Origin of the sequence: Burkholderia sp. NFPP32, assembly GCF_900119325.1 — a bacterium.
Lineage (GTDB): Bacteria > Pseudomonadota > Gammaproteobacteria > Burkholderiales > Burkholderiaceae > Burkholderia > Burkholderia pyrrocinia_C.
In genome coordinates this window covers 511,441-736,863 of sequence record NZ_FPJP01000001.1, presented here as the reverse complement: position 1 = coordinate 736,863, position 225,423 = coordinate 511,441, and the positions used below count along the sequence as shown (strand labels likewise).

The following is a 225,423-nucleotide window of genomic DNA, read 5'->3' as shown; positions in this document are numbered from 1 at the left end:
GTCGTGCTGCGGGCCTTGCGGACTATTCATGGTGATTCCCTGAGGTTTCGACTGGATCCCAGATCAGGCGGGGATCGAACTGCATCGATGCGAGCATCGTCAGGATCACGACCGAGCCGAACGCGATCGCGCCGGGGCCGGCCGTGATGACGGCGAGCGAACGGAAATGGACGAGCGCGACGGTGAGCGTCACGACGAAGATGTCGAGCATCGACCAGCGGCCGATGCGCTCGACGATCCGGAACAGGCGCGTGCGCTGCAGCGGCCGCCACGGCGAGCGGCGCTGCGCGCTGATCACGAGGATCAGCAGCACGCCGAGCTTGAGCATCGGCACGAGGATGCTCGCGACGAACACGACGACGGCGAGCGGCCAGTCGCCCGACACCCAGAAATAGATGACGCCGCTCATGATCGTGTCTTCCTGCGAGCCGACGATCGATGCGGTGCGCATGATCGGCAGCAGGTTCGCCGGAATGTAGAGGATCGCGGCCGCGAGCAGCAGCGCCCAGGTGCGCATGATGCTGTTCGGGATGCGGAAATGCAGCGCGGTGCCGCAGCGCGTGCAGTGCGCATGCGGCCGGTCGAGCGTCTGCACGAGTCCGCACGTGTGGCAGCTCGCATAGCCCTCGCGGGCGGCGGTCGGCGTCGTCATCGGCGGGCGGCCTCGGGCGGCGGCGCGGCGATGTCGGGCGGCTCCGGCTGTCCGGGCGGGCGCCCGGCGCGCAGGTCGTCGGCGATGTCCCACAACGTGCGCGGATCGAACATCAGCACGACGGCGATCATCAGCGTGAGCGCGGCGAACGCGAACAGCGCGGCATCGGGAACGACACGTGCGAGGCTCACCATCTTCACGATCGTCACGACGATCCCGAGCATGAACACCTCGATCATGCCCCATGGCCGCACGAGCTCGATCGCGCGCAGCACCAGGTTGAAACCGGGCGGCACGACGCCGCGCCGGATCGGCAGCAGCAGGTACAGCAGCGCGGCCATCTCGACGAGCGGGAACAGCACGGTCGAGCAGAACACCATCACGCCGACGACCGCCATGTCCTGGCGCCACAGCGAGTCGATCGCGCCGATCAGCGTCGTCTGCACGCGATTGCCGTTCACGTCCATTTCGAGGATCGGGAACGCCTGCGCGATCGTGAACGTGATCAGCGCCGCGAGCGCGAGCGCGCAGATCCGCTCGATCTGCGTGGTGCTGTCGCGATAGAGCAGTGCGCCGCAGCGCGGACAGCGCGCGATTTCGCGGCGGCCGAGGCGCGGTTTGTGCAACAGTGCGTCGCACTCGTGACAGGCAATCAGGTCGTTTCGTTGCATGGAAAAAGCGGTTGCGCGACGGCGGGAAAACGCGTCGACGGGGCCGGAACCCGCGCCAATCTTACCAAAACGCCTTTTTCGCGGTGTCAACGATCGTGTGTTCAGTGACCGATCGGTAACATGACGGGGAGCGGGCAGCAGGCTGACACGCCTGTCCTCAGAGTCCGCGCAGGTCCAAAGGTTGCGGTAGCATGGCGCCCTTGACAAGCGTCGGACTCATGGCCGGCGCGGCTGTTCGCTGAACTGAGGAATCCAGGATGGTATCGAATTCGCTGCCGGCCAGGCCGGTACGCTATACGCAGAGCGCGATCGCGCTGCACTGGCTGATCGCGCTGCTGATCGTCTGCGCCTTCGCACTGGGCTGGGTGATGACGGACATCCCCGGCTTCACGCCGACGAAGCTGAAGTACTTCTCGTGGCACAAGTGGCTCGGTGTGACGGTGTTCGCGCTGGCCGTGGTGCGCGTGCTGTGGCGCGCGACGCACGTGCCGCCGCCGCTGCCGGGCGGCACGCCGGCGTGGCAGCGTGCGGCGTCGCACGGCGTGCACATCCTGCTGTACGTGTTGATGCTGGTGATTCCGATCACGGGCTACCTGTACAGCTCGGCGTCGAACATCCCGGTCGTGTACCTCGGCATCGTGCCGCTGCCGCGGCTGATCGATCCCGATCCGGTGCTCAAGGAAACCTTCAAGACGCTCCACGTGTCTTTGAATTACATTCTGCTTGCGCTCGTCTCGCTGCACGTGCTCGCGGCGCTCAAGCACCAGTTGTTGGACCGCGACGGCCTACTGTCGCGGATGCTTCCCTTTGCCAAATGAAGGATTCCATGAAAGTGTCTTTCTCCCGCTCCATGCTGACCGCGTTCGCCGCGGTGTCACTTGTCGCGTCGGGCGCGGCGCTCGCCGATGTCGATCTCGCGAAGAGCAAGGTGTCCGCCGTGTCGAAGCAGATGAACGTGCCGACCGAGGGCGCGTTCAAGAAGTTTTCCGCGCAGGTGAAGTTCGATCCGGCGAAGGCCGCGCAGGGCAGCGCGCAAATGACGATCGACGTCGCGAGTTATGACCTCGGCGACAAGATGTACAACGACCAGGTCGCCGGCAAGGACTGGTTCGACGCGAAGACGTATCCGCAGGCGACGTTCGTGTCGTCGGCGATCGCGCCGGCCGGCGGCAACAAGTACAACGTGACCGGCAAGCTGACGATCAAGGGCAAGTCCGAGGCCGTCACCGTGCCCGTGACGGTCACGCAGAGCGGCGCGACGCAGACCTTCGACGGCGTCCTGCCGATCAAGCGTTCGGCGTTCAACGTCGGCACCGGCGAGTGGAAGGACACGTCGATCGTCGCGGACGAAGTGCAGATCAAGTTCCATCTGGTCGCCACGAAGTAAGCGGCGGCCTGTCGCATCACCCGAATGCCGCGCGAGGGCGCGGCGCCGTTCCAAGGAGAATGAGTTGAAAAAGCATCTGATGATCGCCGCCGGCGCACTGGCCGCTTCGCTGTCGTTCTCGGCATTCGCCGACAGCGCGACGTACCAGTTCGACCCGAGCCACACGTACCCGAGCTTCGAGGCCGACCACTTCGGCGGCCTGTCGGTCTGGCGCGGCAAGTTCGACAAGTCGAAGGGCTCGGTGACGCTCGATCGCGCGGCGAAGACCGGCACGGTCGACGTGACGACCGAGATCGGCTCGATCAGCACGGGCAGCACGAAGCTCGACGAGCACCTGCAGACGGCCGAGTTCTTCGACGCATCGAAGTACCCGGAAGCGACCTACAAGGGCGCCATCAAGTTCGACGGCGACAAGCCGGTGTCGGTGGTCGGCAACCTGACGCTGCATGGCGTCACGAAGCCGCTGACGCTGAAGATCGATTCGTTCAAGTGCATGCCGCACCCGATGCTCAAGCGTGAAGTGTGCGGCGTCGACGCGATCGGCGAATTCAGCCGCGACGATTTCGGCCTCGACTACGGCAAGCAGTACGGCTTCAAGATGAAGACGAAGCTGCTGATCACGGCCGAAGCCGTCAAGCAGCAGTAACGCCGCCGGCCGGGCCTGCCGCCGCGCCGGCCCGCCGCGAGTCAACCGCCGCGTTCCCATTGCCGGGAGCGCGGCGGTATTTTTTTGCGCGCCTATAATCGCCCGAGCGCCGCTCGCGGCGCCCGGCGGGCCGACGGCGCGGGCGTGGCCGCGGCCGCCTCGAACAGAACGTACAACGACAAGGAGATCGCCGATGCATGCCGCCACGCAGTCCCGTTCCATTGCCTCGTCGCCGCGCGTGTGGCGCGCGGTGGTCGCCGCGTCGATCGGCAACGCGCTCGAGTGGTTCGATCTCGTCGTCTACGGCTTCTTCGCGGTGACGATCTCGAAGCTGTTCTTTCCGGCCGGCAACGACACCGTGTCGCTGCTGCTCACGCTCGGCACGTTCGGCGTGTCGTTCTTCATGCGGCCACTCGGCGCGATCGTGCTCGGCGCGTATGCCGACCGCGCGGGCCGCAAGGCCGCGCTCACGCTGTCGATCCTGCTGATGATGGTCGGCACGCTGATCATCGCGGTGCTGCCGACCTACGAGACGATCGGCGTCGCCGCGCCGGTGATCCTCGTCGCCGCGCGGCTGGTGCAGGGCTTCTCGGCCGGCGGCGAGTTCGGCAGCGCGACCGCGTTCCTTGCCGAACACGTGCCGGGCCGGCGCGGTTTCTTCGCGAGCTGGCAGGTCGCGAGCCAGGGGCTCACGACGCTGCTCGCCGCCGGCTTCGGCACCGTGCTGAACGCGCAGCTGTCGGCCGCGCAGATGGCTTCGTGGGGCTGGCGCGTGCCGTTCTTCTTCGGGCTGCTGCTCGGGCCCGTCGCGTACTACATCCGCACCAAGGTCGACGAGACGCCCGAATTCCTCGCGGCCGAGGGCACCGCGAACCCGCTGCGCGACACGTTCGCATCGCACAAGGCGCGCCTGGTCGCGGCGATGGGCGTGGTCGTGCTCGGCACCGTCGCGACCTATCTCGTGCTGTTCATGCCGACCTACGGCGTGAAGCAGCTCGGCCTCGCACCGTCCGCCGCGTTCGCGGCGATCCTCGTCGTCGGCGTGATCCAGATGGCGTTCGCGCCGCTCGTCGGCCACTGGTCGGATCGTTACGGCCGCGTGCGCGTGATGATCGCGCCCGCCATCGGCATCCTCGTGCTGATCTATCCGGCATTCGCCTATCTCGTCGCGCATCCGGGCTTCGGCACGCTGATCGCGCTGCAGGTGCTGCTCGCATTCCTGATGACCGGCTACTTCGCGGCGCTGCCGGGCCTGCTGTCCGAAGTGTTTCCGGTGCAGACGCGCACGACCGGGATGTCGCTCGCGTATAACGTCGCGGTGACGATCTTCGGCGGCTTCGGGCCGTTCATCATCGCGTGGCTGATCCGTGCGACCGGTCTGAAGACCGCGCCGAGCTTCTACCTGATGTTCGCGGCCGTGCTGAGCCTCGCGGCGCTGGTCGTGCTGCGCCGGCGATTCGGCTTCCGGTAGCAGGGCGGGCGGCGGCGCGTCAGTTGCCGCCGCGTTCGCACACGGGCTGCGCGGGCATCAATTGCGCCGGCGCGTCGACGGTCCGCACGGCGCGCCCCGCGAGCGCGGCGAGCGCCTGCTGGAACTGCCAGTCGTCGGCGGTGCCGAATGCGCGCTGCGGCAGCGCCGCGCTTTTCGACGTATCGACCTTCGCGCGCATGCGCGCTTCGCGCAGCTTCTGCCGTTCCTTGCGTACCTGCGCGAACGGGTCGGGCATCAGCCGGTCCGCATACGGCGCGCGCGCGAGATCGACCTCCCGGTACCACAGCAGCACGCCGTCGACGTCCGAATCGCGGCGCGGCGGCACGAGCCAGTCCGGCACGACGCCGTAGCCGTCCATCGGGCAGCCGTTCGGCCGCAGGTTGCGCGCGAACGTGAAGTTCAGGCGCGTGCTGTCGATCAGGTCGACGCCGGTCTGCGCGAGCCCCTTCCCGTAGGTCGGCATGCCGAGCAGTTTCGCGCGGCCGAGATCCTTCAGCGCCGCCGCGGTCGCTTCGGCGGCCGACGCGCTCTGTCCGTCGACGAGCACGACGAGCGGCACGGTGCGCCACCAGTTGTCGGCCTGCAGCGGCGCGAGCGGATCCTGTCCGTGCATCACCGGCAGTTCGTAGTCGGGCCAGTTGGTCGAGAAGCGGCGGCGGTCGGCGTCGCCGCGCTCGACCGTCACCATCGCGGTGCGGTCGCGTCCGGTGAACAGCGCGGCGATGCCGATCGCCGCATTGAGTGCGCCGCCACCGTTGATGCGCAGGTCGAGAATCATCCCTTTCACCGGCGGGCCCGTGCGGCGCGCGGCCTGCACCGCGTCGATGAAGTCGCCGACCGCCGGCTCCGGAAAGCTCGACAGCCGTGTGTACAGGATGTCGCCGTCGAGCCGCTTCGCGATCGCCGGATGCGGCTTGACGATCGCGCGCACGGGCGCGAAGCTCAGCGCCGCATGGTTCGGGCCGCGCTGCACCGTGAGCTTCAGCGGGACGCCCGCATCGCCCTTCGCGAGTTTCACGAGCTCGCTGCTGTCGATGCCGACGACGCTCCTGTCGTTCATCGCGACGACGAGGTCGTCGGGACGCACGCCGGCCTTCTCGGCCGGTGCGTCGGGAATCACGTCGATGATGTGCAGCCCGTCGGGCCGCGTCTCGAAGACGATCCCGATGCCCGGCGTGCCGTCGCGGGCGCGCCGCTCGTCGTCGAGCTGCTCCTGGCGTTCCTTCGCGTTGAAGAAGCGTGCGTACGGCAGCGTCTTGATCCCGTCGTGGGTCGCGGCGTCGAGCAGCGCGCCGATGTCGACGTCGGTCAGGTGCTGCTTTTTCAGCACTTCGACGGCGGCCTTGAGTTCGCAGATCTGCGGCTCCCAGTCGGGCGGGCAGGGTGACGGCGATGCGGCGGCAGGCTGGGAGGCCGGGGGAACAGGCGGGGCGACGGGTTGTGAGACAGGCGGTGCGGCGGGCGGCGCGGCTGTTGGTGCGGATGCCGACTGTGCGCCGGCAGGTTGCGTGCACGGCAGCAATGCAGCCGCGACGGCTGCGCAGCCGGCGAGGCGACGAACGACACACATCGGAGGCATCATCGGGGCCGCATGTTCGGACGGGGGCGAGGGTGCATGCCTGCCGGCGCGCGGCCGGCATGTAGCGGGGCAGGGCGGTGACGATTGTAGCCGACGCCCGTGACGGCGCCTGTCGGGCTGGCCGCACGCTGCACGGCGGCGGCCCTCGCATGAAAAAAAGGCCGGTCCAACAGGACCGGCCTTCTTGCGGTTGCCGAAACGGCGCGGCGCTTAAACCTGCGCGCCCGCGTTCGGATCGTCCGGATCGTGCGCGGTCTTCTTGTCCTTGATCAGGTCTTCGCGCTTGATGCCGAGCCACATCGCGAGCGAGCCCGCGACGAACACCGACGAGTAGATGCCGAACATGATGCCGACCGTCAGCGCGAGCGCGAAGTAATGCAGCGTCGGGCCGCCGAAGAAGAACATCGACAGCACCATCATTTCCGTCGACGTGTGCGTGATGATCGTCCGCGACATCGTGGTCGTGATCGCGTGGTTGATCACTTCCTGCACGCTCATCTTGCGTTCGCGGCGGAACGTCTCGCGGATCCGGTCGAAGATGACGACCGACTCGTTGACCGAGTAGCCGAGCACCGCGAGGATCGCCGCGAGCACCGCCAGCGAGAACTCCCACTGGAAGAACGCGAAGAAGCCGAGAATGATCACGACGTCGTGCAGGTTGGCGATGATGCCGGCGACCGCGTACTTCCATTCGAAGCGGAACGACAGGTAGATCACGATGCCGATCACGACGCACGCGAGCGCGAGCAGGCCGTCGGTCGCGAGCTCCCGGCCGACCTGCGGGCCGACGAACTCGACGCGCTGCAGCGTGACGTCCGGGCTCTGCGCCTTCAGCGCGGTCATCACCTGGTCGCTCTGCTGCGCGGACGTGAGGCCTTCCTTCAGCTGCAGCCGGATCAGCACGTTGCGCGACGTGCCGAAGTTCTGCACCTGCGCGTCGGCGTAGCCGAGCTTGCCGAGCGTCGCGCGCACCGGTTCGAGTTCCGCGGCCTGCTGGTACTGCACCTCGATCACCGTACCGCCGGTGAATTCGACGGACAGGTGCAGCCCGCGGTGGAACAGGAAGAACACGGCGGCGAGGAACGTGACCAGCGAGATCACGTTGAACACCAGCGCGTGCCGCATGAACGGAATGTCTTTACGGATGCGGAAAAATTCCATGGTCTCGTCTCCGGGGCCTTATTGGGTCGAGCCCGGTTTCTTCGGCGACACGCCTTGCTGCGCGCGGTTGCGCAGCTGCGGCTTGCCGGCGCGCGGCGCATTGCCCTTCGCGGGTGCGGCGAGCTTCGCGGCGCGCGCGGTGTCGGTCGATTCGTCCGCGTCGGTGAACGACGCGGCGGCAGCGGCGCCTTCCGGCCTCCACACCTGGCCGATCGCGAGCGACTTCAGCTTCTTGCGGCCGCCGTACCAGAGGTTGACGATCCCGCGCGAGAAGAACACCGCGGAGAACATCGACGTCAGGATGCCGAGGCAGTGCACGATCGCGAATGCGCGAACCGGGCCCGAGCCGAACGCGAGCAGCGCGAGGCCGGCGATCAGCGTCGTGACGTTCGAGTCGAGAATCGTCGCCCATGCGTGCGCGTAGCCGGCCTGGATCGCGAGCTGCGGCGGCTGGCCCGCGCGCAGTTCTTCACGCACGCGCTCGTTGATCAGCACGTTCGAGTCGATCGCCATGCCCAGCGCGAGCGCGATTGCGGCGATACCGGGCAGCGTCAGCGTGGCCTGCATCAGCGACAGCACGGCGACGAGCAGCAGCAGGTTGACCGACAGGCCGATCACCGAAACCACGCCGAACAGCATGTAGTACGCGATCATGAACACGGCGATCGCGCAGAAGCCCCAGATCACCGAGTGGACGCCCATCTTGATGTTGTCGGCGCCGAGGCTCGGGCCGATCGTGCGTTCCTCGATGATGTCCATCGGTGCGGCGAGCGAACCGGCGCGCAGCAGCAGCGCGAGGTCGGCCGCGGCCTGCGGCGTCGGCTGGCCCGTGATCTGGAAGCGGTCGCCGAGTTCCGACTGGATCGTCGCGACCGTCAGCACCTCGCCCTTGCCCTTCTCGAACAGCACCATCGCCATCGGCTTGCCGATGTTGTCGCGCGACACGGTGCGCACCGCGCGGCCGCCGGCCGAATCGAGGCGGATGTTGACCGACGGACGCTGGTGTTCGTCGAAGCCGGCCGATGCATCGATGATGCGGTCGCCGGTGAAGATCACGTCCTTCTTCAGCAGCACGGGCGCCTGGATGCCCTGCGTGAACAGTTCCTCGCCGGGAGGCACCGGGTCGTTCGGGTTCGGGTGCGTGTTGATCGGGTCGGCGAGGCGTGCCTCGAGCGTCGCGGTGCGGCCGATGATGTCCTTCGCCTTCGCGGTGTCCTGCACGCCCGGCAGCTCGACGACGATGCGGTCGCTGCCTTGCTGCTGCAGGATCGGTTCCGACACGCCGAGTTCGTTCACGCGGTTGTGGAGCGTCGTCAGGTTCTGCTTGAGCGCGGCGTCCTCGACGGACTTCTGCACGGCCGGCGTGAACGTGCCGACGACCTGCGTGCCGCCGCCGCCGGGCTGGGTCGCCCATTGCAGTTCGGTGATCGACTGTGCGAGCACCTTGCGGGCGTCTTCAGCAGTCTGCGCGTCGCTGAAGTTGACGACGACGGACTGGTCGACGCGGCTCACGCCGCCGTCGCGGATGTTCTTGTCGCGCAGCAGCGTGCGCGCGTCGGACGCGTCGGAGTCGAGCTTCTTCGTGAGCGCCCCCGTCATGTCGACCTGGAGCAGGAAGTGCACACCGCCGCGCAGGTCGAGGCCGAGATACATCGGCAGCGCGTGCAGGGCAGTCAGCCAGCGCGGCGACGCGCTCTGCAGGTTCAGTGCGACGACGTACTGCGGATCGTTCGGGTCGGCGTTCAGCGACTTCTGCAGCAGGTCCTTGACGCGCAGCTGCGTATCGGTGTCCTTCAGGCGCACGCGGATGTTCGCGCCGGTCGCCGTGTTCTCGAAGGTGACGTCGTCCGGCGTGATCTGCGCGGATGCGAGCGCCGATTCGACCTGGGTCAGCGTGGTCGAGTCGAGCTTGACCGTGGCCTTGCCGCTCGACACCTGCACCGCCGGCGCTTCGCCGAAGAAGTTGGGCAATGTGTACAGAAGGCCGATGGCGAGCGCCACGACCATCACGACATATTTCCAGAGTGGGTAACGATTCATGAGGGGGCCGAACGGGTGGTTGGCGTGAAAGCGTCGCGTCCGGCGCCGCGGCGGCCCGCTCTCTCAGGCGGGCACGGCGCGGGGAGCCGGACGCTCGGTGAAGGGCTTACAGCGACTTGATCGTGCCCTTCGGCAGAATGGTCGTGACCGCAGCCTTCTGCACGGTGATTTCGGTGCCTTCGGCGATCTCGACGCCGATGTAGCCTTCGGTGACCTTCGTCACCTTGCCGACGAGGCCGCCGCTCGTGACGACTTCGTCGCCCTTGGCCATGGCCGCGAGCATGTTGCGGTGCTCCTTCTGACGCTTCATCTGCGGACGGATCATGATGAAGTAGAGCACGCCGAACATCAGGATGAGCGGCAGGAAGCTCATCAGGCTCGATTCGGCGCCACCGGCACCTTGAGCGAAGGCATTGGAAATGAACGGCACGTTGGTCTCTCCGTAGGGGAAGATCGAAAAATAAGCCGGTTATTCTACCACCGGCCCCATGCGCAAACGGCGCAGCAAATGCGCTTTCGGATCAAGCTGTTAAAGCGCGAACCGACACCATTGCGACTTGTTTGGAAAGGCAATTGTAATATTTGGCGGTCGGGTTCGGCAGTTGGAGCGCGTTATTTAGTACATGTCCTATGTGGCGAACCGCCGCGCGGCCCGTCGGCCCGTCAGTCGACGCCTCTGGCGCGGTCCTCCGCGAAGCGCTGGCGGAACGCGTCGAACGTATGGGTCTCGATCGCGTCGCGGATCTCGCTCATCAGCTGCAGGTAGTAGTGCAGGTTGTGGATCGTGTTGAGCTGCGCGCCGAGGATTTCGCCGACGCGGTGCAGGTGATGCAGGTAGCCGCGCGAGAAGTTCCGGCACGTGTAGCACGCGCAGCTTGCATCGAGCGGCTTCAGCGAGTTCTTGTGCGTGGCGTTGCGGATCTTCACGTCGCCGAAGCGCGTGAACAGCCAGCCGTTGCGCGCGTTGCGGGTCGGCATCACGCAGTCGAACATGTCGATGCCGTTGGCGACGCCCTCGACCAGATCCTCCGGCGTGCCGACGCCCATCAGGTAGTGCGGCTTGTTGGCCGGCAGCTTCGGGCCCACGTGCCGCAGCACGCGCATCATGTCTTCCTTCGGTTCGCCGACCGACAGCCCGCCGATCGCGAGGCCGTGGAAGCCGAGTTCCGACAGGCCCGCGAGCGATTCGTCGCGCAGGTCCTCGAACATCCCGCCCTGGACGATTCCGAACAGCGCATTCGGGTTGCCGAGCCGGTCGAACTCGTCGAGCGAGCGCTTCGCCCAGCGCAGCGACATGCGCATCGAGTCGGCCGCTTCCTTGTGCGTGGTCGGCACGCCGTCGGTCGCGTACGGCGTGCATTCGTCGAACTGCATCACGACGTCGGAATTCAGCACCTTCTGGATCTGCATCGACACTTCCGGCGACAGGAACAGCTTGTCGCCGTTGATCGGCGACGCGAACGTGACGCCGTCCTCGGTGATCTTGCGCAGGTCGCCGAGCGAGAACACCTGGAAGCCGCCCGAGTCGGTCAGGATCGGCTTGTTCCAGCCCATGAAGCCGTGCAGGCCGCCGTGCGCGTCGATCGTGTCGAGGCCCGGGCGCAGCCACAGGTGGAACGTGTTGCCGAGGATGATCTGGGCGTTGATCTCGTGCAGCTCGCGCGGCTGGATCGCCTTCACGGTGCCGTAGGTGCCGACCGGCATGAAGATCGGCGTTTCGACCACGCCGTGGTTGAGCTTCACGCGGCCGCGGCGCGCGTGGCCGTCGGTCGTCAGCAGTTCGAATTCGAGCCCGTTTGCCGGGCGGTCGTGCACGGGGGCGTGCGTATCGTGATCGTGGGATGAGCCTTCGGTCATCGTGTCGTGCTCCTTGCTACCGGAGAACAGTCCGGCGCATGTTGGAAACGCTGCCGGGAGACCGGCAGCGGTAAAAAAACGGGTGCTGCCATCGCGGCGCGCGGGGCGGGCAAACGGCGAATGCGGGCCATGCCTACGCGTGCCGCTGCGCGCTTACGCGCGCGGCGCCTCCGGCGTGTCGCGCCGCGTGAGCAGCATCGCGTCGCCGTAGCTGAAGAAGCGGTAGCGTTGGTCGATCGCGTGCCGGTACGCGGCGCGGATCGTCTCGACACCCGCGAACGCGGACACCAGCATCAGCAGTGTCGACTTCGGCAGGTGGAAGTTCGTGACGAGCCGGTCGACCACGCGAAAACGATAGCCGGGCGTGATGAAGATGTCGGTCTCGGCCTGCGTCGCCGCGAGCGGGCGGCCCGCTTCGTCGGCCGCGCGCGCGGCGGCTTCGAGCGCGCGCATCGACGTCGTGCCGACCGCGATCACGTTGCCGCCGCGCGCGCGGGTCGCGGCGATCTTGTCGACGAGCGACTGCGGCAGGTCGTACCACTCGCTGTGCATCCTGTGCTCGGCGATGTTGTCGACGCGCACCGGCTGGAACGTGCCGGCGCCGACGTGCAGCGTCAGCGTCGCGCGCTCGACGCCCATCGCGTCGAGCTTCTCGAGCAGCGGCTGGTCGAAGTGCAGCCCGGCCGTCGGCGCGGCGACCGCGCCCGGATTGCTCGCATAGACGGTCTGGTAGCGCGTTTCGTCGGTCGCGTCGGGATCGTGCTCGATATACGGCGGCAGCGGCAGGCGGCCGTACTGCTCGATCAGCGCGAGGCACGGCTCGGGGAAGTGCAGCGTGAAGAACGGCTCGACGCGCTCGCCGACGGTCACGTCGAACGCATCGGCAAGGCGCAGCGTCGTGCCGGCGCCCGGCGACTTGCTCGCGCGGATCTGCGCGAGCGCCGTGTGCGTGCCCGTCACGCGCTCGATCAGCACCTCGATCTTGCCGCCGCTGGCCTTCTGGCCGAAGAAACGCGCCTTCAGCACCCTGGTATCGTTGAAGACGAGCAGGTCGCCGGGCGCGATGCACGACGGCAGCTCGGCGAAACGGCGGTCGACGAGGCGCGCGGGCTCGACGGTGCGGTCGACCTCGAGCAGGCGGCTCGCGGTGCGGTCGGGCAGCGCGGTTTGCGCAATCAGCTCGGGCGGCAGATTGAAATCGAAATCGGAAAGCGTGAACATGCGGGCTGGTTCGAAGCGGCCGGCGGGCGTCGCCGGCGGGGCGGAAACGCGTAAATGGGGCGCGCGAGCCGCTATGATGACGGGATGCGCGGCCTGGCCGGCGTCGTTCGTTCGGACGACGTGAAAGCCGCTATTGTACTTGCCTTGCGAAGCACCCAGACGATCCGATGCCTGTGTCACCACGCCGTTCCACCGCCGCCGTTGCCGATTCCGCCGATCCGTTCGACACGGAGGATGTCGCGTTGCCTGCGCATCGTGCGGGGGAGCGTGACGCGCAGGAGCCTGCCGAGCCGCCGCGCGCCGCGCCGCGCCGGGCCGGCCCGAAGCGCGGCGCCGACGGGCGGCTCGCACAGCCGGCCGCCGCCGCGCCCGACGCTGAAGGTGGCGCCGCGAGCGACGAGGCGGGCGCAGCCGGCGCGAAGCGCAAGAAGAAGGCGGCCGCCGACAAACCCGTGAAGACCGTCGACAAGCTCGCGAAGCTCGGTCTCACGCGCTCGATCGATCTCGTGCTGCATCTGCCGATGCGGTACGAGGACGAAACCACGCTGACGCCGATCGGCGAGCTGCTGCCGGGCGGCATCGCGCAGACCGAAGGCGTCGTGTTCGACAACGAGGTCGCGTACCGGCCGCGCCGCCAGCTCGTCGTGAAGATCCAGGACGACGACGGCGAGCAGCTCGTGCTGCGCTTCCTGAATTTCTACGGCTCGCAGGTCAAGCAGATGGCCGTCGGCCAGCGGCTGCGCGTGCGCGGCGACGTGCGCGGCGGCTTCTTCGGGATGGAGATGGTGCATCCGGCGGTGCGCGTCGTCGACGCGGATACGCCGCTGCCGCAGGTGCTCACGCCCGTCTATCCGAGCACGGCCGGCGTGTCGCAGGCCTATCTGCGCAAGGCGATCGAGAACGCGGTCGAGCGCACGCCGCTGCCCGAGTTGCTGCCGCCCGAGATCGATCGCGCGTACCTGCGGCCGCTCGGCGTGCCGTCGCTCGAGCAGGCCGTGCGCATCCTGCACCACCCGGGCGTCGATTCCGACGAAGCCGCGCTGATGGACGGCTCGCATCCGGCGTGGACGCGCATCAAGTTCGAGGAGCTGCTCGCGCAGCAGCTGTCGCTCAAGCGTGCGCACGAGGAGCGCCGCACGCGCGCGGCGCCCGCGATGCCTCGCCGCGCCGCGAGCGATGCCGACGCGCTGACCACACGGCTCTACGCGGCGCTGCCGTTCACGCTGACCGGCGCGCAGTCGCGCGTCGTCGACGAGATTGCGCACGACCTCACGCTCGCGCACCCGATGCAGCGCCTGCTGCAGGGCGACGTCGGCAGCGGCAAGACGGTCGTCGCTGCGCTGGCCGCCACGCAGGCGATCGACGCCGGCTACCAGGCCGCGCTGATGGCGCCCACCGAAATCCTCGCGGAACAGCACGCGCGCAAGCTGCGCGCATGGCTCGAGCCGCTCGGCGTCACGGTCGCGTGGCTGGCGGGCAGCCTGAAGGCGAAGGAGAAGCGCGCGGCGATCGAGGCGGCCGCGCTCGGCACCGCGCAGCTCGTGATCGGCACGCACGCGATCATCCAGGACACGGTCGAATTCGCGCGGCTCGGTCTCGTGATCGTCGACGAGCAGCACCGCTTCGGCGTCGAGCAGCGTCTCGCGCTGCGCGCGAAGGCCGCGAACGCGGCCAACGGCGCGCGCGATTTCCAGCCGCACCAGTTGATGATGTCGGCCACGCCGATTCCGCGCACGCTCGCGATGACGTATTACGCCGATCTCGAAGTCTCGACGATCGACGAGCTGCCGCCGGGCCGCACGCCCGTGCTGACGCGCCTCGTCGGCGACGCGCGGCGCGAGGAGGTGATCGCCCGCGTGCGCGAGGCTGCGCTGACGGGGCGCCAGGTGTACTGGGTGTGCCCGCTGATCGAGGAGAGCGAGACGCTGCAGCTGCAGACGGCCGTCGAGACTTACGAGACGCTCGCCGCGGCGCTCCCCGAGCTGAAGGTCGGGCTCGTGCACGGCCGACTGTCGCCGGCCGACAAGGCGGCCGTGATGGAAGCATTCACGCGCAACGACGTGCAACTGCTGGTCGCGACGACCGTGATCGAAGTCGGCGTCGACGTGCCGAACGCGTCGCTGATGGTGATCGAACACGCGGAGCGCTTCGGCCTCGCGCAGCTGCACCAGTTGCGCGGCCGCGTCGGGCGCGGCACCGCGGCGTCGGTGTGCGTGCTGCTGTACACGGGGCCGCTGTCGATCACCGGTCGCGAGCGGCTCAAGACGATGCGCGAGACGACCGACGGCTTCGAGATCGCGCGGCGCGACCTCGAAATCCGCGGTCCCGGCGAATTCCTCGGCGCGCGCCAGTCGGGCGCGGCGATGCTGCGCTTCGCGAACCTCGAGACTGACGGCTGGCTGATCGACCCGGCCCGCGAGGCCGCGACGCGACTGATCGCCGGGTACCCCGACGTCGTCACGCAGCATCTCGCGCGCTGGCTCGGCGCGCGCGAGCAGTACCTGAAGGCCTGATCCACCGGTTTGGGGCCGGATCCTGAACCGCCAAAACCGTCAATCGACGCATCGCGATGCAGAGAAACTTGGCGAACCGGTGCCGGAGGGTGTATAAATTAAACCTATCGCATGTATATCTCTGATTGACCCACAATGACGCTGACTGAATTGAAATACATCGTCGCGGTCGCGCGCGAGCGGCATTTCGGCCGCGCGGCCGAAGCATGCTTCGTGAGCCAGCCGACGCTGTCGGTGGCGATCAAGAAGCTCGAAGACGAGCTCAACGTGCAGATTTTCGAGCGCGGCGCGAGCGAAGTGAGCGTGACGCCGATCGGCGACCAGATCGTCACGCAGGCGCAGCGCGTGCTCGAGCAGACCTTCGCGATCAAGGAGATCGCGAAGCAGGGCAAGGACCCGCTCGTCGGCCCGTTCCGTCTCGGCGTGATCTACACGATCGGGCCGTACCTGCTGCCGACGCTCGTCAAGCAGATGATCCAGCGTGTCCCGCAGATGCCGCTGATGCTGCAGGAGAACTACACGCTGAAGCTGCTCGAACTGCTGAAGCAGGGCGAGATCGACGCCGCGATCATGGCGCTGCCGTTCCCGGAAACCGGCCTGATGGTGCGCCCGCTGTACGACGAGCCGTTCGTCGTCGCGCTGCCGGCCGGCCATCCGTGGGAGAAGCGCGAGGAAATCGATGCCGAGGACCTGAAGCAGGAAACCATGCTGCTGCTCGGCAACGGCCACTGCTTCCGCGATCACGTGCTCGGCGTGTGCCCGGAGCTGATGCGCTTCTCGCAGACGGCCGACGGCATCCAGAAGACCTTCGAGGGCTCGTCGCTGGAGACGATCCGCCACATGGTCGCGAGCGGCGTCGGCATCACCGTGCTGCCGCGGATGTCGGTCACCGAGGTCGGCCCGCGCGCGAACGGCCCCGATGCCGAGTTGCTGTCGTACGTGCCGTTCCACGAGCCGGTGCCCGACCGCCGCGTGGTGCTCGTATGGCGCAAGAGCTTCACGCGGATGCCCGCGATCGACGCGATCAGCGATGCGATTTCCGCATGCGAACTGCCGGGCGTCGCGAAGCTCGACATGCCGGCGACGATGAACTGACCGAGCCGCGGCATGCGTGCGTGGCAACACGATGAACGGGGTCTTGAGACTCCGTTTATTTTTCCCTATCGCATAGATGAAATTAATCAAATTCAAATAATCGATAGATGGAAATAGAATGTTTTACATGGATCGGCGTCATGTCGACGTTCGATTTGCATGCTGAATGCAAGTGCCAAAGGAGGATGTCATGATGCGGTCGGTATTGCAGCACGCGCAGCGGAACATCCCGTCGCGCGACGGGGTCGTACATCGCGCCAGGGTCGCGGTTCGCAGCCTGCGTCCGATTGCGTTCGCGTACCTGGCGGACCGTGTGTATGGCGGATGAACGTTGCCGCATGCCGGTCCTGCGTGCCCCCGCGTCACCCGCCGTCAAGCCATGAGAGAGCACCGCATGTCCGAAAGCTGGAACACCACGCGCATCACCGGCACGACGCCTGCCGGGGGCCGGTTCCCCGAGCGCCCCGCCTGCGGCGCGTCGCAGCGGGAGCGCGCGGCGAAGGCCACGCACGACATTCCGTAGTACGACAGGAGGGACCCTACCTGTTCCGTTTCCCATCCCCGCAATGACACTCCACAGACAGCGCCCGGCATGCCGCCGGCGCGAGCAGGTGGAGGCATACGAGCAAGCCAAGGAGAAAACGCATGTCGACCGAAACGAAGTGCCCGTTCAACCACACCGCAGGCAGCGGCACGACGAACAAGGACTGGTGGCCGAATCAGCTGAACCTGAACATCCTGCATCGGCACTCGGCGCTGTCCGATCCGATGGACAAGGATTTCGACTACGCCGAGGCGTTCAAGAAGCTTGACCTCGCGGCGGTGAAGAAGGACCTGCACGCACTGATGACGACGTCGCAGGACTGGTGGCCGGCCGACTTCGGCCACTACGGCGGCCTGTTCATCCGCATGGCCTGGCACAGCGCCGGCACGTACCGCACGGCCGACGGCCGCGGCGGCGCGGGCGGCGGGCAGCAACGCTTCGCGCCGCTCAACAGCTGGCCGGACAACGTGAGCCTCGACAAGGCGCGCCGGCTGCTGTGGCCGATCAAGCAGAAATACGGCCGCAACATCTCGTGGGCCGACCTGCTGATCCTGACCGGCAACGTCGCGCTCGAATCGATGGGCTTCAAGACCTTCGGCTTCGCCGGCGGCCGCGTCGACACGTGGGAACCGGACGACGTCTACTGGGGCTCGGAAAAGATCTGGCTGGAACTGAGCGGCGGCCCGAACAGCCGCTACTCGGGCAAGCGCGACCTGGAAAGCCCGCTCGCCGCGGTGCAGATGGGCCTCATCTACGTGAACCCGGAAGGCCCGGACGGCAACCCCGACCCGGTCGCCGCCGCGCACGACATCCGCGAGACGTTCGCGCGGATGGCGATGAACGACGAAGAGACGGTCGCGCTGATCGCCGGCGGTCACACGTTCGGCAAGACGCACGGCGCCGGCCCGGCATCGAACGTCGGCCCCGAGCCGGAAGCCGCGGGCCTCGAGCAGCAGGGTCTCGGCTGGAAGAGCTCGTTCGGCACGGGCAAGGGCGCGGACGCGATCACGAGCGGCCTCGAAGTCACGTGGACGTCGACGCCGACCAAGTGGAGCAACGACTTCTTCAAGCACCTGTTCAGCTATGAGTGGGAGCTCACGAAGAGCCCGGCCGGCGCGCACCAGTGGGTCGCGAAGGACGCCGGCGAAGTGATTCCGGATGCGTACGACGCGTCGAAGAAGCATCGCCCGACGATGCTGACGACCGACCTGTCGCTGCGCTTCGACCCGGCATACGAAAAGATCTCGCGCCGCTTCTACGAGAACCCGGCCGAGTTCGCCGACGCGTTCGCACGCGCGTGGTTCAAGCTCACGCACCGCGACATGGGGCCGCGCGCGTGTTATCTCGGCCCGGACGTGCCGGCGGAACATCTGCTGTGGCAGGACCCGATCCCGGCCGTCGACCACAAGCTGATCGACGACGCCGACGTCGCGGCGCTGAAGGCGAAGGTGCTCGCATCGGGCCTGTCGGTGTCGCAGCTCGTGTCTACCGCATGGGCGTCGGCTGCGACGTTCCGCGGTTCGGACAAGCGCGGCGGCGCGAACGGTGCGCGCATCCGCCTCGCGCCGCAGAAGGACTGGGAAGTGAACCAGCCGGCTGAACTCACGAAGGTGCTCACGACGCTCGAAGGCGTGCAGAAGGCGTTCAACGACGCGCAGACGGGCGGCAAGAAGGTGTCGCTTGCCGACCTGATCGTGCTGGCCGGTGCGGCCGGCGTCGAGCAGGCCGCGAAGAATGCGGGCGTGGCGGTGACGGTGCCGTTCGCACCGGGCCGCGCGGATGCGTCGCAGGAGCAGACCGACATCGACGCGATGGCCGTGCTCGAGCCGGTGGCGGATGGTTTCCGCAACTTCCTGAAGCATGCGTACAAGACGCCGGCCGAGGCGCTGCTGGTCGACAAGGCGCAACTGCTGACGCTGAGCGCGCCCGAGATGACGGTGCTCGTCGGTGGCCTGCGCGTGCTCGGCACGAACGTCGGCGATGCGAAGCACGGCGTGTTCACCGACCGTCCGGAAACGCTGACGAACGACTTCTTCGTGAACCTGCTCGACATGGGCACGGAGTGGAAGCCGGTGTCGGCCGCGAACGACGTGTTCGAAGGGCGCGATCGTGCGACGGGCAAGGTCAAGTGGACGGGCACGCGCGTCGACCTGATCTTCGGCTCGCACGCGCAACTGCGCGCGCTGGCCGAGGTGTACGGCAGCGCGGATGCGAAGGAGAAGTTCGCACGCGACTTCGTCGCGGCCTGGAACAAGGTGATGAACCTCGACCGCTTCGATCTCGCATGAGCCTGGCCGCCGCGTAATGCGGCAGTGCGGTAACGCAGCAACGCAGTAACGCGGAACGGCCGGTCGAACGACCGGCCGTTTTTTCTCGAATATCGATGTCTTGTCGAAGGAGTGACGACCATGACGCAAATGATGCTGGACATGCGCGCCGCGTTCGCGGCGCCGGTGACACGGGCGCCGACCGCGATGGTGCGGCGCTTCGTCGGTTTTGCGATCGTTGGCGGCGGTGCTGCCGTGCTGGTCGCGCAGGCACTGCACGCGCTTGCGCCGGTTGCGGGCTACTGATCGCGCGGTTTTTCGCACGACGCTGCACGGGGCGAGCCGCATACGGATGCCGCAAGCGGGCGGCACGCGGATTGCCCGATACATGTCCGCCGGTTCAACGTGATGGGTGAGGAATCCTGAATATGGCCGGGAAAGGTAATGCCACGCAGATCAGGATCGGCATTAGCGACAAGGACCACGGGAAAATTGCGCATGGTCGTCTCGCCTGCTGGCCGATACGTCCTCGCCATACCTGAAGGCCCTTGTGGTACGCACGATTGCGCTACCGATGAGCGCTGCAAACCAACGTTCCGGCCGCAAGTTTGCGGCGCCGGGGGCTATTTCTGACGATCTGCGCACAAGACGGCACCATATCTCGATACTGCCGATATGGGGGCGCTGCCTATTCAGGCGACAGTTCTGGTCGATCAAGACCATCGCAACGTTCGAGTTTCCACATCGCCGTTTCCAGCTCGTATTCCTGCGCGGTCAAACCGGCTCCGTCGTCGATGCCATACACGCGTGATTCGGGGAGCGGAATTGCGTCATCCGGCTGCTCGTCGGTACGAGCGTCGTGTCTCGGCGGCTTCGCGTGCCGTTGACCGGAGCCGGCATGATCTTCATTGAGCAGCCAGCTGATTTGTGCGAATCTGTATCGCAGACTTCGGCGTTCATCCTTCTCTACCGGCCCGGTACGGGAGACAACCATGGCTCTCGATCGAAGCGCGCGTCCGGAACGGACCGCGTTCGTCTTTGCAGGCGGGGGCAGCCTCGGTGCGATCGAGGTGGGCATGCTGCGCGAACTGCTCAATCACGGTGAACGGCCCGACTTCGTGGTCGGCGCTTCCGCCGGCGCGATCAACGCCGCGTATTTCGCCGGGCAGCCCGACGGAGACGGCGTCGCAAAGCTCGAAGCGCTGTGGTGCAACATCCGCCGGCGCGACATCATGCCGTTTTCGATGCTCGGCCTGTTAAGGACGGTTCTGCAGAACCGCGCACACCTCGTCGAGGCGACCGCGCTGCGAATGCTGCTGGAAAGGCATCTGCGGTATCGGTACGTGGAGCGCGCGTCGCTGCCGCTGCACGTCGTCGCGACCGACATGCTCAGCGGCAACGAAATCGTGCTTTCGTCAGGCCTCGTCGTCGATGCCGTGCTCGCCAGTGCGGCGATCCCGGGCGTGTTCCCGCCGGTACGGATCGACGATCGACTGATGGTCGATGGCGGCGTCGCGAACAATACGCCGATCTCGATTGCCGTCGCGCGGGGCGCGACGCGCATCGTCGTGCTGCCGGCCGGCTTCGCGTGCGCGTTGCGCAAGCCACCGGGAAGCGCAATCGCGCAGGCAATGCATGCGCTGACGCTCGTGATCGCACGCCAGCTCGTGCGCGATCTCGAGTTCTACCAAAGTCGCGCCACGATTTGCGTGGTGCCGCCGTTATGTCCGCTCGACGTCTCGCCGTACGATTACACCCGGTGCAAGAACTTGATCGACCTCGCGGCCGAACGGACCCGCGCGTGGCTCGGCGATGGCGGCCTCGAACAGATGTTCATTCCGGGGGCGTTGCACGAGCACACGCACTCGGCTCAGCGGCCGACCTGCGATGCCGGTGCGTAGAGCCCGCCCGACGCGGGCACGGACCCGGGCCGATCCGCCCGTATCGGGCCAAACCGCGGCCGGTGTGCCGAACGGCTCGATCCGCGCTCGCTTGGAATCTGTCCCTTGATATATGTGCATCGCGGCGCGACCATGTGCAGCGGGCCGCGGCGGCCGGTCCGCGCACGGCTGCGGCCCGCTGCGACATGACGGGAAGCGCCGCTCGGCTCTAAAATGCCGGGATTCTCTTCCTGGTGCTTCGCCATGCTTGCCCGCTTTCCCCTGTATCTGCGGCTCGTCCGGATGGACAAGCCGATCGGCAGCCTGCTGCTGCTCTGGCCGACGCTCAATGCGCTGTGGATTGCATCGGACGGCCACCCGCGCTGGCCGCTGCTCGTGATCTTCACGCTCGGCACGCTGCTGATGCGCTCGGCCGGCTGCGCGATGAACGATTACGCCGACCGCGATTTCGACCGTCACGTGAAGCGCACGGCCGACCGGCCGCTGACGTCGGGCAAGATCCGCGCATGGGAAGCTGTCGCGATCGCGGTCGCGCTGTCGTTCATCGCGTTCCTGCTGATCCTGCCGCTGAACACGCTGACGAAGGAGCTGTCCGTCGTCGCGCTGTTCGTCGCGGGCTCGTACCCGTTCATGAAGCGCTTCTTCGCGATTCCGCAGGCGTATCTCGGCATCGCGTTCGGTTTCGGCATTCCGATGGCGTTCGCGGCCGTGCAGGACACGGTGCCGACGATCGCGTGGGTGATGCTGGTCGCGAACATTTTCTGGTCGGTCGCGTACGACACCGAATACGCGATGGTCGATCGCGACGACGACATCAAGATCGGCATCCGCACGTCCGCACTGACGTTCGGCCGCTTCGACGTCGCGGCGGTGATGGCGTGCTATGCGGCGACGCTCGGCATCTACGTGTGGATCGGAGTGACGCTCGGCTTCGGCTTGGCGTACTGGGCCGGCTGGGCGGTGGCGGTCGGCTGCGCGCTGTATCACTACACGCTGATCAAGGACCGCGAACGGATGCCGTGCTTCGCGGCGTTCCGGCACAACAACTGGCTCGGCGGCGTGCTGTTCGCGGGGATTGCCGTGCATTACCTGCTGGCCGGCAACTGAACGAAGCCGTGCGCCGGCGCGCATTGCCAATAAAAAAGCGGCCCGATGGCCGCTTTTTTTAGGTCCGGTGCCAGGGCAGCCGGCACGACGGGCGCGCTTACGCGCGGCCGAGCTCGTCGCCCATTTCCTTCGCGCGTGCCTCGGCCGCGAGCGCGCCGCGCACGATCGCTTCCTTCACGCCCTGCGCGTCGAACGACGCGAGCGCGGCGGCCGTCGTGCCGCCCTTCGACGTCACGCGCTCGCGCAGCACGCTCGCCGGTTCGCCCGATTGCGCGGCGAGCTGCGCGGCGCCCGCGAACGTCGCGACTGCGAGCGCGCGACCCTGTTCGTCGTTCATGCCGAGGCGGCGCGCGGCTTCCTGCAGCGCTTCGATGAAATAGAACACGTACGCGGGGCCGCTGCCCGAAATGGCCGTGACGGCGTCGAGCTGCGATTCGTCGTCGAACCATACGATCTCGCCGACCGCGCCAAGCACGTTCGATGCGAGTTCGCGGCCTGCCGCGTCGACGCCCGGCAGTGCGGCGAGGCCCGTCACGCCCATGCCGACGAGCGCGGGCGTGTTCGGCATCGTGCGCACGACGCGGGGGTAGTCACCGAGCCAGCGCGCGAGGTCCGTGCCGCGAATGCCGGCCGCGATGCTGATCACGAGCTGCGACTTCAGGTGCGGCGCGAGCGCCTGCGCGACGTCCTTCAGTACCTGCGGTTTCACCGCGAGCACGACCGCGTCGTAATCGGCGAGCGTCGCGTCGACGGCCGCGCCGGTGCGCACGCCGAATTGCTGCGCGGCGCGCGCGCGCACGTCCTCGTTGATGTCGATGGCATACAGGCCTTCAGCGGCGACGCCGCGCTTGATCAGGCCGCCGATCAGGGCCGCGGCCATGTTGCCGCCGCCGATGAATGCGATTTTCATGATGTCCGATTGAGCGAGTGAGTGAACGGAAAGGCGGAAAGGGCGCCGCGCTCAGTGCGAATAATCGCGCGCGCCGAAGATCGCGGTGCCGACGCGCACGATCGTCGCGCCTTCGAGCACGGCCGCGTCGAGATCGGCGGACATGCCCATCGACAACGTGTCGAGCGGCAGGCCGCCGGCACGCAATGCGTCGAACAGGTCGCGCAGCGCGCGATGCGGTGCGCGTTGCGCTTCGATATCGCCGGCCGGTTCGGGGATCGCCATCAGGCCGCGCAGCCGCAGCGACGGCAGCGCGGCGACCGCGCGCGCGACGTCGGCCACGTCGGCCGGCGCGACGCCGCTCTTCGACGCCTCGCCGCTGATGTTGACCTGCACGCATACGTTGAGCGGCGGCAGGTGCGCGGGGCGTTGTTCCGACAGGCGCTGCGCGATCTTCAGCCGGTCGACCGAATGGACCCAGTCGAAGCGCTCGGCGACCGGGCGCGTCTTGTTCGATTGCAGCGGCCCGATGAAATGCCATTCGAGCGACGCACGCAGATCGGCGAGCGCGTCGATCTTGTCGATCGATTCCTGCACGTAGTTTTCGCCGAATGCGTGTTGCCCGGCCGCGTGCGCGGCGCGTACGTCGTCGGCGGGAAACGTCTTCGAGACGGCGAGCAGCGACACGGTGGCGGGATCGCGGCCGGCCGCGCGGGCGGCGTCGGCGATGCGGCGATGAACGGATTCGAGACGGGCGGCGAGATCGGACATGACGGGCGCGAAGACAGGTACGGAAGCGGGCATGAAGCCGATGCGCCGCGGCACGCGGCGCATCGATCCGCCCATTATACGGACGCCGCGCGCGCAGCCCGCCTCAGCCGTACAGCAAATGCTCGACGAGCTGGATCCAGTGCACGACCGGAATCTGCGTGCCGCTCTGCAGGTGCGCGATGCAGCCGATGTTGCCGGACACGATCATCTGCGGTTCGAGCGCCTGCAGCTTCAGTAGTTTCTGCTTGCGCAACCGGTACGACAGCGACGGCTGCGTCAGCGAATAGGTGCCGGCCGAGCCGCAGCACAGATGGCTGTCGGCCGGCAGCCGCACGTCGATGCCGAGCGTCTCGAGCAGGCGTTCGACCTTGCCGCGCGACTGCTGCCCATGCTGCAGCGTGCACGGCGGGTGGTACGCGACTGTGTGGATCGCGCGGCGCCGTGCGAGCGTCGCGAGCTCGGCCTCGAATGCGAGCAGCACGTCGGAGATGTCGCGCGTCAGCGAGACGATGCGCTGCGCCCTCTCCGCATAGGCCGGGTCGTCACGCAGCAGGTGCGCATATTCGAGCACCGTCGCGCCGCAGCCGGACGCGTTCATCACGATCGCCTCGGCGCCTTGTTCGACATGGGGCCACCATGCGTCGATGTTGCGGCGCGCGTCGTCGAGCGCCTCGTCGTGATAGTTCAGGTGCAGGCGGATCGCGCCGCAGCAGCCTGCGTCGGGCGCGACGACCGTCTCGATGCCGAGCGCGTCGAGCACACGCGCGGTCGCGATGTTGATGTTCGGCAGCATCGACGGCTGCACGCAGCCGCCGAGCATCAGCATCTTGCGCGTATGCGTGCGGTGCGGCCATTCGAGCAGCCGCGTGCGCGGCGGCACCTTGTCGCGCAGCCGCTTCGGCAGCAGCGGCCGCACGTGCTGGCCGAGCCGCATCATCGGCGAGAACAGCGCGGCGTTCGGCACGAGGCTCGCGAGCACGCGGCGCACGATCCGCTGCTGCACGGGGCGCCGCACCTGCGCCTCGACGTGCTTGCGGCCGATCTCGACGAGCCGGCCGTACTGGACGCCGGACGGGCAGGTCGTCTCGCAGCTTCGGCACGTCAGGCAGCGGTCGAGATGCTGCTGCGTGCTGCGCGTGACGGTCGCGCCTTCGACCATCTGCTTGATCAGGTAGATGCGCCCGCGCGGGCCGTCGAGTTCGTCGCCGAGCAGTTGATAGGTCGGGCAGGTCGCGGTGCAGAACCCGCAATGCACGCACTTGCGCAGGATCGCGTCGGCCTCGTCGCCGTCGGGCGTGTTGCGGATGAAATCGGCGAGGTTCGTTTGCATCGAGCCCTCAGAGATCAGGGTAGAGCCGGCCGCGGTTGAAGATGCGCGCGGGATCGAACGCGGCCTTCAGCCCGCGGTGGATTTTCATCATCGGGGCGGGCAGCGGCGTGAACACGCCCGCGCTGCGGTCGTACGTGTCGCCCGCGCGGAACAGCGTCGCGTGGCCGCCGGCCTGCTTCGCGCTCATGCGCACGGTCTGCGCATCGGCGTCGGTGATCCACCAGCGCTGCGCGCCGCCCCATTCCATCAACTGGGTGCCGGGCAGGTGCATCGGTTCGGTGATCGACGGCAGCGCGAGGCGCCACAGCGCATAGCCGGGCGGGATGCCGTTGAAGAACGGATCGGTATGCTCGCGCAGGCCGGCCCAGAAGCGCTCGGCTTCGACCGCGTCGACGACTTCGCCGCCGAGCAGCGTCTTCGCGGATTTCACGGCCGCTTCGGCGCCCGACAGGCGCAGCACGAGCGTGCCGTTGCGCCACGCGCTCGCGCTGACGGGCAGCGGATGGCCGCCCCATTCGTTGAGCTTGCGCACCGCGTCGGTCGCGGTCATCTCGAACTTCAGCGTGACTTCGGCGACGGGCATCGGCAGCACCTTGATCGACAGGTCGAGCATCAGCCCGAGCGTGCCGAGCGAACCGGCCATCAGCCGCGACACGTCGTAGCCGGCGACGTTCTTCACGACCTGACCGCCGAAGCGCAGCACCTCGCCGCGACCGTTCATCAGCGTGACGCCGAGCACGAAATCGCGCGGTGCGCCGCAGGTAGCGCGGCGCGGGCCCGCGAGACCCGCCGCGATGCAGCCGCCGACAGTGGCCGCGCGGCCGAAGTGCGGCGGCTCGAACGGCAGCATCTGGCCGCACTCGGCGAGGACGGTTTCAAGCTCAGCGAGCGGCGTGCCCGCGCGGACCGTGACGACGAGTTCGGCCGGGTCGTACGACACGACGCCCTGAAACGCGCGCGTGTCGAGGATTTCGCCCTCGAGCGCCTGGCCGTACCAGTCCTTGGTGCCGCCGCCGCGAATCCGCAGCGGCCGGCCGTCGGCGCTGGCCGCGCGGATGCGCTCGGCCCATCCGGCGACGATGTCGTCCTCTTCCATGTTCTGTTGCTGCCTCGACTTGTTGTTCGGTCGATTGTACCGGGGTGGCGCGATTCCACATCGCGACTATCCCTAAGCCCGGTATTGCGGACCGCATGCCCGTGCCGCCGCGCGAATGGGCCGCGCGGGCACGGCAGCACGGCGCGAGCGGTGCCGCCGGCGCGCGCCGCACCCCGCGCGACGCTCAGAATCGGGGCAGGTCGGGGTGCGGAAGCAGCCCGCCGCGCACGTGCTGGCGGCCGTATTCGGCACAGCGCGCGCGGGTCGGGATGCCCTTGTCGGGGTTCAGCAGCCCCGCGGGATCGAATGCGCGCTTGACCGCGAAGAACGCGTCGCGCTCCTGCGGCGAGAACTGTACGCACATCGAATTGAGCTTCTCGATGCCGACGCCGTGCTCGCCCGTCACACTGCCGCCGAATTCCACGCAGCATTCGAGGATTTCCGCGCCGAACTCTTCTGCGCGGCGCAGCTCGTCCGGATCGTTCGCGTTGTACAGGATCAGCGGATGCATGTTGCCGTCGCCTGCATGGAACACGTTGATGCAGCGCAGCCCGTAGCGCGTCTCGAGCTGCTCGATGCGCGCGAGCAGCGGGCCGATCGCGCGGCGCGGCACGGTGCCGTCCATGCAGTAATAGTCGGCGGAAATACGGCCGGCGGCCGGGAACGCGTTCTTGCGGCCCGACCAGTAGCGCAGCCGCTCCTGTTCGTTGCGCGACACCTGGATGCGCGTCGCGCCGTGCTCGCGCAGCACGGCCGTCATCCGCACGATCTCTTCGGCGACTTCTTCCGGCGTGCCGTCCGATTCGCACAGCAGGATCGCCTTCGCGTCGAGGTCGTAGCCCGCGTGCGTGAACGCCTCGACGGCTTGCGTGGCCGGCTTGTCCATCATCTCGAGCCCGGCCGGGATGATGCCCGACGCGATGATCGCCGCGACGGCCTCGCCGCCCTTGACCACGTCGTTGAAGCTCGCCATCACGAGTTGCGCGGTCTGCGGCTTCGGGATCAGCCGCACCGTGACTTCGGTGACGATCGCGAACATCCCTTCGCTGCCGATCATCACGGCGAGCAGGTCGAGGCCCGGCATGTCGAGCGCGAGCGAGCCGAACTCGACGATCTCGCCGTCGATCGTCACCGCGCGCACGCGCATCACGTTGTGCACGGTCAGCCCGTATTTCAGGCAATGGACGCCGCCGGAATTTTCCGCGACGTTGCCGCCGATCGTGCAGGCGATCTGCGACGACGGATCGGGTGCGTAATACAGGCCGTACGGCGCGGCGGCTTCCGAGATCGCGAGGTTGCGCACGCCGGGCTGCACGATCGCGGTGCGCGCGTACGGGTCGACTTCGACGATGCGCGTGAAGCGCGCGAGCGACAGCACGACGCCGAGCGCGATCGGCAGCGCGCCGCCCGACAGGCTCGTGCCCGCGCCGCGCGGCACGATCGGCACTTCCATGCGGCGGCAGATCTGCACGATCCGCTGCACCTGCGATTCCGTTTCGGGCAGCGCGACCGCGAGCGGCAGGCGGCGGTAGGCGGACAGGCCGTCGCATTCGTACGGCGCCGTGTCTTCGTCGCGGTACAGCAGGCAGTGCGTCGGCAGCACGGCCATCAGGGCCTGCACGACTTCGCGCTGGCGCTGCGCGCGTGCTGCGCTCGACAGTTCGACGGGAGCGTTCATGGAGTCTCCTGCAGCAGGCGGCGCGACGTCGCGCCGCCGTCTCAGCACGTGAAAATCTTGCCGGGATTCATCAGGTTGCGCGGATCGAGCGCGAGCTTGATCGCGCGCATCGTGTCGATCGCGTTGTCGCCGTGCTCCTTCGGCAGGAACCGCATCTTGTGCAGCCCGACGCCGTGCTCGCCCGTGCAGGTGCCGCCGAGGCGCAGCGCGCGCTCGACGATCCGGTCGTTGATGTGCTCGGCTTCGGCGAGTTCCTCGGGTTTGTCGGGATCGATCAGGATCGCGACGTGGAAATTGCCGTCGCCGACGTGGCCGACGATCGGGCAGGGCAGCGACGACGCGCGCAGGTCGACTTCGGTTTCCTCGACGCACGCGGCGAGCTGCGAGATCGGCACGCAGACGTCGGTTGTCACCGCGCGGCAGCCCGGCTTCAATTGCAGCATCGCGAAATATGCGTTGTGACGCGCGGCCCAGAGCCGGCTGCGGTCCTCCGGGCGGGTCGCCCATTCGAAGCCCTGGCCGTTGTTCTGGCCGGCGAGCGCCTGCACGAGTTCGGCTTGTTCCTTCACGCCGGCCTCGGTGCCGTGGAATTCGAAGAACAGCGTTGGCGCTTCGGTGAGCGTCAGGTTCGAGTGGCGGTTGATCGAGCGCACGGCGAGCGAATCGACGAATTCGACGCGCGCGATCGGCACGCCGATCTGGATCGTCTCGATCACGGTGCGCACCGCGTCGCCCATCGTCGGGAACGTGCAGATCGCGGCCGACACGGCTTCGGGCAGCGGGTGCAGCCGCAGCGTGATCTCGGTGATCACGCCGAGCGTGCCTTCGGAGCCGACGAACAGGCGCGTGAGGTCATAGCCGGCCGACGACTTGCGCGCGCGCGAGCCCGTCTTCACGACGCGGCCGTCGGCGAGCACGGCGGTCAGGCCGAGCACGTTCTCGCGCATCGTGCCGTAGCGCACGGCGTTGGTGCCCGATGCGCGGGTCGCGGTCATCCCGCCGATGCTGGCGTCGGCGCCCGGGTCGATCGGGAAGAACAGGCCGGTGTCGCGCAGCGCTTCGTTGAGCGCCTTGCGCGTGATGCCCGGTTCGACCGTCACGGTCAGGTCTTCGGCGTTGATCGACAGCACGCGGTTCATTTCCGACAGGTCGAGCGATACGCCGCCGCGCACCGCGAGCAGGTGGCCTTCGAGCGACGAGCCGGCGCCGTACGGGATCAGCGGCACGCTGTAGAGCGAGCACAGCGACACGGCTTCGCGCACGTCGTCCGCGCTGTGCGCGAACACGACGGCATCGGGCAGTTGCGGATCGAACGGCGATTCGTCGCGGCCGTGGTGCTCGCGGACCGCGTCGGCGGTCGACACGCGCTCGCCGAACGCGGCGCGCAGCGCATCGAGCATGGCGGGGGGAAGCGGGCGGCGCGTGGCGGCAGGCGGGGCGGGGTGATTCACGAATGTCTCCTGACTGCTTGTCGAACTTTCGGTCCATTCTACGCTGTAACGCCCGCTGCGAGCCCCGCCGCGGGCTGCGATAATCGTGTTTCAACCCAACCGGGCCGCGTTGCGGCCGCGCACGAGAGGACATTCGCATGGGCAACCGCTTGAGCAAGATCGCGACGCGCACGGGCGACGACGGCACCACCGGCCTCGGCGACGGACGGCGCATCGGCAAGGACGACGTGCGGATCGCGGCGATCGGCGACGTCGACGAACTGAACTCGAATCTCGGCGTGCTGCTCGCCGAGACGCTGCCGGACGACGTGCGTACCGCGCTCGTCACGATCCAGCACGACCTGTTCGATCTCGGCGGCGAGCTGTGCATCCCCGGCCATACGGTGCTCGACGACACGCATCTCGCGCGCCTCGACCGGTGGCTCGCCGACTACAACGCGACGCTGCAGCCGCTGAAGGAATTCATCCTGCCGGCCGGCTCGCGCGCGGCGTCGCTCGCGCACGTATGCCGGACGGTGTGCCGCCGCGCGGAGCGCTCGATCGTCGCGCTCGGCCGCGACGAAACGCTCAACGATGCGCCGCGGCGATACGTGAACCGGCTGTCCGACCTGCTGTTCGTGCTGGCGCGCGTGCTGAACCGTGCCGACGGCGGGACGGACGTGCTGTGGGAGCGCGGGCGCGTCCGCTAGCGCGCCGTGGCGCTTTTGCGCACTGCGACAATTTGTCTGGGTGAAGTCGATTTTTAAACATGTATTCTATGAGCATGTTTAACGGAGAACGAACATGACCCAGATCACCGCTGACCAGATGGCTCGCGTGAAGGCCACTGCCCCTGTCCTCGCCGTGCACGGCGCGACGATCACGAAGCATTTCTACCAGCGCATGTTCGCGCGCCATCCAGAACTGAAAAACCTGTTCAACCAGACGCACCAGAAGACCGGCAGCCAGCCGGAAACGCTCGCGAAGGCGGTTTATGCGTATGCGGCGAACATCGACAATCTCGGCGCGCTCGGCGGTGCGGTGTCGCACATCGCGCACAAGCACGCGAGCCTGAACATCCGTCCCGAGCATTACCCGATCGTCGGCGAGAACCTGCTCGCGTCGATCGTCGAAGTGCTCGGCGACGCGGTCGATGCCGACACGCTCGAAGCCTGGCGCGTCGCGTACGGCCAGCTCGCGCAGATCCTGATCGGCGCCGAGGCCGACCTGTACGCGGGCGCCGCGTGGAGCGGCTTCCGTCCGTTCAAGGTGGCGCGCAAGGTGCGCGAGAGCGACGAGATCACGTCGTTCTACCTGAGCCCGGCCGACGGCGGCGCGGCGCCGACCTTCGAGCCGGGACAGTACGTCACGGTGAAGCGCTTCGTCGGCGATCTCGGCGTCGACCAGCCGCGCCAGTACAGCCTGTCCGACGCGCCGCACGGCAAGTGGCTGCGTATCTCGGTGAAGCGCGAGTCGGGCCGGCCCGAGGCGATCCCGGCCGGCAAGGTGTCGACGCTGATGCACGACGGCGTGGAGGAGGGCGCGATCGTCGAAGTGACCGCGCCGATGGGCGAATTCTCGCTGAAGCGCGGTGTCGATACGCCGGTCGTGCTGATCTCGGGCGGCGTCGGCCTGACGCCGATGGTGTCGATGGCGTCGACGCTGGTTGCAGAAGGCAGCAAGCGCGAGGTGCGCTTCATCCATGCATGCCGTTCAGGCGCGGTGCACGCGTTCCGCGACTGGCTGAACGATGCGGTGCGCGAGCATGCGAACGTCAAGCGCACGGTGCTGTACGAACTGGTCGGCCCGGACGATCGCGCAGGGATCGACCATGACCTCGAAGGGCGGCTCACGCCGGAACGCGTGAAGGGATTCGTGCTGGTGCCGGACGCCGACTACTACATCTGCGGCCCGATCGCGTTCATGAAGGCGCAACGCGATGCGCTGGTCGCGCTCGGCGTCGCGCCGGAGCGCATCAATACCGAAATCTTCGGCTCGGGCGCGCTCGAGTGATGCGTTGAAGGATGATCTGCGGCAAACGAAAAAGCCCGGCGCAAGCCAGGCTTTTTTTATCGCTTGTGATGCCGCGCGAATGACGTCAGGCGCGCAACATCAGGGTCGCGTGGTAGCGCCACACCTTCGGATCGGCGCTGACGAGCGGCATGCCTTCGTGGAGTGCCTGCGCGACCATCACGCGATCGAACGGGTCGGCGTGGTCCGGGAAATCGGGCAGCGCGGCGACTGCTTCGACGTGATCGCTGCTGATCGGCAACTCCGCGAAGCCGGCGAGCCGGAACGCCGAGCGTGCGTCGCGCGGATGAACAGGAAGGTTGCCCTTGCGGTACTTGATCGCGATTTCCCAGATGGATGCGGCGCTGACGTACAACGTGTTATCGGGAGCTTCGATCAGCGCGACCGCAGTCGGCGACAATTGGGGAGCGCCTTCGGCAGCCCAGAGCGCGATATGCGTATCGAGCAACAGCTTCACGGTGCGAGCCCTCGTTCCGCGCTGGCGTCGAAGTCGCTGGCGATCGATTCGTCGCCGGCGTTGAATGCCTCCACCGTGGTCGGGATGTTCAGTCCGGCCAGCAACTGGCGGGCTGCCCCGATCCGCTTAGGCGCCACGTAGGGGACGATTCGCGCGACCGGATGGCCGTTGCGAGCGATAACGACTTCGGATTCGCGCCCCAGCTCGAGCGCTTCGACAAGGCTCGAGAGCCGTGACTTGGCATCGTGCATGTTGACGGTCGGCATGGTCGGTTCCTGATTAGCTAGGCAATGTTAGCTAGTCTAGCAGAGCCGAACGCCGGCCGCAGGCTGGCCAGATGGCCAGATGGCCAGATGGCCAGTCTGCGGCCATGCCGATTCAGCCTGCTCGTGCTTGTCAGTTGCCGCTGCCGCGCGCCACGCGCCGCGCCTTGACCGATTCCGCGAGGCCTTCGAGCACCTTCACGCTGTCGTCCCACGCGATGCATGCATCGGTGATGCTCTGGCCGTAGGTCAGCGGGCAGCCTTCCTTCAGGTCCTGACGGCCTTCGACGAGATGCGACTCGATCATCACGCCGACGATCCGCTCGTCGCCCGCCGCGATCTGGCGGCCGATGTCCGCGCACACCGGGATCTGGTTCTCGTGCTTCTTCGAGCTGTTCGCGTGGCTCGCGTCGATCATCAGGCGCGCGGCGAGGCCGGCCTTGCCGATGTCCGCGCAGGCGGCGTTCACGCTGTCCGCGTCGTAGTTCGGCGTCTTGCCGCCGCGCAGGATCACGTGGCAATCCTCGTTGCCGGCCGTCGACACGATCGCCGAGTGGCCGCCCTTCGTCACCGACAGGAAATGGTGCGGCTGCGACGCGGCCTTGATCGCGTCGACCGCGATCTTCACGTTGCCGTCGGTGCCGTTCTTGAAACCGACCGGGCACGACAGCCCCGACGCGAGCTCGCGGTGCACCTGCGACTCGGTCGTGCGCGCGCCGATCGCGCCCCACGAGATCAGGTCGGCGATGTACTGCGGGCTGATCATGTCGAGGTATTCGGTCGCGGCCGGCAGCCCCATCTCGTTGATCTGCAGCAGCAGCTCGCGCGCGGTGCGCAGCCCTTCGTTGATCTTGAAGCTGTTGTCGAGGTGCGGATCGTTGATGAGCCCCTTCCAGCCGACCGTCGTGCGGGGCTTCTCGAAGTACACGCGCATCACGATTTCCAGTTCGCCCTTGAAGCGCTCGCGCTCCTTCACGAGCCGGCCCGCGTATTCGATCGCCGCCTTCGTATCGTGGATCGAGCACGGCCCGATCACGACGATCAGCCGGTCGTCCATCCCGTGCAGGATGCGGTGCATCGACTGGCGCGAGTTGTAGATCAGCTCGGACGCGGCTTCGGAGCACGCGAATTCGCGGATCAGGTGGGCGGGCGGCGTCAGTTCCTTGAGTTCGCGAATGCGGACGTCGTCGGTATTGTGCGGGGGCATGCTGTTTCTCCTAATTTTGCGGGCGCCGTTCGGTCAGTGTGCGTGCGGCAGATTCATCAATTCAAGCGATTCAGTGGTTTCGGTCGGGGCCGCGGGACCGCTGCGGCGGCGACCGGGTGGCGAAGGGCGAAAAAAAACCGCCGGGTTCGCCGGCGGTTTTTTCGGGAATTTCGGTTGCGCTTTACGCGCCATCAACCCTCTCGATCCGCCAGCGGTCTGAGATGCCAAAAAAAGTAAAAATAAAACTTGGCGGACATGACGGAGATTCGGTTCGTCAAAAAAGTTGATTCGGAATTTATACCCCGTCGCCGGGCGGCTGGCAACCGGGAGGCGTCGAAAATGCGGACAATCCGCGCGTTCTCTTCAAAATACGCGGATTGTCTGCGCCGCGATGCGGTTATGCCGTACCGCCGACGGTCATCTTGTCGATCCGCAGGGTCGGCTGGCCGACGCCGACCGGCACGCTCTGGCCTTCCTTGCCGCACACGCCGACGCCCGTGTCGAGCGACATGTCGTTGCCGATCATGCTCACGTACTTCAGCGATTCGGGGCCGCTGCCGATCAGCGTCGCGCCCTTCACCGGGTAGGTGATCTTGCCGTTCTCGATCATGTACGCCTCGGACGCCGAGAACACGAACTTGCCGTTCGTGATGTCGACCTGGCCGCCGCCGAAGTTCACCGCGTACAGGCCGTTCTTCACCGACGCGATGATTTCCTGCGGATCCTTGTCGCCGTTCAGCATGTACGTGTTCGTCATGCGCGGCATCGGCAGCGCCGCGTACGACTCGCGCCGGGCGTTGCCCGTGACCGGCATCTTCATCAGGCGTGCGTTCAGCGTGTCCTGGATGTAGCCCTTCAGGATGCCGTCCTCGATCAGCGTCGTGCACTGCGTCGGGTTGCCTTCGTCGTCGATGTTCAGCGACCCGCGGCGGTTCGGCAGCGTGCCGTCGTCGACGACGGTCACGCCCTTCGCGGCGACCTGTTCGCCGATCCGGCCCGCGAATGCCGACGAGCCCTTGCGGTTGAAGTCGCCCTCGAGGCCGTGGCCGATCGCCTCGTGCAGCAGCACGCCCGGCCAGCCCGGCCCGAGCACGACCGTCATCGCGCCGGCCGGCGCGGGGCGGGCGTCGAGGTTCACGAGTGCCGCGTGCACGGCGTCGTCGACGTAACGCGACAGCACTTCATCGGTGAAGTAGCCGTAGTCGAAGCGGCCGCCGCCGCCGCCGGAGCCGATCTCGCGGCGGCCGTTCTGTTCGGCGATCACCGTGACCGACACGCGCACGAGCGGGCGGATGTCGGCCGCGAGTGCGCCGTCGCTGCGTGCGACGAGCACGACGTCGTATTCGCCGGCGAGGCCCGCCATCACCTGCGTGACGCGCGGGTCGCGCCCGCGCGCCATCTGCTCGATGCGCTCGAGCAGCTTGACCTTGGCCGTCGCGTCGAGCGACGCGAGCGGGTCGGACGGCAGGTACAGGTCGCGGCCCGAAATGCCCTTCAGCGACGTCGCCGCCTTGATCTTCTGCCGGCCGCCGCCGGCCGCCGCGATCGCCTTGGTGGCCGCGGCCGCCTGCGCGATCGCTTCCGGCGACAGGTCGTCGGAATACGCGAACGCGGTGCGGTCGCCCGCGACCGCGCGCACGCCGACGCCCTGGTCGATGCTGAAGCTGCCCGACTTGACGATGCCTTCCTCGAGGCTCCACGCTTCGCTGCGGGTCGCCTGGAAGTACAGGTCCGCGTAGTCGACGCGATGCGTGAAGATGTCGGCGATCGTGCGCGTGAGCAGGCTTTCGTCGAGGCCGTACGGCGTGAGCAGGATGTCCTTCGCCAGCGCGAGGTTGCGGATGCCGGGTTCGATGATGTTCATGCGGATATCGGGGTTTCTCAAAAAGTTGTCGGGTGCTTCTGGGCAGATGGGTGGGCCGCGCGGCGTTTCAAGCGGTGCGGCGGATTCAGGTCAGCACGCGATGCCGCCACGCGGGCAGGCTCTGGCGCACGTCGGCGATGCGCTGCGGATCGATCGCGCCGAGCACGACGCTTGCGCCCACGTCGCGGACCGCGACGACTTCGCCCCACGGATCGATCAGCATGCTGTGGCCCCAGGTGCGCCGGCCGTTCTCGTGCTTGCCGCCCTGAGCGGCCGCGAGCACGTAGCACTGGTTCTCGACGGCCCGCGCGCGCAGCAGCGTTTCCCAGTGCGCGCGGCCCGTCGTATACGTAAACGCCGACGGTACGACGATCATCGCGCAGTCGCCCATCCTGCGATACAGCTCCGGAAAGCGCAGATCGTAACAGACCGACAGGCCGACCCGCCCGAACGGCGCGTCGAACGCGACGACCGTATCGCCCGCGCGGATCGTGCGCGCCTCGTCGAACGACTCGTCGCCTTTCTCGAAGTTGAACAGGTGGATCTTGTCGTAGCGCGCGGCCTCGTTGCCGGACGGATCGAACACGAGCGTCGTGTTCAGCACGCGATCGGGCTCCGGCGCCTTCAGCGGCAGCGTGCCGCCGATCACCCAGATGCCGTGGCGGCGCGCGGCGTCCGCGAGGAAGCGCTGGATCGGGCCGTCCTGGTAGGGTTCGGCGAGCGCGAGCTTGTCGGTGTCGCGGTGGCCCATGAAGCAGAAATACTCGGGCAGCAGCACGAGCTGCGCGCCTTCGCCGGCCGCTTCCGCGATCAGGCGGCGGGCTTCGGCGAGATTGCGCGTGACGTCCGGCGTGCTCACCATCTGCAGCGCGGCGACCCGAAAGGGCGTGGCGGAACGGGTGTGGTCGGTCATCGCGGGATCGGTTGCGTCATAAATGGGGTGCGGCCCGACAGCGCGCGGAACTCAGTGGTTCGTTGCATCGGCCGGACCGTGATTCATCTTACCCTGATCGCCCCGCACCCGCTCGATGTGCGGGTGCGCCCACGAGCCCGTGATCGCGTAGTCGAGCGCGAACGCGCGCGACAGCGTCTCCGACAGCGCGTAGTTCGCGGCCAGCACGCCGACGCCGAGCAGCGGATTGACGATCGCGGCCGCGATCGCCGCCGTGCCGGCGCCGATCTTCGGTGCGACGTGCGCGTGCAGATCCTGCGTTTCGGCGCCGAGGTCGACCGCGCCGCGCACCGTCACGTTCGCGGGCCCCGTCGTCATCGAGAAGTCGTCGGTGCGCGCGATGCCGTTCGAGATCCGCCCGGTGCCCGTGATCTTGTCGAACGGCAGCCCCTTGCCGACCACGTCGCGGAAATTCAGCGTCAGGAAGCGCGCGAGGCTCTGCAGGCTCAGCACGCCGAGCAGCTTCGCCGCACCCGGATCGACCTTCAGGATCTGCCCGTGCTCGAGGTCGAGCGCGACCTGGCCGCCGAGCGACGGGAAGTCGACCGCGGTCGGGCCGCCGCGCCAGCCGACCTTGCCCGTTATCGTGCCGTGTCCGTCCGCGAGCGTGCGCGGCAGGCCGACGCGGTCGAGCAGCGCGCCCGCGTTGTCGATGTCGAGCTTGAAGTCGAACACGGTGCGGCGCGGCGCATCGTTTTCGTCGGCGCCGCCGGCGAGCGCGCGGCGCGACGTGCGCCAGTTGCCGGTCGCCGTCAGCTTCGCGGCCGGATTCGACAGTTCCAGCTTGTCGAGCTGCCACACGGGCGTGCCGTCTTCGTCGATGTTGCGCGCGTTGACGACGAGGCGGCCGATGTCGTGGGCGCGCGCGACGACCTGGTCGACGATCAGGTCGATCGACGGTATCGGGCGGTCGGTCGGCGTCGGCAGGTTCATCGCGCGGCCGACGAGGTCGTGCTGCGCGCTGTCCGGAATCACGAGTTTCGCGAGCCGTGCGTTCAGTACGCCCGCGCCGTTGTGGCCGCCGCCCGGCGCCCACGACAGGTAGCCCGATACCTGGTTCGACGCGATGTTCGCCTGCCATAGCTCGTCGACGTGCGATGCACCGACGATCACGTTTTCCCAGTTGCGCTTGAGCAGCTTCAGCGTGCCGAAGTGGAACGCGAAGCGCTTCGGCGCGAAGCTCGCGAGATCGACGCGCGGCGCGGCCTGCGGCTCCGGCGCGCGCGGCGTGTCGGGCTTCAGCGTGCGGGCGAGCGCGAGCCACGCGTCGGCATCGAGTTCGTCGACGTCGACGGCCGCGCTCACGCCGTCCTGCGGCATGTCGGGCATCCGGTGGATGCCCATCGCGCCGCGCACCGCGCGCAGCGGCTGGCCGCGCGTCGCGTCGAGCAGGTAGGTCGCGGACACGGGGCCGAGCGTCAGGTCGGCGTGTTCGAGGCGCCTGCCGTCCGCCTGCGGCGCCGGCTGCAGCGTGAAGCTGAACGGCATCGGCGTGCCGGCCGCTTTTGCGAACGGCGCCGGGAAGTCCAGCGCGACGCCGGTCAGGTCGGAGCGCGCGGCGACGTCGGGCAGGCGGCCCGGCACGCCGCGCACGGCGACCTTGTACGGCGCGTCGCCGATCACATGTTCGAGCAGCGCCGCGGCCGCGCCGTGCAGGTTCAGCCCGCGCGCGGCGTCGAGCGCGAGCCGGCCGTCGACGTCCACCGCGTACGGGCCGTGCGACCGGAAGTTGCCGTTCGCATGTACCGGACCGCCGAGGAATCGGCCCGACAGGTCGTGCAGCGACGCGCCGGCATCGGTGAAGCGGACCTGGCCGCGCAGCGCAGACAGCGGCGGCACGCCGTCGGCCGACAGCGTGTTGCCGCCGAACGCGAGCGCGCCTTCGATGGCCGTGTGCTTGTGTGCGATGCGCTGCGGAATCGTCAGCTTGAGCGACAGCGCCGCGGGGCCCTGCGCGTCGAGCCGCTGCGCCACATGGCCGCTCATCGCGCCGAGCGAGCTGTTGTCCGCGTAGTCGAGCAGGTCGGCGAGCGGGCCGTTCGCATGGCCTTCGATCACGAGCGGCGAATCGGCCGGGCGGCCGAGATCGTCGATGCGGCCCGCGACCTTCGTCAGCGCGACGCGCTTGTAGTGCGCGCGGTCGATGTCGAAGCGCAGCTTGTTCTGCGCGAGCTCGAACACGCCGTCGATCCCGTCGAGCGCCGGCCAGACGCTCGGCGTGCCGTTCGCGAGCTTGCGCGGCGGATACGGCGTCGGCTCGAAGCGGCCGCCGGTGAACGGCGCGACGATGTGGAACACGCCGGCGTCCGGCTCGTGTTCGAACGGGAATTTCTCGAGCGGGCCGCGGGCGACGATCGACGCGCCCTTGGTCACCTTGCCGTCCTGCAGCGCGTGGCCGAGATAGTTGCGCAGGTGCTCGGACATCCCGGTCGGCAGGTAGCGCGGAATGCGCGCCACCGACGCGCGCGCGAAATCGGCGCGCAGGTCGAGCGAGCCTCGGCCGTGGCCGGGGTTCGTGTACGAGCCCGACACCGCGATTTCTGCATCGGGGTTCGAGACGAGCAGGTCGGGCAGCGTCACGTCGACGCGCGCGTGCTTGTCGCCGGGCGCGGGCGTGATCACCCATTTGGCGTTGCCGCGCAGCCGGTCGAACGTCAGGCGCGGCTCGTCGAACTCGCCGGGCACCGTGACGGCCGCGTTGACCGTGTCGAAGTGCGCGGCGCCGCCCGTCTCGTTCGCATCGACGCGGCCCCACAGGTTCTCGACGCCCGGCCAGCCGGCACGCGGGTGGCCGCGCGGCGACAGGCCCGGCGGCGGCTCCTGCGCGGCGAAGCTGATGCCTTGCAGGTCGCCGAGGAAGCGGTAGCGGACGATCGGCGCGGCGCCGGTGCGCCGCTCCTCGTCGGCGAGCTCGGCCCGCGCGGGTTTCGCGCGCTCGACCTCGATGTGATAGTTCGACACCATCCCGCGCGGGTCGATCTTGATCAGTTCGTTGCGCAGGTGCGCCGGCAGCGGCAGCCCGCGGATGAACTCGCTGAGGATGCCGAGATCGACGCGGTCGCCGACGACGCTGATCAGTTGCCCCTGGCTGGCCGTCGGCACGCGGTAGCGGGCCGTCAGCGTCGACAGCGCGAGCGAGCGGGCGAGCGGCGTGCCGTCCGGCAGCGGCGGCTGGCCGAGTTCCGCGTTGAAGCGCGTCAGGTGCAGCGTGTAGTCGTGACCGGCATCGAGCACCATGTCCCAGCCGAAGCCGACCGTCGGCACGTCGAGCCGCGGCTGCGTCGGACGCACGCGCAGCGCGACGTCGGCACCCTGCAGGTCGCCGCCCGCCGAGCGCAGGTGGCCGTCGCTGAAGGTCGCCCAGATCGCGTTGTCGATCCGGCCCGCGTGGATCATGAGCGGTATGTCGAGGTAGCGGGCGAGCGTCTGCAGGTCGACGGGGCCTGTCGACAAGTAAGCGTCGCCGGTCCAGTTCGACGGCTTGCCGACCGGCGCGAGTGCCTTGTGCGTGAAGCGCGCGCGGAAATCGAGCGGGCCGAGCAGCAGCGTGCCGTTCGCGGGCGCCTGCAGCGCGGCCTTGTGTACGCGACCGTCGTTGAGCACCGCGATCCGGATGCCCGACAGCACGAGCTCCGGCGCGTCGTGCTGCGCGTCGCGCCAGCGCAGCGTGCCGCCGCGCAGCACGATTGCTTCCTGCCTCAGCAGCCACGTGCCGAACGTGTCGCTGCCGCCGTGGGTGGTCGCCACGCCGACGCCCGCGACGCTCAGCGAGCCGTCGGCCGCGCGCGCGACGACGAGGTCGGGCTGGTCGACGATCAGGCTCGACAGCGCGGGCGACAGCCGCAGCAGCGACATCCACGACAGCGCGGCCGTCGCGTGCGGCACCGACAGCGCGACCTTGCCGTCGCGGCCGCGGATCGTCAGGTTCGTGAGTTCGACGCCCGGCTGCATGCCGGACCAGTTCGGGGAAAGCTTGCCGATCGAAAGCTGCGTGTGGAGCTTGTCGGACACGACGCGCTCGATGCGCGGGCGGAATTCGTCGATGCGGGGCAGCAGCACGTAGCGCAGCCCCAGGAACGCGCCGGCCGCAACGAAGTAAGTGCCGATCCCGACTGCCAGCGTCACCTTGAACACGCGACGCAGGACCGGATGATCGTGCTTCGGAGGTCCCGCTTCGGGCGCAGCTACGGCGGATTCCTGACGGTCGGACATGCGGCGGACGGGCGGCGATATGGTAGTTTTGCAGATTGACGTTGAAATGTATCACATGGGTTCGTGCCGGCGGCCGTTGCGGCAGCACGGCACGGGCTTTCCGGCGCGCGGTTTCGCGGCGGACGCACGCGCGTCCCGCGATGCCGCGCCGAGTCCATGGGGCCGGCCGGCAGCGGGGTGCACACGCGTATGCCCGCGCCGGCCGGCCTTACCGCCAGGCCCGCTTCTCGATGACCGACGCTTCCGCCCTGATCAGCACGTCCTATTCCCGTTATATCGCGCGCGCGGCCGCCGCGCGGCCCGCGCTGGCCGAGCAGGTGGCCGCGTGGGCCGCCGCGCCGCTCGCCCGCGCGCAGCTCGATGCGCGCCTCACCGAACTGCTCGCGATGCCGGACGGCGCGGCCGCGCCGTCCGAGGAGCAACTGAAGCGCGCGCTGCGGCAACTGCGCGCCGAGGCGTTCGGCGCGGTCGCGGAGCGCGACCTGCGCGGGCTGGCGGACGTCGCCGAGGTGACGGGCGCGATGACCGATCTCGCCGAAGTGGCCGTGCAGCGCTCGCTGGCGCTGCTGTCGGCCGAACTCGAGGCGCAGTACGGCGAGCCGCGCGGCGCCGACGGCCAGCGCGTCGTGCTCGGCGTGGTCGGGATGGGCAAGCTCGGCGGCCGCGAGCTGAACGTGTCGTCGGACATCGACCTGATCTTCGTGTACGAGGACGACGGCGAGACGACCGGCGGCGCGCGCGCGCCGCTGTCCACGCAGGAATACTTCACGCGGCTCGGCCGGCGCCTGATCGGCGTGCTGTCCGAGGTCACCGCCGACGGCTACGTTTTTCGCGTCGACATGCGGCTGCGCCCGAACGGCGATTCGGGGCCGCTCGTGTGCAGCATCGGGATGCTCGAGGAATATTTCTACGTGCAGGGGCGCGAGTGGGAGCGCTATGCGTGGATCAAGGGGCGGCTCGTGTCGGAAGGGGACAGCGATGCGGCGCGGCGGCTGGAGTCGCAGCTCGAGTCGATCGTCAAGCCGTTCGTGTACCGCCGCTATCTCGATTTCGGCGTGATCGGCGCGATCCGTTCGCTGCACCAGCAGATTCGGCAGGAAGCCGCGCGCCGTGCGTCGATGCGCCCCGACAAGGCCGACGACATCAAGCTCGGCCGCGGCGGGATTCGCGAGATCGAGTTCAGCGCGCAGGTGTTCCAGCTGATCCGCGGCGGCCAGGATGCGGAGTTCCGCGTGCGGCCGACGCTCGCGGTGCTGCGCCATGCGCAGGCGCGCGGGCTGATCGGCGAGGACGTGTGCGCACGCCTGACCGACGCTTACAACTTCCTGCGCACGCTCGAGCACCGGCTGCAGTACCGCAACGACGCGCAGACGCACGCGATGCCGGTCGAGCCCGACGAACGCGCGGCATTGGCCGCGTCGCTCGGCTTTGCCGACTACGCGGCGCTGATGACGGTGCTGGACGAGTACCGGAACTTCGTCGAGGCGCAGTTCGACCAGATCTTCGCCGACAAGGTGAACGGCGCGCCCTGCGGCGCAGGCGAAGAGACGGCCGCCGCGTGGATCTGGAGCGGCGCGCTCGCCGACGACGGCGAGGACGACGCGCTCGCGGCCCGCCTCGACGGCCTCGGCTTCGCCGATCCGGCGGCGGTGCTCGCGCGGCTGCGCGCGGTCTGGCAATCGTCGCGCTACACGGGCCTGCCGGAAAAGAGCCGGCACCGCTTCGACCGCGTCGCCCAACGCGCGCTGGAGGCGGCGCCGCGGATCGACGCCGCGCGCCGCGACGACACGATCGTGCGCCTGTTCGACCTGCTCGAGACGGTCAGCCGGCGCGGCGTCTATCTCGCGCTGCTGACCGAATATCCGGCCGCGCTCGACCGCGTGCTGTCGGTGCTCGGCGCGACGCGCTGGGGCGGCGGTTACCTGATCCGCCACCCGCAACTGCTCGACGAACTGCTCGACGACGAGGCGATCGCGAGCCCGTTCGACTGGCCCTCGTTCAAGGACGCGCTGCGCGCGCGCCTCGCGGCGGCCGACGGCCCCGAGCAACAGATGGACCTGCTGCGGCACGCGCAGCATGCGGAGGTGTTCCGGATCCTGCTGATCGATCTTGCCGGGCAGCTGTCGGTCGAGCATGTGAGCGACCGGCTGTCCGAGCTGGCCGACGCGGTGCTCGACGTGACGATCGAAGTCGTCTGGTCGCAGCTCGCGAAGCGCCATCGCGACGTGCCGAAATTCGCGGTGATCGCGTACGGCAAGCTGGGCGGCAAGGAGCTCGGCTACGCATCGGATCTCGACCTGATCTTCCTGTACGACGACCCCGACGAGCGCTCGGCGGACGTCTACACGACCTTCACGCGGCGGCTCATCACGTGGCTCACGACGGCGACCGGCGCGGGTGCGCTGTTCGACATCGACCTGCGGCTGCGGCCGAACGGCGAGGCCGGGCTGCTCGTCACTGATCTCGACGCGTTCCGCCGCTACCAGCTGCGCGAGGGCGACGCCGCGAATACCGCGTGGGTATGGGAGCACCAGGCGCTGACGCGCGCTCGCTACAGCGCGGGCGACGCGCAGATCGGCGCGGACTTCGAGGCGATCCGCCAGCAGGTGCTGACGACGCCGCGCGACGGCGGCGTGCTCGCGAAGGAGATCGTCGACATGCGCGGCAAGGTGTTTGCCGGCCACCCGAACCAGACCGAGTTGTTCGACCTGAAGCACGATCGCGGCGGGATGGTCGACATCGAGTTCATCGTCCAGTACTGGGTGCTGCTGCACGCGTCGAGCGACGCCGAGCTGATCCGCAACACCGGCAACATCGCGCTGCTGCGCGAGGTCGCGCGCTTCGGGCTGATGGGCGAGGACGAGGCCGAACGCGTCGGCGCGGCCTACCGCAAGTACCGGAAGCTGCAGCACAAGCTGCGACTCGACGGGATGGAGAAGGCGCGCGTCGATCCGGCCGTGGTGGCCGACGAGCGGGCGGCCGTGACGGCGCTGTGGACGCGGGTGTTCGGGGCGGTCGAAACGGGCGTTTGAACGAAGGCGGGGCGGGTTGCGGGCGCTTCGTCCGCAGGCGTTTTGCCGTGAAAGCCGAACGGTGCGAGCCCGTTCGGCGTGGACGGGACAGCGGGACAGCCCGACGGCCGCGTCAGGCCGCCAGCATTTCCTTCGCGTGCTTGCGCGTCGTCGCCGTGATCTCGAGCCCGCCGAGCATCCGCGCGACTTCCTCGATCCGGTTGGCGCGGTCGAGCGCGACGACCGTCGATACCGTGCCGCCGCGGTTGTCGGCGCCCTTCGCGACCTGGAAGTGGTGGTCGCCGCGCGCGGCAACCTGCGGCAGGTGCGTCACGCACAGCACCTGGCGATCGCGCCCGAGCTGGTGCAGCAGGCGGCCGACCACTTCGGCGACGCCGCCGCCGATCCCCGTATCGACTTCGTCGAAGATCAGCGTCGGCGTCGGGCTCGCCGCGCTCGCGATCACGGCGAGCGCGAGGCTGATCCGCGCGAGCTCGCCGCCCGACGCGACCTTCGCGAGCGGCCGCAGCGGCACGCCGGCGTGCCCGGCGACCCGGAACTCGACCTGCTCGAGCCCGTGCGGGCCGCCGTCGGCGAGCGGCACGAGCGCGACTTCGAAACTTCCGCCCGCCATCGACAGTTCCTGCATGCCGGCCGTGACGGCCGTGCCCAGTGCCTTGGCGGCCTGCGCGCGCGCCTTCGACAGGTGTTTCGCGTCGGCGAGATAGGCTTCCCGCGCCTTGGCCTGCACCGCCTCGAGCGCGCCGAGATCGGCGGCCGCGTCGAGCGCGGCGAGCTGCGCGCGGCGAGCCGCATGTTCTTCGTGCAGCGTGTCGGGCGGCAGCCGGAACTTGCGGGCGGTCGAGTGCAGCGCATCGAGACGCGTTTCGACCTGCGCAAGCCGCTCGGGATCGAGATCGACGCGCTGCGCATAGTGCGACAGCGAATAGACGGCTTCCTGCAGCTGGATTTCGGCCGGTTCGAGCGACGCGAGCGCGTCGCCGAGCGCGGTGTCGTAGTCGGCGAGGCTGCGCAGCTTCGACACGATCGCGCCGAGCTGCGCGAGCATCGCGTCGTCGGACTCGGACAGCGCGTTGAGCGCGCCGCGCACGCCTTCGATCAGGTTCGCCGAATGCGACAGGCGCTTGTGCTCGTTGCTGACTTCGTCCCATTCGCCGGCTTGCGGCGCGAGCTTGTCGAGCTCCGCGAGCTGCCACGCGAGCTTTTCGCGTTCGAGCTGCAGCTCGCGCTCGTGCGCCTTCGCGGCGTCGATCGCCTGCGTCGCGTCGCGCCAGACGCGCCACGCGCGCGCGACGTTCGCGGCATCGGCGACGAGCCCCGCGTGCGTGTCGAACAGCTCGCGCTGCGCATCGGGCCGCATCAGCAGCTGGTGCGCGTGCTGGCCGTGGATGTCGACGAGCATCTCGCCGAGTTCGCGCAGTTGCGCGAGCGTCGCGCTGGTGCCGTTGATGAACGCGCGCGACCGGCCGTTCGCGTCGATCACGCGGCGCAGCATCACGGTGTCCTCGGCATCGAACGCGTGTTCGTCGAGCCAGCGCGCGACACGATCGTGCGGCGTGAATTCGGCCGTGATGTCGGCGCGGCCGCAGCCGGTGCGTACGACGCTCGCGTCGGCACGTTCGCCGAGCGCGAGGGCGAGGGCGTCGATCAGGATCGATTTCCCGGCGCCGGTTTCGCCGGAAAAGACGGAAAAGCCGCTGTCGAATTCGAGATCGAGCGCGGCCACGATGACGAAGTCGCGGATCGAGAGGTGGCGGAGCATGGTGTCGGGCGGTGGGGCGTCAGGACGCCGTGTCGTCGTCTTCGTTCGACGCGTGTTCGTTCCAGTGCAGCTTCTTGCGCAGCGTCGCGTAGTAGCTGTAGCCGATCGGGTGCAGGAACGGCACCGTGTGCTTCGAGCGGCGCACCTCGATCGTGTCGTTCAGTTCGAGCGAGGTGAACGACTGCATGTCGAAGTTCACGTTGACGTCGCGCCCGCCGACGATCTGGATCGCGATCTTCGAATCGTCGGGCAGCACGATCGGCCGGTTCGACAGCGCGTGCGGCGCGATCGGCACGAGCACGATGCCCTGAAGCTGCGGATGGAGGATCGGGCCGGCCGACGACAGCGCGTACGCGGTCGAGCCCGTCGGCGTGGCGACGATCAGGCCGTCCGAACGCTGGTTGTACATGTACCGGCCGTCGACCGACGCGCGCAGCTCGACCATCCCGGAGAAGCCGCTGCGGTTCACGACGACGTCGTTGAACGCGAGCGCGTGGTAGATCGGTTCGCCGTCGCGCACGATCCTGGCCTCGAGCAGCGAGCGCTCCTCGCGCTCGAACTTGCCCGCCAGCATCACGGGGACGAGCGCGTGCATGTCGGCCGCCGCGATGTCCGTGATGAAGCCGAGCCGCCCGTGGTTGATCCCGATCAGCGGTGTCCGGTACGGCGCGAGCTGGCGTCCGATGCCGAGCATCGTGCCGTCGCCGCCCAGCACGACCGCCACGTCCGCACGCGCCCCGATTTCGGCCGGGGTGAGCGCCGGATAGCCGGCGATGCCGAACTCGCGCGCGGTATCGCCTTCGAAGACGACCTCGAAGCCCAGCTTCGCCAGGCTGGCAGCCAGGGTGGCGAGCGGCTCGGCGATGCCGGGCGTGTTGCTCCGGCCGACGAGCGCGACGGTGTTGAACTGATTACCGGTTTTCATGCCGGCATTACACCATAGCTCGTTGACGAAAAGAACCGGATGTGCGCGGACGGGGCCGGATCGGGCCGGCCCGCGCAACGGTGGTCGACGCCACTCGCCGCGGTCGCGTGGTTGCGCTAAAATTTTCCACTATGCTAGATCCTCGCGCACGAACCCTCCTGAAAACCCTGATCGAACGGTATATCGCCGACGGTCAGCCAGTCGGATCGCGCACGTTGTCCCGTTATTCCGGGCTCGAGCTGAGCCCGGCGACGATCCGCAACGTGATGTCCGACCTGGAGGAACTCGGCCTCGTGTCGAGCCCGCACACGTCGGCCGGCCGCGTGCCGACGCCGCGCGGCTACCGGCTGTTCGTCGACACGATGCTGACGGTCGAGGCGCCGATCGATGCCGAGGCCGTCGCGCGGCAGGTGCAGAACACGCTGCAGGCCGGCGAGCCGCAGCAGCGGGTGGTGGCCGCCGCCGCGAGCGTGCTGTCGAACCTGTCGCAGTTCGCGGGCGTCGTGCTGACGCCGCGCCGTAGCCACGTATTCAAGCAGATCGAGTTCATGCGCCTGTCGGACAAGCGCATCCTGCTGATCATCGTCACGCCCGAGGGCGACGTGCAGAACCGGATGCTCGCGACGCCGCGCGACTATTCGCCGTCGCAGCTGACCGAGGCGTCCAACTACATCAACGCACATTTCGCCGGCCTGTCGTTCGACGAGGTGCGCCGCCGCCTGCGCGACGAGATCGACCAGTTGCGCGGCGACATGACCACGCTGATGCACGCGGCCGTGACGGCCAGCACCGAGGTACCCGACACCGAGGACACCGTGCTGATTTCCGGCGAGCGCAACCTGCTCGAGGTGGCGGATCTTTCCTCCGACATGGCGCGGCTGCGCAAGCTGTTCGACGTGTTCGACCAAAAGACGGGCCTCCTGCAACTGCTCGACGTGTCGAGCCACGCCCAGGGCGTGCAGATCTTCATCGGCGGCGAATCGACGCTCGTGCCGATCGAGGAAATGAGCGTCGTCACCGCGCCTTACGAGGTGAACGGGCAGATCGTCGGCACGCTCGGCGTGATCGGCCCGACCCGCATGGCGTACAACCGCGTGATACCGATCGTCGACATCACCGCGCGCCTGCTGTCGCTCACGCTGAGTCAGCAGTAGCCGGCAATCGCCAGCCCGATCCCGCCCCGTCATCGTGCCGCGGCGCCGCCTGCGCCGACAGTCGGCCGAACGGCACGGGGCGGCCCGCTATAATTGAGAGCCGTCCGGTCCCGTGCCCCGAGCACGTTCTTGCCCATGCGTTTCGATCTTGAGCCGCCTTCGAGCACCGCGGCCGCCCATCGTATCGGCGTGCTGCTGATCAATCTCGGCACGCCCGACGCTCCCACGCCGCGCGCGGTGCGGCGCTATCTGGCCGAATTCCTGTCGGATCCGCGGGTCGTCGAAATCCCGCAGGCCGTCTGGCAGGTGCTGCTGCGCACGCTGATCCTGCCGCTGCGCGGCCGCGCGTCCGCGAAGAAATACGCGGCCGTGTGGATGCCCGAGGGCTCGCCGCTGCGCGTGCACACCGAGCGCCAGACCGACGGCGTGCGGCACCTGCTCGTGTCGAACGGCTATCACGTGCTGGTCGATTACGCGATGCGCTACGGCAGCCCGAACATTGCGCACGCGCTCGCGCAGTTCAAGCGCTCGGGCGTCGAGCGCGTGCTGCTGATGCCGATGTATCCGCAATACTCGGCGTCGACCACGGCCACCGCATTCGATGCCGCATTCGACGCGCTCGCGCGCATGCGCAACCAGCCGGAGGTGCGCACGGTGCGGCACTACGCCGACCACCCGGCCTATATCCACGCGCTCGCCGAGCAGGTGCGCCAGTACTGGGCGCAGCACGGCCGGCCCGACTTCGCGGCCGGCGACAAGCTCGTGCTGAGCTTTCACGGCGTGCCGAAGCGCACGCTCGACCTCGGCGACCCCTATCACGACCAGTGCCAGCAGACGGGCGCGCTGCTGATGGCCGCGCTCGGGCTGTCGACGACCGAATGCCGCGTCACCTTCCAGTCGCGCTTCGGCAAGGCCGAATGGCTGCAGCCTTACACGGCGCCGACGCTGCGCGGGTTCGGCGAGGCCGGCGTGCGGCGGGCCGACGTGTTCTGCCCCGGCTTCACGGCCGATTGCCTGGAGACGATCGAGGAGATCGGCATGGAAGTGCGCGACGAATTCCTCGCCGGCGGCGGCAAGGCGTTCCACCGCATTCCATGCCTGAACGGCGCGCCCGCGTGGCTCGGCGCGATCGGCGAGATCGTCGCCGAGAACCTGCAGGGCTGGCCCGTCAGGGCCGCGCAGCCCGAAACGGTGAGCTGACATGGAACGAATCGCACGCTCACTTCATTCGCTGCGCCCTGGGGAGGCGGTCGGCCTCCTTGGGGCGGCCCGGCGGAGGCTGACATGAACTACAAGATTTCCACGGAACCGGGCGCGAAGCTGCGCATCGACAAATGGCTGTGGGCGGCCCGGTTCTTCAAGACGCGCTCGCTCGCGACCGATGCAGTCGACAAGGGGCACGTGAAGATCGGCGGCGCGGCAGTCAAGCCGGCGAAGGAGGTGCGCGTCGGCGACGAGGTCGAGATTGCGATCGACGGCATCGTCTGGCACATTGCCGTGCTGGGCGTGTGCGACGTGCGCGGACCGGCGAGCGTCGCACAGACGCTTTACGAGGAAACGGAGGCGGGGCGGGCCGCGCGGCTCGCCGAACTGGAGCGGCGCCGCACGTATCGCGAGCCGGCGGCCCAACTGCACGGCCGGCCGACGAAGCGCGACCGGCGCATCATCGACAGATTTTCTGGTGGGAGCTGAACATCTGGTCGAAGGTCGCCCGCGCGCTTCCGTATTCGGTCGTGCGGTCGGTAACGGCTCCCGACAGGCAGATGGTGGTGGTGCCGGCAATGAGTACCAGCGCGACCAACGATATCGCAAAGGTCAGTTTCACGGTACTCCCCCTCGAAAGAAGGGTAAACACGGCGCCAGGTGGATGTAAGGCGACGGTCAGCTAGGGTAAACACGCTTTTCCGACGCTTGAGTGGAGTGTAGTGCAGCGGGCCTGTGCCAAGCTAGTACTTGCCACGTAAGCGTTGTTACAGGCCGTTTCGCCCGATCTGGCGGACTATGCGAGGCCTGCACCGGCGGAGCGAGCGGTTGTTTCGCGGTATTGGAGAATGCCGGCGAATAACCGTCTTGAAATCGCGGTTTTCGCCCTTATTTGCACCAACGATGTGCGGTGCCGCCGGGTATACGATCCGGCGGTTGCCGATTTGGCTTCAACCTCTAATCGACTTTCAGCGACATGGAAAACACGCAAGAGAACCCGTCTACCCAATCGGCCGAAGACATCGGCAGCGAGAAGCAGGCGGCGCAAGGCGCCGCTCCCGCCGCCGAAGCAGCCGACGCGGCGCTCGCGGAGGCTCAAGCCAAGGTCGCCGAGCTGCAGGAGAGCTTCCTGCGGGCGAAGGCCGAGACCGAGAACGTGCGCCGCCGCGCGCAGGACGACGTCTCGAAGGCGCACAAGTTCGCGATCGAGAGCTTCGCGGAACACCTGCTGCCGGTGCTGGACAGCCTGGAAGCGGCCGTCAGCGACACGTCCGGCGACATCGCGAAGGTGCGCGAAGGCGTCGAACTGACGCTGCGCCAGCTGACGAGCGCGCTCGAGAAGGGCCGCGTCGTCGCGATCAACCCGGTCGGCGAGAAGTTCGATCCGCACCAGCACCAGGCGATTTCGATGGTGCCGGCCGAGCAGGAGCCGAACACCGTCGTCACGGTGCTGCAAAAGGGCTATACGATCGCCGACCGCGTGCTGCGTCCGGCGCTCGTCACCGTCGCGCAGCCGAAGTAAGGCTGCAGCGATGGTTCCCGCCGGCGTCGATCCGGCCGCGTTCGACGCGTTCGACATGCAGGCGCTGGCCGCGGACACGTTCGACGCGGGGATCGAAGGCGCGGGCGACGCGCTGGCGGTGGTGTTCTTCTGGGGCGTCGACTGCTTCAACTGCGAGATCGCGAAGAAGGCGATGCTTGCCCAGCCCGATGCAATTCGTGCGCTGGACCTGAAGTGGTTCCATTGCAACGTTTACGAACACCATCAGCTCGGGCGCCGCTTCGGGCTGCACGGCGTGCCGACGTGGTTCTTCTTCCACCGCGGCAAGCGCCTCGGCCGCGCGACGGGCTGGCATGGCCTCGCGCAGTTCCAGGCGGCCGTTTCGGCGGCGCGCGCGAAGATCGCGGCGGCCGGCGATCCGGCGGCCGGCGATCCGGTAGCCGGCGGCGATTGAAAAAATTTAATATCCGCATCGCTTGTCGGGTCTTGAAAACGGACCGGACGGACGCATTTCGGAAACAGAGTTGAATTCTGGCGCGCGAAACCGCCAAAAAAGGCAGGGTTTCGCGCAGCAAACAGGCATTTCTGGAGATTAGGAAAATGGGAAAGATCATCGGTATTGACCTCGGCACCACGAACTCGTGCGTCGCCATCATGGAAGGCAACCAGGTCAAGGTCATCGAGAACTCGGAAGGCACGCGCACCACGCCGTCGATCATCGCATACATGGACGACAACGAAGTGCTCGTCGGCGCGCCGGCCAAGCGTCAGTCGGTGACCAACCCGAAGAACACGCTGTTCGCGGTGAAGCGCCTGATCGGCCGCCGCTTCGAAGAGAAGGAAGTCCAGAAGGACATCGGCCTGATGCCGTACACCATCATCAAGGCCGACAACGGCGATGCATGGGTCGAGGCACATGGCGAAAAGCTCGCGCCGCCGCAGGTTTCGGCGGAAGTGCTGCGCAAGATGAAGAAGACGGCCGAAGACTACCTCGGCGAGCCGGTCACGGAAGCCGTGATCACGGTGCCGGCTTACTTCAACGACAGCCAGCGCCAGGCGACCAAGGATGCCGGCCGCATCGCGGGCCTCGAAGTCAAGCGGATCATCAACGAGCCGACGGCAGCCGCGCTCGCGTTCGGTCTCGACAAGGCCGAGAAGGGCGACCGCAAGATCGCCGTGTATGACCTCGGCGGCGGCACGTTCGACGTGTCGATCATCGAGATCGCGGACGTCGACGGCGAAATGCAGTTCGAAGTGCTGTCGACCAACGGCGACACGTTCCTCGGCGGCGAGGACTTCGACCAGCGCATCATCGATTACATCATCGGCGAGTTCAAGAAGGAGCAGGGCGTCGACCTGTCGAAGGACGTGCTCGCGCTGCAACGCCTGAAGGAAGCCGCCGAAAAGGCGAAGATCGAGCTGTCGTCGAGCCAGCAGACCGAAATCAACCTGCCGTACATCACGGCGGACGCGTCGGGCCCGAAGCACTTGAACCTGAAGATCACCCGCGCGAAGCTGGAAGCGCTGGTCGAGGATCTGGTCGAGCGCACGATCGAGCCGTGCCGCATCGCGATCAAGGACGCGGGCGTCAAGGTGTCGGATATCGATGACGTGATCCTGGTCGGCGGCCAGACCCGCATGCCGAAGGTCCTGGAGAAGGTGAAGGAGTTCTTCGGCAAGGATCCGCGCCGTGACGTGAACCCGGACGAAGCCGTCGCGGTTGGCGCGGCGATCCAGGGCCAGGTCCTGTCGGGCGACCGCAAGGACGTGCTGCTGCTCGACGTGACTCCGCTGTCGCTCGGCATCGAGACGCTCGGCGGCGTGATGACGAAGATGATCAGCAAGAACACGACGATCCCGACGAAGCACGCGCAAGTGTATTCGACGGCGGACGACAACCAGGGCGCCGTGACGATCAAGGTGTTCCAGGGCGAACGCGAAATGGCGGCAGGCAACAAGCTGCTCGGCGAGTTCAACCTCGAAGGCATCCCGCCGGCACCGCGCGGCGTGCCGCAGATCGAAGTGACCTTCGACATCGACGCGAACGGCATCCTGCACGTCGGCGCGAAGGACAAGGCGACCGGCAAGGAAAACAAGATCACGATCAAGGCCAACTCGGGTCTGTCCGAGGCTGAAATCGACCAGATGATCAAGGACGCGGAAGCGAACGCAGCGGAAGACCACAAGCTGCGCGAGCTGGCCGATTCGCGCAACCAGGGCGACGCGCTGGTCCACAGCACGAAGAAGGCGCTCGCCGAGTACGGCGACAAGCTGGACGCGGGCGAGAAGGAAGCGATCGAAGCGTCGCTGAAGTCGCTCGAGGAAGTGCTGAAGGACACGTCGGCCGACAAGGCGGCGATCGACGCGAAGGTCGAGGAGCTCGGCAAGGTTTCGCAGAAGCTCGGCGAGAAGATGTACGCCGACATGCAGGCCCAGCAGGCGGGTGCCGCCGGCGCGGCGGGTGCAGCGGAAGGCGCGGCCCACGCGGGTGGCGCGCAGCAGGCTGCCGACGACGTCGTCGACGCCGAGTTCAAGGAAGTGAAGAAGGACTAAGCCGGGTTGCAACGGCACCGCACGCCGCGCGCTCAAACGCGCGCGGCGCGGCTGACAAGCGGCTGAAAAGCGGTCTGTCTTTCCTTCCGGATGGCCGGATCGACTCCACGCCTGGCGGGCTTCGCGGCCCTCCGGGCACATTTGTTTTTTGGCGGGTGCTGCGCGAGCCGTCCGCGGACGGGCGCAGCGCCAGACGAGTCGAGAGACTTTACTGCGGGCGAAAGGAGCCGCCGCGTGCGCGATGCGTGGCGGCACAGTGAATCGATATGGCGAAACGGGATTACTACGAGGTTCTGGGCGTCGCGAAGAATGCGAGCGACGACGAAATCAAGAAGGCGTATCGCAAGCTTGCGATGAAGCATCACCCTGACCGCAATCCGGACAACAAGGATGCGGAAGAGCATTTCAAGGAGGCGAAGGAAGCCTATGAAATGCTGTCGGACAGCCAGAAGCGGGCCGCGTACGACCAGTACGGCCACGCGGGCGTCGATCCGAACATGGGCGGTGCGGGCGCACAGGGCTTCGGCGGCTTCGCGGATGCATTCGGCGACATCTTCGGCGATATTTTCGGCCAGGCCGCGGGCGGCGCCGCGCGCGGCGGCCGCGGCGGCCCGCAGGTGTACCGCGGCGCCGACCTGCGCTACAGCATGGAAATCACGCTCGAGCAGGCTGCGCACGGCTACGACACGCAGATCCGCGTGCCGAGCTGGGTGTCGTGCGAGGTCTGCCACGGGTCGGGCGCGAAGCCCGGCACGAAGCCGGAAACCTGCCCGACCTGTCACGGCCAGGGCACGGTGCGCATGTCGCAGGGCTTCTTCAGCATCCAGCAGACCTGCCCGAAGTGCCATGGCACCGGCACTTATATCCCCGAGCCGTGCGTGCACTGCCACGGGTCGGGCAAGGTGAAGGAAACCAAGACGCTCGAAGTGAAGATCCCGGCCGGGATCGACGACGGGATGCGGATCCGCTCGGCCGGCAACGGCGAGCCGGGCATCAACGGCGGGCCGCCGGGAGATCTGTACGTCGAGATCCACATCAAGCCGCACGCGGTGTTCGAGCGCGACGGCGACGATCTCCACTGCCAGATGCCGATCCCGTTCACGACCGCCGCGCTTGGCGGCGAGATCGAGGTGCCGACGCTGGCCGGCCGTGCGTCGTTCCCGGTACCGGAAGGCACGCAGTCGGGCAAGACGTTCCGCCTGCGCGGCAAGGGCATCAAGGGGCTGCGTTCGAGCATCGCGGGTGATCTGTACGTGCACGTGCAGGTCGAGACGCCCGTGAAGCTGACCGACCACCAGCGCGATCTGCTCAAGCAGTTCGAGAAGTCGCTGGCCGAGGGCGGCGCGCGTCACAGCCCGCAGAGCAAGAGCTGGTTCGACCGTGTGAAGAGCTTCTTCGAGTAATGGCATGACTGAAGGCAACGAGAGCGCGTCGTTCGCGCTCTTGGACGATTGCGACTCGACCGCGTCCGCGCGGTCGAGTCGTTTGTATTCGGGATTCGTGCACGAACGCGTGTGCACGGATCCGGCGCGGCTCGACGAAATCGACGCGGCGGTTGCGCAGGACCTGCGCGACGGGCTGCATGCGGTGGTCGTCGGCGACTACGAATTCGGACGCAACCTGCAACGAGCGCAGCCGGGCGATGCCCCGCTGCGCTTTTTGCTATATGCGCGCTGCGAGCACCTGTCGTGCGACGAAGTCGACGCGTGGCTCGCGCAGCAGGACGGCAGCGGCTCGCCGTCGATCGCGGGCGTCGCGCATGTGACGAAGAGCGTGTCGCGCGACGCGTTCGACGCGGCGATCGCCGCGGTGCACGACGCGCTGCGCGCAGGCGATTCGTATCAGATCAACTACACGTACCGGCTGAATTTCGACGTATTCGGCACGCCGCTCGCGCTGTACCGGCGGCTGCGCGCGCGCCAGCCCGTGCGTTATGGCGCGCTGATCGCGCTGCCTCACGGCGCGTGGGTCGTGTCGTGCTCGCCGGAACTGTTCGTCGAGAAGCATGGCGACGTGCTGCGCGCACGGCCGATGAAGGGCACCGCGCCGCGTTCGGCCGATCCCCGCGAAGATGCGGCAGCTGCCGCGTTCCTCGCGAGCGATCCGAAGAACCGCGCGGAAAACGTGATGATCGTCGACCTGTTGCGCAACGACGTGTCGCGGATCGCGCGCACCGGTACGGTTCGCGTGCCGGCGCTGTTCTCCGTCGAGCCGTATGCGTCGGTGTGGCAGATGACGTCGACGGTCGAGGCCGGCTGGCGCGACGGCACGACGTTCGCGCAGATGCTGCGCGCATTGTTTCCGTGCGGATCGATCACGGGTGCGCCGAAGCACATGACGATGCAGTTGATCGACGCGATCGAGTCGACGCCGCGCGGGCTCTATACGGGCGGGATCGGCTGGCTCGATGCGCCGCAGGAAGGCGCCGGTTCCGATGCGCGCGGCAATCGCGCGGCCGGTTGCGGCGATTTCTGTCTGTCGGTCGCGATCCGCACGCTGACGCTGGACGCGGCCGGCGAAGGTGCGGCTGGAGAGGGTGCGGCCGCCACCGATACCGAAGAAGCACGTGATCAGGCAACGGCAACCGCCGGCCGGCGCCGCGGCATGATGGGTGTCGGCGCGGGCATCGTGCTCGACAGCGTCGCGGCCGACGAATATGCGGAGTGCGAATTGAAAGCGCGATTCCTGACGGACGCCGATCCCGGCTTCCAGTTGTTCGAAACGACCGCCGCCACGCGTGCGGACGGCATCCGGCATCTCGATCGTCATCTCGCGCGGCTGCAGCGCAGCGCGGATGCGCTCGGCTTCCGCTTCGATGCCGATGCGTTGCGCCGCGAGATCGACGCGCGCTGCGCGGCGCTCGACGGCGACGGCCCTTACCGGATGAAGCTTTCGCTCGCGAAGGACGGCACGGTCGAGATCGTCGCGGCACCGCTCAAGCCGCTGCCGGCGGGGCCGGTCGGCGTGCTGCTGGCGTCCGCGCACGGTTTCGCGCCGACCCGCGCGAGCGATGCGCTGCTGTTGCACAAGACGACGCGCCGTGCCGAATACGACCGCGCGTGGCAGGCGGCGGAGGCGCTCGGCGGTTTCGACATGCTGTTCGTCAACGAGCGCGGCGAGGTGACGGAAGGCGGGCGCTCGAACCTGTTCGTGAAGCTCGACGGCCAGTGGGTGACGCCGCCGCTGGCGTCCGGCGTGCTGCCGGGCGTGATGCGCGGCGTGCTGCTCGATGACCGTGCGTTCGGTGCGACGGAGCGCGTCGTGACCTGCGACGATCTTGCGCGCGCGCAGGCGCTGCTGCTGACCAACGCGCTGCGCGGTGCGATCGACGCGGTATTGAAGTAACGAAGCGATGGATCGCGCACGGCGCTCGCGCTGGTGCCGCGAAGCTTTTCACCGATTCAGCAGTACCAACAAAACAAAAAGCGCGGCGCCCTTTGCGGGGCGCCGCGCTTTTTCACATCCGGGTGCCGGCGAACGCGCTGCCGGCCGTACACGTCAGAACGAATGTTCCGGACCGGGGAACGAACCGTCCTTCACCGCGCGCACGTACGCTTCGACGGCCGCCTGGATGTTCGGCTGACCCTGCATGAAATCCTTCACGAAGCGCGGCCGCTTGCCGGGGAAGATCCCGAGCATGTCGTGCAGCACGAGCACCTGCCCCGAGCAGTCCGCGCCCGCGCCGATGCCGATCGTCGGAACGCGCAGCATGTGCGTGACCTCGGCCCCGACGAGGGTCGGCACGGCCTCGAGCAGGACGACCTGCGCGCCGGCCGCTTCGACCGCGCGCGCGTCGCGCAGCAGTTGCGCGGCGCCAGCCTCGGTCTTGCCCTGCACCTTGAAGCCGCCGAACGCGTGCACCGATTGCGGCGTGAGGCCCACGTGCGCGCACACGGGCACCGCGCGCTCGACGAGGAAGCGGATCGTATCGGCGAGCCATTCGCCGCCTTCGAGCTTGATCATTTGCGCGCCCGCGCGCATCAGCTTGACGGCGCTCGCGAACGCCTCGGACGGCGTGCCGTACGTGCCGAACGGCAGGTCGGCCATGATCAGCGCGCGCGGCTGTGCGCGTGCGACACAGGCCGTGTGATACGCGATGTCGTCGAGCGTGACGGGCAGCGTGGTCGTATGGCCCTGCAGCACGTTGCCGAGCGAATCGCCGATCAGCAGCACGTCGGCGCCCGCGCGATCGAGCAGCGCGGCAAAGCTCGCGTCGTAGCACGTGAGCATCGCGATCTTCTCGCCGGCGTCGCGCATTGCCTGCAGCTTGGGCACCGTCACGGCAGGCCGGCTCGATTCCTGGAGATAGGTCATGGGAAATTCGGTTCGATGGGTGAAGAACGACAGGCGGGACGCGTCAGCGCGTCGTCTCGCCCTTGACGAAGAATTCCTTGCGGCCGCGCATCGTCTCGATGCGCTCGATCAGCAGCGCAAGATCTTCGGGGGAATCCAGCGGGTTCAGGTGTTCCGCGGCGACCGTCAGCACCGGCGTGCGGTCGTAGTGGTAGAAAAATTCGTTGTACGCGTCGACGAGCGAGCGCAGGTACGTGTCGCTGATCTGCAGTTCCATCGGCAGCCCGCGCTTCTGGATGCGCGAGAACAGCACTTCGGGGCTCGCCTGCAGATAGACGACGAGGTCGGGCGACGGCGCCTGCGGCACGTCCACGTGCGTCGCGATCGATCGATAGAGCTGCCATTCGTCTTCCGGCAGGTTCAACCGCGCGAAGATGTCGTTCTTCTGCGGCATGAAATCGGCGACGACGGGGCGGCCCGTTTCCAGCGCGCCGACCAGTTCGCGCGCCTGCTGCGCGCGCTGCAGCGCGAACGACAGCTGCACGGGCAGCGCGTAGCGCGCGGTGTCGCGATAGAAGCGTTCGAGGAACGGATTGTCCTGCGGGCGTTCGAGCAGCGTCTGCATCGACCAGCGCTCGGCGAGCAGGCGAGCGAGCGTCGTCTTGCCGACGCCGATCGGGCCTTCGATCACGAGATAGCGGTGCGGGGCGCGCAGGTCGGGGGCGGTGACGGTCAGCGGAGTGGGGTTCATCGGCAGCGGTTCTTGTCGGTGTCGTCGCCGGCCGCGAGCGCCTTTTGCATCAGGCACTGGCAGGTCTGCACCTTTTCGACGCGCTGGTCCGCGACGGCGGCGAGGAACGCATCGGCGCGGCCGCGCGCGGGAATGTCGAGTGCCGGCTCGATCTCGACGAGCGGCACGAGCGCGAATGCGCGGTCGGTGAGGCGCGGGTGCGGGACGATCAGGTCGGGTTCGTCGATCGAGTCGGCGCCGAACAGCAGGATGTCGAGGTCGAGCGTGCGCGGCGCGTTGCGATACGGGCGCTCGCGCCCGAAGTGATGTTCGATCTTCTGGCAGAGCGCGAGCAACTCGCGGGCAGACAGCGTCGTGTCGAGCTTGACGGCGCAGTTGTAGTAGTCGTCGCCGCCCGCTTCGAACGGCGCCGTGCGATACAGGCTCGATTTGCCGAGGATCGAGATGGTGCGCTGCTGTGCGAGGCACACCACCGCGTCCTTCAGGGTCTGGCGCGCATCGCCGAGATTCGCCCCCAGTCCGATATATGCAACCGTCATGGCATCACTTCCTACGTCGTTCGCCGGCGCGTGCGTCAGTCGTCGGAACCGCCCGCGGTGTCCGGTGCCTGCTCGGCGGCACCTTCACCCGGCTTGCGGTTTCGCGCGCCGCCGCGGCGGCGCCGCTTGCGGGGCGATTTTTCCTTCGAGCCGCCCTGCGTGAGCAATGCCTCGCGGGCGGCCGCGTCGCCTTCGATGAAATCCGTCCACCACTGTCCGACATCCGCATCGAGCTCGCCGGATTCGCAGCGTAACAGGAGGAAATCATACCCCGCTCTAAACCTTTGGTGTTCCAGCAGCCGCATCGCGCTGCGGCCCGAGCGTTTCTCGAGGCGCAACTGCAGGCCCCAGATCTCGCGCATGTCGGCCGAATAGCGCTTGTGGATCGCGAGTTTCTCGGTCTGCATGTCGATCACGTCGTCCATCGCGCGATGGAGCGCCGGCACCGGGATCTCGCCTTCGGCCGTGTATTGCTCGAAGCGCTGGCGCATGTCGTGCCACAGCAGCGTCGCGAACAGGAAGCCGGGCGATACCGGCTTGCCGGCGCGCACGCGCGCGTCGGTGTTGTTCAGCGCGAGCGTGATGAACTTCTCGCCCTGCGGCTGTTCGAGCACGACGTCGAGGAGCGGCAGCAGCCCGTGGTGCAGGCCTTCCTTGCGCAGCCGCTGCAGGCACGCGAGCGCATGGCCCGACAGCAGCAGCTTCAGCATTTCGTCGAACAGGCGCGCGGCCGGCACGTTGTTGATCAGGTCGGCCAGCGCGTTGATCGGCTCACGCGTATGCGGCTCGATCTCGAAGCCGAGCTTCGCCGCGAAGCGCACGACGCGCAGCATCCGCACCGGATCCTCGCGGAAACGCGTGGCCGGGTCGCCGATCATCCGCAGCAGGCGGGCGCGCATGTCGGCCATCCCGTCGTGGTAGTCGAGCACCGTCTGCGTCGACGGGTCGTAGTACATCGCGTTGATCGTGAAGTCGCGGCGCGCGGCATCTTCGTGCTGCTCACCCCACACGTTGTCGCGCAGCACGCGGCCGCTCGCGTCGACCGCGTGCGTGCGGCGATCGAGTTCGTCGCGCTTCAGGCGCCTCGGCGGTTCGGCCGACGGGGCAGCCTCGGGCGGCGCGTCGACCAGCGCGCGGAACGTCGATACCTCGATCAGTTCCTGGCCGAACTGCACGTGGACGATCTGGAAGCGGCGACCAATCAGGCGCGCGCGGCGGAACAGGCGCTGCACCTCGGTCGGCGTCGCGTCGGTCGCGACGTCGAAGTCCTTCGGCGCGATGCCGAGCAGCAGGTCGCGAACCGCGCCGCCGACGATGAACGCGCGAAAGCCTGCCTGCTGCAGCGTATCGGTCACGCGCACGGCATTCCTCGAGATCAGCGACGGATCGATCTGGTGCACGCTGGCCGGCACGACGGTCGGCTCATGGTTGCTGCGCGGTTTCTTCGCGCCGCCGCGTGCGCTTTTCGCGGGGCGCGGGGCAGCAGGGGCCGCTTCGTCGGCCGGAGCCGCTTCGGGGGGCGTTTGCTGGGCTTCGTCCTGGCCGAGCAGCTTGCGGATGAATTTTTTGATCACGACGTTCAGAATAAATCGAGGATACGCCAGCCGCGGGTGCTTGCATGCGCACGCAGCGTGTCGTCAGGGTTGGTCGCGATCGGGTCGGTGACTTTCTCGAGCAGCGGGATGTCGTTGTGCGAGTCGCTGTAGAAGTAGCTGTGCGCGAAGTCGTCCCAGTGCTTGCCGAGCGAGGCGAGCCATGCTTCGGTACGCACGATCTTGCCTTCGCGATAGCTCGGCGTGCCGGTCGGCCGGCCCGTGTACGGCGAATCGGGATGCCCGTCGGTCGTTTCGACTTCGCACGCGATCAGCGTATCGACGCCGAACGCGGTCGCGATCGGGCGCGTGATGAATTCGTTGGTCGCCGTCACGACGCAGCACAGGTCGCCCGCATCGAGATGCTTGCGCACGAGTTCGAGCGCGGCGGGCGTCATCGCGGGCCGGATCACCTCGTGCATGTACTGCTCGTGCCATTCGGCGAGCTGCGCGCGCGAATATTTCGCGAGCGGCGTGAGCATCGCCGTGAGGTACGCATGGATGTCGAGCTTGCCGGCCTTGTAGTCGGCGAAGAACTGATCGTTCTGACGCGAGAAGCTTTCCGCGTCGACGATGCCGAGCTTCACCATGAAGCGACCCCATTCGTGGTCGCTATCGGTCGGGATCAGCGTGTGATCGAGGTCAAAGAGTGCCAGATTAGTCATGGAAGCGCATTTTACTCGAAGCGGTTCGGGCCCGTGCCCGGTGGTGTGATGTCGTCGCCGGGACGCGCAAGCATGCGGCGCAGCAGCGGCAGCGTGACGGCGCGTTTCTGCTCGAGCGAGAAGCGGTCGAGCGCGTCGAGCAGCGCCATCAGGCTCGGCATGTCGCGGCGGAAATGGGTCAGCAGGTAGGCGGCGATGTCGTCGGTGAGCGCGATCCCGCGCTCCTTTGCCGCGAGCTTGAGCACGGCGATCTTGCCGGCGTCGGACGGCGGCGACAGGTGGAACACGAGCCCCCAGCCGAGGCGCGTGCGCAGATCCTCGCGCACATCGAGCGCGAGCGGCGCCGCGGGGCCCGCCGCGACGAACGCGCTCGACGGATGCGCGCGGACTTCGTTGAACAGGTTGAACAGCGCGACCTGCTGCGTGTCGGTCATCCGGTCGCAGTCGTCGATCGCATAGATGCCGATGCGCGGGTCGAACGTGAACGCGCCGAGCGGGCTCTGCGGCGTCAGGTAGCGCGCATAGCCGTACGACGCGTCGCTCACGAGCGCCTGCAGCAGGTGGCTGCGGCCGCTGCCGGGCTCGCCCCAGATGTAGAACGACCGGTCCGGCACGGGGCCCGCCGCGAGCGCGAGGTCGAGCTTCTGCAGCCGCGTGACGAGCTCGTCGTTCTCCTCGCTCATGATGAAGTTGTCGAACGTGGCGGGCGGCGGCGTGCCGAGATCGAGCGTCAGTTGACGGGACACAGTCACAATGCGGGTCGGTTGAAAATACGCGCGCCGTACGCCGGGCACGCGCCGGGGACCGCGGCTCCGTGGGCTGCACGCGCGACCGCACGCACGGCGGCGCGCCGGTTTCGGCGCGGCTCGCTGGGCGATGAAAACGGGGACGTGTCGACCAAGATGCAATCCCTGACGATTCGGTGCTGGGAATTCCGGCCAACGGGCCGGCTTCGGGTAAAATCGCATTTTACCGACCTTCTCGCATTCCCCCATGAATCCTCCGAAATCCGCTCCCGACGCTCAGGGTCTGTCCTATCGCGACGCAGGCGTCGACATCGACGCTGGCGACGCGCTCATCGACAAGATCAAGCCTTTTGCGAAGAAAACCCTGCGCGACGGCGTGCTCGGCGGCATCGGCGGGTTCGGCGCGCTGTTCGAAGTGCCGAAGAAGTATCGCGAGCCCGTGCTCGTGTCGGGCACCGATGGCGTGGGCACCAAGCTCAAGCTGGCGTTTCATCTGAACAAACACGACACGGTCGGCCAGGATCTGGTCGCGATGAGCGTGAACGACATCCTCGTGCAGGGCGCCGAGCCGCTGTTCTTCCTCGACTACTTCGCGTGCGGCAAGCTCGACGTCGATACGGCCGCAACGGTCGTCAAGGGCATCGCGCAAGGCTGCGAACTGTCGGGCTGCGCGCTGATCGGCGGCGAAACGGCCGAAATGCCGGGCATGTACCCGGACGGCGAATACGACCTGGCCGGCTTCGCGGTCGGTGCGGTCGAGAAGAGCAAGATCATCGACGGCAGCACGATCGCCGAAGGCGACGTGGTGCTGGGCCTCGCATCGAGCGGCATCCACTCGAACGGCTTCTCGCTCGTGCGCAAGATCATCGAGCGCGCGAACCCCGACCTGTCGGCCGATTTCCACGGCCGCCCGCTCGCCGACGCGCTGATGGCGCCGACCCGCATCTACGTGAAGCCGCTGCTCGCGCTGATGCAGAAGCTGTCGGTGAAGGGCATGGCGCACATCACGGGCGGCGGCCTCGTCGAGAACATTCCGCGCGTGCTGCGCGAAGGCCTCACCGCCGAGCTCGACCAGAACGCGTGGCCGCTGCCGCCGCTGTTCAAGTGGCTGCAGGAGCACGGCGGCGTCGCCGACGCGGAAATGCACCGCGTGTTCAACTGCGGGATCGGCATGGCCGTGATCGTCGCGGCGGCCGATGCCGACGCAGCGATCGCCGACCTGAGCGCCGCCGGCGAACAGGTGTGGAAGATCGGCACCGTGCGTGCGACCCGCGAAGGCGAGGCGCAGACGGTCGTGGTCTGACGCACCGCCAGCAGCAGATGCAGCAGGGAAAGCCGCCCGGAGTCGATCCGGGCGGCTTTTTTTTCGGGCGCGTGCGGCGCCGATGAAGGAGGGACGACGATGACCGAAGACGAACGTGCGATCCGCGAGCTCGTGGAAAACTGGTTCGTGTCGAGCCGGCGCGGCGATCTGGCGACCGTGCTCGACCTGATCGCCGACGACGCAATCTTCATGGTGGCCGGCAAGCCGCCGTTCGACAAGGCGGCGTTCGCGGCCGCGTCGCGTGAAGCGAACGCGGGTGCGGAGCATGCACCGAAGGTCGACGGCCGCTACCGGATCGACGAGCTGCGCGTGATCGGCGACTGGGCGTACATGCGCAATTTCCTCGAGATCGACGCGACGCCGCCGGGCGGCGAAACGATCCGCCGCTCGGGCCATACGCTGACGATCTTCCGCAAGGCCGGCGGCCGCTGGCAGCTCGTGCGCGATGCGAATCTCGTAACGCTCGCGCACTGAGCGCGGCAATGCGTATGGCGGCGCCCGCCGCCGCTCAGGCGGACGGCCGCGGTGCGCCCGCCGGCCGCGTGCCGGCCAGCAACGGCGGCACGAGCAGATAGAGCAGCGCGGCCGCGGCCCACACGAGCCCCGGCCATGTCGCGCGCGTCGCCGCATAGGTCGCGGTGACGACCAGCGGGCCCGCCACGCCGATCAGGCTGGCCACGCTCGCGAGCGTGCCCTGCAGTTCGCCCTGGCGCGCATCGTCGACCTGCCGCGCGAGCATCGCCTGCAGCGCCGGCAGCGTCATGCCGCCCGCCGCGAACAGCGGCAGCAGCGCGAACGGCACCCATGCGGCGGTCGCGAACGCGATCGCCGCGAGCCCGAGCGCGTCGCCCGCGAGCCCCAGCGCGAGCGCGCGACGCTCGCCCAGCCGCGCGATCAGCGGCCCGATCGCGAACGCCTGCGCGAGCGCATGGCACGCGCCGTAGCCCGCGAGCGACAGCCCCGCGATCGGCGTCGACCAGCCGAAATGTTCCTGGCCGTACAGGATCCACAGCGTCGCGGGCGCCTGCGACACCAGCGCGACGATCACGTAGATGCCGATCAGCGGCACGAGCGCGGGTGCGCCGCTCAGCCGGCGCAGGCTCGCGAACGGGTTGAGCGCGGCGACCGTGCGGCCTGCGCGGGCCGGGCGCGGCCGCGATTCCGGCAGCGCTCGCCACACGAGCAGGAGATTCAGCGCATTGAGCAGCGCGGCCGCGACGAACGGCGCGCGCAGGTGCAGCGCGCCGAGCAGCCCACCGATCAGCGGGCCCGCGATGAAGCCGATGCCCATCATCGCGCCGAGCTGGCCGAAGCGCCGTGCGCGGTCGGGTTCGGCCGTGACGTCGGTGACGTACGCGGTCGCGACCGCCACGTTCGCACCCGTGATGCCCGCGATCAGCCGCCCCGCGTAAAGCCACGCAAGCGTCGGTGCGAGCGCCATCAGCAGGTAGTCGAGCGCGGCACCCGCGAGCGACGCGAGCAGCACGGGCCGGCGGCCGAAGCGGTCGCTCAGCGCGCCGAGCAGCGGCGCGCACAGGAACTGCGCGAACGCGTACAGCGCGAGCAATACGCCGTAGTGCGTGTCGGTGCTGCCCGCGCCGGCGAGCGAGCGCAGCAGGCCGGGCAGGATCGGCATCACGATCCCGACGCCGATCGCGTCGAGCAGGACCGTGGCCAGGATGGCAATCAGGGACGGATTCAAGAGGGTGACTCTATCGATGATAGAGTGGCGATTATTCCATGGTTTCCCTATCGGTGATAGAGATGAAGGACACAGGGGCGCGATTGACGCGCGACACGGTATTGCGCGCGGCGCTCGAACTGCTTGATGAAGTCGGTATCGACGGGCTGTCCACGCGGCGGCTCGCCGAGCGGCTCGGCGTGCAGTCGCCGACGCTTTACTGGCATTTCAGGAACAAGGCCGAGCTGCTCGACGCGATGGCCGAGGCGATCATGCTCGAGCGCCACGACGCGTCGCTGCCGCGGCCGGGCGAAGCGTGGGATGCATGGCTTGCCGACAACGCGCGCAGTTTCCGCCGTGCGCTGCTCGCTTATCGCGACGGCGCGCGCCTGCATGCCGGTACGCGGCCGCGCGCGCTGCATTTCGGTTCGATCGAACGCAAGGTCGCGCTGCTCTGCGATGCGGGCTTCGCGCCGGATGAAGCGGTCGACGTGATGTATGCGCTCGGCCGCTTCGTGGTCGGATGGGTGCTGGAAGAACAGGCGGAGCCGGACGGCGAAGCCGATGCGCCGCTGCCGGACGCGGCCGGGTATCCGCTGCTCGCGAAGGGCTGGGCCGCGCTGCGCGAGCGCGGCGGCGACGAAGCGTTCGAGCGCGGCGTCGCGCTGATCGTCGATGGCGCCCGCGCGCATCTGGCAGCGCGCCGGCGAGGCTGACGCGGGCTGCCGGCGGCGCGGTCAGCCCGGCGCGCGGCCGTCGAGTACGCGTTCGAGCGCATCGAGCGCGCGGGCCGTCGAGTCCGGCGCGATGCAGTCGACGACGATCCGTTCCGGCATCGCGCGCAGCCAGGTGAGCTGGCGCTTGCACAGCTGGCGCGTCGCGAAGATGCCCTTGTCGCGCATCGTCCGGTAGTCGGTGTCGCCGTCGAGGAATTCCCACGCCTGCCGATAGCCGACGCAGCGCATCGACGGCAGGTCGGGATGGAGATCGTCGCGACGGCGCAGCCGTTCGACTTCGTCGATGAAGCCCGCGTCGAGCATCGCGTCGAAGCGCTGCGCGATGCGTGCGTGCAGTACCGCGCGATCCGACGGTTCGAGTGCGACCGGCACGAAGCGGTACACGGCGGCCGCATCGTCCGCGCGCCGCGGCGCGGCAAGCAGCGCCGACATCGGCTGCCCGCTCAGCATGAAGATTTCGAGCGCACGCTGGATCCGCTGCGAATCGTTCGGCGCGAGCCGCGCGGCCGTGTCGGGATCGACCTGCGCGAGCCGCGCATGCAGCGCGGGCCAGCCGTCGCGCGCGGCGTCGGCGTCGAGCTGCGCGCGCACGTCCGGATCGGCGCCCGGCAGGTCGTTGAGCCCCTGCGTCAGCGCCTTGTAGTACAGCATCGTGCCGCCCGCGAGCAGCGGCGTGCGGCCGCGCGCGGCGATCTCGCCGATCAGGCGGAGCGCATCCGCGCGGAATTCCGCGGCCGAATACGCGTCGGCCGGATCGATGATGTCGATCAGGTGATGCGGCACGCTCGCGCGTTCTTCGCGAGTCGGCTTCGCGGTGCCGATATCCATGTCGCGGTAGACGAGCGCCGAATCGACGCTGACGATCTCGATCGGGCGGCGCGCGGCGAGCGCCAGCGCCGCGGCCGTCTTGCCCGAAGCGGTGGGGCCGAGCAGGCAGGCGATCGTCGTCGGGGTGGACTGCGAAGGAGCGCTCATTGCCCGCGCATGAAGAGACGGTCGAGATCGTTCAGCGTGAGCTGATACCACGTCGGCCGGCCGTGATTGCACTGGTCCGCGCGCTCGGTCGCCTCCATCTGGCGCAGCAGCGCGTTCATCTCGTCGAGCGTCAGGCGCCGGTTCGCGCGCACCGCGTGGTGGCACGCGAGCGTGCCGAGCAGTTCGTGCTGGCGCTCGGTGAGCACGCGCGAGCCGCCGAACGCGTGCAGGTCGGCGAGCACCGCGCGCGCGAGCGACTGCAGGTCGGCATCCTTCAGCAGCGCCGGCACCGCGCGGATCGCGAGCGTCGTCGGCGACAGCACCGCGAGATCGAAGCCGAGCGATTCCAGCGTGTCGCGTTCTTCCTCGACCGTGCCGATCTCGACCGGCGTGGCCGTCATCGACACCGGCAGCAGCAGCGGCTGCACGGCGACCGAGCGATCGGCGAGCGCGTTCTTGAACTGTTCGTACAGGATCCGCTCGTGGGCCGCGTGCATGTCGACGATCACGAGCCCGTGCGCGTTCTGCGCGAGCACGTAGATGCCGTGGATCTGGCCGAGCGCGAAGCCGAGCGGCTGCTCGTCGTGCGCGGTGGCGGCGATCGGCGATGCGGTGAAGCCCGGCAGAGGCGCACCCGGCGCGTCGGCCGAATCGCGGGCGACGGCGGTCGTGCCGTCCGGCGTGCCCGCGCCGCTGTCCTTGCGGCCGAACAGCGCATCGTAGAGCGCGAGCGGCTGCGCGACGGGCAGCGTGCCCTGCGTCATCCGCGCCTGGCGCATCCAGGTGTTGCCCGCCGACGATGACGACGGCGACGAGAAGCCGCTGCCGCCGGTGGCCGGGCCGTGGCCTTGGCCGAGCGGCGTGTCCAGGAACGAGGCGGGCCCGCGCGGCGCGGGTTCGATGTGCGCGGCGTGACCGCCCGCGGTGGTTTCCGGCGACGCGCCCGCGTGGCGCGCGAGCGCGCGCTGGACCGCGTGGAACACGTACTGGTGGATCGAGCGCGAATCGCGGAAGCGCACCTCGATCTTCGACGGATGCACGTTCACGTCGACGGCTTCGGGCGGCAGGTCGAGGAACAGCACGTACGACGGGTAGCGGTCGCCGTGCAGCACGTCCTCGTAGGCCGCGCGCACCGCGTGCGTCAGCAGCTTGTCGCGCACGAAGCGGCCGTTGACGAAGAAATATTGCTGGTCGGCGCGCCCGCGGCTCGCGGTCGGCAGGCCTGCGCAGCCGTAGACGGCGAGCGGGCCGGCCTGTTCGTCGAGCGGCAGGTGCGCGGTCGCGAAGCTGTCGCCCAGGATCTTCGCGACGCGCTGCGCGGGCTCGGTCGCATTCCAGTGCTCGACGGCCTTGCCGTTGTGCAGCACCGAGATTGCGACGTCCGGCCGCGCGAGCGCCGCGCGGCGGATCATTTCGAGGCAGTGGCCGAATTCGGTCTGCTCGCTTTTCAGGAACTTGCGCCGCGCGGGCGTGTTGAAGTACAGCTCGCGCACCTCGATCGTCGTGCCGGTCGAGCCGGCGGCGGGCGACAGCACGCCGGTCTGCGCATCGATCTTCATCGCGTGCGCGGCATCGGTTGTCCGGCTCGTGATCGACATCTCGGCGACGGACGCGATCGACGCGAGCGCTTCGCCGCGGAACCCGAGCGTCGCGACCGCCTCGAGCTCCTCGAGCGAGCGGATCTTGCTGGTGGCATGGCGCATCAGCGCGAGCGCCAGCTCGTCGGGCGGAATCCCGCAACCGTCGTCGGTGATCGAGATGCGCTTGACGCCGCCTTCTTCCAGCACGATGCGCAGCGTCGTCGCGCCGGCATCCATCGCGTTCTCGAGCAGCTCCTTGACGACCGACGCCGGGCGTTCGACGACCTCGCCCGCGGCGATCTGGCTGATCAGCTGGTCGGGCAGGGGCTGGATCGCGCGCAGCGGGCGCGGAGCGGGGGCGGGCGCGGCGCCCGCGGCCGTTTCGGTGATATCGGACATGGCCGAATTATAGCGAGGCGGCGGATGCGTGCCGGGGCGGCCGGCAGTTACGTTTTTTCACGGAGCCTTAAGGTAGTTTCGGTATGATGGCTCCGTCGCGCGCGCCGCCTTGGCCGGCGGGTGCTTCCGCCTTTTCCGACCATTCCGGTCCTTTCGCCCTTTCGCCTTCGAGGAATCGCATTTGGATACGCTGCTTCATTTCGTCAACCTTGTCCTGCATATCGACGCATTCCTCGGCGATTTCATCCGGCAGTACGGCGCATGGGTCTACCTCGTTCTGTTCCTGATCGTGTTCTGCGAGACGGGGCTCGTCGTGTTCCCGTTCCTGCCCGGCGATTCGCTGCTGTTCATCGGCGGCGCGTTCGCGGCGACAGGCGAAATGAACGTCGGCGCGCTGATCGTGCTGCTGCTCGTCGCGGCGATCTCCGGCAACACCGTGAACTACCTGATCGGCCGCTGGGTCGGCCCGAAGGTATTCAATACCCATATCCCGGTGCTCGAGCGCTTCCTCGATCGCGCCGCGCTGCAGAAGACCCACTCGTTCTACGACAAGCACGGCGGCAAGACGATCGTGCTCGCGCGCTTCATCCCGGTCGTGCGTACGTTCGCGCCGTTCGTCGCGGGTGCGTCGTCGATGAGCGCCACGCGCTTTCAGCTCTTCAACGTGATCGGCGCGCTGGTCTGGGTGCTGCTGCTCGTGCTGCTCGGCTATTTCTTCGGCAACATCCCGTTCGTCCGCCAGTACCTGAACGTGATCGTGCTGGTGGGCATTGGCGCGGCGATCGTGCCGGTCGCGCTCGGCGCGGTATGGAAGCTCGTGCGCGGGCGGCAGTCGGACAAAGCGCGGGGGACGGGCGGGCGCTGAGCTGGCGCGCTTCAGCTCCTGTTCCGAGCAATAAAAAAGCGTGGCGGTTGCCACGCTTTTTTTCGTCCGGCGCCGCCGTTACGCGTTGCGATGCGAGAGCGGCGTTTCGGGCGTCGGGTATTGCGCGTCGCGGAACGTCTCGATGATCACGCGGTTGGTATCGCAGTACACCTGCCAGTAGTTCTCGGGCGCCGTGGACGGGCGCACGAACAGCAGCGGGCCTTCCGGCGTGAACTGCAGCACGCCGACGTCCGGCGCCGGATTGGTCAGCACGTTCGGGATCTGCTGGATCGACGTCTTCAGGCGGTTGATCGCGTCGACTGCGTCGACGCCGTTCGCTATCTTCGCGGTCAGGTCGACGCGGCGGTGCGACGTTGCGCTGTAGTTCGCGATGTTGTCCGAGAAGATCTTGTTGTTGCCGACGATCGTCACGATGTTGTCGGCGGTGATGATCGTCGTGCCGAACAGGCCGAGCTCCTTCACCGTGCCCGTGACGCCGCCTGCGCTGATCACGTCGCCGATCTTGAACGGGCGCAGCACCTGCATGAACACGCCGGCGGCGAAGTGCGCGAGCAGGCCGCCCCAGGCCGTGCCGATCGCGAGGCCGAGGCCGGCGAGCAGCGCGGCGAACGAGGTCGTCTGCACGCCGAAGATCTGCAGGATCGCGAGGATCAGCAGGATCGTCAGCAGCACGCCGACGACGGAGGTCAGGTAGTCGGTGAGCGTCGGGTCGACCTTGCCGCTGCGGCGTACGACCTTGCCGAGCAGGCGCGTGCCGATGCGGATCGCCCAGCGGCCGATGAACCACAATACGAGCGCGGCGAGGAGGTTGAGGCCGAAGTCGAGGCCGCGGGTCATCAGGAATTGCTGGGCGGTGTTCAGGTCAATCATGCGTTCTCCGAAGGCAAGAGTAAAAAGGGCGGCGCATGCACCGGGATGGGTGGCGCTTTTATAACCTGACCTGTAAGTTTCCGGCAACCTGCCTTACGTTGCTTAACGCAATGAAAAACGGGCAGTACGCGTGTGCGTACTGCCCGTTGGCGGGCTTCGGATCGCGGCAAGGCGTGGCGCGCGAACCGGAAATTGCCGTGGTTACGACGCTGCGCGGCCGTAGGTGTCTTCGAAGCGGACGATGTCGTCCTCACCGAGATACGCGCCCGACTGGATCTCGATCAGTTCGAGCGGGATCTTGCCGGGGTTCGTCAGCCGGTGTGTCGCGCCGAGCGGGATGTAGGTCGACTGGTTTTCGGTCAGCATGATTTCCTTGTCACCGTTCGTGACCATCGCTGTACCCTTGACGACGATCCAGTGCTCGGCGCGATGGTGGTGCATTTGCAGGCTCAACTGCGCGCCGGGGTTCACGATGAGGCGCTTGACCTGGAAGCGGTCGCCCTGGTCGATGCCTTCATATGAGCCCCACGGGCGGATGACGCGGCGATGCGTGACCGATTCGTGGCGGCCGGACGCATTCAGCCATTCGATGATTTTCTTGACGTCCTGGGCCTTGTCGCGATGCGCGACCAGCACGGCGTCTGCGGTTTCCACGATCACGATGTTGTCGAGACCGAGGGCGGCAACCATGCGGTGTTCTGCTCGGATATACGAGTTCTTCACCGAGTCGGTGAAGATGTCACCGATAAGTGCGTTGCCCTGTTCATCGGCGTCCGCAATCTCCGCAAGTGCGTTCCATGACCCGATGTCGTTCCAGCCGAGGTCTGCCACCGCGACGACTGCGGCGCGCTCGGTCTTTTCCATCACCGCATAGTCGATGGAGACGTTGGGGCTGGCGGAGAACACGTCCGCGTCGAGACGGAGAAAGTCGTTGTCCCGCTTGGCGGATTTGAACGCGAGTTCTGCCTGACAAGCGATCTCCGGTGCATGGCGATGCAATTCCTCCGTGTACGTGGACGCCTTCATCATGAACATGCCGCTGTTCCAATAGTAATTGCCGTCGCTGAGGAAGCGCTCGGCCGTCGGGGCGTCGGGCTTCTCGACAAACGCATCGACCTTGTAGACCTGCTTGTCGTTGGCGATGGCCGGGCCACGGCGGATATAGCCGAAGCCGGTGTGCGCTTCCGTTGGCGTGATGCCGAACGTGACGAGGTGCTGGTCTGCTGCGATGGCCGCCGCCTCACTGGCTGCGGCGATGAACGCCGTTTCGTTGAGGATGACGTGGTCCGACGGCAGCACCAAGAGCAGTGCGTCTGGCGAGTCGTGCATGGCGAGCAGCGCGGCGATCGCGATCGCGGGCGCGGTATTGCGGCCTACCGGCTCGAGCACGATCGACGATGGTGTGATGTTGACCTGGCGAAGTTGTTCCGCGACCAGGAAGCGCTGTTCGTTGTTGGTGACGACGATGGGGGCGGAAACGTTCGGAGTGTTGCGCAGGCGCAGCGCGGTCTGCTGGACGAGCGTGTTTTCCCCTGTCAGTTTCAGGTACTGCTTCGGGTAGCCGCCTCGCGACATCGGCCACAAGCGTGTACCGCTGCCGCCACACAGGATTACCGGATAGATAGTCATGGTTTCCTCTAGTTATCGAGCTTTCGGTGGCTCGCTGTTTCCGTTTGTCATGCCGCTTTTAGCTATTTCGGTCACGGTTTTGTTTAACATCTTTCAAAATTCTTTGCGCTTCGATCCCTGTCTGTTTTCGATTTTCCAGGCCGCATGGCGAAACGCATTGCGGGTCCAGCGGCCGATCTTGAACAGCGGACGTACAGGGTTATCTCGAATCCTGGCTAGCGGTCGTGCGGCTGGTGCCGCCAGGCGGCGGATAGTTGCCTCCGGCGTCGTGTAGAGACGAAGCGTCCAATCCCAGTACAGCGGGTAGCGTAAAAGCACACCGGCAGTCAGCATATCAAGCGATAGGGGCGTTTGCGCCACGGCTGCTCAAGAGCGTCGTGCGTCAGGCCCCACTCGGCGTAGAACGGCAATCCGTAAGTGAACACGGATTTTCCACGTAATCACCGGTGCATTGCCCGTGGACGGCAGCCGCGACATCGTGCTCGACGTGCTGACCCGCAACGTGCGCGCCCGCACGCTGTACGAACGGCTCGGGTTCGCCACGCTGTCGCGACCGCGTGCCCGCCGCGCCGGCTGCCCGCCGAGCTCGATTCGATCCGGATGCGGTTCTCGCGACGCGGCTGACGGCGCGAATGGTGCCGGCCGCTACTTCTGCCGCGGCCCGAACGGCCGCTGCTGCACGTCCGCCCCGTGCGCGACGATTGCCATGCCCTCCGGCACTTCCTCCCACGCGCCGCGCAGGTCGACGAGCGGCTCGGACACGACCATGAACGCGTCGCCGCCGACTTCGGCGATGCGCGGGTCATGCGGATACAGTTCGTGCAGGTGCTTGAACGACGTGCTGTGGAACAGCGAACGCGATTGCCGTTCGCTCGAGTAGCGCACCGCGATGATCCGTTCGCCGTCGGTCGCGCAGACCGTCATGTTGAGCGGGTCGGCCACGCGATGCCGCGCGGCGGTTTCCTCGACCACGCCGGCCATCTGTTCGAGCGCCTGCAGCGGCGTCTGCTCAAGGCCGTACGTCAGCGCGAGGCGGAACATCAGCTCGGAATCGGTCGAGCCTTCGAGCGTCGGGAACAGTGCTGGATCGACCTTCATCGTCAGGTCGCGGCGCAGCTTGTGGAAGCCGCGGATCAGCCCGTTGTGCGCGAACAGCCAGCGGCCGTGGCGGAACGGGTGACAGTTGGTTTCCTGCACGGGCGTTTCGGTCGCCGCGCGGATATGCGCGATGAACATCCGCGAGCGGATCGCGCGCGCGGCTTCGCGCAGGTTGCGGTCGTTCCACGCGGGATGCACGGAGCGATAGCGGAACGGCAGTTCGTCGGGGTGCCCGTACCAGCCGATGCCGAAACCGTCGCCATTGGTGGTCGTGGCGCCGAGCTCCGAATGCAGGCTCTGGTCGATCAGCGAATGCTTCGCGCGGAACAGCACGGTCTCGAGATGGATCGGATTGCCCGTATAGGCGAGCCAGCGGCACATGGAGCGCTCCCTCACGATGAATCGTTCGCGCATGGTAGCCGACTTCGCCGCGCGGCCGCGTCTGCGGCCTGCCGGCACGGTTGTCCGTGCAAGCGCGCTGCCGATACTCATACGTAACGCATCCGCATCCGCGATGCGCAACCGCCCGGCCAGGCGGCCGGGCGTCACGCAGCGAGGCGGCCCGCGACGGCGCCGCCGCATCCGTCACGCTCAGTTGCCGAGCGCGTCCATCACGCGCGCCGAATAGACGAGCGCCGCGCCCGCATTCAGCGCAATCGCGACGCCGAGCGCTTCCGCCACTTCCTCCCTGGTCGCGCCATGCTTTGTCGCTTCGGCCGTGTGAACGGCGATACAGCCGTCGCAGCGCGTCGTGACGGCCACCGCGAGCGCGATCAGCTCGCGCGTTTTCGCGTCGAGATGGCCCGTCTTGGCGCCGGCCCCTGCCAGCGCCTGGTAGCCGGCCAGCGTATCGGGCGACAGCTTGGCAATATCGCCGATGCGCGTCGAGAGTTCCTTCCGGTATTCGTTCCAGTTCAGCATGATGCGTCCTTTCGAGTAGAGGTGAGGAGGGCGGCGGGCGCCGCGATCTCGGGCGATGCAGGGCTATTCTGATCGTTCGCGCTGAGGGTTTCGATACGCTAGAGTGTCAATTTTTAGCGCGATCGTCTCATGGATGCATTGAGTCAACTGTTGTCGCTGGGCCGCAGCCATGTCGAACTCGACGTGCGCTGCCTGCTCGACGGGCCGTTCGCGATGCCGCACGACCCGTTGCCGCCCGGCGAGGCGGCGTTCCACCTGCTGCTGGCCGGCACGTGCCGGCTGCGTACCGCCGACGGTCGCACGCTGCAGCTCGCCGACGGCGATTTCGTGCTGCTGCCCGCGGGCGGCGCGCACGACCTGCTCGACGCGGGGGCCGGCCGGTCGCGGCCGGTCGCGCCGCTGCGCGAACCGGACGCCGCCGGCGGCGCGGTGGTCCCGGTCAAGTCGAATCTCGATCCGGCCGAACCGGGCAGTGCGAGCGTGGACCTGCTGTGCGGACGTTTCGTCTATGCGCGCGGCGCGGGCGAACTGCTGATGCGCACGCTGCCGCAGGTGCTGCACGTCGGGTTGCGCGAGGCGTCGGGGTTTGCGCCGCTGCAATTGCTGACGAGCGTGCTGCGCACCGAGGCGTCGAATGTGCAGCCGGGCGCCGGCGCGATCGTGAATGCGCTCGGCCAGGCGCTGCTCGCGTATGCGTTGCGCGCGTACGGCCGCGACGCGCGCGTGCCGTCCGGCTGGCTCGCGCTCGCGGCCGATGCGCGGCTCGGCCCGTCGGTCCAGGCCGTGCTGCAGGCGCCGGAGCAGCCGTGGACGGTCGAGTCGCTCGGCGACGCAGCGGCGATGTCGCGCGCGACCTATGCGCGGCATTTCCGCGAGAAAGCCGGGATGAGTGTCGGCGCGTTCGTCGCGCAGATCCGGATGATGCACGCGTGCGCGCTGCTGCAGGATACGCAGCGTGGGCAGGCGGAGATCGGCCAGGCGGTCGGTTATCAATCCGAGGCGGCCTTCGGCAAGGCGTTTCGTGCGGTGCTCGGCACGACGCCCGGGCGCTGGCGGCGCGCACAGCGCGGCATGTAAGACTGCAAGCGCGGCCGTCTTGGCGCGCGCCAAAGCTGCTACCATGCGCGAAACGCAGTTCAACGAAAACGATTTCGAACAAGAAGAAAGAGAGGGCAAAGCAATGAACCAGACCACCATCCAGCAGCCGTCGTTCGCATTCGTGGCCGCGTCGTGGGCCGCACTGATCGCAGGTTTCGCGGCATTCCTGATCGGGCTCTGGAACGCCGGCATGCAGCTCAACGAGAAGGGCTACTACTTCACCGTGCTGGTGTTCGGCCTTTATGCGGCGATCTCGCTGCAGAAAAGCGTCCGCGATCGCGCGGAAGGCATCCCCGTCACCGGCATCTACTACGGCATCAGCTGGATCGCGCTGCTGCTGTCGATCGCGCTGCTGGTCGTCGGCCTCTTCAACGCAACGCTGCAACTGAGCGAGAAGGGCTTCTACGCAATGTCGTTCGTGCTCGCGCTGTTCGGCGCGGTGGCCGTGCAGAAGAACACGCGCGACCTGCAGAGCGCGAAGCCGCGTTACACCGACGCCGATTCTGCATCGTCCGTCCAGGAGTAACGTCATCGCGGGACGGGCGCCCGGCCAGGTCGCCCGTTGCGCGATGACGTCCGCGGTGTCCCGCATTCGCCGGCGCGGCCGAATTCGCGCATGTGTTCATGCGGGAAAGCTTCGTCGGCCTGATTCTCGGCCGGTGTCGCGATTTGGGGCAGATTAAATCGGCGTCGGCATTTGGTCAACAGAGGTCAATGTCTAGCGATGGTGCGTTATTCTCATTTAATGGTGAATTTGGAATGTACGTTGCGCGCTCTCGATTAATGGACTTGTCGAGCTGTGACGACGAGTTCCGACGTTGCAGGACGGTCAAGGGGCTCAATGTGCGGATTGGCATTCGCCACACAAAATCGGCGATATCTATCGCCATTGCACGATCTTCTGGGGCGTTGGAGTTGGCCAACGTGCGCGCGATTTCGTGCCAGGCGCTCAAGGTCTCGGTATGTGCTGCCCACAAAGCCTGGCGTGTCCGGGCGTCGATCACTGGCGAGTAAGAGCGGGGAAGTATCCCTTGTGACGCCATCCAAATTACTGCCTGTTTTGGAAAACGCCGAGTCTGACCTCGCACCATTCTGGGAGTCGCGTTCGCATCGACGCCGTGTTCTCGCAATTGCTGCGCGAACACTTCTCGCCAATGATGCAAATCTTGTTTGCGTGGATTGAGTCGCCGGCCGTCAGGGCCGCGCGCGTGAATACTTAGATGTACATGGGGATGGGCTTCGTCATCGTGTTCCGCGAAGACGTACGGTCGCCCGTCACCGAAAGTTTTTTGTGCGAAAGCCCTTGCCGCGTCCCGTACCGCTTGGCGATTGGTGCCGGGGGGCATCGATAACAACACGTTGAGGGTCTCTCTACGCTTGCTTTCTTGGGGAATCCCCCAGCCTCCCAAATGCCACTGCTCGAAAAGGTCCTGCAACGCCGCCTTTCCGGCAATCTTGCGCCCGTCCTGGTCTTCGAGTTCGACACAACCGTTGCGCGAGATGTACTGCAAGTGACGACGGACCGCGCGCATACCCTGTGCGCCTGAAGCCTTGTTGCTGATCTTGACTATCACTTCCGGGGCGCCCCTAAGCGTTACAATCAACTTCTCACGAAAATGCAGCGCATCCTGCCGCAATGTCCATTGCGACAGACGTGACGCACGGGCATGCCGCAGTGGATCGTGAAACAGACGATCTCCCCAGTCGACCAGAAGCGCATCGACGTAAATTTTCGGAAAAGGCATTTCAGCGGCTCCATCGATCCAGATTGCTGCGTAGGAGCTTCGCCACGGTACGTAGATGCGCGTCAATCACAGTGCGCGTGTGCTCCCAATCGAGTCTCTCTATCTGTTCGGTTGCGTCGAAACTCCTCGTAAGCTCGCCGAGGAGTTTGCGGATTGTCGCAAGCTGTTGATTTGATTCTGCAAGCTGCGTCAACTCTCGGTTCGCAAGCTGCGGTTCATCCGTGAGATGTGCCCGAACCAATGCAACAATCCATCGGTTAGCAGTGAAGCCACTAACGTAGGCCGCGGCCCTGACGCGTTCGTGCTCAGTACGGGTGAGTGCAATCCCGATTCGTATGCAAGGCCCGTCTCTAGGAGGCAATGGGCGGCGCGTGGGTGGTTGATCTGCTGCCATTTCAACGGCCTTCGCCGCGAACTGCCGAAAGCCCTCGCTGGGCGTCACACCACGTTGTGCGCACCACGACTCCCACTTGGGTTTTAGCGTTCCCAGTTCGACACTCAGTCTGGCCCGGGCTTGTGTGTTCATGTGTTGCCTGCCACTCGTAGGGGACGGGAAGTATGGCGAGCACAAGTTTGATTTCCCGCGCACGAGATTGCTTTTGCCCGATCCGCCAGGATTGCGTCGAGCGTGTCTTGAAAAAGAATCCGGGTTGCCCAGAGCACTAAGCCAGGCTTAGTCAGGGACGCGATATCAATCAGACTGCGATGTGCTTCTTGTCTGTCATCCGGAACTTCGTTCAATTTTTGCCGCATCGCCGGACTAAAAAGATATTCGAGCAATGTTGGGTGCGGTCGATCCACAACGCTTGGGGACGGTGCATTGATCATCATTTCGTAACTGGTGAAGCTTTCGGTGTATCGTGCATGCGTCGTCATTGACCACCACCCTTCATTCAACACTGTGCATAAAGCAGTCGAGTAATTGTTGGGAGGCGATTTCATGGCCATGATTCCTCGAAGAGAGTCCTCGCAAGCATCGACACCTGCGCATGCAAAAATGCCGCCCGATCGCGCGCGGCGTGACTGCCACCTATGGCGCAGCGAGTGAGTACAAGAGGCGGATGCAGACGCGTAGCGAATGGCGCCATCGGCACGCGCTACAAGCGTATCGAGATGATGGAGGGCGCTAACGCTTACTCGGGCGTACTGCACATTGACCGAACCGGATTGTTGGCTTCAATCTAGGTTGGTTTTTCAAAGGAAACAAGAGGGGCGCGGCGGCATCGCGGGGTGCGCGCATCCGAGTAGATCTCAGCCAATCCGTAGGATGCCAAAAAATTTTTTGATCGACGACACTGGGCTATAGCGGTCTGCCACGGCGGGTTGCGCGGTCGCTGATTGGTATTGTGATGTGGCCGTCGTCCGAGCGGCTACGTTATGCCAATCCCAGAAAGACAATAAGTGAACGGTTGACGGCGACCATCATTTCGTCTTCCAGATGACCGATAGAGCGACCAATTTTCTCGCGGCGCACGGTGAACATTTTGTCTACGGCAACCTGTGACGGCACGCGCAGACCGTTCTGTTCTGATGGGGCGACGGTGATTCGAATCAACGGTGCATCGACAATTTCGCTCGACATCAGCAGCAACGTAACGCTGGGATGTTCGGCAAACAGATCCGATTGCACGACGAGCGCCGGGCGGGCCTTACCGAAATCACCCTGGATTGCAACAGTTACAATGCTGCCGCGCTTCATTGCGGGTGGCTGAGATCAGTAGCCTGTTCGATGAAATCGAGCAAGTCGCCCTCATCAATGCTCTGGTGGATCACGCGCGACTGTCGGGCACATTCGTCCGCGAAACCGGGGCGGCGGACATCTGGCACCCAAATTTGAATCGGCCGCAGGCCAGCCGCACGCAAATTCTCGCGATAGATTCGAACACGCTCGGATGTGGTAGTTGCCATCATGACCTCCTGTTACATGTAACGCAGTATAGTACGTTACATGTAACGATTCAACGTGACGTTGCCTTGTCAAGCCGGTCAACAGGATATAGAACGGCGACCAAGGTTATAGCCCTATGGCGTGAACTTGTCGCCCATACGCCGGGCGTTGTTGGTTTCGATTGAGACGCACAGGAGCGGACTGCCGTGCGCGGGGGAGTCAGGGGGCTCGATGCGCAGCAGAAAGTCGAAGTATCCTTCTGTGAGCTTCGCGAGCTGTTCCTGTACTGCACCAAGCCGGATCAGGCATTGGGCATCCCAGTTCATACCCACGACGAGTTCGCTTGTCTCCCCGTTCCACTCGCTCAGAAGAATCGCGGCGGCGCGGGCATTTTCTTCTGCGAACCGTTCGACGCGCTGCTCAATGTAGCGCACGTCGTCGCGCATCAGCACGCCTGAGATCCGTAACGAGACGGCATGAGCCACCTTGTCGTGTTTTAGGTACACAGTAGCGATACCGCCCAGATGACGGGATACTCGATCGAGTTGCTCATCCTCTAAATCGTCCTGCACAGGTATCGCGCCGTTCAGGACGTAGGGTGCCGGTTCTTCCATCGTATCCTCCGTTAGTTCGGTTATCCTTGGTGATTGGTTGGCACGGGATTGTCAGCTGTTTCGGCCTGCGGCGGCTGATTGCCGGAACTTGTCCAGAATCATTGCTTGGCGCAGCAGGAAGGCCTCTAACTGCGCATGCTCGTAGGCAAGTTCCTCAAGTAGTTCAACGTGTTCGACAAGGCCGACTGGAAAAAACGACGGCACGCCGTATCGCACGCGCCGGAATATGCGCCTGTTCGGGCCCATTTTTGGGAGAATTCTTCCAGTGTGTCCTCGACCGATTCCGCTTCGCTGTCGGTAAGGGCGCCGCGAATGCGGATCACAAGTGAATGAGTGGCGGCGTCGGTGGCGAAATAGACGTCGGCGGGGTTCGCGATACTCTCGGCGAACTGCTGGGCATGACGGTGTCGAAAGTTGTCGAGAACAGACAAAGCGCCGCAGATTTCGTAAGTGATTGTCATGGGGGCTCCGGAACTGGGCGCCCGACAACCAATCGAATAAACGGGGTCGAACCGGGTGCCATGGAAATGACTCAATCGCGCATAAACATTTCTAACTATAGGATCAATTGATCCTATGTCAAGAAGGAAACTACCTCGAATGGACGAGTTTGGGGAGAGACTGAAACGGGAGCGGTCGCGATTGGGCCTGAACCAGACGGAGTTTGCGGCCCTGGGCACGGTCAAACAGCGCGCGCAGTATCAATATGAGAAGGGCGTACGACGGCCGAACTCCGACTACCTCAGTGCGATCGCGGCTGCGGGCGTGGACGTTTGTTACGTTCTTACTGGAGAAGAGGGAGCTCGTCTTGAGAACCCCGACGAGCAGCGTGTGGTTTCTGGATTTCGGGCGCTCGACCCACGCAAACGCGAGGTGATTTTGGCGCTGATCGAGGCAATTGCCGAGTCTCCGCGGCAATAGACGTGTAGCTGTGTTTTCCCTGGCGAGCGTCGTACGCGGGACGCTGCTTTCGGCGGTTTGCGAGTGCAATCTGGCGAGGGGCTGAGATCGTGACCGACGACGAGATCAAGGCGCGGATCGGCACCCTCTGCATCGCAAGAAGCTGAGCGAGAATCACCGACGCACGATAAGGGAGGCAGACGCAAAAAAGCCTCCACGCGGGAGGCTTTAATTGCACTATCAAAGATAGTTGGTAGGGTGGGAGGGACTCGAACCCTCGACTCTCTGATTAAAAGTCAGATACTCTAACCAACTGAGTTACCACCCCACGTTCTTCAAACCTGCTGGTTCGTTGCGCCAACAACTTGGCGAGCGACCCAAAGAGCAAAAGATTATAGCGACGGATTTTCGGTGAGTCAACAATCCGCCACGATAATTATTTGATCGTTTCGAGCTTGCCCTGCGCCGTCTGCGCCGCGTTCGACCCGGCGTACTGCGACACCACCTGCTCGAACGTCTTCTTCGCGGCCGCCTTCTGGCCTTGTTCGAGCTGGTTCGTACCGATCGCCACGAGAGCGTCGGCCGCTCGCGGGTGTTGCGGGTACTTGCTGACGATCCCTTGCCACGTCGCCGTCGAACCGCGGTAGTCGCGCAGCGCGTATTGCGCGTTGCCGAGCCAGTACTGCGCGGTCGGCTGGTGGGGGCTCTGCGGATACTTCGCGATGAAGCTGCGGAACGATGCCGCCGCCGCCTTGAAGTTGCCGTTGCGGAACTGCTGCTGCGCCGCGTTGAGCGCATCCGTTTCACCCGGCTGCACGGTGCCTTCGACACCGTCGATCGTCGCCTGCTGCGGCTCGAACTTCTTGAGCCGCGTGTCGAGATCCTGGTAGTACTCCTTCTGCTGCCGCTCGAGCGTCGTCAGCCGGTTCGTCAGGTCCTCGTTCTCGCCGCGCAGCGTCGCGACCTGCTGGTTCAGCTGGTCGAGACGGCCGGATTGATCGAGGATCGTACGCTGGGCGGCGGACAACTGGCTCGCCAGGTTGTCGGTCTTGCTGCGCAGGTCGAGCACGGCGCGGCGCGCTTCGTTGTCGTCGAACACGCCGGCGTGCGCCGGCGCGGCCGACCACGCCGCGCCGACGACGCAGATAGCTGCGGCTGCGCGCAGCCAGGTTGAACGATGCGTCATACGGCGATTCTTCCGTTACTTACTGTTGGTAGACGAGGTCGGCGCGACGGTTCTGCGCCCACGATGCTTCGTCGTGACCCGTTGCCTGCGGCTTTTCCTTGCCGAGGCTCACGGCTTCCATCTGCGAATCGTTCACGCCGAGCAGCGCCATCGCGCGGCGGACGGCTTCCGCACGCTTCTGGCCCAGCGCGAGGTTGTACTCGCTCGTGCCGCGTTCGTCGGTGTTGCCCTGGATCAGCACGTGGCGCTGCGGATGGCTCTTCAGGTACTGAGCGTGCTGCTGCATCAGCGGCTGGTACTCGTCCTTCACCGAATAGCTGTCGAAGTCGAAGTAGATGCTGCGCTTCGCGAGCGGGCTGTTCGGGTCGTTCAGCGGATCGACGTTCACTTGCGCGACGTTGTCGGCGCTCGGTTGCGTGCTGACTGCACCCGCGTTTGCCTTGTCGTCGAGCTTCACGCCCGATTTGCACGCTGCGAGCGCGCTGATCATCATCACGGCCAGAGCCAGACGAGCTTTATTCGACATCATGGTTACTCTCCTTGTGGTCATTGCATGAAGGGCCCCCAGGACGGCTCACGAACGGAGCCGCCCTGGACGGACAGGATCTGTGGCAGCGCGCTGCCGTCGGAGGGCACTGCAGCCAGAACGTTGCGACCACCCGACTGGGTAGCGTACAGAAGGTACTGGCCGTTTGCCGCGAAGCTCGGCGATTCGTCGTGATTCGTATTCGTGATGGCGTTCGCCGCTCCGGATTGCAGATCCTGAACGTACAGCTTGAAGCCCCCACCGGTGCGGGAGATGTAGGCGAGCAGCTTGCCGTCCGGGCTCACACGCGGGCTCGTGTTGTAGCTGCCGGTAAAGGTCACGCGCTGCGCGGCACCGGCGCTTTCGCCCTGTGCCGGCATCCGGTAGATCTGCGGCGCGCCGCCGCGATCGCTCGTGAAGTAGATCCAGCGGCCGTCCGGCGAGTAGTACGGCTCGGTGTCGATCGAGCTGCTCTGCGTGAGACGGCGCAGGCCGCCGCCGTTCGCATTGACCGTATAGATTTGCGTGTTGCCGGTCAGCGACAGCGCGACGGCGAGCGTGTTGCTGTCCGGCGACCATGCCGGTGCGCTGTTGTTGCCCTTCTGGTCCGAGACCATGTAGCGGCGGCCGGTCGGCAGGTCATGGATGTAGACGATCGGCTTCTTGCGCTCGAATGACACGTACGCGACCTTCGTGCCGCTCGGCGACCAGGCCGGCGAGATGATCGGCTCGGTGCTCGACAGTGCGATGCGCGCGTTCTGGCCGTCCGAATCCGAGATCTGCAGCTGGTAGCGATTACCGGTCTTGATCACGTACGACAGGCGCGTGGCGAACACGCCGCGCACGCCGAGCAGCTTCTGGTAGATGTAGTCGGCAATCTTGTGGCCGGCCGTGCGCAGCGTGGTGTCGGTGGCCGTCAGCGACAGGCCGCCGAGGCTTTGCTGCTTCACGGTGTCGTACAGGATGAAGTTGACCTTGTACTGGCCGTTCGCGTCGCGGTTCACGCTGCCGGCGACGAACGCATTCGCGCCCTTGGCCTTCCATGCGCCGAGATCGACCGAGGCGGTCTCGGGCACGGGCGTGCTGCCCGCGTCGATGTTGGTGAATTTGCCGCTGCGGGCGAGGTCGGCGCGGACGATCGACGTGACCTGCTGCGGCAGGCCTGCCTCATTCGCGAAATTCGCTGTGGCAATGGGGAACTGGGTCGAACCGACACCGGTGATCAGCACGTTGACCTGGGCGTTAGCGGCGCTGCCCGCCGCAATCAGACACGAGGCCACGAGTGCCCTGAAACCTAGTTTTGTCATCAAACTCATGCTTCTTGCTTCCCGTATGACTTGGATCGCTGCGCAACCGCAGAGAGACAGTAAAAATACCCGATTCGTTCCCGTCCGACAGCGACGCCCGGAGTGTAAGCGTATTTCCTTTCACTCCGCCGCCTTGAAGGTAATCGTAATGTCCGACGGGGTACGACCGTTAGAATCGGGCGGCAACGGGACCGATGCCTGGATCGCATTGACCACGGCTTGATCCCACCCCGAATTCCCGCTGGAGCGGGAGACCGATGCGCTCAATACGTCACCGGACGGCGTGCACCGAATCTTGACGACGGTGGTCAGGCCTGCTCGCTCGCCGCCCCAAACGATGTTCGGCTTGACGCGGCGGCGCACCTTGTCGGCATAGCCGGGCGATGCGGCATTGCCGCCGGAGCCCGTGCCCGTGCCGCTCTTCGCGAGGCCTTCGCCGCCGCCTTCGCCGGCACCGGACAGGCCCTGCATCTGCGCAAGACGCGCGCTGCGTTCGCGGTCGAGCTTCGCCTTCGCCGCCGCATCGGCCTTCGCGCGCGCCGTGGCTTCGGCCTTCGCCTTGGCCTGGGCTTCCGCCTTCGCCTTCGCGGCCGCGTCGGACTTCGCCTTCGCCGCTTGCTGCGCTTCGAGCTGCGCCTGCTTTTGCTGCTGGAGTTTCTGCTGTTCGAGCTTCTGCTGCGCTTCGAGCTGCTGTTGCTTGAGCTTGTCGGCCTGCTTCTGCCTGTCGCGTTCCGCGGCCTTCTGCGCGGCGAGCGCGGCAGCCTGCTGCGCCGCAAGTTGCGCGCGCCGGGCGTCCTCTTCCTGCTGGGCCTTCAGTTGCTGCGCGCGGCGCTGCTGCTCGAGCAGCGCTTCGCGCGCGGCTGCTTCCTGCTGCCGCTTCTTCTGCTGCAGCGCGATGTCGGCCTGTTCGTCACGCACCGGGGGAGGGGGCGGCGCGACCTTCGCGGGCGGCGTCAGGACAGGCCGCGGCGCGGCGACGTCGGGCACTTCGGTCCACAGCTCGGCTTCGGCGCCGGCCGGCGTGCTGTTCTGCCACTGCACGCCGTGATAGAGAAACAGCGCGAGCAGCACGTGCATCAGCGCGGCGAGCGCGAATGCACGCCAGGTGCCGCGCTCGCGAGGTGGCCGAGGCGGATAGCCGGTGCTGCGCAGGGATTGCTGCCGGTTCATTGCGATTTGACGAGGAGGCCGACGCGCTTGACGCCGCGCGCCTTCAGATCCGACATCACGGTCATGACCGCATCGTACTGCACGGTCTTGTCGGCCGCGATCACGACCGGCTGGTCGGGATGATCGGCCTGACGGGCCGAGATGAAGCTGTCGAGCTCGGCCTTCGTCATCGTGTCTTCCCGGGTCGCGCCCGAGTCGCCCTTGTACTTGACGCTCATCGTGCGGTCGGCCTTGATGTTGACGACGACGGGCGGCGTCTGCTCCTGCGGCGCGGCATTGCCGACGGTCGGCAGGTTGATGATCGACGGGGCGACGAGCGGTGCGGTGACCATGAAGATCACGAGCAGCACCAGCATCACGTCGATGTACGGCACGACGTTGATGTCGGCCATTGCGCGGCGCGAGCGGCCGCCGCGCATGCTGGATCGGATGGGACTTCCTGCCATGGCGAGCTCCTTACTGGGCCTGACGCTGCAGGATGTTCGAGAACTCTTCGATGAAGGTCTCGAAGCGGATCGCGAGGCGGTCGATGTCGTGCGCGTAGCGGTTGTACGCGACCACCGCCGGAATCGCGGCGAACAGGCCGATCGCGGTCGCGACGAGCGCCTCGGCGATACCCGGCGCGACGTTCGCGAGCGTGGCCTGCTGCACGTTCGCGAGGCCGCGGAAGGAGTTCATGATCCCCCAGACCGTGCCGAACAGGCCGATGTACGGGCTGACCGAACCGACCGATGCGAGGAACGCGAGGTTCGCTTCGAGCACGTCCATTTCACGCTGGAACGACGCGCGCATCGCGCGGCGTGCACCGTCGAGCACGAGGCCCGGATCGCTGAGGCGCTTTTCCTTCGCCTTTAGGAATTCGCGCATACCCGATTCGAAGATCCGCTCGAGCGCGCCGATCGTGTGGCGGTTGTTGGCCGCACTCTGGTACAGCGCCTGCAGGTCGCCGCCCGACCAGAAATCCCTCTCGAAGCGTTCGGTCTGCGCGCGTGCGCGGCGGATCGCAAACCACTTGCGGAAGATGAAGGTCCACGACATCAGCGACAGCAGCAGCAGCAGCCCCATCACGGCCTGGGCCAGCACGCTCGCGTTGAGGACGAGGGAAATGATCGACAGGTCTTGAGAAGTGTTCATAGAGGTTTGAGTAACGTCCCTTCGGGGCGCCCGGTATGCGTGCGGCGCGGCGCGCCGGCCAAGCCTGGCGCCGAACCTTGCTTAGTATCGAATCAGGAAGGCAAGTTCATAGGCTTTGTCTAAACGGCGCTCATGCGAGCTTCGTTGACAATACAGTCTGCCCGGCGTCGATGACGGGCCCGCGTTGCAGCGCGTCGAGCACGGCCGGCGGGATGGCCGCGGGCCGGATACCGTTACGGTCGACGCAGCCGAGGCGGATATGTCCGGCCACGAGCAGCGTGTCGCCACACCAGGCTTCCTGCGTGAATTCCACCGATGCGCGGCCGATGCGTCCGGGCCGGCTCGTGATCGCCAGCGTGTCGTCGAGTCGCGCCGGTGCGCGGTAGTCGAGCGACGTGCTGCGGACGATGAAGATCGCGCCGGTATCGTCGGCGAGCCGACGCTGGTCGATGCCGCATGCGCGAAGCCACTCGGTGCGGGCGCGCTCGAAGAACTTCAGGTAGTTGGCATAGAAGACGATGCCGCCTGCATCGGTATCCTCGTAGTACACGCGCACCGGCCAGGTAAAGCCGGAACGCCCTTCCGGGGAGCGGGTAGGCTGAGTCATGGCGCGCATTCTACCGGAACGCAGGAACCGGATTCGTAACCGTTTCGTAACGGAATGTAGTACGATGCGGCACACCGCGGGCCGGCCGGAGGCCGGCCCGCGGTGTGCGCGATGGGTCAGCCGCGATGGATCGTGAGGCCGGCCGGTGCCTGGGCGACCGGCATCATCTCGATCGTGTTGATGTTCACGTGTGCCGGGCGCGTCGCGATCCAGTAGATCGTGTCGGCGATGTCCTCGGACGTGAGCGGCTGGACGTTCTGGTACACGTTCGCCGCCTTCGCGTCGTCGCCGCGAAAGCGGACGTTCGAGAATTCCGTGCCGCCGCACAGGCCCGGCTCGATGTCGGTCACGCGCAACGGCGTGCCGATCAGGTCGGCGCGCAGGTTCAGGCTGAATTGTCGGACAAAAGCCTTGGTTGCGCCGTATACGTTCCCGCCCGGATACGGATAGGTTCCGGCAACCGAACCGAGATTGAAGATATGGCCGCGGCCGCGCTCGATCATGCCGGGCAGCAGCGCGTGCGTGACGGTCACCAGGCCCGAGCAGTTCGTGTCGATCATGGTCTGCCATTCGTCGAGGCTGGCCTTGTGGGCCGGCTCGACGCCAAGCGCGAGGCCGGCGTTGTTGACGAGCACGTCGAGTGCCGCGAATTCGGCGGGAAGGGCGGCCGGCACGGCTTCGACGGCCGCGCGGTCGCGCACGTCGAGCTCGAGCGGCAGAAGCGCATCGCCGAGCTCGGCGGCGAGCGCGTCGAGACGATCCTTGCGACGCGCGGTCGCGACGACGTGGTGGCCTCCTTTGACGAAGGCACGGGCGATGGCGGCGCCGAAGCCGGCGGACGCGCCTGTGACGAACACGATCATTGCTGCTCCTGGTCGATAACAAAGTAGCGGGTGATATCCCGCAAGCCTACTGAGATTGCCGCACCGCGGCAAGGCGGCAAAGCGTTTCGGCACGGGCGCGTAGAGTCTGGCCCCAATTGCTCCCGGCGCGCTGCCGTGCGGTTGCCTATTCATGACGCATCCAATACACTAACGCGCTCATCACCCCTGCGTGACTGGCGATAGAACCCTTCGGGTTCAAGGTGGAGCATCCCACCGTGAAGCGCGGGGCGCCGTTTTTGCCGTTCGCCTGGGCAGCCGTTGTGCGCCGTCGCGTGCATCGCCGGTGGCTGTCCTGCCTCGCGTCATCCGGATTCTTCCGCCACGTCGAGCTGGTCCCGCCAGCAGCGCACCGTACTCGGCCACCCCGGTCAACCTGTACACACTTAACGGAAACCGTATGTTTGACAGAGCCCAAAGCACCATCGCGAACGTCGATCCCGAAGTCTTTGCAGCGATCGAGCATGAAAACCGCCGCCAGGAAGATCACATCGAGCTGATCGCGTCGGAAAACTACACGAGCCCGGCCGTGATGGCCGCGCAGGGCTCGCAGCTCACGAACAAGTACGCGGAAGGTTATCCGGGCAAGCGCTACTACGGCGGCTGCGAGTACGTCGACGTGGTCGAGCAGCTGGCGATCGACCGCGTGAAGCAACTGTTCGGCGCGGAAGCGGCGAACGTGCAGCCGAACTCGGGTTCGCAGGCGAACCAGGGCGTGTTCTTCGCGATGCTCAAGCCGGGCGACACGATCATGGGCATGAGCCTCGCGCACGGCGGCCACTTGACGCACGGCTCGCCGGTGAACATGTCGGGCAAGTGGTTCAACGTGGTGAGCTACGGCCTGAACGAGAACGAAGACATCGACTACGAAGCGGCCGAGAAGCTCGCGCAGGAACACAAGCCGAAGCTGATCATCGCGGGCGCGTCGGCGTTCTCGCTGAAGATCGATTTCGAACGCCTGGCGAAGATCGCGAAGTCGGTGGGCGCGTACCTGATGGTCGACATGGCGCACTACGCGGGCCTGATCGCGGCCGGCGTGTACCCGAACCCGGTGCCGCACGCCGATTTCGTCACGACGACGACGCACAAGAGCCTGCGCGGCCCGCGCGGCGGCGTGATCCTGATGAAGTCCGAGTACGAGAAGCCGATCAACTCGGCGATCTTCCCGGGCATCCAGGGCGGCCCGCTGATGCACGTGATCGCGGCGAAGGCTGTGGCGTTCAAGGAAGCGCTGTCGCCGGAGTTCAAGGCGTACCAGGAAAAGGTGGTCGAGAACGCGCGCGTGCTCGCTGAAACGCTGGTGAAGCGCGGGCTGCGGATCGTGTCGGGCCGCACGGAAAGCCACGTGATGCTGGTCGACCTGCGTGCGAAGAACATCACGGGCAAGGCAGCGGAAGCGGCGCTCGGCGCGGCGCACATCACGGTGAACAAGAACGCGATCCCGAACGACCCGGAAAAGCCGTTCGTGACGAGTGGCGTGCGCCTGGGCTCGCCGGCGATGACGACGCGCGGCTTCGGGCCGGCGGAAGCGGAGCAGGTGGGCAACCTGATCGCCGACGTGCTGGAGAACCCGGAAGATGCAGCGACGATCGAGCGCGTGCGTGCGCAGGTCGCCGAGCTGACCAAGCGTTTCCCGGTCTATCGCTGATCGACGATGCGCTGCCCGTTCTGCCGGCATGACGACACGCAGGTCGTTGATTCGCGCGTGTCCGAAGATGGCGCCGCGATTCGGCGGCGCCGTCGCTGCTCGGCTTGCGACAAGCGCTTCACGACGTACGAGCGGGTCGAGCTGTCCCTGCCGTTCGTCGTGAAGAAGGACGGCAGCCGCACGGAATTCGACCGCCGCAAGATCGTCGCCAGCATGCAACTCGCGCTGCGCAAGCGGCCGGTTGCCGCCGACGCGATCGATGCGGCGGTCGCTCGCATCGAATATCAACTGCTCGCGACAGGCGAGCGTGAAGTGCGTAGCGAGAAGCTCGGCGAACTCGTGATGAACGAGTTGCGCGGCCTCGATACGATTGCCTATGTCCGCTTCGCATCGGTGTATCGCCGGTTCGAGGACGTTTCTGAATTTGCCGACGTGATCGAAGAGTTCCGTCGCGCCTCTCCCGCCAAGACCCCGCGTAAGCGCTGACGCGCTGCGTCCGTTCATCATCTTCTCCGTTGGTTCAGTTCGCGCCGATTGTGTCGGTCGCGATCGCATGTCGCCAGTCAGCCGTTCGGCAAATGGCGTGCGTCCGCACGTGTCGCTACAGTCGTCGCATCACTTTGGCGGAGGACGACTGCGATGGGACTGCGTTATCCATCTTTGAAAAGCGTGGTGCGACGCTCGGGCGGGTTCACGCTCGTCGAGCTGATGGTCGTTATCGCGCTGGCGGCCGGGCTTGCACTCTATGCGGCACCCGCGTTCGACCAGTGGCGCATGCGCGAACGCGTGGATGCGCGCTCGCTTGCGTTGCTCGGGGCGCTGTCGTTTGCGCGTACCGAGGCGACGCGTCTCGGCGTGCGCGTCACGCTGTGCCGGGCCGGGAGCGACGGTGTTTGCCTGCGTGCCGGCGAGCGGTGCGATCCGGCCGAATGGTCGTGCGACTGGCTCGTCAGCGGGCAATTCGACGGGCAGTCGCGCGTGCTGCGGCGCTATCCGCGCGATGCCGAAGTGGCCGTCGCGGGCGCCGCGCACGATCTGGCTTTCGCGCCGCCGGCCGGCCAGGCGATCGGCGGAATCCGGCGTTTCGAATTGCGTCCGCGCCGCGACCCGTCCGGAGCCGACGACGCACGCGCTTCGCGTTGCGTGCGGATTGCGGCGGGCGGCCGCGCGCGCGTTGTCGCCGGCCGTTGCGACGCGGCGTGATGACCATGCGCAACGCAATGCACGGCACGTCGCTGATCGAGGCGATGCTGGCCGTCGCGCTGCTCGCGACCGTGATGCTGGCGGTGGCCGGCAGCCAGCTCGCGATGGCGCACACGCAGCGGGCGACGATCTGGCGTGAACGCGCGCTGTGGCTGGCCGATGCGCGTATCGAGGGCCCGCGCGCCGGCGCAGGAGCCGACGACGGTCTCGCGGCGCTGGCGGCTGCATCGTTGCCCGGCGGTGCGATGACGCTCGACGACGGGCCGGCCGGCGTCCGGTACGCGATTGTCGGCTGGAGAGGCGGCAATGCAGCGGTTTCGCCGCGATGCGAAGTTGCAGGTGCGCCGGCGCAGCCGCCGTCTTGCGTCCGGATTCCGTTTCGGGAGGCTGGTGCAGATGAACGCTGATCGCCGCATGCGTGCGCATACGCTGCTCGAAGTGCTGATCGCGATGACCGTCGGCCTCCTCGTGCTCGCGGCGGCCGGTGCGCTGTACCACGCGCAGCGCGTTGCGCAGCGGCGCGCGGAAGACGGGTTCCGGATGCGCGATGCAGCCGGCACCGCGCTGATGCTGATCGGCCAGCAGCTCCAGATGGCAGGATTCCGGCCGCTCGATGCAGAACGCGCGTCATCGTTGCCGCCGGTATTCGGCTGTTCGATGGCGCGCGTGCGCGGCGACGGTGCGCAGGTACGGTGCGAGCCTGCGAGCGCTTCGTCGGACGCACTGCTGATCCGATATGTCGGCGATGCCGTGTCGACGTGGCCGACGGCGAGCGGCCAGGTGTCGGATTGTCTCGGGCAGGGTGTCGGCGTGTCCGGCGAACGGGCACCGGTGGAGAACCGCTTCGATGCGCACGTCAGTCCGTCGACCGGCGAGCCCGAACTGTACTGCGAAGGAAACGGCCGTCCAGGCACGCCACAGCCGGTCGTGTCGGGCATCGATCAGTTGCGTGCGCGCTATCTTCGTCGCGGAGGCATGCAGTTCGTCGATGCCGATGCGATGCGTGTCGACGACTGGCGCGATGTCGTGGCCGTGCATGTCTGCGTGCGGGCGCGCGGCGAACCGATGCGCGAGCCGGCCCGCCACGTCGACTGCGACGGTCGAGCTGCGGTTGCACAGGACGGCCGTGCACGTTTGACGCTGCATCGTGTCGTCGCGTTGAGGAATGCAGCGATCGCATTCGACGATACGTTGCGCGACGCAACGCACGCACGCGAGGTGTTGCGATGAGCGAAGCAGGAAGGTACGCGCGGGAGATATCGCGATGTGTTGCGGCAGGCAACCTGCCCGGACACATTGTGGCGAACGGTGACGAACTGCGACAGGGCGTGCGCACGGGAGCCGTGGCAACGAACCGGCACGAGCCGCGCATACGTTTCCGGTCAGCCGGTCGCGATTGGCGTCGCGACGCGGGCCTTGCATTGCCCGCAGTGATCGCGGTTGGTGCCGCCGTTGCAGCACTGACAGGCACGTGGTTCGAAGCCGCGCTGACGGAATCGCGCCGCACGCGTGCATTGTCTGATCGGCTGATCGCATTCCATGCGGCCGATGCCGCGCTTGCGGCATGTACTGCGCGATTGCTTCGCGGTTCGGCGCCCTACGTGAACGAAGGCGAATCGCACACGGAGCCCGACGCGTGGCGGCGCATGCCGGCGATGGCGGCCGCCGAAGCGTTCGCGCCGTTCGCCGGATGGCCGATGGCCGCACAGCCGCCGCGATGCCTGATCGAGGCGTGGCGCGGGGCAGGGCCGGCCGGTGGCCGCGCTTACGTCGTTACCGCGCGTGGCGTCGGCGCGCATGCGTCGAGTGCCGTCTGGCTGCAACACCAGGTCGCAATACGTGACGGACGCATCGTCGCGCTGCGCTGGCGGCGCGTCGCGGCGGGGCTTCGATGAACGGTCGCGCGTCCGTGTACCGATCGGCGGGATTCACGCTGCTCGAGCTGATGATCGTGCTCGCGATCGTCGCGGTGCTGGCCGGATGGGGCATCCCGTCGTATCGCGAGCATGTCGTGCGCGTTCACCGCGCGTCGGCGGTGTCCGCGCTGTATCGGGCAGCCCAATATCTCGAAACGCTGGACGGCGCACCGCCGCCGGCATTGCCGGACGCGCTCGCGCAGGCGCCGCCGGACGGGCGGGCCGTTTATCGATTGGCGCTCAGGCGGCCGGACGGCGACGACTCGCCGGTAACCTACGAGCTGGAAGCAAGCCCGCTCGACACGGGCCCGATGCACGACGATGCGTGCGGCGCCTTCACGCTGCGTTCGGACGGGACGAAGGGCAATGCGCGAAGGGATGGCGCCGACGAACAGGGTGCTGCTTGCTGGGGCGTGCGTTGAATTCGCACGAAGGGCGCGCAACGGTGCATGGCCGTGCGCGCAGGTCGCCGAGTATCAGTCGTCGTGTGCGTCGAGCTCGCGCTCGTCGCGCGACTGCTTCCAGATCCGGTAGACCTCCCATGCGGCGAAGCCGAGCGTGCCCCACTTCAGCGCGGGGCCGGCGCTCGCGCGCAGCAGCGAGCGAACGGGTTTCGCCAGCACGAGCGATGCGAGCGAACTCAGCATCGGATACTGGTTGACGAGGTGGCCGAGGCTCGCGTTCAGGTTTTTTGCGGACTGGCTGAACTTGCTGCCGGAAAGGCCGGGGATGAATACCTTGAGCCAGCTGAAGCGCGTGACGGCCTGGCGCATTTCGCCGGCGGCCGCCGCGAGTTCGAGTCGCTCGACTTCGGATCGCAGGATCAGCAATTCCTTGCGGAGCGCGCGATGCTGCGACGCGCTCCAGTTCGATCGCGACGAATGGGGGCGGTGTGCATTGCCCGTGACGTTCTGGCTCATGGCGCGTCGGCGAAGTAGGTGGGAAGGGGGAACACGACTGCGTTCACGGCTTGCCGCGGAACAGTTCGCGGTCTTTATCGAGTTCGGCGAGCGTCGCCTCGAACACGGTCGGCGCGTCGCGCAGGCCCGAGCGCGCCTTCAGCGCGCACACGATGCCGCCTGCGGCATACAGCGCGGTGATCGCTGCGAGCGATTGCCAGCGATAGGTATCCCAGAACGCGATCGCGACGAGCACGGTCAGGCTCACGAGCGCCATCGTCGCGAGCATCATTGCGGCGAGGCCGAGGAACAGCACGCCCATCAGGCGTTCCTTCTCTTCGGCAAGCTCGATGCCCACCAGTTCGAGGCGCGTTTGCAGAAGCCCGATCGCGGAGCCGACGAGGCGGCGCAGCGGTCCTTGGCCGGATGGCTGCGAGGTGGTGTCTGTCGTCATGGGTGAGGTGCTTGCGCGTGCAGTGAGCAGCTAGGACAAAGCCGGCCGGCGGCAACCGCCGGTCGGCTTCGACGCCCGCGGGCCGCGCGACGCGGCCCACGGGACGGAACGGCGCAGCGCGCGTTACTTGCGGTTGATCAGCAGACCGATCAGCACGCCGACGCCGGCTGCAACGCCGATCGACGTCCACGGATGCTCGTGCACGTAATCGTCGGTCGCGCGAGCGGCCTTCTTGCCTTTCTCGACGACCACGACCTGGACGTCGGCGGCCTTGTCCTTGGCCTGCTTCAGGCGCGACATGGCTTTCTCGCGCAACTCGGCCGCACGGTCGCCCGTGCTGCTGGCGGCTTGCTTGAGCAGGTCTTCGGCGTCCGCGAGAACGGTTTTGATATCCGACATCAGTTTCTCCTTGTTGATTTCCGACATTGCAACTCCCTTCGTGCTGTCATGCTGCAGGTTCACATCGTAGCGAAACGCCTGCCTGCTGGCGAGCCGGGAAGACGTACGGCGGCGTGCAAGACCGCATGGTAAACGATTTGTAATTATCAGCAGAGCGTCAAACGGGGTGAAAAGTTTCCCACGTGGCCGGCCGTCTCGCCGCAACACCGCGTAAAAATGACAAAAAAGTATGAATATCAAACGGAATAATCGTTCGCACGGCCCATTGCTTCCCGTAAGCTGATGGACTGTCCCGCGCCATACGGCGCGCGGTTTCAACCAGCATCGTTCGAGGAGGGAACATCATGAGTCTGCGTCTTGGCGACATCGCACCGGATTTCGAGCAGGAATCGAGCCTGGGCACCATCAAGTTTCACGAGTGGCTCGGCGACAGCTGGGGTGTCCTGTTCTCCCATCCGGCCGACTACACGCCGGTGTGCACGACTGAACTCGGGCTGACCTCGAAGCTGAAGGGCGAATTCGAGAAACGCAACGTGAAGGTGATCGCGCTGTCGGTCGACGGCGTCGAATCGCACAAGGGCTGGATCAACGACATCAACGAAACGCAGTCGACGGTCGTCGGCTTCCCGATCATTGCCGATGCGGACCGCAAGGTTTCGCAGCTGTACGACATGATCCATCCGAACGCGAACGAAACGCTGACGGTGCGCTCGCTGTTCGTGATCGACCCGAACAAGAAGGTGCGGCTCACCATCACCTATCCGGCCAGCACGGGCCGCAACTTCGACGAAGTGCTGCGCGTGATCGACTCGCTGCAACTGACCGACAACTACAAGGTCGCGACGCCCGGCAACTGGAAGGATGGTGACGACGTCGTGATCGTGCCGTCGCTGCAGGATCCGGAAGAGCTGAAGAAGCGGTTCCCGAAGGGCTTCAACGCGGTGCGTCCGTATCTGCGCCTCACGCCGCAGCCGAACAAGTAAGCATCGGCGCGTGAACGCGGTACCGGGCCGGCGGCCCGGTCCGCGGATCCGATATCGGATGAAAAACGGCCCGCCCGGCAGTCATGCCGGGCGGGCCGTATCTTTTTGCGCGTACGCTGCATCGCTGCCGGGCGCGCCGCATCCGGACGATCAGAAGAATGCCTGGATGCCTGTCTGCGCGCGGCCGAGGATCAGCGCATGGATGTCGTGCGTGCCTTCGTACGTGTTGACCACTTCGAGGTTCACGAGGTGGCGCGCGACGCCGAATTCGTCGGAGATGCCGTTGCCGCCGAGCATGTCGCGCGCGAGCCGCGCGATGTCGAGCGACTTGCCGCACGAATTGCGCTTCATGATCGACGTGATCTCGACGGCCGCCGTGCCTTCGTCCTTCATCCGGCCGAGGCGCAGCACGCCTTGCAGGCCGAGCGTGATTTCGGTCTGCATGTCGGCGAGTTTCTTCTGGATCAACTGGTTCGCGGCGAGCGGCCGGCCGAACTGCTGGCGGTCGAGCACGTACTGGCGCGCGGTGTGCCAGCACGATTCGGCGGCGCCGAGCGCGCCCCATGCGATCCCGTAGCGCGCCGAGTTCAGGCATGTGAACGGGCCGCGCAGGCCGCTCACGTTCGGCATCAGGTTCTCTTCTGGTACGAACACCTCGTCGAGGACGATCTCGCCGGTGATCGACGCGCGCAGCCCGACCTTGCCGTGGATCGCGGGCGCGGACAGGCCTTTCCAGCCCTTCTCGAGGATGAAGCCGCGGATCGCGTCCTTGCCGTTCTCTTCGAGCTTCGCCCACACGACGAACACGTCGGCGATCGGCGAATTCGTGATCCACATCTTCGCGCCGGACAGCGAGTAGCCGCCGGGCACCTTCTTCGCGCGCGTGACCATGCTGCCCGGATCGGAGCCGTGGTTCGGCTCGGTCAGCCCGAAGCAGCCGATCCATTCGCCGGTCGCGAGCTTCGGCAGGTATTTCTGCTTCTGCGCGTCCGAGCCGAATTCGTGAATCGGCACCATCACGAGCGACGACTGCACGGACATCATCGACCGGTAGCCCGAATCGACGCGCTCGACTTCGCGCGCGATCAGCCCGTAGCTCACGTAATTGAGGCCGGGGCCGCCGTATTCCTCCGGAATCGTCGGCCCGAGCAGGCCGACTTCGCCCATCTCGCGGAAGATGGCTGCGTCGGTGCGTTCGTGGCGGAACGCTTCGGTGACGCGCGGCGCGAGCTTGTCCTGCGCGTAAGCCTGCGCGGCGTCGCGCACCATCCGCTCTTCCTCGGTCAGTTGCTGGTCGAGCAGCAGCGGATCGTCCCAATGAAAAGTTGCAGCACTCATCGTCTCATCTCCTGTCGGTCCGCGTTAGCGCTTCAGCGCTTGCGCAGACCCCATGCTTTGCGGTCGTCCCCGGTTTGATCGGGCTCATGCCAAATGATCACTTGACTGAAGTTCCGCTGTGCGGAACAATGTTTTGCAAATCGAACCCAGTGTAGCACCAGATGACACTTTCAACCATCGACGAAACCACGATCGACGAACGCAAGTTCGTCGTCGCGCTCGCGCGCGGGCTCGACCTGCTGCGCGCATTCCGGCCCGGCGAGACGATGCTCGGCAACCGCGACTTCGCGGAGCGCACGGGGCTGCCGAAGGCGACCGTGAACCGGCTCGCCTATACGCTGACCGTGCTCGGCTATCTGCGCTACGACGAGACGCTCGGAAAGTATGCGCTCGACGCCGGCGTGCTGTCGCTCGGCTACGCGCTGCTGTCGGGCTCGGGGACGATCGACCTCGCGCGGCCGCACATGCAGGCGCTCGCGCGCGAGATCGGCGCGGCCGTATCGCTCGGCTGCCGCGACGGGCTCGACATGATCTATCTGGAGACGATCCGCAGCGAGACCGCGCTGACGCTCGGGCTCGCGCCCGGTTCGCGGCTGTCGATGCTGACGAGTTCGATGGGGCGCGCGTACCTGGCCGTGCAGCCGGAGGACGTGCGCCGCGCGCTTTATGCGGAACTGCATCGCGCGGCCGGCGGCGCGGCCGACGCCGATGCGCTCGTCGCCGCCGCACAGCATGCGGTGGCCGAGTTCTCGGCGGGCGGTTGCTGCTATTCGTTCCGTGCATGGCATATGGACGTGAACGCGGCGGCCGTGCCGTTTCGCGAGCCGCGCGAGGGGCGCTGGCTGATCCTGAGCTGCAGCGGCCCCGCATCGTCGATGGACGAGGACGTGTTCCGTACGCAGGTCGGGCCGAAGCTGAAGGCGCTCGCGCAGCGGCTCGGGCAGACGGCGTGAGCAACGCGGCGCGCGGCTATCGCCGTCGCGCCGCAGCGGTTTCGTCTCCGGTGTCGGTGAGAGCCGATGACGGCGCTGCCGCCGTCTCTTGTGCTGCGGTCGAACCGCGCTCATCATCGTTCGCCGGCTTCCCGACGACGAGGTTCGCGATGTCCCACCCAGAAACGATGGAAGGCGGATGCGCGTGCGGCGCGATCCGCTACCGTATCGCCCACGTTCCGACCGACGCCGGCTTCTGCCACTGCCGGCTCTGTCAACGCACGACCGGCGCGGCGGTCGTCGCATCGGCATCGGTGCCGATCGACGCGTTCGAATACCTGCAGGGCGAGCCGACCGTCTACGCGTCGAGCGCGTGGGGCGAGCGGCGCTTCTGCGGCCGTTGCGGCGCGCAGCTCGAATACCGGCTTGGCGACGCGCCGAAAACGGTCGAAATCAATTATGCGACGCTCGACGAGCCGTCGCGGCTGCGCCCGGCGTGGCACGTCTGGTATGGGGATCGTTTCCCGGGCATCGAGATCGACGACGATCTGCCCAAGTACGACGATGGCGGACGAGCGTAAGCGCTAACCATCGGCACCGACGGGCAGGCGTCGGGCAGCGGGTCGCGCCAGGCGGCCCGATCGCCCCATCCCGCAGCAGCACGACACCCGCATCCGGCATGCGGCGCGCGGCTCTCCGCGCGCGCCTGCCGTCCCATCCGTTCAGGCCGTCACGACCTTCGCGAACGCGGGCCCCTGCATGAACCGCACGTCGTGCTGGCGCAGCAGCTCGCACTGCGTCTCGTCGACGACGCCGTCGAAGATCAGCGGAATCCGCACGCGCTGCGCATACGCGACGAGCGCCTTGACCATCCCGTCGCGCAACGCGATGCCCGCATCCATCTTGATGTAGTCGGGCCGCGCCATCTCCGATTCGACCGCGAGGATGCGGCCCGGATCGGGCAGCTTGTCCGCGACCTTGAAGCCGTGATGCTGGTAGCTGCGCGTCAGGTAGCCGAGGAAGGTCTTGTGCGCGACGGCGACCGCCGGCAGCTCGATCACGATCCGCTCGGTCGGCAGCCCGAAGCGCTGCAGCACCGACGAGAAATGCTTGCCGTGGTCGTACTTCACGCTCTTGAGCAGCCGTTCGTGCACGCGCAGGAACAGCAGCCCGTGGCGCTGCGCGCCGAAGAAGTTGATCGCGTGCAGCGCGCGCGACAGGCGGTCGATCGCGACGAGTGTCTGGTCGTCGACGGCCGAGTCGACCGGATCGTGCGCGGCGCCCGTGACGACCGTGACAGCCTGGAAGCCGAGTTCGTCGCCGTAGCGCTCGATCGCGTCGGTGAACGACGTCGATTGCGGCGCGCCGGGCATCGTCACGTCGTAGATCGGTTCGTAGGCGCTGCCGAGCGTGCGCTCGGGCAGATTCGCGCTCGCGGTGCCGCCTTCGGCAAGCGCGAGGTGATCCCGCAGATACGGCAGTTGCCCGGCACGGGCGACCAGCTCGGGAATGGTGGGCGGAATCATCGGCGTAAGAAGGAAAAACGGCGGCCGAACGGGCCGCCTCGTATCTCGATATTAGCAGCGCGCGCCACGCTCGGCTCGGCGTTTCGCTCATATGGTTATCCCGTCCTCGAACCGGCGGCTAGGGTTTACGTTTATTTCACTATTCGTAATTGGTTTTACTATTCGTAAATCCAGGATTTGTCGCCGATCAAGAAATGCGGCATTCGGGCGTCGTTCTACGGCGCCGTTCGCGAATCAACGGGAAGCAAGGAGCGAGACGTGGCGGTTGACAGGAAAGGCGGGCGGGAGCGCCGGCAGGTGACGGGCGGAATGACGGGCGCGCCGGCGCGCGCACGGCAGGGTTGAGGCGCGGATGGCGACCATGAGCATCGATTACCAGACGCTGAAGTTCGAGTACCGTCCGCGCGCGCATGACGCGGCCGTTCACCCGGTGATCGTCGTCGGCGCGGGCCCGGTGGGCCTGTCGGCCGCGATCGACCTCGCGCAGCAGGGTGTGCCTGTCGTGCTGCTCGACGACGACGACACGCTGTCCACCGGCTCGCGCGCGATCTGCTTCGCGAAGCGCACGCTCGAGATCTTCGACCGGCTCGGCTGCGGCGAGCGCTTCGTCGACAAGGGCGTGAGCTGGCACGTCGGCAAGGTGTTCCTGCAGGACGAACAGCTTTACGCATTCGACCTGCTGCCCGAGGAAGGGCATGCACGCCCCGCGTTCATCAACCTGCAGCAGTACTACGTCGAAGGCTATCTGGCCGATCGCGCGTTCGAGCTGCCGAACATCGACATCCGCTGGAAGCACAAGGTGACGGGCGTCGAGCAGTCGGCCGAGCATGCGGTGCTGACGATCGAGACGCCGGACGGCGTCGCGACGCTGCGTGCGCAATACGTGATCGCGGCCGACGGCTCGCGCAGCCCGATGCGCACGATGATGGGCCTCGAAAGCCACGGCCGTACGTTCAAGGACCGCTTCCTGATCGCCGACGTGAAGATGAAGGCGGAGTTTCCGACCGAGCGCTGGTTCTGGTTCGATCCGCCGTTCCACCCGAACCAGTCGGTGCTGCTGCACCGCCAGCCCGACAACGTATGGCGCATCGACTTCCAGCTCGGCTGGGACGCCGATCCCGTCGCCGAGAAGCAGCCGGAGCGCGTGATCCCGCGCGTGCGCGCGCTGCTCGGGCCGGACGCCGCGTTCGAGCTCGAATGGGTGAGCGTCTACACATTCCGCTGCCAGCGGATGGAGTCGTTCCGTCACGGCCGCGTGCTGTTCGCGGGTGATTCCGCGCACGGCGTGTCGCCGTTCGGCGCGCGCGGCGCGAACAGCGGCGTGCAGGATGCGGACAACCTCGCGTGGAAGCTGAAGCTCGTGCTCGACGGCCGCTCGGCCGACCGCCTGCTCGATACGTACGCGAGCGAACGCGAGTTAGCGGCCGACGAGAACATTCGCAACTCGACGCGCTCGACCGATTTCATCACGCCGAAAAGCCCGGTGTCGCGCGTGTTCCGCGACGCGACGCTGAAGCTTGCGCGCGATTGCGAATTCGCGCGCAAGCTCGTGAACAGCGGCCGCCTGTCGGTGCCGGCCGTGCTGGCCGATTCGCCGCTGAACACGCCGGACCGCGGCGGCGACGCATTCGCATGCGCGATGCGACCGGGCGCGGCGGCGGCCGATGCGCCGGTGCGTGTGCAGGGTGCGGCGGGCTGGCTGCTGCAGCACTTGCGCGGCGGCTTCACCGGCGTGCTGTTCGGGTTGCCGGGCGACGCGGCCGCGCTCGCGCAGGCCGTCGACGGCCTCGCGCTGCCGGTGCGGCCGGTGCTCGTCGTGCCCGCCGGGCACGCGCAGCCGGTGGCCGGCATCGACGTCGTGGAGGACGTCGGCGGTTTCGCCGCGCAACGCTATGACGCGAAGCCCGGCACGTTCTACCTGCTGCGTCCCGACCAGCATGTCTGCGCACGCATGCGCACGCTCGACCGTCAGGCGCTTGCCGACGCACTGGCGCGCGCGACCTGCGCACGATGAATACCGCATTGGACACGATAAAGACACCGGAGACCCCGTCATGCCCTCACTCGACACCCGCCCGCGCCTGGCCGATCCGGACGCGTTCTACGAAGCGCTGATCGACATGCATCGCGACCTGTCCGATGCCGACAGCCAGCTCGTCAACGCGAAGCTGATCCTGCTGCTCGCGAACCAGATCGGCGACATCGACGTGCTGCGCGAAGCGATGGCGCTCGCGCGCCAGGGCGTGACGCCGCCCGTGCATCCGGCCGCCGAGGTGGCGCAATGAGCGCGGCGCCGGCCGACGCGCGCGTGCTCGAAGTCGAGCGCGTGATCGACGAGACCCATCGCCCGGGCTTTCACTGGATGCTGCTCGTGTTGTGCGGGCTGTGCCTCGTGATCGACGGTTTCGACGCGCAGGCGATGGGCTACGTCGCGCCGAGCGTGATCGCCGAATGGGGCGTGCCGAAGCAGGCGCTCGGCCCGGTGTTCAGCGCGAGCCTGTTCGGGATGCTGCTCGGTGCGCTCGGGCTGTCGGTGCTGGCCGACCGGATCGGGCGGCGCCCGGTGCTGATCGGCTCGACGCTGTTCTTCGCGGTGACGATGCTCGCGACACCGTTCGCAAGCTCGATTCCCGTGCTGATGGCGCTGCGCTTCGTCACGGGCCTCGGCCTCGGCTGCATCATGCCGAACGCGATGGCGCTGGTCGGCGAGTTCAGTCCGGCCGCGCATCGCGTGAAGCGGATGATGATGGTGTCGTGCGGCTTCACGCTTGGCGCTGCGATCGGCGGCTTCATCAGCGCCGCGCTGATTCCGGCGCTCGGCTGGCGTTCGGTGTTCTTCGTCGGCGGCGCGGTGCCGCTCGCGCTTACGATCGCGATGGTCGCGCGGCTGCCCGAATCGCTGCAGTTCCTGGTGCTGAAAGGGCGCATCGCGCAGGCGCGCGACTGGCTTGCGCGTTTCGCGCCGCAGGCCGGCATCGATGCGGACACGCGCCTCGTCGTACGCGAGCGGGCCGCGACCGGCGCGCCGGTGGCCGAGCTGTTCAGCCACGGCCGCCTGCCGGTCACGCTGCTGCTGTGGGCGATCAGCTTCATGAACCTGATCGATCTGTACTTCCTGTCGAACTGGCTGCCGACCGTGATGCGCGACGCGGGTTATTCGCCGGGCACGGCGGTGATCGTCGGCACGGCGCTGCAGACGGGCGGCGTGATCGGCACGCTGTCGCTCGGCTGGTTCATCGAACGCTACGGCTTCGTGCGCGTGCTGTTCGCCTGCTTCGCGTGCGCGGCCGTGTCGGTGGGGCTGATCGGCTCGGTCGCGCATGCGCTGCCGTGGCTGCTGGTCGTCGTGTTCGCGGGCGGGTTCTGCGTGGTCGGCGGGCAGCCGGCCGTGAACGCGCTCGCGGGCCAGTATTACCCGACGTCGCTGCGCTCCACGGGCATCGGCTGGAGCCTCGGCATCGGCCGGATCGGCTCGGTGCTCGGGCCGCTCGTCGGCGGACAACTGATTGCGCTGAACTGGTCGAACGGCGCGCTGTTCCACGCGGCCGCGGTGCCCGTGCTGTGTTCGGCGCTGTTCGTTCTTGGCCTGGCGGGCGTAACGCGGCGAAACGGCGCGCAGGCGCCGAATGTCGCGATGAATTGATGGAGAAATGAAACGATGACGCTTGACCTGTCGAAACCGGCGACCGCCGGCTACCTGAGCGGTTTCGCGAACGAATTCGCGACCGAGGCGCTGCCCGGCGCGCTGCCGCACGGCCGCAACTCGCCGCAGCGCGCGCCGTACGGGCTGTATGCGGAGCAGCTGTCGGGCACCGCGTTTACCGCGCCGCGCGGCCACAACCGCCGCTCGTGGCTGTACCGCATCCGCCCGGCCGCCGTGCACCGGCCGTTCGAGCCATACGCGGGCCCGCAGCGGCTCGTGTCGGAATTCGGCGACTCGGCCGACGTGCCGCCGACGCCGCCGAACCAGCTGCGCTGGGATCCGCTGCCGATGCCGGTCGAGCCGACCGATTTCGTCGACGGGTTGGTGACGATGGCCGGCAACGGCTCGGCGGCCGCGATGAACGGCTGCGCGATCCACCTGTACGCGGCGAACCGCTCGATGCAGGACCGCTTCTTCTACAGCGCGGACGGCGAACTGCTGATCGTGCCGCAGCAGGGGCGGCTGTTCATCGCGACCGAATTCGGCCGGCTCGACGTCGAGCCGTTCGAGATCGCGGTGATCCCGCGCGGCGTGCGCTTTTCCGTCGCGCTGCCGGACGGCGACGCGCGCGGCTACATCTGCGAAAACTTCGGTGCGCAGCTGCGCCTGCCGGATCTCGGCCCGATCGGCTCGAACGGTCTCGCGAACCCGCGCGACTTCCTGACGCCGCAGGCCGCTTACGAGGATCGCGAAGGCGCGTTCGAGCTGATCGCGAAGCTGAACGGCCGACTGTGGCGCGCGGACATCGGCCATTCGCCGCTCGACGTCGTCGCGTGGCACGGCAACTACGCGCCGTACAAATACGACCTGCGCCTGTTCAACACGATCGGCTCGATCAGCTACGACCATCCCGATCCGTCGATCTTCCTCGTGCTGCAGTCGCAGAGCGATACGCCGGGCGTCGACACGATCGACTTCGTGATCTTCCCGCCGCGCTGGCTCGCGGCCGAGGATACGTTCCGCCCGCCTTGGTTCCACCGCAACGTCGCGAGCGAGTTCATGGGGCTCGTGCACGGCGCGTACGACGCGAAGGCGGAAGGCTTCGTGCCGGGCGGTGCGAGCCTGCACAACTGCATGTCGGGCCACGGGCCCGACGCGGACACGTTCGAGAAGGCGTCCGCGAGCGACACGACGAAGCCGCACAAGGTCGACGCGACGATGGCGTTCATGTTCGAGACCCGCACGCTGATCCGGCCGACGCGCTACGCGCTCGACACCGCGCAGTTGCAGGCCGACTACTTCGAATGCTGGCAAGGCATCAGGAAACACTTCAACCCGGAGCAAAGATGAGCGACACCCAAGACTGGCGCGCGACGCTCGACCCGGCCCGCAAGAGCTGGGTCGACACGGCGAACGATCCCGCCTGCGATTTCCCGATCCAGAACCTGCCGTTCGGGATTTTCAGCGATGCGAAGCAGGCGGCGCGCCGTGCGGGCGTCGCGCTCGGCGACCAGATCGTCGATCTCGCGGCGCTTGCGCGCGCGGGCCTCGTGACGCTGCCGGCCGGCGCCGACGCGTTCGCCGCGCCGACGCTCAATGCGTTCATCGCGCTCGGCCGCGATGCATGGCGCAGCGTGCGCGTGCAGTTGTCGGACCTGTTCTCGCGCGACAACGCGCGGCTGCGTGACGATGCGGCGCTGCGCGCGCAGGTGCTCGTCGCGCAGCGCGACGCGACGCTGCATCTGCCGGTCGAGATCCCCGGCTACACCGATTTCTATTCGTCGAAGGAGCACGCGACCAACGTCGGGTCGATGTTCCGCGATCCGAAGAATGCGCTGCTGCCGAACTGGTCGGAGATGCCGATCGGCTATAACGGCCGCGCGTCGTCGGTGGTCGTGAGCGGCACGCCGGTGCGGCGCCCGAACGGGCAACTGAAGCTGCCCGACCAGGAGCGCCCGGTGTTCGGCGCGTGCCGCAAGCTCGACATCGAGCTGGAGACGGGTTTCATCGTCGGCAAGGGCAACGCGCTCGGCGAGCCGATCGCGTGCGAGGACGCGGAGGCGCATATCTTCGGGATGGTGCTGCTGAACGACTGGAGCGCGCGCGACATCCAGCAGTGGGAATACGTGCCGCTCGGCCCGTTCAACGCGAAGACGTTCGCGACGACGATCTCGCCGTGGATCGTCACGCTCGACGCGCTCGAACCGTTCCGCACCGCGCAGCCGGAGCAGTCGCCGCAGCCGCTCGCGTATCTGCGCCACGCGGGCAGGCATGCGTTCGACATCGCGCTCGAAGTGACGCTGCGCGCCGAAGGGGCGGCGCATGCGACGTCGATCTGCCGCACCAACTTCAAGCACATGTACTGGACGATGGCGCAGCAGCTCGCGCATCACACGGTCGCGGGCTGCAACACGCGGGTCGGCGACCTGATGGGTTCGGGCACGATCAGCGGGCCGACGAAGGATTCGTTCGGCAGCCTGCTCGAACTGACGTGGAACGGCAAGGAGCCGGTTGCGCTGGACGGCGTCGGCAGCCGCGCATTCATCGAGGACGGCGACGAGCTGACGCTCGCCGGATGGTGCCAGGGCGACGGCTATCGCGTCGGCTTCGGCACCTGCGCGGGCAAGATCCTGCCGGCGCGGAGCGCGTAACGCGCAAGACGTAGCACGCAGCACACGGTACGGCAGTACCGGGCGGCCCGCATCATGCGGGCCGTCGTCATTGTGTGGCGGCGCGTGCGTGTCAGACCGCGCGTTGCAACGCGGCGCGGCGCTCCCACAGCGCGGCCGCGACGAACGCCGCGACGCAGACGACCAGCACGCCGACCAGCGCGTTGCTGCCCAGTTGCTCCATCAATGCGCCCGCGACGAGCGGGCCGCCGAAGCTCGCGGCGCTCCACGACGCCGACACGAGCGAGCTCGCGGTGACGAGCGCCGCGCCGCGGAAGCGTTCGCCGCATGCGACGAGCGACAGCGTGTAGATGCTGCCGGCCGCCGCGCCGAGCACGAACAGCAGCGGCCAGCACAGCCACGGGTTCGCGATCACGAGCGGCAGCAGCGGCAGGCCGGCCAGCACGATCCAGCCCGCGCCGAGGTGCACGCGTTCGCGGCCGAGCTTGTCCGCGAGCCAGCCGATCGGGAACTGCATCGCGGTATCGCCGAACAGCATGATCGACGCGAGCAGCACGGCGGTCGCGCTCGCGACGCCGTGATCCATCGCGTAGAGCGGCAGCAGCGACAGCGCGAGCGTATCGAACAGCGCGAAGAACCCGGTGCCGATGATCAGCGCGGGCATGCGCGGCAGCACGTCGAGCCAGCGACCGTGCGCTTCGTGATGCGCGTCGTCGCCCGCGAGCGGCGCGCGCCGGATCGTCGCGAGCGTCGGCAGCGCGAGCAGGAACAGCGCGCCGCACAGTGCGAAGCGGATGCTCGTCGCGCCCGCGATCTGGCTGACGAGCACGGGGCCCGCCATCTGGAACAGCGTGAAATTGGTCGCGTAGATCGCGACGACGCGGCCGCGCGTCGAATCGTCGGCGAGCTGGTTGACCCACGCTTCGCCGATCGTGAACAGCAGCATCAGCGCGGCGCCGCACAGCACGCGCAGCACGCCCCACAGGATCAGGTTCGACGTGAACTGCATCAGCGCGGTGGCTGCCGCGAGCAGCACGACCGACACGACGATCGCGCGGCGCGAGCCGATGTGCCGCGCGAGCGCGGTGACGAACGGAACGATCGCGAGACCGCCGAGCGCCTGCGCGGCCGTCAGCATGCCGACGACGTTGGTGCCGTGTCCGGCTTCGGTCAGTGCGAGCGCGGTGAGCGGCAGCGTGGCGCCGGTCCCGAGGCCGACGACCGCGACGCTCAAAATGAGCGCGAGGAAATCACGATTGAGAATGGCTTTCATCGGCCGGGATGCTACACCGCGGACCTTGAAAGGTCCATGAAGGCCGTCAGGATCGAATGCGTTGCGCGCGCAACGAATGCGCGTCGGCGCGTTACACGTATTCAGTCGGCGCGGCCAGCGGGCGGCGTTCGAGCGACGCCGACCACAGCGTGAGCGCCAGCGCCGCGACGGCCATCGCGACGCCGACCCACGGCAGGTTCACGAGCGACACGCCGGAGCCGATCGCCATTCCGCCGAGCCACGCGCCCGTCGCATTGCCGAGGTTGAACGCGCCCTGGTTCAGCGTCGATGCGAGGTTCGGCGCGTCGCTCGCGCGATCGACGATCAGGATCTGCAGCGGCGGCACGATCGCGAACGCGAGGATGCCCCACACGAAGATCGTCGCGAGCGCGGCGAACGGCAAATGCATCGTGCCCGCGAACAGCGCGAGGACGAGGCCGATCAGCGCGAGCGTCGCGATCAGCGACGGCATCCGGCGCCAGTCGGCGAGCCTGCCGCCGAGCGTGCCGCCGACCGTCAGCCCGAGGCCGAACAGCAGCAGCACATAGGTGACCTGACGCGGCGAGAAGCCGGTCACGTCCTCGAGGATCGGCGTGATGTACGTGAACACGCTGAACAGGCTCGCGGACGCGAGCACGCTGATGCCGAGCACCATCAGCACCTGTGGGTGCTTCAGCACGCTGAATTCGCGGGTGATGCTGGTGTCGGGCATCGCGAGGTTCTTCGGCAGGCAGACCGCGAGCGCGGCGGCCGCGGCGATGCCGATGCCGGTGACGGCCCAGAACGTCGCGCGCCAGCCGAACGCCTGGCCGAGCGCGGTGCCGAGCGGCACGCCGAGCACGTTCGCGAGCGTGAGGCCCGTGAACATCAGCGCGATCGCCTGCGCGCGGCGGTTCGGCGCGACGAGGTTGCTCGCGACCACCGAGCCGATCCCGAAGAACGCGCCGTGGCAGAACGCGGTGACGACGCGCGCGGCCATCAGCACCGCATAGCCCGGTGCGATCGCGCAGAACAGGTTACCGGCGATGAACAGCCCGATCAGGCCCATCAGCGCGCGCTTGCGCGGCATCTTCGCGGTGACGATCGCGAGGATCGGCGCGCCGATCGTCACGCCGAGCGCATAGCCCGACACGAGCATCCCGGCGGCCGGAATCGACACGCCGAGGTCGCGCGCGACGTTGGGCAGCAGCCCCATGATCACGAATTCGGTGGTACCGATTCCAAATGCGGCGACGGCGAGGGCGAAAAGAGGCAAGGGCATCGCGGTAGGCTCGGGAAAAGTCGCTGCTCGGGTGGGCGCAGGATGCGCGGGGCGGGCGGCGGGAAGGCGAACGACAGCGCGATTCTACTTCAGTGAAAACCCTTATGCTTGGGGCCAAAACGGATGTTGCCGGCGTGCGACGGGGTAGCGGGCGGGAAGCTCACAATGTGGGATTTGGCGGCGGTTTGCGGCGTGCGAATTCGTCGGGGTCGGAGCGGTGGCGGCTACCGGGCCGCGCTTCAGGCGATGCGTTCGGGCGACCCGTCGGAGGGTGCGGCGGATCGAGCCGGTTCGGCGATGGTGTCCGGTGTGCGTGGCACGCTTGCGTCCGGTTCGGCGTTCGTGTCCGCAGGCGATGCACGCGATGCAGGCGATCCGGCGGCGTCGATCGAGGCCGGATCGTCCCAGCCGTTCTCGAACAGGCATGCTTCGATCGGCATTCGCGCGGCCCAGCGCTCCTGCTCGAGCATCGGCTTTGCATAGAACGCGTCGACGTGCCCGACGCACAGCACGGCGATCGGCTTCGCACCGGCGGGCATCCGCAGCAGCGTGCGCAGCGCATCGACGTCGAACAGCGACACCCAGCCCATCCCGAGCCCTTCCGCGCGCGCGGCGAGCCACATGTTCTGGATCGCGCACGCGGCGGACGCGAGATCCATCTCCGGCAGCGTGCGGCGGCCGAACACGTGGTGTTCGCGGCCGTCGGCGAGCGCGACGACCAGCAGTTCGCCGCATTCGCGCACGCCTTCGACCTTCAGCCGCATGAATTCGTCCTGGCGCTCGCCGAGCGCGTCGGCGGTCGCGCGGCGCTCGGCCTCGACCAGCGCGTGGATCGCGGTGCGCAGCGCGGGATCGGTGATGCGGATGAAGCGCCACGGCTGCATGAAGCCGACGCTCGGCGCGTGGTGCGCCGCGCGCAGCAAGCGCGCGAGCACCGCCGGATCGACGGGCGCCGGCGTGAAATGGCGCATGTCGCGCCGTTCGAAAATGGCGCGGTAGACGGCGGCGATATCGGAGTCGTCGAAACGCATGAGCGGCAAAAGCAGGGGATGACGTCGGCGCAACGATAGCAGACCGCGCGCGGGCCGCGTTACATCAGTCGAAACAAAATGCGGAATTGTTGATGTAAAAGATCGTGTTTTCAGCGTTGATCAAAAGCAAACGATTGCGGTGGCGCCGGCAACCATGAAATGAGCCGGTTTCGTCGATTTCTCAGCGATTCGCCGTCACGAGGTTCTGCGGCGTGCCGGCATGCCACGCCTCGATGTTCAGCAATGTGGTGTGCGCGATCTCCGCCAACGCCTCGCGCGTGAAGAATGCCTGGTGCGACGTGACGATCACGTTCGGGAACGTCAGCAGGCGCGCGAGCACGTCGTCCTGCAGCGGCAGGTCGGAGTGATCCTCGAAGAAGAGCCCGCTTTCCTCCTCGTACACGTCGAGCCCGAGATGGCCGAGCTGGCCGCTCTTGAGCGCGTCGATCAGCGCCTGCGCATCGACGAGGCCGCCGCGGCCGGTGTTGATCAGCATCGCGCCGTGCTTCATCCGCGCGAGCGTCTGTTCGTTGATCAGATGGTGCGTCGACGGCAGCAGCGGACAGTGCAGGCTGACGATGTCGGCCTGGTGCAGCAACGCGTCGAGCTCGACATAGCGCGCACCGAACGCGATCAGCTCGTCGTTGTACGGCGGCACCGAGTGCGCGAGCACGTGCATCCCGAAGCCCATCATGATCTTCGCGAACACGCTGCCGATGATGCCGGTGCCGATCACGCCGACCGTCTTGCCGTGCAGGTCGAAGCCGAGCAGGCCGTTCAGCGAGAAGTCGCCTTCGCGGGTGCGCGCGACGGCGCGCGGCAGGCGGCGGTTGAGCGCGAGGATCAGCGCGACCGCATGCTCGGCGACCGCGTGCGGCGAATACGCGGGTACGCGCACGACCGCGATGCCGAGCCGCTCGGCGGCCGCCAGGTCGACGTGGTTGAAGCCCGCCGAGCGCAGCGCGATCAGACGCGTGCCGCCGTCCGCCAGCCGTTCGAGCACGGCTGCGTCGACGGTGTCGTTGACGAACGGGCAGACGACGTCATAGCCGTGCGCGAGGATCGCGGTTTCCGCGTCGAGGTGCGACGGCTGGAAGTGCAGCCGATAGCCGAACTGCCGGTTGGCGGCGGTGAACGAATCGTCGTCGTACTGCCGGCTGCTGAACAGGATCACGCGCACGCTGCACCTCCGATGGCTGACGCGCGCAGTTTACTGCAGGCCCGTGACGATGTCGGAGCGGTCGGGGCCGCGCGACGGACGCAGGAAGCCGTAATCCTTCCGCTCGCGGGCCGTCTGCGCGCTGAAGTGGTCGAGCGCGTGCTCGACGAAGCTGCGCGTGCGGGCCGGCACGTACTGGCGGTTCGGATAGACGAGCGACAGTTGCGCATCCGGGTCGTCGATCCGGTAGCCGGGCAGCAGCCGCACGAGCGTGCCGCTGTTGAGCGCATCGGCGACGCACGGCTCGGGCAGCACCGCGATGCCGGCGCCGGCAATGGCGGCCGCCTGCACGAGTGCGAGCTGGTTGAGCGTGCAGGCCGGGCGCACCGTGACCGAATGCGCGACGCCGTCGTGGCCGACCAGCTGCCACGCGGGCGCATGCTGGTGCGGCGCGAGCGTGACCCAGTCGTGGCCCGGCAGGTCGTCGGGCGCGCGCGGCTCGCCGCGCCGGTCGAGATAGGCAGGCGCCGCGCAGGCGACGAACGGGTTCGGCGCGAGCGCATGGCCGATCAGCGTCGGGTTGCCGTCGAGCCGGTTGCCCGTGACGATGCCGACGTCGTAGCCCGATTCGAGCACGTCGAGCGGCCCCTCGGCGACGGTCAGCTGCACGCGCAGCTCGGGGTAGCGGTGCCGGAAGCTGCTGACGAGCGGCGTCAGCGCGAGCGGCGACAGCAGGCCCGACGCGACGACGCGCAGCGTGCCGGCCGGTTCGCGCACGGCATGCGCGACGGACGACTCGAGGTGGTCGAATTCCTCTAGCAGCGCGCGGCAACCGTCGAGGTAGCGCACGCCGGCCTCGGTGAGCGACAGGTTGCGCGTGGTGCGGTGGATCAGCCGTGTGTTCAGGTGACCCTCGAGCATCGCGATCGAACGCGTGACGAGCGCATTGGACACGCCGAGATGGTGCGCTGCGCGCCGGAAGCTCTGCTGCTCGGCGACGCAGACGAATACACGCATGGTCTGAATCTGGTTCATGGCTTGTGTATTTCTGGCCCGGTTGATTGATTATGGTTGTGATTTTTCGCCGCGCAACCTCGAAAATGCATCGCGCGGCACCCAGTTCTCCTTCGTATCGAAAAATCTGTTTTCGATTCCGCAGACGATTGTTAAATATAGTTGCGATATCCGTCAACCTGAGAAAACGGGCGGGTTGCGGAAAATCGAAATCGCGAGTACCGGTTAAAAGTCGGTCTGTCTCGTGTGCCTGCCGTTCAAAGGCGGCAGAGTATTGGAATATGCATCGTGTCGACGAATAATTCGTATGTTAATCAATTGGTTGTTCGTGATTCGATCAGGTTTGCTCCGGTAGTTTGGGGAATCGCGCCCCAATACATGCTGCAGTAATGGATGTTTTTACCCGTGCGCAGATTTTGCGTATTGCATTCCGTTCGGCGATTTTTATCGAACATCCGGTCTATTCCGTTCGATACCCAAGTCGCGCTGAACCGTCGGCATCGATGAAACGCGGCGATATTGGCGGAGAAAATCGCGCGCATGGAACCGTTTCACAACCGGCCGGCAATGCCATTCCAATCCGGAACGCCGGCGCGCGATGCCTGGGCGGCCGGCTGGCCCGGTCCGGCGACCGGGCCACCGTCGCGCTGTCCGGCCGCGCGTGCCTCTTGCGCGAGGCCGCGGAACGCGGAATGATCGATCAGTTCGCCATGCAGTTGGGTTTGGCGGGCGTCCGTGTATTTCCCATCCTCACCTTTTGCCAGCCATGTCCATCGATTACTCGCCGATTCCCTGTCCCGTCGTCGTGCCGCTCGACGCGATCCTGCCCGAAGAACCGCTGCTGATGATGGGGGCCGGCCCGGTTCCGATCCCGGCCGCCGTCGCGAAGGCGAACACGATCGTGATCAACCACCTCGGCGCGACGATGGCGAAGATCATCGAGCAGGTGAAGGAGATGGCGCGCTACGTGTTCCAGACCCGCACGAAGTGGGTGCTCGGCGTCGCGGGCCCCGGCTCGGCCGCGATGGAAATGGCGATCTCGAACCTCGCCTGGCGCGGCACGCGCGTGCTGTCGATCCGCAACGGCTTCTTCAGCGCGCGGATGGCCGAGATGGCCACGCGCGTCGGCGCCGACGTCGCGACGCTCGAAGTGGCCGACCGCGCGGTCGCGAGCCTCGACGAGATCGCGGACGCGATCGCGCGCGAGCGGCCCGAGATCGTCACGATCGTGCAGGGCGAGACGTCGAACACCGTGTGGAACCGCGATCTGCGCGACATCGCTGCGCTCGCGAAGGCGGCCGGCGCGCTGGTCGTCGTCGACGCGGTGTGCACGCTGTCGACGATGCCGCTCGACATGGACGCGTGGGGCATCGACGCGGTGATCACCGGCGGCCAGAAGGGGCTGTCGTCGATCCCGGGCGTGTCGCTGATCGCGTTTTCCGACGCCGCGTGGGAGCGCATGAAGCATCGCCCCGAGCCGAACACGCACTGGTGCCTCGACATGGCGCTCGCGGAGAACTTCTGGCACAACGCCGGCTATCACTACACGGCGCCGGTGTCGGGCGTGCTCGCGCTGCACGAGGCGCTGCGGCTGGTTTGCGCGGAGACGCTCGAAAGCCGCTTCGCGCGCCACCTGCGCTGCTCGCTCGCGCTGCAGGCGGGTGTCGAGTCGATGGGGCTCAAGCTCTATGCGCCGAAGGACTGCCGGCTCAATTCGGTGGTCGGGATCGAGACGCCGGAAGGGCTCACGCCCGGGATGGTCTGCGGCCATATCTCGAAGCAGTACCAGGTCGAGATCTCGGGCTCGTTCGGGTTGCCGATCGTGCGGATCGGGCAGATGGGCGAGCAGTGCCGCGAACACAACCTGTTCCGCACGCTGCATGCGTTCGGCCGCACGATGGTCGACCTGAAGGTGCCGGTCGACCTGCCGGCCGGTGTCGCGGCGCTCGAACAGGAACTGTCGCAACGCGGCGTATAAGGCCGCAGGGGGCAACCGGCCTCGGGGGCCGGCTGGCCGCGATCGGTCGATCGCGCTCAGCGGCCCTGCATCGCGCGCCGGTACGTATTCGGCGTCGTGCCGTGCGCGTCGCGAAAGCGATGGCTGAAGTGGCCCGCGTTTGCGTATCCGCACTCGGCCGCGACCTGCGCGAGCGGCAGCGACGTCGTGCGCAGCAGTTCGCGCGCCCGCGCGAGCCGCTGCTCGGCGACCCACGCGTGCGGCGCGCGGCCGAACGACAGCCGGAACATCCGCGAGAAGTGGTATTCGGACAGCGCGGCGACGTCGGCCAGTTCGCCGAGCGTCAGCGGCTGCGTCAGGTACGTATCGATGTAGTCGCGCACGCGGCGGCGCACGGCCGGCGCAAGCCCGCCGCGGAACGACGCGTCGGTACGCGTCGTGCTTTGCCCGCGCAGCAGCAGGCTCAGCACCTCGTGCGCGGTCTCGTTCACACGCAGCCGCTCGTCGGCATCGTCCCAGCCGTCCAGCGCGAGCGAGCGCAGCAGCGCGGCGACGCGCGCATCCTCGAAATAGGTGCGGTCGGCGAGCTTCAGCTCGCGCGGTTCGCGGTCGAGTTCGCGGATCGCGCGCTGCGTGAAGTGCTCGGGCAGGAAATAGAGATGGATGAAGTGCATCTCGCCTCGTACCCACCAGCGCGATTCGTGGTCGCCCGGCAGCGCGCACAGCAGGCTCGGCGCGCCGTAGCGCGGCACGCGTTCGCGCTCGGTCCGGTAGCCGCCGTCGAGGTAGCACGACAGCGTGTGGTGGCCGGGTTGCTCGTAGATCGTCTCGCTTTCGTCGGTGATCCGCGTCCATTCGGCGATCGCGAGATGGTCGCTGAGCCACGCGAAGCGCTCGAGCGTCGCGTTCGCGTCGGCGAGCGTGCGGCAGACCGACTGCAGGCCGAACGGCAAATCGCCGCCGGCCAGGGTGGCGGCGCGGTCGACGGGCGGGGCGGAGAGGGAGAAGCTCATGGTGCGACGAGTATAAGCGGGCGTGCGGCGCCGGGTGCGGCGGCCGGAAAAAGACCGCAATTCCGGACAATCGGTGCGCGCCGCGCGGCGGCATAGTCGGGATCCCGTTTCATCCGATTCCCGGACCATCGCTGCCATGAACCTGTCGCTGTATTTCGTCACCGTGCTGATCTGGGGCACCACCTGGATCGCGATCAAGTGGCAACTCGGCTCCGTGCCGCCGCCCGTGTCGATCGCGTGGCGCTTCTGGCTCGCGGCCGCCGTGCTGTTCGCGCTGCTGCGCGTGATGCGCCGGCCGGTCCGGCCGCCGCGCGAAGCCTGGCGCTACCTCGTCGCGCAGGGCTTCGCGCTGTTCTGCCTGAATTTCCTGTGCTTCTACTACGCGGAGCAGGTCGTGCCGAGCGGGCTGGTCGCGGTGATCTTCTCGACCGCGCCGCTGCTGAACTCGATCAACGGCCGGCTGTTCATGGGCCGCCCGCTGCGGCCGTCGGCGATTGCCGGCGCGCTGCTCGGCCTGGTCGGCATCGCGTGCCTGTTCTGGCAGCAGATGGCCGGCCATCTCGACGATCACGCGACCTGGATCGGGCTCGCGATCGCGTTCGCGGGCACGATGTGCTTCTCGGCCGGCAACCTGCTGTCGAGCCGGATGCAGTCGATGGGGCTGCACCCGCTCGCGACCAATGGCTGGGCGATGCTGATCGGCGCGGCGATCCTGACCGTCGGCAGCGCGGCGGCCGGGATGTCGTTCACGCTCGACATGAGCCCGCGTTATCTCGGCGCGCTCGTCTACCTCGCCGTGCCGGGCTCGGTGATCGGTTTCACCGCGTACCTGACCCTCGTCGGCCGGATCGGGCCAGAGCGCGCCGCGTACTGCACGGTGCTGTTCCCGATCGTCGCGCTGGCCGTGTCGACGGTGTTCGAGGGCTACCAGTGGTCACCGCTCGCGGTGATCGGGCTGCTTCTGGTGGTGGCCGGCAATCTCGTCGCGTTCGACCTGACGCGGAAGCTGTTTCTCCGGACGGCGTGACGACGGCCGGACGAGTGACGCGCTGCATGGCTCGACCGGGTATTAGGTTGACTTGGTTGACTTGGTTTCGATTCGGGGCTAGGCTTGAACCTCCGGTTGGGTAAGGAGGCGGAGATGGTCAGGCAGGCTCATGCACTTGAAAGCGCGGCTGCGATTCTCGATGTCGAGACCGAGGAGGCGTTGCGCAGCGCCGTTGGTGCCGCGACCATGCTCGGTCCCGATCGGGCGCGTGCGCTGCTCAAGCTGTCGGACGAACAGCTCGGGCACCTGTTCAAGATCGGCATCGCCCAGGTCATCGATCTGGCGGGCACGATCACGTTCGGCATCGCTGCCGCTGCGACCCGCGACAGGCAACCTTCCGGCCGCACGAAGCAGCATGCGAAGCCGGCGGCACGCGCGGATGCTGCGGCCGCTGATTTTGAGCGGCGCGCGCTGGCCGAACGGCGGGCGCTCGTCGCGCAGGGCGCGCTGCTGCCGGCCGCGGAGATCTGGGCAAGGCTCGGCATGACGCGGCAGGCCCTCAGCAAGGCGGTCGTGTCCGGGCGCATCTTCACGGTCGACGTGGGGGCGGTGCAGTACTACCCGGCCTTTTATCTGACGGGTGATATCGATCGCAAGACGCTAGGAAAGGTGACGCAACGCCTGGGTGGTTTGCCGGGATGGAGTAAATGGCAGTTCTTGACGACGCCCAAGGCGTCCCTTGGCAACGTCACGCCGCTGAAAGCGCTGTCGCAAGGAAGGCGCGAAGAGGTGGAGCGTGCCGCAGCGGCGTTCGCGGAGCGCTAGGAGGTGCGGTCGACGTTGAGGCCACCGAGCGAACACTTCGCGAATGCGACGCTGGTTACGCGGGAGATTGCGCCGTCGGCGCTGGTGCGCGTCTCCCGATACGAGACAGGCGAGCCATACTTCGGCAAGTCGGGCGGCAACCGTTTCGACGACCCGCGCCAGCGGCGCCGGTATGGCACCAGCTATTTCGGTTTCGACCTGCACTGCGCGTTCGCCGAGACGGTGCTGCACGACGAAGTCGCGGATCTCGCTGTCGGTGGCTTCCCGCTCGTGACGACCGAGCTTGAGCGCTTCGTACTTTCGTTCACCGGCTTGCCGCTGACGGTGGCCGTCCTGCACGGCCTGCCGCTGAAAAACCTCGGCGGCGACGGGGCGCTGTCGACCGTCGTACCGTACGATATCCCGCAGCAATGGTCGCTCGCCGTACACGGGCATGGTCGTCGGGTCGACGGCTTTCTGTATATGTCACGTCATCTCAACACTTCGGAAGCGCTTGTGCTCTTCGATCGTGCCGAACCCAAACTCAAGCTCGGGCGCGTCGTTCCGTTCCGGCACCACACCGAGGCTGCCCGCGTGCTGCGGGACTTCAACATATTGCCGCGTTAAGCCGCGTATCGCCGGCCGCCCGACGGGCGGCTTCGGACGGCATTCCGTCAGAAGGGACGGCGCGCGCGATTCCTCGCGGCTCGTTCATGCGGCCGCGCCGCTCCCCGCCACACGCGCCTGCCGCTGGTACAGCATCATCGACAGCGCGACGCCCGCGGCGGCGGCCACCGCCGCGAACAGGAACACCTGCGGATAGCCGAACGCACCCGCGACATAGCCGGCGAGCGGGCCCGTGATGCCGAGCGACAGGTCGAGGAACACCGAGTATGCGGACAGCGCCGCGCCGCGGCTCGCGGGCGGCACGAGCGCGACGGCCTCGACGCCGAGCGCCGGGAAGATCAGCGCGAAGCCGAAGCCCGTCAGCGCGGCGCCGACGAGCGCGACGTGCGGCACCGGCGCGAGCCACAGCAGCACGAGGCCCGAGCATTCGAACGCGAACGACACGATTGCGACGCGGAAGCCGCCGTAGGTCTTGATCGTGTTCGCGAACAACAGGCGCGCGCCGATGAACAGCGTGCCGAACACGGTCAGCGACAGCGCGGCGTTCGGCCAGTGGCGCGCCGCGTAGTACAGCGTGACGAAGGTCGCGATCGAGCCGAAGCCGGCCGAGCCGAGCGCGAGGCCGAGGCCGTGCGGCAGCACGCGCGTGAACACGCTCGCATACGACATCCGTTCGCCATGCACGAGCGGCACGGAATCGATCAGGCGCGCGAGGTAGAAGCCGAGCGCGGCGAGCGCGATCACGATCACGCCGATCAGCGCCGGATTCAGCGTATGCGCGATCGCGACGCCGACCGGCGCGCCGAGCGCGAGCGCGCCGTAGGTCGCGATGCCGTTCCACGAAATCACCTTCGCGTTGTGCGCGACGCCGACCCGGCCGATGCCCCACAGGATCGCGCCGGTGCCGCACAGGCTCTCGCCGACGCCGAGCACGAGCCGGCTCGCGACCAGCAGTACGAGGCTCGCGACCGGCCAGTGTGCGAGCAGCAGCGCGACCAGCAGCAGCACGCCCGACGCGCCGCAGCCGACCAGCCCGCGCAGCACCGTCTGCTTCGGGCCGAGCGTATCGGCGAAGCGCCCGGCGAGCGGCCGCGACGCGAGCGTCGCGAAGTACTGGACGCTGATCGCACCGCCCGCGACGATCGCGGAAAAGCCGAGGTCGTCATGGACGAAGCCCGGCAGCACCGCGAGCGGCAGGCCGATGGTCAGGTAGCAGATGAACGTGAAGCAGACGACGGACACGATTTGCAGCGTGACCGCGAACCCGCTGCGTGCTGGTGTGGCGGAATCGGATGACATGGGGTCGGAACGAATGAGCGAAACGGAGGCTGACGGAACGGAAGACGGCGCAAAACGGAATCGGGATTTTCCCATGGAACCGGTTTTCACGCAGGTACCATTTAGTTAATCGCGACCCGTTTTCGCGCGCAACGGATCGGCGCCGGCACGCCGGGAAGGCCGTGCGAAAAAGGCGTCGGGCGGCCCCGGCGCTCATATCGCGGCAGTTATATGGGCCCCATGCGTGATGGGCTATGGGTTGCGAAATTTGATGGTGATAGCGTGCAAACTGTCAGAGAAACGTCGGTCGGGCGCTCCGCGCAGACCGCTTTACCCCCATTTGAAGAATCATCGAGACATGAGTGAGCCGATCCGCTTCTACCATCGTCACGCGATCCGCGAGGTCAGCGGCGCGGACGTCACCCGCACCGTGCTGCAGTACCTGCGCGAGGACGCGCATTGCACCGGCACCAAGGAAGGCTGCGCGGAAGGCGACTGCGGCGCGTGCACGGTCGTCGTCGGCGAGCTGACCGACGCCGGCGCGGTCGAGTTCAAGGCCGTCAACGCATGCATCCAGTTCCTGCCGACGCTCGACGGCAAGGCGTTGCTGACGGTCGAGGATCTGCGCCAGCCGGACGGCTCGCTGCATCCGGTGCAGCAGGCGATGGTCGACTGCCATGGTTCGCAATGCGGGTTCTGCACGCCCGGCTTCGTGATGTCGATGTGGGCGCTGTACGAGAAGCACGGCCACGAAGGCTGCGGCAGCGCGTGCGCGAAGGCGAAGGACGTGCCGACGCGTACCGAGATCGCCGACGCGCTGACGGGCAACCTGTGCCGCTGCACCGGTTATCGCCCGATCGTCGATGCGGCAGTGCAGATGTTCGACGCGGCCGGCGAAGGTGCGCCGGCGCCGTCGGCACCGGTCGACACGGCCGCGCTCGCCCGCACGCTCGCGTCGCTCAGGCGCGACGACACGTTCGACTACGCGACGCCCAACGGCGCGCGCTTCGCGGCGCCGCGCACGCTCGACGCGCTGGCCGCGCTGAAGGTCGAACGGCCCGACGCGCGGATCCTCGCGGGCAGCACCGACATCGGCCTGTGGGTCACGAAGCAGATGCGGCGGCTCGACGACCTGATCTACGTCGGCCAGATCGCCGAACTGCAGCGCGTCGCGGAGCGGGGCGACTGGATCGAGATCGGCGCGGGTGTGACGGTCGAGAACGCGTATGCGGCACTGGCCGGCACCTATCCGGAGCTGACCGAGATGTGGAAGCGCTTCGCGTCGCTGCCGATCCGCAACGCGGGCACGCTCGGCGGCAACGTCGCGAACGGCTCGCCTATCGGCGATACGATGCCCGGCCTGATCGCGCTCGGCGCGCGCGTCGTGCTGCGCGGCGGCGACACGGTGCGCGAGCTGCCGCTCGAGGCGCTCTACACGGGCTACCAGCAGAAGGACATGGCGCCGCACGAATTCGTCGTCGGCGTGAAGGTGCCGACCCGCACCGGCGCGCGCGCGAAGCTGCAGTTCCGCACGTACAAGCTGTCGAAGCGGTTCGACTCCGACATCTCGGCCGTGTGCGCGGCGTTCGCGTTCATCGCGGACGGCGACACGATCCGCGAGCCGCGCATCGCGTTCGGCGGGATGGCCGCGACGCCGAAGCGCGCGGCGCACACCGAAGCCGTGCTCGACGGCGCGCTGTGGCACGAAGCCACCGCGCAGGCCGCGATGCAGGCGCTCGAGCGCGACTACCAGCCGCTGTCCGACATGCGCGCGACGAGCACGTATCGCCTCGATACCGCGAAGAACCTGATGTACCGATTCTGGCTGGAGACGCGCCCGCACGACCCGCTGCCGCCGCAAGCCCTGAATGTGCGTGAAGTGGCCGCCGAAGCCGGCGCCGACGCGGCGCGCGTCTGAAGACGGAGAACACCGAAGATGAACCAGCAAGCAGAACCGTTCCTGAGCACCCTCGACCCGCAGGCCGACGCCGCGCAGGTGCACGTATCGCGCGCGCACGAATCCGCGCACCTGCACGTGAGCGGGCGTGCCACCTACACCGACGACATTCCGGTCGTCGCGGGCACGCTGCACGCGGCGCTCGGATTGTCGGCGAAACCGCACGCGAAGATCGTGTCGATGAACTTCGACGCGGTGCGCGCGACGCCGGGCGTGGTCGCCGTGTTCACGGCCGACGACATCCCGGGCGTCAACGATTGCGGCCCGATCATCCACGACGACCCGGTGCTGGCCAAGGGCATCGTGCAGTTCGTCGGCCAGCCGATGTTCATCGTCGTGGCGACGTCGCATGAAACCGCGCGGCTCGCCGCGCGCCGCGCGAAGGTCGAATACGAAGAGCTGCCCGCGATCCTGACCGCGCAGGAAGCGCGCCAGGCCGAAACCTACGTGATCCCGCCGCTGAAGCTCGCGCGCGGCGACGCGGCCGCGCGCCTCGCCGCCGCGCCGCACCGCGAGTCGGGCGAAATGCTGCTCGGCGGCCAGGAGCAGTTCTACCTGGAAGGGCAGATCGCGTACGCGGTGCCGAAGGACGACGACGGGATGCACGTGTACTGCTCGACGCAGCACCCGAGCGAGATGCAGCACCTCGTCGCGCACGTGCTCGGCGTCGCGTCGCACAACGTGCTGGTCGAATGCCGCCGGATGGGCGGCGGGTTCGGCGGCAAGGAATCGCAGTCGGGCCTGTTCGCGTGCTGCGCGGCGCTCGCCGCGTGGAAGCTGCTGTGCCCGGTGAAGCTGCGTCCGGACCGCGACGACGACATGATGATCACCGGCAAGCGGCACGACTTCCATTACCGCTTCGACGTCGGCTACGACGACGACGGCCGCCTCGACGGCGTGGCGCTCGAGATGACGTCGCGCTGCGGTTTCTCGGCCGACCTGTCGGGCCCGGTGATGACGCGCGCGGTGTGCCACTTCGACAACGCGTACTGGCTGGGCGACGTCGACATCGCCGGCTACTGCGGCAAGACCAACACGCAGTCGAACACCGCGTTCCGCGGCTTCGGCGGCCCGCAGGGCGCGTTCGCGATCGAATACATCCTCGACGACGTCGCGCGCTCGCTCGACCGCGATCCGCTCGACGTCCGCTACGCGAACCTGTACGGCAAGACCGAGCGCAACGTGACGCCGTACGGGCAGACGGTCGAGGACAACGTGCTGCAGGAGCTGCTCGGCGAACTCGAGACGACGAGCGACTACCGCGCACGGCGCGCGGGCGTGCGCGCATTCAACGCGCGCAATACGGTGCTGAAGAAGGGCATCGCGCTCACGCCGGTGAAGTTCGGGATCGCGTTCAACGTCACGCACTTCAACCAGGCCGGCGCGCTGGTGCATATCTATACCGACGGCTCGGTGCTCGTGAACCACGGCGGCACGGAGATGGGGCAGGGGCTCAACACGAAGGTCGCGCAGGTCGTCGCGCACGAGCTCGGCATCCGCTTCGGCCGGATCCGCGTGACGGCGACCGACACGAGCAAGGTCGCGAACACGTCCGCGACGGCCGCGTCGACGGGCTCGGACCTGAACGGCAAGGCCGCGCAGGATGCGGCGCGCCAGTTGCGCGAGCGGCTCGCGGTGTTCGCGGCGAAGCAGTTCGGCGACGGCAAGGCCGATGCGGCCGACGTGAAGTTCGGCAACGACGTCGTATGGGTCGGCGGCCAGGGCGTGCCGTTCGGCGAAGTGGTCGCGAAGGCGTACCTTGCACGTGTGCAGTTGTGGTCCGACGGTTTCTACGCGACGCCGAAGCTGTACTGGGATCAGTCGAAGCTGCAGGGCCGGCCGTTCTACTACTACTCGTACGGCGCAGCCGTGTCGGAAGTCGTGATCGACACGCTCACGGGCGAGATGCGCACGCTGCGCGTCGATGCGCTGCACGACGTGGGCGCGTCGCTGAACCCGGCGCTCGACATCGGCCAGGTCGAAGGCGCGTTCATCCAGGGGATGGGCTGGCTGACGACCGAGGAGCTGTGGTGGAACCAGGGCGGCAAGCTGATGACGCATGCGCCGTCCACGTACAAGATCCCGACCGTGAACGACACGCCGCCCGAATTCAACGTGCGGCTGTTCGAGAACCGCAACGTCGAGGACAGCATCCACCGGTCGAAGGCCGTCGGCGAGCCGCCGCTGCTGCTGCCGTTCTCGGTGTTCTTCGCGGTGCGCGACGCGGTCGCGGCGGTCGGCGATTACAAGGTGAACCCGCCGCTCGACGCGCCGGCGACCGGCGAGTCGATCCTGCGCGCGGTGAATGCGGTGCGTGCGGCTCGGGCAGGCTGACATGAACGGGCCCGCACGCTCGCTTCGCACCGCGTCGACCCCGACGTTCGCGCAGGGCACCGGCCGGCGCAACCGCGCGACCGGCGCGCCGGCGCCGATGCACATCGTGCTGTTCGGCGCCGGGCACGTCGGTCACGCGCTCGTCACGCTGCTCGGCGCGCTGCCGTGCGTCGTGCAGTGGGTCGACACGCGCGACGAGCTGTTCCCGGACGAATGTCCGCCGAACGTGCAGCCGGAGCCGACCGACACGCCGGAGGCCGTCGTCGACGCGGCGCCGCCCGGTGCGTACTTCCTCGTGATGACGCACAACCACGCGCTCGACTTCGCGCTTGCCGCTCAGATCATGCGGCGGCGCGACTACGCGTACTTCGGGATGATCGGCTCGCGCACCAAGCGCGTGAAGTTCGAGCGCCGGCTCGCCGCGCGCGGCGTCGATCCGGCGCGGCTCGCGGAGATGGTGTGCCCGATCGGCGTCGCGGGCATCGTCGACAAGGCGCCGGGCGCGATCGCGGTGGCCGTGTGCGCGGAACTGCTGCAGGCGCGCTCGGGCATGCCGGTGGCCGACGCGAAGGCGGCCGCGGCAGGGCGCGCGCGCGACGACGTGTCCTGCGCGCAGTAACGTCGCGCGGCCGGCGCACGGCCGCGCGTTTTTGCATACACTGCACGGCAACGCGCGGCATCGGGCCGCGCATTTTTCCGTGCAGGCGCCATGTCCGATCACCCGATCTATCTCGACGCGCTCGATGCGAGCCTCGTTGCCATCGAGCGCTGGCTGTCCGGCACCGACACCGCGCCCGCGGCGCTCGACGCGATGCTCGCGCCGTTCTCCACCGGTTTCACGATGATCCTGACCGACGGCCGCATGTTCGACCGCGACGGCACGCGCGCACTGTTCGCGAAGCTCGCCGGCGCGAAGCCGGGGCTGCGCATCACGCTATCGGAAATCCGCGTGCTCGCGGCCGACGCATCGCATGCGGTGATCACCTATCTCGAAGCGCAGCACGCGGCATCGGGCAAGCTGCCCGCACGGCGCGCGACCGCCGTGTTCGAACGCGACGCGGCGGGCGTCGTGCGCTGGACCCATCTGCAGGAAACCTTCTGCACGGCCTGAGCGGTCGCGCGTTGCGCCTTGCATCAGCGCTTGCGAGTGCGGGCGACCGTCAGCTCGTCGGACACGCTCTGCATCAGCGCGCACAGCCACGCGATGTCGGTCGGGCGGTCGGGCTGCGGATGCGTGAGCAGGTAGCTCTTGATGCGCGGGAACGGCACGGGCGGCGTGACGACGACGAGCGGCAGCAACTGCGCGTAGTGCGTCGCGAAGCGGCGCGTCGTCGTGAAGATCAGGTCCGACTGCAGCAGCACCTGCGGCACGATCCCGAAGTAAGGCAGCGTCGTCACGATGCGCCGCGCGAGGCGCGCGCGTGCGAGGCCGATCTCGATCGCGTTGCGCTTGTCGCCGGTGTACGGCGTGGGCGCGACATGCGCGGCCGACGCATACGCTTCGCGCGTGAGCGGCACGTGCGCGAGCGGGTGCGCTTCGCGCATCAGGCACACGATCGTGTCGGAGAACAGGTCCTGGCGCGCGAACTGCGGGTCGGGCTTCGGCCAGTTGCCGATCACGAGATCGAGCGCGCCCGATTCGAGCGCGCCCGCGTGGTCGAGCGCGGGATTCAGCGAATCGATTTCCAGGTGCGCATGCGGCGCCGCGTCGCGAAAGCGTTCGATCAGCGTCGGCATGAAGAAATCGTTCAGGTAGTCGGGCGCGGCGACGCGGAACGTGCGCCGCGCCGACGACGGGTCGAAGTCGCCGTGAGGCGTCGCGATGAAGTCGACCTCGCGCAGCGCGCGCTGCGCGGCTTCGAGCAGCGACGCGCCGTATTCGGTCGGCACCATCCCGGATTTGCCGCGCACGAGGATCGGGTCGTTCAGCGTCTCGCGCAGCTTGCGCAGCGCGGTGCTGATCGCGGGCTGGGTCTGGTTCAGCCGCAGCGCGGCCTGCGTGACGCTGCGCTCGAGCAGCAGCGTGCGCAATACGCGCACGAGCCAGATGTCGAGCGAGGCGGTACGGTCGTCGTCTTCCATCGGTGCGGGTGATTCGGGCGAAGCGTAACCTTACCGCAGCTGCACGTTGCCGTGCGTGATACCGGCCATCACGCCCGGCCCTTCGGCAGCGTGCTGATCCGCTTGACCTCGCTCGATTCGAGCCAGTTCGGCGTGCGCGCGCAGTACAGCACCATCGGCAGCGCGTCTTCACCCCAGAACAATTGCTTGTTCATCCAGAACGTCGGCACGCCGAACACGCCGAGCGCGATCGCGTCGGCGTTGTTGCGGGCCAGCTGCGCACTCGTCTCCTCGAATTCGATCAGCTCGTCGCCGTGGCCGACGCCGACGCGTTCGCACAGCGCAGCGAAACCTTCGGGCGTCGACGGATCGTTGCCGTCGCGCCAGATGAAGCGGTACATCTCCAGTACCGTCGCGATATCGGCGCGCAGCGCGATCGCGAGGCGCAACACCTTGTCGGAATCGAACGGGTGCGCGGGCGGCATCTTGAAGCGGATGCCGAGCTGTTCCGCGCGAAACAGCGCGTGACGGTACGTGAACACGCGCTTGGCCGGCACGTCGGCGCTGGGGCGTTGTCCCCAGTGGCGCTGCAGGTCGATGAGCGACACGGCGACCGGTTCGAACGGCACGTCCGGCCATTTGTCATGCTGTTCGAGCAGCAGATAGGAGAACGGCGACACGAAGTCGAAGAACCAGGCGGGCTGGGCGGTGTCGAGGCCGGTTGTCATGACGATCTCCAGAGGGTGGGGCGTACGGCGGCCTCCATGGTACGCGGGCGGGCGCGCATGCAGCAATGATCGCGGATCGTCCGCTTACGCGGAACCGGGAGTCGCCCGGGGGGGCTCGCCGGTCGGCGGCGCGGCATCGGTGCGCGCAGGCGGCTTTCCGCCGGCGCCGGGCGACGCCGCCGGCGTGTCCTGGTCGTGCGCGGTGAGCCGTTCGCGCACGAAGCCGATGTGCTCGCGCAGCACGTAGAACTGCCCCGCGTAGGCGAGCGGCATCTTCATCCGGTTCACCGCTTCCTCGATGTCGTCGAGCTCGTCGAGCAACCGGACGCGTTCCTCGGCCGTGTGCTCGCCGAGCGCGCGACGCTCGAGCGCGATCAGCGCGCCATACCAGCGATAGATGCGCGAACGCACGCGCCAGCCGTACAGCGACGGCACGAGCCGCAGCCCGGGGATCAGCACGACGATCAGCGGCACGATCACGACGAGCAGCCGGTCGACGAGGCTCGCGACCCAGAACGGCAATCTCCGGTACAGGAAGGTCTTGCCCGACTTGTAGTAGCGCGCGGCATCGTCGGACAGCGGAAAGCCGCGCGTGACGGACGACGGGAATTCGCCCGCGTGCTGCAGGATCGTCGCGTGGCCGTGCACCTCGCGCGCGGCCTCGATCAGCAGGTCGGACAGCGCGGGGTGCAGCGAGTCGCGCGCGACCAGTTCGATCGTCGGCGCGACGGTATGGATGTCGGCGGGCGGCAGGTTCCGGCCGAGATCGTAGACGCCCATCGGCAGCGTGATCGCGGTCAGGTACGGAAAGCGCCGCGCGTACGCCTCGGCCTGCGTGAACGAATACACGTGCACGCCGGGCGCGCGGAACAGTTTCGCCATCACGGGGATCTGCGTCGAGTCGCCGGACAGGAACGCGGCGTCGATCTTGCCGTCGAGCAACGCGGTCGCGGCGTCCTCGCCGGCGGTCGGCAGCAGCTCGGTCGGGCCGCCCGGCACGATGCCGTTCATCTTCAGCAACGCGAGGCTCAGCTCGCGTGCGCCGCTGCCTTCCGCGCCGAGCGCGAGCCGCTTGCCCTTGAAGTCGGACAGGCGCGCGACGATCGGGCCGCGGTACATGATCGCGAGCGGCACGTAGCCGATGCTGCCGAGCGAGACGAGTTGTTCGTCGCGCTCCTTCGGGCCGATGCCGCTCTGCACGAAGCCGACGTCGACCGGCGCGCTCGGGTTCGACAGCCGCACGAGGTTCTGCGCGGATCCTTCGGACGATTCGACGTCGAGCGTGACGCCGTTCTTCGCGAGGATGGCCTTGTATTTCTGCGCGGCGTTCCAGTACGTGCTGCCGGGCGGCCCGGCCGAGATCACGAGCGTGGACGGCGGCGCCGGCTGGATCAGCCTGACCGCGAGCCAGACGGCCGCGCCCGCGAGCAGCACGGTCGGGCCGATCGACAGCGCGAGGTCGCGCCACGACACCGCGACGAAGCGGGCGAGGATGCGGCGAGGCGGACGAGGGAGGGCAGGCTTCATGGGGTTGGCGGGTGACGCTGGCGTGACGCATCGATGACGGCCGTCATGGACGATGCGGATTCTCGCGGCGATGGTACCCGGTTTCGCCGCGCATGCGCGAGTCGGGTGCCGTGGCGCGGCGCCGCGACGACAGCGGCGGGCGGCGCTTCGTCAAAAGCTTTGCGCTTCCGCGGGCGCTGGATTACATTGTGCGACGCAGCCGCGCCCGATTCGCGCGCGACCCGGCACGCAATTAGACCGGGCGCGTCCGGCCGGCGGCTGTCCGGCCCGGCCGGCCCGCTATCGCGCGCGCCGGCTGTCGGCCCGCCTCGCCTCTCTCGCATCGCCGTGGAAATCACCGGCTGTCCCGCCCGTTCGCGCGCGGGCCGGCTGTCTTTGGGGGTATCCGGCCGTACTGTGCACGGCCGTTCCGGAGTTACAAGGAGATAGCATGAAGTCGATCGTGTTGAGAGCGTTGGGCGTCGCCGCCGTGGCGGCCTGTTTGTCGGGCAGCGTGTATGCGCAGTCGAGCGATGCGGCGGCCACCGAAGCGCCGGCGGCCGCGACGAGCGCGCCGAAGGCCGCCGCGAAATCCGCGAAGAAGGCGAGCCGCAAGCTCGGCTACGCGGTGCGCAAGGCGATTTCGAAGGAACCCGGCGTGAATGTGTCGAACCTCGTCGTGCGTTCGAAGGGCGGGGCGATCACGCTGGAGGGCACGATGCCCGAACAGGCACAGATCGACAAGGCCGAAGCCGCAGCCAAGGACGTGAAGGGCGTGACGTCGGTCACGAACAAGCTGACGGTCCAGCAGCAGTAATGCCGGGCGGCGGCGCGCGAGCGCCGCGCATGCCCGCTTTCGGGCGGGCTCCGGCATGCCGGAGCCCGTTTGCGCTTCAAAGTCCGCAAGCCGCGTGCGACGCGGCGGCGGACCGATAACGATATCGAGAGGGCGGCGATGGCGAGGCTCGGGTGGGGCAGGCGGATGGTTTTCGGCGCGGCGCTGGCCGCTGTCGCGATGCTCGGCGCCTGCAACGGCGACGAATCGGCCGAGCGCAACCGGCTGCCCGGCTTCGTGTCCGGCAGCGTGCGCACGACGGCCTACGACGGCGCCAGTGACGATTTGTTGACGGCCGGCCTCGGCAAGACGGGGCTCGCGGCGGCGACCGCGCCCGGCTTTGCGAATCCGTCCCGGCCGACGAGCGCCGAGCTGCGCCGCCTCGCGATCTGGTCGAACTACCGTGCGCTCGTCGACATGAGCGCGAACGGCGGCTATGGCCGCTTCTGGGGGCCGAACGTCGACCTCGACGGCAACGACACGCTCGGCGAAGGCAAGATCCCCGGCACCGAATATCTCGCGTATTCCGACGACGGCAGCGGCAGCAAGAACGTGACGCTGCTCGTGCAGGTGCCCGCCAGCTTCGATCCGGCGCAACCGTGCATCGTCACCGCGACGTCGTCGGGCTCGCGCGGCGTGTACGGCGCGATCTCCGCGGCCGGCGAATGGGCGCTCAAGCGCGGCTGCGCGGTCGCATACAACGACAAGGGCGGCGGCAACGGCGCGCACGAGCTCGGCACCGATACGGTCACGCTGATCGACGGCACGCTCGCCAACGCGGTGCTCGCCGGCACCGCGAGCCTGTTCACCGCGAACGTGACGAGCGGCGATCTCGCCGCGTTCAACAGCCGCTTCCCGAACCGCTATGCGTTCAAGCACGCGCATTCGCAGCAGAATCCCGAACAGGACTGGGGGCGCGTGACGCTGCAGTCGGTCGAGTTCGCGTACTGGGCGCTCAACGAGCAGTTCGGACCGCTGATCGACGGCTCGCATCACGGCGTGCGCTATCGAGCGGGCGACATCACGACGATCGCCGCGTCGGTCAGCAACGGCGGCGGCGCGTCGCTCGCGGCGGCCGAGCAGGACAACCGCGGCTGGATTACCGCGGTCGTGGTCGGCGAACCGCAGATCAACGTGCGGATGTCGCCGAACGCGATCGTGCGCACGGGCGGCCAGCCCGTGCCGTCGTTCGGCCGGCCGCTGGCCGACTACGCGACGCTCGCGAACCTGCTGCAGCCGTGCGCGGCCGCGTCGGCGTCGCTCGCTGGTGCGCCGTACCTGAGCGCGCTGCCGGCCGCGACCACGCAGTCGATCCGCACGCAGCGCTGCGCGACGCTCGCCGCGGCCGGGCTCGTGTCGGGCGCCGACCCGCAGAGCCAGGCGGCCGACGCGCTCGCACAGCTTCACGCGGCCGGCTATCTGGCCGATTCCGACCTGCTGCAGGCGCCGATGTGGGATTCGCAGGCGATTCCGGCGATCGCGGTCACCTATGCGAACGCGTACACGCGCTCGCGCGTCATCGACAACCTGTGCAATTTCAGCTTCGCGACGACGAACGCGGCGACGGGTGCGGTCGCTTCGCCGGCCGCGTCGCCGATGACGGCCGTGTTCGGCGTCGGCAACGGCGTGCCGCCGACGGCCGGCATCAACCTCGTGTTCAACACGGGCGCGGGCGTCGACCACCGGCTCGCGACGCCCGATGCGAGCTTCGCGGGCGCGCTGTGCCTGCGCCAGCTCTGGACCAACGGAATGCTCGGGATGCCCGCGAACGTCGACGCGGTGCGCGTGAATGCGAACCTGCAGGGCAAGCCGGCGATCATCGTGCAGGGCCGCAGCGACGCGCTCGTGCCGGTGAATCACGCGTCGCGCGCGTACGTCGCGCAAAACGGCATCAGCGAACGCGGGCGCAGCAAGCTCGTGTTCTACGAGGTGACGAACGGCCAGCACTTCGACGCGTTCCTGCCCGTCGCGGGTTTCGACACGCGCTTCGTGCCGGTCCACTACTACAACCTGCAGGCGCTGAACCTGATGTGGCGGCACCTGAAGAACGGTGCGCCGCTGCCGCCGTCGCAGGTGATCCGCACGGTGCCGCGCGGCGGCACGCCGGGCGCCGCGCCCGCGCTGACCAGCGCGAACCTGCCGCCGATCTCGGCCGCGCCGGGCGCGAACGCGATCACGACCGGCGCCGGCGCGATCGACGTGCCGCTCTGACGGCGCCCGCCGCGCCGCCATCACGAAGCCGGACAGCCGTCCGGCTTTTTCTTTTTTATTGCCTGGAATCGGTCCCGTGCCGCCTTTTGTCCGAATGGCGAGTGCCGTAACAAATTATTACTTTACGGCGGTAAATCCGGAACCTATTATGCGCCGGTATTTTCACTTAATTTAATAAATTCCAGATACGAGATATTTCTTTCCTTTTAATTAATCGATCCTTTCGATTTTGTTAAGTCGGATTGAGTTGCGATTGGTCGCCGTTCTGCGATTAATCCGCATCTTGCCGGCGGGGGATTGTTCGTCTGCTCGAAGCGAGGCGGCCTTGTAGGGCCGGGCTTTGCGGGGTGTGCTTTGGCCGTCGATTTTGTGTGCATGCGAATGCGCGGAATGAATTCGTATTGCTGCGGATTATAGAATTGTCGTTCGCAATGGAATTGATTTCATTGTGCGGTCGCAAAAAAATATGGGTGGGGTAAATCGTGCCGATCGGTATTCACCGATCCGGTAAAAAACTCGGAGTGCGTCGCATAACGAATGCATTCCCGGTGCGGAGCGCCGGCGCAAACGATCCTTTGCGGCCGGCGGTATTTATCGTTCTGTTCGAGAGGCAATAATGACGACACGGAAGTCCTTGAAAGACGGTTTCGCGCTATTCGGAACGACACTGAGCATGCCGCTCGCCGCAGCCGCGGCCGCGGCGCTGCTCGTCACGGGGTGCGGCGGCGACGACGGGCCGAGCCCGTCCGCTTCGGCCGCAACCGCGGCCGCGACGACGTCCGGCGGCAGCACGTCGGCCAGCACCGACGCAACGGCCGCCGCCGCGGCCGACCAGCCGTACGTCGACAACGACGTGTACGGCACCGGGCCGAACGACGCGGTCACGGATTCGACGGAAGGCGCCGCGGTCGTGCACCGCCAGGTCACGATCGGCGGCAAGACCGTCAAGTACACGGCCACCACGGGCCACCTGACGACGATCGATCCGATCACGTCGGCGCCGAACGCGAAGATGTTCTACGTCGCGTACACGCAGGACAATCCCGATCCGTCGAAGCCGCGCCCGGTCACGTTCTTCTACAACGGCGGCCCCGGCTCGTCGTCGGTCTACCTGCTGCTCGGCTCGTACGGGCCGAAGCGCCTGCAGTCGTCGTTCCCGAACTTCACGCCGCCCGCGCCGTACAAGCTGCTCGACAACCCGGACAGCCTGCTCGACCGTACCGACCTCGTGTTCATCAACCCGGTCGGCACCGGTTATTCGGCGGCGATCGCCCCGGCGAAGAACAAGGACTTCTGGGGCACCGACCAGGACGCGCGCTCGATCGACCGCTTCATCCAGCGCTACCTGACCAAGTACTCGCGCTGGAATTCGCCGAAGTTCCTGTACGGCGAATCGTACGGCACCGCGCGCAGCGCGGTCGTGTCGTGGGTGCTGCACGAGGACGGCATCGACCTGAACGGGATCACGCTGCAGTCGTCGATCCTCGACTACGCGAACGCGCTGTCCGCGCCGGGTACGTTCCCGACGCTCGCGGCCGATGCGTTCTACTGGAAGAAGACGACGGTCAACCCGACGCCGACCGATCTCGACGCGTACATGGTCCAGGCCCGCAACTACGCGGACAACACGCTCGCGCCGCTTGCGCAGAAGCCGAACCCGCAGGACGGCGGTTTCGTGAACGTGCGGCTGAACCTGAACCTGCAGACGGCGCAGCAGATGGGTTCGTATATCGGCACGGATCCGACGTCGCTGATCCAGACCTTCGGCAACCCGGCCGCGCTCGGCAACGTGCCGTCGTCGAACGACAACCCGCCGTACACGTTCTTCCTGACGCTCGTGCCGGGCACGCAGATCGGCCAGTACGACGGTCGCGCGAACTTCACGGGCAAGGGCATCGCGCCGTACATCCTGCCGAACTCGGGCAGCAACGATCCGTCGATCACGAACGTCGGCGGCGCGTACACGGTGCTGTGGAACAGCTACATCAACACCGACCTCAAGTACACGTCGACGTCGTCGTTCGTGGACCTGAACGACCAGGTCTTCAACAACTGGGACTTCAGCCACACGGACCCGACCGGCGCGAACCGGGGCGGCGGCAATACGCTGTACACGGCCGGCGACCTCGCGTCGACGATGAGCGTGAACCCGGACCTGAAGGTGCTGTCGGCGAACGGCTATTTCGATGCGGTCACGCCGTTCCACCAGACGGAGCTGACGCTCGCGCAGATGCCGCTCGATCCGACACTCAAGGCACAGAACCTGACGATCAAGAACTACCCGTCGGGCCACATGATCTACCTGAACGACGCGTCGCGGACCGCGCTGAAGGGTGATCTCGCCAGCTTCTACGACGGCATCCTCGCGAACCGCACCGCGCTGCAGCGCGTGCTGAAGCTGCAGGCGCGCACGCAGCAGCTCAAGCAGCAGCAACTGAAGCAGCAGGGGCAGTAAGCGCCGCGGGCGGCTTTGTGCCGCCTGAAGTGACGTAAAAGCGCAGCCCGATCACGCGCCTCGGCTCTTCGCGCGACGTGTGTCGATGGCGGTGCTGCAATTCTCCAAGGTGCCCCCGGGAGTCATGGACCTCGGGGGCATCGTCTTGTCCGAGGACCGACTCGTCGGCCCCGGAAGCTGCCGATGACGGCGTTGCATAATCCTCAAAAAGGGGATGAATGGCCCTCTATTGAGGATTCGTTGAAAAATCCCCATAATGAGGATGTTTATCCCTCTATTGAGGATTTTCGTGAGTCTCGCAGACTTTCTCTTCACACCGGGCATGCAACGGGTGCTTGGCGCCACACTGCTGCAGCCTGATCGTAGTTTTACGCTCCAGGAACTGCTGCGTCTGGCAAACAGTGGGCGCGGCAGCGCTCAAAAGCAGGTGGACCGGCTGGTCGAGGTCGGCGTACTCAAGGAAGACGCCCGACGAGGCCGACAACGGAGTATCCGCGCGAACACGGAATTCATCCTCTATCCGGAACTGGTCAGCATCGCGCGCAAGTCATTTGCCGTTGTGGAGCCGTTGAAGGAAGCCTTGTTGCCTTTTGCCGCGCACATCTCCACGGCGTTCGTGTTTGGCTCGGTGGCCAAGGGTACCGACAGTGGCCATAGCGACATCGACCTGATCGTCATCGGGAACGTCCCCCTCCTCGAGCTATCTGAAGCCCTGCACGTGGCCGAGCAAAGTCTGCTGCGCCCCGTCAACTTCTCTTTGTACGAGCCTGCTGAATGGGCTGCGCTGTTGGACGCGGACCCTGTCATGACCCAGATCGCCCAAGGCCCAATGCTGAGGATACTGTGATGCCGCGCCCGACTGAATACGAAAACCTCATCAAGACGAAAGCCTTCGATGCTGTTGCTCCGACGCCCGGGGCAATCGCGGGCTTCCTGCGCAATGCCGCGGACTATAAGGCCACCGCCGATGAGTTGGATCCCGCCCGACATCTGCAAGTATTTACCTTGGCCTACGAAGGTTATTTTCAGGTGGTCCAGGCCATCCTGGAGTTCTACGAGGTGCGAACCAAAGATGCGGGCCGTAACCTGGCCATCCAGCGTGTGTCGACCTCGCTGGGCGTGAATACCCAGGAATTTGCCTTCATCACGAAGGCCCACGAGCGTCGCAACGGCACGTCGTACGTCTCACCGTTTCCCCCGGTGTCGAAGGCAGAGGCCGCCACCATGCTGAGCATCCTGGCCAAATACTTACCCGTTGCGCATACGCTGACCGGTACGCCGTGAGATCCGCTCGGAAGTCCGTCAAGACAGGAAGTAACGGTTGGGTTGCGAGCCGGGATGGTGTTTTTTCGTTAGGGGAGAGAGGGTATCGATGCGACGCTGCGGGGCGTCGCGAAGTGCCGCTTACGCGAGCACGAGCCGCACGCCGACCGCGACGAGCGTCGCGGCGAGCAGGTTGCGCAGCAGCCGCTCGGGCGCGCGCGCCGACAGCAGGCTGCCGAGCACGATGCCGGGCAGCGAGCCGAGCAGCAGCGACAGCAGCATCGACCAGTCGACCGAGCCGAGCAGCCAGTGGCCCATGCCCGCGACGAGCGTGAGCGGCACCGCGTGCGCGATGTCGGAGCCGACGATGCGGGTCGTCGCGAGCATCGGATACAGCAGCAGGAGCACGGTCACGCCGATCGCACCGGCGCCGACCGACGTCATCGACACGAGCACGCCGAGCATGGCGCCCGTGAGCACGGTCGACCACAGCGTGCGCGCGGGGCTCGGCGCGAGCGGGTTGCGCGCGGCGAACGCGGTGAGCTGCGGCCGGAAGATCAGCGCGAGCGACGTGAGCAGCAGCGCGATGCCGAGCACGAGCTGGATCATCCGCGCGGTGCCCGGCGTGTTCATCCCGTGCGTGTGCAGCCACCACAGCGTGAGCGCCGCGGCCGGGACGCTGCCCGCCGCGAGCCGGCCCGTGATGCGCCAGTCGATCGAACCCTTCAGGCCGTGGACCAGCGTGCCGGTGGCCTTGGTCGCGGCTGCGTACAGCAGGTCGGTGCCGACCGCCGTCGCGGGGTGGACGCCGAACAGCAGCACGAGGATCGGCGTCATCAGCGAACCGCCGCCGACGCCCGTCAGGCCGACGAGGATGCCGACGAACAGGCCGGACAGGGAGTACAGCAGATCGATATGGGGAAGCGACATCGGAAGCAGGCGGTTATGCGGCGTTCGGCGGCGGCGCGCGGCCGCTGCGCGCGCGTCAAAGTCCGCCATTGTCGCAAATGTGGCGGGTGGATGTACGACTGCGTTAAAAATCGGCCGCAAAGGCCCGTGCGGCGGGCGGCCGGACGAGTGTGAAACGCGTGTTCGAGCGAGGGCGGGGCCGATAACGGTGACGGCCCGAAAGGTATGACGAGTATGACGAACCGGGAATGCCTGCCGCGGCGCGGCACCCGCAAAAAAGGGCGCGACACGGCGCGCCCTGGTTCGATGCCGGCGACCGGCTTGGTCGGCCGGCGTTCAGTGCATCGCGGGGCCGACGCCTTCGACGCCGTTCTGCGGCCGGATGCGCAGCGCGAGGCCGATCAGCGCGGCCGCGGCGGCGAACGCCGCGCCGAACGCGAATGCCGCGTGGTAGCCGCCGTTCAACGCGTCGAGCGGCGCGGCCTGCGCGGCCGCGAGCGCGTCGGTGTGGGCCGCCGCGAGGCTCGCAAGCACCGCGAGGCCGAGCGCGCCGCCCATCATGAACGCGGTGTTGACGATCCCCGACGCGAGCCCGGAATCGGCCGGATCGACGTCGCTCATCGCGGCGAGCAGCACCGGGTTGAACGCGATGCCCGCACCGATGCCGAGCAGCGTCATGCCGGGCAGCACGTGCCAGACGAAACCGCCGTCGACCGGCGCGCGCGAGAACAGCGCAAGGCCGCAGGCCGCGATCAGCAGGCCGGCCGCGATCGGGCCGCGGATCCCGAAGCGCATCACGATGCGCGCCGACAGCCCGAGCGAGAACGCGGCCATGATCAGGTTCGCCGGCAGGAACGCGAGGCCGACCTGCAGCGGCGCGTAGCCGAGCACGCGCTGCATGTACAGCGCGGACAGGAAGAACCACGCGAACATCGCGGCCGCCCACAGCACGCCGATCACGTTCGCGAGCGCGACGTTGCGCGCGGCGAACAGCGTGAGCGGCATCAGCGGATGCGCGGCGCGCGCCTCGATCGCGATGAACAGCGCGAGCAGCACGACGGCCGCGCCGATCAGCACGACGGTCTGCATCGACAGCCAGCCGGCCTCGTTGCCGCCGACGATCCCGTAGACGGCCAGCATTAGCGACGCGGTCACCGTGACCGCGCCCGCGATGTCGAGCCGCGCGGTGCCGGCCGGCGCGCGCATGCGCGGCAGCAGCGCGACGCACATCGCATAGACCGCGATGCCGATCGGCAGGTTGACGAGGAAGATCCAGTGCCACGACAGCGAGCTCGTCAGCAGCCCGCCGAGCAGCACGCCGATGCTGCCGCCTCCCGCGCAGACGAAGCCGTAGACGCCCATCGCGCGCGCGCGTTCGCCGGGCTCGGTGAACAGGTTCATGATCAGCGACAGCGAGACGGCCGATACGACCGCGCCGCCGAGCCCCTGCACCGCGCGCGCGGCGATCAGCATCGCCTGCGATTGCGCGAGGCCGCACGCGAGCGTGAACACGACGAGGCCCGCGAGGAACATGCGGCGCTGGCCGTACAGGTCGCCGAGCCGGCCGCCGAGCAGCAGGCAGCCGCCGAACGTCAGCAGGTACGCGTTGACGACCCACACGAGGGCCGTTTCGGTGAAATGGAGATCGGTGCTGATCGACGGCAGCGCCACGTTCACGATCGTGCTGTCGAGCACGATCATCAGCACGCCGAGGCAGAGCACGATCAGCGCGTACCAGCGCTTCTCGCCGTGAATCCCGTGTGTCATGGGCCTGCCGCCTTCTGATAGTTATTTGAAAGGATGCATTGTAGACGTCATCGGCGCGGGCTTCCTGCCGGTTTGTGGCAGCAGCGACGCGTAGTGGCACGTCCGGGCGGGACGCACGGGAGGGGCCGTTGTGCGAGTTACGAACGCGCCGACAGTTCGCAGCCGTCGGGGCCGCATGCGGCCGCGTCGCTGCCGGCGAGTTCGACGATACCGTCGCGCCACGCGTGGTCGAGCGCCTGCGCGAACGCGTCGGCCGGCTGCGCGCCCGATACCGCATAGCGGCCGCCGAACACGAACAGCGGCACGCCGCGCCCGCCGATCTGCGCGGCGCGCGCGATGTCGGCTTCGACTTCGTCGCGGTACGCGTCGCTGCGCAGCACGTCGTCGACGGCCGAGCGCTCGAGCCCCGCTTCGACCGCGAATTCCGTGAGTTGCGCATGATCGAACAGCGAACCGTGCTCGCAGAAATACGCGCGGTACAGTCGCTCGGTCAGCGCGTGCGCGCGGCCTGTGGCTTCCGCAAGCTTCACGAGCCGGTGGCCGTCGAGCGTGTCGCCGACGAGCGTGCCGGGCAGGTCGTAGCGCAGCCCGACGCTCGCGGCCGCGTCGGTCACCTGGCGCAGCATCTGGTCGACCTGCGCGGGCGACATCCGGTACTTGTCCGCAAGCATCGCCTCGACCGGCTCGACGGGCTGGCCGGGCATCAGCCGGTACGCGCGCAGTGCGACGTCGACGCGGTCGGCGTGCGCGAACGCGGCGAGCGCCTCGTCGAAGCGGCGCTTGCCGATCCAGCACCACGGGCAGATCAGGTCGGACCAGATTTCGACGGTGAGGGTCGGGCGGGCAGTCGGGGCGGGAGCGGTCGTCATGGGCGGTCCGGGGCAGCAAAAAATGTAACCGGCACTATATCATTTATGCTTCGGCGCCTGGTCTTGGCCGGGCCCCTGCGGAACGGGCCTGCGCCCGACGTATCACGAAGCATAGACATGGACGGCACGGACCGATAGCGATTGCCGATGCCGGACGCGGCGGAACAGTCCGGCGAACCGGCCCGCGGGAGCATGCTGCTTCCCGCTTCCCGCTTCCCGCTTCCCGCTTCCCGCTTCCCGCTTCCCGCTTACGCGTCTCCCTGCGTTTCCTTCAGGTGCTTGAGGTGCTTGTAGACCGTCGCGCGCCCCATCCCGAGCACGTTCGCGACATAGTTCGCCGCGCTCTTGCCGCGGAACGCGCCTTCCGCGTAAAGCGCCTCGACCAGCTCGCGCCGGTGCTCGCGCGTGAGCCCGTTGAGCCCGACCTGCCGCTCGTGCAGCCAGCCGTGCAGGAACGTGTTGATGCGTTCCTGCCAGTCGTCGCGGAACAGCTCGTCCGGCTGCGCGACGACGCCCGCGCCCTTGATGAACAGGTCGAGCGTCGCGCGTACCTCGTCGAACACCGCGATGTTGAAGTTGATGCACATCATCCCGGCCGGACGGCCTTCGTCGTCGAACAGCACGTTGCTGACGCAGCGCATCCGCCGGCCGTCCCAGTTCAGCTTCTCGTACGGGCCGATCACGCGCTCGCGCGCCGAATGATCGATTTCCTCGAGCGCGGAATCGTCGCCGACCTCGCGCTTGGACAGGTTGTTCGCGAGATACAGCACGGTCTGGTCGTGCAGGTCGTGGATCACGACTTCCGCGTACGGGAAGAACAGCGCGGCGATACCGTCGGCGATCGGCGCATAGCGGGTGAGCAGCAGGTCTTTGACGGGGGATTTCTTCTTGCGCATCGGTGTCGCCATCTCGGGTGGGCGGGGGCCGGGCGGCACATCGGGCCGGCGTGCCGGCGCGCCGGTGGCCGGCATGCCCGTGCGCCCGCGCGCGGCCGCCGCGGCGGTTGCGCCATTGTATCGGCCCCGCGCTCGCGCGATGCTCATGCGCGCGTCAGGTGCGTGTACAGCGCGTGCGCGATCGCGATGTCCTCGAGCCCGAGGCCGATCGAGCGGAAGAACGCGTGACGCGTGCGCGACGGCGCCGCGCAGGTGCCGGCGACGAGCGCGGGCAGGTCGCCGACGATCCGTTCGGCGTCCCAGCCGTGATCGGCCGCCGCGATCTGCATCTCGCCTGCGCTCGCGGGCGTCGTGTGCCGGTAGTCGCAGTACACGTCCATGTCGGGCAGCCACGCGGGCGGGATCTCGTGCGCACGTGCGACGTTCGTGCTGATCGACGTGACGAGCGCGGGGCGCGTGAGCATCCCGTCGCCGAGCACGGGCGTGCCTGACGACGTGCACAGCATCACGACGTCCGCGTCGCGCACGCAGGCTTCGACGCTCGCAGCCGCGCGTGCGCGCGGGTCGAGCCCGGCGAGCGTCGCCCGTAGCGCCGCGTCGCCGGCGAGCCCGGGCGAATACACGCGGATCGTCTCCCAGTCGCGCAATGCCGCCGTGTGCCGCAGGTGCGCGAAGCCGACCGCGCCCGCGCCGACGATCGCCAGATGGCGCGCATCGCGCGGCGCGAGGCAGTCGACCGCGAGCGCCGTCGTGCCGGCCGTGCGTTCGACGGTCAGCCGCCCCGCGTCGCACCACATCAGCGGCTGGCCGGTGCGCATCGACATCAGCGCGGTCCAGGCGGTGACGATCGGTTTACTGTCCGTCACGACATACGGCGACAGCTTCGCGCCGAACACCTGCTCGTCGGCGAGCGCGCCGAGATACGTGATGAAGTCGCCGGCCTGATCGGGAAACAGCGTGAGGGTCTGCGGCGGCTGCACCGCGCGCGCCGACGCGAGCGACGCGAACATGCGGCGCAGCGTGCCGAGTACGTCGAGCGACGGCAGCGCCGCGCGCACCGCGGCTTCGTCGACGGTCAGCGGCAGGGGCGGGACGGTTTGCGTCATGGGGACATCTCCGGTCGGGGCCGGACAGGAATGTCTCGAAAGACGGTGTCCGGCGGTGTTCGTGATGGACGAAAAGTCTAATATAGACAAACGAAATCTTGAGAATTTTTCTTTTCGAGACTTTGTGTCGTCGCTGGATTTGTGGAAAACACCGGAAAATCAACGGTGTTTTGCATGCTCGATGCAATTTCGACGTGACGCGACGACGCACGATCCTCGTATCCCCTATAGTCCATAGTGGACTTTAAGTCTATATTTCGCATGCAGGACACGATGTGTCGCCGTGTGGCGGCCGCCTGTGTCGAATGCCGATCCGGCGCCCGGTCGCGGGCGCCGCGCGACCGATCTTCATTGCCTCAATCGAGAACAGAAGGACCGTCTCATGAACTGGAAGCTTTCCCTCTGCGCCGCCGCGGCGCTTGCGTGCACGGCCGTCACGGCCCACGCGGAACAGGCCACGTTGCGCTTCGGGATCGAAGCCGCCTATCCGCCGTTCGAGAGCAAGACGCCGGCCGGCCAGCTGCAGGGTTTCGACGTCGACATCGGCAACGCCGTGTGCGCGAAGCTGAACATGAAATGCGTGTGGGTCGAGAATTCGTTCGACGGCCTGATCCCGGCGCTGCAGGCGCGCAAGTTCGACGCGATCAACTCGGCGATGAACATCACCGCGAAGCGCAAGCAGAGCATCGACTTCACGCCGGCGATCTACGTGGTGCCGATCGTGATGGTCGCCAAACGCGGCTCGCCGCTGCGGCCCGACGTCGCGAGCCTGCACGGCAAGCACGTCGGCGTGCTGCAGGGCTCGTCGCAGGAGGATTTCCTGAAGGCGCACTGGGCCAATGCGGGCGTGGCCGTCGTGTCGTATCAGGACCAGGACCAGATCTATGCGGATCTCGTCGCGGGACGTCTCGACGCGGCCGTGCAGGAAGCGCAGACCGCGCAGGACGGTTTCCTCGACAAGCCGGCCGGCCGCGACTACCAGATCGTCGGCGAGCCGCTGAATGATCCGGCGACGCTCGGCGAGGGCACGGGCTTCGGGCTGCGCAAGGGCGACAAGGCGCGGCAGGCGAAGATCGCCGGCGCGCTCGACGCGCTGAAGAAGGACGGCACGCTGGGTGCGCTGTCGCAGAAGTATTTCAAGCGCGACATCGTCGCGAAGTAAGCACGGCCGCGCGCCGGCCGCGGTGCCGGCGCGCGTCGCATCGAATCTCGACGCTGGGCGGGGAAGCATGGATTTCGACGTCATCGTTCTGGGGGCCGGCATCGTCGGCGTGTCGTCGGCGCTGCATCTGCAGGATCGCGGGCTGCGCGTCGCGCTCGTCGACCGGCGCGCGCCCGGCGAGGAAACGAGCCACGGCAATGCCGGGCTGATCGAGCGCTCGTCGGTCGTGCCGTATGCGTTTCCGCGCCGGCTCGGCACGCTGCTGCGCTATGCGCGCAACCGTTCGGTCGATCTCTATTGGGACTACCGCGCGCTGCCCGCGTATGCGGGCTGGCTCGCGCGCTTCTGGCGCGAATCGTCGCCGCAGCGGCTCGCGGCCGCCGCGCGCGACATGCTGCCGCTCGTCGCGGCGAGCGTCGCAGAGCACGACGCGTTGCTCGCGCGTACCGACGCGCAACCGCTCGTACACGACGGCGGGTGGATCGAGGCATTCCGTTCGCCCGCGCTGTTCGACGCGGAAACGCGCGCGCAGCAGCGCGTGGCCGACGCGCACGGGCTGCGGATGACCGTGCTCGACGCGCGTGCGCTGCGCGAACGCGAGCCCGGTGTCGGCGACGCATTTTGCGGTGCCTTCCACTGGCAGGACCCGAAGACCGTGTCGAGCCCGGGCGGGCTGACGAAGGCCTATGCGCGACTGTTCGAACGCGACGGCGGCACGTTCGTGCTCGGCGACGCGAAGACGCTCGCGCAGGTGGATGGCGGCTGGCGCGTCAGTACCGAACATGGGCCGATCTCCGCACGCTCGGCCGTGGTCGCGCTCGGGCCATGGTCCGATCAGGTGTTCGCGCCGCTCGGCTACCGGATTCCGTTGCGCGCGAAGCGCGGCTACCACATGCACTACCGGCCGACGCGCATGCCGCTGAACGTGCCGGTGTGCGATACCGAGGAAGGTTTCGTCGTCGCGCCGATGGAGGGCGGCCGCCTGCGGCTCACGACCGGCGTCGAGATCGCGCTGCGCGGTGCGCCGCCGACCGGCGTGCAGCTCGCGCGTGCCGAGCCGCTGGCGCGCGACGCGTTCGGCATCGGCGAGCGGCTCGATCCCGAGCCGTGGCTCGGGATGCGGCCGTGCACGCCCGACATGCGTCCGGTGATCGGGCCCGCGCCGCGCCATCGCCATCTGTGGTTCGCGTTCGGCCATTGCCACCACGGGCTCACGCTCGGCCCCGCGACCGGGCGCCTGCTCGCCGAAATGATGACGGGCGCGCCGACCTATATCGATCCCCATCCGTACCGGCCGGCGCGCTTCGGCTGAGCCGGCATCGCGGCGATGCGGCGACGGCCCGGGCCGCCGCCCCGCGCGCTGCATCGCGTTCTCCGGCTGCGATGCGGCCGCAACAATTTTTCATTCGGCTATCCGAATTATCGAAAACCGGGTATTCGGAAATGATCTGCGTAATCACCAAGAAAGAAATCGCGCAATAAATAAAATCAGTAAATTCGCGATTTATCAATGCATTTTCATATTGCTGAAATGCGCAATGGGCAGCCGCCCTGACGATTCAGGGCACCGTCTCGACCGGGTGTTCCGGCGTTACGCGGAATGTACCGGAACACGTTACTGCGTGGCTCGCAAACGTTACGTTACATCCGCGTTCCGCGGGCCTTTTTCGTCAGACGATTCGGGCTCCGCGACCCGTGTATTTCGCCTGAAATCCATAAAAAATCGTTATTGCCAGGCAATTGGCAGATGAATCAATCGGCTTTTTTTGAATTGGCACGCTTCGTGCGATCCGTCCCCATGCTTTATCAACGTAGTGCCAACCGAGATGGGGTGAATAAGGATGGGACAAAATTTTAAACTGACGGGTGTGGCGCTGTCGGTCGCGACGGTGTTCGGGGTACTGGCTTCGGGTTCCGCGATGGCGGGGGCCCTCGATTCGTTGCCGATCCCGCAAGTGATCGTCAATCCGCCGACGAACAGCGTGTCGGTCGGGCTGGTTGCGACGGGCACGTCGCCGCTGGGCTCGGTCATCGTGACGGCGGGCGGCTCGGGCGCGATCCAGACGTCGCTCGGTGATCCCGGCCAGGTGCTGTCGGGCGCCGTGGGGGCGGTGACGGGCGCACTCGGCGGTAGCGGCGGCACGGTGCAGCCGCTTGCGCCGGTGCAAGGGGTGCTGAACCAGGTGACGGGTGCGCTGAGTGGCGGCAACCCGGCGGGCGCGTTGACCGGTGCGCTGAATACGGCGACGGGGACGCTGAGCAATGCGGTTGGTACGGTAACGGGCGCATTGGGTAGCGTCGGCGGCGGTGCGAATCCGCTTGCGCCGGTTCAAGGCGTAGTGAATCAGGTGACGGGCGCGCTCGGTGGTGGCAATCCGGCCGGCGCACTGACGGGTGCTCTCGGCACGGTGACGGGTGCGCTGGGTAGCGTCGGCGGCGGTGCGAATCCGCTGGCGCCGGTTCAAGGTGTCGTGAATCAGGTGACGGGCGCGCTCGGTGGTGGCAATCCGGCCGGTGCACTGACGGGTGCTCTCGGCACGGTGACGGGTGCGCTGGGTAGCGTCGGCGGCGGTGCGAACCCGCTGGCGCCGGTTCAAGGCGTAGTGAATCAGGTGACGGGCGCACTCGGCGGCGGCAATCCGGCTGGCGCACTGACCGGCGCCCTCGGTACGGTAACGGGCGCACTGGGCAACGTCGGCGGCGGTGCGAACCCGTTGGCGCCGGTCCAGGGCGTCGTCAATCAAGTCACGGGCGCACTCGGCAGCGGCAACCCGGCAGGCGCATTGACCGGCGCCCTCGGCACCGCAACGGGCGCCTTGGGCGGTATCGGCGGCGGCTCGAACCCGCTGGCACCGATCCAGAGCGTCGTCGACCAGGTGACGGGCACGCTCGGCAGCGGTAACCCGGCCGGCGCGCTGAGCAACGCGGTCAACACGATCACGGGCACGCTCGGCAATGTCGGCGGCGCGGGGAGCCCGCTCGCGCCGGTGCAAGGCGTCGTCACGCAGCTCGCCGGCACGCTCGGCAACGACAATCCGGCCGGTGCATTGACGAACGCGCTGAACTCGGTGACGGGTGCGCTCGGCAACCTCGGCGGCTCGAACCCGCTCGCGCCGGTGCAGGGCGTCGTGAACCAGGTCGTCGGCACGCTGTCCGGCGCAGGCGGCGGCCCGATCACGCCGATCACGAACCTCGTCAACGGCTTGCAGAACGCGCTGCCGACCGGCGGCAACGCTGCCGGCGCACTGACCGGTGCACTCGGCTCGGTGACGGGTGCGCTCGGCAACCTCGGCGGCAACAATCCGGCTGCGACGCTGAGCAACGCGGTCGGCACGGCCACGGGCGCACTCGGCAATGCAGTCGGCTCCGTCGCGGGCGCGCTCGGCGCGCTGGGCGGCACGAGCCCGCTCGCGCCGGTGCAGGGTGTCGTCAACCAGGTCGTCGGTACGCTCGGCAGCGGCAATCCGGCCGGTGCGCTGACGGGCGCGCTGAACTCGGTGACGGGTGCCCTCGGCAACCTCGGCGGGTCGAATCCACTGGCGCCGGTGCAAGGCGTCGTGAACCAGGTCGTCGGCACGCTGACGGGCGCGGCGGGCAACAACCCGATCGCGCCGATCACGAACCTCGTGAACGGCCTGACTGGCGGCAGCAACCCGGCCGGCGCACTGACCGGCGCACTGACCGGTGCGCTCGGCTCGGTGACGGGCGCACTCGCGAACGGTCCGGCGGCGCTCGGCCAGGCGGCCGGCGCGCTGTCGGGTACAGCCGGTTCGACGGCAGCGGCAGGCGGCAGCCTGCTCGGTTCGGGCTCGAGCGCGGCCGGCGGCACGGCGGGCGCGGTCGGTTCGTTGTTGACGGCGGGTGCCAACTCGACGGCGACGGTCGTCAATGCGGTCGGCACGTCGGTCGGCACGGCGCTCGGTTCCGCGCCGGGCCTGTCGGTGACGCCGCATTCGGGCAACGGCTCGCCGAACAACCCGCTCGCACCGGTGACGACGCTGCTGCAATCGCTGACCGGCGCACTGCCGAGATAACGCGCCGGAAACGCACGGCGGCGCCGTATCGGCCGCCGTGCGAAACGGCCGTGCAACATGGGTCGCGCAACGCGGCATGACAAGGATGTCATGCCGCGTTGTCTTTTGGGTTTCCCGCTTTCTTTCGTCGTATGAATGGCCGATGCCGGGCCGCCGCCGATCGTCGCAGGGCGGCATGGAATAACCGGCCGCTTTCGTCCGTTTACATACCGAGTCCCGGCACGACCGGCTGGCGGGATAATGGTCTCGACGAAGCCGATCGTCCCGTCCGGCGCCGCCGTGTCGCGATGCCATGTCAAAAGGAGAACGGGAATGAAACGGATGCTTTTCGCCGCCGCGCTGATGGCGGCGATCGTGCGGCCGGCGGCCGCGGAACCGCCACAGGTCGGCAACGGGAAACTGGTCGACGAAGATCACATGACGCTATACGTGTTCGATCGCGACGCACCCGGCAAGAGCGCGTGCGACAGCGCGTGCGCGGCCAACTGGCCGCCTGCGATCGCAGACTCGTACGACAAGGCGTCGGGCGCGTGGAGCCTCGTCACGCGCAGCGACGGCAAGAAGCAATGGGCGTACCACGGACACCCGCTGTATCGCTGGAAGATGGACCACAAGGCCGGCGACGCGGGCGGCGACGGGATCGGCGGCATGTGGCACGTTGCACGTCCGTAACGGCGCGGCGACGCGCGACGCATCGATGAGCTACGAATCGGACCTGCTGGTGTGGCTGCCCCATCTCACGCGTTATGCGCGTGCGCTGACGGGCGACCGGGCCTGGGCGGACGATCTCGTGCAGGACACGCTCGAGCGCGCGCTGAACCGGCCGCCGCGCGACGGCGGCAACCTGCGCGCGTGGCTGCTGACGCTGCTGCGGCACCGCTTCATCGACCAGTTGCGTGCGCGGCACGAGATCGCGGTCGACGATGCGACGGCGCCGTGGCAGACGATGGCTGCACCGTCCGGCGAGATCGGCGGGCTGGTGCTGCGCGACGTGCAGCGCGCGCTGTACCGGCTGCCCGTCGAACAGCGCGAGGTGCTGCTGCTGGTCGCGCTCGAGGAGTTGAGCTATCGCGACGCCGCGCAGGTGCTCGGCGTGCCGGTGGGAACGGTGATGTCGCGGCTCGCGCGGGCGCGCGGGCAGATGCGCGCACTGCTGTCGGACGAGCCGTCGGCGCACGGCACGGCCGCGTTACGGGTAATCGGGAAGACATGATGGATGAATCGCGCAAGCCTTCGAACGAGCGGGACGACGATGCGTCGGCGCAACTGCTGTCCGCGTTGCTGGACGGCGAGCTGTCCGGGCACGAGCAGCGCGAGATGCTCGAGCGCCTGCAGTCCGATCCGAAGGAAGCCGAACGATTCGCGCATTACCGCGCCCAGCGCGATGCGCTGCAGGCGCTGTTTCCGTTGCCGGGCGCCGCGCCCGCGCTGTTCGTGCAGCGCCGCGCGCCGCGCCGGCGCGCTATCGCGTATGCGTTCGCGGGGCTGGCGGCCGGGCTGCTGATCGGCGTCGCGCTGCATGCGGGCTGGGCCGCGTTCGGCAGCGAACCGGCGTTCGCCGCGCGCGCGGATGTCGCGTATGCGGTGTACGCAGCCGATCGCGAGCATCCGGTCGAGGTCGGCGCGGGCGATCCCGCGCACCTTGCCGCGTGGCTGTCGGCGCGCGTCGGGCGGCCCGTGCGCGCGCCGTCGCTCGACGAATACGGCTACGTATTGCTGGGCGGCCGCTTGCTGCCCGGCGACGCGGGGCCGGCCGCGCAGTTCATGTATCAGCGGGCGGACGGCAAGCGCGTGACGCTGTACATGACCGCGTACGATGCGCGGCACCTCGCGCCGCGGGCGATGTCGGCCGACGGCCGCTACACGTATTTCTGGTCGGATCGCGGCATGGGCTATGCGCTGTCCGGCCGCGGAGACGAACGGCACCTGCGCGAGCTCGCGATCGAAGCGTGCGGCGCGCTAGGCGGCTCGACCGACGCGTGGAAGGGATGACTTGCGCGGCGCCGGCAGGGAGCAGGCGATGAAGATGAAGAGGACGATGACGAAGGCACTCGTGCTGATGCCCGTGCTCGCGGCACTCGCCGCGGGCGCTGCGCTCGCGCGTGCCGACGGCGATGCGCCGGTGCGCGTGCCGGTCGACGCCGACGGCGTGCAACGGGTGACGATCGTCGGCGGCAGCTATTTCTTCCGCCCGAACCACGTGATCGTGCGCGCGCGCGTGCCGGTCGAGCTGACCGTGTCGGCCGAGCCCGGCGTGGTGCCGCACAGTTTCGAGATCGACGCGCCGCAGGCCGGCATCGCGGTGCACACCGAACTCGGCACGACGCCGAAGACCTTTCGCTTCACACCGGCGCAGCCGGGCCGGTTCGCCTACTATTGCACGCATCGGCTGCTGTTTTTCAGGAGCCATCGCGAGCGCGGGATGGAGGGCGTGCTCGACGTCGAGGCGGCGCCGTGATCGCCGCGTTGCTGGCCGCGAGCCTGATAGGAGCGAGCATGACAGCCGATCCCGTGACCGTCGCGCAGGCGCATTTCGACCACGTCCGCTCGTACCGCGCGACGATCCGCTCGTCGGCGCGGGGTGGCGAACACGCCGAAATCCGCTACGCGTACCTGAAACCGGGCTTCGTCCGGATGGATTTCGTGTCGCCTCATCACGGCGCGGTGCTTGCATACGATCCCGGCGACGGCAAGGTGCGGCTGCGCCCGTTCGGTGCGCACGCGCCACCCGCGTTGACGCTGTCGCCGTCCAATCCGCTCGTGCGCGACCGCAGCGGCCACCGGGTCGACCGGTCGGACGTCGGCGAACTGCTGCGCAACGTTCATGCGCTGCAGCAAGGCGGCGCGACGGTGACCGAAGGCGAGGAGGCCGTCGGCGGCCGGACCGCGCTGCGCGTGTCGGTCACGGGCGCGCCCGCGCATGCGGTCGGCGGCGTGCATCGCTACCGGCTGTGGCTGGACGCCGAGGACGGCTTTCCGCTGAAGGTCGTCAGCTTTGCGGACGATGACGACGTGCCGCTCGAAACCGTGACGCTCGACGATATCGAGATCGACGTCGCGTTTCCCGAGCGCTTCTTCGCGCCCTGATCGGCGCGCTGATTCATGCCCCTGACGCGCATGCCGGAGGCTGCATGGCGGAATACCGGTTCTCGACGACCTGGCGCGTGGACGCCCCGCTCGCAGCGGTCTGGGACGCGATCTACCAGGTCGACCGCTGGCCCGACTGGTGGAAGGGCGCCGTGCGCACCGTCGAGATCGAGCCGGGCGACGCGCGCGGCGTCGGTGCGCTGCACCGGTATACGTGGAAGGGCGCGCTACCGTACCGGCTGACCTTCGACATGCGCGTGAGGCGCGTCGAGCCGGGGCATGCGCTCGAAGGCCGCGCGAGCGGCGCGATCGAAGGCGACGGATGCTGGTCGTTTGCCGGCGACGGTGCGTGCACCGTCGTGCGCTACGACTGGCACATCCGCACGCAACTGAAGTGGATGAACTGGCTGGAGCCGATCGCGCGCCCGTTATTCAAATGGAATCACGACGTCGTGATGCGCGAAGGCGCGAAAGGGCTCGCGCGGCTGCTGGGCGCGGCGGTCGAGACGGAGGGCCGGACGTTCCGGCCGCTGTCGGGCGCGGGCTGCGCCGATACGTGACGGCGTGCGGCGGCGCGTGAGGGCCGTCCGGCGTACGCGAAGGCGGCGCTGCAGCATGCCGGATCGGCGCCGGCGCAGGTCTTTTGATGCGCTGTCGCCGGCTTCGGGAACTCCGTGCTTACCCGGTGTCCAAACGGGGCTGGATGGGATGCGCGGGCCCCTCGGGCCAGCCGGCCGGGCCGGGCAGCGTTCGTCATGGTTTTGTTTCTAAAGGGTTTTTTGTTGTTTTCGCGTGCTTTTCCCTCTGCCGCGCCGTTCAAAAAATTCCTCCAGCTTCCCTTCTTGAATTTGTCAAAACCCGTCCATATAATTAGCACTCGCTGCACGAGAGTGCTAACAATTCTCTGCCGGGCGATCCGCCGGGCAGATTCCCCAAGCGTTCTTCAATCTCAGTCAAGAGAGGAGTGAATATGAACCTTCGTCCTTTGCACGATCGCGTGATCGTCAAGCGTCTGGATCAAGAAACCAAGACCGCCTCGGGCATCGTCATCCCCGAAGCCGCTGCTGAAAAGCCGGATCAAGGCGAGATCCTCGCGGTCGGCCCGGGCAAGCGTGACGACAAGGGCGCCCCGATCGCGCTCGACGTGAAGGTCGGCGATCGCGTCCTGTTCGGCAAGTACGCAGGCCAGACCGTGAAGGTCGACGGCCAGGAACTGCTGGTCATGCGCGAAGAAGACATCATGGCCGTGGTCAACGCTAACTAAGCGTCCTTCGACGGTACATATTCCCAAGAATTCAAGGAGTTAGAAGATGGCAGCTAAAGACGTCGTATTCGGCGATTCCGCCCGTTCGAAGATGGTCGAAGGCGTGAACATTCTCGCCAACGCAGTCAAGGTCACGCTGGGTCCGAAGGGCCGCAACGTCGTGCTCGAGCGCAGCTTCGGCGGCCCGACGGTCACCAAGGACGGTGTGTCGGTCGCGAAGGAAATCGAGCTGAAGGACAAGCTCCAGAACATGGGCGCGCAAATGGTCAAGGAAGTCGCTTCCAAGACCAGCGACAACGCAGGCGACGGCACGACGACGGCAACCGTCCTCGCGCAATCGATCGTTCGCGAAGGCATGAAGTACGTCGCATCGGGCATGAACCCGATGGACCTGAAGCGCGGCATCGACAAGGCAGTCGCAGCGGCTGTCGAAGAGCTGAAGAAGATCAGCAAGCCGTGCACGACGAACAAGGAAATCGCACAGGTCGGCTCGATCTCGGCGAACAGCGATTCGTCGATCGGCGACCGCATCGCTGAAGCGATGGACAAGGTCGGCAAGGAAGGCGTGATCACCGTCGAAGACGGCAAGTCGCTGGCCGACGAGCTCGACGTCGTCGAAGGCATGCAGTTCGACCGCGGCTACCTGTCGCCGTACTTCATCAACAACCCGGACAAGCAAGTCGCCGTCCTCGAGAACCCGTTCGTGCTGCTGCACGACAAGAAGGTGTCGAACATCCGCGATCTGCTGCCGGTGCTCGAGCAAGTCGCGAAGGCTGGCCGTCCGCTGCTGATCATCGCTGAAGACGTCGAAGGCGAAGCGCTCGCAACGCTGGTCGTCAACAACATCCGCGGCATCCTGAAGACCGTCGCGGTCAAGGCGCCGGGCTTCGGTGATCGTCGCAAGGCGATGCTGGAAGACATCGCGATCCTGACCGGCGGTCAGGTCGTCGCGGAAGAAACCGGCCTGACGCTCGAGAAGGCAACGCTGGCAGAACTGGGCCAGGCGAAGCGCATCGAAGTGGGCAAGGAAAACACGACGATCATCGACGGCGCAGGCGAAGCCGTGAACATCGAAGCACGCGTGAAGCAAGTGCGCGCGCAAATCGAGGAAGCGACGTCGGACTACGACCGTGAAAAGCTGCAAGAGCGCGTGGCCAAGCTGGCCGGCGGCGTGGCAGTGATCAAGGTCGGTGCTGCGACCGAAGTCGAAATGAAGGAAAAGAAGGCACGTGTCGAAGACGCACTGCACGCAACGCGCGCGGCTGTGGAAGAAGGCATCGTGGCAGGCGGCGGCGTCGCGCTGATCCGCGCTCGCACCGCGATCGCAGGCCTGACCGGCCTGAACGCCGACCAGAACGCCGGCATCAAGATCGTGCTGCGCGCAATGGAAGAGCCGCTGCGCCAGATCGTCACGAACGGCGGCGAAGAAGCCAGCGTCGTGGTGGCGGCAGTTGCTGCAGGCAAGGGCAACTACGGCTACAACGCAGCGACGGGCGAGTACGTCGACATGGTCGAAGCCGGCGTCGTCGACCCGACCAAGGTCACGCGCACCGCACTGCAGAACGCAGCTTCGGTTGCAGGCCTGCTGCTGACGACGGACGCAGCCGTTGCAGAACTGCCGAAGGAAGATGCACCGATGCCGGGCGGCATGCCGGGCGGCATGGGCGGCATGGGCATGGACATGTAATCGACTTCGGTCGATGGTGTCGGGAACGCGCAGCGATGCGCGTTCCAGCCAAAAGAAAAGACCCGCAGCGATGCGGGTCTTTTTTTGTTTGCGCGCCGGATTCACGTGCGCGCGCCGGCCGGCGTTCACGCCCGCCGCGCGCGTTTCAATGCCGGTGCGACGTCCTCGGCACCGGTTCGACCTTCGTGGCCGGCGGCGTGTCCGCATCGTCGTTGCTGCGCGCCCAGAAGAACCGGTCGGGCAGGTACGCGCCCATGCCGGGCCGGAACGCGTCGCGCACGGCCTGGTACAGGTACTCCTGCGCCTCGCGGACTGCCTCGGGCGGCTCCTGGCCGTTCGCGAGCAGCGCCGCGATGGCCGCGCCGAGCGTATCGGTGATGCCCATCAGCCGGTGCGGCGAGCGATCCCACATGTCTTCGCGGAGCTGGCCTTCCTCGCCGTACAGCGTGTTGACGAGCCGGTGCGAGCCCGTCTCGGACGACAGGATGTACTCGCAGCCTTGCGACAGCAGATGCGACACGGCCGCGTCGAGATTCGGCGCCTCGGCGTCGCCGTCCGGCTGCGCGAGCGCGATCAGCGTCGCGTGGTCGGCGACCAGCAGCGTCGTCTGCGGCGCCAGCAGGTCGGCGATCGATTCGCGCAGGTCGTCGGCCGCGAGCACGTGCTCGTCGTCGAGCGTGAAGTCCGGCGCGAGCACGAGCGGCACGCCGTCGTAGTCGGCGACGACCTCGGCGATCGCGCTGACGACTTCCGCGCGCGTCGCCGCGCCGATCTTGAACGCGGCGACCGGCATGTCCTCGAGCAGCATGCGCGCCTGGGCGGCGACGACGTCGGGGTCGAGGCCGGTCACTTCGTCGCAGGCGGCCGAGTCGCGCACGGTGTAGCCCGTCAGGACGGATACGCCGTGACAGCCCATGCTCGCCAAGGTCATCAGATCGGCTTGAATGCCGGAGCCGCCGGTGGGATCGGACAGGCCGAAGGTGAGGACGATCGGAGGGGCGTTGCTGGACATGTAAAAATGGGGCAAGAGAAAAACGGGAAAAGCGACGGAGATGCGGACGGCGAGGCGAAATGGGCTTTTTCGGCCCTGTGTTGCCCGGCAGGCCGCACTTTTCAGCCATTATGCGGCGGAATCCGGCCCGCACGACGGATTTTTTAGCGCAGCGCAACGTAGTCGCCGGACTCCAGCGCGATTGCTAGGCAGTCCGGCCCCGACACGGTACCATCATGGCTCCCGAATTTACCGACTTTCCCGACGCGGCTTAAGATGGAATACAAGAGCTGGATGTGCCTGATTTGTGGCTGGATTTACGACGAAGAAGCCGGGCTGCCGGACGAGGGCATTGCCCCGGGCACGCGCTGGGAAGACGTCCCGATCAACTGGACGTGTCCCGAATGCGGCGCCCGCAAGGAAGACTTCGAGATGGTCCAGATCTGACCGGACCTTCAGCCCACGGACACCCCGCTCCGGCCTCGCATCGGCCCGGCGCTCGCGCGCCGAGGTTCGCGCGAGCGGCTTGGCGATGACAGGCGCGCGTGTCCATGACGTCCGATCCGGCGAACCTTCCCCTCCCTGACGCACTGCCCAACCCGCGCGGCGGGGCCGTGCGCGCGGCCGATGCGTGGCTCGCGGCGGCCGCCGACGCATTCGAGCGTCGCGACGACGCGGCCGCGCCGCTGTCCGCTGCCGCGGCCGTGCTGGCGGAAGCCGGCTGGCTGCCGGCCGCGCGTTTTGCCGGGCAATTGTCGGCCGCTGTGCCGCTCGTCGCCGTCGAGCCGACTTCGGCCGGCTGGTGTGCCGCGCTGCGCGATTTCCGCGCGGCCGTCGGGCGCCACAACCTGCGCGAGCTCGCCTGCTCGCCGGTTCTTTTCGAGCATTTCCGTGCATTGCGTGCGCAAAGCGCCGCCGACCTGCGTGCGAGCACGCCGCTCGACGCGCTCGCGCTCGTCGGCCGCGCGGTGCCGCCGGCCACGCTGCGCATGCTGCCCGAGGAGATCGCGACCCGGATACGCGCCCGCTACGAGCAGGCGCTGCTCGGCGTACTGCGGGCGCAGCACGCCGCGCCCGACGCGGCGCTCGACGAACTCGATGCGATGCAGGCGGCGCTGGCCGACGACACACCGTACGATTTCTGGCGGCTCGCGGCCGCGTGCCTGCGCGCGCTGCGCGCGAGCGGCGCGCCCGAACTGAAGCGCTTTCTCGCGCGGACGAACCTGCTGCTCGGCGAGCAGGTGCAGGGCCTGCGCAGCGCGCCGCCCGAATTCGTGCGCGAGACGGTTGCGCTGCTGTGGCGCGATTTCGCGCTGTTCGGCGCCGCGGCCGAGGACGTTGCGCTCGTCGACGTACTGCACGACTACGGGCTGACGGTCGACTGGCACGTCGCCGGCACGCCGGCGTCCGAAGCGTTGTGGGAGGCCGATGCCGCGCGGGCCGAGCACGACGCGGTTGCCGTCGCACCGACCCGCGCGCTCGGCGTCGTGACCGTCAATGCACATGCGTATGAGGATTTCCTGCAGACCGCCGATGCGTCGATGGCCGACCTCGCGGCCGATCCGGCCGCGGCCGACACGAGTGCCGCGTGGCGCGCGTCCGGCGCCGCCTACCGGGTCGGTACGGCCGCGTGCGCGCTCGGGCTCGGCCACGCGGCGCTGCTGGCCGACACGCTCGGCCTCGCGTGGCGCCGTGCCGCGCACGGCGTACCGCTCGCCGACGGCGGCCTCGACGCGCACGGTCACGCGTCCGACATGTTGCGCGCGGCGCTGCTGAAGATCGCGGCCGGCGTCGCGCCGCCGGACCTGACCGCGGCGTCCGAAGCGCTCGGCACGGCGCTCGGCCGAACCTGACGAACAAGGGGACGGACACGCGGTGGCGACCCTTGCCGCACGGGCCCGCAACACGCTGCCGACAGTGCCCGCGCGCGTGTTAGAGTGCCGTGTGATCCGCGCGCGCCGTTGCCAGCGCGGCGCGGCGTTGCTTGTTGATCGCGGCCCGGTCAGGCCGCGGCGTCTTTGCTAAAATTCAAACCATGTCAAAGCCTTCCGATCGCATCAACCTCACCAACCAGTTCCTGATCGCCATGCCGAACATGGCCGATCCGACGTTCTCGGGAACGGTGGTCTACCTTTGCGATCACAGCGAGCGCGGTGCGCTCGGCCTCGTCATCAACCGTCCAACCGACATCGACCTCGAATCGCTGTTCAACCGCATCGACCTGAAGCTCGACATCGAGCCGCTGCTGCACATCCCCGTGTACTTCGGCGGCCCGGTCCAGACCGAGCGCGGCTTCGTGCTGCACGAGCCGGTCGAGGGCGCGAGCTACAACTCGTCGATGTCCGTCGACGGCGGGCTGGAGATGACGACGTCGAAGGACGTGCTCGAGGCGGTCGCGACGGGCACCGGCCCGAAGCGCTTCCTGCTGACGCTCGGCCATGCAGGCTGGGGCGCAGGGCAGCTCGAGGAAGAAATTTCCCGCAACGGCTGGCTGACGGTCGCCGCCGATCCGCGCATCGTGTTCGACACGCCGGCCGAGGAGCGCTTCGAAGCCGCGCTCGGCCTGCTTGGCGTCAGCTCGTCGATGCTGTCCGGCGAAGCAGGGCACGCATGAGTGGCGCGAGCGCGCGCGATGCGACGCTCCTGGCGTTCGACTACGGCGAAAAGCGAATCGGGGTCGCGATCGGCAATGCGCTGACGCGCTCGGCCCGCGCGCTCGTCGTGATCCAGAACCTGAACCGCGAACACCGCTTCAAGGCGGTCGGCGACCTGCTGGCCGAATGGCGGCCGGACGCGCTCGTCGTCGGCCTGCCGATGCATCCGGACGGCACGCCGCACGACATGACGCAGCAGGCCAAGCGCTTCGGCAACCAGCTGAACGGCCGCTTCGGGCTGCCCGTCACGTGGGTCGACGAGCGCTATTCGTCGGTCGAGGCCGAGGCCGGGCTGCGCGAGCGCAACGTGCGCGGCCGCGCACGCGCCGAGATGCTCGATGCCGAGGCCGCGCGCGTCATCCTTCAACAGTATCTCGATCAATTGTCCGACCATGAGCACCATTGACGCCGAGGCGCTTTACCGCGTCCTGCTCGACCAGATCCGCGCCGCATACGGCACGGCTTTCGCCGAACCGGGCGGCCCGCGGCTCGCCGGCATCTACAGCGGCGGCGCGTGGCTCGCCGAGCGCCTCGCGCGCGATCTCGGCGCGCCGGCGTTCGGCGTCGTGAACGTCGCGCTGCATCGCGACGACTACGCGAAGAAGGGGCTGCACAGCCAGGCCAGCCCGACGTCGCTGCCGTTCGATGTCAACGGCGCGCGCATCGTGCTCGTCGACGACGTGCTGTACACCGGGCGCACCGTGCGCGCGGCGCTCAACGAGCTGTTCGACTACGGCCGTCCGGCCGCGGTCGAGCTCGCGGTGCTCGCCGACCGCGGCGGCCGCGAGCTGCCGGTCGCCGCGCGCTTCGCGGGCGGCGCGCTAGATGTGCCGGCCGGCGCGACGCTCGTGCTCGCGCGCGACGATGCCGCGCAGTTCACGCTGCGCGTCGAGGCGCACGGCGCCTGAACGACACGCGAAACCGTATCCCGGGCCGCTGGTTTGCACCGCGGCCCGTTTGCATAGTTGGAATCACGCACACCATGACCACCGACACCACTGGCCGCACCGGCAATCCCGCGGCGGCCGCGAGCCCCGACCGGTTCCGCTACGGTTTCCTGAAGGGCAACCCGCAGCTCACGAAAAACGGCGAGCTGAAGCACCTGCTGTCGATCGAGGGCCTGCCGCGCTCGATCGTCAACCACATTCTCGATACGGCCGAGCAGTTCGTCAGCGTGACGGACCGTGAAGTGAAGAAGGTGCCGCTGCTGCGCGGCAAGTCCGTCTTCAACCTGTTCTTCGAGAACTCGACGCGCACGCGCACGACCTTCGAAATCGCCGCGACGCGCCTGTCGGCCGACGTGCTGAACCTGAACATCAATGCATCGTCGACGAGCAAGGGCGAATCGCTGCTCGACACGATCAACAACCTGTCGGCGATGCATGCCGACCTGTTCGTCGTGCGCCACGCGTCGAGCGGCGCGCCGTACCTGATCGCCGAGCACTGCGCGCCGCACGTGCACGTGATCAACGCCGGCGACGGCCGTCATGCGCACCCGACGCAGGGCCTGCTCGACATGTACACGATCCGTCACTACAAGCGCGACTTCACGAAGCTGCGCGTGGCGATCGTCGGCGACATCCTGCATTCGCGCGTCGCGCGCTCCGACATCCACGCGCTCACCACGCTCGGCGTGCCGGAGGTGCGCGCCATCGGCCCGCGTACGCTGCTGCCGGGCGGCCTCGAGCAGATGGGCGTGAAGGTGTTCAACAACCTCGACGAAGGGCTGAAGGGCGTCGACGTGATCATCATGCTGCGCCTGCAGAACGAGCGGATGAGCGGCGCGCTGCTGCCGTCCGCTCAGGAATACTTCAAGACCTGGGGCCTGACGCCCGAGCGCCTCGCGCTCGCCGCGCCCGACGCGATCGTGATGCACCCGGGCCCGATGAACCGCGGCGTCGAGATCGACTCGCAGGTCGCCGACGGTCCGCAGTCGGTGATCCTCAACCAGGTCACGTTCGGCATCGCCGTGCGGATGGCGGTGATGGGCATCGTCGCCGGCAACAACGACTGAGCCTGCTTTCGCGCATCCTGATCCAGGCATTCAACGCAATCAACGCATTCACAGACAGCGCATGAAGATTCATATCAAAGGCGGCACGCTGATCGATCCGGTCGCCGGCACCGAGCGGCAGGCCGACGTATTCGTCGCGGCCGGCAAGATCGCCGCGATCGTCGAAGCCGGCGCGGCGGCGCCGGCCGATTTCAACGCCGCGAAGACCATCGACGCGTCGGGCCTGATCGTCGCGCCCGGCCTCGTCGACCTGTGCGCGCGGCTGCGCGAGCCCGGCTACGAGCACAAGGCGACGCTCGCATCCGAGATGGCCGCGGCCGTCGCGGGCGGCGTCACGACCCTCGTGTGCCCGCCGGACACCGATCCCGTGCTCGACGAGCCGGGCCTCGTCGAGATGCTCAAGTTCCGCGCGAGCAACCTGCGCCAGGCGAACGTCCATCCGCTCGGCGCGCTGACCGTCGGCCTCAAGGGCGAAGTGATCACCGAGATGGTCGCGCTGACCGAATCCGGCTGCGTCGGCTTCACGCATGCAAACGTGCCGGTGCGCGACACGCAGGTGCTGCTGCGTGCGCTGCAGTACGCGAGCACCTACGGCTACACCACGTGGCTGCGCCCGCTGGACGCGTTCATCGGCCGCGGCGGCGTTGCCGCGAGCGGCGCGCTCGCGTCGCGGCTCGGGCTGTCCGGCGTGCCGGTCGCGGCCGAGACGATCGCGTTGCACACGATCTTCGAACTGATGCGCGTGACGGGCGCGCGCGTGCACCTCGCGCGGCTGTCGTCGGCGGCCGGCCTCGCGCTCGTGCGCGCGGCGAAGGCCGAGGGGTTGCCCGTGACCTGCGACGTCGGCGTGAACCACCTGCACCTGATCGACGTCGACATCGGTTATTTCGATTCGCAGTTCCGGCTCGACCCGCCGCTGCGCGGCGAGCGCGATCGCGAAGCGATCCGCGTGGCGCTTGCAGACGGCACGATCGACGCGATCTGCTCCGACCACACGCCCGTCGACGACGACGAGAAGCTGCTGCCGTTCGGCGAAGCGACGCCTGGCGCGACCGGGCTCGAACTGCTGCTGTCGCTGACGCTGAAGTGGGCGGACGAGACGCGCACGCCGCTCGCGCAGGCGCTGCGCCGCATCACGTCCGCGCCGGCCGACGTGCTGAAGCTGCCGGCGGGCCGTCTGGCCGAAGGCGGCACGGCCGACCTGTGCGTGTTCGACCCGCGTGCGCACTGGCGCGTCGAGCCGCGTGCGCTGAAGAGCCAGGGCCACAACTCGCCGTTCCTCGGCTACGAACTGCCCGCCTGCGTGCGTACGACGCTCGTCGCCGGACAGATCGCGTTCGAGCGCCACTGAACCACGCCGGACCTTCGCCATGATTGCTCTTCGCAAGCTGCGTCTCGTTTTTCACCTGTTGCGCGGCATGGCGATCGTCGCGCTGCGTTTTTCGCACGTCACGCCCGCGCGCCGCGCCGAGATGACGCGCCGCTGGTCGCTCAAGATGCTGCGGATCTGCGGGATGCGCGTCGTCGTCCACAACGACGGCGCGCGGCTCGACGCGAGCGCGCTCGTCGTCGGCAACCACGTGTCGTGGCTCGACATCTATGCGGTCAACGCGTGGCGGCCGACGCCGTTCGTGTCGAAGGCCGAGGTGCGGCAGTGGCCGGTCGTCGGCTGGCTCGCCGAGAAGCTCGACACCGTGTTCCTGCAGCGCGAGAAGCGCACCGAGGCGATGCGGATCATGCACGAGATGGCCGAGCGCCTGCGCAACGGCGGGCTGATGTGCGTGTTTCCGGAAGGGACGACGTCCGACGGGCAGGAACTGCTGCCGTTCCATGCGAACCTGTTCCAGGCTGCGGTATCGGCCGGCTGCGCGGTTCAGCCGATTTGTCTGATGTATGAGGATGCGCAGCGGCGGCAGTCGGTGGCGCCGGCTTACACAGGCGAGCTGTCGCTCGGCAAGTCGCTCGACATGGTGCTGCGCGGCGGCCCGCTCGTCGCGCATCTGTACGTGTGCGAACCGATCGCACCGGGCGGTGACCGGCGCGCGACGTCCGCGGCGGCGCGCGACGCGATCGCGGCTGCGCTCGCGTCGATGCAGGAGAAGGTCGGCAAGCCGTCGGCCGAGTCGCTCGCGGAGCTGGCGAAGCATGCGTATCCGGCGACCGAGCTTGGCGCCGGTGCGTCAGGCGACGGGGCGGCCGACGAGCCGGTGCCGGGGCGCGAGGGGTAAGGCGCTTCCCGGTCGGACGCCTCAGCGCGTAATCACTCGCCGCCCGGCGCGCCGCACGCTTCGCACTGCACCTGCGTGACCGTGCGCTGCGCCGGGTCGGCCGTCAGCCGCACGGCCGACAACTGGTTTCCCCACACGCATCCCGAATCGAGCGCGACGAGGTTGTCGCGCAGCGTCAGGCCGAGCGCGGCCCAGTGGCCGAACACGACCGTCACGTCCTCCGTGCGGCGCCCCGGCACGTCGAACCACGGCAGGTAGCCGGGCGGCGCGCTGGCGGGGCCGCCGTTGGCCTTGAACTCCATGGCGCCGTCGGGCGTGCAGAAGCGCAGGCGCGTGAACGCGTTGAATGCGACGCGCATCCGGTCGCGTTTCTTCATGTTCGGGCTCCATTGGTTCGGCTCGTTGCCGTACAGGCCTTGCAGCGTTTCGCGCCAGTCGGGGGCGCGCAGCGCGCGCTGGAGTTCGTCGGCGAGCTCGAGTGCGAGCGTGGTGTCCCATTGCGGCAGCAGGCCCGCATGCACGAGGAGCATTCCGTTCTCGGCGTGCACGAACGGGCGGTGGCGGACCCAATCGAGCAGTGCTTCGGCGTCCGGCGCGTCGAGGATCTCGCCGATCGTGTCGCCCGGGCGTTCGGTGCGCAGGCCGGCGGAGACGGCAAGCAGGTGGAGGTCGTGATTGCCGAGTACGACGGTCGCGCGTGGGCCGAGGTCGACCAGCGCGCGCAGCGCGGCGAGGGAGTCCGGGCCGCGGTTGACGATGTCGCCGGCGATCCAGAGCGGGGTGTCGGCGGCGGGCGAAAGCTGGTTGAGCAGCGACTGGAAAGCTGAATGACAGCCTTGGATGTCGCCGATGGCGATGGGGGGGCGGATCATGAAGGGGCGAGTCCTGCAGGTTTTCCAACAAACAAGAAGAATGATTGGTTTCAGCCAGCATTCTGCAACTTAAATTTCTCGAAATTGCATTGATTTGGCAAGAAATTTTATTCCCGCCAAGGGTGCGGAGCGCTGTATCAAGTTGTTAGCGGCATGGCTTTTGCTGCGGGCGGCTCCCTATAATTGTCGTTTTCCCGAACAAAATTAGCATTTCATGACTTTGGCGGCCGTGTCGACCGGTTAAAATTCCCGGTCTGATGTACCGAGCACAATACTGACGAATTCGACGTGGCCGCCGCCCCAGGGCGCCGGCCACGCACTACGAGAGGGAACCTCATGATTCTGGTTACGGGCGGCGCAGGGTTTATCGGTGCCAATTTTGTACTCGACTGGCTACGCGATTCCGACGAAGCGGTACTCAATGTCGACAAGCTGACCTATGCGGGCAACCTCCGTACGCTGCAATCGCTGGAAGGCAATTCGAAGCATGTGTTCGCACGCGTCGACATTTGCGATCGTACCGCGCTCGACGCGCTGTTCGCTGAGCACAAGCCGCGCGCGGTGCTGCACTTCGCTGCCGAAAGCCACGTCGATCGCTCGATCCACGGCCCGGCCGATTTCGTGCAGACCAACGTCGTCGGTACGTTCACGCTGCTCGAAGCGGCCCGCCAGTACTGGAATGGCCTAAACGACACCGACAAGGCGGCGTTCCGCTTCCTGCACGTGTCGACCGACGAGGTGTTCGGCTCGCTGTCCGCCACCGATCCGCAATTCTCCGAAACGACGCCATACGCTCCGAACAGCCCGTATTCCGCGACGAAGGCCGGTTCGGATCATCTGGTGCGCGCCTACCATCATACGTACGGCCTGCCGACGCTGACGACGAACTGTTCGAACAACTACGGCCCGTACCAGTTCCCCGAAAAGCTGATCCCGCTGATGATCGCGAATGCGCTCGCCGGCAAGCCGCTGCCCGTGTACGGCGACGGCCAGAACGTGCGCGACTGGCTTTATGTCGGCGACCACTGCAGCGCGATCCGTGAAGTACTGGCGCGCGGCGTGCCGGGCGAGACGTACAACGTCGGCGGCTGGAACGAGAAGAAGAACCTCGAAGTCGTGCATACGCTGTGCGACCTGCTCGACAAGGCGCGCCCGAAGGCGGCCGGTTCGTATCGCGACCAGATCACCTACGTGACGGATCGCCCCGGCCACGATCGCCGCTACGCGATCGATGCGCGCAAGCTCGAGCGCGAGCTTGGTTGGAAGCCGGCGGAAACGTTCGAGACGGGCCTCGCGAAGACCGTCGACTGGTATCTCGACAACCAGGTATGGGCTGACGAAGTCGCGTCGGGCGAGTACCGCAAGTGGGTCGAGACCAACTACGCGAAGCGCGCTTGAGGAGACACTCGATGGCACGTAAAGGCATCATTCTCGCGGGCGGTTCCGGCACGCGGCTGTATCCGATCACGCACGTCGTCTCGAAACAACTGCTGCCGGTGTACGACAAGCCGATGATTTACTATCCGCTGTCGACGCTGATGGTCGCCGGCATTCGCGACGTACTGATCATCTCGACGCCCCAGGACACGCCGCGTTTCGAATCGATGCTCGGCGACGGCAGCCAGTGGGGGATGAACATCCAGTACGCGGTGCAGCCGTCGCCGGATGGTCTCGCACAGGCGTTCATCATCGGCAAGGAATTCGTCGGCAACGATCCGTCGGCGCTGATTCTCGGCGACAACATCTTCTACGGCCACGATCTCGCGAAGCAACTCGAGCGTGCGCATGCGCAGGAAACCGGCGCGACGGTGTTTGCGTATCACGTGCACGATCCTGAGCGTTACGGCGTCGTCGAGTTCGACAAGTCGTTCCGCGCGCTGTCGATCGAAGAGAAGCCTGTGAAACCGCGTTCGAACTACGCGGTGACCGGTTTGTATTTCTACGACAACCGGGTGTGCGACATCGCGGCCGATATCAAGCCGTCGCCGCGCGGCGAGCTTGAGATTACCGACGTCAATTCGAGGTACCTCGAAGACGGTGCGCTCAACGTCGAGATCATGGGGCGCGGGTATGCATGGCTCGATACCGGCACGCATGATTCGCTTATCGAGGCGGCCACGTTTATCGCGACACTTCAGAAGCGGCAAGGCCTCGTTGTCGCGTGTCCTGAGGAGATCGCATACCGCAAGGAATGGATCGACGCCGAGCAACTGTTGAAACTCGCGCAGCCGCTCGCCAAGAACGGCTACGGTCAGTACCTCAAAAACATTCTCACGGATCAAGTCGCATGGCCATCCAAGTAACGGCGACGGCGCTGCCGGAAGTCAAGATCATCGAGCCGAAGGTGTTCGGCGACGCACGGGGATTCTTCTACGAGAGCTTCAACGGGAAGGAATTCGCCGAACAGGTGGAACCCGGTATCGAATTCGTGCAGGACAACCATTCACGGTCGTCGAAGGGCGTGCTTCGCGGGCTGCACTATCAGATCCAGCATGCACAGGGCAAACTCGTGCGCGTTGTCGAGGGCGAGGTCTTCGACGTCGCGGTCGATATTCGCAAGAGTTCGCCGAACTTCGGCAAGTGGGTCGGTGTGGTGCTGTCGAACGACAATCACAAGCAACTGTGGGTTCCGCCCGGGTTTGCGCACGGTTTTGTCGTGCTGTCCGAAGCTGCGCAATTTCTCTACAAGACCACCGATTACTGGTTCCCCGAGCACGAGCGCAGCATCGTGTGGAACGATCCCGAAATCGGGATCGAATGGCCGATCGATTTCGAGCCGCTGCTCGCCGCGAAGGATGCGGCGGGCAAGCGTTTGAGCGAAGCCGAAGTCTATGCGTGAGGTAGGCGTGAAACCTGAGCCGACGATTCTCGTGACGGGTGTGAACGGGCAGGTGGGGTACGAACTGCTGCGGACGCTGCAAGGGTTGGGGCGGGTGGTGGCATGCGACCGTTCGATGCTCGACCTTTCCGATCTCGACCGCGTGCGCAGTGTCGTGCGCGACCTCAAGCCGTCAATCATCGTGAATCCGGCTGCTTATACCGCGGTGGACAAAGCCGAGACGGACGTCGCGGCGGCACGGCGCCTCAATGCCGACGTGCCGCGTGTGTTCGCCGAGGAGGCCGGGCGCAGCGGAGCGGTCCTAATTCACTATTCGACCGACTACGTGTTCGACGGCACCAAAGAGGGTGCTTATGTCGAGACTGATGCGACCAATCCGCAGAACGTCTACGGCTTGACCAAGCTCGAGGGCGAACAGGCGATCGCGGCGACGGGTTGTGCGCATTTGATCTTGCGGACGAGTTGGGTGTACGGACGGCGCGGCAAGAACTTCCTGCTCACGATGTTGAAGCTCGGCAGCGAGCGGCCCGAGTTGAAAATCGTCGCCGATCAAATCGGCGCACCCACTTGGTCGAACTCCATCGCGTCCGTGACGGCGCATATCGTTGCCCAGGGCCTCGCGGCCGGTTCGCCCGAATGGTGGCATGAGCGCTCCGGTATCTATCACTTCGCCGCGGGCGGCGAGACGTCTTGGCATGGTTTTGCGGAGGAAATCTTTCGTTTGTCGCTGGGCGACAAGGCCCCGCGAACGTTGCCTATTCCGGCGAGCGAATACCCCGTTCCGGCGAAGCGGCCGGCGAATTCCCGCATGGCGGGCGAAAAGCTCTTGCAGACATTCGGACTGCGGATTCCGGCATGGAACGATGCACTTAAGCTTTGCCTGGATGCTTGAATGACTAACGCTTCCGCACCGCGCGGAATGACCGGCTATGTTGTCGTTTTTTATCGACCAGATGCGGATTGCGTGGTGCGAGCGAATCGCCTGTGCGAATTCGGGCCGTGCGTGGTCGTCGACAACACCGAGCGCGCCGCGTCTGCCTCGTCATTGGGGCTCGACCGGCGTGTGATCTACCTTGCGAATGGTGAGAACCGGGGGGTCGGTGAGGCGTTCAACCAAGGGGTGGAGCGCCTGATCGAAGTGGGGTGCAAGTTCGCGATGCTGTTTGATCAAGATAGCGAACCGCAGAGCGATCTCCTGCGTGGATTGCCGGAGGTGCTCGCCAGCGAGCTGTCCAGCGGCGCACGCGTTGCACTCGCCGGCCCTGCCTACGACGATCGCCGCTTGGGAGGCGTCGTGCCGTTTGTGCGATTCGGTTATTTCAAGCTCCGACGGGTGGCTCCGACGGGCAGCGAGCCCGTGGACGTGGACTTCTTGATCAGCTCCGGTTCGTGTCTGAATCTGGATGCATGGCGGGAAATCGGTCCGATGGACGAGGGGCTGTTCATCGACTTCGTTGATCTGGAGTGGTGCATTAGGGCGCGAGCGAAGGGATACGCGGTGCTGGGCATCCCTGCCTTTCGGCTTTCGCACGAACTGGGCGGAGAACCTGTTCACGTGTTCGGGCGAAAGTACCCGGGGCACAGCGCGTTGCGCCACTACTACATGTTCCGTAACGCGATCGCACTGTTCAAACGCCGGTACGTTCCATTGACCTGGAAATCGACGGAGTTCGTCAAGCTGCCGTTCAGGCTTGTGATCTACGGCATCTTCATGACGCCGCGACTCGATCATCTGCGCATGTCTCTGCTCGGGCTCTGGCACGGTGCAATCGGTCGGACCGGTGCCCGATAACCGTTCTGTGCGGAACGTCCGTCTATTCCAACCTATTCTGACAGGTACAAAAATCTCGCATGTTTAATCTCGCATTCGGTGATCTGAAGCAGAGCATCGTTTCCTGGCGGCTCTGGACATTATTGGGCTGGCTGGAGGTTCGCCAACGGTATGCGCGTTCACGCGTCGGACCGTTCTGGCTCACGATCAGTATGGGTGTGGTAATCGGCTCGATCGGCGTCGTGTATGGGACGCTGTTTGGTCAGAAGATGAGCGACTATCTGCCGTTTCTGGCGAGCAGTCTCGTGATGTGGAGCGTGTTTTCGCAGACGATTCTGGAGGGCAGCGTCGCATACATCAATAGCGGCACCTACATCCGGCAGGCCGCTACGCCGAAGCTCATTTATATCCTGCAGGTCGCGTGGCGCAACCTCATCGTGCTCGCCCATAACTTCGTGATCGTGCTGCTGCTGCTGGTTATCTTCGGCGTGAAGAATTGGGAAGCGTTGCCGTTCGTGATCCCGGGGTTGATCCTCTACATGTTGAATGCAATCTGGATCGCGATGATTGCAGGCCTGCTCTCCGCTCGTTTCCGCGACTTGCCCCAGATCATCGCAGCATTGATCCAAGTTGCCTTCTATGTGACGCCGATCATCTACCGTCCATCATCGCTGAACCGGTATTCGTTCATCGTCGAATGGAATCCGCTGGCTTACCTTCTGGACATCGTGCGAGATCCTTTGATCGGCCAAATTTCTCCACCATTGACGTGGGGCGTGACAATTGGAATGGCGCTGATCGGCTGGCCGATCGCGCTGACGTTGACCGGCCGGTTTCTGAAACGTATTCCGTATTGGGTGTAAGGTCGCGAAATGGCTTTTATCGAACTGAAAGGGGCGACGCTCGATCTGCCCATCTACGACGTGCAAGGGCGCTCGCTGAAACGGCAGGTGCTTCGCATGGGGCGCCGCAATACGATCGCGGAAGACAATGACGGTGTGATTGTCGTGCGTGCGCTCGACAACATCGATCTTCGCCTCGAGAGCGGCGACCGGATCGGTCTTATTGGACACAACGGTGCAGGCAAGTCGACGCTATTGAGGACGATGGCCGGCATCTATCCTCCGACGGCCGGGACAGTTAACCGCAGCGGCAAGGTGGTTCCGCTGCTCGACATCAGTCTCGGGATGGATGAAAACTCTACCGGGCTCCAGAACATCCGGCTGCGTGGTCTGCTACTCGGAATGAGCGACGCTGAGATTCGTAAGAAGCAGGACGAGATCGCCGAGTTCTGCGAACTTGGCGACTACCTGGATTTGCCGATTCGCACGTATTCGAGCGGTATGCGTGTGCGTCTCGCATTCGCCGTCTCGACTGCTGTCGATGCCGAAATATTGCTGCTCGACGAAGTGATGGGCGTCGGCGATGCGGCTTTCATGCACAAGGCCGAACAGCGTCTCGCGGATCTGCATAGCCGGGCCGAGATCGTCGTGCTCGCGATGCATTCGAATCATGAAATCCGCCGTGTCTGCAACAAAGCGCTCTGGATGGAGCGCGGCAAGGTGCGCGCGTTTGGACCGGTCGAAGAGGTCGTGTCAGCGTATGAGGCGCAAGTCGGAGTCTGATTGTCGTGGTGAGCGCAAGGTAGTTGGCGCGCACCGCGTTCTGCTTGAGATGGATGCAATGAATCTGGGAAATACTCGACTCGATGCGGAGGAAGGCAGTGATTTGCCCATTTCGCCGATTTCGCTCTGGTGGCCGCAGCTCACGATAGCATCGGCATGGCAGGTACATGCGCCATTCGGCTTCTGGCTGATCGATGCGGTGCGGCCGGCCGTCATCGTCGAGTGGGGAATGTGTGATGGCTTCGGCTATTCGGTGTGGTGCCAAGCCATTCGTGACCTCGGATTGTCAGCTCACTGCCTCGCATTTTCCGAGTTGCGTGACGGCACTTCGTCGGCGACGCGTGCGCCGTCCGAGCAAGGCGATTTGCACACGCCTCATGTTAGAGAGTACGCGCCATTCTCGACACTGCATGACGCGTGCGCGCGCGTCGCAGATGGCACGGTAGGGTTGCTTCACATCGATCTTGCGCACGAGGATGGAGACGCGAGCCGCGTTTTGGAAGCATGGAGGCCCAAGCTCGCGCCGGACGCGATCGTGTTGCTTCATGGCACACGGCGTGCCGGCAATGGCGTGCGCGAGCTCTGGGCCGCCTTGCGGTCCGGCTATCCGTCATTCGAATTCGAGCACGGATTGGGGCTCGGTGTGGTCGCCGTTGGCAAACGTTATCCCGCCCGGCTGCGCGCATTATTCGAATCAGGGGATCGTGCCGAGTATATTGCCGACCTCTATGCGCACCTGGGCGACGCGGTCATGCAGCGATCCGGCTCGAACGAACGTGTAGAGGTGCTGAGTGCAGCCGCTAGCGAGGGTGTTCAGGCGGGTGGTGCCGACACGATCCGCGAATTGCAGGCGACAATCGACAAGCAGCGCACGCGGCTCGACCTGCTGGCGCGTCGGCTGAAATCGGAAGCGCGCAGCGCGTATCTTGCTAATGAGCAATTGCGGCAGGCGCGAGCGGAGGTCAACGCATTGCGCGGTTCGACGTCCTGGCGCATCACCGGGCCGGTGCGAGCTGCCGTCGGATCCATGCACGGGCCTCGCAGAGTGGTGTCGAAGGTAAAGAACCTGTCGGCGATTGTGGGTACGTCGGTACGGACGCGGGGCGTTGCCGCGACACTGCGGAAAATCGTCAGTGCCCGGAAGGAGCATGGCCTGCGCGTGCTGTTGGGCGCCGTACCCGGCCTGCGGTCGACACCATTGTTCGATTTGCCGCCCGCTCGCCCGGCGCAAGGTAACCTGGCATTGCGGGTGCTGCTCATCGCGGAGATGAGCATCCCGCAATGCCTGAAGTATCGAGTGACGCAGAAACAGCGGATGATCGAGGCGCTGGGCTTTGACTGCTCGGTCGTCAGCTGGAGCGATATAGAGAATGCGAAGAGTCTGCTGCAAACTCATTCGATCGCAATCTTCTACCGTGTCCCGGGATTTCCGGGGCCGCTCGAATTGATCGCTGAAGCGAAGGCGCTTGGGCTGACGACTTTCTGGGAAGTCGACGACCTTATTTTCGACGCCGAGAAGTACCTGCATAACTCGAATCTCGACAAGGTGGATGCGGAGACGCGAAAGGGCGTGCTGGCGGGCGTGCCACTCTATCGTGCCGCGATGCTGGCGTGCGACTACGGTATCGCATCGACGTCGGGCCTTGCGCAAGCAATGCGGGAAGCTGGTGTCTCGAAAGTGTACGTGATCGAAAACGCGCTCGACGAAGAGACAATCCGCGTTGCGACCGCCATCGCAAACACTCCGAAAAAGGATGACGGGCTGGTGCGGATTGCATACGGCTCGGGGACCAAAACACATGATGCCGATTTTCGGGAGGCCGCCGCCGCGATCAAGCGTGTGCTTGCGGCGAGGCCGAATGTTCGACTCCGTATTCTAGGCGAGCTCAACTTGCCGGACGATTTCGACGATGTCATGGCTCAGGTCGAACGGTTGCCATTGTCGAACTATGTAACGTATCTGAAACGGCTGGCAGAGTCCGACATCAGCATCGCGCCGCTCGAGGACAATGTATTCAACGACGCAAAGTCGAACATCAAGTATCTCGAGGCTGCGAGCATCAAGCTGTCGTCTGTCTGTTCACCCAGTGCCGCGTTCCGTACGGCAATCGTGGACGGTGACACGGGTTTCCTGGCGGCGGATTCCGCCGCCTGGGAGCGCGCTTTGCTCTCGTTGATCGACAATCGGATGGTGCGCGAGCGGATGGCCGAGCGTGCATTCCGGCACGTGCACGACGATTACGCTCCTGAACCAATCGCGCAACATCAAGTGTTGCCTGTACTGGCCGCTTATCGGGCGCCACAGCGCAAGCTGCGTGTCCTCGGCGTCAACATCTATTTCGAACCGCAGCGCTTCGGTGGTGCGACAGTCGTGGCAGAGGAAATGGCTCGGCGTCTGAATCGAAGCGGCGCGCTCGAGTATTTCATGTTTTCGTCACTGCCCACGAGCGACGTGCCGGCCTACAAACTGAAGCGCTACGATGCGACGGCGGGGGGCGTATTCGCGATGGGGTTGCCAGGCGAGAGCGATCCGTCGTTTGGATTCGAGAATCCGCACTCGTTGGCACCGTTCAGGGAAGCCGTGCGTGCGGTGCGTCCCGACGTCGTGCATCTGCACAGTATCCAGGGTATCGGCGCCCAAATCGCCGAAGTGTGCCAGGACGAGGACATTCCGTATGTCGTGACGTTGCATGACGCTTGGTGGATCTGTGGTCGGCAGTTCATGATTACGGGCGAGAACCGTTTTTGTAATCAGAGAAGAATCGATATTAATGTATGTGCGACATGCGTAGATAATCCAAACTTGAACGGGTATCGGCAGGCTCGGCTCCGGGAGGTGCTCGACGATGCCGCATTGTTGTTGGTGCCGAGTGAGTACTTCAGGCGACTCTTTATAGAGAATGGTTTTTCGGAAAATAAAATCGTACTTAATAAGAACGGTATCATGGCGCCGATGAGCGGCTCATATCGGTCGATGCAGCAAAAGAATGTGATCCGATTTGGTTATGTGGGTGGAGATACGCCAATCAAAGGTTCGCATTTGATTAAATCAATATTCAAGCGATTATCTTATACTAACTACCGACTTCGGGTTGTGGATAATGTGCTGAATCTCGGTCGTCGTTCTATTGATCCAGTTGATTGGAAGGTCACTGGTGAGTTGGAAATCGTTCCTGCGTACACGCAAGAAACGATAGATGCATTTTTCCAAGAAATCGACGTATTACTATGTCCAACGCAGTGTATGGAGAGTTTCGGCCTGTCGGTGCGTGAGGCGCTGGTTCGCAACGTGTGGGTTATCGCTACTGACGCAGGCGGTTTGAGTGAGGACATCGTTCCCGGAGAAAACGGAGACGTTATTCCGATCGACGACGATGGTAGTCAGCTGGAAAAGGCGATCGTGCGCCTGCTCGAGCGGCCTGCTCGTTTGGACGGCTATCGTAATCCGTATGCGCATAACATTCGGTTATTCGATGGCCAGGCGAGCGAACTCGCGCAGCTGCTTGCCGGCGTGGCATCACACAGTGCAACCCCAGGCCGTTCTGCGGCGACAGATCGTTGAGTAATCTTTAGCCACGTCGGTCGGAAGACAAGGGGCCGGTGGGTATCGTGAATAATGTCGAGGTACGCTTGCTGGAGCGCTGTTTGTCTGGATATGGAAGAGCTGCGCGGGCGATGGCGGCAGTAACGGACGCGATTCGTCGTCATGGCATCACGGGGACAATTCGCAAAGTCATCGAGGTCGCTCGAAGAGATGCGAGTTATCGCCGATGGGTCGCGGCATACGATGTCTGCGGTGCGGCGGATCGAGCTAGTCTGGCGTCCGAAATTAAGTGTTTTCGGAGGCGCCCCCTAATCTCGATCGTTGTGCCTGTATACAACACGCCGGTGAAATTGCTCATCGAAATGATCGAGTCAGTACGTGCGCAAGTCTATCCGCACTGGGAGCTATGCATTGCGGACGACGCGTCCTCTACGGCGCAAGTGCGCGAAGTCCTGGAGCGATACCAGACACTCGATCGGCGAGTTCGTGTCGTCTTTCGCGAGCGTAACGGCCACATCTGCGTTGCGAGCAATAGCGCCTTGGAGTTGGCGACGGGCGAGTTCATCGCGTTGCTCGATCATGATGATATTTTGCCGCCGCACGCGCTGGCTGTTGTCGCGCGTTACATCAATGCTTTTCCGGACGCGAAGCTGTTTTATAGCGATGAGGACAAGATTTCGATGTCGGGTGAGCGGAGCACGCCGTACTTCAAGACGGACTGGGATCCCGAACTTATTCGGCAACAGAATTTCTTCTCCCATTTTGGCGTTTTCGCTGCCGACGTGGTCCGCAGTGTCGGCGGATTTCGAAGGGGGCTCGAAGGCAGTCAGGATCACGATCTCGTGTTGCGATGCGCACACGTAGTCCCCACCGACGCAATCGTGCATATTCCGCACATCTTGTATCACTGGCGAACTGTCAAGGGCAGTACCGCAACGGGTGTAGCAGAGAAGCCGTACGCGGTGAGCGCGGCCGTAAGAGCTGTGACTGAATACCTGGCATCGTGTGGTGTCGATGCAGACGTGATACCGCCGGATCGTAACGCTCCGCTCATCGAGATCAGATATGCGTTACCAAACCCGCCGCCGCGGGTGCATTTGGTTGTCCTGGCTGGCGCGAGAGCCGGCGTGGGCGTGGCGCGCCTGGCAGAACGTCTGCTCGGTGATACTCAGTACATAAACTTGTGTGCGACGGTGATAGTCGAGGATGTGGCCCAAGTTGCTGCCGAGGTGCGCGCACATATCGCGGTGAGGGGGGAAAGTGCGATCGATGAGGTGGTTCGATCCGATGGCGCGGAATTTATCTGCTTGATCGATGCGTCGATGGTGCCTGCCGACGCAACGTGGCTCGACCGTCTCGTGCGACAGGCGCTACAGCCACATATTGGACTTGTGGCGCCCATGATATGCGCCCGTAACGGTACGCTGCTTGCCACAGGCGCAGTCATGTGCACACCCACCCGGGGCGTGCCAGCGCAGCCGGGGAGGGTTCGCGGAGAATATGGCTATTTCGGTCGAATGGTTCACTCGCATACGGTTTCGGCTTTGGCCGCAACATGCTTTGTTGTCCGACGCACGCGACTGGACGAGGTCGGTGGACTGCGCTGGCAACCGGATCAATCGTGGTTGAACGATCTGGCCATTCGTGTAGCGATGGCGGGAATGCGGAATACTGTTGTACCTCGATCCGTCGTCTATGCTGCAGCGTTGCCCCCTTCCCCGGCACGCGCTGATGCTACTGATCGCCACCCCGGATTCGCTGATCCGTTCTATAGCACCAACCTCACCCTCGACACGCGAGCCGCGACGTACCGCCATGCATTCCCACCGCGGCGCGACGTGTTCTCAAGCAAAGAAATAGGGTGAGGTGTGCGGTGGCACGCTGGCTGTGCGCAACGGCATAACGCCGCGCCTTTGTGGACTCCAGCGTAGGCCTCCATACTGCCTCAAGGATCGCCCCGGGGACAGCACTGAGAGTGGGGCATGATCAATGTCGGCCGTTTCCAAGTGCGAATCGCCGCCTTTTGGCGCTGGAGTTCAAATGCTGTAACATTTGGCGCGAATGGTACGTCCGGCCCTGCCAGCCGGGAAATTATTGAAAGGTCATCAATGTCAGAGCGGAATTGTTTGGTAACCGGCGGGGCCGGATTCATCGGCTCAGCGCTTTCGCAGCAACTCGTATCTCGATTCGACAAGGTCGTCGCAGTCGACTGCCTTCATCCGCAAATTCACGCGAAGCAAACGCGGCCTGCAGCGCTTCATCCGGGCGTGGAACTCGTGGTTGGTGATGTTTGCGATGCCACTGTATGGGACAACGTGCTTGCGTCATTTCGCCCCGAGGTGGTCGTCCACTTGGCCGCCGAGACGGGTACTGGTCAATCGCTCACCGAGGCCACGCGTCATGCGCATACCAACGTAGTGGGCACCACGGCGATGCTGGACGCCTTCATGCGTCACGACGCGAAGCCCAAGAGAATCGTTTTGTCGAGCAGTCGGGCTGTGTATGGCGAGGGCGCTTGGCAAGGTAATGAGGGTGGATCCCTTTTTTATCCGGGGCAGCGCAGTGTGTCGCAACTCGCCGCTGGAAAATGGAACTTTGACGGATTTCCGGTTGCCATGGAGGCAGACCGTGTACATCCGGCTCCGGTTAGCGTGTACGGAGCGACGAAACTCGCACAGGAACACGTGATTTCATCGTGGGCCAACGCCGTCGGCACTGAGTACGTCATCTTGCGGCTTCAGAACGTTTTTGGCCCTGGGCAGTCGCTGATCAATTCCTACACGGGCATCGTATCGTTGTTCTGTCAACTCGCCCGCAAAAAGCAAAGCATTCCTCTGTATGAGGATGGCATGGTAATGCGGGACTTCATTCTGATCGACGATATTGCGGCGGCGCTTTTTGCTGCAAGCACGGTGACGGGCATTTCAGGGCGTGTCTTTGATATCGGGTCTGGAGTCGCAACCACACTTCTGCAGTTGGCCGAAAAGATTGCGGCCCTGTATGGTGCACCAGCGCCGGAGGTTGTTGGTAAGTATCGATTCGGAGATGTCCGTCATGCCTTTACATCAGCAGAAGGCGCCAAAGGCTTGGGCTGGGCCCCGAAACATGATCTCGACTACGGCTTGAAGGTCCTCGCGCAATGGATCGAAGGTGAACTGCAACATGTCTGATGTGAATGTAAAACCGACTGATTCGGTTCTTCCTGCGTCAGTACAGGTTCAATCGATCCTGTACAACAATGATCCCGGTGCTGTAGATCGTGCGCTGGCGAGTATGGCACGCTCGGCCGAACTGGCCATCTTCGCGGGCGCCTGTTCTGCTGTCAAAGTGGTGCTCGGTGATAGCTCGCCATTGAGATGCTTGAGTGTAGACGAGGTTGAGGCGCTGCAGAATAAATATTCCCCAACTCTTTCTATTGATTATCGTTTCTTTGGAAGGAATGCGGGTTCTGCTCGAGGGCATAACAGTCTGGCAGAAGGTGCGGATTCGGACTTCTTTCTCATTCAGAATCCCGATGTTGTCGTGTCACCTCGTCTTTTAGAGCATCTGCTTGAGCCATTTCGCTTTTCCGACATAGGGATGGTAGAGGCAAAACAATTGCCCATCGAACACCCAAAGGAGTACCACCCGGTGACGGGCGAAACCTGCTGGGCGACTACGGCGTGTGCGATGATTCCCGCGCCGCTGTTCAGGCAGCTTGGTGGTTTTGATGCAGATTCGTTCTTTCTGTATTGTGATGACGTTGATTTCTCATGGCTGGTCCGCCTGGCTGGGTACAAAGTAATCTTCAGTCCAGCCGCTGTTGTTTTTCACGACAAGCGTCTTTCGAATGAGGCCGGCTGGTTGCCGTCTTCGGCCGAGTATTACTACTCGGCTGAGGCGGCAATGATCCTTGCATACAAGTGGTCGCGGGATGATCTTGCCGAATCGATATGTGATTACTTCAAGAATCACGGCGAGGATTATCATAAGAAGGCTGCGAAGGAATATGAGGATCGGAAGCAATCGGGGCGTCTCCCTAAGCAACTCGATCCGGACCACAAGATCGCATTTTTTTCAGATAACTTGTACAGCAAGCACCGTTATCCTCTCTGATGCTCAATCAAGCTACCACCTACGACAACGCGTTTTATCCGGACAACGTGTACGGCCATGCGTTGGAGCTTCTCAAGAAGCATCGACCGGTACCCACGAACCGCGCCGAAATTTCGATTCACCTCGACATCGGATGTGGCTACGGCCGCATTGCAGAGCCCCTACAAAAAGAGCTGGGGCTGAAATACGTCGGCGTTGATGCAGATACGGCGGCACTTGCGAATTTGAGTGCCAGAGGGCTAGAGAATCATAAGGTCGATTTATCCTCTACCGACCACCTTCTGCAAGTGCTCCGAGACATCAGCAACGGCCGATCGATCGCGTCTATCACCATGCTCGATACTCTAGAGCATCTCGGTGATGGTGACGCCGTGCTTCGGTGTCTCAGCGAACTTGCAAAAGAACACCGTGCGTTTCTCGTATTGAGCGTCCCGAATGTCACGCACCGTGACGTCGGACTGAAGCTTGCTTTTGGACGCTTCGATTATACGTCCGACGGTCTGCTTGATTACACACATACGCGTTTTTTTAGCGAGACCTCTTTCAAGCAGACTTTAGAGCATTGTGGGCTGTACTGTATCGAAAAAAACGACGTGAGGGTCGCGATCAGTGATCAGCATTTTCCAGACACGCATCCTGCGCTGAGTAGAGGGACGTCGCTTAATCGGCTGCTTACTTCGCTGCGGCACGAAGCGGAGGAGAACGATGATGTTAACCAATTCGTTTGGGCGTGCGTAGCCGGTCCGCTAATGCAAGGAGAGGCGTTCATTGCGGAACGTCAAATCAAGCGTCCCTTCCTTTCGATTGTCACCAGAACCCAAGGGAAGCGTATGCATTCCCTTATCGAAGTGTTCACGTGTCTTGCTGGTCAGACTTGCACAGATTTTGAGGTATTGGTTGTCGGTCATCGGTTGACCGAGGATGCGCGGCTCGCGGTTGAACGGGTCATCGAAGATAATCCTGAATGGCTGAGAAATAAAATTCGGCTCGTTCGGGTAGACAAGGGCAATCGCACCCATCCGTTGAACCGGGGATTTGAGGAGGCGAGAGGGCAGTACATCGCTATTCTGGACGACGATGATACGCCGATGGCGCATTGGGTAGAGACGTTTCAGAGTCTCGCAAAGGACCATCCAGGTCGATTGTTGCGAGCGTCCGTCGTCCGCCAAGATGTGGTTACCGTCAACGTGTTGGATAAATCCGGAGTCCGCGCGACCGGCTCGATGGAGCAGATGTATCCCGCTGAGTTCGATTTCGTCGATCACCTGCGCGGAAACCACACACCGCCAATTAGTGTGGCTTTTCCTCGTGGGGTATTTCACGATCTCAACATCCGATTCGACGAGGACCTCAGTACCACTGAAGACTGGGACTACATGATGCGAGTTGCATCGATCGCGGATACTGCATCAAGTCCCGCTATTACGTCGATTTATCACTGGTGGGTGTCCGATCAATCGTCCCGAACCGATCACCCTACTCACGAATGGGCGACGAATCACCAGCGTATCTTTCAGAAAATGGACGAAGGAATGCTGTTGTTCCCTAAAGGGACCTCGTACCGGATTCGTCAACTGCTTGATGATAATGACCAACTCAAGGGAAAAATCGCAACTCAAGAACAAATGCGATCCGAACTGAGAGCTACGGAGCTGTCCCATGTCGTCTGTGAAAATGATCGGCTCCAGCGGCAACTGACAGATCAAGCCATGCGTCACGAGCTGATTGAAACCCTACGTTCGACTTCTTGGAGGATAACCGCGCCGCTGCGATTCGTTGGTCGTCTGAAGGGTGGCGCACCGATTACCGTGCGCGGATGTATGGAGATGTCTGGCGACCAGCTTCACGAGGCCCTGTCGCGGGTGCGAAGTTCGAGATCGTGGAAGGTGACGTCCCCGATGCGTCGGCTGAAAGGAATGGCCTAATACTTGATTCGCATTCGGAGAGACGAAGCAATGGTGCGTCAGCAGGATAATTTCGAAGCGGTACGTCTTCTCGCTGCACTAACGGTATTGTACGGACATGCGCATGCTTTGACGGGCGTCGCGAGTCCGGCAGTATTTGGGAGCTCGGCGCAAGCAATGGCCGTAAAGGTATTTTTTGTCGTGAGCGGCTTCCTCGTATCTCAGAGCTGGATTCGGGATCCGTCTTTTGTGCGATACATGGCGCGACGATGCTTGCGTATATTTCCCGGACTGTGCGTCGTAATTCTTGCTACGATTTTTGTTGTCGGACCTCTGATTACTATTGTTCCAAAATTCGAGTATTGGTCCTCGGCGGACACATGGCGTTATCTTACTAATATTGCTTTAGAGCCTAACTATATGTTGCCGGGTGTTTTTTTGAAGAACACCTATCCTATTGCAGTCAATGGATCGCTGTGGAGTCTGCCGGTCGAATTTTTTATGTACCTGCTATTTCCGATTGTTGCGGCGACGCGTAATTTTCGGGTGTTGAGTGTGTCGATTGCAGCATTGGTTCTGTGTGCGGCCAGCGTGTATCTGATTCGATTTGGTGCCGGTCCTCAACGGATCGTCGTTTATGGGACCAATGTGATTTCAGGGCTTGATGTTGCGCCTTATTTCTTGATCGGTGCAATCTGGCAAATTTGCATTCCTCCCAAGTTTCTGAAAGCCGAAGTGGCTGTCTTTGCCTTGCTGATGTGCACTGTGGTTCCGAATCATCCCGCAATTCAAGAGATCACGATGTTTGTTGTTTTGCCGTATGCCGTACTTTCGTTTGCCACCACCAAGCCGGCCTCATTCGGCTGGATGGGACGATTTGGCGATTTTTCGTATGGCATTTACATCTATGGTTTCTTGGTGGAGCAGCTGGTATCAAGTTACTTTGGCACTGGCGGTAGGCCTATTTTGAATTTCCTGTTGTCGTTAGTGCCGACCATTGGATTGGCGGTGCTGTCGTGGCATTACATTGAGAAACCGTTTCTTAGGTTTAAGCCGAAGACTCCCAAGCTTGACACCGATTACGAGCTGAGTGCCGGCTGACGTTGCCATAGAGATTCCTGCTCGCAGCGGACGTTGTAGGTGGGTGTGATATAAATTAACTTGATATTTAGTCCTTATGCTCGTTTGGCTATCTTCATATCCGCGGTCTGGGAACACCTTCGTCCGAATCTTGCTTTCGCAGGTATTTGGACTGGGAGCTTTTTCCCTGCACGGTGACAACGATCCCCAATCGTTCGGTTCTCCCGCGTTGACGGAACTGGTCGGTCATCGGACCGGCGGCTCGTCGAAAGATCGCATAATCAGCGAGGCGCAACGGTCCGCGGAGTTGAATATCGTTAAGACGCACGAACACCCGCTAACCGACGATCCATGCATCTTTATCGTTCGCGATGGCAGATCTTCTGTCGTGTCCTATTGGCATTTTCTGCGTGAGATAGCGGGAATCGATATTGCGCTGGAACAGGTCGTATGCGGCAATTGTTTCGCGGGATCGTGGTCCGATCATTACGTTGCATGGCAGCCCAAGTTGCGTCCTCATACGCTACTTCTTCGCTACGAAGAAATAGTGAAAGATCCCGGCCGGACCGTAGCTGCACTTTCCGATTTTTTGCGAATTCAACCGCATAAGAATTTCGACCTTACCTTCGAAGGTCTCAAGGGTTTGAATCCGAAATTCTTTAGGTCGGGAAGCGACCAGAACAATATCGCTGAACTTGCTGAGCACGCCGATCTTTTCTGGACGCATCACGGGCACGTAATGGGTGACCTGTTGTATGGGAGTTAGTTCGATCTCATACTTCCGTAATGCTGCTACGTCGCTGGGTTGAAGTCTATCCATAACATTCCATAGATTGGACTGAAAGATTGATGCGCCAACCATTGTATTGAATTGAGGGGGTATGGTGGACGCCAAGACCGAGCCAGTCGATTTGTCGGTGTCACTCGTCGTGTTTCGGCCGGACATCGAGCAGTTAAATAAAACGCTCGAAAGTCTGCGGCGATCGATCGTTTCCGCTGGTGTTGTGATGGGGCGTCGATTTTCCGCTGAATTATTTCTTGTTGATAATGGGGGGCTACCGGCGCTGCGAGATGTCCGTGATAAATACGAAGCCTGCGGCATTTCGTGGAATGATATTGGTCAACATGGCAATGTAGGATTTGGTCGCGGGCATAATCTGGCGTTGGATCGGATTTGTGGCCGTTATCATTTGGTACTCAACCCTGATGTCGAATTCGATGGCGAGTCGATTGCGCACGCAATAAAATTTCTCGATTCTCATTCATCGGTCGGTTTGTTTTCGCCCCGTATCACTGGTGCGGACGGGGGCGTTCAATACCTATGTCGGCGATACCCGTCGGTGGTTGATCTATTCTTGCGAGGCTTCATTCCAGTGCAATTCCGCCGTTTTTTCGCGAAGCGCCTCGCCCACTACGAAATGCGCGACGTCATCAACGACCACGACATCGTCTGGGACCCTCCAATCGTCAGCGGCTGCTTCATGCTGTTCCGCACGGATGTGCTGAAAAAACTCGGCGGCTTCGACCCACGCTATTTCCTCTACTTCGAGGACTACGACCTCAGCCTGCGCACGCACGACGTCGCGCGCGTCGCCTATGTCCCGTCGGTCCGCGTGATCCATCACGGCGGCGGCGCATCCCGCAAGGGTTTCGCACACATCCGCATGTTCGCCGCATCGGCCTTCAAGTTCTACAACCGCTTCGGTTGGAGGCTGTGGTGAGCCACCTCATCATCACCGGCGCAAACGGTTTTGTCGGGCGCGCGGTCTGTCGTCGCGCGCTGGAAGCCGGGCACACCGTCACCGCCTTGGTCAGGCGCCCGGGCGGGGCCTTCGGCGGTGTGCGTGAATGGGTGCACGACGCCGCCGATTTCGACGGCGTCGACAAAGGATGGCCCGCCGATCTGGTCGCCGACTGCGTGATACATCTGGCCGCTCGCGTGCACGTGATGCGCGACGAGTCGCCGGACCCCGACGCCGCATTCGATGCGACCAACGTCGCCGGTACCTTGCGTCTCGCTAAAGCCGCGCGCCGGCACGGCGTGCGCCGCATCGTCTACGCAAGCAGCATCAAGGCGGTCGGCGAGAGCGACGGCGGCACGCCGTTGTCGGAAGCGGTGAGTCCCGACCCGCAGGATGCCTACGGTCGCTCGAAGCTGCGCGCGGAGCGCGAACTCGCGCAGTTCGGTGCGTCGAACGGGCTCGACGTCGTGATCGTTCGCCCGCCGCTCGTCTACGGTCCAGCCGTCCGAGCAAACTTCCTCAAGATGATGGACGCCGTTGCGCGCGGGATGCCGCTGCCGCTCGGCTCCATCGTGGCACGCCGCAGCATCGTCTACGTCGACAACCTTGCCGATGCGCTGCTGCAATGCGCGACTGATCCGCGTGCGGCCGGAGAATGCTTCCACGTCGCCGACGACGATGCGCCGTCGGTCACGGGTCTGTTGCGGCTGGTCGGCGACGCACTCGGCAAGCCGGCTCGCCTGATCGCCGTCCCGTCCGGCGTGCTGCGGGCGCTCGGTACGCTGACCGGCCGCCGCGCGGCGATCGACCGCCTGACCGGCAGCCTCGAGCTCGATACGGGCCGGATCGCCCGCGTGCTCGACTGGCATCCGCCATATACGACCCGTCAGGGCCTCGAAGCGACCGCCGCATGGTATCGTTCGCGCGATACACAACAATAGCCGACATGCATTTCCCGATATCCACGTGGCCGGGTGCGGTCGCGGTGGCGCTCGCCGCCGCGATCGCGTCGACGGCCATCCTGCGCGTGCTGCTCGCGACCGGCCTGGCGTGGCGCCTTGCCACCGATATTCCGAACGACCGTTCGCTTCATACGCTGCCGACGCCGCGTGTCGGCGGATGGGGCATCGTCCCTGTATGCATCGCCGCGCTGCTCGCGCTGGCGCCGCACCTGTGGCTGATCGCCATCGCCGCCGCCGGGCTTGCCGCGATGTCCCAGATCGACGACCGCCGCGGGCTGCCAGCCCGCGTGCGGTTCTCCGCGCATCTCACAGCTGTCATCGCGCTGATCGGCGTGTTTCCAGCCGACGCGCCATGGTGGTTGCTGGTTGGCGTCGGCTTCGTGATGGTCTGGCTGACGAACCTGTACAACTTCATGGATGGCGCCGACGGCCTAGCCGGCGGCATGGCGCTCTTCGGCTTTGGCGCGTACGCCGTCGCGGCGCTGACCGGCACGAACCCGTCGCCTGATCTGGTCGTGGCCGGCTCAGCCGTTGCCGGCGCGGCAATCGGCTTCCTGTTGCTCAATTTCCACCCGGCCAGGCTGTTTCTTGGCGACTCAGGCTCTATTCCGCTGGGATTTCTGGCCGGCGCACTCGGCTACTGGGGCTGGCGCAGCAACGTTTGGCCGATCTGGTTTCCCGCGCTAGTGTTCGCGCCCTTTATCGCTGACGCATCTGTAACACTTTTGAGACGTCTGTTACGCGGCGAAAAGTTCTGGCAAGCGCACCGGGAGCACTATTATCAGAGGATGGTTCGTTCCGGCGTAGGTCATCGTCGGACCGCTCTTTATTGGTACCTCATCATGCTCGCAGGCATAATCGTCGCCGTGTGGGCCAAGGGCCGCCCGGAACTGCAGCAGTGGCTGTCGTTTTTCGCGTGGTATGGCGTCCTGGCGTGTATCGGATTGGTGATCGACATGCGTTGGCGCCGGTTTCAGACGGCCGCTGAAAACAATTCGTGAGGTTTCCCGCCAATGTTGCGATCCAAGGCATCCTGGCTGTCGCTGAGTGCTTTCCTGTTCGACCTGATGGCGGTTCTCGCCGCGTGGTTGTTCGCGTATCTCGTCCGTTTCAATGGCAGTATTCCGCCCGATTTCCTGAGCGGCGCGCTGACTGCGCTCGTTTGGGTGCTGCCCGTCTACGCGCTGATGTTCCACGTGTTCGGGCTCTATCGCGGCCTGTGGGTATTCGCAAGCCTGCCCGACCTGATGCGTATCTCGAAGGCGGTCATCGGCGGCGGCGTAATCGTAATGATTGGTGCGGTGATGTTCCAGCCGTCGCCGATCATCCCGCGCTCTGTGCTGCTCGTGTCTCCACTGATGTTGTTCCTCACGATGGGCGGTGCGCGTGCGCTCTATCGCGCGACGAAGGAGTTCTATCTGTACGGTGGACTCGTCGGTCAGGGCAAGCCGGTGCTCGTGCTCGGCGCCGGCACCGCCGGCGCGAGCCTCGCGCGAGAACTGTCGCGTTCGGGCGAGTGGCGCCTCGTCGGGCTGCTCGACGACGATGTCACGAAGCAGGGGCGCGAAATCTACGGCTACAAGGTGCTCGGCTCGTTCAACGACCTGAAGCACTGGACCGACGCAATGAAGGTCGAGTACGCGATCATCGCGATTCCGTCGGCGTCGGTCGAAACGCAGCGCCGTGTCGCGACGCTATGCGTGCGCGCCGGCATCAAGGCGATGGTGCTGCCGTCGCTGACTGCACTGATGCCGGGGCAGGGCTTCCTGTCGCAGGTACGGAACATCGATCTCGAGGATCTGCTCGGCCGCGACGCGGTGACGATCGACACGCCTCATGTCGAGGCGCTGCTGCGCGGCCGCGTCGTGATGGTGACGGGCGCGGGCGGCTCGATCGGCTCCGAACTGTGCCGGCAGATCCTGCGTTTCGCGCCCGCACAGCTCGTCGCGTTCGACCTGTCCGAATACGCGATGTACCGGCTGACCGAGGAATTGCGCGAGCGCTTCCCCGATCTGTCCGTCCTGCCGATCATCGGCGATGCGAAGGATTCGCTGCTGCTCGACCAAGTGATGTCGCGTCACGCACCGCACATCGTGTTCCATGCGGCTGCCTACAAGCACGTGCCGTTGATGGAAGAACACAACGCGTGGCAGGCGCTGCGCAACAACGTGCTCGGCACGTATCGCGTGGCCCGCGCGGCGATTCGCCACGACGTGCGTCACTTCGTGCTGATCTCGACTGACAAGGCCGTCAATCCAACCAACGTGATGGGCGCGAGCAAGCGCCTCGCCGAAATGGCATGCCAGGCGTTGCAGCAGACGAGCGAGCGCACGCAGTTCGAGACGGTGCGCTTCGGCAACGTGCTCGGCAGTGCCGGCAGCGTGATTCCGAAGTTCCAGCAGCAGATCGCGAAGGGCGGGCCGGTGACGGTCACGCATCCCGAGATCACGCGCTTTTTCATGACGATTCCGGAAGCATCGCAGCTCGTGCTGCAGGCATCGAGCATGGGGCGCGGCGGCGAGATCTTCATTCTCGACATGGGCGAGCCGGTCAAGATCGTCGATCTCGCGCGTGACCTGATTCGTCTGTACGGTTTGTCTGAAGGGCAGATCCGGATCGAATTCACGGGGCTGCGGCCCGGCGAGAAGCTCTACGAGGAGCTGCTCGCGGACGATGAGACCACCACACGCACGCCGCATCCGAAGCTGCGAATCGCGCGTGCGCGGGAAGTGCCGGACCACCTGCTCGATGAGCTATTGCCTTGGCTGATGCAGCACCGCGTGCTCAGCGACGACGAAGTGCGGCGCGACCTGAGGCGCTGGGTGCCTGAGTATCAGACGGCGGTGGCGCCGGTGTTGCAAAGTGTGCCGAGGCGCGTCGTGTCGGGCGGATCGGCTTGATACCCTAGCGCCAATCAGACCAGCTGGCTGATGGATAGGTGCCGTTCAGTAAATGACTGAACGGCTTTTTTTGTTGGTGGGGAGCTGCACGCAGGTGCGTGTCGCAAGCTCGGCAAGCAGCTTCAGAACATATTAACTTTCTTGCAAGTTACAATGGTGGTTGATTTCTCGTGATTTCATTTTGTTGGTGAAATTAACGTGTGAATATTGTCGTCACCCCGTCTTGATATTTAACAATTCTTAAACCTCGGTGAAACTCGTTCGAGTTGATTGACTATCGGCTCGCTCCTGCGTATGTTTAACGACGGAGCTGAACTCGATTGACTGCGGCTGCATTTGTTCGCTCTTGCTTCCTTTCTTCATGTGTCGAACATATCGGTGTCGAAGAAAAGTCGCTATCGCCGACACGCTGTTGTGGTAGAGGGGAAAACGTAAGAAATCAAATAAATAATCAATAAATTGAGACCAATTCAATGAAAACCGGACACATTGCCCGATTTTTGATCGGGATGCTTGCGGCGTTAGCACTAGGTGGTTGCGGGGATGGCGATAATTCAGCGGCGGTTACGGCGCAGGCTTACAAGTTGTCAACACTGCGGGCCTCTGGGAATATTGTGAGTTCGGCGCCTTTGAGCGCTACGGCGCCCATCCATGTCGCGTTGGTCCTGAAGCTGAACAACGAAGCCGAGCTCGATGATTTTTTGCGGAGAGCAAGGACGCCAGGCAACGCCAGCTTCGGGGCGGTCCTGAGCTCGGCGCAAGTTGCTGCGAGATACGCGCCTACTACCGGGCAGGTCTCCGTCGTGAAAGCCTATTTGCAAAATAATGGTTTCACGAATATCAAGGTGGCCGGCAACAACATGCTTGTCGAAGCCGATGCGCCAGCTAATGTGGTTGCCGGCGCGTTCCGGACGACACTGGTATCGGTCGCAATGGCGGATGGAAGTCAAACGCATATCAACACTACCGCCGAGACGGTGCCCGATGCCATCAGCGGCATTGTCCGGTCCGTTTTAGGTTTGGATACGGCCACCCGCTTGCGCACACACGGTATCCGGGCTTCTGTCTCGGCAAGCGGTCCTAATGCGAGCGACTCGCCGACAACCGCGGCAGTAACGGCGGGGCATAATCCCACGGCCTTTCCCGCCATCTACTCCGTGGGCAATACTCCGGCGGCCGGCAACATCACGGTGGGCATCATCGCAGAAGGAAATCTATCGCAGCCTCTTGCTGACCTGACTACATTCACAAATAACAACCGGTTGCCCGCTGTAGCCGTTTCGGTAGTCAACGCAGGAACGCCAAGTCCAGATACGAGCGCGAACGCGGAATGGTCGCTCGATAGCCAAAGCATTGTCGGTATGTCCGGTGGCGTGAGGCAACTTAATTTCTATGTTGCGTCATCCTTCGCATGGAGCGACATGGCCAGCGCCATCAATCGGGCGGTGTCGGACAATACTGCTCGGGTGATCAACATGTCGATTGGTGGATGCGAAAGTTTCGCACCTACTGCGTCGATCGATCAGATGCTCAAACTCGCCGTCGCGCAAGGGCAGACATTCTCGGTGAGCACTGGCGATTCGGGCAGCGTTGCGTACGGTTGCTCGGGAACTTCGGTGGAATATCCCGCCAGTTCGCCGTACGTCGCCGCCTTGGGCGGCACGACTCTGTACACGAACGCGGACGGAAGCTATACCGGCGAGACGGCGTGGAGCTCGGGTGGCGGCGGCATCAGCGTCGTGGAACCCATTCCGTCGTGGCAGTCGAACGTACCTCAGCTCAATGGGCGGGCTAATCGCGGCACGCCGGACATTGCGTTTGATGCGGATCCCAATAGTGGTGCGCTGATCATTGTAGGAGGCCAAATCCAGCAATGGGGCGGGACGAGTCTGGCCGCGCCCTTGTTTGCCGCGACGTGGGCGCGCATCCTCTCCGGCAGTTGCTCGGCGAATCCGGGATTCGCACCGCCGGCGCTATATGGCTTTCAAGCGACGACCCCGTCCATTTTCCGCGATATCTCCAGCGGTTCGAACGGTGCATACAGCGCGGGACCGGGATGGGACTTCGTGACAGGTTGGGGCACGCCGAACGTCAGCGTATTGCATTCCGCGATCTGCGTTCCAACGACGCCGATCTATGGCGGCAATCTCAACGAAGGAACGACGCTGAGCCCGGGCCAAATCGTGTATTCAGCCTCCGGAAACCATAAACTCGTCATGCAATATGACGGTAACCTCGTGCTTTACAACGTGGGTAACGGTGCTGCGATATGGAATTCCGGGACGTCGGGAAATCCGGGGGCCTATGCCGCTTTCCAGCTTGATGGGAACTTCGTTGTCTATGGAGCGGGCGGCAAGGCGCTGTGGTTTTCGTCGACCACCGGCACGCCTTATGATCAACATCTCGCCGTACAAGATGACGGCAACATGGTGATCTACGAGGCATATGTGCCTTTGTTTTCCACCGCGACCGGTACGACGGGCTATCCAAACTCTCCTGGCGGCCCTGCTGTCTGGAATGGCGGCACCACCCTCGTGGGCGGCCAGAATTTCACTTCGGGCAATGGCGCGAACGTGCTTGTCATGCAGGGCGACGGCAATCTGGTGCTGCTTCGCCAGGGGATTCCGCAATGGAGTTCAGGGACGTTCAATCATCCCGGTGCATATGCGACGATGCAAACCGACGGCAATCTGGTCGTCTACAGTCCGGCTGGCGTTGCGCTATGGAATGCCGGCACGAGCGGGCATCCGGGGGCAGCTACTTACGTTCAAGACGACGGTAACGTCGTGATCTATGCGCAAGTGCCGCACTGGAGCACCAATACTGCCGGAAGCTAGTGCTCTGCGGTCGACGCGGCCAGCGGCAACACGCTGGCCGCCGCCCCTCAATGCCCCCGCTTCTCCTTCCTCACCACCATCCACCTCGGCGCCCTGAACCGCACGATGCTGAGATAAAGCCATACATACGTCAACGCGAACAGCACGACGAACACGAACAGATGCACGGTATGCCGCCAGAACAGCGTCGCCGGAATCACCGCGACGAGGCACAGCAGCCAAAGATAAGGTGAGGTGAGCGAATTCCGCCGCGTCAGATCATGCGCATGCTTCGTCCCCACAGCCCACCGCATCAACCGCTTGTACACGAGCATATGCAAGTGCACGCCGTCCGGAATCCCCGGCGACATCCCGCGGATGAACTTCTTCCGGTAGATCGAGAAGCACGTCTCGAAGATCGGGTACATAAAAAGCAGCACCGGATACCAAGCTGACACTTCGCGATTGCGCATCACGAGCATGATCGCGAGTTCCGCGAGCATGAACCCGATGAAATACGCGCCGCCGTCGCCGAGAAAGATCAGCCCGGCCGGGAAATTCCACAGGAAAAAGCCGAGCACGGCGCCCATCATGATGATCGACGCGGACATCACGACCGGATCGTTGACATGGAACGCCACGTACGCGAGCGACGCGAACATCATGAAGCTGACCATCGACGCGAGTCCGTTGAAGCCGTCGATGATGTTGATCGCATTCGCGAGGGCCGCGACCGCGAGCACCGTGATGAACGCCGAGATGGCCACGTAGCCGAGCAGGAAATCGAGCGGCGGCACGCTGATGCGCTTGACCGCGATACCCATCACCCCGAACGCGAGCGCGGCTGCGCCCATCGTGCACAGCAGCCGCGCACGCGGCGACACGCGCTTGGTCAGGTCCTCGACGAGGCCTGACAGGAACGCTGGCATTCCGCATGCGGCGATCCCGAGAATGCTGCCGGCGATCGTCGGATAGCGCCGCGACAGGATCAGCGCGGCAATGACGACCCCGGCGAGGATCCCGATGCCTCCAACGCGCGGCACGGGCCGCACGTGGAATTTCTGCACGCCGGCCAGGTCGCTGTCGACCGAGAATTTCTCGTGAAGGTGCGCGTAGCGCACGATGAACAGCGTGACGAGCAGGGAGACGATGAAGCCGGACGCGAAGCTGAGCATGGGATCGCTCGAAAAATGGACAGCGGATTATACAAAACCGCGCGGGTTGCCCTCCTGCCATCGCCAGTGGTCGGCACACATTTCCTCGATGCCGAGCGTCGCGCGCCAGCCGATGATGTCGGCCGCGGCCTGCGGGTTCGCGTAGCACTCGGCGATATCGCCCGGGCGGCGCGCGACGAGCTCGTACGGCACCGGGCGGCCCGATGCCTTCTCGAACGCGCGCACGACTTCCAGCACGCTGTAGCCCTGGCCCGTGCCGAGGTTCACGACGAAGCTTGCGTCGCGCTTCGCCAGCGCGTCGAGCGCGGCGATGTGCCCCTTCGCGAGATCGACGACGTGGATGTAGTCGCGCACGCCCGTGCCGTCCGGCGTCGGGTAGTCGGAGCCGAACACGCGCAGCTTTTCCAGCTTGCCGACGGCGACCTGCGCGACATACGGCATCAGGTTGTTCGGGATGCCGGCCGGATCCTCGCCGATCAGCCCGCTCGCATGCGCGCCGACCGGGTTGAAGTAGCGCAGCGTCGCGATGCGCCACGCCGGGTCGGACACCTCGAGATCGCGCAGGATCTGCTCGGCGATCAGCTTCGACTGGCCGTACGGATTCGTTGCGGAAAGCGGGAACGATTCGTCGATCGGCGAGCGCTCGGGCACGCCGTACACGGTTGCCGACGAACTGAACACGAACTGCTTGACGTTGCGCTCGCGCATGACCTTGAGCACGGCGAGCAGGCCGCCGATGTTGTTCTGGTAGTACTCGAGCGGTTTCGCGACCGATTCGCCGACGGCCTTGAGCGCCGCGAAGTGGATCGTGCCGGTGATCGGGTGCGCGTCGAACACCTTCGCGAGCGCGGTTTCGTCGCACACGTCGACCTGGTGGAACGCGGGCGTCCTGCCCGTGATCTGCTCGATGCGCCGCACGGACTCGGCCTTGCTGTTGACGAGGTTGTCGACGATCACGACATCGTAGCCGTTGTCGAGCAGCTCGACGGCCGTGTGCGAGCCGATATAGCCCGCACCGCCGGTAACGAGGATGGTGCCTTTAGCGGTCATGCTGATGCGCTCCTTCAGAGGGTGATGCCTGTCAACGAATGAATGGTCTGCCGGTAACGTTCGACGACCTGCTGCTCGTCGAATTCCGCCGTGACCTTCCGCCGGCCGCGCGCGCCCATCGCGTCGCGTCCGGCCGTTCCGAGTTCGATCATGCGGAGCAGTTGCTCCGCGAGGCTCGCGCTGTCGCGCACGCGGCACAGGAACCCGGTTTCGCCGTCGGCGACGACGTCGCGGCAGCCCGGCACGTCGGTCGCGACGATCGGGCGGCCCATCGCCGAGGCTTCCATCAGCGTGCGCGGCACGCCTTCGCGGTACGACGGCAGCACGACGCAGTCGGCGGCCGCGATATGCGGGCGCACGTCGTGCGCTTCGCCGAGATACTCGACGATGCCTTCGCCGACCCACGCGTCGACATCCGCGCGGCCGATCGCGCTCGGATTGTCGACGCCGAGCGGCCCGAGCAGCTGGAAGCGCGCGTTCGGGAAGCGGGCCCGCACGATGCGCGCGGCCTCGACGTATTCGCGCACGCCCTTGTCCCACAGCAGCCGGCCGATCAGGATGAAGACAGGCGCGCCGCCGCCGGGCAGCGGCACGGGCGCGAACTGTTCGAGGTCGACGCCTTCGCCGTGCAGCAGCCGCGCGCGGTCGGGATGCGCGAGCAGCTGCTCGTCGGTGAACGTTGCGAGATCGTCGCGGTTCAGGAACCAGACTTCACGCGGGAAGCGGAACGCGAAGCGGTACAGGCGCTTCGCGACGCTCGCCGCGCGGCTCTTCTGGATGAAGACATAACCGAGCCCCGTCGTCACCGCGATCGACGGCACGCGCGCGAGCCATGCGGCGATCGAGCCGTAGATGTTCGGCTTGATCGTGTAATGGAACACGAGATCGGGCTGCAACGCGCGGTAGTGACGCACCAGCGCGGCGAGCGTGCCGAGATCCTCGCGCGGGCTCGTGCCTTTCGACGCGACCGCGAGCGCCACGTAGCGGCAGCCCATCTGCTCGAGCAGCGGCACCGTGCGGTCGTGCGGCGCGATCACGATGACCTCGGCGCCGCGCGCGACGAGCGCACGGATCAAACCGTGGCGGTACGTATAGATCGCCCAGGCCGTGTTGCAGACGAGCGCGATGCGCAGCGGGGAGGTGGCGGACATGAAAAAAGAAAAAAATAAAGCGTCGAAAATGCCGAAGGGGCCGGATCCGCGCTCAAGCGGACGGCCGCGCGGCGAACAGCGTCCGCTTGATCCGCTGCAGCGTGCGGTACGGCGTCACGAAATGCAGCAGGTTCTTGGCGAGGCCGGCCCAGTCGTACGGGTTCAGCGCGTTGAAGTGGCGCAGCAGCAGCGACAGCGTCGACACCAGTTGGCGCCGGCGCTTGGTCGCGCTGATCCCGCCCTCGTTGAGTTCGTAATAAAGGCCGAGTTCCGGCAGGTTCGCGCAATCGTAGCGTTGCATTAACCGTAAAAAAAGATCGAGATCCTCGGCCGCGCGGTATTTCGCGCGATAGTTGCCGACCTCCAGCACGGCGTCGATGCGCAGCATCACCGACGGATGCACGAGCGGCGAGCGCAGGAAGCGCGTGCGGCGCAGCGTGCGCGGATCGGCGGGCGGCGTCAGCATGAAGCGCGGCTCGCCGGCGCGCGACACGACCTGCGTCCACATGCCGACGCAGGCCACGCGCGGATGGGCGCCCAGATACGCACGCTCCTTTGCGAGGCGTTGCGGCGCGGCGAGATCGCCCGCGTCGATGCGCGCCGCATAACGAAAGCCGCGCGCCGCGAGCGCGTCGATGCCGGCCGCGAGCGCGCGCTCGATGCCGCCGTTGCGCGGCATGCGCAGCACCTCGATCGCGAGGCCGGGCAGGTCGGGCGCGACGATCGGCGGCGTGCTGCCGTCGTCGACGATCAGCACGTGCACGGGCGCGTCCTCGCGAAACGACGCGAGGGTCCGGACGACGTCGTCGTGCCCGTTGTAGGCCGGCATCAGTACAGCCACGTCGTCGAGCGGGGGCGGGCAATCGGGGGGCATCATGTTTGCAGCTTGAAACGGATGTAATAAAAATTGACGGCGGCCGCGGCCAGGTAGCCGGCCGCCAGCCCGACGAGCGCGCCGTACAGGCCGAGCCGCGGGATCGCGAGCAGGTTGACGAGCGCGGCGATCGCGAGCGCGAGCAGCCATTTCGACAGCAATACGAATTTTGCTTGATATTTGAGAACGATAAGATTGCCTATCGCCTCGATGCCGGCCGGCACGGACAGCCAGACGGCCCAGCGGAAGATGTCGACCGATGCCTCGTAGCCGCGGCCGAACACCTTGCCGACGATCAGCGGGGCGGCCGCGTCGAGCACGAGCGCGCCGGCCGTCATCAGGCAGGCCGTCATCGCGATCAGCCGGACGATGTTGCGGCGCAGCCGCGCGACGTCCTGCACGCGGTAGACGAATGCGGGCGCGATCGTCTGCGCGAGCATCAGCGCGAGCGTGATCCAGTTCTCGTTGAGCTGCTGCGCGGCCGAGTAGCGGCCGAGATCGGCGAACGACACGTGGCGCTCGAGCATCAGGCGGTCGAGCTTCAGGAACAGGTACATGCAGATGAGGCCGAGCCAGAACACGGTGCCGGCCGTCGCAAAGTGCCTGAACAGCGGTTTATCGAACGTCCAGCCGAGCGCGCCGCCGTTACGATGCCGGTAGTAGAGCAGCAGCGCGAAGCCGATCGCGGCGGCCTCGAGCGCCCACAGCCACCCGAAGCGCGCGGGGCCGGCGGCCGCGCGGACCAGCAGCCAGACGAGCAGCGCCTTCGCCAGCGCGGTGATCATGCTGGTGACGAGCTGCGGCTTGCTGTAGGTCAGGCTCTGCAGCCACGCGTTGATCACGCCGACGAACGGCTCGCGGAACACCATCGTGACGGCCAGGCCGGCGAGCATCGCGCCGACCAGCGGATCGAAGGCGCCCGCGGCGATCGCGATCCAGGTCGCGACGAGCGCGGCGGCCGATACGGCGATGCGCAGCGCGAACGCGCTGCCGAGCACCGCGCCGAGCTGGGCAGGCGGGCGCTGGACGATGGTCGGAACGAGGATTTCCGCGCCGCACACCCAGGTGAGCGGTGCCAGTACCAGGAGGAGCGTATTCGCATACTGCCATTTGCCGAACACATCCGGCCCGAAATAACGGGCCAGAAGACCGCTGATCGCGATCGCGACGCCGATCTGCGTGAGCCGTTCGAGCCCCAGCCAGACGAGGTTCGCGACGGCCTTCGCGACATCCGGGTTGCCGAAGCGCTTCAGCATGCGCGGCGGCCGCATGTACGCGGGGCGGCCGGCAGGGCGCCCGGAGGCTGCGGGTTGGCGGCGGCGGGTCGGCTAGGCATTAAAATGGGCGACATGCGCGTCATCAAAACCCGCGATTATAAGTGGGATCGGGGCCGCTCCAGCCGTTCCGTTCCTTGTTTCGCCGGGCCTGCCTGTATCATGCGCGGCACCGGCGAGACGCGGCCAGACAATTTTCCATGCACGCAACCGAGAGAGAAGAGAATCGATGATCTCCCAATCCATCTTCAAGGCATATGACATTCGTGGCGTGGTCGGCAAGACGCTCGACGTCGACACGGCGCGCGGGATCGGCCGGGCATTCGGCAGCGAAGTGCGCGCCCAGGGCGGCGACGCGGTCGTCGTCGCGCGCGACGGCCGCCTGTCCGGGCCCGAACTCGTCGGCGCGCTCGCGGACGGCCTGCGTGCGGCGGGCGTCGACGTCGTCGACGTCGGCATGGTGCCCACGCCGGTCGGCTATTTCGCGGCGAGCGTGCCGCTTGCGCTGAAGGGAGGCGAGCGCCGCATCGATTCGTGCATCGTCGTCACGGGCAGCCACAACCCGCCCGACTACAACGGCTTCAAGATGGTACTGCGCGGCGCCGCGATCTACGGCGAGCAGATCCAGGCGCTGTACCGCCGCATCGTCGACGAGCGCTTCGAGACGGGCAGCGGCACCTACGAGCAGGTCGACGTCGCCGATCAGTACATCGCGCGCATCGTCGGCGACGTGAAGCTCGCGCGGCCGCTGAAGCTCGTCGTCGACGCCGGCAACGGCGTCGCGGGCCCGCTCGCGACGCGCCTGTTCAAGGCGCTCGGCTGCGAACTCGTCGAGCGCTTCACCGACATCGACGGCACGTTCCCGAACCATCACCCCGATCCCGCGCACCCGGAAAACCTGCAGGACGTGATCCAGGCGCTGAAGGACACCGATGCCGAGCTCGGCTTCGCGTTCGACGGCGACGGCGACCGCCTCGGCGTCGTCACGAAGGACGGCCAGATCATCTATCCGGACCGCCAGCTGATGCTGTTCGCGGAAGAAGTGCTGTCGCGCAACCCGGGCGCGCAGATCATCTACGACGTGAAGTGCACGCGCCACCTCGCGCAGTGGGTGAAATCGAAGGGCGGCGAGCCGCTGATGTGGAAGACGGGCCACTCGCTCGTGAAGGCGAAGCTGCGCGAGACGGGTGCGCCGCTTGCCGGCGAAATGAGCGGCCACGTGTTCTTCAAGGATCGCTGGTACGGCTTCGACGACGGCCTCTACACGGGCGCGCGCCTGCTCGAGATCCTCACGAAGACGGCCGACCCGAGCGCACTGCTCAACGGGCTGCCGGACGCGATGAGCACGCCCGAACTGCAGCTGTGGCTCGAAGAGGGCGAGAACTTCCGCCTGATCGACAAGCTGCAGAAAGAGGCGAAGTTCGACGGCGCCGAGGAAGTCGTGACGATCGACGGCCTGCGCGTCGAGTACCCGGACGGCTTCGGCCTCGCGCGTTCGTCGAACACGACGCCGGTCGTCGTGATGCGTTTCGAGTCGGAGACGCAGGAAGGGCTCAAGCGCATCCAGGAGGACTTCCGCCGCGTGCTGACGGCCGCGAAGCCGGACGTCAAGCTGCCGTTCTGAGCGTCGGCGGCCTGCGGGCCGCCAACGGCGCGACGTCCGATTCATCGGTCGCGCCATCCCCGAAAAGCGGCGCACGCCACAGCGTGCGGCCGCTTTTTGTCTGTCTGCTCCCCCGGGCGAGATAAAATCGCTCCTTTATGTCTGTCGCCGGCTGCCAGCCGGCGTTTTTTCAGCGTGCAAAAGATCCTGATCGTGCGCGTGTCGTCGCTGGGCGACGTCGTGCACAACATGCCGGTGATCGCCGATATCCGGCGCCGCCACCCCGATGCGCAGATCGACTGGCTCGTCGAGGAAAGCTTCGTCGACCTCGTGCGGCTCGTCGACGGCGTGCGCGAGGTGCTGCCGTTCTCGCTGCGCCGCTGGCGCAAGAAGCCGTTCTCGGGCGCCACGTGGCGCGAGATCCGCGCCTTCCGCCGGCGCCTCGCGGCCGAGCAGTACGACCTCGTGATCGACTGCCAGGGCCTCATCAAGACGGCCTGGGTCGCGAGCTGGGCGCGCGGCCCGCTCGTCGGGCTCGGCAACCGCACCGACGGCGCCGGCTACGAATGGCCCGTGCGCTTCTTCTACCGCAAGCGTGTGCCGATCGCGCCGCGCACGCACGTCGTCGAGCGCTCGCGGCAACTCGTCGCGGCCGCGCTGGGCGATCCGGTGCCGACGCCGGCCGATCCGGTCGACTTCGGCCTCGACACGCGCGCGGCGGCGCTCGCGGTGGCCGCGCTCGGCCTGAACTTGCCGGTGCCGTACGTGGTGTTCGTCCATGCGACGTCGCGCGCCGACAAGCAGTGGCCGGACGCCGCGTGGATCGAGCTCGGCCAGGCGCTCGTGCGGCGCGGCGCGTCGCTCGTGCTGCCGTGGGGCAACGACGCGGAGCGCGCGACGAGCGAGCGGCTCGCGAAGGAGTTCGGCGCGGCGGCGATCGTGCCGCCGAAGCTGTCGCTGCCGGCCGTGGTCGGGCTGATCGACGGCGCGGCCGCGACCGTCGGGGTTGATACAGGTCTGGTTCACATCGCGGCCGCGCTGAAGCGTCCGACGGTCGAACTGTACAATTTCGCGACGGCCTGGCGGACCGGCGGCTACTGGTCGCCGAACGTCGTCAATCTCGGCACGGCGGGGCAACCCCCGTCGATCGCGCAGGTGAAGTCGGCGCTCGCGGGCTTCGGTCTCCTGTAACGCCTGTCAATTACGCGAACCGATCATGAGCGAATCCCAGATCATCGAAGTCCCGTCCGCCGACTGGAGCGGACACAACCTGTCGGCGCCGCGCGAGCAGCTGCTGGCCGCGGTCGAGGAAGGCAAGGTGCTGTATTTCCCGCACCTGCGCTTCGCGATCGAAGGCGGCGAGGAAGCGCTGCTCGATCCGGCGCTCGCCGATCCGAAACGCAAGAACATCAGCCTCGCGCCGAACGGCGGCGCGCTCGCCGGCGTGCTCGGCGACAGCGTCACGCAGTCGGCCGTGCGCGCGCTCGTCGCACGCTTCCAGCAGCAGGCCGGCACACTCGTCGATGGCCTGTTTCCCGAATACCGCGGCAAGCTGCGTGTCGCGCCGACGAGCCTGCGGCTGATGCAGGTCGAGACGCGCCAGACGTCGTGGCGCAAGGACGACAGCCGGCTGCACGTCGACGCGTTCCCGTCACGGCCGAACTACGGCGAGCGCATCCTGCGCGTGTTCACGAACGTGAACCCGGCCGGCGTGCCGCGCGTGTGGCGCGTGGGCGAGCCGTTCGAGGACGTCGCGAAGCGTTTCCTGCCGCGCATCAGGCCGCAGTTCCCCGGTTCCGCGTGGCTGCTGAACCTGCTGCACGTGACGAAGTCGCCGCGCAGCGCGTACGACCACCTGATGCTGAACCTGCACGACGGCATGAAGGCCGATCTCGACTACCAGAAGACGTGCCCGCAGCAGACGATGCCGTTCCCGCCGGGCAGCGTGTGGATATGTTTCTCGGATCAGACTTCGCACGCTGTGATGTCCGGCCAGTTCATGCTCGAGCAGACGTTCTTCCTGCCGGTCGATGCGATGGTCCGCCGCGAATGCGCGCCGCTCGGCATTCTCGAGCGCCTGACGGGCAGGGCGCTGGTTTGAGCGCGCACCTGCTTCGATGCAATACGAGGGCCGCAGCATGCTGAGGGCGATCTATCGCGCGCTGTGGTGGCTCGTCGCACCCGCTGCGGTCATCCGGCTTTATGTGCGCTCGCGCAAGGAGCGCGGCTATCGCGAGCATGTCGGCGAACGCTTCGGCCGCGTGGCGGGCCGCTCGCGCGACGACCGTGCGCCGCTGATCTGGGTGCATGCGGTATCGGTCGGCGAAACGCGCGCCGCGCAGCCGCTGATCGATGCGCTGATGCACGCGCGCCCCGATGCGCGGATCTTGCTCACGCACATGACGCCGAGCGGCCGCGCGACCGGCGAACAGATCTTCGGCGATCGCGTGCTGCGCTGCTACCTGCCGTACGACATGCCGGGCCTGGTGCGGCGCTTCCTGCACGCATGGCGGCCGACGCTCGGCCTCGTGATGGAAACCGAGGTGTGGCCGACGCTGATCGACGAGTGCCGCCGCGCGGACGTGCCGCTCGTGCTGACCAATGCGCGGATGTCGGCGCGTTCGTTCCGGCGCGCGGCGAAGTTCGGCGCGGCGACGCGCGACGTGTTCGGCGGCTTCTCGCGCGTGCTCGCGCAGAGCCCGGCCGATGCGGAGCGGCTGACGTCGCTCGGTGCGCGCAACGTGACCGTGCTCGGCAACCTGAAGTTCGACATGGCGACGCCGCCGGAACTCGCGGCGCGCGGCCATGCGTGGCGCGACGCGATCGGCACGCGGCCCGTGTGGGTCGCCGCCAGCACGCGCGAGAACGAGGAGGCGCTGGTGCTGCAGGCGTTCGCCGCGATGCGCACGCCCGGCGCGCTGCTGGTGCTCGTGCCGCGTCATCCGCAGCGTTTCGCCGAGGTCGAGGCGCTCGTCGAGCGCGGCGGGCTCAAGTGCGTGCGACGCTCGGCATGGGCGGCCGACACGGCCGCGCTCGCGGCCGGCCACCCGGCTGCCGAACCGCTGCCGGGCGACGTGACGGTGCTGCTCGGCGATTCGATGGGCGAACTCGGCGCGTATTACGCGGCCGCGGACGTTGCGTTCATCGGCGGCAGCCTGCTGCCGCTCGGCGGACAGAACCTGATCGAAGCGTGCGCGGTCGGCGTGCCGGTGCTGATCGGCCCGCACGTGTTCAACTTCACGCAGGCGACCGCCGATGCGGTCGCGGCCGGCGCGGCGATGCAGGTCGAGGATCCGCTCGATCTCGCGCACGTGCTCGACGCGCTGTTCGCCGACAAGGCGCGGCGCATCGCGATGGGCGCGGCCGGCGCCGCCTTCGCGTCGCGTCACCGCGGCGCGACCGCGCGCACGGTCGACGTGCTCGCGGCGCTGCTGCCGCCCGCCGAACGCGGCGAGCGTGAGCAGCAGGACACTTCCGACGAATAGGCGAGGGCGGCGCGATGCCGCCCCGGGCATGCGTGGCGGCGTCGTGTGCCGCCGCCGCGCTGCTCAGACCGTCAGCAAGCCCTTCTTCTCGATGAACGCGATCACGTCCGCTACGCCGTCGAGCGCCTTCAGGTTCGTCATCACGTAAGGCCGCTCGCCGCGCATCTTCTTCGTGTCGGACGCCATCACGTCGAGGTTCGCGCCGACCAGCGGCGCGAGGTCGGTCTTGTTGATCACGAGCAGGTCGGACTTCGTGATGCCGGGGCCGCCCTTGCGCGGAATCTTCTCGCCGCCCGCGACGTCGATCACGTAGATCGTCAGGTCCGACAGCTCCGGGCTGAACGTCGCCGCGAGATTGTCGCCGCCCGATTCGATGAACACGATGTCGGCGTCGGGAAAGCGCGACAGCATCCGGTCGACGGCCTCGAGGTTGATCGACGCATCCTCGCGGATCGCCGTGTGCGGGCAGCCGCCCGTCTCGACGCCCATGATGCGTTCCTCGGGCAGCGCGCCCGCAACGGTCAGCAGCCGCTGGTCTTCCTTCGTATAGATGTCGTTGGTGATCGCGACGAGGTCGTACTTGTCGCGCATCGCCTTGCACAGCATTTCGAGCAGCGTGGTCTTGCCGGAGCCGACGGGGCCGCCGATGCCGACGCGCAGCGGCGGCAGTTTCTTCGTGCGGCGGGCGGAGGAGGGAGCAGGTGCGTTCATGGCGGGTAGCGTCGTGTTCAGGAGCGGAACAACCGCGAGTACTGGGTTTCGTGCCGCGCGGACAGGATGCCGAGCTGCGGCGCGAACGTGTTGACGGCGTCGGGTGGCGTCGCGAGCGCGCGGCGCACGGCCGCGTCGATCGCGCCGCGCAGCGCGACGATGATGCGTTGCCCGGCGAGCTGGCCGAGCGGCACGGCCTTCAGCGCGGCGGACGTCTGGTTCTCGACCCAGCCGAATGCGTAGGCGGCGAGCGTCGCGTCGGCGCCGGCATCGTGCGCGGCGGCCGCGTATGCGAATGCGGTCGGTAGCGCGATAGGCGACATCGACGCGAGCGTCGCGCGGCGCGCGGCATCGCCCCATTCGAGCGATGCGCAGAGCTGCGCGAGCGACCAGCCCATCTGTTCGGTCTCGCGGCGCAGTTCCGCCGATTCGCGGCTCGCGACGAACCATGCATTTTCGGCGGCGAGCGCGTGTACGTCATGCGCATGCCAGCGCGCGAGCTGGTGTGCGAGGAACGGCAGCTCGCCGTGCGCGAGCACGTCGGTCAGGCCGCTCGCGATCCAGTCGCGTGCGGAATCGGCGTCGTGGATCAGGTTCGCGTCGAGCGCGGCTTCGAGGCCCTGCGAATAGCTGTACGCGCCGATCGGCAGCGCCGGCGACGCGAGGTGCAGCAGCGCGACGAGTTCAGTGGTGGTCATGGCCGTGGCCGTGCGTGCATCCGGGACCATGTTGATGATCGTGATCGTGATCGTGCGAATGCCCGTGGTGTTCGCCGAACACCTGCTGCGCGAGCGCGTAGTCCTCGGCGAACGTCGCGTCGTGCCCGTGCTTGTGGCCGCCGCCGTACGCGCCGGCTTCCGGCTGGAACGGCGCGTTTGCTGCTTCGACCTGCGTGCCGAGCCGGCGCAGCATGTCCGCGAGTACCGGATCGGCTTCGAGCTTCAGGTAGCCGTCGCCGATCTCGACCGGCGTGTGACGGTTGCCGAGGTGGTACGCGGCGCGCATCAGCGTGAGCGGATCGGCCGCGCGCACGAGCAGTACGGCTTCGGATGCCGCGGCGACGCGCACGAGCGCGCCGTCGTCGGCGACGAGCACGTCGCCGTCGCGCAGCACGGTGCCGCGCGGCAGCAGCACTGCGACGTCCTCGCCGGTGTCGAGCGTCGCCGCGAGGCGGCTCTTGCAGCGGGCGTCATACGCGAGCGTGAGTGTCGGTGCGCGCGCGACGAGCGACGCGGCGAGTTTCACGTTCGGGGCAATGCGTTTGTCGAGGGTGCGCATAAAACGAAAACCGGAAATCAGAACAGGAAATAGCGCTGCGCCATCGGCAGCACCGTTGCCGGCTCGCAGGTGAGCAACTGGCCGTCGGCGATCACGTCGTAGGTTTCGGGATCGACGCTGATCGACGGGCGCCATGCGTTGTGGATCATGTCGGCCTTCGTCACGTTGCGGCAGTTGCGCACGGGCACGATCCGTTTTGCAAGGCCGTAGCGCTCCGCGATGCCCGCATCGGCTGCCATCTGCGACACGAAGGTCAGCGACGTGCGCGCGAGCGCGCCGCCGCGCGTCGCGAACATCTCGCGATAGTGGACGGGCTGCGGCGTCGGGATCGACGCGTTCGGGTCGCCCATCTGCGCGACCGCGATCATCCCGCCCTTCAGGATCATCGACGGCTTGATCCCGAAGAACGCGGGTTCCCACAGCACGAGGTCGGCCCACTTGCCGGGCTCGATCGAACCGACTTCGTGCGCGATCCCGTGCGTGATCGCCGGGTTGATCGTGTACTTCGCGACGTAGCGCTTCGCGCGGAAGTTGTCGTTGCGCGCGCCGTCTTCGGGCAGCGCGCCGCGCTGCACCTTCATCTTGTGCGCGGTCTGCCACGTGCGGATGATCACTTCGCCGACGCGGCCCATCGCCTGCGAATCGGACGACAGCATCGACAGCGCGCCGAGATCGTGCAGGATGTCCTCGGCCGCGATCGTCTCGCGGCGAATCCGCGATTCGGCGAACGCGAGATCCTCGGCGATCGACGGATCGAGGTGATGGCACACCATCAGCATGTCGAGATGCTCGTCGAGCGTGTTGATCGTGTACGGGCGCGTCGGGTTGGTCGACGACGGCAGCACGTTCGCCTCGCCGCACACCTTCAGGATGTCGGGTGCGTGGCCGCCGCCCGCGCCTTCGGTGTGGTACGTGTGGATCGTGCGGCCCTTGAACGCAGCGACCGTCGATTCGACGAAGCCGGCTTCGTTCAGCGTGTCGGTGTGGATCGCGACCTGCGTGTCGGTGTCGTCGGCGACCGACAGGCAGTTGTCGATCGCGGCGGGCGTCGTGCCCCAGTCCTCGTGCAGCTTCAGCCCGATCGCGCCGGCCGCGATCTGCTCGACGAGCGGCTCGGGCAGGCTCGCGTTGCCCTTGCCGAGAAAGCCGAGGTTGATCGGCCAGCCGTCGGCGGCCTGCAGCATCCGCTCCATGTGCCACGGGCCCGGCGTGCAGGTCGTCGCGTTGGTGCCGGTGGCGGGCCCCGTGCCGCCGCCGAGCATCGTCGTGACGCCCGATGCGAGCGCCTCGTCGATCTGCTGCGGGCTGATGAAGTGGATGTGCGTGTCGATGCCGCCCGCCGTCACGATCAGCCCTTCGCCGGCGATCACTTCGGTCGCGGCGCCGATCGCGATCGTCACGCCCGGCTGGATGTCGGGATTGCCGGCCTTGCCGATCGCGGCGATGCGGCCGTGCTTGATCGCGATGTCGGCTTTCACGATGCCCCAGTGATCGAGGATCACCGCGTTCGTGATGACCGTGTCGGGCACGTCGGCGGCCACGCGCTGCGACTGGCCCATCCCGTCGCGGATCACTTTCCCGCCGCCGAATTTCACTTCCTCGCCGTAGGTCGTGAAGTCGCGTTCGATCTCGATCAGCAGTTCGGTATCGGCGAGCCGGACGCGGTCGCCCGTCGTCGGCCCGAACATTTCCGCGTACGCGCGGCGGCTCAAGCGTAGTGTCATGTCGTGCTGTTCCTGAAGAGACGGATGTGAGGCGTCGCTCAGAGCGGCCCCATCACCTTGCCCTGAAAACCGTAGACGGCGCGATCGCCCGCGAGCGCGACAAGCTCGACCGTGCGCGTCTGGCCCGGCTCGAAGCGCACGGCCGTGCCGGCCGCGATGTTGAGCCGGAAGCCGCGCGCGGCTGCGCGGTCGAACGACAGTGCGTCGTTGACTTCGAAGAAGTGGTAGTGCGAGCCGACCTGCACCGGGCGGTCGCCGGTGTTCGCGACGACGAGCGTCAGCGTTTCGCGGCCCGCGTTCAGTTCGTGCTCGCCGTCGTCGGTGAGGATTTCGCCGGGGATCATGCGTTGCCTCACGGAATCGGATGATGAACGGTCACGAGCTTCGTGCCGTCGGGGAAGGTCGCCTCGACCTGGATGTCGGGAATCATTTCGGGCACGCCATCCATCACGTCGTCGCGCGTGAGCAGCGTCGTGCCGTAGTGCATCACCTCGGCAACCGTCTTGCCGTCGCGCGCGGCTTCCATCAGCGCGGCGGTGATGAAGGCGACCGCCTCCGGATAGTTGAGCTTCAGGCCGCGCGCGCGACGGCGTTCGGCCAGCAGCGCCGCCGTGAAGATCAGCAGCTTGTCCTTTTCTCGGGGAGTCAGTTTCATGAAGGCAAACGTTCAGGAAAACGTAATTTTTATCGGTGCGCGCGCAACCGGGCGGACGTGCGGGTCATCGTAGCACCGCGCCGTTTTGCGCGCGCCGTGTATCGGTTATGTAAGCAGCAAGGCGCGTGCCATGTGCATGGAACGCAGCGCAATGCGCGTTCGTGGTGCGCGATGCATGGGTAACGTGCGGCGCCTGATACGGGGATGCGCCGAAACGGTGCGTGGCGCGGGCGCGCTCAGGTTTGCCAGAGGCGCAGCGGCCGTGCGTCGACGCCGTGCACGATCGGCCGCAACTGCAGCCAGCAATCGGTGAAGTGGCGCTGCAGCGCTTCCATCGATGTCGACAGCGCGCGCACGAGCACGACGCCGGGCGTTACGCAGGTTGCGCCCGCGCGCAGCGTGTCGTCGAACGGCATCCGCGCGGCGAGCGATTCGGCCAGTGCGGCGTCGCACGCGGCGCCGGCGGCCCACAGCGTGCCGTAGGCGGGAAAACCTGCGAGGCCCTGTAGCGCGCCGCGCAGCGGATCGCGCGCGTCGAGCAGCGCGCGCTCGGTCCACAGCGGCCGGCCGTCGGCACCGACGAGCGCGGAGGTCGACGCGATGCGGCCCGCCGACCAGGTTTCGCCGGCCGCCTGCCGGCCGAGCTGCGTCGCGTCCCAGCCGATCGCGCTCGCGCCCGCGCCGAGCGTCACCGTGAAATCGAGCGCTGCGTGCGCCGCGTCGAAGAACAGGTTGTTCTGCGGCAGCCAGTCGAGCTTCGCGTGCTCGCCGACCGCGATGCCGATGCGCTGCGTCGCGTCGAGGCCGTTCGACTTGTACCACTTGGTCGCGCCGGGCGTCGTCAGCACCGCGTGCGTGCCGTCGCCGAGCGCGATGTCGATGTCGAGCCGGTCGCCACCCGCGACGCCGCCAGGCGGGTGGACGATCACCGCATGGCAGATCGCGTCGCCTTCCGGGTACAGCGGCCGCTGCACGCGCAGCGGGCCGTCGTGCAGCCGGTGCGCGAGCGTCGTGCGCGCGCCGTACCGCTCGAAGCCGAGTTCGAGGCGGCCGCGCCATGACTTGGCGACGGCGGGGCGGGACAGCGGGGCGTGGGAATCGGGGGCGGACATCGGCAGCGAGCGGGAAACGAGAGAAACGGGCGCGAAGGACGTGGATGCTACCGGAACAATAATGCAGATGCCGCGTTCGTTGAAAGCGCCGCGTGCGGTCGCACCGCGAACCGGCCGGCCGTGCCCGCTGCCGTGCCGCGCGTCACACCGCGATCAGCTCGCGCACGCCGTTCGTTTCCATGTCGCGCGCATCGCCGCCCGCGACGATCTCGCCGCGGCTCATCACCCAGTAGCGATCCGCGATCGAGCGCGCGAAATCGTAATACTGTTCGACGAGAAGCACCGTCATGTTCGATTCGTCGACGAGCTGGCGCAGCGTGCGGCCGATGTCCTGGATGATCGACGGCTGGATGCCCTCGGTCGGCTCGTCGAGGATCAGCAGCTGCGGCTCGCTCATCAGCGCGCGGCCGATCGCGAGCTGCTGCTGCTGGCCGCCCGACAGGTCGCCGCCGCGCCGCGCGCGCATGTCCTTCAGCACCGGGAACAGGTCATAGATGCGGTCGGGCACTTTCGACGGCGCCTTGCGGCTCGCCGCGCCGACGAGCAGGTTTTCCTCGACGGTCAGCCGCGGAAAGATGTCGCGGCCCTGCGGCACGTACGCGAGCCCGGCCGCGACGCGCGCATACGGCGGCAGCGCGCCGAGCGCCGTGCCGCGCCACGACACGGTGCCGCTTTTCGCGGCGACCACGCCCATCAGGCAGCGCAGCAGCGTGCTCTTGCCGACGCCGTTGCGGCCGAGCAGCACGGTGAGCTTGCCGTCGTCGGCGGCGAGGTTCACGTTGCGCAGGATATGGCTGCCGCCGTAGTACTGGTTCAGTGCTTCGATCTTCAGCATCGTTTCAACGTCCGAGATAAGACTCGATCACCGCGTCGTCGCGCTTGACCTGGTCGAGCGTGCCCTGCGCGAGCACCGCGCCTTCGGCCATCACCGTCACGCGGCCCGTGTCGCCCGCGAGCGCCGCGACGAATTCCATGTCGTGCTCGACGACCATCATCGAGCAGGTGCCGCGCAGCGTGTTCAGCAGCTCGGCGAGTTCCATCGTTTCGTGGTCGGTCATCCCGGCCGCCGGCTCGTCGAGCAGCAGCAGCGCGGGGCGCTGCATCAGCAGCATGCCGATCTCGAGCCGCTGCTTCTGCCCGTGCGACAGTTCGCCGGCCGCGCGAAACGCATGGCTTTCGAGGCCGATCAGCGCGAGCGTCTCCTCGATCTTCGCCTGCGCCGTGCGGTCGAGCCGTGCGCGCAGCGACGCGAGCCAGCCCTTATCGGTCTGCATCGCGAGCTCGAGGTTTTCCCATACCGGATGCTGTTCGAACACGGTCGGCTTCTGAAACTTGCGACCGATGCCGGCGCGCGCGATCTCGGGCTCGCTCATCCGCGCGAGGTCGAGCGTCTGGCCGAGAAACACGTTGCCGGCGTCGGGGCGCGTCTTGCCGGTGATCACGTCCATCATCGTGGTCTTGCCGGCGCCGTTCGGGCCGATCACGCAGCGCAGCTCGCCCGCGTCGATCGCGAGCGACAGCTTCTTCAGCGCGCGGAAGCCGTCGAAGCTCACCTCGATATCCTCGAGGTAGAGGATCGTGCCGTGCGACGTGTCGATGCCGGGCGGCACGACGCGGCCCATCGAAGCGGTGCCGCTGACGGCCAGCAGCTCGTCTTCCGGCGGCGGCGTGAATTGATAGAGGGCTGTTCCGTTCATGCACGTTTCCCCTTCGCGAGCACGGTTTCGACGAGGCCCATGATCCCGCGCGGCAGCAGTAGCGGCACGAGCACGAAGATCAGGCCGAGGAAGAACAGCCAGTATTCGGCGAAGTACGCGGTAAAGAAACTCTTCGCGCCGTTCACCGCGAACGCGCCGACGATCGGCCCGATCAGCGTGCCGCGCCCGCCTACCGCGACCCAGATCGCCATTTCGATCGAGTTGCCGGGCGACATCTCGCCGGGATTGATGATGCCGACCTGCGGCACGTACAGCGCGCCCGCGATGCCGCACAGCACGGCCGACACGGTCCACACGAACAGCTTGTACGCGAGCGGGCTGTAGCCGAGGAACATCAGCCGCGTCTCGCCGTCGCGCACCGCGGTGACGACGCGCCCGAGCTTGCTCGTGACGATCGCGCGCGCGGCGATGAACGCGAGCACCAGCGTCGCGAACGTCAGCAGCAACAGCACCGTGCGCGTGCCGGGCGACGTGATCGCGAAACCCGCGATGCGCTTGAAGTCGGTGAAGCCGTTGTTGCCGCCGAAGCCCGTCTCGTTGCGATAGAACAGCAGCATCGCGGCGAACGTCAGCGCCTGCGTGATGATCGACAGGTACACGCCTTTCACGCGCGAACGGAACGTGAAGAAGCCGAACACCCATGCGAGCACGGCCGGCACCAGCACGACGAGCGCGAGCGCCCACGCGAGATGCTGCGTGCCGCTCCAGTACCACGGCAACTGGTGCCAGTCGAGGAACACCATGAAGTCGGGCAGGTCGCTGCCGTACTTGCCGTCGCGGCCGATCTCGCGCATCAGGTACATGCCGATCGCGTAGCCGCCGAGCGCGAAGAAGAGGCCATGGCCGAGGCTCAGGATGCCGCAGTAGCCCCACACGAGATCGAGCGCGAGCGCGGCGATCGCGTAGCACATCAGCTTGCCGGCGAGCGTCATCGCGTAGGCGGACAGATGGAATGCGCTCGCTTCGGGCGCGACGAGCGCGGCGAGCGGCACGCCGATGCCGATCGCGATGCACAGCGCGACGAGCGCGAGCCATGCGCGGCGCGACAGCAGCGCAGGGCGCGGCGGCAGGCCGAGCGCGAAGCCGTCTGCTGTACGTGCGGCGGCAGCGGGCTTCGGTGCGCCGGCGACCGGGTTCGACACCGAATCGGTTATGAAAGTCACGTCAAGCCTCCGCGCTGCGGCCCTTCGGGGCGAACATGCCCTGAGGACGTTTCTGGATGAACAGCACGATCATCACGAGCACCGCGATCTTCGCGAGCACGGCGCCCCAGAACGGCTCGATCGCCTTGCTCGCGAGGCCGAGCCCGAAGCCGCCGAGCACGGTGCCGGCGATCTGCCCGACGCCGCCGAGCACGACCGCCATGAACGAATCGATGATGTAGTTCTGGCCGAGATCGGGGCCCACGTTGCCGATCTGCGACAGCGCGCAGCCGCCGAGTCCGGCGATGCCCGCGCCGAACGCGAACGCATACGCGTCGACGCGCGCGGTCTTCACGCCGACGCATGCGGCCATCCGGCGGTTCTGCGTGACCGCGCGCACGAACAGGCCGAGCCGCGTCTTCGTCAGCACGGCCCATGCGACGAATACCACCGCAAGCGCGAACGCGAGGATCGCGAGCCGGTTGTACGGCAGGATCAGGTTCTGCATCACGGTCACGCCGCCGCTCATCCACGACGGGTTCACGACCTGCACGTTCTGCGCGCCGAACAGCATGCGCGTCGCCTGGATCAGGATCAGGCTCACGCCGAAGGTCGCGAGCAATGTTTCGAGCGGGCGGCCGTACAAGTGTCGCAGCACGAGCCGTTCGAGCACGATGCCGACGATCGCGGCCGTCGCGAACGACACGGGCACGGCGACGAGCGGATACCAGTCGAACGCGGCCGGGGCATAGCGCTGGATCAGTGTCTGCACGACATAGGTTGCGTACGCACCGATCATCAGGAATTCGCCGTGCGCCATGTTGATCACGCCGATCAGCCCGTACGTGATCGCGAGGCCGAGCGCGGCGAGCAGCAGCACGCTGCCGAGCGACAGGCCCGCGAACAGCGTGCCGACGATCTCGCCGCGGCGCTGCAGCGAGTGCAATGCGTCGAGCCCCTGCTGTGCGGCATCGCGCACGCGCGCGTCGGGCTCCGCGTAGCTGCCGTCGGCGTTCTTCGCGACGAGCGGGCGCAGTTGTTCGATCATGTCGAGGTCGTGGCGAGCGGCCACCACCTGCACGGCTTCGAGGCGTTTCGCCGGATCGGCATCGTGCAGCGCGGCGATCGCCCACAGTGCATCGAGGCGGCGCTTCAGCGCGGGATCGGTTTCCTTTGCGCGCGCGCGGTCGATCATCGGCTTGAGTGCCGGGTCGGGCGACTTCAGCAGCGCATCGATCGCGTCGCGTCGCGCGGCGACGTCGGGCGATGCAAGCGCGAGGCCCGACAGCGCGCCCGCGATCTTCGTGCGCAGCAGGTTGTTCAGCATCACGGGCTGCGCGTCGCCGGCCGGCGTCGCGGCCTGCGTGAGCGCGTCGTGCGCCGTGTCGCCGGCCTGGATCAGCAGGCGGCCGTCGCCGGTCGCGAGCGCGTCGCCGGTCGACAGCGCGTTGAGCACGGCAACGGCGCGCGGATCGGCATCGGCGGCGAGCCGGTCGATCGCGGCCGTCTTCGCGTCGAAGTCGTCGCCGGCGAGCGCGGTGGTATCGGCGGCCGTCAGCGCGAACGCGGCGCGCGGCAGTGCACCCGCGAGGGCGGCGCACGCGACGATCGCGACGGCGGCTCGGCGAAAGCGGATAGGCATCGGGAAATCCTGTCGGGCGTGGGGAAGCGGATTCATGCGGCGATGCGCCGGCGCGTGCGGTTCGTCACCGCAAGCGCGGCCGGCGCATCCGCACCGGCATGCGAGCGGCACGTCACGCCGGTGCGCGACGCGCCGCACCGCGTCAGGCCAGCGCCGCGCGCTGCCGGCGCAGGAACGCCGGGATCGACGAGACGATGTCCGGCTTGCCCTGGTTGCCTGCGATGAACGGGCTCCACGGCTGCGCGCGCACCGCGGTCTTCGTCTTCCACACGACGTTGAACTGCCCGTCGCCGCGGATCTCGCCGATCATCACCGGCTTGTGCAGGTGATGGTTGCCATCCATCGCGAGCGTGAAGCCCGACGGCGCGGCGACGGTCTGGCCGATCATCGCGACGCGCACCTTGTCGACGTCGGTGCTCTTCGCCTTCTCGACGGCCTGCTTCCACATGTGGATGCCCACGTAGGTCGCTTCCATCGGGTCGTTGGTCACGCGCTTCGCGCCGCCCGGCAGGTTGTTCGCCTTCACCCATGCGGCGAACTGGTCCTTGAATTTCGTGTTGGTCGGGTTCTTCACCGACATGAAGTAGTTCCACGCGGCGAGATGGCCGACGAGCGGCTTCGTGTCGATCCCGCGCAGTTCCTCCTCGCCGACCGAGAACGCGACGACCGGCACGTCGGTCGCCTTGATGCCCTGGTTGCCGAGCTCCTTGTAGAACGGCACGTTCGAGTCGCCGTTGATCGTCGAGATCACGGTCGTCTTGCCGCCCTGCGAGAAGGTCTTGATGTTCGCGACGATGGTCTGGTAATCGCTGTGGCCGAACGGCGTGTAGACCTCCTGAATGTCGGCGTCCTTCACGCCCTTCGATTTCAGGAATGCGCGCAGGATCTTGTTGGTCGTGCGCGGATACACGTAGTCGGTGCCGAGCAGGAAGAAGCGCTTCGCGCCGCCGCCTTCCGCGCTCATCAGGTACTCGACGGCCGGAATCGCCTGCTGGTTCGGCGCGGCGCCCGTGTAGAACACGTTGCGCGACATTTCCTCGCCTTCGTACTGCACCGGGTAGTAGAGCAGCCCGTTCAGTTCCTCGAACACCGGCAGCACGGACTTGCGCGACACCGAGGTCCAGCAGCCGAACACGCACGCGACCTTGTCCTGCGTGAGTAGCTGGCGCGCCTTCTCGGCGAACAGCGGCCAGTTCGACGCGGGATCGACCACCACGGGCTCGAGCTTGCGACCCATCACGCCGCCGCTCTTGTTGATGTCGGCGATCGTCATCAGCGCGGTGTCCTTCAGCGACGTCTCCGAGATCGCCATCGTGCCCGACAGCGAGTGCAGGATGCCGACCTTGATCGGGCCGGTGCCCGCATCGGCCGCATGCGCGAACGGGCTCTTGCCCGCCAGCGCGAGCGCGCCGGCCATCGAACCGAACTTCAACAGACTGCGACGTTTCATCGGGTTCCCCTTGACGTGTTGGATATGCGTGCGCCGTGGCGGCGCCTGCCATCGGATAACGCAAGGCATGTGCCAGTCCGCATGCATGCACGCCGGACGTGCCGGTGCGGGCGAACGCGCGGTGCGAGTGACGCTTCGTGCGGCATCAATGGTCCGTTGCGGTGCAGGTTCGCGGGCGCAAATGGTGCACGGACGCGCTTCACCGTTACGGTGCCTGCTCGCGCTGCCGGAACGGTGCGACGATCCGCTATGCGGGCGACATCCCCGCGTTCTCGCCGCCGCTCGTCATCGACGACGCGCAGATTGCCGGGCTGTTCGCGATCGTTGCCGATGCGCAAAGGGAAACGGAGTAGGGCGGGAAAGCGAAACGGAGTAGGGCGGGAAAGCGAAACGGGCGCGCCATGCGCGCCCGTTCGGCGGATCGTGTGGCCGGCGCGGCGCCGGTCACCGTATGGCGGCGCGCGATGCGCCGCCGGAGAGATCAGTAACGCGGCACGGACGGATCGACGTCGCGCGACCACGCGTCGATCCCGCCTTGCAGGTTGTACAGCTTCGTGAAGCCGCGCGATTCGAGGAACATCGCGACCTGCGCGCTGCGCATCCCGTGATGGCACACGCAGACGATTTCCGCTTCGTCGTCGAGCTCTTCGCTGCGCGCGGGAATCTGCTGCATCGGGATCGACACGCTGCCGGCGATCTGCGCGGTCGCGATTTCCCACGGCTCGCGCACGTCGAGCACGACCGGCGCGGGGCGCGCCGTATCGCCGAGCCATTCCGCGAGCATCGCGGGCGTCAGGATCTGCATGGAGGCTCCGCCGCTCAGAACTTGAAGCGCGACGGCTCGATCGCGTTGACGAGGTGGTCGATGTAGGTTTCGAACACGTCGGCGACGCGGTACTGCTTGTCGTCGATGCGCGTGATGATCTGCGCCTTCATCACCGGACGGCCGCCGACGAACGCCGACAGGCGGCCGCCGACCTTCAGCTGTTCGAGCATTTCCTGCGGCACGACGGGCAGGCCGCCCGCGACGCAGATCACGTCGTACGGCGCCTTGCCGGCCCAGCCGCGCGAACCGTCGCCGAGCACGACTTCCGCGTTGGTCACGCCGTCGTTGCGAAGGTTGTCTTCCGCGAACTTCGCGATCGCCGGATCGATCTCGACAGCCGTCACGTGCTGCGCGCGATGCGCGAACAGCGCGGCCAGGTAGCCCGAGCCCGCGCCGATCAGCAGCACGTTTTCGTGCTTCTTGACCGTCAGCTCCTGCAGCACGCGCGCTTCGACGCGCGGGAACAGCATCTTGCTGCGGCCGCCGGGCAGCGGCAGTTCGAGATCGGCGAACGCGAGATCGCGGTATTCGGGCTGAACGTAGTTTTCACGCTTGACGATCGACAGCAGGCCCAGGACGTCCAGATCCAGCACGTCCCACGGACGGATCTGCTGTTCGATCATGTTGAAACGCGCGTTTTCGATATTCATGGTGTGGTCACGCAGCCTGGTCGGCCATCAGCGGGGGTAGATAAACTACGCGATTGTACCAAACAGGGCGGCGGTCAAGCCTTCAGGCAGCCTGCAACAGACCTTTACCCTTTGCTCTTCTTGATCTGCGCCTCGAAAGCGAGGTCGAGCTTGCTCGCCTTGCGCGGCTTTTGGGGGCCGAATTCGTCGACGAACTTGACGAACTCGTCGAGCGGCAGCGGCTCGCAGCGCTTCTCGGCGGTGCCGCCGGAGCGGTCGACGAGATAGAACAGGCCGCCCGCCATCGCGACGGCCGCGAATTGCGGGTTGCCGGAGCGGGTCTTCAGGCGTTCGACCGCGTGGGTCGCTTTGGTGGTGCGCATCGTGCGGGTTCTGGCGGAGCGGAAGCCTCACACTGTAGCAAACCGGCGGCACGCCCGCGTGCGGCCGCCGGTTTGGCGCCGGCGCTAGACCGTGCGCGAGTAGCGCTGTCGAGACGTCTGGCCGAGATACGCGTCGAACGCCATCGCGATGTTGCGCACGACCATCCGGCCGGCCGGATGGATCGTCAGGCGCTCGCGCGCGATCGTCAGCAGCCCGTCGCGCTCGAACGGGCGCAGTGCGTCGAGCTCGCGCGCGAAATGATCGGCGAAGCGGATGCCGTGCGCGGCCTCGACATGCGAGAACGGCAGTTCGAGGTTGCACATCAGTTGCGTGATCACGTCGCGGCGCAGCCGGTCGTCGGGCGTGAGCCGCACGCCGCGCACGATCGGCAGCCGGCCCGCGTCGAGCGCGGCGCCGTACGCGGGCAGGTCCTTCGCGTTCTGCGCGTACACGTCGCCGACCTTGCCGATCGACGACACGCCGAAACCGACGAGGTCGGTATCCGCGCGCGTGCTGTAGCCCTGGAAATTGCGCTGCAGCGTGCCGTTCCGTTGTGCTCGCACGAGCTCGTCGGACGGCCGCGCGAAGTGGTCCATCCCGATGTACACGTAGCCGGCCGACGTCAGCATGTCGATCGCGAGGCCGAGCAGCGCGATGCGCGTTTCGGGCGGCGGCAGCGTCGCATCGTCGATCTGCCGCTGCATCTTGAACAGGTGCGGCATGTGCGCGTAGCCGAACACCGACAGCCGGTCGGGCGCGAGTTCGATGATCGTCTCGAGCGTGCGCGCGAACACGGCGACCGTCTGGTGCGGCAGCCCGTAGATCAGGTCGACGCTGACCGAATGGAAGCCCGTCGCGCGCGCGGCGGCGAGGAGGTCGGCCGTCATCGCGAGCGGCTGGATGCGGTTGATCGCCTGCTGCACGACCGGATCGAAATCCTGCACGCCGAGGCTCAGCCGGTTGAAGCCGATCGTGCGCAGATGCACGAGCGCCGCGGGCGTGACCGTGCGCGGGTCGATCTCGATCGAGAACTCGGCGTCGGCGTCCGGCGCGAGCGCGAAGTGCTCGCGGGTGGCCGCCATCAGCTCGGCCGTTTCGTCGTCGGAAAGAAAGGTCGGCGTGCCGCCGCCCCAGTGCAGTTGCGTGACCGGGCGCGACGGATCGAACAGCGCGGCCTGCAGCGCCATCTCGCGCTTGAGCTGGTCGAGATACGGGCGCGCGCGGCGGCGGTTGTTGGTCGCGATCTTGTTGCAGCCGCAGTAGAAGCACGCGGTGTTGCAGAACGGGATGTGGAAATACAGCGACAGCTCGCTCGACGACGCGCCGGGGTCGCCGGCCGCGCGCACGTAGTCGGCCGGATCGAAATCGTCGCGAAACTGCAGCGCGGTGGGGTACGACGTATAGCGCGGCCCGTTCGCGCCGTATTTCGTGAGCAAATCGGGACGGAACATTATGTCGGCAGAACCGGAGCTCATGATGGTCTCGCGCTTTTCACTTTTCAGATGCTTTCGAGTATATAAACGCGCGATTCGGCTGCATTGCGTAATAACGTCGCAGCCGGCGATGGCACAATGCGAGGTGGGCTGCCGGACACCGCGTCCGGTTGTCGCACCGTTTTTTGTTGTTCGTTCGAGAGAGCCGAGTGTCCGTCGAAATGCCTGTCCGCCCGGCGCCCGCCGATGTCCCGCCGCCGCATGCGTGCCGCGAGGGTTGCGGCGCGTGCTGCATCGCGCCGTCGATTTCCAGCCCCATTCCGGGCATGCCCGACGGCAAGCCGGCCGGCGTGCGCTGCGTGCAGCTAGGCGACGACCTGCGCTGCCGGATCTTCGGCCTGCCCGAGCGTCCCGCGTGCTGCTCAGGGCTGCAGCCGTCCGCCGACATGTGCGGCGCATCGCGCAGCGACGCGCTCGCGTGGCTTACGCGCCTCGAGGTCGCGACGCAGCCGGCGCCGCGTGGCGGCATGGGGCGGTAGCGGATTGCCGGCCGCGTTCGACGCGAATACGACGCATGGAACCCGCGGCGCGGGTTGAAACACTAACTCCGGTCGATTGCCCGGCATGGGCGCAGCGCCGACAGCCCGATCGCCGCTGCGCCGGATACAGGAGATTGTTCAAGCATGACCGCACCTCGCGCGCCCGGCCGGCGCCGTTTTCTCGCCGCAACCGTCGGCGCCATCGGCGTGACGCTGTCGCTCGCCGCGTGCGCGTCGACATTCCCGTTCATCCCCGATCACTACACGTTCTCGCGCGGCGACGTGCAGAAAGCCGTCGCGCGCAAGTTCCCGTACCAGAAGACGGTCGCGCAGGTCGTCGACGTGTCGCTCGCGAACCCGGCCGTCAACCTGCTGCCCGACCAGAACCGCGTCGCCGTGCAACTCGACGCGAATTTCGCGAGCCCGTTCCTGCGCGCGCCCGTCAGCGGCAAGTTCACCGTGTCGGGCCAGCTCGCGTACGACGCGCCGAGCCGCTCGGTCGTGCTGAAGGCGCCGTCCGTCGACAGCCTCGTGCTCGACGGCGACGCGCAGATGTACGGGCAACAGGTCGGCGCTGCCGCCGGCCTGCTCGCGACGCAGGTGCTGACCAACTATCCGATCTACACGTTCAAGCCCGAACAGCTGCAATTTGCCGGGGTGAACTACGAACCCGGTACAATTACGATTCTTACAAACGGCATACGCGTGGCGATCGTCGAAAAATGACGTCGAGCCGCGCGGCCGAGCGGGCCGCGCGGCAACCTGGCCCTTCCTTTCGACCATTTCGGAGTTGGGCCACGGATGGACTGGATCCTGATCTGCAAGGCATTGATCCTCGGCGTCGTCGAGGGGCTGACGGAATTCCTGCCGGTGTCGAGCACCGGTCACCTGATCGTCGCGGGCAGCTTCCTGAATTTCAATGATTCGCACGCGAAAACCTTCGACGTCGTGATCCAGTTCGGCGCGATCCTCGCGGTTTGCTGGGAGTACCGGCAACGGATCGCATCGATCGTGTCCGGGCTGCCGAGCCGGCCCGACGCGCGGCGCTTCACGCTGAACGTCGTGATCGCGACGATTCCCGCGATCGCGCTCGGCCTCCTGTTCGAGAAGAAGATCAAGGCCGTGCTGTTCTCGCCGGTGCCCGTCGCGTTCGCGCTCGTCGTGGGCGGTGCGATCATCCTGTGGGCCGAGGCGCGGCAGCGCGAGCGCGGCGAGCCGCCGCGCGTGATGTCGGTCGATGCATTGACGCCGCTCGATGCGCTGAAGGTCGGCATCGCGCAGTGCTTCGCGTTGATTCCCGGCATGTCGCGGTCGGGCTCGACGATCATCGGCGGGATGCTGTTCGGCCTCGACCGGCGCGTCGCCACCGAATTCTCGTTCTTCCTCGCGATTCCGATCATCTTCGGCGCGACGCTCTATGAAACCGTCAAGGACTGGCAGGCGTTCACCGTCGATTCGCTCGGCCTGTTCGCACTCGGGCTCGTCGCCGCGTTCGTCAGCGCGTTCGTGTGCGTGCGCTGGCTGCTGCGCTACGTCGCGACGCACGATTTCACGGTGTTCGCGTGGTACCGGATCGCGTTCGGGCTGTTCGTGCTGCTGGTCGGGTACAGCGGCTGGTTGAACTGGGCGTGATGCAGATACGGAGGCGGGCGCGCTTCCGATAAAAAACGGCCCGATCGGCAGATGCCGGTCGGGCCGTTTTGTCGTCCGGGGCAGAGCGACGTGCGCCGCCTCGGCGGAATGGCTCAGCCTGCGCGCTTGCGGAACACCAGGTCCCACACGCCGTGGCCGAGCCGCAGCCCGCGCCGTTCGAACTTCGTCACCGGGCGATAGTCGGGGCGCGGCGCATAGTCGGCGGCCGTGTTTTCGAGCGTCGGTTCCGCGCCGAGCACTTCCAGCATCTGTTCCGCGTAGTTCTGCCAGTCGGTCGCGCAGTGAATGTACGCACCGGGCTTCAGGCGCGATGCGAGATGCGCGACGAGCGGCGGCTGGATCAGCCGGCGCTTGTGGTGGCGCGCCTTGTGCCACGGATCGGGGAAGAAGATATGCACGCCGTCGAGGCTTTCCGGCGCGAGCATGTGCTCGAGCACTTCGACCGCGTCGTGCTGGATGATGCGGATGTTCGACAGGTTCTGCTCGCCGATCAGCTTCAGCAGCGCGCCGACGCCCGGCTCGTGCACCTCGACGCCGAGGAAGTCGTCGCCGGGGCGGTTCGCGGCGATTTCCGCGGTCGATGCGCCCATCCCGAAGCCGATCTCGAGGATGCGCGGCGCGCTGCGGCCGAACACCGCGTTCCAGTCGGGCATCTCCGGCGCATACGGGACGACGAAGCGCGGGCCGAGTTCGTCGAGCGCGCGGCGCTGGCCGGTCGACACGCGGCCGGCGCGCGTGACGAAGCTGCGGATGCGGCGGTGGTGCAGCGGGTTGACTTCGTCGGCGCCGTCGGCGGCTTCGTCGGGAATGGCGTCGTCGTGCGGCGGCAGGCCGGCTTCGTTCGGATCGTCGTGCATCATCGGTACAGAGAAAGGCTTTGTTGCGGGCGAGGGCCCGTTGTGCGCAGCAGTGCTGCCGGTGGACCGGCACATGGTACAAAAAAGCCGCCTTCGACGAGGCGGCTTTTGCGCAGGCTGCGATGCAGCCGGAAAGTGGAGCGGGCGATGGGAATCGAACCCACGTCATCAGCTTGGGAAGCTGAGGTAATGGCCATTATACGACGCCCGCAGAACGCGTGATTCTACAGGGTTTGGCGTGGGGATGGCAAGCGGGTGGTTTAGGGCGGTGGCAGCGAAACTGGTATCGCTGGATCGTGGGGCGGTGGCGTTGCCGAGAATGGTCGTCAAAGATCGGCCAAAAAACGGTCCGTCAACGCAATTTGCTCGATTGGTTCAATCCGCAAATCTGGGGCCATTCCGTCCGAGCCAGCGGGCAACGAACTGACAGCGCGCTTGCAGGCGAGTCGGTGTCGAAAATAGACGAGTCGGTGTCGGAAGCACGCAAGCCCCAGTAACGCTTCCGAACTAACGTGACGGATCACTTACCCGATCGTTTGGAGCTGACATGTCCGATTTCATTACCGTTTTGCGCGAAACCTGCCCGACTCCGGTCCTTGACGCGACCAAGTGGAAGCGCATCGGCGGCGATCCGCACACCGTGAACCTCAACGCTTACGTCTCCAAGGACGGCAGCAAGATCATGGGCACCTGGATCTGCACCCCGGGCAAGTTCGAGGTGAACTACGAGAAATGGGAGTTCTGCCATTTCCTCGACGGCTACTGCATCATCACGCCGGAAGGCGAGGAGTCGGTGCACCTGAAAGCCGGCGATGTGTTCGTGATCGAACCCGGCATGAAAGGGACCTGGGAAGTGGTGGAGACGGTGCGCAAGTACTTCGTCTTCGCCTGAGCGGGTTTGTAGATTCGACCACGCATATCGTCGTCGTCCGGATACCTTCCCGGTTCGCGGCCTCTGTCATCGCGGCCCTTGCATGTTGCAAGGGCCCGTACACATTTAAAACAAGACGACGCCCGCAGAACACGTGATTCGACACGCAACCACACCGAAATGGCAACGGGACGATTCTGACCGGTTGAACGGCTGCCGTGTTCGCGATATCGGTTCGCGGCATCTTCGCCGTGACCCAGGCCGACTTCTCGGCGACCGTACAGCCGCGGCGGCGCGATCGCCGACACCGGTAACGAACGCCTGCAACCGGCCGCGCCGGCGCCTATGATGCAGCAGTCCACCCACCGTTCCAGCGACAGCGCGTAAGAACCATCCGCATGCGCCGGACGTCCACCGGAACCCGACCATGCGCATCACCGCCGTCCGCGAGCAAGCGATCCCCGTCTCTCGCTATGCCGACCCGGCCATTCCCTCCGGCGGCTTGACGACGAGTGTCGTCGCGGTCGTCACCGATGTCGTGCGCGATGGCCGCCCCGTGACGGGCTACGGCTACGCATCGGTCGGCCGTTTCGCGCAGGGCGGCCTGATTCGCGAACGGTTCGCGCCGCGCCTGCTGGCCGCGGCCGACACGCTCGCCGACGAAGCCGGCACCAACCTCGACCCGTTCAGCGCATGGCGCGCGATGATGGTTGGCGAAAAACCCGGCGGACACGGCGAACGATGCGTCGCGGTCGGCACGCTCGACATGGCGATCTGGGACGCCGCCGCGAAAATCGCCAACCTGCCGCTTCATCGCTTTCTCGCCGACCGGCTCGCACGCACGGCAGCGCCACGCGTGCGCGTATACGCGGGCGGCGGCTACCGCTATCCGCATGACGATCTCGCGCACCTGTCGGACGAGATCCGTCGCATTGCCGATCTCGGCTACACGCACGCGAAGATCAAGATCGGCGGCGCGGATCTCGATCAGGACCGACGACGCATCGAAGCCGCCGCTGCCCAGCTCGTCGACAGCTCGCATCTCGCGGTCGATGCGATGAACACATACGACGCGACGACCGTGCAAGCCGCCGCGACGATGCTCGCGCCGTTCGACCTCTGGTGGTTCGAGGACATCTGTGACCCGCTCGACCTACCGCTCCAGGCGGAGCTTGCCGCGCGATACTCACCGCCGATCGCGGCCGGCGAAGCGCTGTTCTCGCTTGCGGAAGCGAAGCTGCTCGACCGCTACGGCGGCCTGCGCAACGACCGCGACGTGCTCGTGTTCGATCCGGTGCATTGCTACGGGCTGCCGGGCTATCTGCAGATCGTCGACCACTTCGTGTCGCGCGGCTGGCGGCGCGACGCGTTCTGGCCGCACGGCGGCCACCTGTTTTCGCTGCACGTCGTTGCGGCGCTCGGGCTCGGCGGCGCGGAAGTCAATCCGTTCGCGTTCCATCCGTTCAGCGGACTGGCCGATGGCGAAACCGTCGACGCCGGCTACGCACGCGTAACGCAAGCACCCGGCATCGGCTTCGAACTGCATGCCGACGCGCACAACGCGTTTCGCAAGCTATCGGGCCGCTGACGCCTGAAGCGCATCGATCGCTAAACGTACCGCGAAGCCGAGCATCATCACCGCGACGAAGAAATCGAGCACGCGCCACGCGAGCGAACCACGCGCGGCACGCGCCCGCGCCGCGCCGGTCACGCGCGGCCGACATCGCCGGCCGCCCACTCCGTCCGCCGCCCGAGCATGTCGAACAGCCGCACGATCTCGGCCTTCACCTTCTGCACCGCGTTGCTGACGAGCGCCGTATCGTGCCTGCACAGCGACAGGTCGCGCGCGAACAGCCGGTGCGCGACCGTCGACAGCTTGAGCTTGCGTTCCTCGATCTCGACGTGCGCGGCCGTCCACGGCAGGATCGTCACGCCGAGCTGCGCCATCACGGCCGCGAACAGCAGCCCGGTCGAGCTCGCCTCGAAGCTGATCTCGTACGACAGCCCGGCCTCGCGCATCGCCCAGTCGACGCGGTTGCGGATCGTGTTCGGCGCGCTCGGCAGCACGAGCGGCATCCGCGCGATCGTATCGAGCGGCACGGGATCGTCCGGCACCGGAAACCCGGGCCACGTGATCAGGTACAGCGTTTCCGTCAGCAGCCGGTGGATCGCGATGCCGCGCGTGTCGACCGCGTCGACGACGATCGCGAGATCGAGCCGCGCACGCTCGAGCAGCGTGTCGAGATCGGCGCTCGGCGCCTCGATCAGCTCCAGCATGATGCCCGGATAGCGGTCGCGCACCGCGCGTGCGAGCGGAATCGCCAGCACGCGCGCGGTGCTCGACGGCATGCCGACCGTCACGCGGCCCTGCGGCGTATCGGCGTCGCGGCGCAGCAGTTCGCGCGTGCCGTCGGCCTGGCGCAGCAGTTCGAGCGCATGCTGGTAAAGCGTGCGGCCGGCGGCGGTCGGCGCGACGCCGCGCACGCTCCGTTCGAGCAGCTGCATCCCGAGATCCTGTTCGAGATTGCGCATCTGCTGGCTCACCGCGGGCTGCGCGACATGCAGCGCCTCGCTCGCATGCGTGACGTTGCCGCATTCGACGACCTTCACGAAATAGCGCAACTGTCTCAAGTCCATCGCCGCCGTCTCCCGATTCAAGCCATAAGCCAATCCGATCGATCAAGATGAATATCATATTTTTCGGCGATCGAAGGTATTTCTATACTCGTCTCACAAAAGAGCCAGCCTGCCGGCCATCCCGGACCGGACGCGGCAACAGCGCCGGCCCCGCCGGCAAGGAGACGAAGATGTTCAAGGCGATCGACGCGCCGGCGGCCGGCGCGAAGCCGCGGCGCACGCCGCTCACGCGCGAGCAGGTCAAGGGCTTCTGGGCCGTGTACGCGGGCTGGGTGCTCGACGGCGTGGATTCGGTGATCTACGCGCTCGTGCTGATTCCCGCACTGACCGAACTGCTGCCGGCATCCGGCATCGCGGCGACGCCCGCGAATCTCGGGATGTACGGCTCGATCCTGTTCGCGCTGTTCCTGATCGGCTGGGGGCTGTCGTTCGTCTGGGGGCCGCTCGCCGACCGCTTCGGCCGCGTGCGCACGCTCGCCGCGAGCATCCTGATCTATTCGGTGTTCACCGGCGCGGCCGCGTTCGTGCACGACGTGTGGGCGCTGGCCGCGTGCCGGCTGATTGCCGGGATCGGCGTCGGCGGCGAATGGGCGCTCGCGGGCACCTACGTCGCCGAGAGCTGGCCGGAAGACCGCCGCAAGATGGGCGCCGGCTACCTGCAGACGGGCTACTACTTCGGCTTCTTCATCGCGGCCTGCCTGAACTACACGATCGGTGCGACCTACGGCTGGCGCGCGATGTTCCTGTGCGGGCTGGCTCCCGCGCTGCTCGCGGTGTTCACCGTGATGCGCGTGAAGGAGCCGGGGCAGTGGCGCCGGCACGACGCGCGCGACGGCGATGTGGCCGACGCGCGGCGGGCGCATCCGCTGCGCGAGATTTTCGCGCCGGCGTTGCTGCGCCGCACGCTGACGAGCGCGAGCCTCGTCGGCGTCGCGATCGTCGGGCTGTGGGCCGGCTCGGTCTACGAGGCGAGCGCGGTCAGTACGCTGGCGGCGCGCGCGGGCATCGATCACATCGGCGCAATGCGGCTTGCATCGGTCGGCGCGGCGATCCTGTCGTGCGCGACGATCGCCGGCTGCCTGGTCGCGCCGTGGCTGTCGGAACGGCTCGGCCGCCGCGCGGCGCTCGGCGTGTATTTCACGGGCATGGCCGGTGCGATCGTGTTCGCGTTCGGCTGGGCGTTCTACCAGCCGAACGGGCTCACGGCGTTCATGGTGTCGCTCGCGTTCCTCGGTTTCTTCGGCGGCAACTTCGCGATCTTCTCGCTGTGGCTGCCCGAGCAGTATCCGACGCGCGTGCGGGCGACCGCGTTCGCGTTCAACGCGTCGGTTGGCCGCTTCATCGGCGCGGGCGTGAACTTCCTGCTCGGCGCCGCGATTCACGGCTACGGTTCGCTCGGCGTACCGGTCGCGTGGACCGCGGCCGCCTTCGTGCTCGGCATCCTGATCCTGCCGTTCGCGGTCGAAACGCGCCACCAGACGCTGCCCGAATGAGCGGCGCGCCGCGATCGTACGGAAGCACGCAACATCCAGTCATCAATATCAGGAGTCCGGAATGCAGGCATTACAAGGAATCAGGGTCGTCGATCTGAGTCGCGCGCTGTCGGGGCCGTTCTGCTCGATGGTGCTCGCCGATCTCGGCGCCGACGTGATCAAGGTCGAGTCGGGGCCGAACGGCGACATGAGCCGCGCGTGGGGGCCGTTCGATCGCGGCGTGAGCACGTACTACCTGTCCTGCAACCGCAACAAGCGCGGCGTCTGCGTGGATTTCCGGCAGCCGGCCGGCCTCGACGTCGTGCGGCGGCTGATCGCGCAGGCCGACGTCGTGATCGAGAATTTCAAGGCCGGCACGATGGACGCGATGGGGCTCGGCTACGCCGCAATGAGCGCGCGCGATCCGCGGCTCGTGATGGGCAGCGTCACCGCGTTCGGCCCGCGCGGCCCGTTGCGCGACTGGCCGGGCTTCGACCAGATCGCGCAGGGCTATGCGGGGCTGATGAGCCTCACCGGCTTCCCGGACGGCGAGCCGACCCGCACCGGTACAGCGATCGGCGATCTCAGCTCGGGGATGTGGGTCGCGACCGGCGTGACGGCCGCGCTGTTCGAGCGCGAGCGCACGGGGCGCGGGCAGCATGTCGGCACGTCGCTGCTCGAAAGCCTCGTCGCGCTGCTGAGCGTGCACGGGCAACGCTACCTGAGCCTTGGCGACGTGCCGCGCCGTACCGGCAACGCGCATGCGGTGATCGCGCCGTACGGCGTGTTCGAGACGGCCGACGGGCCGCTCAACCTCGCGCCGATCACGACCGACATGTGGCTGCGGCTGTGCCGGTTGCTGGATCTGCCCGAGTTGCCGAACGATCCGCGCTTCGCGACCAACGATGCGCGCGTCGAGCACCGCGACGCGCTGAAGGCACTGCTCGAAAGCCGGCTGCGCACGCGCGGCAAGCGCGAATGGACGCAGCGTTTCGTCGAGGCCGGGCTGCCGGCCGGGCCGATCAATACGCTCGACGAAGTGTTCGACGATCCGCAGCTCGCATACTGCGGGCTGGTCGAACCGGTCGCGCATCCGACGCTCGGGACACTGCACCAGGTCGTCACGCCGCTCGGCGGGATGGGCGACGAAGTGCCCGCGCCGCGCACGCGCCATGCGCCGCCGCTGCTCGGCGAGCATACGGTCGACGTGCTGCGCGAAGCGGGCTACGGCGACGACGCGATCGACGCACTGTTGGCCGGGCGTGCGATCTTCCAGGCGGAAGCGATGGCGGAGGCCGTGCAATGACCGATGCGACGAAACACGAAAGCGCATCGCGCGTGACGGTCGACATGATCGGCGAGCGGATCGCGCGCGTGCGGTTCGCGAATCCGGCGCGGCGGCACGCGCTCGATGCACCGTTGCTCGATGCGCTCGTCGCGCGCCTCGATGCGCTTGCCGAGCTGGGTCCACCACCCGTCGTGATCCTGTCGAACAACGGCAGCGGCGACGTGTGGAGCGCGGGGCACGACCTGCGCGAACTGGCCGACGACCGCGATCCGCTCGCATACGGCAAGCCGCTCGAACGGGCGCTGCGGCGCGTGCGGACCTATCCGGGCGCGGTGATCGCGGCGGTGGCGGGATCGGCGTGGGGCGGGGCGGTCGATCTCGTGATGAGCTGCGACCTGGTCGTCGCGGCGCGCGACGCGCGCTTCGCGATGACGCCCGCGAACATCGGCCTGCCGTATTCGACGAGCGGCCTGCTGCGCTTCTACGACAACCTGCCGATCCACGTGCTGAAGGAGATGTTCTTCTGCGCGCAGCCGCTCGATGCGGAGTGCGCCGCGCATCACGGGCTCGTGAACCGGCTGGCCGACACGGGTGGCGTAGACGATGCGGCGCTCGACGTCGCGCGCACGATCGCCGCGAAGGCGCCGCTCGCGGTGCACGCCGTGAAGGAGCAGTTTCGCGTGCTGCAGGACGCACGGCCGTTGCCGGTCGATGCGTTCGAGCGGATCGCCGAGCTGCGCCGGCACGCGTGCGAAGGCGCGGATTTCGACGAAGGGCTGCGTGCGTTTGCGGAGCGGCGCGCGCCGGTGTTTCGCGGCGTCTAGGCGTTCAGGTGTTCGCGTGGCGCGGCGTTGAGGTGCGACGGCGGTATGCGCTACACGCCGCCGATCGCGTGCACGCCGACGAGCAGCAGCGCGCCCGCGGCGATCAGCAGCAGCGCGTGAATGCGCGAAACCATCACGCACAGCGTCGATGCGACCGCGATCGCGCGTGCTGGCCAGCCGCCGTCGAGCGCCTGCAGCAGCACCCACACCGACGCGACGATCATGCCGGCCGCGACCGGACGCAGGCCGGCTTCGAGCGCGATCTGCCAGCGCGCGCCCTGGTGTCGCCGCCACAGGTGTGCGACGCCGTAGATCAGGAACGCGGTCGGGCCGAACAGCGCGAGCGTCGCGATCACCGCGCCCCAGAAGCCGGCCACCTGCCAGCCGATCAGTGTGGCAAGCAGCGAGCCGGGGCCGGGCGCCATCCGCGCGATCGCGAAGTCGTTCACGAACTGCGTGGCGGTCATCCAGTGATGTACGTCGACGATCTGCCGCTGGAGGTCGGCGATGATCGTCTGTCCGCCGCCGATCGTCGCGATCGACAGCGGCGCGAACACGCCGAACAGCGCGGCGTAGCGTTGCGACGCGGTCATTGTCATGGCTTGTCGTTCCCGGTCGGCGCGGCGGCCGCGCGGCGGTATTCGAGCGCGACGCTCAGCGTGCCGCCGACCAGCACGGTCCATACGAGCGGCCAGTGCAGCACCGCGACCGACACGAAGGTGAGCGTCATTACCGCGAACGGCAAAGCGCGGCGCGGCAGCCGGCGCACGGCCGTGATCGCCATCGAGATCGACAGCCCGATCGCCGCGGCCGCCGCGCCGGCGAGCGCGACATGCGTGAGCGGGAAGCGCGTGAGGGTCGAGAACGCGACGCCGAACAGCACGATCAGCACGGCCGGCGGCGCGATGATGCCGGTGAAGCCGGCCACCGCGCCGCGCCATCCGGCGAGCCGGTAGCCGATCCAGATCGCGAGGTTCTTCACGTTGACGCCCGGCAGCGCCTGCGACAGCGCGAGGCCGTTGAGGAACGCCTCTTCGTCGAGCCAGCGCCGCTCGTGCACGAAGTCGCGCATCATCCGCCCGCTCAGCCCGCCGCCGAAGCTGGTCAGGCCGATCTGCGCGAACGCGACGAACAGCGCGAGGATGCCGGGCGGCGGTGCATCGCCTGCGGGCGGTGCAGGCGGAATCTTGGCGGAGGGCGAGGGCATCGTGCGTGCGGCGCGTGGCGATCGGGCGGGCGCCCATGTTAGCAAGCGGCACCTGTCAGCACGCTGACATCGGTGCGGCGTTGGCGTGATGAAAGCCCGCAGTCGAGATCCTGCGCAACCGCACGGATTCGAACCGCTGCCGCTATGCTCGCACGACCGTCACGCCCGCGGCCTCGATCGGCTTCGTCAGCGCTACTTCGGTTTCCTTCTCGACCACGACGGTTTGCGCGAGCGTGATGTCGCCGATCACGAACTGCGACGCCGCGCGCAGTTTCGACTGCGACGCGAGCACGACCGTCTCGGCCGCGCGTTCGGCCAGCGCGCGCTTGATCGCCGCTTCCTCGAAATCGCCGGTGCTGAGCCCCGCGACCGGATGCACGCCCGTGACGCCCATGAAGTACAGGTCCGCATGGATGCGCGCGATGTCTTCCATCGCCGCGGCGCCGACCGCGACGATCGAATGCTTGTAGAGCCGCCCGCCGATCAGGATCACGTCGATCGACGGATGCGCGGCCAGCGCGACGGCGACGCTCGGGCTGTGCGTGACGATCGTCGCGCGCAGGTCGGCCGGCAACTGGCTGACGAGCAGCGCCGACGTCGTGCCGCCGTCGACGATCGCCACTTGCCCGGGCGCGATCATCTGCGCGGCCCGGCGTGCGATGCGCCGCTTTTCCGCCGTTTCGAGCACCTCGCGCTGCGCGAACGGCGCGACGGCCGGCGACGCCGGCAGCGCGCCGCCATGCACGCGCTGCAGCAGGCCTTCGGCCGCCAGCTCGCGCAGGTCGCGGCGGATCGTGTCTTCGGACACGCCGAATTGCGCGCTCAATTCGACGGCCAGCACCTGGCCGTCGCGCGCGAGCGTATCGAGGATCGCTTTCTTGCGTTGCGTCGTCAGCATCGTGTTTGCACGAAATTTCTTGAAGTTGCACGAATATGCACGTTACCATGGGCGCCGTCTTTTGTCGAATGGGAGGCTGCGATGGCAGCAACGCGGGATCGCGTGCGCATCGTCGATACGACGGTGCTGTCCGATGACTGGTATGTGCTGAAGAAGGTGACGTTCGATTTCCTGCGCCGCGACGGAACGTGGCAGCGCCTGAGCCGCGAGACCTACGACCGGGGCAACGGCGCGACCATCCTGCTGCGCAATGCCGGCACGGGCGACGTGCTGCTGACGCGGCAGTTCCGGATGCCGGCGTTCGTCAGCGGGCACGACGGGATGCTGCTCGAAGCCGCTGCCGGCCTGCTCGACGATGCGACGCCCGAAGCACGCATCCGCGCGGAGGCCGAGGAGGAGACCGGCTATCGCGTGCGCGGCGTGCGCAAGGTGTTCGAGGCGTTCATGAGCCCTGGGTCCGTGACGGAGAAGCTGCATTTCTTCGTCGGCGAATACGATGCGTCGCTGCGCACCGGCGACGGCGGCGGCGTCGCGGAAGAGGGCGAGGATCTCGAGGTCGTCGAGATGCCGCTGCAGGCGGCGCTGGACGCGGTCGAGCGCGGCGAGATCGTCGACGCGAAGACGATCATGCTGTTGCAGTACGTCGCGCTGCGGGAAACCGCCGGCGCGCGCACGGCATGACGCCGCTGCTCGTGCTGGTCGCCGGCCCCTATCGCAGCGGCACGGACGGCGACCCGGCGCGCATCGCCGCGAACCTGCACCGGCTGGAAGCGGCGGCGCTCGCCGTGTATCGCCGCGGGCATGTGCCGATGATCGGTGAATGGGTGTCGCTGCCGCTCGCGGTCGCGGCCGGGTCGCGGCAGGTCGGCGACGAGATCAGCGAGGCGTTCCTGTATCCGGCCGCGCACCGGCTGCTGCGGCGCTGCGATGCCGTATGGCGGATCAACGGCGCGTCGCGTGGCGCCGATGCGGACGTCAGCCTCGCGCGGCAGCTCGGCAAGCCGGTCTATTTCGCGGTCGACGAGATTCCGGTCGCGCAAGACGATTCGGATGGCTGAGCAGGCGGGGAGGCGGGCGGATCGCGACGTTGCCCGGGCTTCGCTGCGTCCGCTGCAGCGGGAAAAGCCGGGCGCCGCGCGGACTCACGACGTTGCGATCGCGTCGTGCCTTTGCATCGCGCATGCGGCACGGCACCCGAACCGGCGTATGATCGCGACGCCGCCCGCGCACCGTTTGACGTCACCGCCGCCCCATCATGCCGTTCCCCGATTCCGACGACTCCACCGCTGCCGCCGTTGACGCGCTCGCGCGCGCCGACGCGTTGCTCGTGACGGCCGGCGCGGGCATCGGCGTCGATTCCGGTTTGCCCGATTTTCGCGGCACGGACGGCTTCTGGCGTGCGTATCCGGCGCTGCGCCACGAGCGTTTCGAATTCCACGAGATCGCATCGCCGCACGCGTTCCGTGCGCGTGCGCAACTCGCGTGGGGGTTCTACGGGCACCGTCTCGCGCTTTACCGCGCGACGGTGCCGCATGCGGGTTTCGCGATCCTGCGTCGCTGGATCGACGCGATGCCGAATGGCGGCTTCGTGCTGACGAGCAACGTCGACGGCCAGTTCCAGAAAGCCGGCTTCGATCCGACTCGGATCGTCGAGATCCACGGCTCGATTCACGCGATGCAGTGCCTGCGGCCGTGCTCGGACGACACGTGGGACGCGGCGCCGTTCGTGCCGGATGTCGACGAAGCTACCTGCCGGCTGGTCGGCGAAGCGCCGCGCTGTCCGCGCTGCGGGGGCCTCGCGCGGCCGAACATCCTGATGTTCGGCGACACCGGCTGGCTCGGCGCGCGCTACGACGCGCAGGAACGTGCGCTGGAAGACTGGATCGCGCGGGCCGGGCGCGTCGCCGTGGTCGAGATCGGCGCGGGTACCGCGATTCCGACCGTGCGCTTGCTGAGCGAGCGGCTCGGCGCCGACGTGATCCGCATCAACGCGCGCGAAGCGCATGCGCGCCGTGCGGACGTGATCGGGTTGAAGGGCGGTGCGCTGGCGACGCTGACCGCGCTCGACCGCGCATGGCGCGGCGGCTGAACGCCGCGCCGCGGACCGACCGGCGGCGGCCGCGCGGCTAGGGCTGGGCGACGAGCGCCTGCACGAGCGCAGGTGCCTGAGGCGAACCGAGACCCGTCACGTAGTCGTAGCCGCCGGCTGCGTTGCAGACGCTGCCGCAATTGCCGTTGGACCCGGTCGTCACGTCGTGAAAATCGCTGCCGTACGCGGTTTTCCCGACCGTATAGAGCGAGTCGTAGGTGCCGCTCAACCGGCTCTTGCCGGCCGCCGCGCGCAGCGAATTCGCGATCGCGACGAGCGCCGACCATTGCGGCGCGCCCGCGCTCGTGCCGCCGACCTGGAACCAGCCCGCCTGCCCCTGGTAGGTGACCGAGTCGTACACCGCGAAACCGCTGGACGGATTCGCGTCGTAGCTGACGTCGGGCACGCCGCGCTTGCCGGCGACCGGAACCGGCCACGCGGTCTGGCCGGCCGGCTCGGCCTCGACGGTGCTCACGCCGCCGCCGCTGCCGCTCCACGCCGCGTCGCCGACGTAGTTGCCGTACGCATCGATGGACAACGTCGTGCCGCCCACCGCCACCACGTACGGCGACGCGGCCGGGTATTCGGTCCCGGTGCCGCTGTCGCCGGACGACGCGACGAACGTGACGCCCGCGACGTTGAAGTGGCTGTCGAAGCCGGTCTCGCTGCCGAACTCGCTGCCGCCGAAACTCATCGACACGACCGACGCGCCGCGCTTGACCGCGACGTCGACCGCGGCCAGCAGGTCGCTGAAGCTGGCCGACGCGGCCTCGACGAGCATGATCTTGGCCTTCGGCGCGATCGCATGCACCCATTCGACGTCGAGCGACATCTCGAGCGCCCAGCCCGAATCGGTCCTGGGCCGCGTACCGCGTGCGTACACCTTGGTGAAACAACCGTTCGACGACGTGCAGGCCGGCAGCGAGAACGCGTTGCTGAACACGCCGAGATCGGCCTCGATCTTCGGGTCGTCGTACGCGTCGACGATCGCGACGACCATCCCGTCGCCCTGGTTGGCGATCGTGTCGAACCCGTACGCGTGTCGGGCGAGCGCGGGCGTGAGGCCGGATATCGAAGCCGTGCTCGCGCGCGGCTTCGTGTGGAACGGCGGGCGCGCGTACCCTTTCGGCGCGCGGTTGCCTTCGACGTAGGACGGCGGTCCGTTGCCGTCGGCGAGCGCGACGCTCGATGCGAGCAGCGACGCACACAGTGCCGGAATCAACATGAATGACGGGCGGATATTGTTCATTTTTCGAGTCTCCATGTCGATGGAGTGGGTTGGCGGAACAAGTCTACAAAATCGGCGAAGTCAATTGCATGAAATATCGGCCGGATACGGGAATGTCTGATAAGGGAAACTACGCGGAAGCCCCGTGAAATATGGGATTTTCAACGTTGGCGCACAGCGTGCGAAGCGGCTTTGCCGATTTTGAAAATGCGGCTAGATAATCAATCTGTTTTTTTAATTTATTTGTAATGTCCTGCGTAATGCATCGGAAAATATCGAGTGCGGCGGATTCGCCGGAATAATGAAATGCATCGCGCCCGTGCGACACGATCCGGCGTATGACGGCCCGCTCCGCCGGCGTTGCCGCCGCGGCGCGATTCCGCATACAGTTCAGCGTAGGCCGCATCCGCCACGCGGCGTCGTCAGCGAGGAGTGCCCTTGTTCTATTCGATCGTCGCGATCTTCGTCGGCGCCGGGCTCGGCGCGTTGCTGCGCTGGTTCCTGAGCCTCGCGCTCAACGCATTCTTTCCCGAGGTGCCGCTCGGCACGCTCGCCGCGAACCTGATCGGCGGCTATGTGATCGGCATCGCCGCCGTCGTGTTCACGACCCGCGTCGGGCTGCCGCCCGAGTGGCGGCTGTTCGTGATCACGGGCTTCCTCGGCGGCCTCACGACGTTCTCGACCTATTCGGTCGAAGTGATGACGCATGCGTTGCAGGGCGAATTCGGATGGGCGTTTGCGGTGGCTGCCCTACACTTGACTGGATCGTTCGCGCTGACGGCGCTCGGCATGTGGACCGCGCGCGCGTGGCTCGCGGCGGCCTGAGCGTGCCGCCATCGGAGGGAGCGATGGACAGGGTGTTCTTGCGTTTCTATGTGCACGAGCAGCACCGGCTGCACTGGAAGCCGCTGTGGGAATGGCTGCTGGAGGAGGCGAACCGGATGGGCGTCGCGGGCGGTTCCGCGTTTCGCGCGATGGCCGGCTTCGGCCAGCATCGTGTGCTGCATGAGGACCGCTTCTTCGAACTGCAGGGTTCGCTCGCGATCGAGGTCGAATTCATCGTCACCGAGGACGAGGCGCAGCGTTTGCTCGAACGGTTGTCGCGCGAGAAAGTGCGCGTGTGCTACGCGATGATTCCTGCGCGCTTCGGCGTGATCGACACGCTAGGCGCGCCGCCGGCGCAGGGGCCGGCGGCGTAGGGGGCAGCGTCGGTCAGATGCCGAAGATCGTCAGCGACACGGCGGCGCGCGTGACGATCATCAGCAGCACCTGCACGATCACGAACAGCAGGATCGGCGACAGGTCGATGCCGCCGAGGTTCGGGATGATGCGGCGCAGCGGGTTCAGGAACGGCGCGGTGAGCTGGTAGAGGATCGGCATCGCCGGCGAGCGCGGGTTGAGCCACGACAGCAGCGCCATCAGGATCGTCATCCAGATCACGAGGTTGAGTGCCCACTTCACGACGGTGAGCAGCGCGACCACGACCAGCGTCGGGATCACCGCGGCCGGGTCGAAGCCGGCCATCACGACCATCAGCACGACGTAGACGAGCGCGGTCAGCAGCGCGGCGACGACGCTGGCCCAGTCGATGCCGCGTACGCCCGCGATCACGCGGCGCAGCGGCAGCACGAGCCAGTTGGTCGCCTGCAGCACGGCCTGCGTGACGGGGTTGTACGGCGGCACGCGGACGGCCTGCATCCAGACGCGCAGGATCAGCGCGGCGCCGAACAGCGTGAAGACGGTATTGAGCAGAAAACGGGCGATCTCGCCGAACATCGTTGGCATCCTTTTTATACAGTCGAGTAGCGTGCGGCCGCCAACGCCGGATGGCGGCGCATCGGCCGACACCTTATCACGCCTCGTCTTGCGACGGGGAGGGGGGCGCGGCCGTGCGCGCGAGCGACGTTTCGACGGCTTCGGCGAGCGCCGGCAGCGACGCCGGCGGCGCGGCACGCTTCGCGGCGAGCGCGACCGCACGGCGCGTCATCAGCGCGTACAGCGTCGCGTGATCGCCGCCACGCGCTTCGAGCAGCGCGAGCTGGCGTTCGACGATGCCGGTATCGCCGCGCGACACCGGGCCGGCGAGCGCGTTCGCGAGCCCCTTGTCGCGCGCGGTTTCGATCGTGCCGGCGAGCATCGGCAGCAGTGCGCGCAGCGCGGCTTCCTCGTCGAAACCGAGGCCGCGCCACAGCTCGACCGCTTCCGACAGCCCGCA

Annotated in this window: 218 protein-coding genes, 2 tRNA genes, 4 pseudogenes and 1 riboswitch (2 of these 225 cut by a window edge); of the genes and pseudogenes, 117 read left to right on the top strand and 107 right to left on the bottom strand. The window is 66.6% G+C overall.

All coding sequences use genetic code 11. The features are described 5' to 3' along the window. The 3 genes in view from BT264_RS03470 to BT264_RS03460 are tightly spaced (each overlapping or abutting the next) and all read right to left on the bottom strand, a layout consistent with a single transcriptional unit that may run on beyond the window. Positions 1–30 carry the start of a PqiB family protein gene (locus tag BT264_RS03470; RefSeq protein WP_072436297.1) on the bottom strand. It extends 1,590 nt beyond the left edge of the window, so the window shows 30 of its 1,620 coding nt (coding positions 1–30); its start codon is at positions 28–30; the stop codon falls past the left edge of the window. Then, complete coding sequence (locus BT264_RS03465) at positions 23–652, bottom strand: paraquat-inducible protein A (protein ID WP_072436296.1); 630 nt, start codon at positions 650–652, stop codon at positions 23–25. The genes BT264_RS03470 and BT264_RS03465 overlap by 8 nt, the downstream gene beginning before the upstream one ends. After that, positions 649–1,323 carry a paraquat-inducible protein A gene (locus BT264_RS03460; RefSeq protein ID WP_072436295.1) on the bottom strand — a complete coding sequence of 225 codons (675 nt, stop codon included), beginning with the start codon at positions 1,321–1,323 and terminating at the stop codon, positions 649–651. Before BT264_RS03460 ends, BT264_RS03465 begins: the two co-directional genes overlap by 4 nt. 257 nt (positions 1,324–1,580) lie before the next feature. On the opposite strand from BT264_RS03460, the gene BT264_RS03455 reads away from it, so the two are divergent. The 4 genes from BT264_RS03455 to BT264_RS03435 all read left to right on the top strand — a co-directional run bounded on the left by BT264_RS03455 (position 1,581) and on the right by BT264_RS03435 (position 4,827). Then, a complete protein-coding gene (locus tag BT264_RS03455; protein ID WP_072436294.1) occupies positions 1,581–2,141 on the top strand; it encodes a cytochrome b in 561 nt (186 codons plus the stop codon). Positions 2,142–2,149: 8 nt separating this feature from the next. Further along, the gene (locus tag BT264_RS03450; protein WP_072436439.1) at positions 2,150–2,710 is read left to right on the top strand and encodes a YceI family protein; all 561 of its coding nucleotides are present in this window, start codon (positions 2,150–2,152) and stop codon (positions 2,708–2,710) included. A gap of 64 nt (positions 2,711–2,774) precedes the next feature. After that, positions 2,775–3,356 (top strand): YceI family protein, encoded by a 582-nt coding sequence (locus BT264_RS03445; protein WP_072436293.1) that lies wholly within the window; start codon positions 2,775–2,777, stop codon positions 3,354–3,356. 193 nt (positions 3,357–3,549) lie between these two features. Next, a complete protein-coding gene (locus BT264_RS03435; protein ID WP_072436291.1) occupies positions 3,550–4,827 on the top strand; it encodes an MFS transporter in 1,278 nt (425 codons plus the stop codon). Between the two features lie 19 nt (positions 4,828–4,846). Here the strand turns inward: BT264_RS03435 and BT264_RS03430 are convergent, their stop codons facing one another. The 6 genes from BT264_RS03430 to queA all read right to left on the bottom strand — a co-directional run bounded on the left by BT264_RS03430 (position 4,847) and on the right by queA (position 12,706). Continuing rightward, positions 4,847–6,418, bottom strand: coding sequence for a S41 family peptidase (locus BT264_RS03430; RefSeq protein ID WP_083533895.1), 1,572 nt, complete (start codon positions 6,416–6,418; stop codon positions 4,847–4,849). Between the two features lie 219 nt (positions 6,419–6,637). After that, positions 6,638–7,588 (bottom strand): protein translocase subunit SecF, encoded by a 951-nt coding sequence (gene secF, locus BT264_RS03425; protein WP_034182770.1) that lies wholly within the window; start codon positions 7,586–7,588, stop codon positions 6,638–6,640. Positions 7,589–7,606: 18 nt separating this feature from the next. After that, positions 7,607–9,628, bottom strand: a complete 2,022-nt coding sequence (secD, locus tag BT264_RS03420; protein ID WP_072436290.1) for a protein translocase subunit SecD — start codon at positions 9,626–9,628, stop codon at positions 7,607–7,609. A 106-nt stretch (positions 9,629–9,734) separates the two neighbouring features. After that, entirely contained in the window at positions 9,735–10,058 is a 324-nt protein-coding gene (yajC, locus tag BT264_RS03415) for a preprotein translocase subunit YajC (RefSeq protein WP_034182772.1), read from the bottom strand. Positions 10,059–10,291: 233 nt separating this feature from the next. After that, positions 10,292–11,485 carry a tRNA guanosine(34) transglycosylase Tgt gene (gene tgt / locus BT264_RS03410; RefSeq protein WP_072436289.1) on the bottom strand — a complete coding sequence of 398 codons (1,194 nt, stop codon included), beginning with the start codon at positions 11,483–11,485 and terminating at the stop codon, positions 10,292–10,294. Positions 11,486–11,638: 153 nt separating this feature from the next. Next, positions 11,639–12,706, bottom strand: a complete 1,068-nt coding sequence (gene queA / locus BT264_RS03405; RefSeq protein ID WP_072436288.1) for a tRNA preQ1(34) S-adenosylmethionine ribosyltransferase-isomerase QueA — start codon at positions 12,704–12,706, stop codon at positions 11,639–11,641. Positions 12,707–12,873: 167 nt separating this feature from the next. On the opposite strand from queA, the gene recG reads away from it, so the two are divergent. The 6 genes and pseudogenes from recG to BT264_RS37830 all read left to right on the top strand — a co-directional run. Beyond that, complete coding sequence (gene recG / locus BT264_RS03400) at positions 12,874–15,219, top strand: ATP-dependent DNA helicase RecG (RefSeq protein ID WP_072436287.1); 2,346 nt, start codon at positions 12,874–12,876, stop codon at positions 15,217–15,219. A gap of 135 nt (positions 15,220–15,354) precedes the next feature. Next, complete coding sequence (locus BT264_RS03395; protein ID WP_034182776.1) at positions 15,355–16,314, top strand: LysR substrate-binding domain-containing protein; 960 nt, start codon at positions 15,355–15,357, stop codon at positions 16,312–16,314. Between the two features lie 394 nt (positions 16,315–16,708). Then, on the top strand, positions 16,709–16,837 hold the full coding sequence (locus tag BT264_RS39775; protein WP_256260557.1) for a hypothetical protein: 129 nt from the start codon (positions 16,709–16,711) through the stop codon (positions 16,835–16,837). A gap of 122 nt (positions 16,838–16,959) precedes the next feature. Continuing rightward, a complete protein-coding gene (katG, locus tag BT264_RS03390) occupies positions 16,960–19,146 on the top strand; it encodes a catalase/peroxidase HPI (protein WP_072436286.1) in 2,187 nt (728 codons plus the stop codon). 120 nt (positions 19,147–19,266) lie between these two features. Further along, the gene (locus BT264_RS39075; RefSeq protein ID WP_177318333.1) at positions 19,267–19,431 is read left to right on the top strand and encodes a hypothetical protein; all 165 of its coding nucleotides are present in this window, start codon (positions 19,267–19,269) and stop codon (positions 19,429–19,431) included. A gap of 122 nt (positions 19,432–19,553) precedes the next feature. Beyond that, positions 19,554–19,669: pseudogene (locus BT264_RS37830) on the top strand (DNA starvation/stationary phase protection protein); the annotation flags it as partial. Between the two features lie 144 nt (positions 19,670–19,813). On the opposite strand, the gene BT264_RS39070 reads toward BT264_RS37830, so the two are convergent. Then, positions 19,814–20,119 (bottom strand): hypothetical protein, encoded by a 306-nt coding sequence (locus BT264_RS39070; RefSeq protein ID WP_177318324.1) that lies wholly within the window; start codon positions 20,117–20,119, stop codon positions 19,814–19,816. Between BT264_RS39070 and BT264_RS03385 the strand changes: the two genes are divergently transcribed. Together BT264_RS03385 and ubiA are read left to right on the top strand one after the other, a co-directional pair. Further along, entirely contained in the window at positions 20,118–21,026 is a 909-nt protein-coding gene (locus BT264_RS03385) for a patatin-like phospholipase family protein (RefSeq protein WP_072436285.1), read from the top strand. The genes BT264_RS39070 and BT264_RS03385 overlap by 2 nt on opposite strands. 243 nt (positions 21,027–21,269) lie before the next feature. After that, on the top strand, positions 21,270–22,133 hold the full coding sequence (gene ubiA / locus BT264_RS03380; protein ID WP_072436284.1) for a 4-hydroxybenzoate octaprenyltransferase: 864 nt from the start codon (positions 21,270–21,272) through the stop codon (positions 22,131–22,133). 97 nt (positions 22,134–22,230) lie between these two features. Here ubiA and proC read toward each other — a convergent pair whose 3' ends face one another. From proC to BT264_RS03350, 6 genes are all read right to left on the bottom strand, one after another. Then, positions 22,231–23,043, bottom strand: coding sequence for a pyrroline-5-carboxylate reductase (gene proC, locus BT264_RS03375; RefSeq protein ID WP_072436283.1), 813 nt, complete (start codon positions 23,041–23,043; stop codon positions 22,231–22,233). Between the two features lie 51 nt (positions 23,044–23,094). Next, a complete protein-coding gene (locus BT264_RS03370; RefSeq protein WP_072436437.1) occupies positions 23,095–23,793 on the bottom strand; it encodes a YggS family pyridoxal phosphate-dependent enzyme in 699 nt (232 codons plus the stop codon). A 103-nt stretch (positions 23,794–23,896) separates the two neighbouring features. Beyond that, on the bottom strand, positions 23,897–25,123 hold the full coding sequence (gene glcF / locus BT264_RS03365; protein WP_072436282.1) for a glycolate oxidase subunit GlcF: 1,227 nt from the start codon (positions 25,121–25,123) through the stop codon (positions 23,897–23,899). A 7-nt stretch (positions 25,124–25,130) separates the two neighbouring features. Further along, on the bottom strand, positions 25,131–26,219 hold the full coding sequence (gene glcE, locus BT264_RS03360) for a glycolate oxidase subunit GlcE (RefSeq protein ID WP_072436281.1): 1,089 nt from the start codon (positions 26,217–26,219) through the stop codon (positions 25,131–25,133). A gap of 184 nt (positions 26,220–26,403) precedes the next feature. Continuing rightward, positions 26,404–27,897, bottom strand: a complete 1,494-nt coding sequence (locus BT264_RS03355) for an FAD-linked oxidase C-terminal domain-containing protein (protein WP_072436280.1) — start codon at positions 27,895–27,897, stop codon at positions 26,404–26,406. Between the two features lie 41 nt (positions 27,898–27,938). Beyond that, positions 27,939–29,348: an FAD-binding oxidoreductase gene (locus BT264_RS03350; protein ID WP_072436279.1), complete on the bottom strand. Its 1,410-nt coding sequence runs from the start codon at positions 29,346–29,348 to the stop codon at positions 27,939–27,941. 137 nt (positions 29,349–29,485) lie between these two features. Between BT264_RS03350 and BT264_RS03345 the strand changes: the two genes are divergently transcribed. Both BT264_RS03345 and hmpA read left to right on the top strand, forming a co-directional pair. Beyond that, positions 29,486–30,037, top strand: coding sequence for a cob(I)yrinic acid a,c-diamide adenosyltransferase (locus tag BT264_RS03345; RefSeq protein ID WP_072436278.1), 552 nt, complete (start codon positions 29,486–29,488; stop codon positions 30,035–30,037). Positions 30,038–30,131: 94 nt separating this feature from the next. After that, positions 30,132–31,340 (top strand): NO-inducible flavohemoprotein, encoded by a 1,209-nt coding sequence (hmpA, locus tag BT264_RS03340; RefSeq protein ID WP_072436277.1) that lies wholly within the window; start codon positions 30,132–30,134, stop codon positions 31,338–31,340. 85 nt (positions 31,341–31,425) lie between these two features. Here the strand turns inward: hmpA and BT264_RS03335 are convergent, their stop codons facing one another. The 7 genes and pseudogenes from BT264_RS03335 to BT264_RS03310 all read right to left on the bottom strand — a co-directional run bounded on the left by BT264_RS03335 (position 31,426) and on the right by BT264_RS03310 (position 40,313). Then, positions 31,426–31,815: a type II toxin-antitoxin system VapC family toxin gene (locus BT264_RS03335; protein ID WP_072436276.1), complete on the bottom strand. Its 390-nt coding sequence runs from the start codon at positions 31,813–31,815 to the stop codon at positions 31,426–31,428. Continuing rightward, on the bottom strand, positions 31,812–32,081 hold the full coding sequence (locus BT264_RS03330) for a type II toxin-antitoxin system Phd/YefM family antitoxin (RefSeq protein WP_072436275.1): 270 nt from the start codon (positions 32,079–32,081) through the stop codon (positions 31,812–31,814). The genes BT264_RS03335 and BT264_RS03330 overlap by 4 nt, the downstream gene beginning before the upstream one ends. Positions 32,082–32,211: 130 nt before the next feature. Further along, positions 32,212–33,285: a 3-deoxy-7-phosphoheptulonate synthase AroG gene (gene aroG / locus BT264_RS03325; protein ID WP_034182785.1), complete on the bottom strand. Its 1,074-nt coding sequence runs from the start codon at positions 33,283–33,285 to the stop codon at positions 32,212–32,214. Positions 33,286–33,476: 191 nt separating this feature from the next. Then, a pseudogene (locus tag BT264_RS40415) lies at positions 33,477–33,678 on the bottom strand (hypothetical protein). A 4-nt stretch (positions 33,679–33,682) separates the two neighbouring features. Then, positions 33,683–35,149: a metalloprotease TldD gene (gene tldD / locus BT264_RS03320; RefSeq protein WP_021163847.1), complete on the bottom strand. Its 1,467-nt coding sequence runs from the start codon at positions 35,147–35,149 to the stop codon at positions 33,683–33,685. 85 nt (positions 35,150–35,234) lie between these two features. Then, complete coding sequence (locus BT264_RS03315) at positions 35,235–36,062, bottom strand: carbon-nitrogen hydrolase family protein (RefSeq protein WP_034182786.1); 828 nt, start codon at positions 36,060–36,062, stop codon at positions 35,235–35,237. 51 nt (positions 36,063–36,113) lie between these two features. Beyond that, positions 36,114–40,313, bottom strand: coding sequence for a YhdP family phospholipid transporter (locus BT264_RS03310; RefSeq protein ID WP_072436274.1), 4,200 nt, complete (start codon positions 40,311–40,313; stop codon positions 36,114–36,116). 230 nt (positions 40,314–40,543) lie between these two features. Here BT264_RS03310 and glnE point away from each other — a divergent pair, with 230 nt between their 5' ends. Continuing rightward, entirely contained in the window at positions 40,544–43,345 is a 2,802-nt protein-coding gene (gene glnE / locus BT264_RS03305) for a bifunctional [glutamate--ammonia ligase]-adenylyl-L-tyrosine phosphorylase/[glutamate--ammonia-ligase] adenylyltransferase (RefSeq protein ID WP_072436273.1), read from the top strand. 112 nt (positions 43,346–43,457) lie between these two features. Here the strand turns inward: glnE and recN are convergent, their stop codons facing one another. Then, positions 43,458–45,107: a DNA repair protein RecN gene (gene recN, locus BT264_RS03300; protein ID WP_072436272.1), complete on the bottom strand. Its 1,650-nt coding sequence runs from the start codon at positions 45,105–45,107 to the stop codon at positions 43,458–43,460. 19 nt (positions 45,108–45,126) lie between these two features. Beyond that, positions 45,127–46,032 carry an NAD kinase gene (locus tag BT264_RS03295; protein WP_072436271.1) on the bottom strand — a complete coding sequence of 302 codons (906 nt, stop codon included), beginning with the start codon at positions 46,030–46,032 and terminating at the stop codon, positions 45,127–45,129. A gap of 131 nt (positions 46,033–46,163) precedes the next feature. On the opposite strand from BT264_RS03295, the gene hrcA reads away from it, so the two are divergent. The 3 genes from hrcA (at position 46,164) to BT264_RS03280 (ending at position 48,878) form a co-directional block, all read left to right on the top strand. Continuing rightward, the gene (hrcA, locus tag BT264_RS03290; RefSeq protein WP_011544637.1) at positions 46,164–47,186 is read left to right on the top strand and encodes a heat-inducible transcriptional repressor HrcA; all 1,023 of its coding nucleotides are present in this window, start codon (positions 46,164–46,166) and stop codon (positions 47,184–47,186) included. A 135-nt stretch (positions 47,187–47,321) separates the two neighbouring features. Beyond that, positions 47,322–48,386 carry a ferrochelatase gene (hemH, locus tag BT264_RS03285; protein WP_072436436.1) on the top strand — a complete coding sequence of 355 codons (1,065 nt, stop codon included), beginning with the start codon at positions 47,322–47,324 and terminating at the stop codon, positions 48,384–48,386. An 84-nt stretch (positions 48,387–48,470) separates the two neighbouring features. Beyond that, positions 48,471–48,878 carry an RNA-binding S4 domain-containing protein gene (locus BT264_RS03280; protein WP_072436270.1) on the top strand — a complete coding sequence of 136 codons (408 nt, stop codon included), beginning with the start codon at positions 48,471–48,473 and terminating at the stop codon, positions 48,876–48,878. On the opposite strand, the gene BT264_RS39065 is transcribed toward BT264_RS03280, so the two are convergent. Continuing rightward, positions 48,850–49,011, bottom strand: coding sequence for a hypothetical protein (locus BT264_RS39065; protein WP_175962470.1), 162 nt, complete (start codon positions 49,009–49,011; stop codon positions 48,850–48,852). The two genes, BT264_RS03280 and BT264_RS39065, sit on opposite strands and share 29 nt — an antisense overlap. A gap of 354 nt (positions 49,012–49,365) precedes the next feature. Here BT264_RS39065 and grpE point away from each other — a divergent pair, with 354 nt between their 5' ends. The 5 genes from grpE (at position 49,366) to BT264_RS03250 (ending at position 55,788) form a co-directional block, all read left to right on the top strand. Continuing rightward, entirely contained in the window at positions 49,366–49,911 is a 546-nt protein-coding gene (gene grpE / locus BT264_RS03270; RefSeq protein WP_034182793.1) for a nucleotide exchange factor GrpE, read from the top strand. A gap of 10 nt (positions 49,912–49,921) precedes the next feature. After that, a complete protein-coding gene (locus tag BT264_RS03265; protein ID WP_072436269.1) occupies positions 49,922–50,344 on the top strand; it encodes a thioredoxin family protein in 423 nt (140 codons plus the stop codon). Positions 50,345–50,490: 146 nt separating this feature from the next. Then, entirely contained in the window at positions 50,491–52,443 is a 1,953-nt protein-coding gene (dnaK, locus tag BT264_RS03260) for a molecular chaperone DnaK (RefSeq protein ID WP_072436268.1), read from the top strand. Positions 52,444–52,709: 266 nt separating this feature from the next. Beyond that, positions 52,710–53,846, top strand: coding sequence for a molecular chaperone DnaJ (gene dnaJ, locus BT264_RS03255; RefSeq protein WP_072436267.1), 1,137 nt, complete (start codon positions 52,710–52,712; stop codon positions 53,844–53,846). A gap of 4 nt (positions 53,847–53,850) precedes the next feature. Next, the gene (locus BT264_RS03250; RefSeq protein WP_072436266.1) at positions 53,851–55,788 is read left to right on the top strand and encodes a chorismate-binding protein; all 1,938 of its coding nucleotides are present in this window, start codon (positions 53,851–53,853) and stop codon (positions 55,786–55,788) included. Positions 55,789–55,941: 153 nt separating this feature from the next. On the opposite strand, the gene panB is transcribed toward BT264_RS03250, so the two are convergent. The 6 genes from panB to hda are packed head-to-tail and all read right to left on the bottom strand — an operon-like array spanning position 55,942 to position 61,035. Beyond that, complete coding sequence (gene panB, locus BT264_RS03245) at positions 55,942–56,757, bottom strand: 3-methyl-2-oxobutanoate hydroxymethyltransferase (RefSeq protein WP_072436265.1); 816 nt, start codon at positions 56,755–56,757, stop codon at positions 55,942–55,944. 43 nt (positions 56,758–56,800) lie between these two features. Then, complete coding sequence (locus tag BT264_RS03240) at positions 56,801–57,487, bottom strand: deoxynucleoside kinase (protein WP_072436264.1); 687 nt, start codon at positions 57,485–57,487, stop codon at positions 56,801–56,803. Continuing rightward, positions 57,484–58,026: a 2-amino-4-hydroxy-6-hydroxymethyldihydropteridine diphosphokinase gene (folK, locus tag BT264_RS03235; RefSeq protein ID WP_034182800.1), complete on the bottom strand. Its 543-nt coding sequence runs from the start codon at positions 58,024–58,026 to the stop codon at positions 57,484–57,486. Before folK ends, BT264_RS03240 begins: the two co-directional genes overlap by 4 nt. 35 nt (positions 58,027–58,061) lie before the next feature. Further along, positions 58,062–59,600 (bottom strand): polynucleotide adenylyltransferase PcnB, encoded by a 1,539-nt coding sequence (pcnB, locus tag BT264_RS03230; protein WP_072436263.1) that lies wholly within the window; start codon positions 59,598–59,600, stop codon positions 58,062–58,064. A gap of 5 nt (positions 59,601–59,605) precedes the next feature. Beyond that, positions 59,606–60,283 carry a histidinol-phosphatase gene (locus tag BT264_RS03225; RefSeq protein ID WP_034182802.1) on the bottom strand — a complete coding sequence of 226 codons (678 nt, stop codon included), beginning with the start codon at positions 60,281–60,283 and terminating at the stop codon, positions 59,606–59,608. A gap of 11 nt (positions 60,284–60,294) precedes the next feature. Continuing rightward, the gene (hda, locus tag BT264_RS03220) at positions 60,295–61,035 is read right to left on the bottom strand and encodes a DnaA regulatory inactivator Hda (protein ID WP_279388899.1); all 741 of its coding nucleotides are present in this window, start codon (positions 61,033–61,035) and stop codon (positions 60,295–60,297) included. 241 nt (positions 61,036–61,276) lie between these two features. On the opposite strand from hda, the gene purM reads away from it, so the two are divergent. Both purM and BT264_RS03210 read left to right on the top strand, forming a co-directional pair. Further along, on the top strand, positions 61,277–62,332 hold the full coding sequence (gene purM / locus BT264_RS03215; protein ID WP_072436261.1) for a phosphoribosylformylglycinamidine cyclo-ligase: 1,056 nt from the start codon (positions 61,277–61,279) through the stop codon (positions 62,330–62,332). Between the two features lie 99 nt (positions 62,333–62,431). After that, positions 62,432–62,827 (top strand): YybH family protein, encoded by a 396-nt coding sequence (locus BT264_RS03210; protein ID WP_072436260.1) that lies wholly within the window; start codon positions 62,432–62,434, stop codon positions 62,825–62,827. A gap of 34 nt (positions 62,828–62,861) precedes the next feature. On the opposite strand, the gene tet(64) is transcribed toward BT264_RS03210, so the two are convergent. Continuing rightward, complete coding sequence (gene tet(64), locus BT264_RS03205; RefSeq protein WP_072436259.1) at positions 62,862–64,055, bottom strand: tetracycline efflux MFS transporter Tet(64); 1,194 nt, start codon at positions 64,053–64,055, stop codon at positions 62,862–62,864. A gap of 62 nt (positions 64,056–64,117) precedes the next feature. Here tet(64) and tetR point away from each other — a divergent pair, with 62 nt between their 5' ends. After that, on the top strand, positions 64,118–64,750 hold the full coding sequence (gene tetR, locus BT264_RS03200; RefSeq protein ID WP_072436258.1) for a tetracycline resistance transcriptional repressor TetR: 633 nt from the start codon (positions 64,118–64,120) through the stop codon (positions 64,748–64,750). A 21-nt stretch (positions 64,751–64,771) separates the two neighbouring features. On the opposite strand, the gene miaA is transcribed toward tetR, so the two are convergent. Then, complete coding sequence (miaA, locus tag BT264_RS03195) at positions 64,772–65,746, bottom strand: tRNA (adenosine(37)-N6)-dimethylallyltransferase MiaA (RefSeq protein ID WP_072436257.1); 975 nt, start codon at positions 65,744–65,746, stop codon at positions 64,772–64,774. Continuing rightward, positions 65,743–67,725 carry a DNA mismatch repair endonuclease MutL gene (gene mutL / locus BT264_RS03190; protein ID WP_072436256.1) on the bottom strand — a complete coding sequence of 661 codons (1,983 nt, stop codon included), beginning with the start codon at positions 67,723–67,725 and terminating at the stop codon, positions 65,743–65,745. Before mutL ends, miaA begins: the two co-directional genes overlap by 4 nt. Before the next feature lie 181 nt (positions 67,726–67,906). Between mutL and BT264_RS03185 the strand changes: the two genes are divergently transcribed. Next, a complete protein-coding gene (locus tag BT264_RS03185; RefSeq protein WP_072436255.1) occupies positions 67,907–68,590 on the top strand; it encodes a DedA family protein in 684 nt (227 codons plus the stop codon). Positions 68,591–68,668: 78 nt separating this feature from the next. On the opposite strand, the gene BT264_RS03180 is transcribed toward BT264_RS03185, so the two are convergent. The 3 genes and pseudogenes from BT264_RS03180 to BT264_RS03170 all read right to left on the bottom strand — a co-directional run. Beyond that, positions 68,669–69,481: a mechanosensitive ion channel family protein gene (locus tag BT264_RS03180; RefSeq protein WP_072436254.1), complete on the bottom strand. Its 813-nt coding sequence runs from the start codon at positions 69,479–69,481 to the stop codon at positions 68,669–68,671. Positions 69,482–69,682: 201 nt separating this feature from the next. Then, a complete protein-coding gene (locus tag BT264_RS03175) occupies positions 69,683–71,110 on the bottom strand; it encodes a mannose-1-phosphate guanylyltransferase/mannose-6-phosphate isomerase (RefSeq protein ID WP_072436253.1) in 1,428 nt (475 codons plus the stop codon). A gap of 93 nt (positions 71,111–71,203) precedes the next feature. Next, positions 71,204–71,550: pseudogene (locus BT264_RS03170) on the bottom strand (capsular biosynthesis protein); the annotation flags it as partial. 2 nt (positions 71,551–71,552) lie between these two features. Here BT264_RS03170 and BT264_RS39770 point away from each other — a divergent pair. Further along, positions 71,553–71,734 (top strand): annotated as a pseudogene (locus tag BT264_RS39770) (N-acetyltransferase); the annotation flags it as partial. 21 nt (positions 71,735–71,755) lie between these two features. Here the strand turns inward: BT264_RS39770 and BT264_RS03160 are convergent. Together BT264_RS03160 and BT264_RS03155 are read right to left on the bottom strand one after the other, a co-directional pair. Next, positions 71,756–72,589: a class II glutamine amidotransferase gene (locus BT264_RS03160; RefSeq protein ID WP_072436252.1), complete on the bottom strand. Its 834-nt coding sequence runs from the start codon at positions 72,587–72,589 to the stop codon at positions 71,756–71,758. Positions 72,590–72,799: 210 nt separating this feature from the next. After that, entirely contained in the window at positions 72,800–73,129 is a 330-nt protein-coding gene (locus tag BT264_RS03155) for a carboxymuconolactone decarboxylase family protein (RefSeq protein WP_072436251.1), read from the bottom strand. A gap of 129 nt (positions 73,130–73,258) precedes the next feature. Between BT264_RS03155 and BT264_RS03150 the strand changes: the two genes are divergently transcribed. After that, positions 73,259–74,206 (top strand): cupin domain-containing protein, encoded by a 948-nt coding sequence (locus BT264_RS03150; RefSeq protein WP_072436250.1) that lies wholly within the window; start codon positions 73,259–73,261, stop codon positions 74,204–74,206. Positions 74,207–74,309: 103 nt separating this feature from the next. Next, entirely contained in the window at positions 74,310–74,753 is a 444-nt protein-coding gene (yiaA, locus tag BT264_RS03145) for an inner membrane protein YiaA (RefSeq protein WP_072436435.1), read from the top strand. Positions 74,754–74,928: 175 nt separating this feature from the next. Here the strand turns inward: yiaA and BT264_RS03140 are convergent, their stop codons facing one another. The 6 genes from BT264_RS03140 to BT264_RS03115 all read right to left on the bottom strand — a co-directional run bounded on the left by BT264_RS03140 (position 74,929) and on the right by BT264_RS03115 (position 78,935). Further along, the gene (locus BT264_RS03140) at positions 74,929–75,972 is read right to left on the bottom strand and encodes a relaxase/mobilization nuclease domain-containing protein (protein WP_072436249.1); all 1,044 of its coding nucleotides are present in this window, start codon (positions 75,970–75,972) and stop codon (positions 74,929–74,931) included. 522 nt (positions 75,973–76,494) lie between these two features. Then, positions 76,495–76,914, bottom strand: coding sequence for a hypothetical protein (locus BT264_RS37825; protein WP_143155678.1), 420 nt, complete (start codon positions 76,912–76,914; stop codon positions 76,495–76,497). A 433-nt stretch (positions 76,915–77,347) separates the two neighbouring features. After that, a complete protein-coding gene (locus BT264_RS03130; protein ID WP_072436247.1) occupies positions 77,348–77,671 on the bottom strand; it encodes a type II toxin-antitoxin system PemK/MazF family toxin in 324 nt (107 codons plus the stop codon). Continuing rightward, positions 77,668–77,880 (bottom strand): antitoxin MazE family protein, encoded by a 213-nt coding sequence (locus BT264_RS03125; protein WP_072436434.1) that lies wholly within the window; start codon positions 77,878–77,880, stop codon positions 77,668–77,670. Before BT264_RS03125 ends, BT264_RS03130 begins: the two co-directional genes overlap by 4 nt. Positions 77,881–77,994: 114 nt before the next feature. Next, positions 77,995–78,474 (bottom strand): hypothetical protein, encoded by a 480-nt coding sequence (locus BT264_RS03120; protein WP_072436246.1) that lies wholly within the window; start codon positions 78,472–78,474, stop codon positions 77,995–77,997. Between the two features lie 125 nt (positions 78,475–78,599). After that, entirely contained in the window at positions 78,600–78,935 is a 336-nt protein-coding gene (locus BT264_RS03115) for a hypothetical protein (RefSeq protein ID WP_256260556.1), read from the bottom strand. Between the two features lie 139 nt (positions 78,936–79,074). Here BT264_RS03115 and BT264_RS03110 point away from each other — a divergent pair, with 139 nt between their 5' ends. Further along, positions 79,075–79,395, top strand: a complete 321-nt coding sequence (locus BT264_RS03110; protein ID WP_072436245.1) for a helix-turn-helix domain-containing protein — start codon at positions 79,075–79,077, stop codon at positions 79,393–79,395. Positions 79,396–79,625: 230 nt separating this feature from the next. On the opposite strand, the gene BT264_RS03105 is transcribed toward BT264_RS03110, so the two are convergent. The 9 genes from BT264_RS03105 to BT264_RS03065 all read right to left on the bottom strand — a co-directional run bounded on the left by BT264_RS03105 (position 79,626) and on the right by BT264_RS03065 (position 86,167). Continuing rightward, positions 79,626–79,702 (bottom strand) — tRNA-Lys (locus BT264_RS03105). A 108-nt stretch (positions 79,703–79,810) separates the two neighbouring features. Next, positions 79,811–80,560, bottom strand: a complete 750-nt coding sequence (ybgF, locus tag BT264_RS03100) for a tol-pal system protein YbgF (protein ID WP_072436244.1) — start codon at positions 80,558–80,560, stop codon at positions 79,811–79,813. 19 nt (positions 80,561–80,579) lie between these two features. Then, positions 80,580–81,089, bottom strand: coding sequence for a peptidoglycan-associated lipoprotein Pal (pal, locus tag BT264_RS03095; RefSeq protein WP_034182820.1), 510 nt, complete (start codon positions 81,087–81,089; stop codon positions 80,580–80,582). A 17-nt stretch (positions 81,090–81,106) separates the two neighbouring features. After that, on the bottom strand, positions 81,107–82,402 hold the full coding sequence (gene tolB / locus BT264_RS03090; protein ID WP_072436243.1) for a Tol-Pal system beta propeller repeat protein TolB: 1,296 nt from the start codon (positions 82,400–82,402) through the stop codon (positions 81,107–81,109). Between the two features lie 111 nt (positions 82,403–82,513). Then, positions 82,514–83,563 carry a cell envelope integrity protein TolA gene (gene tolA / locus BT264_RS03085; RefSeq protein ID WP_072436242.1) on the bottom strand — a complete coding sequence of 350 codons (1,050 nt, stop codon included), beginning with the start codon at positions 83,561–83,563 and terminating at the stop codon, positions 82,514–82,516. Beyond that, a complete protein-coding gene (gene tolR, locus BT264_RS03080; RefSeq protein WP_072436241.1) occupies positions 83,560–84,009 on the bottom strand; it encodes a protein TolR in 450 nt (149 codons plus the stop codon). The genes tolA and tolR overlap by 4 nt, the downstream gene beginning before the upstream one ends. 10 nt (positions 84,010–84,019) lie before the next feature. Continuing rightward, positions 84,020–84,697, bottom strand: coding sequence for a protein TolQ (tolQ, locus tag BT264_RS03075; RefSeq protein ID WP_034182824.1), 678 nt, complete (start codon positions 84,695–84,697; stop codon positions 84,020–84,022). Between the two features lie 130 nt (positions 84,698–84,827). Next, positions 84,828–85,313, bottom strand: a complete 486-nt coding sequence (gene ybgC, locus BT264_RS03070) for a tol-pal system-associated acyl-CoA thioesterase (protein WP_072436240.1) — start codon at positions 85,311–85,313, stop codon at positions 84,828–84,830. A 107-nt stretch (positions 85,314–85,420) separates the two neighbouring features. Then, on the bottom strand, positions 85,421–86,167 hold the full coding sequence (locus BT264_RS03065; RefSeq protein WP_072436239.1) for an SDR family NAD(P)-dependent oxidoreductase: 747 nt from the start codon (positions 86,165–86,167) through the stop codon (positions 85,421–85,423). A gap of 180 nt (positions 86,168–86,347) precedes the next feature. Further along, positions 86,348–86,448, top strand: a riboswitch (ZMP/ZTP riboswitch). Positions 86,449–86,585: 137 nt separating this feature from the next. Between BT264_RS03065 and glyA the strand changes: the two genes are divergently transcribed. The 7 genes from glyA to BT264_RS03025 all read left to right on the top strand — a co-directional run bounded on the left by glyA (position 86,586) and on the right by BT264_RS03025 (position 91,374). Further along, complete coding sequence (glyA, locus tag BT264_RS03055) at positions 86,586–87,833, top strand: serine hydroxymethyltransferase (RefSeq protein WP_072436238.1); 1,248 nt, start codon at positions 86,586–86,588, stop codon at positions 87,831–87,833. Positions 87,834–87,839: 6 nt separating this feature from the next. After that, on the top strand, positions 87,840–88,319 hold the full coding sequence (gene nrdR / locus BT264_RS03050; protein ID WP_006476792.1) for a transcriptional regulator NrdR: 480 nt from the start codon (positions 87,840–87,842) through the stop codon (positions 88,317–88,319). Positions 88,320–88,472: 153 nt separating this feature from the next. Next, positions 88,473–89,036 carry a GspH/FimT family pseudopilin gene (locus tag BT264_RS03045; protein ID WP_072436237.1) on the top strand — a complete coding sequence of 188 codons (564 nt, stop codon included), beginning with the start codon at positions 88,473–88,475 and terminating at the stop codon, positions 89,034–89,036. After that, entirely contained in the window at positions 89,036–89,443 is a 408-nt protein-coding gene (locus BT264_RS03040) for a type IV pilus modification PilV family protein (RefSeq protein ID WP_083533892.1), read from the top strand. The genes BT264_RS03045 and BT264_RS03040 overlap by 1 nt, the downstream gene beginning before the upstream one ends. Next, the gene (locus tag BT264_RS03035) at positions 89,433–90,266 is read left to right on the top strand and encodes a type IV pilus assembly protein (RefSeq protein ID WP_072436236.1); all 834 of its coding nucleotides are present in this window, start codon (positions 89,433–89,435) and stop codon (positions 90,264–90,266) included. Before BT264_RS03040 ends, BT264_RS03035 begins: the two co-directional genes overlap by 11 nt. A gap of 191 nt (positions 90,267–90,457) precedes the next feature. Continuing rightward, positions 90,458–90,931 carry a hypothetical protein gene (locus tag BT264_RS03030; protein WP_371287012.1) on the top strand — a complete coding sequence of 158 codons (474 nt, stop codon included), beginning with the start codon at positions 90,458–90,460 and terminating at the stop codon, positions 90,929–90,931. Further along, positions 90,928–91,374 (top strand): type IV pilin protein, encoded by a 447-nt coding sequence (locus tag BT264_RS03025; protein ID WP_072436235.1) that lies wholly within the window; start codon positions 90,928–90,930, stop codon positions 91,372–91,374. Before BT264_RS03030 ends, BT264_RS03025 begins: the two co-directional genes overlap by 4 nt. Before the next feature lie 54 nt (positions 91,375–91,428). Here the strand turns inward: BT264_RS03025 and BT264_RS03020 are convergent, their stop codons facing one another. The 3 genes from BT264_RS03020 to BT264_RS03010 all read right to left on the bottom strand — a co-directional run bounded on the left by BT264_RS03020 (position 91,429) and on the right by BT264_RS03010 (position 92,731). Continuing rightward, entirely contained in the window at positions 91,429–91,872 is a 444-nt protein-coding gene (locus BT264_RS03020; RefSeq protein WP_072436234.1) for a DUF3318 domain-containing protein, read from the bottom strand. A gap of 43 nt (positions 91,873–91,915) precedes the next feature. Next, complete coding sequence (locus BT264_RS03015; RefSeq protein ID WP_072436233.1) at positions 91,916–92,305, bottom strand: phage holin family protein; 390 nt, start codon at positions 92,303–92,305, stop codon at positions 91,916–91,918. Positions 92,306–92,428: 123 nt separating this feature from the next. Further along, the gene (locus BT264_RS03010) at positions 92,429–92,731 is read right to left on the bottom strand and encodes an ElaB/YgaM/YqjD family protein (RefSeq protein WP_026044969.1); all 303 of its coding nucleotides are present in this window, start codon (positions 92,729–92,731) and stop codon (positions 92,429–92,431) included. Between the two features lie 317 nt (positions 92,732–93,048). Between BT264_RS03010 and BT264_RS03005 the strand changes: the two genes are divergently transcribed. Beyond that, the gene (locus BT264_RS03005) at positions 93,049–93,687 is read left to right on the top strand and encodes a peroxiredoxin (protein WP_072436232.1); all 639 of its coding nucleotides are present in this window, start codon (positions 93,049–93,051) and stop codon (positions 93,685–93,687) included. Positions 93,688–93,837: 150 nt separating this feature from the next. Here the strand turns inward: BT264_RS03005 and BT264_RS03000 are convergent, their stop codons facing one another. Continuing rightward, a complete protein-coding gene (locus tag BT264_RS03000; protein ID WP_034182834.1) occupies positions 93,838–95,025 on the bottom strand; it encodes an acyl-CoA dehydrogenase in 1,188 nt (395 codons plus the stop codon). A 161-nt stretch (positions 95,026–95,186) separates the two neighbouring features. Between BT264_RS03000 and BT264_RS02995 the strand changes: the two genes are divergently transcribed. Together BT264_RS02995 and BT264_RS02990 are read left to right on the top strand one after the other, a co-directional pair. After that, positions 95,187–95,978: an IclR family transcriptional regulator gene (locus BT264_RS02995; protein WP_072436231.1), complete on the top strand. Its 792-nt coding sequence runs from the start codon at positions 95,187–95,189 to the stop codon at positions 95,976–95,978. 149 nt (positions 95,979–96,127) lie between these two features. Continuing rightward, entirely contained in the window at positions 96,128–96,538 is a 411-nt protein-coding gene (locus BT264_RS02990; protein WP_072436230.1) for a GFA family protein, read from the top strand. Positions 96,539–96,679: 141 nt separating this feature from the next. On the opposite strand, the gene BT264_RS02985 is transcribed toward BT264_RS02990, so the two are convergent. After that, positions 96,680–97,483 carry an EAL domain-containing protein gene (locus tag BT264_RS02985; protein WP_072436229.1) on the bottom strand — a complete coding sequence of 268 codons (804 nt, stop codon included), beginning with the start codon at positions 97,481–97,483 and terminating at the stop codon, positions 96,680–96,682. A 352-nt stretch (positions 97,484–97,835) separates the two neighbouring features. Here BT264_RS02985 and BT264_RS02975 point away from each other — a divergent pair, with 352 nt between their 5' ends. The 5 genes from BT264_RS02975 to fahA are packed head-to-tail and all read left to right on the top strand — an operon-like array spanning position 97,836 to position 103,777. Next, the gene (locus BT264_RS02975) at positions 97,836–99,497 is read left to right on the top strand and encodes an FAD-dependent oxidoreductase (protein ID WP_072436228.1); all 1,662 of its coding nucleotides are present in this window, start codon (positions 97,836–97,838) and stop codon (positions 99,495–99,497) included. Positions 99,498–99,537: 40 nt separating this feature from the next. Further along, the gene (locus BT264_RS02970) at positions 99,538–99,768 is read left to right on the top strand and encodes a DUF2783 domain-containing protein (protein WP_072436227.1); all 231 of its coding nucleotides are present in this window, start codon (positions 99,538–99,540) and stop codon (positions 99,766–99,768) included. After that, the gene (locus BT264_RS02965; RefSeq protein WP_072436226.1) at positions 99,765–101,126 is read left to right on the top strand and encodes an MFS transporter; all 1,362 of its coding nucleotides are present in this window, start codon (positions 99,765–99,767) and stop codon (positions 101,124–101,126) included. Before BT264_RS02970 ends, BT264_RS02965 begins: the two co-directional genes overlap by 4 nt. A gap of 15 nt (positions 101,127–101,141) precedes the next feature. After that, a complete protein-coding gene (gene hmgA, locus BT264_RS02960; RefSeq protein ID WP_072436225.1) occupies positions 101,142–102,476 on the top strand; it encodes a homogentisate 1,2-dioxygenase in 1,335 nt (444 codons plus the stop codon). After that, positions 102,473–103,777, top strand: a complete 1,305-nt coding sequence (gene fahA, locus BT264_RS02955) for a fumarylacetoacetase (protein WP_072436224.1) — start codon at positions 102,473–102,475, stop codon at positions 103,775–103,777. Before hmgA ends, fahA begins: the two co-directional genes overlap by 4 nt. 91 nt (positions 103,778–103,868) lie before the next feature. Here fahA and BT264_RS02950 read toward each other — a convergent pair whose 3' ends face one another. From BT264_RS02950 to BT264_RS02930, 5 genes are all read right to left on the bottom strand, one after another. Then, positions 103,869–105,029 carry an MFS transporter gene (locus BT264_RS02950; RefSeq protein ID WP_072436223.1) on the bottom strand — a complete coding sequence of 387 codons (1,161 nt, stop codon included), beginning with the start codon at positions 105,027–105,029 and terminating at the stop codon, positions 103,869–103,871. A gap of 91 nt (positions 105,030–105,120) precedes the next feature. Then, positions 105,121–106,290: an MFS transporter gene (locus BT264_RS02945; RefSeq protein ID WP_072436222.1), complete on the bottom strand. Its 1,170-nt coding sequence runs from the start codon at positions 106,288–106,290 to the stop codon at positions 105,121–105,123. A 239-nt stretch (positions 106,291–106,529) separates the two neighbouring features. After that, on the bottom strand, positions 106,530–107,321 hold the full coding sequence (gene bluB / locus BT264_RS02940) for a 5,6-dimethylbenzimidazole synthase (protein ID WP_072436221.1): 792 nt from the start codon (positions 107,319–107,321) through the stop codon (positions 106,530–106,532). A 181-nt stretch (positions 107,322–107,502) separates the two neighbouring features. After that, complete coding sequence (locus tag BT264_RS02935) at positions 107,503–108,501, bottom strand: 2-hydroxyacid dehydrogenase (RefSeq protein ID WP_072436220.1); 999 nt, start codon at positions 108,499–108,501, stop codon at positions 107,503–107,505. A gap of 30 nt (positions 108,502–108,531) precedes the next feature. After that, entirely contained in the window at positions 108,532–109,515 is a 984-nt protein-coding gene (locus tag BT264_RS02930) for a LysR family transcriptional regulator (protein ID WP_072436219.1), read from the bottom strand. Between BT264_RS02930 and BT264_RS37820 the strand changes: the two genes are divergently transcribed. The 3 genes from BT264_RS37820 (at position 109,514) to BT264_RS02925 (ending at position 111,472) form a co-directional block, all read left to right on the top strand. Beyond that, positions 109,514–109,723: a hypothetical protein gene (locus tag BT264_RS37820; RefSeq protein ID WP_143155677.1), complete on the top strand. Its 210-nt coding sequence runs from the start codon at positions 109,514–109,516 to the stop codon at positions 109,721–109,723. The two genes, BT264_RS02930 and BT264_RS37820, sit on opposite strands and share 2 nt — an antisense overlap. 160 nt (positions 109,724–109,883) lie before the next feature. Beyond that, entirely contained in the window at positions 109,884–110,339 is a 456-nt protein-coding gene (locus BT264_RS39060; protein WP_177318331.1) for a hypothetical protein, read from the top strand. Further along, the gene (locus BT264_RS02925) at positions 110,261–111,472 is read left to right on the top strand and encodes a pyridoxal-phosphate-dependent aminotransferase family protein (protein WP_072436218.1); all 1,212 of its coding nucleotides are present in this window, start codon (positions 110,261–110,263) and stop codon (positions 111,470–111,472) included. The genes BT264_RS39060 and BT264_RS02925 overlap by 79 nt, the downstream gene beginning before the upstream one ends. Before the next feature lie 56 nt (positions 111,473–111,528). On the opposite strand, the gene BT264_RS02920 is transcribed toward BT264_RS02925, so the two are convergent. Continuing rightward, positions 111,529–112,464 (bottom strand): AraC family transcriptional regulator, encoded by a 936-nt coding sequence (locus tag BT264_RS02920; RefSeq protein ID WP_072436217.1) that lies wholly within the window; start codon positions 112,462–112,464, stop codon positions 111,529–111,531. A 136-nt stretch (positions 112,465–112,600) separates the two neighbouring features. Between BT264_RS02920 and BT264_RS02915 the strand changes: the two genes are divergently transcribed. The 3 genes from BT264_RS02915 (at position 112,601) to BT264_RS02905 (ending at position 114,883) form a co-directional block, all read left to right on the top strand. After that, entirely contained in the window at positions 112,601–113,491 is an 891-nt protein-coding gene (locus BT264_RS02915; RefSeq protein ID WP_072436216.1) for a DMT family transporter, read from the top strand. A 114-nt stretch (positions 113,492–113,605) separates the two neighbouring features. Beyond that, positions 113,606–114,277 carry a hypothetical protein gene (locus BT264_RS02910; RefSeq protein ID WP_034183418.1) on the top strand — a complete coding sequence of 224 codons (672 nt, stop codon included), beginning with the start codon at positions 113,606–113,608 and terminating at the stop codon, positions 114,275–114,277. 3 nt (positions 114,278–114,280) lie between these two features. After that, entirely contained in the window at positions 114,281–114,883 is a 603-nt protein-coding gene (locus BT264_RS02905) for an RES family NAD+ phosphorylase (protein ID WP_072436215.1), read from the top strand. Between the two features lie 84 nt (positions 114,884–114,967). On the opposite strand, the gene BT264_RS02900 is transcribed toward BT264_RS02905, so the two are convergent. Beyond that, positions 114,968–116,182 (bottom strand): MFS transporter, encoded by a 1,215-nt coding sequence (locus tag BT264_RS02900; protein ID WP_072436214.1) that lies wholly within the window; start codon positions 116,180–116,182, stop codon positions 114,968–114,970. Positions 116,183–116,519: 337 nt separating this feature from the next. On the opposite strand from BT264_RS02900, the gene xdhA reads away from it, so the two are divergent. From xdhA to BT264_RS02880, 4 genes are all read left to right on the top strand, one after another. Next, the gene (xdhA, locus tag BT264_RS02895; protein ID WP_072436213.1) at positions 116,520–118,079 is read left to right on the top strand and encodes a xanthine dehydrogenase small subunit; all 1,560 of its coding nucleotides are present in this window, start codon (positions 116,520–116,522) and stop codon (positions 118,077–118,079) included. Positions 118,080–118,097: 18 nt separating this feature from the next. Then, the gene (xdhB, locus tag BT264_RS02890) at positions 118,098–120,452 is read left to right on the top strand and encodes a xanthine dehydrogenase molybdopterin binding subunit (protein WP_072436212.1); all 2,355 of its coding nucleotides are present in this window, start codon (positions 118,098–118,100) and stop codon (positions 120,450–120,452) included. 1 nt (position 120,453) lies between these two features. Next, complete coding sequence (gene xdhC / locus BT264_RS02885) at positions 120,454–121,071, top strand: xanthine dehydrogenase accessory protein XdhC (RefSeq protein ID WP_072436431.1); 618 nt, start codon at positions 120,454–120,456, stop codon at positions 121,069–121,071. A 90-nt stretch (positions 121,072–121,161) separates the two neighbouring features. Continuing rightward, positions 121,162–121,563, top strand: a complete 402-nt coding sequence (locus BT264_RS02880; RefSeq protein WP_072436211.1) for a nuclear transport factor 2 family protein — start codon at positions 121,162–121,164, stop codon at positions 121,561–121,563. Between the two features lie 23 nt (positions 121,564–121,586). On the opposite strand, the gene BT264_RS02875 is transcribed toward BT264_RS02880, so the two are convergent. From BT264_RS02875 to BT264_RS02865, 3 genes are all read right to left on the bottom strand, one after another. Further along, positions 121,587–122,534 carry a LysR family transcriptional regulator gene (locus tag BT264_RS02875; RefSeq protein ID WP_034182857.1) on the bottom strand — a complete coding sequence of 316 codons (948 nt, stop codon included), beginning with the start codon at positions 122,532–122,534 and terminating at the stop codon, positions 121,587–121,589. Positions 122,535–122,602: 68 nt separating this feature from the next. After that, positions 122,603–123,241 (bottom strand): DsbA family protein, encoded by a 639-nt coding sequence (locus tag BT264_RS02870; RefSeq protein WP_072436210.1) that lies wholly within the window; start codon positions 123,239–123,241, stop codon positions 122,603–122,605. A gap of 84 nt (positions 123,242–123,325) precedes the next feature. After that, positions 123,326–124,768, bottom strand: a complete 1,443-nt coding sequence (locus tag BT264_RS02865; RefSeq protein WP_072436209.1) for a TAXI family TRAP transporter solute-binding subunit — start codon at positions 124,766–124,768, stop codon at positions 123,326–123,328. A 430-nt stretch (positions 124,769–125,198) separates the two neighbouring features. Here BT264_RS02865 and BT264_RS02860 point away from each other — a divergent pair, with 430 nt between their 5' ends. The 5 genes from BT264_RS02860 (at position 125,199) to BT264_RS02835 (ending at position 131,532) form a co-directional block, all read left to right on the top strand. Further along, on the top strand, positions 125,199–125,564 hold the full coding sequence (locus BT264_RS02860; RefSeq protein ID WP_072436208.1) for a BON domain-containing protein: 366 nt from the start codon (positions 125,199–125,201) through the stop codon (positions 125,562–125,564). A gap of 138 nt (positions 125,565–125,702) precedes the next feature. Then, positions 125,703–127,793, top strand: coding sequence for a D-(-)-3-hydroxybutyrate oligomer hydrolase (locus BT264_RS02855; RefSeq protein ID WP_072436207.1), 2,091 nt, complete (start codon positions 125,703–125,705; stop codon positions 127,791–127,793). 616 nt (positions 127,794–128,409) lie between these two features. Then, complete coding sequence (locus BT264_RS02845) at positions 128,410–130,248, top strand: S10 family peptidase (protein ID WP_072436206.1); 1,839 nt, start codon at positions 128,410–128,412, stop codon at positions 130,246–130,248. A gap of 289 nt (positions 130,249–130,537) precedes the next feature. Beyond that, positions 130,538–131,095, top strand: coding sequence for a nucleotidyltransferase domain-containing protein (locus BT264_RS02840; RefSeq protein ID WP_072436430.1), 558 nt, complete (start codon positions 130,538–130,540; stop codon positions 131,093–131,095). After that, complete coding sequence (locus BT264_RS02835; RefSeq protein WP_072436205.1) at positions 131,095–131,532, top strand: hypothetical protein; 438 nt, start codon at positions 131,095–131,097, stop codon at positions 131,530–131,532. The genes BT264_RS02840 and BT264_RS02835 overlap by 1 nt, the downstream gene beginning before the upstream one ends. Positions 131,533–131,652: 120 nt before the next feature. On the opposite strand, the gene BT264_RS02830 is transcribed toward BT264_RS02835, so the two are convergent. The 5 genes from BT264_RS02830 to BT264_RS02810 all read right to left on the bottom strand — a co-directional run bounded on the left by BT264_RS02830 (position 131,653) and on the right by BT264_RS02810 (position 137,058). Next, a complete protein-coding gene (locus tag BT264_RS02830; RefSeq protein WP_034183419.1) occupies positions 131,653–132,441 on the bottom strand; it encodes a sulfite exporter TauE/SafE family protein in 789 nt (262 codons plus the stop codon). Between the two features lie 315 nt (positions 132,442–132,756). Beyond that, positions 132,757–134,187 (bottom strand): DHA2 family efflux MFS transporter permease subunit, encoded by a 1,431-nt coding sequence (locus tag BT264_RS02825; protein ID WP_072436204.1) that lies wholly within the window; start codon positions 134,185–134,187, stop codon positions 132,757–132,759. A gap of 137 nt (positions 134,188–134,324) precedes the next feature. After that, positions 134,325–135,056: a DsbA family oxidoreductase gene (locus BT264_RS02820; RefSeq protein ID WP_072436203.1), complete on the bottom strand. Its 732-nt coding sequence runs from the start codon at positions 135,054–135,056 to the stop codon at positions 134,325–134,327. A gap of 248 nt (positions 135,057–135,304) precedes the next feature. Further along, the gene (locus tag BT264_RS02815) at positions 135,305–136,099 is read right to left on the bottom strand and encodes a helix-turn-helix transcriptional regulator (protein WP_072436202.1); all 795 of its coding nucleotides are present in this window, start codon (positions 136,097–136,099) and stop codon (positions 135,305–135,307) included. Next, positions 136,096–137,058, bottom strand: a complete 963-nt coding sequence (locus BT264_RS02810) for an ornithine cyclodeaminase family protein (RefSeq protein ID WP_072436201.1) — start codon at positions 137,056–137,058, stop codon at positions 136,096–136,098. The genes BT264_RS02815 and BT264_RS02810 overlap by 4 nt, the downstream gene beginning before the upstream one ends. A gap of 382 nt (positions 137,059–137,440) precedes the next feature. Between BT264_RS02810 and BT264_RS02805 the strand changes: the two genes are divergently transcribed. The 11 genes from BT264_RS02805 to groL all read left to right on the top strand — a co-directional run bounded on the left by BT264_RS02805 (position 137,441) and on the right by groL (position 148,292). After that, complete coding sequence (locus tag BT264_RS02805) at positions 137,441–138,220, top strand: ABC transporter substrate-binding protein (protein WP_072436200.1); 780 nt, start codon at positions 137,441–137,443, stop codon at positions 138,218–138,220. Between the two features lie 67 nt (positions 138,221–138,287). Beyond that, positions 138,288–139,532, top strand: coding sequence for an NAD(P)/FAD-dependent oxidoreductase (locus BT264_RS02800; RefSeq protein WP_072436199.1), 1,245 nt, complete (start codon positions 138,288–138,290; stop codon positions 139,530–139,532). Positions 139,533–140,061: 529 nt separating this feature from the next. Then, positions 140,062–142,254, top strand: coding sequence for a beta strand repeat-containing protein (locus BT264_RS02790; RefSeq protein WP_072436198.1), 2,193 nt, complete (start codon positions 140,062–140,064; stop codon positions 142,252–142,254). Positions 142,255–142,566: 312 nt separating this feature from the next. Next, positions 142,567–142,926: a COG4315 family predicted lipoprotein gene (locus tag BT264_RS02785; RefSeq protein ID WP_072436197.1), complete on the top strand. Its 360-nt coding sequence runs from the start codon at positions 142,567–142,569 to the stop codon at positions 142,924–142,926. A 25-nt stretch (positions 142,927–142,951) separates the two neighbouring features. Beyond that, positions 142,952–143,467 (top strand): sigma-70 family RNA polymerase sigma factor, encoded by a 516-nt coding sequence (locus BT264_RS02780; protein WP_072436428.1) that lies wholly within the window; start codon positions 142,952–142,954, stop codon positions 143,465–143,467. Further along, on the top strand, positions 143,464–144,246 hold the full coding sequence (locus tag BT264_RS02775) for an anti-sigma factor family protein (protein WP_072436196.1): 783 nt from the start codon (positions 143,464–143,466) through the stop codon (positions 144,244–144,246). Before BT264_RS02780 ends, BT264_RS02775 begins: the two co-directional genes overlap by 4 nt. Before the next feature lie 34 nt (positions 144,247–144,280). After that, the gene (locus tag BT264_RS02770; RefSeq protein WP_256260559.1) at positions 144,281–144,712 is read left to right on the top strand and encodes a cupredoxin domain-containing protein; all 432 of its coding nucleotides are present in this window, start codon (positions 144,281–144,283) and stop codon (positions 144,710–144,712) included. Beyond that, complete coding sequence (locus BT264_RS02765) at positions 144,709–145,341, top strand: LolA family protein (RefSeq protein WP_072436195.1); 633 nt, start codon at positions 144,709–144,711, stop codon at positions 145,339–145,341. Before BT264_RS02770 ends, BT264_RS02765 begins: the two co-directional genes overlap by 4 nt. Before the next feature lie 44 nt (positions 145,342–145,385). Beyond that, complete coding sequence (locus tag BT264_RS02760) at positions 145,386–145,901, top strand: SRPBCC family protein (RefSeq protein ID WP_034182873.1); 516 nt, start codon at positions 145,386–145,388, stop codon at positions 145,899–145,901. A gap of 410 nt (positions 145,902–146,311) precedes the next feature. Continuing rightward, on the top strand, positions 146,312–146,605 hold the full coding sequence (locus tag BT264_RS02755; protein WP_026044985.1) for a co-chaperone GroES: 294 nt from the start codon (positions 146,312–146,314) through the stop codon (positions 146,603–146,605). Positions 146,606–146,651: 46 nt separating this feature from the next. Continuing rightward, positions 146,652–148,292, top strand: coding sequence for a chaperonin GroEL (gene groL / locus BT264_RS02750; protein WP_072436194.1), 1,641 nt, complete (start codon positions 146,652–146,654; stop codon positions 148,290–148,292). A gap of 145 nt (positions 148,293–148,437) precedes the next feature. On the opposite strand, the gene BT264_RS02745 is transcribed toward groL, so the two are convergent. Next, a complete protein-coding gene (locus BT264_RS02745) occupies positions 148,438–149,304 on the bottom strand; it encodes a hydroxymethylpyrimidine/phosphomethylpyrimidine kinase (RefSeq protein ID WP_072436193.1) in 867 nt (288 codons plus the stop codon). A gap of 255 nt (positions 149,305–149,559) precedes the next feature. On the opposite strand from BT264_RS02745, the gene BT264_RS02740 reads away from it, so the two are divergent. From BT264_RS02740 to BT264_RS02705, 8 genes are all read left to right on the top strand, one after another. Continuing rightward, positions 149,560–149,730, top strand: a complete 171-nt coding sequence (locus BT264_RS02740) for a rubredoxin (RefSeq protein ID WP_006400971.1) — start codon at positions 149,560–149,562, stop codon at positions 149,728–149,730. 104 nt (positions 149,731–149,834) lie between these two features. Then, positions 149,835–151,136 carry a FimL-related protein gene (locus tag BT264_RS02735; protein ID WP_072436192.1) on the top strand — a complete coding sequence of 434 codons (1,302 nt, stop codon included), beginning with the start codon at positions 149,835–149,837 and terminating at the stop codon, positions 151,134–151,136. 182 nt (positions 151,137–151,318) lie between these two features. Next, the gene (locus tag BT264_RS02730; RefSeq protein WP_006491354.1) at positions 151,319–151,897 is read left to right on the top strand and encodes a YqgE/AlgH family protein; all 579 of its coding nucleotides are present in this window, start codon (positions 151,319–151,321) and stop codon (positions 151,895–151,897) included. Then, the gene (gene ruvX / locus BT264_RS02725) at positions 151,894–152,343 is read left to right on the top strand and encodes a Holliday junction resolvase RuvX (protein ID WP_027788201.1); all 450 of its coding nucleotides are present in this window, start codon (positions 151,894–151,896) and stop codon (positions 152,341–152,343) included. The genes BT264_RS02730 and ruvX overlap by 4 nt, the downstream gene beginning before the upstream one ends. After that, positions 152,330–152,845 (top strand): bifunctional pyr operon transcriptional regulator/uracil phosphoribosyltransferase PyrR, encoded by a 516-nt coding sequence (gene pyrR, locus BT264_RS02720; RefSeq protein WP_072436191.1) that lies wholly within the window; start codon positions 152,330–152,332, stop codon positions 152,843–152,845. The genes ruvX and pyrR overlap by 14 nt, the downstream gene beginning before the upstream one ends. 74 nt (positions 152,846–152,919) lie before the next feature. Continuing rightward, positions 152,920–153,951 carry an aspartate carbamoyltransferase catalytic subunit gene (locus BT264_RS02715; protein WP_072436190.1) on the top strand — a complete coding sequence of 344 codons (1,032 nt, stop codon included), beginning with the start codon at positions 152,920–152,922 and terminating at the stop codon, positions 153,949–153,951. Positions 153,952–154,012: 61 nt separating this feature from the next. Continuing rightward, the gene (locus tag BT264_RS02710; RefSeq protein WP_072436189.1) at positions 154,013–155,302 is read left to right on the top strand and encodes a dihydroorotase; all 1,290 of its coding nucleotides are present in this window, start codon (positions 154,013–154,015) and stop codon (positions 155,300–155,302) included. A gap of 19 nt (positions 155,303–155,321) precedes the next feature. Then, positions 155,322–156,179 (top strand): lysophospholipid acyltransferase family protein, encoded by an 858-nt coding sequence (locus tag BT264_RS02705; protein ID WP_072436188.1) that lies wholly within the window; start codon positions 155,322–155,324, stop codon positions 156,177–156,179. Positions 156,180–156,211: 32 nt separating this feature from the next. Here the strand turns inward: BT264_RS02705 and BT264_RS02700 are convergent, their stop codons facing one another. Then, positions 156,212–157,051, bottom strand: coding sequence for a symmetrical bis(5'-nucleosyl)-tetraphosphatase (locus BT264_RS02700; RefSeq protein ID WP_072436187.1), 840 nt, complete (start codon positions 157,049–157,051; stop codon positions 156,212–156,214). Between the two features lie 336 nt (positions 157,052–157,387). On the opposite strand from BT264_RS02700, the gene rfbB reads away from it, so the two are divergent. From rfbB to BT264_RS02605, 19 genes are all read left to right on the top strand, one after another. Continuing rightward, positions 157,388–158,449, top strand: a complete 1,062-nt coding sequence (rfbB, locus tag BT264_RS02695; RefSeq protein WP_072436186.1) for a dTDP-glucose 4,6-dehydratase — start codon at positions 157,388–157,390, stop codon at positions 158,447–158,449. Between the two features lie 11 nt (positions 158,450–158,460). Continuing rightward, positions 158,461–159,354 carry a glucose-1-phosphate thymidylyltransferase RfbA gene (gene rfbA, locus BT264_RS02690; protein WP_072436185.1) on the top strand — a complete coding sequence of 298 codons (894 nt, stop codon included), beginning with the start codon at positions 158,461–158,463 and terminating at the stop codon, positions 159,352–159,354. After that, positions 159,339–159,890: a dTDP-4-dehydrorhamnose 3,5-epimerase gene (rfbC, locus tag BT264_RS02685; RefSeq protein ID WP_072436184.1), complete on the top strand. Its 552-nt coding sequence runs from the start codon at positions 159,339–159,341 to the stop codon at positions 159,888–159,890. Before rfbA ends, rfbC begins: the two co-directional genes overlap by 16 nt. Next, entirely contained in the window at positions 159,883–160,782 is a 900-nt protein-coding gene (rfbD, locus tag BT264_RS02680; protein WP_072436183.1) for a dTDP-4-dehydrorhamnose reductase, read from the top strand. Before rfbC ends, rfbD begins: the two co-directional genes overlap by 8 nt. Next, positions 160,783–161,682: a glycosyltransferase family 2 protein gene (locus tag BT264_RS02675; protein ID WP_072436182.1), complete on the top strand. Its 900-nt coding sequence runs from the start codon at positions 160,783–160,785 to the stop codon at positions 161,680–161,682. A gap of 59 nt (positions 161,683–161,741) precedes the next feature. Continuing rightward, positions 161,742–162,524, top strand: a complete 783-nt coding sequence (locus BT264_RS02670) for an ABC transporter permease (RefSeq protein WP_072436181.1) — start codon at positions 161,742–161,744, stop codon at positions 162,522–162,524. A gap of 9 nt (positions 162,525–162,533) precedes the next feature. Beyond that, complete coding sequence (locus tag BT264_RS02665; protein ID WP_072436180.1) at positions 162,534–163,286, top strand: ABC transporter ATP-binding protein; 753 nt, start codon at positions 162,534–162,536, stop codon at positions 163,284–163,286. Between the two features lie 58 nt (positions 163,287–163,344). Beyond that, a complete protein-coding gene (locus tag BT264_RS02660) occupies positions 163,345–166,848 on the top strand; it encodes a glycosyltransferase (protein ID WP_177318330.1) in 3,504 nt (1,167 codons plus the stop codon). 47 nt (positions 166,849–166,895) lie between these two features. After that, positions 166,896–168,695, top strand: coding sequence for a glycosyltransferase family 2 protein (locus tag BT264_RS02655; RefSeq protein WP_218173331.1), 1,800 nt, complete (start codon positions 166,896–166,898; stop codon positions 168,693–168,695). 117 nt (positions 168,696–168,812) lie between these two features. Then, positions 168,813–170,000, top strand: a complete 1,188-nt coding sequence (locus tag BT264_RS02650; RefSeq protein WP_256260555.1) for an NAD-dependent epimerase/dehydratase family protein — start codon at positions 168,813–168,815, stop codon at positions 169,998–170,000. Continuing rightward, positions 169,993–170,925, top strand: coding sequence for a glycosyltransferase family protein (locus BT264_RS02645; protein ID WP_072436176.1), 933 nt, complete (start codon positions 169,993–169,995; stop codon positions 170,923–170,925). The genes BT264_RS02650 and BT264_RS02645 overlap by 8 nt, the downstream gene beginning before the upstream one ends. Continuing rightward, positions 170,925–172,850, top strand: coding sequence for a methyltransferase domain-containing protein (locus BT264_RS02640; protein WP_072436175.1), 1,926 nt, complete (start codon positions 170,925–170,927; stop codon positions 172,848–172,850). Before BT264_RS02645 ends, BT264_RS02640 begins: the two co-directional genes overlap by 1 nt. Positions 172,851–172,880: 30 nt before the next feature. Then, positions 172,881–173,930 carry an acyltransferase family protein gene (locus BT264_RS02635; RefSeq protein WP_072436174.1) on the top strand — a complete coding sequence of 350 codons (1,050 nt, stop codon included), beginning with the start codon at positions 172,881–172,883 and terminating at the stop codon, positions 173,928–173,930. A gap of 76 nt (positions 173,931–174,006) precedes the next feature. Then, a complete protein-coding gene (locus BT264_RS02630) occupies positions 174,007–174,675 on the top strand; it encodes a sulfotransferase domain-containing protein (protein ID WP_072436173.1) in 669 nt (222 codons plus the stop codon). Positions 174,676–174,790: 115 nt separating this feature from the next. Beyond that, positions 174,791–175,630: a glycosyltransferase family 2 protein gene (locus tag BT264_RS02625; protein ID WP_072436172.1), complete on the top strand. Its 840-nt coding sequence runs from the start codon at positions 174,791–174,793 to the stop codon at positions 175,628–175,630. Next, complete coding sequence (locus tag BT264_RS02620) at positions 175,627–176,592, top strand: UDP-glucose 4-epimerase family protein (protein ID WP_072436427.1); 966 nt, start codon at positions 175,627–175,629, stop codon at positions 176,590–176,592. The genes BT264_RS02625 and BT264_RS02620 overlap by 4 nt, the downstream gene beginning before the upstream one ends. Further along, positions 176,562–177,614: an MraY family glycosyltransferase gene (locus tag BT264_RS02615; RefSeq protein ID WP_110281309.1), complete on the top strand. Its 1,053-nt coding sequence runs from the start codon at positions 176,562–176,564 to the stop codon at positions 177,612–177,614. The genes BT264_RS02620 and BT264_RS02615 overlap by 31 nt, the downstream gene beginning before the upstream one ends. Positions 177,615–177,626: 12 nt before the next feature. Continuing rightward, positions 177,627–179,513 carry a polysaccharide biosynthesis protein gene (locus BT264_RS02610; protein ID WP_072436170.1) on the top strand — a complete coding sequence of 629 codons (1,887 nt, stop codon included), beginning with the start codon at positions 177,627–177,629 and terminating at the stop codon, positions 179,511–179,513. A 473-nt stretch (positions 179,514–179,986) separates the two neighbouring features. Continuing rightward, entirely contained in the window at positions 179,987–182,350 is a 2,364-nt protein-coding gene (locus BT264_RS02605) for a protease pro-enzyme activation domain-containing protein (protein ID WP_072436169.1), read from the top strand. A gap of 47 nt (positions 182,351–182,397) precedes the next feature. Here BT264_RS02605 and BT264_RS02600 read toward each other — a convergent pair whose 3' ends face one another. From BT264_RS02600 to BT264_RS02580, 5 genes are read right to left on the bottom strand one after another with little or no spacing between them, the layout of a single operon-like run. After that, on the bottom strand, positions 182,398–183,504 hold the full coding sequence (locus BT264_RS02600) for an MraY family glycosyltransferase (RefSeq protein ID WP_072436168.1): 1,107 nt from the start codon (positions 183,502–183,504) through the stop codon (positions 182,398–182,400). Positions 183,505–183,531: 27 nt separating this feature from the next. Continuing rightward, positions 183,532–184,554: a UDP-glucose 4-epimerase GalE gene (gene galE / locus BT264_RS02595; protein ID WP_072436167.1), complete on the bottom strand. Its 1,023-nt coding sequence runs from the start codon at positions 184,552–184,554 to the stop codon at positions 183,532–183,534. 14 nt (positions 184,555–184,568) lie between these two features. After that, entirely contained in the window at positions 184,569–185,705 is a 1,137-nt protein-coding gene (locus tag BT264_RS02590) for a glycosyltransferase family 4 protein (protein WP_072436166.1), read from the bottom strand. Between the two features lie 52 nt (positions 185,706–185,757). After that, on the bottom strand, positions 185,758–186,582 hold the full coding sequence (locus BT264_RS02585) for a glycosyltransferase (protein ID WP_072436165.1): 825 nt from the start codon (positions 186,580–186,582) through the stop codon (positions 185,758–185,760). Then, positions 186,579–187,835, bottom strand: a complete 1,257-nt coding sequence (locus tag BT264_RS02580; RefSeq protein ID WP_072436164.1) for an oligosaccharide flippase family protein — start codon at positions 187,833–187,835, stop codon at positions 186,579–186,581. Before BT264_RS02580 ends, BT264_RS02585 begins: the two co-directional genes overlap by 4 nt. Before the next feature lie 247 nt (positions 187,836–188,082). Between BT264_RS02580 and BT264_RS02570 the strand changes: the two genes are divergently transcribed. The 4 genes from BT264_RS02570 (at position 188,083) to waaA (ending at position 192,941) form a co-directional block, all read left to right on the top strand. Beyond that, positions 188,083–189,477 carry a phosphomannomutase/phosphoglucomutase gene (locus BT264_RS02570; RefSeq protein ID WP_072436162.1) on the top strand — a complete coding sequence of 465 codons (1,395 nt, stop codon included), beginning with the start codon at positions 188,083–188,085 and terminating at the stop codon, positions 189,475–189,477. Positions 189,478–189,651: 174 nt separating this feature from the next. Continuing rightward, the gene (gene waaC, locus BT264_RS02565) at positions 189,652–190,647 is read left to right on the top strand and encodes a lipopolysaccharide heptosyltransferase I (protein WP_072436161.1); all 996 of its coding nucleotides are present in this window, start codon (positions 189,652–189,654) and stop codon (positions 190,645–190,647) included. 25 nt (positions 190,648–190,672) lie between these two features. Beyond that, the gene (locus BT264_RS02560) at positions 190,673–191,557 is read left to right on the top strand and encodes a Kdo hydroxylase KdoO (protein ID WP_072436160.1); all 885 of its coding nucleotides are present in this window, start codon (positions 190,673–190,675) and stop codon (positions 191,555–191,557) included. 37 nt (positions 191,558–191,594) lie between these two features. Then, a complete protein-coding gene (gene waaA / locus BT264_RS02555; RefSeq protein WP_072436426.1) occupies positions 191,595–192,941 on the top strand; it encodes a lipid IV(A) 3-deoxy-D-manno-octulosonic acid transferase in 1,347 nt (448 codons plus the stop codon). Between the two features lie 63 nt (positions 192,942–193,004). Here waaA and ureG read toward each other — a convergent pair whose 3' ends face one another. The 12 genes from ureG to urtA all read right to left on the bottom strand — a co-directional run bounded on the left by ureG (position 193,005) and on the right by urtA (position 204,373). Next, positions 193,005–193,652 (bottom strand): urease accessory protein UreG, encoded by a 648-nt coding sequence (gene ureG, locus BT264_RS02550; protein ID WP_072436159.1) that lies wholly within the window; start codon positions 193,650–193,652, stop codon positions 193,005–193,007. A gap of 17 nt (positions 193,653–193,669) precedes the next feature. Then, positions 193,670–194,350 carry an urease accessory protein UreF gene (locus BT264_RS02545; RefSeq protein WP_072436158.1) on the bottom strand — a complete coding sequence of 227 codons (681 nt, stop codon included), beginning with the start codon at positions 194,348–194,350 and terminating at the stop codon, positions 193,670–193,672. Then, the gene (ureE, locus tag BT264_RS02540; RefSeq protein WP_072436157.1) at positions 194,337–194,930 is read right to left on the bottom strand and encodes an urease accessory protein UreE; all 594 of its coding nucleotides are present in this window, start codon (positions 194,928–194,930) and stop codon (positions 194,337–194,339) included. Before ureE ends, BT264_RS02545 begins: the two co-directional genes overlap by 14 nt. Positions 194,931–194,947: 17 nt before the next feature. After that, positions 194,948–196,654 (bottom strand): urease subunit alpha, encoded by a 1,707-nt coding sequence (ureC, locus tag BT264_RS02535; RefSeq protein WP_072436156.1) that lies wholly within the window; start codon positions 196,652–196,654, stop codon positions 194,948–194,950. A gap of 38 nt (positions 196,655–196,692) precedes the next feature. Beyond that, positions 196,693–196,998, bottom strand: a complete 306-nt coding sequence (locus BT264_RS02530; protein WP_034182910.1) for an urease subunit beta — start codon at positions 196,996–196,998, stop codon at positions 196,693–196,695. 8 nt (positions 196,999–197,006) lie between these two features. Continuing rightward, positions 197,007–197,309: an urease subunit gamma gene (gene ureA, locus BT264_RS02525; protein ID WP_006406310.1), complete on the bottom strand. Its 303-nt coding sequence runs from the start codon at positions 197,307–197,309 to the stop codon at positions 197,007–197,009. A 236-nt stretch (positions 197,310–197,545) separates the two neighbouring features. After that, positions 197,546–198,421, bottom strand: a complete 876-nt coding sequence (locus tag BT264_RS02520; protein ID WP_072436155.1) for an urease accessory protein UreD — start codon at positions 198,419–198,421, stop codon at positions 197,546–197,548. A 142-nt stretch (positions 198,422–198,563) separates the two neighbouring features. After that, on the bottom strand, positions 198,564–199,256 hold the full coding sequence (gene urtE / locus BT264_RS02515; protein ID WP_047900002.1) for an urea ABC transporter ATP-binding subunit UrtE: 693 nt from the start codon (positions 199,254–199,256) through the stop codon (positions 198,564–198,566). A gap of 4 nt (positions 199,257–199,260) precedes the next feature. Further along, a complete protein-coding gene (urtD, locus tag BT264_RS02510) occupies positions 199,261–200,118 on the bottom strand; it encodes an urea ABC transporter ATP-binding protein UrtD (RefSeq protein WP_034182914.1) in 858 nt (285 codons plus the stop codon). After that, positions 200,115–201,302, bottom strand: a complete 1,188-nt coding sequence (urtC, locus tag BT264_RS02505; protein ID WP_072436154.1) for an urea ABC transporter permease subunit UrtC — start codon at positions 201,300–201,302, stop codon at positions 200,115–200,117. The genes urtD and urtC overlap by 4 nt, the downstream gene beginning before the upstream one ends. 1 nt (position 201,303) lies before the next feature. Next, positions 201,304–202,923: an urea ABC transporter permease subunit UrtB gene (urtB, locus tag BT264_RS02500; RefSeq protein ID WP_072436153.1), complete on the bottom strand. Its 1,620-nt coding sequence runs from the start codon at positions 202,921–202,923 to the stop codon at positions 201,304–201,306. A 142-nt stretch (positions 202,924–203,065) separates the two neighbouring features. Next, a complete protein-coding gene (gene urtA / locus BT264_RS02495; RefSeq protein WP_034182917.1) occupies positions 203,066–204,373 on the bottom strand; it encodes an urea ABC transporter substrate-binding protein in 1,308 nt (435 codons plus the stop codon). Between the two features lie 137 nt (positions 204,374–204,510). On the opposite strand from urtA, the gene BT264_RS40410 reads away from it, so the two are divergent. After that, positions 204,511–204,726 (top strand): hypothetical protein, encoded by a 216-nt coding sequence (locus BT264_RS40410; RefSeq protein WP_371287010.1) that lies wholly within the window; start codon positions 204,511–204,513, stop codon positions 204,724–204,726. Between the two features lie 128 nt (positions 204,727–204,854). Here the strand turns inward: BT264_RS40410 and BT264_RS02485 are convergent, their stop codons facing one another. The 4 genes from BT264_RS02485 to hemN all read right to left on the bottom strand — a co-directional run bounded on the left by BT264_RS02485 (position 204,855) and on the right by hemN (position 207,687). Then, positions 204,855–205,178, bottom strand: a complete 324-nt coding sequence (locus tag BT264_RS02485; RefSeq protein WP_006488544.1) for a rhodanese-like domain-containing protein — start codon at positions 205,176–205,178, stop codon at positions 204,855–204,857. Between the two features lie 14 nt (positions 205,179–205,192). Next, positions 205,193–205,849 carry a protein-L-isoaspartate O-methyltransferase family protein gene (locus tag BT264_RS02480; protein WP_072436152.1) on the bottom strand — a complete coding sequence of 219 codons (657 nt, stop codon included), beginning with the start codon at positions 205,847–205,849 and terminating at the stop codon, positions 205,193–205,195. A gap of 104 nt (positions 205,850–205,953) precedes the next feature. Beyond that, positions 205,954–206,211: a hypothetical protein gene (locus BT264_RS02475; protein WP_049033582.1), complete on the bottom strand. Its 258-nt coding sequence runs from the start codon at positions 206,209–206,211 to the stop codon at positions 205,954–205,956. 84 nt (positions 206,212–206,295) lie between these two features. Then, positions 206,296–207,687: an oxygen-independent coproporphyrinogen III oxidase gene (gene hemN, locus BT264_RS02470; RefSeq protein WP_072436151.1), complete on the bottom strand. Its 1,392-nt coding sequence runs from the start codon at positions 207,685–207,687 to the stop codon at positions 206,296–206,298. Positions 207,688–207,866: 179 nt separating this feature from the next. On the opposite strand from hemN, the gene BT264_RS02465 reads away from it, so the two are divergent. From BT264_RS02465 to BT264_RS02455, 3 genes are all read left to right on the top strand, one after another. Further along, on the top strand, positions 207,867–208,184 hold the full coding sequence (locus BT264_RS02465) for a YkgJ family cysteine cluster protein (protein ID WP_072436150.1): 318 nt from the start codon (positions 207,867–207,869) through the stop codon (positions 208,182–208,184). 144 nt (positions 208,185–208,328) lie between these two features. Next, the gene (locus BT264_RS02460; protein ID WP_072436149.1) at positions 208,329–208,910 is read left to right on the top strand and encodes a DUF1439 domain-containing protein; all 582 of its coding nucleotides are present in this window, start codon (positions 208,329–208,331) and stop codon (positions 208,908–208,910) included. A gap of 75 nt (positions 208,911–208,985) precedes the next feature. Beyond that, a complete protein-coding gene (locus BT264_RS02455; protein ID WP_034182924.1) occupies positions 208,986–209,816 on the top strand; it encodes an undecaprenyl-diphosphate phosphatase in 831 nt (276 codons plus the stop codon). Between the two features lie 113 nt (positions 209,817–209,929). On the opposite strand, the gene trmB is transcribed toward BT264_RS02455, so the two are convergent. Beyond that, positions 209,930–210,697, bottom strand: a complete 768-nt coding sequence (trmB, locus tag BT264_RS02450) for a tRNA (guanosine(46)-N7)-methyltransferase TrmB (protein WP_072436148.1) — start codon at positions 210,695–210,697, stop codon at positions 209,930–209,932. A gap of 133 nt (positions 210,698–210,830) precedes the next feature. Then, positions 210,831–210,905, bottom strand: a tRNA-Gly gene (locus BT264_RS02445). A 336-nt stretch (positions 210,906–211,241) separates the two neighbouring features. On the opposite strand from BT264_RS02445, the gene BT264_RS02440 reads away from it, so the two are divergent. Further along, on the top strand, positions 211,242–211,586 hold the full coding sequence (locus BT264_RS02440) for a cupin domain-containing protein (RefSeq protein ID WP_047900015.1): 345 nt from the start codon (positions 211,242–211,244) through the stop codon (positions 211,584–211,586). Between the two features lie 406 nt (positions 211,587–211,992). Further along, positions 211,993–213,153, top strand: coding sequence for an enolase C-terminal domain-like protein (locus BT264_RS02435; RefSeq protein ID WP_072436147.1), 1,161 nt, complete (start codon positions 211,993–211,995; stop codon positions 213,151–213,153). A gap of 119 nt (positions 213,154–213,272) precedes the next feature. Here the strand turns inward: BT264_RS02435 and BT264_RS02430 are convergent, their stop codons facing one another. Further along, positions 213,273–214,202 carry a LysR substrate-binding domain-containing protein gene (locus BT264_RS02430; RefSeq protein WP_072436146.1) on the bottom strand — a complete coding sequence of 310 codons (930 nt, stop codon included), beginning with the start codon at positions 214,200–214,202 and terminating at the stop codon, positions 213,273–213,275. Between the two features lie 170 nt (positions 214,203–214,372). Between BT264_RS02430 and BT264_RS02425 the strand changes: the two genes are divergently transcribed. The 3 genes from BT264_RS02425 (at position 214,373) to scpB (ending at position 217,786) form a co-directional block, all read left to right on the top strand. Further along, positions 214,373–215,695: an MFS transporter gene (locus tag BT264_RS02425; protein ID WP_072436145.1), complete on the top strand. Its 1,323-nt coding sequence runs from the start codon at positions 214,373–214,375 to the stop codon at positions 215,693–215,695. Between the two features lie 61 nt (positions 215,696–215,756). Then, on the top strand, positions 215,757–216,980 hold the full coding sequence (locus BT264_RS02420; protein WP_072436144.1) for a CaiB/BaiF CoA transferase family protein: 1,224 nt from the start codon (positions 215,757–215,759) through the stop codon (positions 216,978–216,980). Further along, on the top strand, positions 216,977–217,786 hold the full coding sequence (gene scpB, locus BT264_RS02415; RefSeq protein ID WP_072436143.1) for a methylmalonyl-CoA decarboxylase: 810 nt from the start codon (positions 216,977–216,979) through the stop codon (positions 217,784–217,786). The genes BT264_RS02420 and scpB overlap by 4 nt, the downstream gene beginning before the upstream one ends. 50 nt (positions 217,787–217,836) lie before the next feature. Here the strand turns inward: scpB and BT264_RS02410 are convergent, their stop codons facing one another. The 3 genes from BT264_RS02410 to BT264_RS02400 form a co-directional block, all read right to left on the bottom strand. Continuing rightward, positions 217,837–218,379, bottom strand: a complete 543-nt coding sequence (locus BT264_RS02410) for a chromate transporter (RefSeq protein WP_072436142.1) — start codon at positions 218,377–218,379, stop codon at positions 217,837–217,839. A 2-nt stretch (positions 218,380–218,381) separates the two neighbouring features. After that, positions 218,382–218,993 (bottom strand): chromate transporter, encoded by a 612-nt coding sequence (locus BT264_RS02405; protein WP_072436141.1) that lies wholly within the window; start codon positions 218,991–218,993, stop codon positions 218,382–218,384. A 142-nt stretch (positions 218,994–219,135) separates the two neighbouring features. Next, positions 219,136–219,891 carry a DeoR/GlpR family DNA-binding transcription regulator gene (locus BT264_RS02400; protein WP_072436140.1) on the bottom strand — a complete coding sequence of 252 codons (756 nt, stop codon included), beginning with the start codon at positions 219,889–219,891 and terminating at the stop codon, positions 219,136–219,138. Positions 219,892–219,972: 81 nt separating this feature from the next. On the opposite strand from BT264_RS02400, the gene BT264_RS02395 reads away from it, so the two are divergent. The 3 genes from BT264_RS02395 (at position 219,973) to BT264_RS02385 (ending at position 221,980) form a co-directional block, all read left to right on the top strand. Beyond that, on the top strand, positions 219,973–220,572 hold the full coding sequence (locus BT264_RS02395) for an NUDIX domain-containing protein (RefSeq protein WP_048243154.1): 600 nt from the start codon (positions 219,973–219,975) through the stop codon (positions 220,570–220,572). After that, positions 220,569–220,949, top strand: a complete 381-nt coding sequence (locus BT264_RS02390; RefSeq protein ID WP_072436139.1) for a TIR domain-containing protein — start codon at positions 220,569–220,571, stop codon at positions 220,947–220,949. Before BT264_RS02395 ends, BT264_RS02390 begins: the two co-directional genes overlap by 4 nt. Before the next feature lie 197 nt (positions 220,950–221,146). Next, positions 221,147–221,980: an SIR2 family NAD-dependent protein deacylase gene (locus BT264_RS02385; RefSeq protein ID WP_072436138.1), complete on the top strand. Its 834-nt coding sequence runs from the start codon at positions 221,147–221,149 to the stop codon at positions 221,978–221,980. 37 nt (positions 221,981–222,017) lie between these two features. Here the strand turns inward: BT264_RS02385 and BT264_RS02380 are convergent, their stop codons facing one another. Then, complete coding sequence (locus tag BT264_RS02380) at positions 222,018–223,205, bottom strand: S53 family peptidase (protein WP_371287027.1); 1,188 nt, start codon at positions 223,203–223,205, stop codon at positions 222,018–222,020. A gap of 441 nt (positions 223,206–223,646) precedes the next feature. Between BT264_RS02380 and crcB the strand changes: the two genes are divergently transcribed. Both crcB and BT264_RS02370 read left to right on the top strand, forming a co-directional pair. Beyond that, positions 223,647–224,033, top strand: coding sequence for a fluoride efflux transporter CrcB (gene crcB, locus BT264_RS02375; protein ID WP_072436136.1), 387 nt, complete (start codon positions 223,647–223,649; stop codon positions 224,031–224,033). A 23-nt stretch (positions 224,034–224,056) separates the two neighbouring features. Then, complete coding sequence (locus BT264_RS02370; RefSeq protein ID WP_034183430.1) at positions 224,057–224,407, top strand: DUF190 domain-containing protein; 351 nt, start codon at positions 224,057–224,059, stop codon at positions 224,405–224,407. Between the two features lie 13 nt (positions 224,408–224,420). Here the strand turns inward: BT264_RS02370 and BT264_RS02365 are convergent, their stop codons facing one another. Next, positions 224,421–224,984, bottom strand: coding sequence for a YggT family protein (locus BT264_RS02365; RefSeq protein ID WP_072436135.1), 564 nt, complete (start codon positions 224,982–224,984; stop codon positions 224,421–224,423). A gap of 76 nt (positions 224,985–225,060) precedes the next feature. Beyond that, a protein-coding gene (locus BT264_RS02360; protein WP_072436134.1) for a Rossmann-like and DUF2520 domain-containing protein crosses the window boundary here: on the bottom strand, positions 225,061–225,423 show its end. The gene runs 567 nt beyond the window's last position; only the last 363 of its 930 coding nucleotides appear in the window; its start codon lies beyond the right edge, outside the window; its stop codon occupies positions 225,061–225,063.

Bases quoted from the DNA above. Each gene is read 5' to 3' on its own strand.
- glnE (WP_072436273.1), top strand. From the start codon at position 40,544: ATGACCGACGCTTCCGCCCTGATCAGCACGTCCTATTCCCGTTATATC.
- BT264_RS03035 (WP_072436236.1), top strand. From the start codon at position 89,433: ATGAACGCTGATCGCCGCATGCGTGCGCATACGCTGCTCGAAGTGCTG.
- nrdR (WP_006476792.1), top strand. From the start codon at position 87,840: ATGCGCTGCCCGTTCTGCCGGCATGACGACACGCAGGTCGTTGATTCG.
- BT264_RS03115 (WP_256260556.1), bottom strand. From the start codon at position 78,935: ATGACAATCACTTACGAAATCTGCGGCGCTTTGTCTGTTCTCGACAAC.
- BT264_RS02990 (WP_072436230.1), top strand. From the start codon at position 96,128: ATGTCCCACCCAGAAACGATGGAAGGCGGATGCGCGTGCGGCGCGATC.
- BT264_RS02735 (WP_072436192.1), top strand. From the start codon at position 149,835: ATGACGTCCGATCCGGCGAACCTTCCCCTCCCTGACGCACTGCCCAAC.
- BT264_RS02465 (WP_072436150.1), top strand. From the start codon at position 207,867: ATGCCTGTCCGCCCGGCGCCCGCCGATGTCCCGCCGCCGCATGCGTGC.
- rfbA (WP_072436185.1), top strand. From the start codon at position 158,461: ATGGCACGTAAAGGCATCATTCTCGCGGGCGGTTCCGGCACGCGGCTG.
- glcE (WP_072436281.1), bottom strand. From the start codon at position 26,219: ATGGAAGAGGACGACATCGTCGCCGGATGGGCCGAGCGCATCCGCGCG.
- BT264_RS03065 (WP_072436239.1), bottom strand. From the start codon at position 86,167: ATGATCGTGTTCGTCACAGGCGCGTCCGCCGGCTTCGGCGCCGCCATC.
- BT264_RS03025 (WP_072436235.1), top strand. From the start codon at position 90,928: ATGAACGGTCGCGCGTCCGTGTACCGATCGGCGGGATTCACGCTGCTC.
- BT264_RS03155 (WP_072436251.1), bottom strand. From the start codon at position 73,129: ATGCTGAACTGGAACGAATACCGGAAGGAACTCTCGACGCGCATCGGC.
- BT264_RS02775 (WP_072436196.1), top strand. From the start codon at position 143,464: ATGATGGATGAATCGCGCAAGCCTTCGAACGAGCGGGACGACGATGCG.
- BT264_RS02455 (WP_034182924.1), top strand. From the start codon at position 208,986: ATGGACTGGATCCTGATCTGCAAGGCATTGATCCTCGGCGTCGTCGAG.
- BT264_RS03465 (WP_072436296.1), bottom strand. From the start codon at position 652: ATGACGACGCCGACCGCCGCCCGCGAGGGCTATGCGAGCTGCCACACG.
- BT264_RS02435 (WP_072436147.1), top strand. From the start codon at position 211,993: ATGCGCATCACCGCCGTCCGCGAGCAAGCGATCCCCGTCTCTCGCTAT.
- BT264_RS02715 (WP_072436190.1), top strand. From the start codon at position 152,920: ATGACCACCGACACCACTGGCCGCACCGGCAATCCCGCGGCGGCCGCG.
- BT264_RS03225 (WP_034182802.1), bottom strand. From the start codon at position 60,283: ATGACTAATCTGGCACTCTTTGACCTCGATCACACGCTGATCCCGACC.
- BT264_RS02920 (WP_072436217.1), bottom strand. From the start codon at position 112,464: ATGAGCTTCTCCCTCTCCGCCCCGCCCGTCGACCGCGCCGCCACCCTG.
- bluB (WP_072436221.1), bottom strand. From the start codon at position 107,321: ATGCGTTTCGACGACTCCGATATCGCCGCCGTCTACCGCGCCATTTTC.
- BT264_RS02380 (WP_371287027.1), bottom strand. From the start codon at position 223,205: ATGTTGATTCCGGCACTGTGTGCGTCGCTGCTCGCATCGAGCGTCGCG.
- BT264_RS02810 (WP_072436201.1), bottom strand. From the start codon at position 137,058: ATGACGCAAACCGTCCCGCCCCTGCCGCTGACCGTCGACGAAGCCGCG.
- BT264_RS02615 (WP_110281309.1), top strand. From the start codon at position 176,562: ATGGTATCGTTCGCGCGATACACAACAATAGCCGACATGCATTTCCCG.
- BT264_RS02430 (WP_072436146.1), bottom strand. From the start codon at position 214,202: ATGGACTTGAGACAGTTGCGCTATTTCGTGAAGGTCGTCGAATGCGGC.
- BT264_RS02835 (WP_072436205.1), top strand. From the start codon at position 131,095: ATGCCGCGCCCGACTGAATACGAAAACCTCATCAAGACGAAAGCCTTC.
- BT264_RS02635 (WP_072436174.1), top strand. From the start codon at position 172,881: ATGGTGCGTCAGCAGGATAATTTCGAAGCGGTACGTCTTCTCGCTGCA.
- BT264_RS02825 (WP_072436204.1), bottom strand. From the start codon at position 134,187: ATGACACACGGGATTCACGGCGAGAAGCGCTGGTACGCGCTGATCGTG.
- BT264_RS39775 (WP_256260557.1), top strand. From the start codon at position 16,709: ATGTCCGAAAGCTGGAACACCACGCGCATCACCGGCACGACGCCTGCC.
- katG (WP_072436286.1), top strand. From the start codon at position 16,960: ATGTCGACCGAAACGAAGTGCCCGTTCAACCACACCGCAGGCAGCGGC.
- rfbB (WP_072436186.1), top strand. From the start codon at position 157,388: ATGATTCTGGTTACGGGCGGCGCAGGGTTTATCGGTGCCAATTTTGTA.
- ureE (WP_072436157.1), bottom strand. From the start codon at position 194,930: ATGCGCACCCTCGACAAACGCATTGCCCCGAACGTGAAACTCGCCGCG.
- tetR (WP_072436258.1), top strand. From the start codon at position 64,118: ATGAAGGACACAGGGGCGCGATTGACGCGCGACACGGTATTGCGCGCG.
- BT264_RS03435 (WP_072436291.1), top strand. From the start codon at position 3,550: ATGCATGCCGCCACGCAGTCCCGTTCCATTGCCTCGTCGCCGCGCGTG.
- ybgC (WP_072436240.1), bottom strand. From the start codon at position 85,313: ATGCGCGCCATGACTCAGCCTACCCGCTCCCCGGAAGGGCGTTCCGGC.
- BT264_RS02900 (WP_072436214.1), bottom strand. From the start codon at position 116,182: ATGTCATCCGATTCCGCCACACCAGCACGCAGCGGGTTCGCGGTCACG.
- BT264_RS03160 (WP_072436252.1), bottom strand. From the start codon at position 72,589: ATGTGCCGCTGGCTCGCCTATACGGGCAATCCGATCCATCTCGAGACC.
- BT264_RS02880 (WP_072436211.1), top strand. From the start codon at position 121,162: ATGTCCGATCACCCGATCTATCTCGACGCGCTCGATGCGAGCCTCGTT.
- BT264_RS02870 (WP_072436210.1), bottom strand. From the start codon at position 123,241: ATGACAACCGGCCTCGACACCGCCCAGCCCGCCTGGTTCTTCGACTTC.
- BT264_RS02740 (WP_006400971.1), top strand. From the start codon at position 149,560: ATGGAATACAAGAGCTGGATGTGCCTGATTTGTGGCTGGATTTACGAC.
- BT264_RS02580 (WP_072436164.1), bottom strand. From the start codon at position 187,835: ATGCTGAAGCGCTTCGGCAACCCGGATGTCGCGAAGGCCGTCGCGAAC.
- BT264_RS02370 (WP_034183430.1), top strand. From the start codon at position 224,057: ATGGACAGGGTGTTCTTGCGTTTCTATGTGCACGAGCAGCACCGGCTG.
- BT264_RS39070 (WP_177318324.1), bottom strand. From the start codon at position 20,119: ATGGTTGTCTCCCGTACCGGGCCGGTAGAGAAGGATGAACGCCGAAGT.
- BT264_RS02790 (WP_072436198.1), top strand. From the start codon at position 140,062: ATGGGACAAAATTTTAAACTGACGGGTGTGGCGCTGTCGGTCGCGACG.
- BT264_RS02400 (WP_072436140.1), bottom strand. From the start codon at position 219,891: ATGCTGACGACGCAACGCAAGAAAGCGATCCTCGATACGCTCGCGCGC.
- BT264_RS39060 (WP_177318331.1), top strand. From the start codon at position 109,884: ATGGATGTTTTTACCCGTGCGCAGATTTTGCGTATTGCATTCCGTTCG.
- BT264_RS03015 (WP_072436233.1), bottom strand. From the start codon at position 92,305: ATGACGACAGACACCACCTCGCAGCCATCCGGCCAAGGACCGCTGCGC.
- BT264_RS02410 (WP_072436142.1), bottom strand. From the start codon at position 218,379: ATGACCGCGTCGCAACGCTACGCCGCGCTGTTCGGCGTGTTCGCGCCG.
- BT264_RS02480 (WP_072436152.1), bottom strand. From the start codon at position 205,849: ATGAATATCGAAAACGCGCGTTTCAACATGATCGAACAGCAGATCCGT.
- hmpA (WP_072436277.1), top strand. From the start codon at position 30,132: ATGACCCAGATCACCGCTGACCAGATGGCTCGCGTGAAGGCCACTGCC.
- BT264_RS02660 (WP_177318330.1), top strand. From the start codon at position 163,345: ATGAATCTGGGAAATACTCGACTCGATGCGGAGGAAGGCAGTGATTTG.
- BT264_RS02390 (WP_072436139.1), top strand. From the start codon at position 220,569: ATGACGCCGCTGCTCGTGCTGGTCGCCGGCCCCTATCGCAGCGGCACG.
- trmB (WP_072436148.1), bottom strand. From the start codon at position 210,697: ATGATGCACGACGATCCGAACGAAGCCGGCCTGCCGCCGCACGACGAC.
- secF (WP_034182770.1), bottom strand. From the start codon at position 7,588: ATGGAATTTTTCCGCATCCGTAAAGACATTCCGTTCATGCGGCACGCG.
- BT264_RS02405 (WP_072436141.1), bottom strand. From the start codon at position 218,993: ATGCCCTCGCCCTCCGCCAAGATTCCGCCTGCACCGCCCGCAGGCGAT.
- miaA (WP_072436257.1), bottom strand. From the start codon at position 65,746: ATGAGCGCTCCTTCGCAGTCCACCCCGACGACGATCGCCTGCCTGCTC.
- BT264_RS37820 (WP_143155677.1), top strand. From the start codon at position 109,514: ATGGCTTGTGTATTTCTGGCCCGGTTGATTGATTATGGTTGTGATTTT.
- BT264_RS02440 (WP_047900015.1), top strand. From the start codon at position 211,242: ATGTCCGATTTCATTACCGTTTTGCGCGAAACCTGCCCGACTCCGGTC.
- BT264_RS02670 (WP_072436181.1), top strand. From the start codon at position 161,742: ATGTTTAATCTCGCATTCGGTGATCTGAAGCAGAGCATCGTTTCCTGG.
- pal (WP_034182820.1), bottom strand. From the start codon at position 81,089: ATGATGTCGAATAAAGCTCGTCTGGCTCTGGCCGTGATGATGATCAGC.
- BT264_RS02780 (WP_072436428.1), top strand. From the start codon at position 142,952: ATGAGCTACGAATCGGACCTGCTGGTGTGGCTGCCCCATCTCACGCGT.
- BT264_RS02845 (WP_072436206.1), top strand. From the start codon at position 128,410: ATGACGACACGGAAGTCCTTGAAAGACGGTTTCGCGCTATTCGGAACG.
- BT264_RS02610 (WP_072436170.1), top strand. From the start codon at position 177,627: ATGTTGCGATCCAAGGCATCCTGGCTGTCGCTGAGTGCTTTCCTGTTC.
- BT264_RS02815 (WP_072436202.1), bottom strand. From the start codon at position 136,099: ATGAGCATCGCGCGAGCGCGGGGCCGATACAATGGCGCAACCGCCGCG.
- scpB (WP_072436143.1), top strand. From the start codon at position 216,977: ATGACCGATGCGACGAAACACGAAAGCGCATCGCGCGTGACGGTCGAC.
- BT264_RS03370 (WP_072436437.1), bottom strand. From the start codon at position 23,793: ATGTCCGATCTCGCCGCCCGTCTCGAATCCGTTCATCGCCGCATCGCC.
- BT264_RS02710 (WP_072436189.1), top strand. From the start codon at position 154,013: ATGAAGATTCATATCAAAGGCGGCACGCTGATCGATCCGGTCGCCGGC.
- galE (WP_072436167.1), bottom strand. From the start codon at position 184,554: ATGACCGCTAAAGGCACCATCCTCGTTACCGGCGGTGCGGGCTATATC.
- BT264_RS02590 (WP_072436166.1), bottom strand. From the start codon at position 185,705: ATGTCCGCCACCTCCCCGCTGCGCATCGCGCTCGTCTGCAACACGGCC.
- BT264_RS02945 (WP_072436222.1), bottom strand. From the start codon at position 106,290: ATGCCCTTGCCTCTTTTCGCCCTCGCCGTCGCCGCATTTGGAATCGGT.
- BT264_RS02770 (WP_256260559.1), top strand. From the start codon at position 144,281: ATGAAGAGGACGATGACGAAGGCACTCGTGCTGATGCCCGTGCTCGCG.
- ureC (WP_072436156.1), bottom strand. From the start codon at position 196,654: ATGACACTACGCTTGAGCCGCCGCGCGTACGCGGAAATGTTCGGGCCG.
- urtB (WP_072436153.1), bottom strand. From the start codon at position 202,923: ATGCCTATCCGCTTTCGCCGAGCCGCCGTCGCGATCGTCGCGTGCGCC.
- pyrR (WP_072436191.1), top strand. From the start codon at position 152,330: ATGAGCACCATTGACGCCGAGGCGCTTTACCGCGTCCTGCTCGACCAG.
- recN (WP_072436272.1), bottom strand. From the start codon at position 45,107: ATGCTCCGCCACCTCTCGATCCGCGACTTCGTCATCGTGGCCGCGCTC.
- yiaA (WP_072436435.1), top strand. From the start codon at position 74,310: ATGAACCAGACCACCATCCAGCAGCCGTCGTTCGCATTCGTGGCCGCG.
- BT264_RS03120 (WP_072436246.1), bottom strand. From the start codon at position 78,474: ATGGAAGAACCGGCACCCTACGTCCTGAACGGCGCGATACCTGTGCAG.
- BT264_RS02985 (WP_072436229.1), bottom strand. From the start codon at position 97,483: ATGATTCCGCCCACCATTCCCGAGCTGGTCGCCCGTGCCGGGCAACTG.
- dnaJ (WP_072436267.1), top strand. From the start codon at position 52,710: ATGGCGAAACGGGATTACTACGAGGTTCTGGGCGTCGCGAAGAATGCG.
- BT264_RS02365 (WP_072436135.1), bottom strand. From the start codon at position 224,984: ATGTTCGGCGAGATCGCCCGTTTTCTGCTCAATACCGTCTTCACGCTG.
- tgt (WP_072436289.1), bottom strand. From the start codon at position 11,485: ATGACCGAAGGCTCATCCCACGATCACGATACGCACGCCCCCGTGCAC.
- BT264_RS03295 (WP_072436271.1), bottom strand. From the start codon at position 46,032: ATGAAAACCGGTAATCAGTTCAACACCGTCGCGCTCGTCGGCCGGAGC.
- hrcA (WP_011544637.1), top strand. From the start codon at position 46,164: ATGCTAGATCCTCGCGCACGAACCCTCCTGAAAACCCTGATCGAACGG.
- BT264_RS03045 (WP_072436237.1), top strand. From the start codon at position 88,473: ATGGGACTGCGTTATCCATCTTTGAAAAGCGTGGTGCGACGCTCGGGC.
- BT264_RS03345 (WP_072436278.1), top strand. From the start codon at position 29,486: ATGGGCAACCGCTTGAGCAAGATCGCGACGCGCACGGGCGACGACGGC.
- BT264_RS02910 (WP_034183418.1), top strand. From the start codon at position 113,606: ATGGTCAGGCAGGCTCATGCACTTGAAAGCGCGGCTGCGATTCTCGAT.
- BT264_RS02930 (WP_072436219.1), bottom strand. From the start codon at position 109,515: ATGAACCAGATTCAGACCATGCGTGTATTCGTCTGCGTCGCCGAGCAG.
- recG (WP_072436287.1), top strand. From the start codon at position 12,874: ATGCCTGTGTCACCACGCCGTTCCACCGCCGCCGTTGCCGATTCCGCC.
- waaA (WP_072436426.1), top strand. From the start codon at position 191,595: ATGCTGAGGGCGATCTATCGCGCGCTGTGGTGGCTCGTCGCACCCGCT.
- BT264_RS02425 (WP_072436145.1), top strand. From the start codon at position 214,373: ATGTTCAAGGCGATCGACGCGCCGGCGGCCGGCGCGAAGCCGCGGCGC.
- folK (WP_034182800.1), bottom strand. From the start codon at position 58,026: ATGACGGTTGCATATATCGGACTGGGGGCGAATCTCGGCGATGCGCGC.
- BT264_RS03450 (WP_072436439.1), top strand. From the start codon at position 2,150: ATGAAAGTGTCTTTCTCCCGCTCCATGCTGACCGCGTTCGCCGCGGTG.
- xdhA (WP_072436213.1), top strand. From the start codon at position 116,520: ATGAGTGAGCCGATCCGCTTCTACCATCGTCACGCGATCCGCGAGGTC.
- proC (WP_072436283.1), bottom strand. From the start codon at position 23,043: ATGAAAATCGCATTCATCGGCGGCGGCAACATGGCCGCGGCCCTGATC.
- mutL (WP_072436256.1), bottom strand. From the start codon at position 67,725: ATGTCCGATATCACCGAAACGGCCGCGGGCGCCGCGCCCGCCCCCGCT.
- BT264_RS02650 (WP_256260555.1), top strand. From the start codon at position 168,813: ATGATCAATGTCGGCCGTTTCCAAGTGCGAATCGCCGCCTTTTGGCGC.
- BT264_RS02420 (WP_072436144.1), top strand. From the start codon at position 215,757: ATGCAGGCATTACAAGGAATCAGGGTCGTCGATCTGAGTCGCGCGCTG.
- BT264_RS03455 (WP_072436294.1), top strand. From the start codon at position 1,581: ATGGTATCGAATTCGCTGCCGGCCAGGCCGGTACGCTATACGCAGAGC.
- urtE (WP_047900002.1), bottom strand. From the start codon at position 199,256: ATGCTGAAGATCGAAGCACTGAACCAGTACTACGGCGGCAGCCATATC.
- BT264_RS02600 (WP_072436168.1), bottom strand. From the start codon at position 183,504: ATGCTCAGCTTCGCGTCCGGCTTCATCGTCTCCCTGCTCGTCACGCTG.
- BT264_RS02995 (WP_072436231.1), top strand. From the start codon at position 95,187: ATGACACTTTCAACCATCGACGAAACCACGATCGACGAACGCAAGTTC.
- ureA (WP_006406310.1), bottom strand. From the start codon at position 197,309: ATGAAACTGACTCCCCGAGAAAAGGACAAGCTGCTGATCTTCACGGCG.
- BT264_RS02630 (WP_072436173.1), top strand. From the start codon at position 174,007: ATGCTCGTTTGGCTATCTTCATATCCGCGGTCTGGGAACACCTTCGTC.
- BT264_RS02530 (WP_034182910.1), bottom strand. From the start codon at position 196,998: ATGATCCCCGGCGAAATCCTCACCGACGACGGCGAGCACGAACTGAAC.
- secD (WP_072436290.1), bottom strand. From the start codon at position 9,628: ATGAATCGTTACCCACTCTGGAAATATGTCGTGATGGTCGTGGCGCTC.
- BT264_RS02640 (WP_072436175.1), top strand. From the start codon at position 170,925: ATGCTCAATCAAGCTACCACCTACGACAACGCGTTTTATCCGGACAAC.
- BT264_RS02385 (WP_072436138.1), top strand. From the start codon at position 221,147: ATGCCGTTCCCCGATTCCGACGACTCCACCGCTGCCGCCGTTGACGCG.
- BT264_RS02395 (WP_048243154.1), top strand. From the start codon at position 219,973: ATGGCAGCAACGCGGGATCGCGTGCGCATCGTCGATACGACGGTGCTG.
- BT264_RS37825 (WP_143155678.1), bottom strand. From the start codon at position 76,914: ATGAAATCGCCTCCCAACAATTACTCGACTGCTTTATGCACAGTGTTG.
- BT264_RS02975 (WP_072436228.1), top strand. From the start codon at position 97,836: ATGGCGACCATGAGCATCGATTACCAGACGCTGAAGTTCGAGTACCGT.
- BT264_RS02700 (WP_072436187.1), bottom strand. From the start codon at position 157,051: ATGATCCGCCCCCCCATCGCCATCGGCGACATCCAAGGCTGTCATTCA.
- BT264_RS03175 (WP_072436253.1), bottom strand. From the start codon at position 71,110: ATGACTATCTATCCGGTAATCCTGTGTGGCGGCAGCGGTACACGCTTG.
- BT264_RS03385 (WP_072436285.1), top strand. From the start codon at position 20,118: ATGGCTCTCGATCGAAGCGCGCGTCCGGAACGGACCGCGTTCGTCTTT.
- BT264_RS03180 (WP_072436254.1), bottom strand. From the start codon at position 69,481: ATGATTGACCTGAACACCGCCCAGCAATTCCTGATGACCCGCGGCCTC.
- dnaK (WP_072436268.1), top strand. From the start codon at position 50,491: ATGGGAAAGATCATCGGTATTGACCTCGGCACCACGAACTCGTGCGTC.
- BT264_RS02970 (WP_072436227.1), top strand. From the start codon at position 99,538: ATGCCCTCACTCGACACCCGCCCGCGCCTGGCCGATCCGGACGCGTTC.
- BT264_RS02475 (WP_049033582.1), bottom strand. From the start codon at position 206,211: ATGCGCACCACCAAAGCGACCCACGCGGTCGAACGCCTGAAGACCCGC.
- rfbD (WP_072436183.1), top strand. From the start codon at position 159,883: ATGCGTGAGGTAGGCGTGAAACCTGAGCCGACGATTCTCGTGACGGGT.
- grpE (WP_034182793.1), top strand. From the start codon at position 49,366: ATGGAAAACACGCAAGAGAACCCGTCTACCCAATCGGCCGAAGACATC.
- BT264_RS03250 (WP_072436266.1), top strand. From the start codon at position 53,851: ATGACTGAAGGCAACGAGAGCGCGTCGTTCGCGCTCTTGGACGATTGC.
- BT264_RS02965 (WP_072436226.1), top strand. From the start codon at position 99,765: ATGAGCGCGGCGCCGGCCGACGCGCGCGTGCTCGAAGTCGAGCGCGTG.
- BT264_RS03265 (WP_072436269.1), top strand. From the start codon at position 49,922: ATGGTTCCCGCCGGCGTCGATCCGGCCGCGTTCGACGCGTTCGACATG.
- BT264_RS02755 (WP_026044985.1), top strand. From the start codon at position 146,312: ATGAACCTTCGTCCTTTGCACGATCGCGTGATCGTCAAGCGTCTGGAT.
- ybgF (WP_072436244.1), bottom strand. From the start codon at position 80,560: ATGACGCATCGTTCAACCTGGCTGCGCGCAGCCGCAGCTATCTGCGTC.
- BT264_RS02705 (WP_072436188.1), top strand. From the start codon at position 155,322: ATGATTGCTCTTCGCAAGCTGCGTCTCGTTTTTCACCTGTTGCGCGGC.
- queA (WP_072436288.1), bottom strand. From the start codon at position 12,706: ATGTTCACGCTTTCCGATTTCGATTTCAATCTGCCGCCCGAGCTGATT.
- BT264_RS02545 (WP_072436158.1), bottom strand. From the start codon at position 194,350: ATGACCACCACTGAACTCGTCGCGCTGCTGCACCTCGCGTCGCCGGCG.
- BT264_RS02820 (WP_072436203.1), bottom strand. From the start codon at position 135,056: ATGACGACCGCTCCCGCCCCGACTGCCCGCCCGACCCTCACCGTCGAA.
- BT264_RS03150 (WP_072436250.1), top strand. From the start codon at position 73,259: ATGGATGCATTGAGTCAACTGTTGTCGCTGGGCCGCAGCCATGTCGAA.
- BT264_RS03140 (WP_072436249.1), bottom strand. From the start codon at position 75,972: ATGCCTTTTCCGAAAATTTACGTCGATGCGCTTCTGGTCGACTGGGGA.
- hemH (WP_072436436.1), top strand. From the start codon at position 47,322: ATGCGTTTCGATCTTGAGCCGCCTTCGAGCACCGCGGCCGCCCATCGT.
- BT264_RS02830 (WP_034183419.1), bottom strand. From the start codon at position 132,441: ATGTCGCTTCCCCATATCGATCTGCTGTACTCCCTGTCCGGCCTGTTC.
- BT264_RS03110 (WP_072436245.1), top strand. From the start codon at position 79,075: ATGGACGAGTTTGGGGAGAGACTGAAACGGGAGCGGTCGCGATTGGGC.
- fahA (WP_072436224.1), top strand. From the start codon at position 102,473: ATGAGCGACACCCAAGACTGGCGCGCGACGCTCGACCCGGCCCGCAAG.
- BT264_RS03240 (WP_072436264.1), bottom strand. From the start codon at position 57,487: ATGAACCCCACTCCGCTGACCGTCACCGCCCCCGACCTGCGCGCCCCG.
- ruvX (WP_027788201.1), top strand. From the start codon at position 151,894: ATGAGTGGCGCGAGCGCGCGCGATGCGACGCTCCTGGCGTTCGACTAC.
- BT264_RS03315 (WP_034182786.1), bottom strand. From the start codon at position 36,062: ATGACCGACCACACCCGTTCCGCCACGCCCTTTCGGGTCGCCGCGCTG.
- BT264_RS02625 (WP_072436172.1), top strand. From the start codon at position 174,791: ATGGTGGACGCCAAGACCGAGCCAGTCGATTTGTCGGTGTCACTCGTC.
- panB (WP_072436265.1), bottom strand. From the start codon at position 56,757: ATGACCTATCTCCAGGAATCGAGCCGGCCTGCCGTGACGGTGCCCAAG.
- BT264_RS03330 (WP_072436275.1), bottom strand. From the start codon at position 32,081: ATGCCGACCGTCAACATGCACGATGCCAAGTCACGGCTCTCGAGCCTT.
- BT264_RS02675 (WP_072436182.1), top strand. From the start codon at position 160,783: ATGACTAACGCTTCCGCACCGCGCGGAATGACCGGCTATGTTGTCGTT.
- BT264_RS03040 (WP_083533892.1), top strand. From the start codon at position 89,036: ATGACCATGCGCAACGCAATGCACGGCACGTCGCTGATCGAGGCGATG.
- BT264_RS02605 (WP_072436169.1), top strand. From the start codon at position 179,987: ATGAAAACCGGACACATTGCCCGATTTTTGATCGGGATGCTTGCGGCG.
- BT264_RS03130 (WP_072436247.1), bottom strand. From the start codon at position 77,671: ATGAAGCGCGGCAGCATTGTAACTGTTGCAATCCAGGGTGATTTCGGT.
- BT264_RS02585 (WP_072436165.1), bottom strand. From the start codon at position 186,582: ATGATGCCCCCCGATTGCCCGCCCCCGCTCGACGACGTGGCTGTACTG.
- BT264_RS03000 (WP_034182834.1), bottom strand. From the start codon at position 95,025: ATGAGTGCTGCAACTTTTCATTGGGACGATCCGCTGCTGCTCGACCAG.
- BT264_RS02785 (WP_072436197.1), top strand. From the start codon at position 142,567: ATGAAACGGATGCTTTTCGCCGCCGCGCTGATGGCGGCGATCGTGCGG.
- BT264_RS02925 (WP_072436218.1), top strand. From the start codon at position 110,261: ATGTCCATCGATTACTCGCCGATTCCCTGTCCCGTCGTCGTGCCGCTC.
- tolR (WP_072436241.1), bottom strand. From the start codon at position 84,009: ATGGCAGGAAGTCCCATCCGATCCAGCATGCGCGGCGGCCGCTCGCGC.
- aroG (WP_034182785.1), bottom strand. From the start codon at position 33,285: ATGCCCCCGCACAATACCGACGACGTCCGCATTCGCGAACTCAAGGAA.
- BT264_RS02645 (WP_072436176.1), top strand. From the start codon at position 169,993: ATGTCTGATGTGAATGTAAAACCGACTGATTCGGTTCTTCCTGCGTCA.
- ureG (WP_072436159.1), bottom strand. From the start codon at position 193,652: ATGAACGCACCTGCTCCCTCCTCCGCCCGCCGCACGAAGAAACTGCCG.
- BT264_RS03310 (WP_072436274.1), bottom strand. From the start codon at position 40,313: ATGTCCGACCGTCAGGAATCCGCCGTAGCTGCGCCCGAAGCGGGACCT.
- urtD (WP_034182914.1), bottom strand. From the start codon at position 200,118: ATGAACGGAACAGCCCTCTATCAATTCACGCCGCCGCCGGAAGACGAG.
- BT264_RS03430 (WP_083533895.1), bottom strand. From the start codon at position 6,418: ATGTGTGTCGTTCGTCGCCTCGCCGGCTGCGCAGCCGTCGCGGCTGCA.
- tolQ (WP_034182824.1), bottom strand. From the start codon at position 84,697: ATGAACACTTCTCAAGACCTGTCGATCATTTCCCTCGTCCTCAACGCG.
- glyA (WP_072436238.1), top strand. From the start codon at position 86,586: ATGTTTGACAGAGCCCAAAGCACCATCGCGAACGTCGATCCCGAAGTC.
- BT264_RS02875 (WP_034182857.1), bottom strand. From the start codon at position 122,534: ATGGAAGACGACGACCGTACCGCCTCGCTCGACATCTGGCTCGTGCGC.
- glcF (WP_072436282.1), bottom strand. From the start codon at position 25,123: ATGCAAACGAACCTCGCCGATTTCATCCGCAACACGCCCGACGGCGAC.
- BT264_RS03210 (WP_072436260.1), top strand. From the start codon at position 62,432: ATGACCGAAGACGAACGTGCGATCCGCGAGCTCGTGGAAAACTGGTTC.
- BT264_RS02950 (WP_072436223.1), bottom strand. From the start codon at position 105,029: ATGAAAGCCATTCTCAATCGTGATTTCCTCGCGCTCATTTTGAGCGTC.
- BT264_RS02915 (WP_072436216.1), top strand. From the start codon at position 112,601: ATGAACCTGTCGCTGTATTTCGTCACCGTGCTGATCTGGGGCACCACC.
- rfbC (WP_072436184.1), top strand. From the start codon at position 159,339: ATGGCCATCCAAGTAACGGCGACGGCGCTGCCGGAAGTCAAGATCATC.
- BT264_RS02865 (WP_072436209.1), bottom strand. From the start codon at position 124,768: ATGAAGCCTGCCCTCCCTCGTCCGCCTCGCCGCATCCTCGCCCGCTTC.
- groL (WP_072436194.1), top strand. From the start codon at position 146,652: ATGGCAGCTAAAGACGTCGTATTCGGCGATTCCGCCCGTTCGAAGATG.
- BT264_RS02520 (WP_072436155.1), bottom strand. From the start codon at position 198,421: ATGTCCGCCCCCGATTCCCACGCCCCGCTGTCCCGCCCCGCCGTCGCC.
- BT264_RS02760 (WP_034182873.1), top strand. From the start codon at position 145,386: ATGGCGGAATACCGGTTCTCGACGACCTGGCGCGTGGACGCCCCGCTC.
- xdhC (WP_072436431.1), top strand. From the start codon at position 120,454: ATGAACGGGCCCGCACGCTCGCTTCGCACCGCGTCGACCCCGACGTTC.
- BT264_RS02745 (WP_072436193.1), bottom strand. From the start codon at position 149,304: ATGTCCAGCAACGCCCCTCCGATCGTCCTCACCTTCGGCCTGTCCGAT.
- BT264_RS02460 (WP_072436149.1), top strand. From the start codon at position 208,329: ATGACCGCACCTCGCGCGCCCGGCCGGCGCCGTTTTCTCGCCGCAACC.
- BT264_RS02805 (WP_072436200.1), top strand. From the start codon at position 137,441: ATGAACTGGAAGCTTTCCCTCTGCGCCGCCGCGGCGCTTGCGTGCACG.
- tolA (WP_072436242.1), bottom strand. From the start codon at position 83,563: ATGAACCGGCAGCAATCCCTGCGCAGCACCGGCTATCCGCCTCGGCCA.
- xdhB (WP_072436212.1), top strand. From the start codon at position 118,098: ATGAACCAGCAAGCAGAACCGTTCCTGAGCACCCTCGACCCGCAGGCC.
- BT264_RS03020 (WP_072436234.1), bottom strand. From the start codon at position 91,872: ATGAGCCAGAACGTCACGGGCAATGCACACCGCCCCCATTCGTCGCGA.
- hmgA (WP_072436225.1), top strand. From the start codon at position 101,142: ATGACGCTTGACCTGTCGAAACCGGCGACCGCCGGCTACCTGAGCGGT.
- BT264_RS03355 (WP_072436280.1), bottom strand. From the start codon at position 27,897: ATGAACGCTCCCGTCGAACTGTCGAGCGCAGCACGCGCGCAGCGCCAG.
- BT264_RS39075 (WP_177318333.1), top strand. From the start codon at position 19,267: ATGACGCAAATGATGCTGGACATGCGCGCCGCGTTCGCGGCGCCGGTG.
- tldD (WP_021163847.1), bottom strand. From the start codon at position 35,149: ATGAACATCATCGAACCCGGCATCCGCAACCTCGCGCTGGCGAAGGAC.
- BT264_RS03460 (WP_072436295.1), bottom strand. From the start codon at position 1,323: ATGCAACGAAACGACCTGATTGCCTGTCACGAGTGCGACGCACTGTTG.
- BT264_RS03010 (WP_026044969.1), bottom strand. From the start codon at position 92,731: ATGTCGGAAATCAACAAGGAGAAACTGATGTCGGATATCAAAACCGTT.
- BT264_RS02855 (WP_072436207.1), top strand. From the start codon at position 125,703: ATGGCGAGGCTCGGGTGGGGCAGGCGGATGGTTTTCGGCGCGGCGCTG.
- purM (WP_072436261.1), top strand. From the start codon at position 61,277: ATGAATCCTCCGAAATCCGCTCCCGACGCTCAGGGTCTGTCCTATCGC.
- BT264_RS02485 (WP_006488544.1), bottom strand. From the start codon at position 205,178: ATGCAGATCCTGACGCCCGCGATGCTCGCGGAATGGCTCGGCGATACG.
- BT264_RS02560 (WP_072436160.1), top strand. From the start codon at position 190,673: ATGAGCGAATCCCAGATCATCGAAGTCCCGTCCGCCGACTGGAGCGGA.
- urtA (WP_034182917.1), bottom strand. From the start codon at position 204,373: ATGAAACGTCGCAGTCTGTTGAAGTTCGGTTCGATGGCCGGCGCGCTC.
- BT264_RS02730 (WP_006491354.1), top strand. From the start codon at position 151,319: ATGTCAAAGCCTTCCGATCGCATCAACCTCACCAACCAGTTCCTGATC.
- ubiA (WP_072436284.1), top strand. From the start codon at position 21,270: ATGCTTGCCCGCTTTCCCCTGTATCTGCGGCTCGTCCGGATGGACAAG.
- BT264_RS03395 (WP_034182776.1), top strand. From the start codon at position 15,355: ATGACGCTGACTGAATTGAAATACATCGTCGCGGTCGCGCGCGAGCGG.
- BT264_RS03280 (WP_072436270.1), top strand. From the start codon at position 48,471: ATGAACTACAAGATTTCCACGGAACCGGGCGCGAAGCTGCGCATCGAC.
- tolB (WP_072436243.1), bottom strand. From the start codon at position 82,402: ATGAGTTTGATGACAAAACTAGGTTTCAGGGCACTCGTGGCCTCGTGT.
- BT264_RS02665 (WP_072436180.1), top strand. From the start codon at position 162,534: ATGGCTTTTATCGAACTGAAAGGGGCGACGCTCGATCTGCCCATCTAC.
- hemN (WP_072436151.1), bottom strand. From the start codon at position 207,687: ATGAGCTCCGGTTCTGCCGACATAATGTTCCGTCCCGATTTGCTCACG.
- BT264_RS03125 (WP_072436434.1), bottom strand. From the start codon at position 77,880: ATGGCAACTACCACATCCGAGCGTGTTCGAATCTATCGCGAGAATTTG.
- BT264_RS02860 (WP_072436208.1), top strand. From the start codon at position 125,199: ATGAAGTCGATCGTGTTGAGAGCGTTGGGCGTCGCCGCCGTGGCGGCC.
- BT264_RS03005 (WP_072436232.1), top strand. From the start codon at position 93,049: ATGAGTCTGCGTCTTGGCGACATCGCACCGGATTTCGAGCAGGAATCG.
- BT264_RS02570 (WP_072436162.1), top strand. From the start codon at position 188,083: ATGATCTCCCAATCCATCTTCAAGGCATATGACATTCGTGGCGTGGTC.
- BT264_RS02800 (WP_072436199.1), top strand. From the start codon at position 138,288: ATGGATTTCGACGTCATCGTTCTGGGGGCCGGCATCGTCGGCGTGTCG.